Raw genomic sequence first — 205,405 nt, 5'->3', positions numbered from 1 at the left:
CGCACCACAGGCGTCGGTCTACTGGCGACGCCTACCGACCCCGACGTGTGCGAGGACGGCAGTACCACAGGATACGGCGCGGGCGGTCTTAAAGGTGCGCGAACGCCCTTCCTCTCCGCCCTACTCGCTTCGCTCGCTGAGGACGGAGGCTCCGCGCTACCGACGACTGAAACGGTTCGTCTTCTCGCACCCCTCTCGCTTCGTCCCCGGTTCGGTACGTCGTCGTACCGGCTCCGCCGTCGACTCCCGTCGATCGTTATCGCGTCCGCTGTCCGCTCTCCGTGCCCGTTGCCCGCTGCCACTGATACGCGTACGTCTCGAACGTCGACGCGGAAACCGCGAGAGAGAAGTCGGGGGTTCGGTGACGGTCGGCGTTACGCTTCGGGAACGACGGTGAAGTCGGTCGAGATCCAGCCCTCGCTGTTCCCGTCCTCGGTGAAGACTCGGCGCTCGGAGTGTAGCTCGCGGCAGTTGACTGTCGGTGCCTCGTTCTCCGACTCGTCCGTCCTGCTCCGACCGTCGGGGTCGTCCGACCGCTCGACCCGAGACGAACGACGCGATGGTGACATACGCCTCGTTTAGGGACACCTAAAGAAAAAGGTACGGGTCTCGTCGCGAGCGCGGCGCACTCGACGGGTCGTCGGCCGAAGAAACCGAGTCCGCGTGATTCGCGCGCGATGCGGGGCGAGGACGCCGTTAGTTCGCCGCGGCCGCCGCGCTCTGCTCGCCGACCTTCCCGATCCGCCAGCGCAGGATGAGGACGATGGCGAGGCCGACGACGAGGACGGCGTTGATGATGTAGAGCGCCGTCGTGTAGCTCCCCGTGGATTCGAGGATGGTCGAGGCGAGGGTCGGACCGGCGACGCCGGCGAGACCCCACGCGGTGAGCGCGTAACCGTGGATCGCGCTGACCTCCTTCGTGCCGAACAGGTCGCTGAGGTACGCCGGCAGACACGCGAAGCCGCCGCCGTAACACGTGATGATGATGAACAGCGTGATGGCGATGATCCAGACGCCCGTGACCTGCGGGAGCATGAAGAACGCGAGGATCTGGATGACGAAGAACGCACCGTAGGTCGTCGTCCGGCCGATGTAGTCGGAGAGGCTCGACCAGAAGATGCGGCCGCCGCCGTTGAAGATCCCGATGTAGCCGGTGATGAACGCGGCCGTCGTCGCGGACGCGCCGCCGAGCGTCTGCAGGATCGGGGAGGCGTACGCGAGGAGCATGATGCCCGCGGAGACGTTGATGAAGATGATGAGCCAGATCATGTAGAAGCGCGGCGTCTTCCGCGCTTCCGCGGCGGTGAGGTTCGAGAGACCGGAGATGGCGGACTTCGCCTTCTCCTGTGCCGCTTCGGTCTGCTCCATGCCCGACGGGAGCCACCCCTCGTTCGGCTTGGCGAGGTAGCTCGCGCCGAGCGCCATGAGGACGAAGTAGAGCGCACCGAGCACGTAGAACGTCGTGGCGATGCCGGACTGCGTGTACTGCGCGGAGCCGGTGCTGAAGTTCAACATCAGCGCGTTACCGAGCGGGCTGGTGAGGAGCGCGCCGGCACCGAAGCCCATGACGGCGAGACCGGTCGCCATCCCGCGGCGATCCGGGAACCATTCGAGGAGCGTCCCGATCGGGGAGATGTAACCGAGCCCGAGCCCCATCCCGCCGATGATGCCGAAGGTGGCGAAGAACAGGTAGAGGCTCCCGATCTGTACGGAGAGACCGGCACCGATGATCCCGACTCCGTAGAGGACGGCGGCCGCGAGGCCGGACTTCCGCGGGCCGTACTTCTCGACGTAGCTGCCGAGGAACGCCGCCGTCATCCCGAGCACGAAGATGGCGATGGAGAACGCCAGCGAGACGCTCGAGGTATCCCAGCCGAGCGCGCTCTGGAGCGGGTTCTGGTAGATGCTGTACGCGTAGATTCCACCGATGGAGAGGTGGATGGCGACCGCACCGACCGCGATCAGCCATCTGTTCTTGTCTGCACCGTTATTACCCATGATCTTTGGTCTGAACTGCGGGGACCATAAACCCTCTCGATTCGGAATTACTAACCGGCGTTAAAGCGGCCGTAACTGCCGGATCTTTCTCGTGTTATGTATCTCGACTGCGCCCGAGGACGTCGAGCCGGAGGAACGCGGGGAGCGTGAGGAGGACGATGCCGGCCTCGAGCACCCCCGCGGTCAGGAACGCGGCGGTGTAGCCGGCCGCGTCGGCGACGACGCTCCCGACGACGAACCCGGCGAGGAAGCCGAGGTTGCCGAAGACGTTGAAGCCGCCCATGGCGACGCCGCGCTCGTCGTCCGCGGCGATGTCCGTGACGAGCGCCATCGTCGCCGGGGAGACGAGCGCCCCGCAGACCCCGAGGACGACCATCGCGCCCGCGGCGAGCGCGAGCGTCGGCGCGAGCGCGACGGCGATCACGACGGCCCCGTAGCAGACCGAGCCGACGACGATAGGGACCGTCCGTCCCACGCGGTCCGAGACGACGCCGAGCGGGTACTGGAGGAGCGCGAACGGCGCGAAGAAGAGCCCGAGGACGAGGCCCGCGCCGCCCGCGTCGAGGCCGAACGTCTCGCGGAAGTAGACGGTGCCGACGAGCGCGAAGAACCCCGCGGTGAGCCGGTCCATGAAGCCGAAGGCGTACGGGAAGCTGAGATCGGGAGTCGCGCGGACGCGCGCGGCGACGTCGCGCAGTCCGACCGCCCGGCCGTCCCCGCTCGGCGCGCGATCGGCCACGCGCGTCGCCAACAGCGCCGCGACGAGGAGTCCCGCGCCGGCGGTCCAGAGCGGGACGAGGACGCCCCGCTCGTAGAGCTGTCCCCCGAGCGGTGCGCCGAGCGCCGTCCCCGAGCCGATCGCGATGCCCGCCGCGCCCATGTTCTTCCCGTGGCCGCCCTCTAAGTCCATCAGCATCGTCATCGCCAGGGAGAGCGCGCCGATGGTGAACGCGCCCTGCGCGAAGCGGACGACGAGCAGGAGGGCGAACGGAACGTCGCCACCGCGGCCGAGGGCGGCGAGCGAGAGGTAGCCGAGCGCGCCGCCGAGCGCGCCCGCGACGATGAACGCCGTCCGGCGGCCGGTGCGGTCGCTCAGGTAGCCCCAGAGTCCGGCGAAGAGGACGAAGGCGACGAACTCGGCCCCGAGGAACCACGTGCCGGCGTCGAGCGACGGCGCGCGCCCGAGCGCGGCGACGAGATCGGTGATCCCCGGATAGAGGAGCACCTGGGCGAACAGGACGACGAAGACGACGAGGGCGAGGACCGCTCGGTCGCGCTGTACGGCCGAGGGGGCCCACCGATGCGCGTCGACGCCGAGGTCCATCCGAGCCGTCGTACACGCTCGACCCGATTATACGCGTCGCCTCGCGCGCCGCGGGCGCTGTCGGCGTGTTGTCGGTCCGGTCCGGCGGGGCGGCCGATGTGCGAACGGCCAAAGGGCCCCCCGACCTACCGTCCGGGACGCCACCGTGTCCTCTCTCCCGAACCCCGTCCGCGCCGTCCTCCTCCGGCTCGGCCTCGCGCTCTCCCGACTCGGGCTCGTCGAGCCCGCGAACGTCCGCCGCACGGCCGACCTCGCGTGGCCCCGCATCGTCACCGGCCTCGCGCGGATGTCGAAGGGGGCGGCGGACGTGGCGATGGTCGGCGTCGCCCTCGGCGCGAGCGCCATCGCGGGCGTCGGCTACGCCAGCCCCTACTGGGGGCTCGTGTTCGCGCTCGGCGGCGGTCTCGCCGCGGGCACCATCGCGCTCGTCTCCCAACGGTACAGCGCCGGCGCGACGGACGAACTCGCGCAGGCCGTCCGGACGAGCGCGCTCCTCGTCGTCCTCCTCTCCCTCCCGCTCGCCGCGCTGTTCGTCGCCGTCCCCGCGGACCTCGTCGGCCTCCTCACGGACGACGCGGCGGCGATCGGCTACGGGGCGGCCTACCTCCGCGCGCTCGGCGTCGGCGTTCCGCTCGCCGCGCTGAACCTCGTCGGCAGTCGCGCGCTCGTCGGCGCGGACGACGCGTGGACGCCGATGGTCGTCCGCGCGGGCGGCGCGGCCGCGAACATCGCGCTGAACGCCGTCCTCGTCTTCGGCTTCGATCTGGGCGCCGCCGGCGCCGGCTACGGCACCACAGTCTCGAACGCCATCGTCGCCGTCGTCTTCGTCGTCGGGTTCGCGCGCGGCGGGCTCCCGGGGCTCGTCGACTTCCCCGTGACCGTCTCCCCGCGCGGCCCGTACCTCCGCCCGGGGTTCGTCCGCGACGTCCTCACGATCGGCGTGCCGGTCGTCGGCCGAAACGGCATCTGGACGGTCGCGCGCTTCCCGATGCTCGCGTTCGTCGGTCTCCTCGGGAGCGACGTCCTCGCGGCGTACGTCGTCACTCGACGCGTCTGGGGTCTGTTGAACACGCCGGGTTGGGGGTTCGGCCTCGCCGCGAGCAGCCTCGTCGGACAGGCGCTCGGCCGCGACGACGAGGCCACAGCCGAGGTCCACGGCCGCGAGATCGCCGTCTTCTCGGCCGCCACCTACCTGCTCGCGGGCCTCCTCGTCGTCGCGTTCGCCGGACCGATCGTCCGCCTGTTCGTCGACGATCCCACCGGTCCCGTCGTTCCGATCGCCCGCGACCTCGTCCGCGTCGCCGCGGTCGCCGTCGTTCCGCAGGGGGTCGCCCGCGCCCTCGACGGCGCTCTCGACGCCACCGGTGACACCCGCTGGCCGTTCTACGGGCGCGTCGTCGGGATGTTCGTCCTCGCCGTCCCGCTCACCTATCTCGGCGCGACGACGCCGCTCGGGATCGGCGGGATCTACCTCGCGCTCTTCGCCGAGACGACCGTTCCCGCCCTCGTCAACTACTACCGCTTTCGCACCGGCGCGTGGCGCGCCATCAGCCGCGGCTACCGACCCGACGACGCCGCGGGCGACTGATCGACCTTCGAAGCCGAAGTCTTCTTCGCGTCTCGCTTACCTTCCGTAAGGGCAAGCCCGTTGAACCGGGAGGACGTAGACGCACGCATGCCCAGAACCGAGCGGATAGACGTCCAGGGGATGTCCTGCGCCAACTGCTCGGCGACCATCGAGGACGCCCTCTCCGACCTCGACGGCGTCGCCGAGGCGAGCGCGAACTTCGCGACCGACGAGGCGAGCGTCACGTACGACTCGGAGTCGGTGTCGCTCGCGGCGATCTACGGCGCGATCGCGGACGCGGGCTACGACCCCGTTGACGAGACGGTGACGATCACGATCACCGACATGTCGTGTGCGAACTGTTCGCATACCGTCCACGACGCGCTCCTCGGGACGCCCGGCGTGATCGAGGCGGACGTGAACTTCGCGACCGACGAGGCGCGCGTCCGCTACAACCCCGCGACGGCGTCGATGGCGGATCTCTACGACGCGATCGCGGACGCGGGCTACTCGCCCGTCCGCGAGGCGGAGACGGAGCGCGACCGAGACGACGACGAGAGCGCGGCGACGGCCGCGCGGCGCGCCGAGACGCGCAGACAGCGGAACCTCACGCTGTTCGGCGCGGCGTTCGCCCTCCCACTGTTCGCGCTGATGCTCGAAGGACTGTTCGCGCCCGACGCGCTCCCGGCGACGATCCCCGGGACGGACCTCCCGATGGACGTCGTCGGCTTCGTCCTCGCCACGCCGGTCCAGTACGTCCTCGGGAAGGAGTTCTACGAGAACTCGTACACGGCGCTCGTGACGAACGGCCGGGCGAACATGGACGTCCTCATCGCGCTCGGGTCGTCAACGGCGTACGTCTACAGCGTGGCGACCCTCGTGGGACTCGTCGCCGGCGGGACGTACTTCGACAGCGCCGTGTTCATCCTCACGTTCATCACGCTCGGCAACTACCTCGAGGCGCGCTCGAAGAGCCGCGCCGGCGAGGCCATCCAGTCCCTCCTGGAGATGGAGGCCGACACCGCGCGCGTCCTCCGGGACGGCGAAGAGCGTGAGGTCGAGGTCTCCGAGGTCGCGGTCGGCGATCGCCTCGTCGTCAAGCCCGGCGAGAAGGTGCCGACCGACGGCGTCGTCGTCGAGGGGGAGTCCGCGGTCGACGAGTCGATGGTGACCGGCGAGTCCGAACCCGTCGGCAAGACGCCCGGAGACGACGTCGTCGGGGGGACCGTCAACGAGAACGGTCGACTCGTCGTCGAGGCGACGAAGGTCGGCTCCGAGACCGCGCTCCAGCAGATCGTCGAGACGGTCCGCGAGGCCCAATCGCGCCAGCCCGAGGTGCAGAACCTCGCGGACCGCATCAGCGCGTACTTCGTCCCCGCGGTGATCGCCAACGCCCTCCTCTGGGGGATCCTCTGGTACGCCGCGCCCGCGACGCTCGCGGGGTTCGTCGACTGGCTTCCGCTCTGGGGGCTCGTCGGCGGCGGACCGGTCGTCGCCGGCGGGACGGTGAGCGTCTTCGAGTTCGCCGTCGTCGTCTTCGCCTCCGCGGTGCTCGTCGCGTGCCCCTGCGCGCTCGGTCTCGCCACGCCCGCGGCGACGATGATCGGCACGTCGATCGGCGCGACCAACGGCGTCCTCTTCACCGGCGGCGACGTCCTCGAACGCGTCCGCGACGTCGACACCGTCGTCTTCGACAAGACCGGGACGCTCACCGAGGGCGAGATGACGCTCACGGACGTCGTGGCGCTCGATCGCACCGCGGCCGACGGCGGCCGACCTGAGGGCGAGACGCGTGCCGACGGCGCCGGCGCCACCGCGGCCGCGGAAGGCGGCGAGGACGCGACGCCCGCCGATCCCGAAACGGACCTGCTCTACGCGGCCGCGAGCGCGGAGTCCGGAAGCGAACACCCGCTGGCCGACGCCGTCGTCGACGGCGCCGCGGAGCGCGGCATCGATCCGACGACGCCGACCGGCTTCGAGAACGCCGCCGGGAAGGGCGTGCGCGCGACGGTCGACGGCCGCGACGTGCTCGTCGGCAACCCCGCGCTCCTCGCCGACGCCGGCGTCCCGGTCGACGCCGCCGCGGACGTCCGTGAACGCCTCGAATCCGAAGGGAAGACGGCGATGCTCGTCGCCATCGACGGCCGGCTCGCCGGCGTCGTCGCGGCCGCGGACACGGTGAAACCCTCCGCGAAGCGCGCCGTCGACGGCCTGCAGGAGCGCGGCCTCACGGTGCGGATGCTCACCGGCGACAACGAGCGGACGGCGCGCGCCGTCGCCGACGAGCTCGGCATCCCCGCCGAGAACGTCCGCGCCGAGGTGCTCCCGGACGAGAAGGCGGACGCCGTCGACGCCATCCAATCGGACGGCTCGCGCGCCATGATGGTCGGCGACGGCGTGAACGACGCGCCCGCGCTCGCCGCCGCGTACGTCGGCGCAGCCATCGGCTCCGGGACGGATGTCGCCATCGAGGCCGCGGACGTCACGCTGATGCGCGACGACCCCGCGGACGTCCTGAAGGCCGTCAACATCTCGGACGCGACGCTCCGGAAGATCGAACAGAACCTCTTCTGGGCGCTCGGCTACAACACCGTCCTCATCCCGCTGGCCTCGCTCGGGCTGATGATGCCCGCGCTCGCCGCCGCCGCGATGGCGTTCAGCAGCGTGAGCGTGCTCTCGAACAGTCTCCTGTTCCGGCGATACGATCCGTCCGAGGAGTACTCGGTGCTGTAAGCCCGCACGGATTCTGCCCGGCAGGACTCGTCCTGCGGTGGTACGATCCGTCCGAAGCGTACTCGATGCTCTGAGGGACGTCGCGCTCAGCGGGACCAGTCCCGCTTTGCGCACGTGACAGTCGACGGAAACGCTTAGGCCGGGGCCGTCGCTATCCGTCGATATGTCGATCTCGATTCAACGCCGACGGTATCGCTTCGCAGTCACTCCCGTCCGCGGCGCGCGATGACGCGACGCGCGTCCGGCGTCCTCGGCGTGACGACGCTCGTGAGCGCCGATCACCTCCTCTCGCACGTCTACCTCCTCGCGTTCCCGCCGCTGTTCCCGCTCATCGCGGGGACCTTCGACGTCTCGGTGACGCGTCTCGCGGTGAGCGTGACGCTCATCTACGCCGCGCAGTTCCTCTGTCAGGTGCCCGCGGGCGAGCTCGTCGATCGAGTCGGGGGTAAGCGCGCCGTCGTCGCCGGCCTCGCGGTGACCGCGGCGAGCATCGTGGCCGCGGGGTTCGCCACCACCTACCTCCACGTTCTCGTCTGCGCGTTCCTCTCCGGCGTCGGCCAATCGCCGTTCCACCCGGGGAACTACGCGCTCCTCGACGCGGCCGGCGACGCCGACCGCGAGGGCAAACAGTTCAGCGTCCACTCCTTCGGCGGCTTCGTCGGCTTCGCCGCCGCGCCCGTGCTCACGACGGGCATCGCCGCGCTCGCCGACTGGCGCACCGCGCTCGTCGTCGTCGGGGCCGTCGGCCTCGTCTACGCCGGCGTGCTCGCCGTCGCGCTCGCCCCCGTCCACCGCCGCGCGCTCCGCGCCGTGAACGCCGCCGGTCCGTCCGACGACGACGCGGGGCGCGGGTCGCTCTTCGCCAGCGTCGGGTTGCTCACGCGCCCGCTCGTCGCCGGGATGTTCGCGTTCTTCCTGCTGGTGACGCTCGCAGACACCGGCCTTCAGACGTACACGACGGCGTTCGCGGTGGAACACCTCAGCCTCTCGACGGTCGTCGGGAACACGGCGCTGACCGCGCTCCTCGGCGTGACCGCGGTCACGGTTCTGATCGGCGGGTGGCTCGCGGACCGGTACGACGCCTTCGCGATCATCGTCGTCGGCCTCTCGTGGACGGCGCTCGTCCTCGGCGCGAGCGTCGCGTTCGACCTCGGCCGGACGGCGTTCGTCGCGGTGTGGGCGGTCGCCGGCGCGGGCTTCGGCGTCTCGCTCCCCGCCCGCGATCGCATCACGAACGCCCTCTCGGGCACCGAGGACACCGGCAAGAGCTTCGGCCTCGTCTACACCGGTCTGCCGATCGGCGGCGCGGTCGCGCCCGTCGTCCTCGGCGCGGTCATCACCCGCTTCTCCTACCTCGACGCCGTCGTCGCCATCGCCGGGTGTTTCTTCCTCGGCGCCGTGGTCGTCGCGGCGATGCGACGCAGACGCTGAGTCGCCCGTCGAGCGAACCGCTCTTCTCGCTCGCTCGCCTCATCGACGCGCGTGCGACTCTCCATCGACACCACTGATCGCCTCGCCGTGACGGACGTCACCGCGCGCGTCGCGGACGCGGTTCCGTCCGACGTCGAGCGCGGCGTCTGCACCGTCTTCGTCCCGCACACGACCGCCGGCGTCGTCGTCAACGAGGCCGAATCGGGGCTGTTGGACGACGTCGAGGCCGTGCTCGCGCGCCTCGTCCCGGACGACGACTACGCGCACGACGCGATCGACGACAACGCGGACGCCCACCTCCGCGCGCTCCTCCTCGGATCGAGCGTCAGCGTCCCCGTCGCCGACGGGTCGCTCGACCTCGGGACGTGGCAGTCGGTGCTCTTCGTGGAGTGCGACGGCCCGCGGACGCGCTCGATCGACGTCCGCGTCGCGCCGACGACCGAGTGACGCGTCGACGGTCGCGTGACCGCGCCGCTCAGCCGCCCGCCGATACGTCGTCGCGTGAGGCGAGTCGGCTCGCCGCCCGCCGACGCTCAGGACTGCGGATTGCCGGCCTCGACGTCGAGGACCGTCACCGCGTCGCCGACGGTGAGGGTCGCTCCCACCGTCGCTTCGGGAACCGCGGTGTTCACCGCGAGGCGATAGTGGTGATCGAACCACGCTCCGTCGGCCCACGCGGGCCGGGTCGCCTCGCGGCGCTCGACGAACGTCTCGCGGAACCCCTCGATCGCGTCGCCCGTCTCGGGATCGCGCGAGGGCACGGCGCAGCGCGAACAGGGGTTCGTCCCGAGGAACTCGGCGTCTCCGATTCGGAAGCGAACGACGTGCTCGCGGTCCGCGTACAGGCGGTCCTCCCAGAACGCGGGGACGCCGCCGATCTCCAGCGTCGGACGAAAGCGCCGGCGCACGCTCTCCGTCCCGAGGTCGAACCAGTCGCCGATCGCGTCGAGCGTCGCCGTCGAGACGACGGTCGGGCCGTGCGCCGTCGTGTCGTCGGGGAAGCCGCCCGTCCCGTCGTGGTCGAGCGTCACGGGATAGTCGAAATACGTCGAGAGCCAGTCGGCGGCGGCGTCGCGTCCGGACTCGTCGGCGAGCGAGACGGTAGTCGCTGAGAGCGCCCCGTCGGGTCGGGACTCGCGGTCGCGAGAGCGCGTGCGGAGGGCGAGCGCGTGATCGGCCGGGTCGAACGTCGCGTCGATCCCGTGGACCGCGGGCTCTCGCTTCCCGTTGACGTACCGGCCGTCGGCGTCGCGGATCGCGTACGCCCGGTCGTGGGTGAGCCCGCCGTCGGCGAGGACGCGTGCCCGCGTTCGCGGGTCCGGATCGAGTGACTTCACCGGATAGACCCGGATCCCGGCGAGGTGAGGATCGGCGTCGGTCATTCTGCCTCGGCGTTCGTCCCTTCCGCGTCGAGTCGTTCGAGCAGGTCCTCGCGGTGCTCGCGGCGCCGATCGAGGGCGCGTTCGCGGAGCGCACGCTCGTTCTCGCTCGGGCAGTCGAGCGACGGGACGGCCGTCGGCCGATCGTCGTCGTCGACGGCGACGAAGGTGAAGAACGCGCCCGTGACGTCCCACTCCTCGTCGTTCTCGGGGTCCTCCGCCCGCACGGTCGTCCGGACGGTGAGACTCGTCCGCCCGGCGTCGAAGACGTACGCCTCGATGGTGACCACGTCGCCGACGGCGATGGGCGCGTGGAAGTCGACGTGGTCGATGCTCGCGGTGACGACTTGCGTGCCGGCGAAGCGCCGGCAGGCGACCGAGGCGACGACGTCCATCCACTCGAGGATGCGACCGCCGAACGCGCGACCCAAGTGATTCGTTCCCTCCGGCATCAGGACCTCCGTCCGCTCGGTGAGCGACGACCCGAGCGTCGCCGAGTCTGTCATGCTCGGACCGTACGTCGTCGCCCCATTTAACTCGGGGGTGTCTCCGGGTGCGGCCGTCGACGGCCGCCCGCGCTCGCGCCCGTGTTCGTGTGGCGGACGCGGGCGTCTCTCAGGCGGTCAGGATCTCGAAGCGCGCACCACCCGCCGCACCCTCGGTCACCTCGATCGTCCAGCCGTGCGCGTCGACGATCTCCGCGACGATGGCCAGCCCGAACCCGACGCCGTCGCCGCCCGTCGAGTGCCCGGGTTCGAGGACGACGTCGTGTTGGTCCGGCGGGATGCCGGCCCCGTCGTCCGCGACGTAGAACCCTCCCCCGTCGTCGAGCGCGCCCACCGTCACGTCGTCGCCGCCGTGCTCGACGGCGTTCCGGAAGAGGTTCTCGAAGACGTGCTGGAGCCGATCGCGGTCCCCGCGAAGCGCTCGGTCGCTCTCGACGTCGAGCGTGGCGGCGCCCGTCTCGACGCGCTCCCAGCATCGGCGCGCGAGCTCGCTCAACCCGACGTCCTCCATCTCGCCGACCGTCCGGCCCTGTCGGGCGAGCGTCAGCGTCTCCTCGATGATCCCGTCCATCCGATCGAGCGCGTCCCGGGCTTTCGCGATCCGCTCGTCGTCGACGTCCGCCGCCATGAGCTCGAGGTAGCCGTCCGCGACGTTGAGCGGCGTGCGGAGGTCGTGGGAGACGACGCCCGCGAACGCGTCGAGGCGGTCGTTCTGCCGTTCGAGCTCCGCCCGCTGCGCGCGTAGCTCCTCCTCCCGATGGGTTTGCGCGAGCGCGGACTCGACGGTCCGCGCGAAGAGTCGAGCACGCCACGTCTCCTCGTCGTCGAACGCGTCGGTCTCGCGCGACCCGATCGTCAGCACGCCGTACGGTCCGAGCGGGAGCGTGATCTCGCTCCCGACCACCGTCTCCGCGTTGTACCGCCCCTCCTCCGCTCCGAGGTCGTCGTAGACGGCCACCTCGCCGTTCTGGAACGCCTCCCACGCGAGGCTCTCGCCGCCCGTGTACGTGGGGAGTCCGTCGAACACGGCGCGCGTCTCCGCCGTGGTCGCGGCCGGCCGGAGAGCGTCCGCGTCCTCGTCGTACAGCCAGAGGGTATTGAGCGGGCGATCGAGGACGCTTCGTGCCGTCTCGACGGCCTCGTCCGCGACCGCCTGCTGGTCGGCCGCGTCCATCAGTGACTGCGTGGACTGGTAGAGCGCGCGAAGCGTCTCCTCGCGGCGCTTCTGCTCGGTGACGTCGCGGATGACGGACACGAACCGCCGCTCGCCGTCGACGTCGAACCGGATCAGGTGGACTTCGACGGGGAACGTCGACCCGTCGTCCCGTTCGAGCTCTCCCTCGAAGCGCCGGCGATCGCCGTCGTCCATCCCCGCCAGTCGCTCGCGGACCTCGTCCGGCGTCGTCAGCCGGTCGGTCTCCCACACGGCCATGTCGAGCAGCGTCGACTCCTCGTAGCCGAGTTCATCGCACAGCCGGCGGTTCACCGCGCGGCGTCCCCCCGCGGCGTCGAGGACCTCGATCATGTCCGGGGAGTTCTCGAAGAGCGCTTCCAGTTTCGCCGCGTCGGCCTCCACGCGCGCCTCGTGTTCGTGGCGCTCGGTGACGTCCCGCTGGAAGCCGACGAAGTGCGTCAGCTCCCCCGCGTCGTCGTACAGGGGGGCGACGTCGACCTGATTCCAGAACGTCGTCCCGTCCTTCCGGTAATTCAGCACCTCGACGCTGACGTGCTCCTCGGCGTCGATCCCCGCCCGGAGCTCGGCGACGGCCGCCTCCGCGGTCTCCTCGCCCTGCAGGAACCGACAGTTCCGTCCGAGTATCTCCGACTCGTCGTAGCCGGTCAGCGCCTCGAAGCGCTCGTTGACGTAGACGAGGGGGTTGTCCGCCCGGTGGGGGTCGCTGATGGCGATCCCCACCGGTGCGGCCTCGATCGCCGGCAGTTTCATCTCGACGGCCCGATCGTCCCCCGCCGCGACGTCGAGGTCGCGGACGCGGTCGGCGAGCACGGCGTACTGCTCGGTCCCCCCGCTCTTCGGGAGGTAGTCGGTGACGCCGCGCGCGATGGCCTCGCTGGCGAGCTCCTCGCTGCCCGCTCCCGTGAAGAGGACGAACGGGAGGCGTTCGTCGCGTTCGCGGACGGCGTCGAGGAATGCGAGGCCGTCCATCGTCGGCATCTCGTAGTCGCTCACGACGCAGTCGAACTGTCGCGGGTCCTCGCGGACGCGTTCGAGCGCTTCCTCGGGTGCCGTCTCGATCGTGACCGCGAACCGCTCGTCGTGGCGGGTGAGCTGCGCCGCGGCCAGCTCGGCGACGGCCCGGTCGTCGTCGACGTAGAGGACGCGGATCTGCCGCGGCGGCGACCGTCGCTCGGCGGACGGCACGCGCGACGTCGATGGTGGTGTCCCGGACATACGGAGGTCGATACGAGACGTACGCTCCCGGCCACTTAACGTCCTTCGCCCGTCTCATCGTTGGATCTCGTTCGTCTACGATCTCGACCTCGGAGGCAACTGACCGCCTGCGCCCGCCCGCCCGCGTGCCGTGGGATCTTCGTCCGTCGTCCCGTCCGCGTGCCGGATTCCTCCCCGCGTCACGCCGCGTCGTGTGCGTCCGGGTCGGTCTTCCGGATCAGCGGATGTCGGACGTAGTCGTCGACCTCCACGTCGTCGAGCGACCGGAGGCCGCCGAGGCGCGCCATCTCGCGGAGACCGAGGTCGGGGACGTCGTCGGGGGAGACCGTGAGCACGTGGGCGTGCATCCGGTCGATGCCGGCGCGGGCCGCGGCGAGCGCCCGGTGGTGTCCGTCCACGAGCAGCGTCTCGTAGCCGTAGTCGACGACGATGAGCGGCTCCGCGAGCCCGTTTTCGAGCTCGTATCGTCGCCCCTCCAGCTCGTCCGCGTAGACGGAGCGTTGGGTCGGCACCAACTCGGAGACGGTGACGTCGCGCTCGGAGACCGGCACCTCGACGTCGTGCGTCCGTTCGAGGAGCTCGCGCGTGCTCTCCACTTTCGACGGCGTCGTGCGCTCGATCTGGCTGCGGACGGCGTCGCCGTTCGAGAACATCCCGAGGAGCCGGTCGTCCTCGTCGACGACCGGGAGGAACTGGTGGCCGGTGCGGAAGATGACGCGCGCGGCGTCCTTCACGGACATCTCCGGGCCGACGACGATCAGCTCGCGGGTCATCACCTCGTGCACGTGGACGTCGCCGTACACCTCCAAGAGGTCGATCGCGCCGACGAACCCGAGGAGGTGGTCGTCCCCGTCGACGACCGGGAGTCCGGTGTACCGCGCGCCGGCCGTCAGCCGGTCGACGACGTCCGTCACCCACGCCTCGGGCCCCACGGTGTCGACGTCGGTCCGCATGTAGGCGTCGACGCTGATCTCGTCGAACTCCATCGGCGTGAGCGTCGCGTCTCGCTCGTCCGTCATGGCGCGTTACGCCCCGTCGCGTTCGAGCGCCGGGAGGACGAACTCGTCGATCGCTCGGCGCGACTGGGCGGGCGCGTCGTCGTGGCCGAGCGAGATCTTCCGTGCGCGCGCGGCGTGGATGACGTCGGTGATGAGCTGGGTCATGTCGTCGACGTCGACGTCGGCGAAGACGCCGCGCTCGATCCCGGCTTCGAGGACGCGCGAGATGTTGCCGCGGATCGTCTCGTAGTGCTCGTTGAACGTCTCCCGGTGGCGCTCGTCGTGGCGGGCGTGCGAGAAGAGCTCGTGGTAGACGCGCATCCGCTCCCAGTGATCGAAATCGCCGACGTCGGGCCCGAAGAGGCACTGATCGAGGCGCTCGTCGAGGACGGCCCACGGATCGGCGTCCGCGGGCACCTCCGGATCGCTCTCGTACTGCGCGACGAGGTATTCGAGGAAGGCGGAGATGAGATCGTGCTTCCCGTCGAAGTGGTAGTGGATGAGCGTGCGGCTCTTCTCGAACTCCTCGCCAATGTCACGGACGCGGAGGTTGCTGTACCCGTGCTCGCTGAGCGCCCGAAACGTTGCCTCCATGATCGCCTCCCGCGTGTCGGTCGACGATTGGGACGTACTCGAAGCGGTCATACGAGAACGTACGGCTGAGAGCCTTATACGAGTTGTGAGGTTCGCGTGACTCCCCTCCGCGGGCGACACCGCACGATGGGGCGGCTCGCGCGTCTCAGAAGAGGCCGACGCCGAGCCCCATCGCCCACCCGTCCGCGGCGACCGAGGCGAGGATGAGCGCGCCGCCCGCCATGGCGACGTTCTTCTGGAAGTTGTTCACCTCGCTCTGCCGCTGCTCCTCGTCGACGTTCCAGAAGTCGTGCATCAGCACGGCGGACACGACGAGGAAGACGGCGAGCACGATCGCGGCGATGACGGGGAAGATCCCGACGACGACCCCGATCCCGCAGGCGACGAGGAGGGCGCCGGAGGCGAGCACGGAGAGCTTCGGCGCCGGCAGTCCCTTGTACTCGGCGTACTGCGCCATCCCCTCGGTGCCGGTGAAGTGCCCGATGCCGGTGTAGGCGAGGACGCCACCGAAGAGGAGGCGGCCGACGACGAGCAGGACGGCTTCGAGGCCCGTGCTCATCGCTCGCCCACCGTCGTTGTTCCGTGTGCGCCGTCCGTTCCGATCGGTCGTGTCGCGGCTGTCGTCATACTCCACCTCACGGCGGGTTCAGTCATCCGTCTTACGATTGGCCCCGGACGCGCGACGACCTCGCCCCTCGATTCCGGAGACGGCGGTTCGACTGGTCGCCTCTCCCGGACTCGTAGAACGTATCACCTAACCCGGCATTCGACGCCATTCTCGTCGTCAGTCGTTCACTCGCCGGTGAGATCGTCGCTCGCGACGCGAAAAGTTGACCGTATGGTACAATACGCTCGCCGGTCATCCGCTCGCGGGACGACGACCGGACGCGTCAGAAGGAGAGGTGGGACGTCGACCCGGGTCCCTCGTCGTCGTCCATCGGGCCCGCGTGGAGGAAGGTGTAGTCGTCGTCGGTGAGGTAGATCGTTTCGCCGTCGACGGCGACGTCGACGGACGGTAGGGTGGTGCCCGCGGCCTCGCCGTTGTCGCACTCGCCGGTGCACCTGTCGAAGAGCGACCCGTGCTTCGGGCAGATGATCTCGCCGTCGCGCATCGGCGCGCCGTCGCCCCGGTCGAAGCGCTGGCTCTCGTGCGGGCAGTTGTTGACCCACGCCTCGACGCCCGGGTCGTCCTCGCAGCGGACGAGGATCACCTCCTCCTCGTTCGTGAACAGATCCTCCGCGGTGAAGAGGTACGATCCGAGCTCGGGCACGTCGTCGAGCGACGCGATCTCGGTTCCGTCGACCATACGGTCAACCGACGAGCGACGCGGCCAAAAGCGTGCTGCTCGGGGACGCCGGGCGGGCCCCGGGGCGATCCCGTGTGTATGCCAAACCCGGTGTTTGCCCGTCGTCCCCGATCGCAGCACATGCCGGCGTTCCGACGAACGCCATTCCTCCGTAGTTTAGTGGCGCGGAAAAAGCTTACTGTCTGATTAGTCAACGCCGACGCGACCGCCCGGGCCCGACAGGCTTTACCATCTGGTCAACGTAGGCGAGCGCATGGCACGTAACCAGACGCCGCGCGACCGGGCGGACCCGGTCGCCGGCCAGACCGTCCGGCACGGGACGGGCGTCCGGTCCACTCGCGCGTTCCCGACCGAGGCGTACCCCCACCACCTCGATCCGTTCGTCCTCTTCGAGCGCTTCTACATCGACCCCGACAAGGGGTTCCCGATGCACACGCACAAGGGGTTCGAGATCGTCTCGTACATGATCGAGGGCGGGATGGAGCACGAGGACTCCCTCGGCGTCGAGCACACCGCCTACGAGGACGAAGCGATGCGGATCACGACGGGCCGCGAGATCAGCCACTCCGAGTTCCCCGCCGACGAACGGGCCTGCAACGGCCTCCAGCTCTGGGTGAACCTCCCGCGCGAGAAGAAGGACGTCGAGCCCGACTACGTCGACGCGAGCGCGGACGAACTCCCGACCGCGACGGACGACGGCGCGACCGTGACCACCGTCGTCGGCGAGGGCTCGCCCATCGCCCTCCACACAGAGATGGAGTACCTCGACGTCCGCGTCTCCGACACCTGGACGTGGTCGGTCCCCGACGGGTGGACCGGGTTCCTCTACGGCGTCGACGGCGAGGGAACGGTCGGCGGCCGCGCGTTCGGCGCCGGGGACGTCCTGCCGGTCACGGACGCCCGCGACGTCACCGCCGCGGCCGACGACGGCACGTTCCGGTTCGTCGCCGTCGCCGGCCGGCCCCACGACGAACCGATCCAGCAGCGCGGCCCCTTCGTCCTCTGAGGGGCGAGCGCGCCGACCGCGCGCCCGACTTTACCATATGGTAAGGCTCTTTACCAAGGCGGTGTGAGTGACGTGTATGGTAAACGTCGCGATCGTCGGCGGCGGCCCCGCCGGCCTCAGTGCCGCACAGTTCGCCGCGAAGAACGACCTCGAAACGGTCGTCTTCGACACCGGCGAGTCGTGGATGTACCGCGCGCACCTGTTCAATTACCCCGCGGTCCGTTCGATCAGCGGCGAGGAGTTCCTCCTCATCGCCCGCGATCAGGCCCGCGATCGCGGCGCCGACGTCCACGAGGACACCGAGGTCACGGCCGTCGAGCAGGACGGCGACGGCTTCGTCGTCTCCACCGACGACGAGGCGTACGACGCGGACTACGTCGTGCTCGCCACGGGCGCGAACCGCGACCTCGCCGAGAACCTCGGTTGCGAGTTCACCGACGAGGACGTCGTGGACGTGAACGTCGACATGCAGACGAGCGTCGACGGCGTTTACGCGACCGGCGCGATGGGCCGCGACACGAAGTGGCAGGCCGCCATCGCCGTCGGCGACGGGGCCTCCGCAGTCCTCGACATCCTCTCGAAGGAGAAGGGCGAGTACTACCACGACTTCGACGTGCCCGACGACGTCCCCGAACTCTGAGCCGGGACGGAACGACGCGGGCGCATCGGCTTCGAACGACCACGCGAGTATTCAGTACACAGGGATGGACGATCAGACGGCGAAGCGACTGCCACCGAGCGCGAAACTCGTATTGAAGGTGCTCGAACACGAGGGCGCGCTGACGCAGAAAGACATCATCGAACGCACCCGCCTCTCACAGCGGACGGCCCGCGAGGCGCTCGAACGCCTCCAAGAGAACGACGTCGTCGAGAAGGAGATGTACATCCCCGACGCCCGTCAGGACCTCTACAGCCTGACGACGAGCGAGGAGTAGCCGACGCGCCCGACGCTCAGCGCCGCCACGCCTCGCGAAGCGCGATCAGGACGCCGCCGAGCATCGCCACGTTCCCGAAGAACGCGAGTCGCTCGCCGCCGCGCCCCTCGTCGGGGTCTTTCGTCCAGAAGTCGTGCATCGTCAGCGTCACGACCGAGAGGAACGTCGCGGCGGCCCCCGTGGCGAGCCGCGGCAGCCGCCAGAGGGCGATCCCGACCCCCGCCGACACCATCGTCCCCGAGGCCAGCGGCGCGAGCACCGACGGCGCGGGAACGCCGGCCGATTCGGCGTACTCGATCGTGTCCTCCATGTCCCGGAAATCCTCGGTCGCTTGCAGCGCGAGACCGAGTCCGAGTGCGAGTCGTCCCAGCCGGGAGAGCGACGTGCTCGCGTCGTCGTTAGTCGTCATACCCTGCCGTACTGGCGGGAGACCCAAAAGCGTACGTGCGGGTACAGTCGACTCGATGGGTCTGAAAGTGTAAAATAATACATAAGTGTTGATGGGTTATACGTCGTTCGACTAGAACCGCCTTTCCGTGCGTATTCTGCCACTGATGCGCCTGCGAAGCACTGTCCGAGAGAAGCGGCACACGCTCACATATAATTGATACATTATATATCAGGTATATCATTCGGAAATCCACATGTCTCACGCGCTCCACGGCTGGCGGTAGCGTCGCGTCATTCTCGACGATTGGGTGGAGTGGTCTCGCTCTCAGGTCTCCGCGCCCCGACGGCCCGATCAACGCGCCGTTTGCGTATCGTAGACGAACACGTGGGTGATTCGGACCCTTTACGCGAATACGTCCGTAATCAAATCGCTTCGATACGGGGCCGAAACCCCGTCCTGTGCGTCGGTACTCCGATTCGGGTCCGACGCCGCGACGTGGCGTTCGGATATAACAGACGATACGGACGGGTCTCGGATCCGCCACTCGGCGTTTTACCGCCGCCTGCGGCGATTGATCGACCCGTTCCGCCGCCCTATCCATAACAATCTTTATATGCACACATTCGGATTACCGTGGTATGCCGAAGATTACCAGACGACGCGCTCTCGAAGGGCTCGGTGCGGCGGGTATCGCCGGTCTCGCGGGCTGCTCCAGCGGTCCCGCCGGCGACGGCTCCGGCTCGGAGGGGACCACGACCGGGAGTACGGGGGCGATGGAGATCACGCTCGGCCTCTTCACGCCGAACAGCGGAGCGTTCGCGCCGTGGGGGCCGTCGCTCGAGACGGGCACCCGGCTCGCCATCCGGGACCTCGAAAACGAACTCGACGTCTCGGTCGACCTCAACGTCTACGACACGAAGACGGACCCGAGCGGCGCGCTCGACGCGATGAAACGCGCCGTCACCGCGGACGGCATCGACTTCGCGCAGGGCGGCATCAACTCCTCCGTCTGCACGAAGATCGGGACGTGGGCGTCCGACAACAACGTCTCGTACATCGGACAGGGCGCCTCCGACTCCCTGCGCGGGGAGGCCTGTCAACCGTTCATGTACATGGTCTATCAGACGAACCACATGATGGCGACGACGATCGGCCGCGAGATGGCGGACGTCACCGACCGCTGGTACGTCCTCTACGCCGACTACGTGTGGGGACACAACGCGGAACAGGTGGTCACCAGCGCCGTCGAGGAGAACGGCGCGACGGTCGTCGGCACGGACGCGACGCCGTTCCCGAACGACGACTACACCCAGTACATCAACAACGTCGCCAACTCCGAGGCCGACGGCGTCGCGCTCCTCATCCCGGGCCCGGACGCCTCGCGCGCCGTGAAACAGATGCGAAATCAGGGGCTCACCGACGTCAAGATCGGCGCGCAGATGCTCGAAGACATGGTCTTCTGGGGCCTCGATCACGAGGCCGCCGCGATGGTCGACATCGCATCGATGGGGTGGGTGAACACCATCGACGGCGTCGGAGACTTCAACGACCGCGTCGCCGAGGCGGGCGAACTCGATCCGTTCGTGCGCCACGCGAAGTCCTACACCTCCGCCGACCAGCAGATCCGCGCGGCGGTCCGCGCCGGCTCCACGCGCGCCGAGGACGTCCGCGAGGAACTCGAAGGCCACGAGATCCAGAGCGCCGCGAGGGACATCCACGGCGGCGGCGAGATGTACTGGCGCGCGTGCGACCACGAACTCGTCTCGCCCGTCTTCAGCGCCACCGCGCGGGACGCGAGCGAGATGCAGGACGACCCGTACAAGCAGTGGTTCGACGTGACGGACACGACCCCGGGCGACGACGTCGTCCGCTCGTGTGCGGAGACCGGCTGTACGCTCTGATCTCAGATGTCCACGTCTTCGCTTCGAACGCTCGGACTCGCACGCCTCTCAGCCGGCGGTGCGGCCGTCTGGGGCGCTATCGCGCTCCTCCTCCTCGTCGCCTTCGCGGTGGAGCCTGGGCTGTTCGTGGATCAGTTCGTCGGCGGCCTCGTCTACGGGATGACCCTCGTCCTCATCGCCCTCGGACTCTCCATCATCCTCGGACTGCTCGGCATCGTGAACTTCGCGCACGGCGCGCTGTTCATGCTCGGCGCGTACTTCACGTACCAGCTCATGGCGCTCTGGGGCCTATCGTTCTGGATCGCGCTCGTCGTCGCGCCCCTACTGGTCGGCCTCGTCGGCGTGGCGATGGAGCGACTGGTCCTCCAGTGGCTCTACGACGAACCGCCGCTCGCCGGCCTGCTCGCCGCCTTCGGCCTCGCGCTGATGATCCAGGAGGCGACCCGCGCGATCTGGGGCGATACGCCCCTCTCGGTCGTCACGCCGGCCGTCCTCGCGCAGAGCGCCGACCTCGCCGTCACGACCGTCGCGCGCGTCCGCCTGTTCAGCGTCGTCGTGGCCGCGCTCGTGATCCTCGCCGTCTACCTCCTCATCGAGCGCACTGACTTCGGGCTCTCCGTCCGCGCGGGCGTCCAAGACCGCGAAATGGCGGGCTTCCTCGGTATCGACATGCCGCGTCGCTTCGTCCTCATGTTCTTCCTCGGCGCCGTCATCGCCGGCATCGGGGGCGTCCTCCAGGGCACCGCTGTCGGCATGAACCCGACCATGGGACAGCAGTACATCATCATCACGTTCGTCGTGGTGGTCGTCGGCGGCATCGGCAGCCTCTTCGGGAGCGTCGTCGCCGGCCTCCTCATCGGCGAAGCCGTCTTCCTGACGCCTCTCGTCCTCCGATCGCTCGCGGACGTCACGGGGATCGGCGCGCTCGCCGTCCCCGGCATCGGCGGGCTGGTCCCGTACCTCGTGATGATCCTCGTGCTGCTCGTCCGCCCGCGCGGGCTCTACGGTCAGGAGGGGTTCATGGAATGAGCCGAGACTCCACCGCCGGCGTCCTCGAACGCGTCGGTGCGATCGACCTCGGCGTCTGGCAGGTCCCGCTGGGTCTCCTCGCGGTCGCCGTCCTCCTCCGTCCGGTCGTCTCGCACGACCTCATGCTCGGCTACCCGCAGGTGGCGAGCTCCTTCCTCATCTGGATGATCATCGTCGCGTCGTTCAATCTCCTCATGGGGTACACGGGGCTGATCTCCTTCGGGCACGCGATGTTCATGGGGATCGGGACGTACTCGGTCGCCATCGCCCTCTCCAGTCTCGCGGTGCCGTTCCTGCTCGCCGCGCCGCTCGGCATCCTGTTCTCCGCGGGCGTCGCCTACCTCATCGGCCGCCTCATCGCGCACAAGGGCGAGATCTACTTCGCCATGCTGACGCTCGCGTTCGCCAAATCCGCGCACTTCGTGGCGAACTACAACCCCGGTGGCCTGACCGGCGGGACGACCGGCCTCGCCGACGGGACGACGCCGGCGTGGATCGAGACGTCGCGGGGATTCACGTACGTCGTACTCGGCGGGTTCCGGATCGACTGGTACTGGGCGGTCGCCGCCGTCTTCGTCGTCGGACTGCTGTTGTTGTGGCAGCTCGTTCGCTCGCCGTTCGGTCGGACGCTCGTCGCCGTCCGAGAGAACGAGGCGCTCGCGCGCTCGATGGGCGTGAACGTCCGCCGCTACAAGGTGTGGGCGTTCACGTTCGCGGCCGCGTTCGCCGCGCTCGGTGGCGTCCTCCTCGAGATCAACAATCAGGGCGCCACGCTCTCCGAACTCTCCATCGTCACCAGCGGGAACATCATCATCATGGCCGTGCTCGGGGGGGCGAACTACTTCTTCGGTCCGCTCGCCGGCGTGTTCGTCTGGATGTTCGTCGAGGAGTACCTCACGGACTTCCACACGCTCGTCCTCCCGCTCACCGAGGTGCCGCTCCTCCGGATCGAACTGACGGGCGTCCTCGCCTACTGGCAGTTCTTCCTCGGCCTCCTGTTCGTCGTCGCGGTCCTCGTCTCGCCGCGCGAGGGCGTCCTCGGACTGGCGAAGGCGACGGTCGCGCGTCTCTCGGCCCGAATCCGGGGTGAGAGCGAATGAGCGACGACGTCGACCCGCGCTCGGCCGCCCTCGGGACCGAGGGGTTGAGCAAGCACTTCGGCGGCATCGTCGCCGTCGACGAGGTCGACCTCGCCGTCCCCGCCGGGGAGCTCCGCGCCATCATCGGCCCGAACGGCGCGGGGAAGACGACGCTGTTCAACGTCGTCACGCACGCGCTGGCGCCGACGTCGGGATCCGTGTACCTCGGCGGCGAGGACATAACGGACGTCCCGCAGGAGCGTCGCCCCCACCTCGGACTCGCGCGCTCCTTCCAGAGCAACGAACTGTTCGCCGAACTCAGCGTGCTGGAGAACGTCCGCGTCATCGCCCAGACGGCAGCGGCCGGGACGTTCTCCTTCTCTCTCCTCGGCGACGGGCGTTCCGTTCGCGCGGAGGCGGCCCGCGACATCCTGGCTCGCGTCGGCCTGAGCGAGCACGCCGCGACGGAGGCGACGAACCTCTCCCACGGCGACCAGCGTCGCCTCGGCATCGCGATGGCCGTCGCGACCGAGCCGTCGGTGTTACTCCTCGACGAGCCGACGAGCGGGATGGGCCCCGGCGAGAGCCGCGAGACGGTCGAGCTCGTCCAGTCGCTGCAGGACGACCTCGGACTGACGGTACTCATGATCGAACACGACATGGAGATCGTGCTGTCGGTGAGCGACCGCATCACGGTGTTGAACCGCGGCTCCGTCCTCGCCACGGGCACGCCGGACGAGATTCAGGGCGACGACGACGTACAGGACGCCTATCTCGGCGGCGTCCGGGAGGAACTATGAGCCTCCTCGAAGTCCGCGACCTCGATGCCGGCTACGAGACCGGACAGGTCCTCTTCGGCGTGGATCTCGACGTCGAGCGCGACGAGGTCGTCTCCCTGCTCGGGCGCAACGGGGCGGGGAAGACGACGACGATGCGCTCCATCGTCGGGGCGGACGAGCCGACCGTTCGCGGGGGCTCCATCACGTTCGACGGCCACGACCTGCTCGCCACGGAGGCTCACGATATCCCGCGTCTCGGGCTCTCGCTCGTCCCCGAAGCCCGTCGCTGCTTCGGCGACCTCACGGTCACGGAGAACATCCGATTGGCGGCGCATCACGCCACGAACCCGCGCGACGTCGCGGCGATGTTCGAGCGCTTCCCGGAACTCGACGACATGCGCGATCGGCCGGCGAGGCACATGAGCGGCGGCGAACAGCAGATGCTCGCCATCGCGCGCAGCCTCGTGACGAACCCCCAGATGATCCTGCTCGACGAGCCCTGTGAGGGCCTCGCGCCCTACATCGTGCGCCGCATCGAGGACATCATCCACGAGATCAGCGAGAACGAGGGCGTCACGATCCTGCTCGTCGAGCAGAACGTCGCGGTCGCGCTCGCCACGGCCGACCGGCACTACCTCATCGACGAGGGCCACATCGTGGACGAGGTGACGACGGAACGCCTCCGCGAGGACGAAACGCTCCGTCAGCGCTACCTCGGCGTCTAGCACCGCTTTTCGACTCGATTCCCGTCGGTCCCGCGTTCCGACGCTCCCCCGCCCGAGCGCGAGCGAGCGCCCGCAGTCGAGACCGGTGACTTAGCGGGACGCGTCGTGACGTGGATCGCCCCGATCGATATCTATCGGACTGAGTAGAACGAGAAGCAATCAGAAAGCACTACATAGCAGAAATCCACGAAAACGATTTATCTGGCCCCGATTTACTTCCTCTGCTTGGGATTATCGCGTACCGTTCGACGCCTGAATACGATCTAAAAACGATCGACTTATCTATAACCCTGGTATCATATAAGCGAAAAACAATTTTATCCGTGCCGATAGGACCTCTCGACGGTGGGCCGTCGAACGACGCCTCGTCGTCTCCCGACTCGACAGCGCGCGGCCGGGTGGACGTCGGGCGGGCCCGAATCCGCCGTGCGGCCACCGACGAAACCGACCGGTCGGAGCCGTTCACCGTCGCTCGCACACCCGTCGGGTGCGAATCGGTAACACCTTGCCCCTTCCTCTCACCTTTTAACCGATTGGTCCATATGGTCAGAGTACGATGTCGAACGACTTATCCATCGACGCGGAGTGGGACAAGCTCTATATCGACGGCGAGTGGACGGATAGCGAGAGCGGCGAGACGATCCCCAACGAGGATCCCTCGACGCGCGAGGTCTTCACCGAAGTCGCCGCCGCGACCGAATCGGACGTCGATGCGGCGTACGAGGCCGCCGCGGCCGCCCAAGAGGAGTGGGCTGAGGCGCCGCCCGCACAGCGACAGGCGGCCGTCGAGCAGCTCGACGAGGCCATTCACCAACACAGCGACGAGATCATCGAACTCCTCGCCCACGAGGTCGGCGGATCGGCGATCATGGGCGAGACCTCGATACACATCGCGGCCGACCACGCGGGCGAGGCCGCGACGCTGCCCCGCCGGATGAAGGGCGAACACGCCACCTCCAACATCCCCGGGAAGGAGAACCTCGTACAGCGCGAGCCGAAGGGCGTCGTTACCGTCATCTCACCGTGGAACTTCCCGCTGAACCTCTCGATGCGCGCCGTCGCGCCCGCCATCGCCGCCGGGAACGGCGTCGTCCTCAAACCCTCGACCGAGTCGCCGATCACCGGCGGCCTCCTCTTCGCCAAGCTCCTGGAGGAGACGGACGTCCCCGACGGCCTCGTCAACGTCGTCACGGGACGCGGCTCCGATATCGGCGACCACATCGCCTCCCACCCGGAGAGCGACGTCGTCTCCTTCACCGGGAGCACGGAAGTCGGCCAGCACGTCGCCGGTCTCGCCGGCGAGAACCTCGCCGTACCCGCCATGGAACTCGGTGGCAACAACGCGTTCGTCGTCACCGACGACGCCGACCTCGACCGCGCCCTCGACGGCGCCACGTTCGGCTCGTTCGTCCACCAGGGACAGGTCTGCATCTCGATCAACCGCCACATCGTTCACGAGGACGTCTACGACGAGTACGTCGAGCGTCTCACGGAACGCGCCGAATCCCTCCCGCTCGGGAGCGCGCACGACGACGACACCATCGTCGGTCCCATCGTCAACGAGAGCCAGCGCGATCAGATGATGGGGTACGTCGAGCGGACCGTCGAGGCCGGTGCGACGCTCGAAACCGGCGGCGAGATCGCCGACCTCGAAGGAGTCGATGACTCCCTCGTCGTGAAGCCCACCGTCCTCTCAAACGTCACGAACGACATGGCGGCCGCGTGCAACGAACACTTCGGCCCCATCGCCCCCGTCATCCCCTTCAGCGACGTCGACGAGGCCGTCGAACTCGCCAACGACACCGAGTACGGTCTCTCCGGCGCCGTCCACTCCGGCGACCTCGAAGTCGCAAAGGACATCGCCGACCGCATGGAGACCGGGAACGTCCACATCAACGACCAGCCGATCAACGACGAGGCCCACGTCCCCTTCAGCGGCATCGGCGCCTCCGGGGTCGGGACGTACAACAGCGACGCCTTCCTCCACGAGATCACCGAGACGAAGTGGATCTCCATCCAGCACGACGCGCGCGACTACCCCTTCTAACGGACTCTTTTACCGAGCGGGGTCGCCACTGGCGACCCGCTCACTGTACACACCTCCACTAAAAACCCCGAGCGGCGAAGCCGCTCGGTGTGGTTCGGGTGCGCGGTTGATCGCCCCGTGCCGCCGGCCGCACCCGCCGCCGCTTCAGTAGCCCGTGGCGAGATAGGTGTGGACGCCCTGCGGCTCTTCGAGTTCGTCGACGAGCGCGACCGCGAAGTCTTCCATCGAGATGTAGCTCTCGCCCTCCTCGTCGGTGACGAGTTCTCCCTCGGCGGTGCGGTAGTCGCCGGTTCGCTCGCCGGGTTCGATGAGCGCCGCGGGCGCGAGATACGTCCAGTCGAGGTCGTCGGCCTCTCGGAGGATGTCGAGCGCGTCGATGGCGGCGCTCGCCACCGGCTTCCACTCCTCGGGGAACTCCGGCGTCTCGATGAGCGGCGTGCCGTCGCCGGCGTCGAGGCCGCCCGCGCCGCCCGTCCAGACGAGTCGCGTGACGCCGGCGCGGCGCGCCCCGTCGACGGCGGCGCGCATCATCCCCGAGAGGATCGCCGGGTCCTCGTCGTCGCTCGGACCGAGCGTCGACGCGATCGCGTCGTGGCCCGTCGCGAGCTTCGCGACGTCGTCGGCGTCGGTCGCGTCACCGGCGACCGCCACGAAGTCCTGCCCTTCGATGTCGTCGATCTCACCGCTCCGCGAGACGCCGGTCACGCGGTGTCCGCGCGACAGGAGTTCGTCCGCGACTCGGTGGCCGATACGTCCGCTCGCGCCGAGGAGGAGCACGTCCATCTCGGCTGATTCCTCCACGTCCGAGCCTATAGCGTTTCGCCAAACGGCTGACGTCGCGGGTTTCCGCGCCCCCGATGAGACGGCCTCCTCAACGGTCCGCGGTCGGGTTCGCCGGTCGCTCAGAACCCGCCGCGGTTGATGACTTCGTCGAGCGGCTTTCGCCCCTTCGGGACCTCCTGCTCGCGGAGGTCCTCCGGGAGCGACTCCGGCGGCGCGCGCTCGCCGATGGCGATCATCGCCTCGACGTCGTACGACGACGGTGCGTCCAGTTCCGCCGCCGCCGCTTCGTGATCGAAGCCACCCATCGGGTGGACGACGAGTCCGCGACGCGCCCCTTCGAGCGCGAGGTTCTCCCACGCCGCGCCCGCGTCGAAACTGTGCGACTGGAGGGATCTGTCCTTCTCGTCCGTCGTCTCGGAGAAGAGGACGGCGAGCACCGCAGCGTTGGCCGCCCACGAGCGGTTGAACTCGTTGAGGAGGCCGGCGAACGTCTCCCACGCCTCGTCCTCGCGCGCGGCGTACGCGAACCGCCACGGCTGGCTGTTGCGCGACGACGGCGCCCAGCGCGCCGGACATCCCACGGCATCGTCCGTGACGGGCGCGTCGACGGCGCTCTCGTGACGACGGGGGTGTGGCGACGAAGTCGCAACGACGGGATATATACGCGTGGCCGCGAAAATATCGGCGTAATGACGCGCCCTCCACGGCTATCGAGACCGTCCGCCGCACGGGACGACGCCGGCGGTGATCGCCGATGAGCTCGCGAGACCCCGATCCGTTCACGATCGAGAGCGACGTCGAGCGCTGGCAGGTGGTCGCCGGTGCGCTCGCGGCCGTCGTGCTCGGGATCCTCTACTTCCCGAGCGTTCACGGCGCGCTCTACGGCCTCCTCGTCGGGACGCCCGCCCTGCTCCAGTGGGGGGCCGTCGCGCTCGTCCTCGGTGCGGTCGGCTACCGCCGGCGGAGTCGCCCGCTCGTGATGGCCGCGATCGCGGTCTTCGTCGTCCTCGGCCTCTTCGCGGGGCCGATCGTCGGCGGCATCTACGCCCACGAGGACGTCGCGGCGAGCATGAGCGAGGACGCGACGCAGCTCGACACGCTGCCGAACACCTCCGCGGAGAACGTCCGGATGCTCCCGCGGAGCGTCGCGGACAACTACGCCCAGTCCTCGATGCAGTACCCGCAGTACCGCCTCACCGGTTCGGACATCGCGTATCGGAACGGCACCTACGAGTGGTCGTACGGCATCGTCCCCGACGCCTTCCTCGTCTCCGTCCTCGGGAATCAGCGCGGCACGATGTACGTGAACATGACGACGACGGACAAGGACATCGAGACGGAGGATACGCGCTTCGAGAACGGGCGCGGCCAGCTCTTCTTCGACTCCTATCGGTACCAGAGCGTCCTTGACGCGCCGCTCGAACGACACGACTGGGAGACGACGTTCAACGCCCGCGCGAACGGGACGAGCTACATCGCCCACTCGACGACGACGTACGAGTGGAAGGTCCGGCTCTTCCCGCTCCCGCAGCTCTACGCCGTCCCCCAGTTCGGCGGCGTCGAGGTGATGCGCCCGGACGGCTCGATCAGCCACCTCACGCCCGCGGAGGCCGACGCGTCGGCGCTCCTCGACGGACAGAACGTCTATCCCTACTCGCTGTCGACCTACCGCGTCCGGTCGATGCAGTACGTCCACGGCCCGCTCAACAAGTGGTTCTGGAAGGAGGACGTCCTCCGGATCGCGGAGCTCCCCGAGGGCGGGAACGAGTGGCCGCTCGTCGTCCCGACGGACACGCAGAACGGCCTGACGTACTTCGTGGCGACCGAACCGACGGGTAGCGGAAACGGCGTCTACCAGATCTGGACGTTCGACGGGCAGACCGGCGCGGCGGGCGTCCAGCAGTACGACGACGCCCAGATCGGCCCGCAGCGCGCGATCGACTTCGTCTCGCGTAACCCCGAGGTGAACCGCCTCTCGAACGCGCAAGCGGTCTCGCCGATCCCGATCGTGAAGGACGACGCCCTCTACTGGCACGTGAAGGTCGTCCCGCGCAGCGACTCCGGGGTCACGTACACGGCGTTCGTGAACGCCGGGACCGGAACCGTGACGATCCTCGAAGGCGACGCGCCGGTCTACGCCTTCATGACGCGTGCGGAAGTCGCGGCGATCGAGAACGAGACGGACGGCTCGGGGCCGGCGGCGAGCGACACGACCGTCCGCGTCGTCGTCACGGACGCGAACGGCACGATCACCGGGACGCAGAACGTCACCGTCCCAGAGGGCGGCGACGTGCAGGTGACCGTCGAGAACGAGGCCGACGGGAACGCGAGCGCCGGCGGAAACGCGACGGCCTGACGCTCCCCGGAGCGGTCGACCGGTCGCCTCTCCGCTCCCCCGTTGGAACATACCAACCGAACCGATATATACGGACGCGCGCCACCCGATACGTATGCGCGAGTTCGCCTTCACCGTCACCTACGAACGGGGTGCGGACGAACTGATGGACGTCTTCATCGACCACCCGGATCTCTCCTCGCGGACGGTCTCCTGTCACGCCACCGCCGAGTCGATGTGGCGGGTCGACGAAGTGACCGGTCCGGAGGAGGCGCTCGCGGCGTACGACGCGGTGCTCGCCGGTCTGACCCGCTGTTCGAACCTCCGCGGGATGGGCGGGTGCACGCTCGACTGGCGCTACGAGGTGTTGGAGGAGACCCCGACGAGTCGGCTCATCTACTCCCAGCAGTCCGAGGGGCCCGGCTGTCGCTCCATCCCCTACCTCGTCGCGGACCACCTCGGCGACGGCGTGCTCATCCACGCCGAACAGCACGGAAACGAGTACGTCTGGCGCGTCCTCGCCGCCGACGACGCCGCGCTCAGCGCGGTGTACGACGAACTCGAACGCCACCTTCGCGAGGGGCTCTCCATCGACTTCGACCACGTCGAGCGCGCGACGAACTGGTCGAAACACGGCGTCGACGACGTCGGGCTCTCCCCGAAGCAGCGCGCGGCGCTCGAACTCGCCGTCGAACACGGCTACTACGAGCAACCGCGACGTCACTCCCTCCAAGAGATCGCGCAACTGGTCGACATCCCCACTTCCACCCTCCAGTACCGTCTCACCAGCGCCGAGCGCCACGTCGTCGAATCGTTCATCGACGACGCCCGCTTCGACCCCGCCTCGACCGCTTCCGCGGCCTCGCAGTAGCGCCGCCGACCGCCCCGACGATCCGCGCTGTGTCCCGTTCCTCGTCTCTCTCTCACTCGGCGTTCCCCGATTCTCGTCGCTCGCGTCTCGTCCTCGTGGCTCCGCGCCCTTCGCCCGCGCGTACCGTGATCGCCGACGCGCCGTGCCGCCCGCTGTACCGCCCCGGCGGCGGTGCCGTCTCCCGATTCGCGGCGACGCTCGCCGGCGTCGGCCCGGAGTTGGAACATACCGAACGAGGCCATATCTCCCTCCCCCCGCAAGCAGCACTCGTTCATGGCAGACGACACCGACGCATCGAAAGCTGGCGTATCGCGGCGGAGCTACCTGAAGGCGGGCGCGGCCGGCCTCGCGTCGCTCTCGTTCGCTTCGGGGGCCGCCGCGGGACGGGAAGCGGAGGCGGCCGGCACCGCGAACGCCGGCGGCGCGACGTTGATCAGGGACGGGACGGTCGTCACCGTCGACCCCGACCACGGCGTCTACGACACCGCGGACGTCCTCGTGCGCGGCGGGGAGATCCGGCGGATCGAGCCGAACATCGCCGCACCCGGCGCGGACGTCATCGACGCGAGCGGCGCCATCGTCGTTCCCGGGTTCGTCAACGCCCACCTCCACACGTGGGAGTCCGGCGTCCGCGGCGTCGCGGGCAACTGGACCTTCATGGAGTACCTGGAGAAGATGCTGGGCAACATCAGCAGCCACTACCGCCCGGAGGACGCCTACCTCGGCAACCTCTTCGGCGCGGTCCAGCAGCTCAACGCCGGGACGACGACGATCCTCGACTGGTTCCACATCGCCAACACGCCCGACCACACCGACCGCGCCATCGACGGCCTGCAGGACGCCGGCGTCCGCGCGCTGTTCACCCACGGCCCGCCCGGCGACAACAGCGCGAAGTGGTGGGAGAACAGCTCCGTCCCGCACCCCGACGACATCCGGCGGCTCGCCCGCGAGCGCTTCCCGAGCGACGACGGTCTGCTCACGCTCGCCATGGGGGCGCGCGGTCCGGATTACTCCACCGACGAGGTCACGCGTCACGACATCGAACTCGCGCGCGAACTCGGCATCCCGGTGTCCATACACATCGGATCGCTCGGCCCGGGCGGCGTGGCGACACTCGACGATCTCGACCTCCTCGGGAGCGACCTCAACTACGTCCACGCGAACCGCCTCACCGACGAGGAGTTCCGCCTCATGGGCGCCTCCGGTGGCTCCATCTCGACGACCGCGGAGGTCGAACTCCAGATGGGGATGGGGATGCCCGCCATCGGTGACGCCGTCGACGCCGGTGCGACGCCCTCCGTCGGCGTCGACATCGTCTCGAACGTCAGCGACGACCTCTTCACGCAGCTCCGGACGGCCGTCCAGGTCGAGCGCGGCCTGCGCAATCAGCCCGCCGTCGAGCGCGGCGAGCAGATTCAGGACGTCACGCCGACGGCGCACCGCGCGCTGGAGTACGCGACGATCGAGGGCGCGCGTGCGCTCGGTCTCGCCGACCGCATCGGATCGCTGACGCCCGGCAAGCGCGCCGACATCACCATCATCGACGGCGAGGACCTCAACACCGCCCCGGTGCACGACCCCGTCGAGACCGTCGTCTTCCAGGCCGGCGTCGAGAACGTCGACACCGTCCTCGTCGACGGGACCGTCGTCAAGCGCAACGGCCTCGTCCACAACGCGACCGCGCAGAACCACCTCGACCGCCTCGAACAGTCCGGCCGCCGCATCCTCCGCGAAGCCGGCCTCTGAAGGGTACGCGCTCGCTCTCACCGCCGCCCACGGGAGCGCTTTCGCCCCGGCCTTCGCGGTCGTTCTCGCTCTCGTCTTCGCGATCACTCCCGGATCTCGCCCTCGCGGCCGCGCTCTCCCTCGACTACCTTTGCGCTGCCGCCGTTCGCGGCCGGCTCCTCTCGTCGTCCCGGGTCCGTTCAGCTCTCGTACTCGTGGAGCGGCCGGCGTTCGATCCGCGCCCGCAGGTCGCCCAGCGACGGGCTGGCGTCGTCGGCGAACTGCGCGCAGACGGCCGCGACCTCGGCGTGCGTGATCTTCACGTTCCCCTCGGTGACGACGTCCGCGGGGCGCGCTTTGAGCTCGCGTAGCGTCCCCACCGCGAGCAGGTAGGGGATCGCCCACGCCGCGATGGTGTTTCCACGCGTCTCCGGCATCGCGTCGAGCCACGTCTTCGCGCCGTCGAGGTAGCCCTCGGCGTGCTCGACGACGCGCCCGATAACGGACGCGACCGCGGCGCTCTGCCCGGGGTCGGCGAGCGCTCCCGGGGTGACGCCGTGCGCGTCGAGCAGCTCCGTGGGGAGGTACACGTTGTTCTCGTCCTCGAAGTCGCGTGCGGCGTCCTTCGCCACGTTGACCAGCTGGAGGACCATCGCGAACGCCGTCGCGTTCTCCTCCAGCGGTGCCCGCGTCGCCCGCGTCGCGCCGCGCGAGACGAGGCCCGTGACGAGCTCCCCGACCGTCCCGGCGGCGTACCAGCAGTACTCCTCCAGCTCGTCGAGCGTCCGGATGCGGAGACCGCCCGCGTCGGCGTACCGCTCGACGAACATGGCCATCCCCTCGGTGAGTTCGCGGACCGCCGGTCGGATCGTCTCCCGGGACGCCGGTTCGAGGTCGCGGAAGACGCCGACGATCCGGGCCGCGTTCGCCACGACCGTCCAATCCGCGTCCGGCTCGTCCGGAACCCACTCGTCGACCGCCTCCCGGAACGCGTCGACACCGGTGTCGTCGTCGGGGTCGAGCGCTCTGCTGTACAGTTCGAGGAGTCGCGCCTGCGCCGCCGGGGGGACGTGGGTCGCGTCCTCGACGGTGTCGGCGACGCGACAGAGCAGATAGCCGACACAGATCTCGCGCGCCATCGGCTCGTCGAGCTCCTCGATCGTCAGGCTGAACGTACGCGATACGCCGTGCACGGCATCGTAACACCACGCGACGTCGTCCGCGAGCGACCGATTGGGGCGGTTCGGCGGCATTCGATCCTACACAGACGCCGTCCGAAGAAAAATGAGCGGGGTCTGCACTCGCCCGCACCGTCCCGTCGCGACGGCGGGCGGCCCGTGCCGTCGCCCCTCACGGAAGACCTTTGACTGACCGGTCAGTAACATCGGTAATGCGAGACGAGTCCGGTACCGGGACGCGACCGCATCGAGGGCGCGGAGACACGGGAGACGCGGGGCGCGCGACGCGCCACGCGCACGCCACCGGTGGGCGACCGACGCGGGAGGAGACCCGATGACGGGCGTCCGTGAGCGGATCGAGCGCCTGTTCAAGGGCCCCGACGCGTTCGATCTGACGAGCGGTGGGATCGCCCGCCCGCTGTTCTTCCTCTCCCTCCCGATCGTCATCACGAACCTCTTTCAGACCGCCTACAACCTCGCCGACACCTTCTGGCTCGGCCAGTACAGCACCGACGCGCTCGCCGCGATCAGCTTCGCGTTCCCGATGGTCTTCCTCCTCATCTCTCTCGGGTTGGGGATCTCCGTCGCCGGCAGCGTCCTCGTCGCCCAGTACACCGGCGCGGGCGCGGATGCCGAAGCCGAGTACGCCGCCTCGCAGACGGTCACGTTCGCGGTTCTCGCCTCCCTCCTCCTCGGCGCCGTCGGCTACGTCTTCGTCGACGAGTTCCTCGCGGTCATGGGCGCCTCGGCGGACGTCCTCCCGATGGCGACCGGCTACATGGAGTACATCTCGCTCGGGCTCTTCGCCATGTTCGGGTTCGCCGTCTTCGTCTCCCTCATGCGCGGCTACGGCGACACCGTGACGCCGATGCTCGTCATGTTCGGGTCCGTCGTCCTCAACATCGTCATCGATCCGTTCCTCATCTTCGGCTGGGGGCCCTTCCCCGCCCTCGGGATCGAGGGCGCGGCCATCGCCACCGTCTTCTCGCGCGCGCTCGCCTTCGCCATCGGCCTCGCGATCATGTTCCGCGGAACGCGCGGCGTCCGCATCCGCCTGCGCGATATGGCCCCCGACTTCGACTACCTCCGACGACTCGCGCGCATCGGCGTCCCGGCGTCCGTCGAGGGGACGGGGCGTGCGCTCTCGATGAACCTCCTCCTCCTCATCGTCGCGTTCTTCCCGGACACCGTCGTCGCCGGCTACGGTATCGGGACGCGGGTCTTCTCCGTCGTCTTCCTCCCCGCGATCGCCGTCGCGCGCGGCGTCGAGACGATGACCGGGCAGAACATCGGCGCCGGCGAGCCCGAGCGCGCGGCGCGGGCCGCGGGGCTCGCGGCGAAGACCCTCTTCTGCGTCCTCACCGCCGTCGGGGTCCTCGCGTGGGTCTTCGCCGGTCCGATCGTCGGCGTCTTCACGACCGATTCCGCGGTCGTCGACGCCGCCGCGACCTTCGTCCGGTACGTCGCGCTGACGTTCGGATTCATGGGCGTGATGCGCGCGTACACGGGCAGTTTCCGCGGCGCCGGCGAGACGCTGACCGCCGCCGCGCTCTCCGTGGTGATGCTCGGCTTCGTCCGGTTCCCCATCGCGTGGGTCGCGTCCGGGTGGGTCGGCGAGACCGGGATCTGGATCGCGTTCGCCGTCTCGAACGTCCTCGGTGCCCTCGTCGCCTACGCGTGGTACCGCCGCGGCGGGTGGCGCGGCGGCGACCTCACCCGCGAGCGCGTCGACGTCGAAGAGGATGCGCTTGACGGTGCATCGACCGACTGAGGCGACCGTCCGACCCCACCGTGTCCGCCGTTCCGCTCACTCGGGGGCCGCGAGATCCCGGTAGAGCGCCGCCGAGCGCGCGCGGTCCTCGACGATGGCGGTCGGGGCCGTGACGCTCGTTCGGAGCTCCTCGAGTTCCGCGATCAACGACGCGTACCGCTCGTCGTCGCGGAGCGCGTCCGGATCGTGGGTCGCCTCGAGGGCGGCGCGCCGGGACGCGAGCGCGTAGTAGCGCGCGACGTCGCACTCGTAGTGTCGTCGCTCGTCGAGGGCGTCGACCGTCTCGACGAGCCGATCGCCGTCGACGGGCTTGACGAGGTAGTCGTCGACGTCGACGGTCGCGATCTCCAGTTCGGGATCGACGCCGGTGACCGCGGCGACGAACGCCCCGTCCGTCCGTTCGTCGAGGTGGTCGAGGTAGTCGAGTCCGTCCCCGTCGGGGAGCCGGCGATCGAGCACGACGACGGCGACGGACGGATCCGCGACGTCGATCGCCTCCGCCCCGGTGCCGGCGGTTCGGACGGTGTACCGGCTCTCCAGGCGCGCCGCGTACAGTGCCCGGAGCTCCGGATCGTCCTCGGCCACGAGCACCACGGGCCCCGTGTCATCCTCTCCCATGAGACGGACTATGTGCCTGGGCGGGGAGGTATCTTTCCCTGATATAGAATGCCTATTAAGTGTCACCACGGCCTCCGTCTCAATCACGAACGATACGTCGGGACGCGCGGCGACGCCGCGTCCGATCTCGTTTCGCACGCCGCACCGGTCACGGGCCGCGTCGGCTCACGCGGTGCCCCGAACGGCGTCTGCGACGCGGTCGAGAACGGGCGGCGCGGCGGCCGCGACGCGGTGCGCGTACGCGTAGTCGGCGTACACGTCGTCCGCGAGAGAGCGGTCGTCGACCCCGTCGCGGACGTCGCGGTCCGCCCAGCGCATCCGAGCGCGGACGCTCGACGCGACGCGCGAGGCGAGCGGCGCGGGCCCGTCCTCACGGAGCGTCCGGAGCGCGTCGACGGCCGCCTCGCGCTCGGCCGCGATGACGTCGATCGCGTCGGGTCTCGCGTACGCCCCGTCTCGGATCGCGGCCGTGGCGTCCGCGAGTGCGGCCCCCTCGACGAGCGCACGCATCGCCGACGCCACGGCCAGCGGAGACCGCCCCGCCGATCGCTCCTCGGCGACGTCGGTCGCGTTCTGCCAGCGCGATCGGCGGAGCTCGCGCAGCAGGGTCGCCGCCGCCGTGTCCGCGATGCCGCGCTCTATCGTCGTCCCGGCGGCGTCGAAGTCGGGACGCGCCGTCGCGTCGTCCGGGAGCGCGTCGGCGAGCGCGGCGGCCGCGGCGGCGAACCGGCCCCCGTAGTCGACGGGGTCGGATAGCGTCCCGCGGTAGCGCGCCGCGAGCCGTCGGGCGTCCGCGAGCGTCGCCCGCCCCCACTCGACGTCCTTCGCGTGCTCGGCGACGCCGAGGACGTCGTTCTCGGGATCGTGTGCGTCCGGCACGGTCGAGGCGAGGACGCTGTGCGCGTCGGCTCGCCACGAGCCGATTTCGACGTGCTCGACGAGCGCGGCCACGGGGTCGTCGCCGCCGACGTAGCGCCGGTTCGCCTCGAACGCGTCCAGCGCTCCCGTGACGCGCTCGCGACGCGCGGCGACGTCCGACCGGGTCAGGTCGCCGTCGAAGGCCGCCAGTCCCGCGCGAACGAACATCGCTTCCCCGCGCGGGTGGGCGAGTCCGGAGACGGCGTCGAGGCGACTCGACGGGGAGTCGGCGAGCGCGTCGCGGGCGTCCTCGCGCTCCGCCGCGAGGCGATCCCGGACGACGGCGTTCGGGACGCGCGAGACGTCGCCGTCGAGGAGCGCTCGAACGCGCTCGCGGGCGGCCGAGACGTGCTCGCGCGAGGGCTGAACGGGGACCGCGACGGGCACGTCCGGCAGCGGATCGAGCGTCGCGGCGAGCGCGTCCACGTCGTAGTCCGGCGCGGGATCGCCGCCGCCGAACCGGCCGCCACAGCCGGCGAGCGACGCGGCGAGTGCGGCCCCGGTCGCGGTGAGGAACCCGCGTCGGCCGACTCCCGACCCGCCCGGCGACGCCGCGCGCGAGTCGTGGCCGTCCTGGCGCGATTCGCGGCCGTCGCGGTACGACTCGTCGTCGCTCACGGCGACTCACTCCCGTTTTGGTAGCGTTCGGGTACGGGACCGCATCGCCCGCCGCTCCCCACGGAGTAGCCGTCGTACTCGTCGGCGGCGAGCGGGAGGCGGACGAGCGCCGCCACGTGGTCGGTCTCGTCGCGCTCGCAGGGCGCGTGCGCATCGCGGACGACTCGACAGAACTGGACGTCCGGGTCCCCGTCGGCGTCGAGCGCGACGTAGTGCAGCCGGCGGCGGTAACACGCGCCGATGGCGGTCTGGGAGACGACGACGGACTCGTGATCGAAGTCCGTCTCGGCGACGAGGCGGCGGGCGGCGGTCACGTCGGTCGATTCGAGCGCGTCGGTCGCGTACGACAGCTCGGCGGCGTCGGCGTCGCTCTCGACCGTCCCGATCGAGGGCTCGCCGCGGTCGTCGGTCGGCGCGACGATCGGCGGGCGATCTCCCGTCGTGCGCAGCGTCGCGTGCGGAACGTCGCCGAGGAGTCGGCCGCGTTCGGTTCCGTCGTCGGTGTCGCTCGCGCTACAGCCCGCGAGGGCCGCGGCGAGCGCGACACCGGTCGCGTGGAGGGCGGACCGTCTGGAGGGCGTGCGGACCATCGCGGGTGAACGCTGCGCCCGAGTCGACAAGAAACGTGGTGTCTCAGCTCAGGCGTCGTCGCCGGCGCCGGGCGCGGGCGTCTCGACCCCCTCTGCCGGGCGGATGCACCACCCGGTGAACCCCATCACGAGGAGGATCGCGGGGCTGAGGAAGCCGAAGAAGTAGTAGGGCGCGTAGCCGAGGAGGTGGAACCCGAGGCCTCCCGAGGTGAGTTCGAGGCCGATGGGGACGACCCCGAGGACGCCCGCCATGTAGACGCCGCCGGAGTTCCACGGGACGAAGGCGCTCGTGGTGGTACCGGCGGCCTCGACGGCGCGAGAGAGGTTCGCCGAGTCGAGTCCGAAGTCCTCGTAGAGGCCGCGATAGGTCATCCCGGGGACGACGATGCTGATGTACTGATCGGCGGCGAGGACGTTCATCGAGAACGCGGTGACGGCCGTCGTCGCGGTGAGCGACCCGACGGAGCGAGCGCGCGCGGCGATGGCGTTCGCGACGGCGGCGAGGACGCCCGCGCGGGTGAGCATCCCGCCGAGCGCGAGCGCGGCGAGGACGATCGTGACGACCCACGACGCGCCCGTGAGCCCCGAGGAGGAGAGGAGGTTGTTCACGAGGTCGGAGGACGTGCTCGGGCTCGTCCCCGACTGGGCGACGGTGAACGCGTGCGTGACGGGCCCGCTGTGGAAGGCGAGCGGGGCGGTGGTGACGACGGGCCCCTCCTGGAAGACGATCGTCGTGGCGATCCCCGCGAAGACCCCGGTCCCGAGCGAAGGGAGCGCCGGGATCCCGTAGAGCGCGAGCGCGAACGTGAGGACGAGCGGGAGGAGGACGACGAGGCCGACGTCGTAGCTCCCGACGATCGCGGTGCGGATGGCCTCCACCTGCCCCACGGGGATGTCGCCGCCCGCGTGGAGGCCGAGGGCGGCGTAGGCGACGAGCGCGACGAGGAACGCGAGCCCCGTGCCGACGCGCATCGCGTCGACGTGCTCGAAGAGGTCCGTCTCGGTCGCGGCGGCGGCGAGGTTCGTCGTGTCGGAGAGCGGGCTCTGCTTGTCGCCCGCGTAGGCACCGGAGAGGATCGCGCCCGCGGTCATCGGGGCGGGGATGCCGAGGCCGTGACCGATGCCGATGAACGCGACGCCGAGCGTGCCGGCGGTCGTCCACGAGGAGCCGATGGAGAACGAGACGACGGCGGCGAGGACGCACGCCGCGGGCAGGAACACCTTCGGCGTCAGGACGCCGAGGCCGTAGTACATGATCGCGGGGATGGTGCCGGCGGCGATCCACGTCGAGATCAACGCGTAGACGATGAAGAGGATGAGGACCGCCTGCAGTCCCATCGTGATGCTGTCGGCCGCGCCGTCGTAGAGGTCCCGCCACCCGAGGTCGAACCACCGGCGCGCGCAGAGCGCGGTGAACGCGACGCCGAGGAGCAGCGGGAACTGCGGGTCGAGGCCGAAGACGAGTCGCCCGGCGCCGAGGAAGACCAGCATCCCGGCGACGGGGACGAGCGCCTGCGCGAGCGAGGGGCGCCGCTCCGGTGGTAGTTCCTCGTAGGACAGCGGATCGAAGTCGAGGTCGCTCATGGTCCGTTCACGCGCATTCGGGAATCGGCGCTCTTGTGGGTGTCGTCTCGAACGCGCGGGAACGTCGCGGTTTCAGGATCCGAACGCGATTCCGTCGTCGACCGTCGGGTGACAGTCCGCGCAGACGAACCCGTCGAACCCGGTATCGGTGTGTTTCCAGAGCTGTCGTGGCGAGCCACCGCAGCGGTCACACGTGGGCATCGCAGTCCCTGCTTCACCATTGTGATACATAGTCGTTGCGCTCGGCTCTCCTCCCGCCGGAACCGGACGCCTGATCGACTCGCACTCACCCGATTCCCACGCCGTGGGAACCGGGTTGCGGTACTATGTGACAGGGGTGTGTCTCGGTAGTCACGCAAGCGTTGGGTGACCTAACGATGCAAGCAACGACCACGGCCGTCGGCCGAGAACGCGAAACGAACGAGACGACGACCGAGCGCGAGGACGCCTGTCCGGAATGCGGTTCCGCGCTCGAACACGACGACAGCCGCGGCGAGGTGTCGTGTCGTGAGTGCGGGCTCATCGTCGACGAAGACGTCGTCGATCGCGGGCCCGAGTGGCGCTCGTTCGAGGACGGCGACGGCGAGAACCGCTCGCGCGTCGGCGCGCCCACCACGAACCTGATGCACGATAAGGGGCTGAGCTCCGTCATCGGCTGGCAGGACAAGGACGCCTACGGCAAGCGTCTCTCCGGCCGCAAGCGTCGACAGCTCGCCCGGCTTCGCAAGTGGGACGAGCGCTTCCGCGCCCGCGACGACCAAGAGCGGAACCTCAAGCAAGCGCTCGGCGAGGTCGAGCGGATGACCTCGGCGCTCGGCCTCCCCGAGACCGTCGGCGAGACGGCGGGCGTGGTCTACCGGCGCGCACTCGACGAGGACCTCCTCCGCGGGCGCTCGATCGAGGCCGTCGCCACCGCGAGCGTCTACGCCGCGGCCCGACAGGCCGGCGTCCCGCGCAGCCTCGACGAGGTGGCGACCGTCTCCCGCGTCGATCGTCTCCGCGTCCAGCGCGCCTACCGGCAGGTGAGCCGCGAGCTCGGGCTCGAAGTCCCGCCCACCGACCCCCGCGAGTACGTCGAGCGCTACGCGAGCGATCTCGACCTCCCGGGCGAGACGGCGCGACGCGCCCGCGAGCTCCTCGACGCCGCCATCGAGGAGAACGTCCACAGCGGCAAGAGCCCGACGACGATGGCGGGCGCCGCCGTCTACGCCGCCGCGCGCCTCACGAACCACTCGGTGACGCAGGCCGACGTGAGCGAGGTGGCGAACGTCGCCCGCGTCACCATCCGGTCGCGCTACAAGGAGCTCCTCGAAGCCCAGGAGTGACCCCGCACCGAACGGCCTAACAGCGTCGCCACCGAACCCGACGGTATGACCGGTCGTGACCTCTCGCCCGGCCGCGCCGCGGCCGCCGTCGCCGCCGCCGTCGTCGGGCTGTTCGCGCTCTACTTCGTCGCCACGACGCTCGTCCCCGATCTCTTCGGACGATGGCCGCGGATCGGCGTCGGCGTCGGCGTCGGCCTCGCCGCCGCCTGCTTCGTCGGCTGCTTCGCCGCGCGGGCGCGACTCTCCGGCCCGCCACTGCGGCGCCTCGTCGACGCCGCCGTCGCCGCGATCTCCGCGCTCCTCCTCGCTCAGGGAGTCTCGTTCGCCGTCGGCCTCCCGCTCGCCGTCACCGCCGACGTCCTCCCGCTGGCGTTCGTCCATCTCCTCCTCTGGATCGGCACGCTGAGCACGCTCGTCCTCGTCGGCACCGCGCTCCGCGCCATCGGCCCCGACCTCCCCGATCCGGCACCCTGAGGGTCGTCGCCCGCGCCCGACCGGCCGCACGTTTCATACCGCTGTCGCTCCTTCGGTCCGTCGATGCGCGCGTCACCGTCCGCTCCGGACCGGCTCCTCGCCGGCGCGTTCGCGCTCGCGCTCGCCGTGGCCGCCGTCGTCGTCCTCCACGGTGACATCCATCCGTTCGTCGACGTCGTCCTCCGACCGATCGCGTACGCCTCGCTGTGGGGATTCCTCGGCATCTACGCGTTCGCCGCGCTCTTTTGGACCTACGAGGTCCTCACCTCGTGGCGCGACTACGAGCCCCCCGACGTCTCGTACGCCCCCACGGAGTGCCAACTCCGGATTCTCACCGTCGACGCCGAGGCCGTCGTCCAGAAGACCGTCGACGCCCTCCCGGCGGACGTCGCGCCCGGCGACAGACACGTCATCGCCGAGGCCCCCATCGACGTCGACGGTGCGACGGTCCACGTCGTCCCCGACGACTTCGAGAGTCGCGCCTCGGATAAGGGCCGGGCGCTGGAGTGGGCGCGCCGCAACGTCCCCTGCGAGCGCGAGTTCGTCCTCTTCCTCGACGAGGACTCGCACGTTCGGCCCTTCGACGGCTTCCCGGACGCCGACATCGTCCAGTTCCGCGAGTGGCCCGAGTACACCGGCTCGACGCTCGCCTTCTGGTGCGAACTCGTCCGGATCGGCTATCAGGCCGAACAGCAGGGGTTCGGGCTCCCCGGCGTCCCGCTCTACGCGTGGGGCGGCGGCATCGCCGTCCGCGCCGACCTCGAGGACCTCGTGACGTGGGACTACCCGACGCTCATCGAGGACACCGTCTTCGTCTGGCGCGCGGTGTTGGAGCACGACGCCGAGTACGTCGTCACCACCGATCGATTCCGGAATCAGGCCCCACCGTCCGTCCGCGAGCTGATCGAACAGCGCCGCCGGTGGCTCTCCGGCGGCCTCCGCGACGAACCGGTCCTCCCGAACCGCTACTGGGCGCTCTACGCCTTTCGAAACGTCACGTGGGCGTTCTCGCCGATCACGCCCTTCCTCCTCCTCACCGTCGGCTACCTCCCCGGGTCGATGCCCGGCGTCGGCCTCTACCGCGTCCTCTCGTGGGGGCTGCTCGTCTACGCGCTCGTCTGGTTCGTCCGCGGCTGGCGTTACTACGACGACCCCGCCTACCACCACTGGCTCGCCGTTCCGCTCTACCCGCTCGTCGTCGCCGTCCACTCCCTCGGGGCCGCGTGGGGCCTCGTCGACGAACCCGACACCTTCCGCGCCACCGAGAAGACCACGCGAGAGCGCGACCCCGACTGAGACGCCGCTCGTCGTTTCGTCGGCCCTCGCATCGCTCGGCCCGACGCTACCCCCCACTTTCGTGTACCCCCCACACGTTCTTCCGAACGTATGCCCGCACACCCGGAGCTGTTCCGACGCCGCGCCGACGTCCTCGCCGACGACCGCGGCTCGGGGTCCCCCGTCGTCTTCGCGCACGGGACGCTCATGGACCGAACGATGTTCGACCCGCAGATCGCCGAGCTGACCCCGGATTATCGCTGTGTCGCCTACGACTCCCGCGCCCGGACCGACGCCTACGCCGGCGGCTACGACCTCGACGACCTCGCGGCGGACTGCGTCGAGCTCCTGAACGGCAAGGGCATCGACTCCTGCGTCCTCGTCGGCATGAGCGTCGGCGGCTTCACCGCGCTCCGCGTCGCCCTCGACTATCCCGACCGCGTCGACGGCCTCGTCCTGATCGACGCGCCCGCGGGCCCGACCACCGACGCCGAGCGCGACACGTACGAGCGCATCGTCGCCGACCTCCGCGAGAACGACCTCGTCCCGGGGACGCTCGCCAGACAGATCGCCGAGCGCGTGACGAGCGAGACGACCCACGAAGAGCGCCCCGAACTGCTGGAGACGTGGGCCGAGCGGTGGGAGACCTACCCCGGCGACGCCGTCGCGAACGAGTACGAGTCGTGGTACGCGAAAGCGGGCGTCGCGGACCGCCTCGACGAGATCGACGTCCCGTCCCTCGTCGTCCACGGGGAGGAGGACGTCTTCGACATCGAACGCGCCGAGGCGACGGCCGCGGGCCTCCCGGACGCCGACCTCGTGCGCGTCCCCGAGGCGGGCCATCTCTCCAACCTCGAACGCCCCGCCGTCGTGTCCGACGCCCTCGGGGACTTCCTCGCCGACGTGTACGCCGACTGACGCGGCCGACGCGAACCGGAGGAGATTTATTGTTTTAGGCTAGCCTAAAAAGCATGGCCGAACGAACGCGGACGCGACGCGACTACCTCCTCGGGACCGGGACCGTCGTCGGGAGCGGGCTGCTCGCCGGCTGTGGTGGCTCCGGCGGTGGCTCGACGACGACGGGCGACGGTGCGACCACGACGGAGGCGAGCGAGTCGGGCGACCCGGACGCCGACGGCGACGATACGCACACCGTCTCGATGGCGCCCGTCGGGGACGTCGCCTTCGAGGACGTGCCGGAGACGTGGTTCCCGTACACCGCCGACTACGCCGACATGGGCGTCGCGCTCGGACGGGCGGACGGCCTCGAAGCCATCGGCGTCCGCGCGCGCTACGCCGCCTACTACTACGATGAGATCCCGGGGCTCTCCCTCGACACGGAGGACCTCACGCAGCTCTATCAGGATGGGACGGGCAAGGAGGTGTTCTACTCGCTCGACGCCGACGTCCACGTCATCGATCCGAACTTCATGGTGAACCGCCTCCAGTGGAATCAGAGCGACATCGCGGAGGTCCGGGAGAACGTCGCGCCCTTCTTCGGGAACACCGGCTTCACGCGGGTCTACGACTGGCACGACTACCGGTACTACTCGCTCTACGAGGCCTTCGAGAAGATGGCCGAGCTCTTCGACGAGCGCGAGCGCTACGAGGCGTTCAGCGCCTACCACGACGAGGTCGTCGCGGACGTGAAGGATCGCCTCCCGGCGTCGACGCCCGACATCGCGCTCCTCTATCCCGCCGGCATCCCGCCCGAGTCCTTCTACCCCTACCTCCTCGGCGACGGGACGCAGTCCGAGCAGTGGCAGACCCTCGAAGTCGGCGACGCCCTCGCACAGAACGGCGTCACGGACGCGCAGGCGGGCGGCGCGACGCTCGACTACGAGGCGCTCCTCGACATCGACCCCGACGCCATCGCCGTCCGCATTCAGGGCGAGATAACGGACGCGTACTTCCGGGAGAACGTCGTCGCGCACATGGAGCAACACGAGGTCGCGAGCGAACTCACCGCCGTCCAGGAGGGCCGCGTCTTCTACGGCGGACACACCTATCAGGGTCCCATCATTCACCTCTTCCACCTCGAACAGGCCGCACGAGGTCTCTACCCCGACGAGTTCGGCGGCGAGCAGCTCTTCGACCGCCAGCGCGTCGCGGACATCGTCGCCGGGGAGCTCGACGCATGAGCGAGCACGCGGCCCGGACCGTCGACGTCGCGGTCGTCGGAGGTGGACCGAGCGGCGCGAGCGCCGCGGTCTTCACCGCACGCTACGGCCTCGATACGCTCGTCTTCGACCGCGGCGTCGCCGCGCTCCCCCGCTCGGCGTTCCTCGAGAACTACCCGGGCTTCCCCGCGGGCATCGACGTCGAGACCTACCGGGCCCTTCTGCGCGATCACCTCGACGAGGCGGGTGCCGACCTCGCCGCCGACACCGTCAAGGCGGTCGAGCACGCGGCGGACGCGGACGAGCGCGAAGACGGAGAGAGCGGGAACGACGACGCCGAAGACGGCGCGCGCTTCGTCGTCACCACAGCGGACGGCCGCCGCGTCCGCGCGCGCCACGTCGTCGCGGCGTCGTGGTACGACGGCGCCTACCTCCGACCCGTCGTCGGTGACGGCGCGTACGAGGCCCACGAGCACGACGGCGACGATCACGAGCACTTCGACGGCGACTACCCCGACGCCGACGGTCGCACCGAGGTGACGGGTCTCTACGTCGTCGCGCCCGCGGGCCAGCGCAACGCGCAGGCCGTGGTCGCGGCCGGACAGGGCGCGCACGTCGCCCGCCGCCTCGTCAAGGACGTCCGACTCGCGGACGGCTACCCCGAGGAGCTCGCCGAGCACTACGACTGGCTGCGCTCCGCGAGCGAGTTCTCGGGCGACTGGGGCGAGCGCGAGCGCTGGCGCGAGTGGTTCGACGAGCGCGTCCCCGAAGAGCGCGAAGGGGACGACGATATCGCCGACCTGCGCGAGTCCTACGTCGACGCCGCCTTCGAGACGCGACGCGATCCTGACGAGGTCGAGGACCTGCGCGAGCGCGCGCACGACCGCCTCCTCGACCACCTCGACGACGACCGCATCCGCGCGTACGCCGCCGAGCACGACCTCCGCGACGGCTGACGCGCTCGGATCGCGTCGACGCGTGCCCCGTCGGACCGATCGGCCGCGCGTCGCCGTGCCCTCCGACGTCGGCGGTGCCTATTACTACCCGCCGCACCACATTCTAGCAGATGCGCAAGTTCACCGTCGGGCGGGTCTGGGACATCCCGATCCGCATCGACCTGTCGCTCGTCCTCTTTCTCCCGCTCCTCGCGTGGCTCCTCGGGAGCGAAGCGCAGATCGACACGTACGCGGGCGTCGTCAACGCCGTCGCGCCCCGTGCCGTCGACGTGGCGACGCTCCACGTCGGCTCGAACCCGTGGATCGTCGGCGTGCTCGCCGCCGTCGGTCTCTTCGTCGGCGTCGCGATCCACGAACTCGGGCACGCGTACGCCGGCGCGCGCTACGGCGTCGAGACCGAGGCCATCACCCTCTGGCTCCTCGGCGGTCTCGCCAGTCTCTCCTCGATCCCGCGCGACCCGGAACAGGAGTTCGGCATCGCCATCGCCGGCCCGGTGACGAGCCTGCTCGTCGCCGCGCTCTGCTACGCCGCCCTCTACGTCGTGCCGGCGTCGCTTCCGGTCCTCGGGTTCGTGGTCGGCTGGCTGGCGATCAGCAACGCCCTTCTCGCGGGCTTCAACCTCCTGCCCGCGTTCCCGATGGACGGCGGCCGCGTCCTCCGCGCGTATCTCGCGCGCTCGCGTCCATACGGCGTCGCCACGCGTACGGCCGCACGGATCGGCGTCGGTTTCGCCGTCGCGTTCGCGGTCTTCGGGATCCTCAGCTTCGCGCCGCTGTTCCTCCTGCTCGCGTGGTTCGTCTACAGCGCTGCGACGGGCGAGTCCCGGACCGTCCTCATCGACGACCTCTTGGAGGGGTTGACGGTCGGTGACGTCCTCGCCGACACGCCGACCATCGACGCCCGAGCGAGCGTTCAGTCGTTCGCGGATCGGGTGCTCGCGGACCAACGCACCGAGTACGCCGTCACCGAGGACGGCCGGGTCGTCGGCGTCGTCACCCTCGACGCGCTCCGACGGGTCCGCGCGGTCGAACGCGACGCCTACCGCGTCGAGGAAGTGATGCAACGCGACCTCCCGACGGTCGCCCACGACGCCGACGCCTTCGACGCGCTCGCCGTCCTGAACGACGGGGACGCCGGCGCCGCGTTCGTCGAGCACGACGGCGAGCGCGCCGGCATCGTCACTCGGAGCGACTACGCCAGCGTCCTCCAGGCGCGACAGGCCTTCGACGTGACCGTGCCCGCCTAGAGCATCGGGAAAGCCTCCCCGCGCCGCGCCCGTCGCCTCCGTCGGCGCGCGTCACGCACCGACGGTCGGCGCTAGCTTGGCTAATGACACCCGCCATCACCCACTATGGCCGCGGTGTCGTCGGACGATCGGCTGAAAACATCGCCTATCCATCACTCGACCGGGCGCGGAGGCCGAGGCTCGGGCCGCGGCCGGACGGCGCTGCGCTCGCTGGTCGCCGAGCGAGCGGGCCGCTCGCGCGAGCGCTACCAGTCGAGGCTCCCGCCGGACTGGTACTCGGTGACCTGCGTCTCGAAGAAGTTCTTCTCCTTGTTCAGGTCGACCTGCTCGCTCATCCACGGGAAGGGGTTCGTCGTCCCGTACTCCTCGGCCATGTCGAGCTGGCCGAGGCGGCGGTCGGCGACGTACTCGACGTACTCGGCGAACTGCTCGGGGCTCATCCCGAAGACCTCCTGGGGGCAGGCCTCGCGGGCGTAGACCTGTTCGAGGTCGACGGCCTCCGTGATCATCTCGCGGACCTCCGCGTCGAAGTCGTCCGTCCAGACGCCGGGGTTCTCCTCGCGGATCTGGTTGATCAGGTCGACGCCGAAGCCGACGTGGAGGGACTCGTCGCGCATGATGTACTCGAACTGCTGGCCGACGCCGACCATCTTGTTCTGCCGCTTGAGCCCGAGCATCATCGCGAAGCCCGCGTAGAAGAACACGCCCTCCATGACGACGTAGAAGCCGACGAGGTCGCGCAGGAGCTCGCGGACGTCGTCCTCGGTCTCCAATTCGAAGTCGGGGTCGTCGACGGCGCGCGTCAGGTCGACGACGAACTCGTCTTTCGCCTCGATGGCGGGGATGCGGTCGTACATCCCGTAGAGATAGTCCGGCTCGAAACCCAGCGAGTCACAGCAGTAGATGAACGTGTCGGTGTGAATCGCCTCTTCGTAGGCCTGCCGGAGGAGATACTGGCGACACTCGGGGGCGGTGACGTAGTCGTAGATGGCGAGGACGATGTTGTTCGCGGTGAGCGACTCCGCGGTCGAGAAGAACCCGAGGTTCCACTCGACGAGTCGGCGCTCGGCCTCGGAGAGCGCGTCGCCCTGCCACTGGGCGACGTCGTCCTGCATCGGGATCTCCTCGGGTACCCAGTTGTTGTTCACGCCGGCCTCGTAGTACTCGCGCGCCCAGTCGTAGTCGATGGGCAGGATCTTGTTCGGGTCGTGCTCGCCGTCGTGGTTCAGGACAGGCATAGCGGTGTGTATGTGTGTTATTGGCAGGCGTCGCAGGTCGGGTCCTCGACGGCGCAGAGGTCGGTGTCGTCGTCGCGCGTCCCGCCGTCCGTCGCGGCTTCCGCGTCGTCGTCGCGGTGCTGGGTCTTCCCGTACTCGGCCATGTCGAGCGTCGATTTCTCGATCTGGGAGGCGCCGAGCGTCCGCAGGTAGTACGTCGTCTTCACGCCCATCTCCCACGCGCGGGTGTAGACGTCGTCGAGCAGGCTCCCGTCCGTGCTCGGGAAGAAGACGTTGTGCGAGACCGACTGGTCGATCCACGTCCCCCGGTGGGCGGTGAGGTCGAGCTGATGGCGCGGGTCGATCTCGAAGGCGCCGCGATAGAGCTCCTTCAACTCCGCGGGGATCGCGTCGATCTCCTGGATCGAGCCGTCGTGGTACTTGATCCGGTCGCGGATCTCCTCCGTCCAGAGGTCGCGCTCCTTCAGGTCGTCGACGAGGCGATCGTTGACGACGGTGAAGTCACCGCTCATGTTCGACTTCACGTAGAGGTTCGAGTAGATCGGCTCGATGGAGGGCGACGTGCCGTTGATCGTCGAGACCGTGGCGGTGGGGGCGATCGCCATCGTGTTCGAGTTGCGCATCCCGTGCTCCTCGATGGCCTCTCGGACGACGAACCAGTCCATCGTCTCCGTCCTGTCCGTGGGGATCTCGCGGCCGCGCTCGTCTTCGAGCAGGTCGACGGTGTCCTGCGGGAGGATCCCGCGGTCCCACTTCGACCCCTCGTAGGAGTCGTACGCGCCGCGCTCGCCGGCGAGCTTCGCGGAGTTCAGGATCGCGTGATAGGAGACGAACTCCTGCCAGCGGTTCGCCGCCTCGACCGCCTCCTCGCTCCCCATCGGGATGTCACACTCCATCAGCGCGGCGTGGAACCCCATCGTCCCGAGACCGATGGGACGGTGACGCATGTTCGAGCGCTCGGCCTTCTCGGTCGGGTAGAAGCAGAGATCGACGACGTTGTCGAGCATCCGCATCGCCGTCTCGATGGTGTCCCCGAGGCGCTCGCGGTCGAGTTCCCCGCTCTCGACGTGCGTCTCGTAGTTGACGCTCCCGAGGTTGCAGACGGCGGTCTCCTCGTCGCTCGTGTTCAGCGTGATCTCCGTGCAGAGGTTCGAGGAGTGGATCGTTCCCTCGTGGTCCTGCGGCGAGCGGACGTTACAGGGGTCCTTGAACGTGATCCACGGGTGGCCGGTCTCGAAGAGCCGCGTGAGGGTCTTGCGCCAGAGGTCCGCGGCGTCGACGACCTCGTACTCGTCGATCTCGCCCTCGCGGGCGGCCTCCTCGTAGGCCTCGTAGTGCTCGCGGAACTCCTCGCCGTAGGTCTCGTGGAGCTCCGGCACCTCGTCGGGCGAAAAGAGCGTCCACTCCTCGTCGTTCTGGACGCGCTCCATGAAGAGGTCGGGCACCCACGCCGCCGTGTTCATGTCGGGGGTGCGCCGACGCTCGTCGCCCGTGTTGCGCTTGAGGTCGAGGAAGTCCGGGTAGTCGGCGTGCCACGCGGCGAGGTAGGCGGCGGCGGCGCCGCGGCGCTTCCCCGAGCGGTTGATGGCGCCCGTGACGTCGTTCGAGATGCGGAGGAACGGCACCGTCCCCGTGGACTCGACGCCCGTCGAGGAGATGCGCGCGCCGGCGGCGCGGACATTCGTCCAGTCGTTGCCCAACCCCCCGGACCACTTCGAGAGCGTCGCGTGTTCCTTGTACGCGTCGAAGATCCCTTCCAGATCGTCCGGGACGGTCGTGAGGTAGCAGGAGGAGAGCTGCGGGTGCGTCGTGCCCGCGTGGAAGAGCGTCGGCGAGGAGGGCGTGAACTCGAGCTTCGAGAGGACGTCGTAGAACTCCTCGGCGCGGGCGTTCGGGTCGTCCTCTTCCAGCGCGAGCCCCATGGCGACGCGCATCCAGAAGGCCTGTGGGAGTTCCAGACGCTCGTCGTCGGCGGTCTTGAGGAAGTAGCGCTGATAGAGGGTGTCGAGCGCCATGTACTCGAACTTCCCGTCGCGCTCGGGGTCGAGGGAGTCGGCGAGGCGTTCGAGGTCGAAACGCGTGCGCATCCGCTCGTCGAGGATCTCCGCCTCGACCATCGCCTCGACGTTCTCGCGGAACGTCTCCCGGTACGCGCGGTCGCGCTCGAAGCCGGTGAGGTCCTCGCCGACGACCTCGCGGAAGTACGTCTGGAGGAAGACCTCCGCGGCGGCGCGCTTGTAGGCGGGGTCGCGATCGACGCGCGCGGTCAGCGCGTCGATGACGGCCTCGTAGACCTCCTCCGTGCTCGCGCCGTCGTAGAGTGCGTGGTCGGCCTCGTCGACGAGGTCGGCGAACGTTTCGTCCGTCAGCACGTCCCCGTCGCCCTCGTCGTCGAGGCGCGATCGGGCGCGCTCGAGGACGGCGTGGACGGTGTCTCGCGGATCGTCGTGTGTCTGTGTCTGACTCATCGTGGCTGTGGTGTGTCCCGCTCGACGGCGTCGCCACTGCTCGGGCGCCGTCTCCGTCGAACGGGGATGTATCTATCCGGCGGAACGGCCGCCAGTGGGGTTCGTGGGCCGTCTCCGGCGGTAGTACGTGTGTCTCCCTACGGGCGAATAAAGTTTTGCAACTCGTGTTGTAGAACTACAATCTGATTTTAATTACGGTGCGGAGCGGTCGTTCAGCCACGCGAGCCGGCGATCGAGGGTCGTCCGCGCGAACGACGTGAGTCGGTACTCGTTGGCGCGGCCGTCCCCGTCGCGCTTGTCGACGAAGCCCGCGTCGACGAGGCGATCGAGGTTCGCGTAGACGTGACTGTGGTTGACGATCTCCCCGTAGTACTCCTCCAAGTGCGTCTCGACGTCGAGCCCGTTGCACGGCTGGTGCTCGTAGAGCCGCCAGAGGAGGTCGCGCTGGAAGCCGGAGAGGTCCGCCATCGCCGCGTCGTGCTCGCGGCCGCCCGGTAGCGATCGGCGCTGTGTGGTGTCGTCAGGTGCCATTACTGTAAGGGGTCCGGCCGAGGCCGGCGTCGACCGGACCGTCGACGGCCGCACGGATCAATCTTGCAGTGAAACCGACCGAGCCACCCGACGAGCAGTACGTTCATGTGGGGCGATACGCTATTGATGCGCATATCATGACTACTCTTGGATGCATGAAATAAAATATGGACGAAAACACACCGATCGGTCGCGCGGACGGCGGCGATCGATACGGGCACCTCATCGAGCACATCCAAGACGCGGTGGTCGAGTTCGAACTGACCGACGGCGTGCCGGTCGTCGTCGGCGTCAATCGGGCGTTCACGGAGACATTCGGGTACGAGGCGGCGGACGCGCGCGGCGAGGTGCTGAACGACCTGATCGTCCCGGTGTGGCTCCGGGACGAGGCGCACGCGCTCGACGACCGGACGTCCGCCGGCGAGATCACCTATCAGCGCGTGAAGCGCGAGACGGCCGACGGCCTCCGCGAGTTCCTCTATCGCGGGATCCCGTACGCCGACGACCGCTCGGACGAGGGCGGCTTCGCCGTCTACACGGACCTGAGCGGGTTCGTGCAGAACGAGCGCCGCGCTCGCGTGATGAACCGCGTGCTCCGGCACAATCTGCGAAACAAAGCGAACGTCATCGTCTCGCACACGGCGCGGCTCCTCGACGCGTTCGACGGGCAGTCCGCCGAGCGGACGGACGCCGTGGCGGCGGTCGAGCGGGCGGCGGACGCCCTCCAGCGGCTCACCGAGGAGGCCGGCGAGATCCACCGCGTCCTGAACGCCGCCGAGGTGACGAAGACGATCGACTGCGTTCCGACGGTTCGACGCGTCGTCGAGACCCATCGACGGGAGTCGCCGGACGCGGCCATCGACACGGACCTCCCCACGTCGATGGCCGTTCGAGCGACCGGGCACCTCGACGTCGCTCTCGATAGCCTCGTCGACAACGCGATCCGGCACAACCCGAGCGAGACGCCGCGCGTCCGCGTCCGAGTCGTCGCCGAGGCGCCGGGGTGGACGACCGTCCACGTCGAGGACGACGGTCCGCCGATCCCGGCCGACGAGCGCGACGTCGTCACCGGCGACGCGGAGATCACGCCGACGCGTCACGGCAGCGGACTCGGGCTGTGGCTCGTCAAGTGGACCGTCGAGACCTTCGGTGGCGAACTCTCCTTCGACGAGAGCGATCTCGGCGGGAACGACGTCCGCGTTCGCCTCCCGCGCCCGTAGCGTCCCCATCAGCCCTCGAGGGTCTCGCCGAGCGTGTCCGCGAGCGCGTCCACGCCGCCCGGTCCCTTTCGGACGAACGCGTCGGCGCCCGCCTCGATCACCGCGTCCACCGTCTCCGGGTCGCCGATCCCCGTGAAGAAGACGACGGGCACGTCGGGGTGACGGGCGCGCGCGTCGCGGAGGACGGACAGCGGGTCCTCGCCCGGGATGCGGTAGTCGAGCACGAGGCAGTCGACCCGCCCGTCGTCGAGACGATCGAGGGCGTCCTCGGCGCTCTCAACCGTCTCCACCCCTCGGTCGAAGCGGGTGCGTAAGCGCCGACTAACGACGTCCGCGAGCGCGCGGTCGTCGTCGACGTAGACGATCGAACCCCAATCCATAGCGAATTGACACGAGGATCGATATTCAGTGTTCCGGGCGGTTCCGGCACGTAGTGCCGGCATACTCACCGACCGTCCTGTGCGACCACACAGGTACCGGCCACATGCTCCGCATTCGCGGTCCCCCGGTGAACGCTGACCGCACACGCAAGCCTTTACGTGGGACGGTATTCGAGGAGGACACAACGATGTCAGCGGACTTCCCCGACTACCTCGACGTCGACTACGCGGACGGCGAGGGCGAGACCCCGGAGGATTATCCGACGCTCGAAGACAAGATCGAGAAAGCCGTGGCGGTCGTACGAACGGGCCTCGAAGAGTACGAGAACCCCGCGATCATGTGGACGGGCGGGAAGGACTCGACGCTCACCCTCTACTTCGTCAAGGAGGTCGCCGAGGAGTACGGCTACGAGATGCCGCCCGCGATCTTCATCGACCACTACCAGCACTTCGAGGACCTCCTGGATTTCGCCGAGCACTGGGCCGACGAGTGGGATTTCGAGCTCATCTACGCCCGGAACGAGGACGTCGGCGACTACGTCGAGGCCAACGACCTCGACCCCGGTGACGACATCGACATCTCCGCCCTCTCCGAACACAACCGACACCACGTTCGGGACATCCTCGACTACCAAGAGGACACCTTCCCCTTCCTCCTCGACACGTACGTCGGCAATCACCTGCTCAAAACCGTGGCGCTCAACGACGCGCTCGAGGAGTACGACGTCGACGGGATCTTCTCGGGGATCCGCTGGGACGAACAGGAAGCCCGCGCCGACGAGACGTTCTTCTCTCCTCGGCATGACCCCGACATCTATCCGCCGCACGACCGCATCCAGCCGATCCTCCAGTTCGACGAATCGGCGGTGTGGGACGCCTTCTGGCACTACGTCGTCCCCGAGAGCGTCGAGGGGTACCCCGAGGAGGGGTACGTTCCGCAGGCCTACGACGACCTGCCCGAGGGCATCACCCACGAGGACATCCCCGTCTCCCCCAAGTACTTCAAGGGCTTCCGCTCGCTCGGTAGCGAAGTGAGTACCGATAAGGCCGACGACGAGCCCGCCTGGCTCCAGGACCTCGACAACACCACCGAGCGCGCCGGCCGTGCTCAGGACAAAGAGGACCTCATGGAGCGCCTCCGCGACCTCGGCTACATGTAACGCCCGCCGGATACACGCCCCTCACTCTCCCCTCTCGATGACCCAGACAGACGCGAGCGAGCGCACGCTCCCCGCCGGTATCGACCGCCCCGACGCGGTGCTCGGTGCCATCACCGTCCTGCTCGTCGCCGCCCTCGCGGCGACCGTCGTCGCACCCTACGCGGCGATGCCGACGCTCGCCGTCGGCTGTCTCGGGTGTCTCTGTCTCATCGGCGAAGCGGTGTTCGTCAACCCGCCGATCGAGGGCTAACGCGAACGCCCGACGCGTGCCGGTACGCCGGCCACGAGCAGCGCGCCGCCGAGGACGGCGACGGCGAGCGCGCCCGCGACGAGCGCCGTCCCGCCGTACGGTCCCGGATACGTCCCGAAGATCCCACCGACGACGAGCGACGCCGTCGCGGCGACGAGCGCGAGCCAGCAGACGACGCCGCCGGCCGCCCGGACGATGCGGTCGTAACGCGTCACGATCGTCCGGTTCGCGGCCGGGTGACAAAAACCGGCCGATCCGGGCGCCGAACGCTTTTGCGGACACGGAGCGTACGAACGACGAATTCGAGGTGTCACGAATGAACAGGGGCGTCAGCAGCGTCGTCGGCACGATCCTCATGACCGGTATCGTCGTCGTCGCAGTGACGGTCGGCGGCGCTGCCATGCTGGATCGCGCGTACGGCGGTGGCGGCGCGGCCAGCGCGCCCGTCGCGGCCGTGGACGTCGGGGTCGATGGGACGAACGTCACCGTCACGCACTGCGGCGGCGACTCCCTCGCCAGCGACGACCTCGCCGCCGTACTTGACGGGACGAACGGGCTGCGACGCGTCGCGTTCTCCGAAGGACAGTGGGCGAGCGGCGGGCCCGCGAGCGGGACGTTCGCCCCGGGCATGACGTGGCTGTTCGAGAACGCGAGCGTCGGCTCCCTCGCCGAGGACGACGTCTCCGTCGCTCACACGCCCTCGAACACGCTCGTCGACACGACGCAGTGTGGTGGAGACTCGGTGAGAAGTCCCTCGACATCCACGGCGACGACGAGTACGACCACGACGACATCCACGACGAGTACGGCGAGTACGACCACGACGACATCCACGACGAGCACGGCGAGTACGACCACGACGACATCCACGACGATGACCACCACCACGACCGACGATGATAGCTCGCCGCCGACGAGTGACGGGGTCGCCGATCCCGGATTCGCGTACGCGGACGCGAACGCAAACGGTGTCTACGACGGCGGGGACACTAGGGTGAACGAGAGTGAACTCGTCGATGGGTACTCGTCGGATATCCCGCTCGTCGTCCCGAAGAGCGTCTCCCTTAGCGTTGATAATCCGCTCTTCATCGCCGCGGACGGAATCACGCTCAACGGGAGCGTCGAATCGTCGGCACAGAGCGACCACATCACGCTCGACGCGAAGAGCGGGGCTCTGACCGTCGACGGGGCGTCCATCGAGACGACGGGCTACGACGCCCACGTGTCGCTCGCCGGGACCGGCCTCACCCTCCGCGATAGCACCGTTTCCACTACCGCACAGAGTTCGAGCATTGACGTTAATAGCTCGAACGGCGTCTTCGACGCCGAGAACACCACTATCGAGACGGCCGGGTACGATGCCGAAGTGATACTGACCGGCGCGAGCGTCGACTTGGAGAACGGAACGGTCACGACGCAACAGCAGGACGCGCCGGTGAGTATCGACGCGACGACCGGCGACGCGAACCTACGTAACGCCACCCTCGCCGGATACGGCTACAGCGTGGATATCTCGGTGAGCGGTGCGTCGCTCGATCTCTGTGGCGCCCGCGTCACGACGGAGCAACAGGGGGCGATGATCACGCTCACGGCCAGATCCGGACCCCTCGGCCTTCGCGACGGGAGCGTCGAAACGAGCGGGTACGAAGCCGACATCGCACTCACCGGCGATCCGATCGACCTCCGGAACGCGACGGTCCGTGCGAGCGATTCGAGCGCGACCGTCACGACGACGGGCGAGACACGGACAAACGCGAACACGACCGTTTCGGACTGACCTGACCGATCGGTCCACCTCAGTCGCCGTCCGGGATACCCTCGATGTCGCCGCCGTCGTCGCCGACGACGAACTGGCCGGCGGCGCGCTGTGCGCTGTTGACGAGCGTCACACGGAGGACGTAGGTGGCGACGAGGACGAACGGGGCGAACGCGACGGCTTCGACGGCGACGACGAGGAGGTTGCTGTCCGGGAGATCGGTGAGGAAGTGCATGAACGCCGCGACGATCGCGGCGGTCGGGACGGCCGTGAGGACGAGGTCACGGGAGAGGTCGGCGAGATCGCGGCGCGTGTAGAGCGTCTTGAAGTATTCGCGGGCGGTCGCGGCGTACTGGAGGAGCCGAAGCATCTCCTCGATGCGCTCGGCGGTCCCGTCGTCCAGCTCGTCGCCGTGCGCGGCGCGGATCGCGCGGAGGTCGTGGATCTGCCTGTCGTGGTCGTAGTCGATTGTCGCCAGCACGACGTCGAGGGTGTCCTCCGCGCTTTCGAGCCCGCGGTTCATCTCGCCGGTCTCCTCCGCGAGGGTCTCGACGTACCCCTCCAAGTCCTCGCGTAGCTCGAAGTCCGCGGCGCCGAGGTCCTCTTCGAGGCGCTGGGCGCGTTCGAGGATACTTCCGGAGAGGAGTCGAAGGAGCGCCTCGGGTTCCGCCGGAACGTGCTCGGTGTCGACGACGGTCTCCAACTGGCGGCGGTACTCGACGACGCTCTGCACGCGACCGAACTGCTGTGCGAGCGGGTGCTGTTGTTGGGAGACGAACAGCGTGTTGAGGGTGACGACGATACTGAAGAGGAAGAACGTCCCGCTGAGGAGCGCCGAGACGAGCGATATCGTGGGACTGGAGTCCGCGAGCGGGTTCTTCGCGCTCGGAAGGAGGGCGCCGGCGACGGGCCCGAAGGTGGTGAACCCGACGAGGAGGACGATCGTCGTCAGGACCCGTCGGTCGGCGGTGAACGCCATCCACCGGTACCAGTCGCGGCGCCATCTGTCGAACTCCCGCTCTCCCATCGAGCGACCGAACGGCCCTCATCGCCAAAAGACGCACGGGACACCGGAACGGATAACGCGCTGGCGCGACACTGGATCGGCGTGCCCTCCATCGAGTCGTTCGCCACGAAGCGCGGCACCGCGCGCTTCGAGGACAGCAAGATTCTCCTCGAATCGTCCGTCGCCGGCTACCTCCGATCGCTCTACCGCGACTACTGGAAGAGCGACGCGTGGTGGCGTCGGGCGATCTTCCTCGGGTACGTCCTATGGGTCGTCTTCGCGATCGGGTGGTCGGCGCGACTGGTCGTCCTGCTCGTCCAGCGCGACGCCGACCCGATCTGGGCCGCCGGCGGCGCGGGCGTCGTCGCCGCGCTCTTGGTCGCGCTGTGGCTCGCGAACTACCTCCGGGGGTATCGCTCGCCCGACCGGATCGCGCTCGACGACGTCGAGTCGGTGACCGCGACGCGGGGCGAGCGGGGGCTGACGCGCCCGCGGCTCGTACTCGCGTACCGCGACGGCGACGCGACGCGCAAGCGCCGCGTGAACCTCCCGTCGCTCCTCATGCCGGACGGCGCGGAGACGTACGAGCGCGCGGTGACGGCGTTCGTCGAGCGCGGCATCGACGTCACGGGCGACCGGGCTGGCGTCGTGGACCCCGACGCGGGCGACGGGAACGACGCGGCGGCCCCTGACGCGGGTCCCTGAGTCGCGCGCCCGCCTCCGTCGTCCCCGTTCCGCCTCCGTCGCGGTCTACGACGCGGCCCGCCGCCTGTCGGGCATTTATCAACGCCCGCGCCCACTCGAACGCATGGACGACGGCGGCGACGACGGCGCGGGTCCGGGCAATCCGATGTGGCGGCTGTACGCGGAGCACGGCCGCGGCAACTGGGAGTGGGTGGCCGGCGGCGCGCTCGCCACCGTCGCGGGCCGCCTGCTCGGCCTCGTCCCCGCGTACATCGTCGGTCTCGCCGTCGACTCGATCTTCCTCGGCGCGCGGCCGTTCGGGCTCCCGTTCGTTCCCGCCGACTGGCTCCCCGCGGCGACGGCCCGGTGGGCTCAGGTGGAGGTCGCGGTCGGCGTGTTGCTCGCCGCGACGCTCGCGGGCGCGGCGCTCTCGTGGATCGACGACTACGCGTGGAGCGTCTTCGCCCAGCGCACCCAACACGACCTCCGCGCGGCGACGTTCGAGCGTCTCCAAGCGCTCGATCTCGCCTTCTTCACGCACCGCCGAACGGGCGAACTGATGAGCGTGCTGAACAACGACGTGAACGCCCTGGAGACCTTCCTCGCGGACGCGGTGAGCTCCTCGCTGTGGATCCTCGCGACCGTCGGCGGCATCGGCGCGGTGATGCTCTCCCTGAACGCGCCGCTGACGCTCGCCGCGCTCCTCCCGATCCCGCTGCTCGCGGTGTTCACGCTCGTCTTCGCGCGCGTCATCGAGCCGCGGTACCTCGCCGTCCGCGAGGAGATCGGCGACCTGAACGCGCGTCTGGAGAACACGGTGAGCGGGATCGAGACCGTGAAGACGGCGAACGCGGAGACGTACGAGGCCGCGCGGACGCGCGAGGCGTCGCTCGCCTATCTCGCGTCGAACCTCTCGGCGATCCGCGCGCGCATCACGTTCTTCCCGGGGCTGAACGTCATCTCCGGCGTCGGCTTCGCCGTCACCTTCCTGCTCGGGAGCTACTGGGTGCTCTTCGGTCCGCCGTTCGGCCTCGCGGCGACGCTCACCCCCGGCGAGTTCGTGACGTTCGTCATCTACGCCCAGCAGTTCGTCTGGCCGATCGTCCAGTTCGGCGACATCGTCGACGACTACGAGCGCGCGAAGGCGGCCGGCACGCGCGTCTACGGGCTCTCGACGCGCGAGCGCGAGATCCGCGACGCCCCCGACGCGACACCGCTCGACGTCGGTGCGGGCCGCGTCGCGTACGACGACGTCTCATTCTCGTATCGCCGGCCGGGCGGGAACGGCGACGACGGGGACGGCGACGGCACGAACGGCGGCGGGAGCGCCGTCGACGACACCGACGGCGGCACGCGCGTCCCGGTCCTCCGCGACGTCTCGTTCGCGGCCGAGGGCGGGGAGACGATCGGCGTCGTCGGGCCGACGGGCGCGGGGAAGTCCACGCTGCTCAAGCTCCTCCCGCGGCTCTACGACGTCGACTCGGGGGCGGTCCGCGTCGACGGCCGGGACGTCCGGAACGTGACCGTCGACAGCCTCCGGGGCGCGATCGGCTACGTCGGGCAGGACCCCTTCCTCTTCTACGGGACGGTGCGCGAGAACGTTCGCTACGGGTCGTTCGAGGCGAGCGACGCGGCCGTCGAGGCGGCGGCGAAGCGCGCGCAGGCCCACGCGTTCATCGAGCGCCTGCCGGACGGCTACGAGACGATGGTGGGCGAGCGGGGCGTGAAGCTCTCGGGCGGCCAGCGCCAGCGTCTCGTCGTCGCGCGTGCGATCCTGAAGGACCCCGACATCATGATCCTCGACGAGGCGACGAGCGCGGTCGATACGGAGACGGAGGCGCTCATCCAGCGCGCGCTCGCGGACTTCGCGGCGGACCGGACGACGTTCGTCATCGCCCACCGCCTCTCGACGGTCCGCCACGCGGACCGGATCCTGGTCGTCGACGACGGCGAGGTCGTCGAACGCGGGACCCACGAGGACCTCCTCGAACGGGACGGACTGTACGCGAACCTCTGGCGCGTCCAGGCCGGCGAGATCGCGTCGCTCCCGGCGTCGTTCCTCGAACGCGCGCGAGAACGGGGCGACACCCTCTCCGACGAGGACTGATCGTCAGAGCGCGACGAAGACGACGGTCGTGACGAGCGCGGCCGCGACGACCGCGGTCGCGGTGATCCGGACGGCGTACTGCTGGTCGGCCTCCCGGTTCGCGGGGTCCTCGACGGTCCCGCGATCGTCCGACTCCTCGAAGCTGTACCGGCCCAGGAGGGCGAGGAACGCGCAGAACGACTTCGAGGCTTGGAGATACCACTCGGTCGCGAGCGCGAGCGGCACGAAGAGGGCGGGGACGAGCTCCTGCGGGACGATGCCGACCACGACGCCGAGCACGAACGCGCCCGCGGCGACGAGGGCGGCCGCAGCGTACATGTATCGCCGGCGACGCTCTCGCTGACCGATATTGCACACGCCGGCCCGGTAACGGGACTGAGACGTTGCCACGTCCGTTCGGACGGTCGTGGAGCGCCTAAAAGACTGGGTCCCGCCACTCACTGCCGGTAGGGGGCGGGAACGTCGGCCCGTGCCGACGGCGGTCGTCACGGCACCGTCTGGTGCGCGTCGAAACGATTCGAACGGAACGACTTACTTCGGGAGCGCCCAGCCGAGCCCGATGTCGAGGGTGACGGCGTAGGTGAGGTACATCAGCCAGATCCCGGTGAGCACCTGGAAGAGCGCGACGGACTTCTCGCCGGTCTCCGAGCCGGTGAAGCGCGCCCAGATCTCGGAGAGGTAGACGAGCGTCAGCCCGAAGAAGAGGACGGCGACCGGGAGGACGCCACCCAGGTAGAAGTTCACCGTCCCGAGGACGGAGAGCAACAGGAACGCGATCGCCATCCACGCGTCCGGCCGGGGATCGAATCCCTTGTACATTTTCCACCCGAGGACGAACCAGTGGACGCCGTACGCGGTAAACGCCAGCGCTGCCATGTAGAGCAGGTGGTCATCGCGGAAGGCGTCGAACCAAGTGAGGCCGCCCCAGAGGAGGATCCCGGTGACGAACTGGAGGAACCCCGGCATCCAGATACCCCAAGAGCCGAGGGTCTGTCGCGTCGTTTCGCCCTTTTCGGGAAACCCGAAGAGGTTCGTACCGCCGATGATGAAGTACCCGGTCCCGAGCCCGAAGAAGCCGAGGGCGACGGGAGCGAGTGCGCTTGCGACCATGTCCGTCCCGTGCTTTTAGTGTCCGTGTATTAACGCTTCGAGAAGAAGCGAGGAAGTCGACTACACAAGAACGCCGGTTTATCTCACGTGCTCGTCGCGTCGGCCGCGGCCGCCGGTCCGTCGGAGAGCCGTCGCGCGCCGTAGACGACGGCCGCGCCGACGACGCAGAGGCCGGCGGCGACGACGAACGCGACGTCGAAGCGGTAGGCGGCGAGCCACCCGCCGAGGAGGCCGCCGACCGCGCCGGCGACCGCGGCGAGCGCGGCGTAGGCCCCCAAGATGCTCCCCCGTGCGCCCTGCGGCGCGAACCGCGAGACGATCGCCGTCCCGGTGACGGCGATGAACGCCCACGTGACGCCCACGACGAAGAGGAGCGCACCGACGGTGGCGAGCGCGCCGAGCGTCCCCGTGAGCGCGTCCGCGCCGAAGAGGCCGACGCCGGCGACGCCGGCGAACGCGGCGGCCCGGAGGCCGAGCGCGCCGCCCTGTACGAACCGGACGTCGCGCGCGCTGCTGACGTGACCCGCACGGCCGAAGAGGAGCGTCGAGGCGGCGTTGTTCACGAGGTAGAGCGCGAACACCATCCCGGAGGAGAAGCTGAGACTCGAATCGAGGTAGAGCGGGAGCGGTGCCCAGAAGACGGAGAAGCCGGTGAAGAACAGGAACGCCGCCCCGAAGTAGAGCCAGAGCGTCGGCGGGAGCTCCGACCCGATCCGACGGAGGCGAGCGAGCGACAGCGAGCGCGTCGCCCAGAAGAGCCGGTTCGTCCCGTACGCGAACGTCGCGTCCGGCGCGTTCCGAGAGGTCCGCGAGAGGATGGCGGCGACGCGGCTCGCGCGCCGCGGGCCGACGTGGAGGTCGTCGTGACGCGGGAGCGAACGCGCGGCGAGCACGGCGGCCCCGACCCCGAAGAGCGCCGCGACGGCGAACAGCGACCCCTGTACGACGTCCGTCGACGCGACCGTCGCCACCCCGACCGTCCACACCGTCCCGAGGACGAGCCCCGCGGTCGATCCGTACCCCTGAAAGACGTTCAGACGGGCGATCCGACCGCTCCACGCCTGCTCGGGCGTGTCACCGACAACGAGCATCGTAACGACGGGCGAGATCGCCGCGACGGCGAACGCGAGGACGGCGTAGACGGCGATCACCGACCAGACGCTGTGCAGGAACGGGAGGGCGACGAGGGCGACGGCGGCGACGGCGAGCGCGGCGACGACGACGCCGCGGCGGTCCCCGGTGCGGTCGGCGTAACGACCCGCGAGTATCGCCCCGGGGGCGCCGACGAGCGACGACAGCGACGCGGACACGCCGAGCGCGCCCGGCCCGCCGCCGAGATACACGACGTAGAGCGGGACGAGCAGTCCGGCGACGCTGGAGGCGACCGCGGAGAGCGAGAGCGCGTAGAGCCAGCGATCCGAGGGCATGAGCGTGGCGTCGCGCGGCGGCGTCTAAACGTTTCTCACACGACACCGCCGACGGCCCTCCCGATCCGCCGTTCTCCTCCACCCGAACTTTTGTCGCTCGCGGGCCAACGCTCACCCATGCGACTCTTCCGAACCATCGGCGTGGCGGCGGGCGCGGTCGGTCTCGCGGCCGTCGCGGACCGCGCGCTCGGCGCGTACGCCGGCGACCTCGAACCGCCGCTCGACGGACGCCGCGGGACGTTCCGCTGGCGAGGGATGGACGTGGCGTACACCGAGGCCGGCGACGCCTCGGACCCGACCGTCGTCTGCTTCCACGGCGTGAACGCCGCGGGATCGAGCGGCGAATACCGGGCGGTCTGGGACGCGCTCGCCGAGGAGTACCACGTCGTCGCGCCCGACTTCCCGGGCTTTGGCTGCTCGGATCGGCCGCCGATCGACTACGACGGCGACCTCTACACGGCGTTCGTCGCGGCGTTCCTCGAACGGTACGACGAGCCGGCGGTGATCGCGGCCTCGCTCGCGGGCGGCTACGTGGCGAACGCGCTCGCGCGCGACGAGATCGATCCGCGGGCGCTCGTCCTCGTCTGCCCCTCCTCGGGCGCGATGCCCGGTCCGAACCCGTGGGCTCGCGGGGTCGTCCGCGCGCCGCTGCTCGGCGACCTCCTCGTCGATCTCGCCACCTCGCGCTACTCGATCCGGCGCTCGAACGCCGACCACGGCTACTACGACGTCGAGGCGGCCGACGACGCGTGGCTCGACTACCAGTGGCGGAGCGCCCACCAGCGCGGCGCGAAACACGCCGTCGCGGCGTTCGTCGGCGGCTATCTGAACGTCGACGTGGACCTCGAAGCCGCGCTCGCGGACGCCGACGGCCCGGTCACGCTCGTCTGGGGGTCGGCCGCGGAGACGACGACGCCCGCGGAGGGGCGCGCGCTCGCCGACGCCGCGGGAGCCGACTTCGTCGAGCTCGACCGGACGGCCCTCGTCCCGCACGCGGAGCGGCCCGCGGCGTTCCTCGACGTGATCGCCGGGCGCCTCGTTCCCCTCTGACTCGCCCGCGACGCGGCTCGACTCACCCGTGACCGCCGCCGTCGGGCGCCGAATCGACGCATCCAAACCCCTACGCACCCACGTACTACCAATGGCCGACACGCCGACGGATCGGGAGTCCACGGACGTCGAGGTGGCCATCATGGAAGCGACCTACCGCGCGCTCCGCGAACACGGGTACGCGGACCTCACGATGCGCGCCATCGCCGAGGAGTACGGGAAGACGACGGCGGCCATCCACTACCACTACGACACGAAGGACGACCTCCTCGTCGCGTTCCTCGAATACCTCCTCGATAAGTTCCTCGATCACGTCCATGACGCCCGCGAGGCGGAGGCGGAGCCGGAGCGTCACCTCGGCGACCTCCTCGACGGTCTCCTGATCGACCGCGAGGGCGACTACGATCTCGTCTGCGCGCTCCTCGAGATGCGCGCACAGGCGCCCTACCACGACGCCATCCGCGAGCAGCTCGTCCGGAACGACGAGTACATCCGCGACGTCTTCGCCACCGTCATCGCCGACGGCGTCGAGCGCGGCGTCTTCCGCGACGATGTCGACCCCGACGCCGCCGCCTCGGCCCTCATTACGATCGTGAAGGGCGCGCGCACTCGGTTCGTCGTCCTCGCCGACCCGTCCGTCCTCCACGTGGCGCGCGACGTCGCCGGCACGTACGTCGCGGACGTTCTCGAAGTCTGAGGCGCGTCCTCGGAGCGCTCGCGTCGTTCGGCGTTCGCCGCGTCTGTCTCACTTCGTTCGAGCTACCTGCTCGCGGGCCGCCGTGCTCCTCGCTCGCTGTTCCGCGGTCGCTGCGCGATCACGTTGCTCACGGCTCCACCGTTCGCCTGAACGCGGTCGCGAAGCGATCGCGTTGCTTACGGCGTCGCCGTTCGCGTCAACGTGATCCCGGAGGGATCACGCTAGTCGTCCGCAGGCGAGGGTGTCGCCCCCGGCACGTCGACGCTCGGCGCGTCGACGCCGAGTTCGTCGAGCGCGACGTCCGCGGCGCGCTTGCCGGAGAGGAGCATCGCGCCGAACGTCGGCCCCATGCGCGTGAGGCCGTGCGTCGTCGCCGTCGAGAGCCCGCAGGTGAGGAGGCCGTCGTGGATCTTGCCCGTGTACTCGACGACCTTGTCCTCGGAGTCCGCGATCCACATGGAGTCGTGGCCGGGGGAGTCGTGGCCGGGCGCGCCGTACTCGCCGTCTTCGGTGGAGTCCATGCCGGCCTCGTGCTCGTCGACGTGCTCGATGCCGGGCGCGTCGACGACGCCGCGCTCCTGGAGCTTGGAGACGACGACGGCGTCGTGGCCCGTCGCGTCGATGACGAGGTCGGACTCGACGGCGATGGGGTCGACGCACGTCAGCTCGCGCGGGAGGGCGTGGACGGGCGACCAGTTCATCACGATGCCCGACACCTCGTGGTCCTCGCGGACGACGATGTCGGTGAACTCGGTCATGTTCTGGATCTTCGCGCCGGCGTCGCAGGCGGCGTGGATGAGCGCCGAGCACGCGTGCGGGCCGTCCGCGAGCTGGAGGCCGTCGGCCTCCTCGGCTTCCTCGTAGGGGACGCCGAGCTTGTCGAGCACGCGCTCTGCGGGCTCGCGGACGGTGAGCTTGTTCATGAGGAAGCCGCCGAGCCAGAACCCACCTCCCAGATAGTTGTTCTTCTCGACGACCATCACGTCGACGTCGCGCTCGGCGAGCTCCTTCGCGGCGACCAACCCGGAGGGCCCGCCGCCGACGATGATGACGTCGGTGTCGGTGTAGTCGAGGAACTCGTCGCCCCACGAGCGGGCGATGGCGTTCGTGACCTGTGCTTCCGTCGCGTCGCTGAAGCCGCTGAACGACATACCACCTAGTGATACAACTGGGTATTTAACCGTGGCGGTGCGGGGGCGACTGACGGACGCGTCGCTGGCCGGGATCACCGAGTGATCGGAAGAAACGACAGTGAACGGAGCGTGGGGTGTTACGCGTAGCGGCTCCGTCCGGCGCTGCCGGCGAGCTCGGCGAGATCCGCGTGGACGTCGGCGATCCGCTCGCGGATGTCGCGGCCGGCGACGCGCGGGTCGAAGACGTCCTTGTTCGGCGACCAGTCCGCGTCCTCGAAGAAGGTGTCACGGCTGTCCGGGACGCCCTCCGGCGGGACGAGTTCGTCCGTGTGCGCCCGGTAGAGGTCGAAGGCGGTCCGCGTGTACTCGTACTGATAGCGGGTGTCTTTGTTCATCTTGCAGATGCCGTACTGCATCATCTCCTCGACCTGCGAGGGCTGGAGGCCGGAGGAACCGTGGAGGACGAGCGGCGTGTCGAGGCCGTGATCGCGCAACGCGTCCTCGATGTCGCGCGCGAGGTCCGGCCGGAGTTCGAGGTCCTTGCCCTTCGCCACGCCGTGCTGGGTGCCGACCGAGATGGCGAGCAGGTCACAGCCCGTTCGCTCGACGAACTCGACGGCCTGCTCGGGGTCGGTGTAGTAAGCCTCGTCGGCCTCGATCTCGTCCTCGACGCCCTTGATCCGGCCGAGCTCGGCCTCGACGAGGACGTCCGAGCCCTTCTCCTCGGCCATCTCGACGACGCGCTTCGAGCGCGCGACGTTCTCCTCGAACTCCTCGTGGCTCGCGTCGATCATGATCGAGGAGGGGATGTCGAGGTCCATCTGCGCCTCGATGAACTCCATGTCCGTCTGGTGGTCCATGTTGAGGAAGACGCCGATGTCCCGCTGCTCGGCCATCACCTCGATGTAGTTACCCATCGCCTTCAGGCCCGCCACCTCGTCCCCGTCGCCCGCGAAGCGACAGGCTCCAGCGCTCATCTGGACGAGGAGGTCCGAGTCGACGCGCTCGGCGCCCTCCAGCAGTCCCAACAGCACGTTCGGTTCCGCGACGTTGCTCGCGACGAGGCCGAAGCCGTCCTCCAGCCCGTCTGCGTACACCTTCGAGAGTTCGTCGCCGCCGTAGAAGCCCATTGTATTACCTCGTCCGGGTGATCCCCCGCCACCCGTATAACTGACACGGAAAAACGCAGACCCGCGCAGAAACGAAAAACTCCGATTCGAGTTAGCCGCTGAGCCACCGGCGAAGCCGGCGGAAGATCCCTTTCTCCGGGTCGCCCCCGCGTTTCACCGGTTCGTCGGCCGGCCGGTCACCGTCCTCTGCCGCTTCGCCGTCTTCCGTACCTTCGTCCGCCGCCGTCGATCCGCCCGTCTCGGACTCGGGGGCGTCGCCCTCGTCGATGATACCGGATTTGCCCGCGTTGGCCGCCTCGACGGCGCGTTCGACCATCTCGTCCGCGCGGTTGACGCCCGCCTTCACGGGTCCCCGCACGACCGGCTTCCCCTCGAAGCGGTCCGTCTTGACGGCCGTGTCGGCCGTGATGATGACCGCGTCCGCCGCCGCGATGTCCTCGGCGGTGAGTTCGTTCTCCGCCCCCATGGCGCCCTGGACCTCGACTTTGATGTCGTGGCCCATCCCCTCGGCCGTCGTTTCGAGGTTCTCGGCCGCCATCTGGCTGTGTGCGATGCCCGTCGGACAACTCGTGATTGCGACTAGTTTCATGGTTACGGTAGGAGGTCGGTCACTTCGTCTCTGCTGGCGGCGGCGAGCGCGCGCTCCGCCAGCGCCGTCGCCGCCGCCGTGTCGATCTCCGAGACGCGCTCTTTCACCGCCGGCACCGTCACCGCGCTCATCGAGAGCTCGGTCAGCCCGAGTCCGACGAGCAGTTCGGTCAGCGCCGGATCGCCCGCCATCTCGCCGCACATCCCGACCCAGACGTCTGTTCCTTCGGCGGCGGTCGTCGTCGCGTCGATCGCACGCAACACCGCCGGCTGACGGAAGTCGCCGAGGTCCGCGACGGCGTCGTTGCCGCGTTCGGCCGCCATCACGTACTGCGCGAGGTCGTTCGTCCCGATGCTGAAGAAATCGACGTGCGAGACGAACTCGTCCGCCATGAACGCCGCGGCGGGCGTCTCGATCATCACGCCGAACTCGGGGCGCTCGGCCTCGATACCCTCGGAGCGGAGGTCCTCGACGACCCGATCGAGGACGGTCTCGGCCGCCGCGATCTCCTCGACGGTCGTGACGAGCGGGAGCATCACGGCGAGGCTCCCGACGTCCGTGTCCGCGTCCGCACGGAGGAGCGCACGCAGTTGCGTCTCGAAGAGGTCTGCGTCCGGGCCGAGCGAACGCCGGATGCCGCGTTCGCCGAGGAAGGGGTTCTCCTCGTCGGGCAGATCGAGGTACGGAACGGGCTTGTCGCCCCCGACGTCGAGCGTCCGGACGACGACGCGGCCCTCGGGGAACGTCTCGATCGCCCGCTTGTAGGTCTCGTACTGCTCTGCCTCGTCGGGCGCGTCGTCGCGGTCGAGGAAGAGGAACTCGGTGCGAAAGAGGCCGATGCCGTCCGCGCCGCGGTCCGCCGCGGGACCGAGTTCCGCCGGCGTGCCGACGTTCGCCGCGACCTCGATCTCCCGGCCGTCGGCGGTCTCGACGCGCTCCTCGCGGACGCGGGCCTCCGTGCCCTCGCTCGCGGCCGCGACGGTGTCGTCGCTCGGATCGACGACCACCTCGCCCGTCGTGCCGTCGATGACGACCGTCTCGCCGTCCGCGACCGACGTCAGCGCGTCACCGACGCCGACGACTGCGGGGATGGCGAGCGAGCGCGCGAAGATGGCCGCGTGGCTCGTCCGTCCGCCCGTGACCGTCGCGAATCCGGCGACGCGCTCGGGGTCGAGTTGCGCCGTGTCGCTCGGCGTGAGCCGCTCCGCGAGCACCACCGATCCATCCGGGAGCGCGGAGAGATCGACCCGCTCGCCGTCCGTGAGGAGCCGGAGGAGCCGGTCCCGAACGTCGCGGAGGTCGTCCGCGCGCTCGGCCATCTTCCCGTCCATCGCGGCGAACCGCTCGACGAACTCGTCGAAGGTCTCCGCGACGGCGTGGGCCGCCGGGAGGCCGTCGTCGATGCGCTCGGCGACGCCGTCGGCGATCTGCGGGTCGGTGAGGAACTGCACGTGCGCGTCGAAGACGGCGGCTTCGTCCTCGCCGACGCGCTCGGCCGTGCGCTCGCGCTCGGCGTCGAGCTCGGCTTCGGCCTCGTCACGCGCGTCCTCGAACGCCGCCAACTCCGCCTCGCCGTCGACCTCCGCCGGCGCCGGCGGCTCCGGGAGGTCGGCGTCCGGCCGGTACCAGACGGCGGTGCCGACGCCCGTGAGCGGCGTGACGTCGACCCCCGAGAGTCGTCGTTCGCTCATCCCTACAGTTCGTCCTCCGGCGTCGAGAGCAGCTCTTCGAGGGCGTCGAGGGCGGCCACGGCGTCCGCTCCCTCGGCGACGATGCGCAGCTTTTCGCCACCGGCGACGCCGAGGCCGGTGACGGCGAGCATCGACGACGCGCTCACGAGGTCGTCGTCGGCCGCGCCCTCGGGGCCGACCGACACCTCGGCGTCGTACTCGTTCGCGGTCTCGACGAACAGCGACGCCGGGCGGGCGTGGAGGCCCTCCTCGGGAACGACTTCGACGACACGCTCGGGCATCTCAGGCCACCTCCTCGATGATGATCTCCTGCACTCGCTCGGCCGTCTCCGCCGTGTGGAGCTTCTCGCGGGTCTCCTCGTGGACGAGCGAGCGCGAGAGGCTGGAGAGGATCTGGAGGTGGTCGTCGCTCGACGCCTCGGGGACGAGGATCATGAAGAAGAGCGTCGCGGGCTCGTCGTCCATCGCGCCGAAGTCGACGCCCTCGCTGGAGCGCGTGAACGCGAGCGTCGGCTCCGCGACGCCCGCCGTCTTCGCGTGCGGGATGCCGATGCCCATACCCACGCCCGTCGTCGACTCCTCCTCGCGCGCGAGGAGGTCGGCGAGCGCCTGCTCGTGGTCCGAGACGCGCCCGGCCTCGACGGCGAGATCGAGGAGGTGCTCGATCACCGCCTCCTTCTCGGCCGGCGGTTCGTCGAGGGAGATCAGATCGACGTCGATCAGTTCCTTCAGTTCAGTTTCGTTCATCGTTTGTGAGTGGTGTTGCGCGGGGTGTAAGCGTTCCGCACTCGCTCGGCCGCTACGCGTTCCCGACGCGCTCGTCGTACGCCGGCGTGATGGCGTACTCGATGACCGCCGTGACGACGGCGCCGAGCGCGAGACAGCCGAGGAAGAGGAGCGGCTTGTTCGAGAGCGGGATCACGAAGATGCCGCCGTGCGGGGCCGGCATCGTGACGTTCAGTCCCATCGCCGCGGCGCCCGCGACGGCCGAACCGGCGACGATGCCCGGGATGACGCGACCGGGGTCGGAGGCGCCGTAGGGGATCGCGCCCTCGGTGATGAACGAGAGGCCGAGCGGGATGGCGTTCTTCGCGTTCTCGTACATCTCCGCCGGGTACTTCTCGGGGGCGACGAGGTTGGCGATCGCCATGCCGAGCGGCGGCGTCATGCCGGCGATCATCACGGCGGCCATCGGCCCGTAGATCTGCTCGCCGATGAGGCCGACGCTGAAGACGTACGCGACCTTGTTGACGGGCCCCCCCATGTCGAAGGCCATCATGCCGCCGAGGATGGCGCCGACGAGGACCGCCTGACTGCCCTGCATCCCGGTGAGCCAGGCAGTGAGCGCGGCGTTCGCGATGGAGACGGGGACGCCGACGACGAACAGCATCACGGGGAGGAGCACGAGCGTCGTCACCACCGGGATGATGAGCACGGGCATCATCGGCTCGATGAACCCGGGGACGTCGCGGCGCTTGAACCACAGCGCGACGTAGCCGGTGATCAGGCCGGCGACGAGCGCGCCGAGGTAGCCGGCGCCCGCGGCGCCGCCCTGGATCCCGATGATCGTCCCCGCCTCCTGCAGGACGTTCCCCTGCTGGATGAGGTAGGAGAGGACGAAGCCGGGCGCCAGTCCCGGTCTGTCGGCGATCGCGTACGAGATGTACGCGCCGAGGATCGGCACCATGATCGTGAGGCCGATGTTTCCGACCTGCGCGAAGAACCACCCCAGGGTCCCCGTCGCCTCGAAGACGTTCGTGACGTCACCGAAGACGCTCGCGGACGCGTAGCCGAGCGCGAGGAAGATCCCGCCGATGGTGACGAACGGGATCATGTGCGACACCCCCGTCATCAGGTCGTCCTTGATCGAGGTCAGGTACTCCCGATACGTCGTGGTCAGATCTGCCATAGTCTGTCACGATAGTTGTGAGAGAGTGTTTAAAACCGTTCGGGTTTGCGTCTTTCTGCTCGGTTCTGCGCGAGATCAGTGCCGCCGGACGCGTACGTCGTCGCGGACGGCCGCGATCTCGTCCAGATCGGGGACGCTCGTCCCCGCGACGCCGACGACCCGGGAGGAGACGGCGACGCCCTGTGCGAGCGCCGTCGCGTCGTCCGCGCCGTCGTCGTACGCCGCGAGCACGCCAGCGAGGAGGGAGTCGCCGGCGCCCACGGTATCGACGACGTCAACGTCGAGCGCGTCCGCGACGAACGCTCCCCTCGGTCCGACGAGCACCGCGCCGTCGCCCCCGAGCGAGGCGATCACGCGTTCGTACCCCGTCTCGCGCAGCGCTTCCGCCGCCGCGATGCAGTCGTCGACGCTCGCGGTCGCCATCCCCGTCGCCGCCGCGAGTTCCTCGCGGTTCGGCTTGCAGAGGGCGTACTCGCTCTCCAGCTCGGCCAGCATCTCGCCGCCGACGTCGACGGTCGTCGCCCAGTCGCCGGCCGCCGCGAGCCGGTCGACGTCCGCGGCGCGCACGCCCGGCGGGAGGCTTCCACCGACGACGAGCGACGGCGGCGCGAGTTCTCGCACGCGCGCGAGCAGGTCCTCGACGGCGCGCTCGGAGACGCGCGGGCCGTCCTGATTGATCTTGTACTCGCCGTCGGGCGCGAGGATCGTCTGATTCAGCCGAGTGGACTCATCAACGGTGACGAACGCCGTTTCGAGGCCCGCGTCGTCGAGCTCGTCCGCGAGCACTCGCCCGAACGGATCGCCCAGAAAGCCGCTGGCGGCCGTTTCGGAGCCGAGCGCACGGAGGTACTGCGAGACGTTGATCCCCTTCCCGCCCGCATCGACGCGCGCACCGCTCGTCCGGACGACGGCCCCGGAGTCGAGCGGTTCGTCGAGCGCGACCGTGTAGTCGAGTGCGGGGTTCGGCGTGACGGTGAGGATCACGCCGTGTCCTCCTCGGTGACGCGGACGCCCGCGGCGTCGAGCGTCTCCGCGAGGCGCTTCGGGAGCTCGGCGTCCGTGATGAGGTGATCCACGTCGTCCAACTCCGCGAACTGCACGAAACTGCGCTCGCCCACCTTCGAGCCGTCACAGACGAGCACGACCCGGTTCGCCTTCTCCACCATCAGCTCCTTCATCCGCGCCTCGTTCTCGTTCGGCGTCGTCAACCCCGCCTCGACGTCCAGCCCGTTCGTCCCGAGGAAGAGGAGGTCGAAGTTCGTCCGCTCCATGAACGACTCCGCGGTCGGGCCGACGAGCGCGCGCGTACGACTCCGGAGCGTCCCGCCGGTGAGCTTCACCTCCTCGACGCGCTCCCCGAGTTCGACGGCGAGCTGCGGCGAGTTCGTCACCGCGAGGAGGTCGCTCGGGACGCGGCGGGCCACCTCCGTCGTGGTCGTCCCCGCGTCGAAGAAGACAACTTCGGTGTCCGCGATCTCCTCGACGGCGCGCGCCGCGATGGCGCGTTTCGCCTCCAGGTTCTTGACCTCGCGCTCGCCGTAGGACCGCTCGCTGGCGACCGACGTGGCGGGGAGCGCCCCGCCGTGGCTGCGCTCGATCAGTCCCTCCTCCGCCAGCGCCCGCAGGTCGCGCCGGATCGTCGCCTTCGAGTAGTCGAGTTCGTCGGCGAGCTCCGAGACGGACTGGCCGTCGTGCGTCGACACCAGCTCCACGATCTTCCGTTTTCTCGCTTCCGGTAGCATTGCCAGAGGTAGTCTCTACCGGGAGATAGCGCGCACCGCCTATAACTATTTATTTCCGATCGTGCTCGTTTCCGATCGAAACGATCGGGCGGTCTCACCGCCGCCTCGAACGCTTCGGTCACGAAGGGGAATTGTTTAACCGTGTCGCAGGCCTACCGCCTCTATGAGCGACAATCAGGGCCGTCGGAACCTCCGGATGCCCGACGACAACCAGGTCTTCGCGGTCGTCACCGAGATGCTCGGCGGCAGCCGCGTCCAGCTTCGCTGTGCGGACGGCAAAGAACGCATGGGCCGCATCCCTGGACGAATGAAGTTTCGGACGTGGATCCAGGAGGGCGACGTCGTCATCGCCGAACCGTGGGACTGGCAGGACGAGAAGGCGAACGTCGAGTGGCGCTACGACGACGACGCCGCCGAGCAGCTGCGCCAAGAAGGCCACATCCAGTAAGCGACCACCGCTCGGGTCCGTACGCGTTCGGCCCCGACGCTTTTCCTCGCGCCGTCCCACGCCTTGAGCGTGGACCCTCGACACAACGCACTCCGTCGAACGCTCGACGCTGACACCCCCGCGTTCGGCGTCCTCGACAACACGTACAGCCCCGCGGCCGTCGAAGTCGTCGGGGAGCTCGGCTTCGACTTCGTCTGGATCGACCTCGAACACGGCGGGCCGAGCCCGTGGGACGCCGACGCGCTCGAAGACCTCCTGCGCGCGGCCGAGCTGACCGACACCGAACTCCTCGTGCGGATCCCCGAGGCGAACCCGGCGATGATCCGCAAGGCCCTCGACGCGGGCGTCCGCAACGTCTTCCTCTCGCGCGTCGAGAGCGCCGACGAGGTCCGGATCGCCGTCGAGGCCGCGAACTTCGAGTACGCCGGATCGCCCGGTCGACGCGGTCTCGGGGGTCCGCGATCGGCGCGCTACGGGCTCGCGGACGACTACGTCGGAACCGAGGACGCGGAGATCCTCCTCGGCGTGACGATCGAGACCGCCGAGGCGGTCGAGAACATCGACGAGATCCTCTCCGTCCCCGAACTCGGGTTCGCCTTCCTCGGCCCGAACGACTTCTCCGTCGCCTACGGCGCGCCCGGCGACCTCGCCGATCCGGAGGTCCAAGCGGCGGTCGAGGCGGTGCACGACGCCGCGCTCGCGCACGACGTGACGCTCGGCGGGCTCACCTTCGGGATGGAGGACGCCGTCGAGAAGGTCGAGAGCGGCTATCGGCTCCTCCACGTCGGCAGCACCCTCGGCGCGCTCACGAAGACGTTCGACGGCTGGCACGACCGGTACGAGGACGCGACGCGGTAGCGCGACGCGCTCTCGGTTCACCCCGCCGCGCCGTCGTCGGGCACCTGCGTCTGGACGACGAGCGCGGCGAGCGCGGAGAGGGCGGCGGTGACGACGAACGGGGCGGTGAAGCCGTAAGCCGTGAGGGGACCGGCGACGACGGGACCGATGCCGGCGCCGAGGCCGAACGCCATCGTCAGCACGGAGAGCGTGGCGGCGTCGTTGCCGCCGGACGCGTAGTCGCCGGCGAGGGCGAGCGCGGGTCCGAACGCCATCGCGGCCCCGACGCCTTGGAGCGCGCGGAGGACGCCGAGGCCCCACGGGCCGGCGACGAACCCCTGCAGGAGCAGCGCCGGGGCGGCGACGAGGAGGCCGGCGACGACGAAGCGCTTGCGCCCGTAGCGATCGGAGAGCCGTCCGGCGATCGGTTGCGTGCAGACGAAGGTGGTGACGAACGCGGCGAACTGCGCGCCGAAGGCCGCGGCGCTCTGATCGAGGCGCGCGTTGATCGCGGGCTCGATGGCCGCGAAGAAGGCGATGCCGAGCGCGAGGACGAGCGTGGCGACGCCGAGCGCGAACACCGGATCGAGTCCACCGGTGCCGTCCGTCACGGCGAAGCCGAGGTCCTTCGCCGCCGCGGCGCTCGTGCTCACGGGGTCGCGGACGAGCGCGAGGACGACGACGAGTCCGAGCGCGGCCGCGGCGGCGGCGATGTCGAAGGAGAGTGCGAACCCGCCGATCGCGTGCCCGAGCAGGTCGTAGGGTCCGCGCGCGACGAGGAGGCCGGCGACGACGGGACCGAGCCCGAAGCCGACGAGGCGGAGGGCGTTGAAGACGCCGAAGTGCATCCCGCGGGTGTCCGGCGTGCTGTACTCGTTGATGAGCGCGACGCTCGCGGTGACGGTGCAGCCGACGCCGAGGCCTTGGACGGCGCGGGCGGCGAACAGGCCGAGGTAGCTGTCGGTGGCGAGGAAGGCGAGGTCGGTGACGCAGAGGACGACGAGGCCCGCGAGGACGAACGCGCGCCGGCGGCCGAGGCGATCGGAGAGCCGCCCGGCGACCGGCTGGATCACGGCGTCGAAGACGCCGAAGGCGGCGAGGACGACGCCGGCGAGGACGGCGACGGAGAGGCCGAGCGTTCGGCCGCCGACGCGGTCGCTGGCGACGTAGAGCGGGAGGGCGACGATGAGGAGGGCGTTCCCGAACGAGTCGGCGAGGCGGGCGATCCCGAGCGCGACGACGCGACGGTCGGGGCCGCTCACGTGGACCACCGCTCGCGGGTCGTGCGAGCCAGTCGGATTTCGGTCCCGGCGACGTTCGCGCGCCCCCCGAGACCCCTCTCAGTGTGCATGCACGACCGTTATCGGCTGGCCCACAAATCCCCCTCGGACCCGCTCACGCCGGTCGGACGGTCGTCCCGGCGTCGCCGTCGAGCGCGGCGACGAGCGACTCGGGATCGGTGACGATCGCCCGGCCGCCGGTCTCGTCGACGAAGCGCGCACACGCGCTCACTTTCGGTCGCATGCTGCCGGCGGGGAACTCGTCGGCCTCGCGGAGCGCGCGGAGTTCACTCGGCGTCGTCTCGCGGATCGGCGTCGGGTCGTCGGTGTCGTAATTCCGGTACACCGCGTCGACGTCCGTGAGCATGACGACCGTCTCGGCGTCGACGACGTCCGCGACGAGACGCGTCGTGTGGTCCTTGTCGACGACCCCGGGGACGCCCTCGTAGTCGCCCGGCGTCGACCCCGCGTCGTCGCTCGGAACGACCGGGACGCCACCGCCGCCCCCGCAGACGACGGGACCGGCCCCGTTCTCGACGAGCGCGGCGAGGTGGTCGGCTTCGAGGATCTCGACCGGGTCGGGCGAGGCGACGACGCGTCGGTATCGCGTGCCGTCGCCTCCGCCGCCGTGGATCGCGGTGGTCTCGAAGGGCTTTTCGGCGGCCTCGGACGCGGTGTAGTACGGCCCGACGGGCTTCGCGGGGTCGTCGAAGCCGGGGTCGTCGGGGTCGACGCGGACGCGCGTGACGACCGGGGCCGGCGGCCCGCCGAAGGCGTCGCCGAAGCCGCTCTGGAGGAGGTAGCCCACCTGCGCCTGCGTCTCGGCGACGAGGACGTCGAGTGGTTCGGCGTCGCCCTCGGACTCCTCCTCGGCGAGGAGTCGATTGCCGACCTGCGGGCCGTTGCCGTGCGTGAAGACGAGGTCGTGGCCGCGCTCGTGGAGCGGTTCGAGGGCGTCGCGCGTCTCGGCGATGCGCGCGCGCTGCTCGGCGACGCTCCCCTCGCCCGACCGGAGGAGCGCGTTCCCGCCGAGCGCGACGACGAAGCGACTCATACGCGTAGCGCGGGGGGCGTGGAGAAGGGCGTTACGGCCGGGACGGACGCCGCGCGCCGACCCCAGATTTATCGCCGTCGCCGGAAAACGGGCCTGACGTGCCCGCCCTCCACCGTTCGCCCCCGATCGTCGGCGTCGCCGCGGCCGTCCTCGTCGGCGGCGTCGTCCACTACTGGTTCGCGGACCCGGCGCTGAGCGTCGCCGTCGGCCTGCTCTACTTCGCGATCGGCTACTTCCGGGTTCGATACGGCCGCATCGATACGAGCCTGCGCGGGCTCGGCTGGCGGGCGACGGTCGTGGGCTTCCTCGGCCTCCTCGGCGTGTCGCTCGTGCTCGTGGAGAGCGGCCGCCAGTTCGGCCTCGGCGACCTCGAGACCTACCTGTTCGTTCTCGTCCTGTTCGGTGCGAGCCTCTTCTTCGCGACGGTCGCGGCGGTACAGGACGCCTGAGACACCACCGCGTCCGCAGCTTTCACCCCGTCCTGTCCGCAGAAATCCCTCCCTCAGGCACGACGCCCGCGGACGGCGAGCACGACCATGCCGAGGGCGATCAGGCAGAACGCGACGAGCGACTGGTTCGGGATCGTGACGGGACGGACGTGGATCGCGGCACAGCCCCCGAGAGTGCAGGTGCCGCCGGCGACGCGTTGGAGGTACGACTGGTAGGCCGCGAGGGCGATCCCGCCGGCACAGAAGGGGAGCACGAGTCGATAGACCCCGTAGTCCTCGGTGTACCACGCGTACGCGAGGACGCCGACGAGCGGGTACATGAGGATGCGCTGGTACCAGCAGAGTTCGCAGGGCGGGTAGCCGAGGACGAGGCTGTACGTGAGGCTCCCGGTTGTGGCGACGGCCGCGACGAGCGTCGCGGCGGCCAGGAGGGAACGCGGGCGTCGACGTGCGGGCACATCGGGCGTTCGACGCGCACCCCTTATCGGCTTTCGGTCGCCCCGATTCAGTCCGCGGCCGCGGGCTCGGCCTCGGAACGCTCGCCCGATCGCCCGCGGTGGACGGTCTCGTCGACCTGCGAGTAGACGAGCAGGAACCCGAGGAGCGCGAGCACGGCGCCGAAGACGAACGGCGCGGCGTACGACGTCCCGAACGGGAGGCTGAAGCCGGCGAGGTAGCCGGCGGAGAGCGGTCCGATGGCGACGCCGAGGCCGAACGCCATCGTCAGGACGGAGAGCGTCGTCCCGGAACTCCGCCCCTTGGCGATGTCGCCGGCGAGCGCCATCGCGGGCGCGAAGACGGCCGCGCCGGCGACGCCTTGGAGGAAGCGCGCGACGACCATGCCCGCGGGTGTGGTGACGAATCCCTGCGCGAGCGTCGTGGGGACGAGTAACAGGAGGCCGGCGAGGATGAACGGTTTGCGGCCGTACTCGTCGCTCCACGCGCCGATGGGGGCCTGGAAGAGGACCTGCGCGAGGACGAACGCGGCGAACTCGATGCCGAACCACGTCGCGTTCTGTCCGAGCGTGGCGTTGATGTGGGTCGCCAGCGGTTCGAGGAGGGCGATCCCCACGGCCATGAAGACCGAGGCGACGCCGAGCGTGAAGACGGGATCGAGGAGCTTCCCCTCGCGCTCGCGGTCGAGGATCGCGATGCTGAGGTCCTCACCGGCCTCCTCGCCGAGCTCCTCCGGCTCGGGGTCGGAGACGAGTACGTGGACGAGGACGGCGCCGACGAGCGAGGAAACCGTGGCGACGTAGAACGCGGACTCGAAGCCGGTGATCGACGCTCCGAGGAACTCGTAGGGGCCGCCGGCGACGACGCCGCCGGCGACGACGGGGCCGAGTCCGAAGCCGACCATCCGGAAGGTGTTGAAGATCCCCATCGCGCTGCCGCGGTCGGCGTCCGCGGAGAGTTCGTTCACGAGCGCGACGGTCGCGGGGACGGTGAGCGCGACGCCGACGCCCTGCGCGACGCGGATGAGCAGGACGGCCGCGTAGCTTCCGACGACCGTGTACGTGAAGTTCGCCACCGTCAGGAGGAGCAACCCGGCGATGACGAAGATCTTCCGTCTGCCGCTGCGATCGGAGAGGTTGCCGGCGAAGGGCTGGATGGCGCTGTTGAAGAAGCCGAACATGGAGAGGATGATCCCCGTGATGAGCGCGGGCGCGAGCCCGAACGTCCCGCCGGAGACGACGCCGCTGGCGATGTAGAGGGGTAAGACGATGATGAGGAAGGAGTTCCCCATCGCGTCGGCCATCCGCGCGAACGCGAGCGCGAGTATTCGTCTGTCGATGTCTCGGATACCCATTATCGGGGCACCTCGCTCGTTCCGGTGTGTCTCTCGTGCATGGTAGATAGTAACTGAACGGTTAGTCAGCTGTGTCGGAAACGTCGTCGCCGTCGGACATAAGGGTTGCGTCGGGTGCGTACTCCGCCGCCACCGCTACCGACACCGTCACTATCGCTACCCCGCGACACGGGCGAATGGACGGATACAAACCGCCCTGCTCCGTCCGAACCGACGTGACCGCGAGACGCGACGTCGCGCTGTACCTCGGATTGGCCGCCTCGTGGGGGACGGCGTTCGTCGCCACGGACGCCGCCCTCGACACGGTACCCCCCGTGTTGCTGGCCGCCGTCCGCTTCGACATCGCCGCGCTCGCGCTGTTCGCCGTCGCCGCCGCGGCGGGACGCTCCCTCCGACCGCGCGGCCGCGGCGACTGGGCACCGATCCTGCTCGGCGGCGTCTGTAACATCGGCCTCCACCACGCGCTCCTCTTCGCCGGCCAGCGGACCGTCCCGCCGGCCGTCGCCGCGACGCTCCTCGGCCTCGTGCCGGTGTTGACCCCCGCGGTGGCGCGCGTGGCACGCGCCGACGACCGTCTCGCCCCGCGCGGTATCGCCGGCGTCCTCGTGGGCTTCGCGGGCGTCGCGCTCATCGCGCATCCCGACCCCTCGAACCTCTCCGCGAGCGTCGGCGTCGCGCTCGTCCTCGCGTCCGCGGCCGTCTGGACCGTCGGTGCGGTGCTCGTCGACGAGGACGACGCCGAACTCGGGGGTCTCGCCCTCCAGGCGTGGACGCTCCTCGTCGGCGCGCTCGCGCTCGATGCGGCCGCCGTCGTCCTCCCCGGACAGTCGCTCGCCGCGGCGACTTTCCCCCTCGCGACGGTCGGTTGGGTGCTCTACCTCGCGCTCGTGCCCGGCGCCGTCGGCTTCCTCGTCTACTTCCGTCTGCTCGACCGTCTCGGACCGATCGAGATGGGGCTCATCGAGTACGTCATCCCGCCGTTCGCGGCGCTGTTCGGCTGGGTGCTCCTCGGCGACGTGATCGACGCGGCGACGGTCGGCGGTTTCGTCGCCGTCCTCGCGGGCTTCTGTCTCCTCAAGGGTGACGCCCTCCGGCGGCGCCTCCGCGGCTGGGCCGACGCCGTGCGCGCGTAGCCCGGACCGCCCGGCGGACGGCGACGCGCTTCGCGCTCGATTCCGGCCGGTGTCGGAACGGTTATGCGGCGGCCGACTCACACCACGGGACATGAGCGACGACCTCTCGGAGACCGCAGCGGACCTCGCCACCGATCTCGTCCGCGAGGACCTCGTGGTCCTCTCGCGTCCGGACGTCAACCACCGGCTGAAGACCCGCCTCGACATCTCGAAGATCGACCACGACCGCGTGACGGAGGCGTTCGCCGACGAGGGCTGGGAGTACAGCCGACACCTCTACTACCACCCGCAGGGGCTGCGCGACGCGACGACGGCCCTCGCGGACGACCTGCGCGGCGACGGCCGCCTGCTCGTCACCCACGACGAGGTCTGCGACGCCCTCGCGCGAGAGAGCGAGGAGGAGGAGCCGGTCCGCGACCACGTCACCGGATGGACGCAGGGCGGGTTCGACGAGCTCGTTCGCGGGGCGCTCGAGGAGGCGGGCTGGCGCCACGAGACGGTCGAGCGCCGCGGACACGAACTGCGCGTCTACCTCCGGCCGCTGTACGCCGTCTTCGAGGAGAGCTACCCCAGCGGGAAGTCGCCGCTCACGACCAACGAGCTGTTCTCGCACTACCTCTCCTCCTCGATGGCGGACGCGCTCGAAGACCGCTGAGCGCCCTCGACCGCGACTACTTGAACCCGGGCCGCGGCGTCCGCGGCGTCGCCTCGGCGACTCGATTTTGGTGCCCCTAAATATTCCGCCGCCGTCGGGCGCTTTCACGGGTCACGGACTCGCGGACGCCACCGTGCGGAAGAAGGGGCGGAACGGTACGAAGCGGGTAACTATTTTTGCCTGGGGCGAGAACGTTCTGACGAATGGTGACACGTAGTGACTGATCCATCCGAACGAACGACCGCGCTCCGCGTCGCCGGAGCGGACGCCGCTGGCTTGGCCGCCGGTGCGGAACGCGACGGCGTTCCCGTCGTCGCCGTCGGCTCGACCGGAGCCCGGGCGCTCGAACCGCTCGTCGTTGCGACCCACGAAGGCACCTCGGCGTTCGTGCCGAACGCGGACGCGGACGACGTCGCGGCCGCCGTCGACGCGCTCGCGGACGGGACGCTCCCCGACGCCGATGCGCGAGTCGACCACGACGAGGTGCAGGCGTCGCTCCCGATCCCCTCGATCGAGGGCTTCGCGGGCGAGCGGAGCGTCCTCGCGCGCTGCGGGTGGACCGACCCGCGCGACCCCGACGATTACGCGAACGCGGTCGGTTTCAGCGACGCGGACGCCGACGCCGTCCTCGACGCCGCCGAGGGCCTCCGCGGTCGCGGTTGGGGCGACTGGTGCGCCGACGAACCGTACGCCGACCTCTGGGCGGGCGTCCGCGAGCGCGACGGACCGACCTCCGTCGTCGTGAACGCCCACGGAAACCCCGGGGACGCCCTCCTCTTGGAGAGCGACCCCTTCGCCGTCCTCGACGGGGCGAGCGCCGCCGCGCGCGCCGTCGACGCCGACTATCTCTATCTCTATGCGAGCGAGGCCGACGAGGCCGCCCTCGAACGGGCGCGAGACGCCGCCGCGGCCCGCGACTACGGCGTTCCGGTCGAAGTCGTCGCCGGCCCCGACGTCTATCGCGCCGCGGAGCCGACGATGGCGATCGAGGCCATCGAGGGCAACCACCGTCTGGAGGCGCGCCTGCGTCCCCCGGGCCCCGAGGTCGAGGGGATCTACGGCAACCCGACGGTCGTCCACACCGCGCGTACGTACGCGCACCTCGCGGGCGCGATCCACGGCGACGCTCCCGAGACGCGCGTCGTCTCCGTGACGGGCGACGTGGCCGACGCGACGACCGTCGAACTCGCCGAGTCGGACACCGTCGCGAGCGCGACGGCCGCCGCGGGCGTCGACGACTTCACGGCCGCCTGCGTCGGCGGAAAGTTCGGCGGGATCACGACCGATCTCGACGTCGGCCTCGCCCCCGAGGACCTCGACGAGGCGGACCTCGGCACCGAGGGCGTCGTCGAGGTCCTCGGCGAGGACCGCTGTCCGGTCGCGTTCGTCGGCCAGCGGACTAATGTCGCCTCGGAGACGAACTGCGGGCGCTGCGTGCCCTGTCGCGAGGGGACGACGCAGCTCACGGAGAAGCTCCGCGACGTCTACGACGGCACGTACGACGAGGGCGGGATGACGGAGCTGATGGGCGTGATGGAGTCGACGAGTATCTGCGCGTTCGGGCGCGACGTTCCCCGCACGGTGCGGACGGCGATGCGGGAGTTCGACGACGCGTTCGAGGCGCACGCCGACGGGGACTGCCCGAGCGGCACGTGTGCGGTCGGAGGGACACAGTAGATGAGTTCGGAACACGCAGACAGAGCAGACGCACCGCCACTGACCGAGACGATCGCGCCGGGGACGGCGACGGACCCCGACGTGAAGAGCGCCGAGGAGGCGACCGTGACGGTCGACGGGCAGGACATCGTCGTCCCGGAGGGCTCGACGATCATCGAGGCCATCGAGGCCGCGGAGACGGCGGGCGAGGTCCCCGCGCTCTGCTACTACGATCGGGACAGCCCCGAGGCGGAGAAGATCGGCCCGCGCAGCGAGTGTCGGACCTGCATGGTCGAGACCGACGAGCACGGGATGGTGCCGTCGTGTAGCTTCCCCGCCGAAGACGGCCTCACGATTTCGACGGACGACGAGGCGGCCACGGAGGCCCGCGACGTCAACCTCGACCTCGTCCTCTCCGATCACAACCTCCGCTGTACGACCTGCGGGAAGAACGGCCGCTGCGAACTGCAGGACGCGGCGATCGACAACGACGTCGAGGAGCCCCGATACGGCGTCTTCGACGACCGGGAGGCGTACGAGCCCCTCGACGATTCGAGCGACTTCATCCAGATCGACCGCAACAAGTGCATCCTCTGTAACCGCTGCGTGGAGGCCTGTAACGACGTGCAGGTCGAGGGCGTCCTGCGGATGGAGGGCCACGGCGCGGACACCCGAATCGGCTTCCAGAACGGCTCGGAGACGATGGAGGACTCGACGTGCGTCTCCTGCGGGCACTGCGTGACGGTCTGCCCGACGGGGAGCCTCGTCGAGCAGGGGATCACGGACGCGGCGACGATCCCGCTGCCCGGCTTCAGTCAGAAGAACTCGATCGGGAAGTCCCTGGAGAGCACGGGCAAGGAGAAGAAGGGGCCGATGACGCGGATGAAGCGCGACGAACCGAAGGACCTCACGAGCGAGGCGCGAACGGACGAGAACCCCGGTGACTGGCTATGAGTAGTAACAACGAGCGAAAGGAGGGCGTCGCTGGATTCATGCAGCGCGCCAAGGAACAGGCGAACAGGAACGTCGAGCACTTCGCGGAGGGGATGGCCGCCGGCTCGATGCCGGAGGGCAAGCTCTTCGACATCGCCCAGCAGATCAGCGACAAGCGACTGGGCGAGCTCACGGTCGACAGCACGACGTGTGGCTACTGCGCCGTCGGCTGTCGCTTCGACGTCTACACGGACGGCGAGGAGGTGCTGGCGACGCGCGCGGCCGACCCCGAGGAGTCCCCCGTCAACGACATCTCGACGTGCGTGAAGGGGAAGTTCTCCTACAACTTCGCCAACTCCGATCAGCGCCTCACCGACCCGCTCGTCCGCGACGAGAACGGCGAGTGGCGCGAGGCGACCTGGGAGGAAGCCCTCTCGCGGACCGTCGAGGGGTTCCGGGACATCATCGACGAGTACGGCAACGAGGCGATGAGCGTCATCGCGTCCTCGAAGGCGACGAACGAGGAGAACTACCTGATGGGCAAGTTCGCCCGCCAGGTCCTCGGCACGAACACCGTCGACAACTGCAACCGCCTCTGTCACTCCTCGACGGTCGCCGGCCTCGCCAAGACGTACGGCTACGGCGCGGCGTCGATCAGCGTGAAGGACTTCGAGGAGGCGGACCTGATCTTCCTCACCGGATCGAACACGACCGAGGCCCACCCCGTGCTCGGCACGCGCGTCAAGCAGCACGTCAAGGAGGGCGGCGACCTGATCGTCTTCGACCCGCGCGAGACGCAGATCGCCGAGTACGCCGATCAGTACACCTCGATCCGCCCGGGCTACGACACCGTCTGGGTCAACGGTCTCACGCGCTACATCATCGAGAACGACCTCTACGACGAGGAGTTCGTCGCGGAGCGCACCGAGGGCTTCGAGGAGGTCAAGGAGGCCGTCGACGAGTTCACCCTCGACTACGTCGAGGAGGTCACGGGCGCCTCTCCCGAGGAGATCGTCTCCGCCGCGGAGGCCATCGCCGAGGCCGACCGCACCGTCTTCGGCTGGACGCTCGGCATCACCGAGCACTCGCACGGGACGGACAACGTCGCGTCGCTCGCCAACCTCGCCGCGATCACCGGGAACGTCGGGAAGCCCGGCACCGGCGTCTCGCCGTTCCGCGGTCAGAACAACGTGCAGGGCGGCGGTGGCGACATGGGACCCCTGCCGGACAACTTCCCCGGCTACCAGAAGGTCGCGGACGACGAGATCCGCGCGAAGTTCGAGGAGGCGTGGGACTGCGAGATCCCGGCCGAGCGGGGCTACTACACGACGGAGATGTTCAACGCCTTCGACGACGGCGAGCTCCGCGGGATGTTCTGTATCGGCGAGAACCCCTCGCTCTCCGAGCCCGGCAAGAAGCACGCCGACGAAGTGCTCGAGGAGATGGAGTTCCTCGTCGTGCAGGACCTCTTCATGAACGAGACCGCGAAGTACGCCGACGTCGTCCTGCCCGCCGTCTCCTTCCTCGAAAAGGAGGGGACGTTCGCCAACACGGACCGCCGCGTCCAGAAGGTCAATCAGGTCCTCGAAAAGAAGGGCAACGCGAAGGCCGACTGGGAGATCCTCCAGGAGCTCGCAAACCGCATGGGCCGCGAGTGGGACTACGCGGACACCAACGAGATCAACGAGGAGATGCGCTCGCTCACGCCCATCTACGGCGGGATCAGCCACGAGCGTATCGAGGAGGAGGGCGGCATCCAGTGGCCGTGCTGGGACGAAGACCACCCCGGGACCGAGCGCCTCTACACGGAGGAGTTCAACACGGAGAGCGGCAAGGCGAACCTCACGCCGGTCGGCTACGCGGAGCCGATGGCGCCGCAGACCGAGGAGCTCCCGCTCACGCTCACCACGGGGCGCGTCCTCTACCAGTACCACACGGGAACGATGACGCACCCCGAGGAGGGGATCATGAAGTACAACGACCGGGACTTCGTCGAGATCAACCCCGACACCGCCGCCGCCTACGGTATCGAGAACGGCGACCCGGTCCGCATCGAGTCCGACAAGGGCGAGATCGTCGTCACCGCGCAGGTGACCGAGCGCATCGGCGAGGACACCGTCTTCGCCCCGATCCACTTCGCGGAGACGGCGGTCAACACGCTCACCGACTCCGAGCGCCTCGACCCCGAGGCGAAGACGCCGGAGTTCAAGGCGACCGCCGTTCGCATCAGCCCCGTCGAGGGTCAGCAGTCGACGAGCCGACCCGGGAGCGTCGAACCCGCCCGGGGTGACGACTGATGGCCCAACCGGTCCGCGAGGTTCCGGAGAGCGCGACGAACACGGAGCCCGAACGACCGCAGGAGGGCCGCGACGCCCTCGAATCGGTCCTCGAGGAGTACGGCGGCGACTACGCGGACGCCGCGGAGTACACGGACGAACTGGAGAACGTCCTCGAAACCGCGATCCTCGTCATCTCCAGCGCGGACGACGCGGAGGTCGACTACGTCACCGACTCGATGGTGACGCTCGTGAAGGCGGGCGACGCCATCAGCACCGAGGGGACCGTCGCGCTCGCCGAGTCGTTCGGTGATAACTCCGAGGGATTCGCCGAGGTCGTCGACGACGTGGTGCGCCTCCAGCAGGAGGGCCACCTCACGATGTTCCTCGAACTCGCGGGGACGCTCGCGGAACCGCTCGACGAGGACGATGCCGAGCGACTCGCTAACACCGTCGGGGAGAACGCCGAGGAGCTCGCGGACGTCCTCGACGACCTGATGGCGCTGAAGCAGACCGGTCAGCTCGACGCGCTCCTCGAACTCGCGGCGACGTTCTCCGCCCTCGACGCCGACGAGACGACCGCGAACGCCCTCAACGACGTCCTCGGTGCCGTCGGTGAGGCCGAGGAGGAGTCCGAGCCGATGGGTCTCTTCGGCGCGCTCGGCGCGTTGCGAAGCAGCGAGGCCCGCGCCGGTCTCGGATACGTCGTCGAGATACTGAAGGGTCTCGGCCGCCGTAACACCTAGGTGATGCACGAGGCGGGCACGGACGACGCGAGCGACCGATCGGAGACCGCGGGAACGACCGTCTGCCCGCTCTGTGCGGTCGGCTGTCACCTCACGCCGGCCGACGGGGCGGGTGCGGGCGGCCGGGCGCGCGGCGCCGCCGGCCCCGCGAACCCGAACGGCCGGCTCTGCGCGAAGGGCGTCAACGCCTTCGAGAGCGTCGACGACCCCGACCGACTCACCCGACCGCTCGTTCGTGAGGACGGTGCGCTCGTTCCGACGGACTGGACGACGGCGCTCGATCGCGCGGCCGACGGTCTCGCCGCCGTCGCGGACGCGCGCGACCCCGACGCGCTCGCGTTCTTCGGCGCGCCACACTGCTCGAACGAGGAGAACTACCTCTTACAGAAGCTCGCGCGGACGGTCGGATCGAACACCGTCGACAACCGCGCCCGACTCTGTCACGACAACGCCGCCGAGGCGCTCGCCGATCGCTTCGGCTATCCGGCCTCGACGTTCGGCATGGACGAGCTCGTTGACAGCGACCTCGTCCTCGTCGTCGGCGCGAACCCGGCCGTCCAACAGCCCGTCGCGTTCAACGCATTCGTTCGCGGCGGCGACGCCGACGTCGTTCACGTCGACCCGCGGGCGAACGAGACGACGCGCGCGGCGGACGTCCACCTCGCGCCCCGACCGGGGACGGACGCGCTGTTCTTCCACGCGGTCGCCGCGGAACTCATCGAGCACGACGCCGTCGACGCGTCGTTCGTCGCCGAACGCACGACCGGGTTCGACGGCTACCGGGAGTCCCTCTCGGACGTCGACGCCGTGCGGGCCGCGGCGGCGACGGACGTCCTCGCGGGCGACGTGCGCGACCTCAGCGAGCGGATCGCCGCCGCCGACGGCGTCGCGGTCATCGCCGGCACGGGCGTCGAGGCGGACGGCGGCGCGACGGCGCGCGCGCTCTGCGATCTGCTCTGTCTCACGGGCGACGTCGGGCGAACCGGCGCGGGCTTCGCGCTCTTCCGCGGGCTGAACAACGAGCAGGGCGCGACCGACGTCGGCTGTCGGCCGGACGAACTCCCGGGTCACGCCGACCTCACGGATCCCGCGGCCCGCGAGCGCGTCGCCGACGTCTGGGGCGCCGACGTCCCCGAGACCCCGGGACTGAACGAGAAGGAGGCGCTCGCCGCGTTCGGCGAGTCGATCCACGGGGCGCTCGTCGTCGGCGAGAACCCCGCGATCTCGAAGCGCGATGCCGATTGGACGGCGGCGCGCCTCGACGCCCTCGACACGCTCGTCGTCGTCGACGTCTACGAGACGGAGACGACCGCGCACGCCGACGTCGTCCTCCCCGCCGCCGTCGGCGTGGAGAAGACGGGGACGGTCACGAACCTCGATCGCCGCGTGCAGGCGCTCGCCGCCGTGGCCGACCCACCGGGCGACGCCCGACCGGACTTCGAGACGCTCTGCGCCCTCGGACGGCGCCTCGTGGGCGACGGCTTCGAGTACGACGGCCCGCGCGAGGCCTTCGCCGAGCTCCGCGCGGTGAGCCCGATCCACGCCGACGTCACCGTCGGCGAGCGGTGGGGCGACGACTACCGCGAGCGCTTCGCCACGCCCGACGGCCGCGCCGCCTTCGCGCCCGTCGAGACGGACGTCGAGGTCGACGCGGATGGACTGGCGCTCGTCGTCGGCTCCCGCGCCGGCGGCTTCGGGGCGGCCGACGCGACCGCGGACGAACTGCTCCACCTCAACCCCGCGGACGCCGACGCGCTCGGCCTCGCCGACGGCGACGCCGTCGTCGTCCGCGGCGACGGCGCCAGCGTCGAGACGGTACTCACCGTCGAGGACGGCGTCCGCCGCGGCGTCGCCTACCTCCACGCGGACGTCGCCGATCCCCTCGTGCGCGCCGGGACGGCGAGCGTCGAGGTAGCGCCGACGTCCGCGTAACGCCGCTCGGAGCGCCGACGTCTTGTGTCCGCGCCGTCTCCCTTCGCGCATGTCCCGCCTCGTCGAACGCGACGCGCACGGTCCCGTGAAACTCGACGCCGACGACATCGACCCCGAGAAGGGCGATATCGCGGTCTGTCGCTGCGGCCTCTCCGACGAGCATCCCTTCTGTGACGGTTCGCATCGCGCGACGGCGGACGAGTCGCCCGACGAGACGTACTGCTACGACGCGGACGGCGAGCGTCAGGTCGTCGTCGACGTCGTCTGCGAGGCCGACGCCGAGCCCGAGGAGCGGGACGGGGACGAGGACGAGACTGAGACCGGGTGACGGCCCCGATCAGACCTGCGGTCCGAGCTCCTCGTAGGGCTGGACGACGACGAAGCCGGCGTCGCCCTCGAAGACGAGCTGATAGCGCTCGTCGGAGGAGCTCCCGACGAGGTCGCTGAGGCTCCGATTCGACTCGACGCTCGGGGAGAGGTCGCGGCTCCACGCGACGGTGGCGTCGGGGTCGGTGCGGACGGGCGGCGTGAGGACGAGGGGGTCACCGTGCGTGGTGATGGCGACCGTCCCCGGCCCGGAGAGGAAGACGTTCGTCAGCCCGGCGGCGGAGGCCCCGCCGAGGCTCCCGGTGACGCCGATCTCGTAGTCGACGCGGTCCTCGAAGGCGAGCACGTCCGCACCGTTCACGGAGATGGCCTCGTCGGCGTCGAGTTCGAGCAGTTGGATCTCCTTGCCCTGATCGGCGACGTAGAGGTGGCCCCGTCCCGAGACTTCCATGACGGGCGTCCCCTCGCTCGTCGCCTTCTCCTTCAGGAAGCCCGTGACACCGCCCTCGGCGGAGGACTTCCCCGTGAAGGAGAGATCGCCGTCGAAGGCGACCATCGCGCCCGCCTTCGTGATCACGGTGCCGTCGACCGCGATGTCGAGGAGCTTCCCGTTCTCCAGTTCGAACTGTTCGCCGCTCTCGTCGGGTTCGTTCGCGGTGACGAACTCGTCGAGTTCCATGGACATTGTCGGTATCCGAGCCGTGGAGGGCTCTCGCTCGGAGGATCGCGGAGGGAGCGGAAAAAGGTTTGCCGAGGCGCCAACGCGCCACGCGGACGCTGATCGGGATCTAGGAGGTCTCGCGCCGCGGAGACGACGCGAGTGTCTAGGTGTCCCGATCGGTGTCCGTGACCGTCCCGTCGGCCACGTCGTCGGCGCGGGCGTCCGGGTCGCGCTTCGCGGGGTCGCCGTGGCCGCCGCCGCCCGGCGTTCGGATCGAGACCGTCGTTCCCGCCGCGACGTCGCGCACGGTCTTCGCGGGCACCGACTCGCCGTCGATACGGTTCTCGCCGGTCGCGCCGTCCGCGCCGCCGGCGAGACCGCGCGGGGCGCGCCGCCGACGTTCGGTGAGGAGCGAGACGGTGGCGTCCGTCTCGACGGTGACGGTGCGGACGACGCCGAGGCCGCCGCGGTGTTCGCCGTCACCGCCGCTGTCGGGACGGAGCGCGTACTCCTCGACCCGGAGCGGGTACTCGTTTTCGAGGGCTTCGACGGGCGTGTTGAGCGTGTTCGTCATCCCGACCTGCACGCCGTCGAGGCCGTCGCCGGTCGGGCGCGCGCCGGCCCCGCCGCCGATGGTCTCGTAGTACGCGAAGCCGTCGCCGGTCCGATCGCCGATCGTGAGGTTGTTCATCGTTCCCTGCCCCCCCGCGGGGACGCGCTCGGGAACGGCGTCGGCGAGCGCGGCGAAGACGACGTCCGTGACGCGCTGGCTCGTCTCGACGTTGCCGCCGACGACGGCCGCGGGCGGGTCGGGATCGAGGACGGACCCCGAGGGGACCTCGACCGAGATCGGGTCGTAACACCCCTGATTGGGCGGGATCTCGGGATCGGTGAGGCAGCGGAAGACGAAGTAGACGGCGGAGGTGGCGACCGCGAGCGGCGCGTTGACGTTCCCGTCGACCTGGTCCGCCGTGCCCGCGAAGTCGACCGTGACCGCGTCGCCGTCGATCGTGACGGCCACCGCGATGGGGATCTCGTCGTCGGTGAGGCCGTCGCCTTCGAGCGCGTCCCGGGCGCGATACGTGCCGTCGGGGAGGTCGCGGAGCTCGGCGCGCACGCGGTCGCGCGAGTAGCCGATGACGGCGTCGAAGGCGGCGCGGATCTCGTCGCGGCCGTGGTCGGCGACGAGCTCGGCCAGTCGCTCCTCGGCGCGGTCGTTCGCGGCGATCTGTGCGCGGAAGTCGGCGCGGCGCTCGCCGGGGTCGCGCACGTTGGCGAGGAGCAGGTCCATCACGTCCTCGACGACCTCTCCGCCCTCAACGAGGCGGGTCGGCGGGAGGCGAAGGCCCTCCTGGAAGATCTCGCGCGCGCCGGCGGGCATGCTCCCGGGCGTCATCCCGCCGACGTCGGCGTGGTGGGCGCGGGAGACCGCGTATCCCATGACTTCGCCGTCGATCCCGACCGGGGAGACCATCGTGACGTCCGGGAGGTGGGTGCCGCCCTCGAAGGGGTCGTTGAGGACGTAGACATCGCCGGGCCCGGGGTCGTAGTCGCGGACGGCCTCGACGGCCCGCGGCATCGCGCCGAGGTGGACGGGGATGTGCTCGGCCTGCGCGACGAGCCGCCCGTCGGCGTCGAAGAGCGCCGTCGAACAGTCCTCGCGCTCCTTGATGTTCGGCGAGTACGCCCCGCGGATGAGCACCTGCCCCATCTCCTCGGCGAGGCTCTCGAACTGATTGCGGACGACTTCGAGGGTGACGGGGTCCAGGTCGCGCTCGCTCATTCGCGCTCACCCCGTTCGAGGACGACGGTGCCGTCCGACGTCACGCGTCCCGTCCAGCCCGGCGGAACGACGACGGTGCTCTCGCGGCCGTCGAGGACCGCGGGCCCGCCGAACTCGGCCGCGGGGGTGAGCGCCGCGCGGTCGTACACCGTTGTCTCCCGGTAGTCGCCGTCGAAGAACGCCTCGCGAGTGCCGGTGACCGGGTCGCCAGCGCCGGCGTACGCGACGTCGAGCGGGTCGCGTTCGACGGTCGCGCTCGCGCGGAGTGTGACGACCTCGACGGGGTCGTCGAGCCGGTAGCCGTGTGCGTCCTCGTGGGCCGCGTGGAATCGCTCGGCGACGGCCGCGGGGTCGAATTCGGGCACTGAAACGGTCTGCTCGAAGCTCTGCCCGGCGTAGCGGCAGTCGACGGCGCGCGTCACGGTCGCGACCTCGGGATCGGCGACGTCCGAGAGCACCTCCTCAATGAGGTCGTCGTACGCGGCCTCGATGGTCGCGGGGTCGGCGTCGTCGAGCGCGACTTGGTGGGTGCGCGCGGCGTCGTGTTTCTCGTCGGCGGCGAGCAACCCGTACGCGGAGAGGACGCCGCAGGCGCGCGGAACGACGACTGTGTCGACGTCGAGATCGGCGGCGAGCGCACCGGCGTGCATCGGGCCGGCTCCGCCGAAGGCGACGAGTGCGAAGTTCCGAGGGTCGTGGCCGCGTTCGACGGTGACGCGGCGAATCGCCCGCGTCATGTTTGCGTTGGCGACGCGATAGACGCCGCGGGCGGCAGCCCGTGGGCCGTCGAGGTCGGCGTCGTCGGCGAGACGGGCGAGCGCGTCGTGTGCGGCCTCAACGTCGAGCTCGAGGTCGCCGCCGAGCGACGCGTCGGGACCGATGTACCCCAGCACGACGTTCACGTCCGTGACGGTGGGTTCGGTGCCCCCCTTGCCGTAGCAGGCGGGGCCGGGTTCGGCACCGGCGGATCTCGGGCCGACGCGCAGCGCGCCGCCCTCGTCCACCCACGCGACGGACCCGCCGCCGGCACCGACGGTCGTCACGTCGACCATCGGGACGCCGATCGGGTGGCCGGCGATGGCCGCGTCCGTGGTGCGCTCGGCCTCGCCGTCGCGCACGAGCGAGACGTCGCTCGACGTTCCGCCCATGTCGAACGTGACGAGTCCCGCGTTTTCCGTTACGTCCGTCGCGGTGTCGATCGCGCCGACGACGCCGGCGGCCGGCCCGGAGAGCGCCGTCGTGACTGCGTGCTCGCGGACCGTCTCCGCGGCCGCGATACCGCCGTTCGACTGCATCACGCGCGGCGTCGGCACGCCGCGCTCCGCGACCTCGTCCTCGAGTCGACCGAGATAGGCGTCGATGGCGGGCGTGACGTAGGCGTCGACGGCCGTCGTCGAGGTGCGTTCGTACTCGCGGAACTCCGCGAGCACCTCGTGCGAGGCCGAGACGGGGACGTCGAGTTCCTCGCGGAGGATCGACGCGACGGTCCGCTCGTTCTCCGGATGCCGATAGGCGTGAAGGAGGGAGACAGCGACGCTCTCAGCGTCGCAGTCACGGATCCCGTCCGCGAGCGCGCGCACCTCCGATTCGTCGACGGGCGTCTCGATGCCGTCGACGGTGACCCGTTCGTCGACCTCGAAGCGGCGGCGGCGCGGGACGAGTGGGTCGGGCTTCGACGCGTCGAGGTCGTAGAGGCTCGGTCGATCCTGTCGGCGGAGTTCGAGGACGTCGCGGAAGCCCGCGGTCGTGACGAGTGCGCTCCGCGCGCCGTCGCCTTCGAGGAGCGCGTTCGTCGAGACGGTCATCGCGTGCGCGAACGCCTCGACGTCAGCGGGGTCGACGCCGGCGCGCTCGCAGACTTCCTCGATCCCGCGAACGACGCCGACGCTCTGGTCGGCCGTGCTCGGGACCTTCGCCGTCACGAGGTCGCCGTCGGCGGTGTGGAGGACGACGTCCGTGAAGGTGCCGCCGACGTCGACTCCGACGCGCGTCGCGGGCGTCTCGGCCATCTACAGCACCCCCGCGACGGAGAGGAGCGTTCGGACGCCGAGCCAGACGACGACGAGCGTGACGAGCCCGCCGACGACGTTCCCGGCCGCGCTGTTCGTGTAGTCGCCGAGGACGTCTCGATCGTTCATCGCGTAGATGAGGAAGAGAGCGACGATGGGGAGGAGGATACCGTTGACGACCTGTGCGAAGACGATGACCTGCACGGGGCTCCCGCCGACGAGCGAGGCGACGATGCCGACGGCGATGATGGTGCCCCAGATGGCGCGAAAGCGCGGCGAGTCGATATCGGTCTCCCAGCCGAGCGCGCCCGCGGTGGCGTACGCGCCGGCGAGCGGCGCGGTGGTCGCGCTCGTGAACCCGGCGGCGAAGAGACCGACGCTGAAGAGGTATTTCGCCCACGGGCCGGCGAGCGGTTCGAGCTGCTGGGCCATCACGCCGACGTCCGAGATCGCGGTCCCGCGGGGGAACGCCGCGGCCGCGGTGACGAGGATCGCCATCGTGATCAGGCCGCCGACGACGATGGAGAGGACGGTGTCCGCCCGGCAGTCCGGGAGGTCGCTCGGCCCACTCCAGCGCTCTTGGACGTTGCTCGCGTGCAAGAAGAGGTTGTAGCCGACGACGGTCGTTCCGATGAGGCCCGTGGCGAGGACGAGCGAGTCCCCGGGAACGCGCGGGGCGAACCCCGCGACGAGCGCGCCGACGTCCGGCCCGATGAGGATGGCGTCGACGACGAACGCGACGGCCATCAGGGCGACGAGGCCGACGAGGACGCGCTCGATGAGTTCGTACCGACCCGTGAAGAGCAGCGCGCCGGCGACGAGCCCCATCACGGGGCCCCAGACGGTCGCGGGGATCCCGCTGAGGGTGGCGAGGCCGGCGGCGCCGCCCAATATGTTTCCAGCCTCGTAGGCCGCGGTGCCGATACCGATGGCGCTGACGACGAGCGCGACGCTGACGTAGGAGGGAACGGGGTTGTCGAACTGCCCGCGGAGGGCCTCGCCGAGCCCTTCGCGCGAGACGAGGCCGAGGCGCGCGCTCATCTCCTGAAGTACGATCGTCGCCGCGATCGAGAACGCGATGGTCCAGAGGAGCGCGTACCCGAAGCGCGCGCCCGTGACGCTCGCCGTCGTCACCGTCCCGGGACCGATGAACGCGGCGGCGACCATCGCTCCCGGTCCGACGGACCGTAGTCGTTCGATACCGTTCATGCGTGAGACATCACACCACACGAACGACCAGCGATCGGTATAGACCTTTGTAAGACCGGAGAACACGTCGACACCGGAGACGCGCGTGCGTTCACACGACGTATGAGTCCGTATGAACGAGTGTGAGCGATCGCGTCAGTCCTCGGCGTCGACGGCCGTGACGATCGCCTTCGAGACGCCCTCCTCGACGTCGACGTCGAACGGGAGGTCGCGGACGCTGTGCGTGAGAAAGCGGAGCATGAACCACTTGATCGACGCCGTCGGGAAGACGACGTGGTAGGTCGGGCCGTCGGAGTCGCGGACGGTGAGGAAGCCACAGAAGTCGAGCCAGTGGAGGAGGTCGCCGAGCGTCGTGAACCGCTCGCCGTACTCCCGGGCGTGGTACGCCGCGACCCGATCGATCGCGTCGAGGAACGCCGGGTCGGGGTCGCCGGACTCGCCCTCCACGTAGTCGAGGAAGCAGTGGAGGAAGTCGACGTCGAGCAGGACGTGTTCGCCGGTCGAGAGCATCCGATGGTAGGCGTCGAGGCGGGCGTCGGCCGCCCCGTCGACCGCGTCGAAGTTCGCCGCGTAGAACGTCAGCGCTCGGCGGACGATCTCGCTCTGCGAGGTCTCCGCGCGGTCCGTGAGGTCCCCGAGCGCGTCGGCGGACTCCTCGTCGAGCGACACCGTGAGGCGATTCGAGGGCACGGTGTATCGTGGCGTGACGCGGAGTTAGCGCTTTTCACTCGTCGCCGCCCCCGGGTGCGAGACGCTAGCGATCGATAGGGGGTGTATCCAAACGTATATGCCCGGATACGCCCTACGGTCTGTAAGAATCGATGGATTTGACTGACTCGCAGCAGGCGATTCTCACCGCGCTCATCGACGGCTATCAGTCTACTGAGTCCCCGATGACGGGGGAGGAGATCGCGGAGGCGGTCGATCGCCACCCCGGGACGATACGCAACCAGATGCAGACGCTGAAGGCCCTCGACCTCGTCGAGGGGATTCCCGGCCCGCGCGGGGGGTACAAGCCGACGACGAACGCCTACGAGGCGCTCGACCAGCAGGACCTCGACGAGGCCGACGCCGAGGCGCTCACGGTCGCGAGCGACTACGACCGCATCGCGGTCACCGTCGAGCGAATCGACTTCCTCGAAGTGAACCACCCCGACGAGTGCGCGGCCGAAATCGAGTTCACCGAGGCCGTCGACGTCGAGGTCGGCGATCCGATCGTCATCGGGCCCACGCCGAACACGGCCCTCGTCGTCGCCGGGCAGGTCACGGCCGTCGAGGACGACGGGCGGACGGTCCGGATCGACGTCACCAAACTCGAAGCACCGCTCGTCGCCGAACCGTAACGACCGTAACGACCGTAACGGCCATCCGCGTCCCCCGCGACGACGCACTCGTGACCGTCCTCGTTCTCGGCGATCAACTCACTCGCCGCGCCGGCCCGCTCGTCGCCCGTCCCGACGAACGCGTCCTCATGATCGAAGCGCGCGCGTTCGCCACCCGCCACGCCTACCACCCGCACAAACGGACGCTCGTCGCCAGCGCGATGCGCCACTTCCGCGACGCGCTCCGCGACGACGGCCGCGACGTGGCGTATCACGAGACCGAGACGTTCGGCGGCGGCCTCGACGCGCACTTCGACGCCCGTCCCGGCGATGCCCTCGTCGTGATGCGCCCGTCGAGTCACGGCGCGGCCGACCGCCTCCGCGATCTCGTGACGGCCCGCGGCGGGACGCTGACCGTCGTCGAGAACGAGACGTTCTGCTGTTCGCCCGCCGACTTCGACGACTGGCACGAGGGCGGAACACTCCGCCACGAGGATTTCTACAGGCACATGCGCCGCGAGACCGGCGTGCTGATGGACGGCGACGACCCAGTCGGCGGGGAGTGGAACTACGACGAGTCGAACCGCGAGACGCCGCCCGAGGACTACGAACCGCCCGACGTCCCGACGTTCGACCCGGACGCGACGACGCGGGCGGTGCAGGACGACTACGCGGACGCGAACGCCGAGTCGTGGGCGGACCCGGCGCCGTTCGGTTGGCCGGTGACGCGCGAGGGCGCGCTCGCGGCGCTCGACGACTTCGTTGCCCGTCGACTCCCCGACTTCGGCCCGTACGAGGACGCGATGGTCGCGGGCGAACCGACGCTCGATCACGCGCTCCTCTCCGCGCCGCTGAACCTCGGACTCCTCGGCCCGCGCGAGGTCGTCGACGCCGCCGTCGAGGCCTACGAGGCCCGCGGCGACGTCCCGATCGAGAGCGTCGAGGGGTTCGTCCGCCAAGTCCTGGGGTGGCGCGAGTTCGTCCGCCACGCCTACCGGGTCGGGATGCCCGACCTCGCCGACGCGAACCGCCTCGACGCGACGCGCGATCTCCCACCAGTCTATTGGGACGGCGACACCGACATGGCGTGCGTGGCCGAGGCCGTCGCGGGCGTCCGCCGTCGCGGGTACGCACACCACATCCAGCGGCTGATGGTGCTCTCGAACTTCGCGTTGCTCTACGGCGTCGATCCGCACGCGCTCAATCGGTGGTTCCACGTCGCCTTCGTCGACGGCTATCACTGGGTGTCGACGCCGAACACGGTCGAGATGGGCCAGTACGCGGGCGACCTCTTCGCCACGAAGCCGTACGCGGCGTCGGCGAACTACCTGGACCGGATGGGGGATTACTGCGCGGGGTGTGCCTACGACCCGGACGCGACGACCGGCGCGGACGCCTGTCCGTTCAACGCGCTCTACTGGGACTTCCTCGCCGAGAACGAGGACGACCTCCGATCGAACCACCGGATGGGGCTCGTCTACTCGCACCTCGACGACAAGCGCGACGCGGGCGACCTCGCGGCGATCCGGGAGCGCGCTGGGGAAGTACGCGCGGCGGTGAGCGCTAGCGACCCGTCGCGGACGGAGTGAGCGGCCGAAGCCGTGAGCCGCGCGGCGGTGAGCGCTAGCGACTCGCCGCGGGCTGAGTGAACGGCCGAAGCCGTATGCCGCCTCACCGCCTGCGGCGGCGACGGAACGGCCGTTCGAGGTCGTCGAGGAGGGCGCGCGTCCGTCGGTTGCTCCGCGCGTACGACACCCACCCGGTCGCGAGGAACGCGACGCCGACGAGGACGAACGCGCCGCCGAGCGGGACCGCCGTGGGTCGGTCGAAGAGGCCGAGGACCGCGGTGCCGAAGAGAAAGGAGGCGAACCCCGTCCGGATGTGCGCGAGCGTGGTTCGCTCGCGGGCGAGGCGCGTCCGCTCCGCCGCGAGTTGCGTTCGCTCGACGTCCGCGTCGCGGCCGCTGGGATCGTCGCTCATCGCTCGTCGATCGATCGGCCGACACCGTAGTGATTTCGCCGCGACCGCGCTCACACCCCGCGCGGCGCGTGCCGAGTGCCCCGATTCGTCCTCACTCGGTGGAGCGTGCGTCCGCGACCGCCTCCTCGGCGAGCGGGAAGACGAGATCGAAGACGGCGCCGCGCGCGTCGTCGCGCGCGTCGTTGTCGCGGACGCCGACCGAGCCGCCGTAGGCGTGCATCATCTCCTTCACGAGGTAGAGTCCGAACCCGTTCCCGGGATCGTTGAGCTCCGAGACGCCCTTCCGGACGACGCTCTCCTTCTCGTCGTCGGGGATGCCGGGGCCGTTGTCGGCGATGTGGACGGCGATCGCGGGGCGCTCGGTCTCCGTCACGTCCACGTCCGCGCGGCCGGCGTCGAAGTCCGGGAGGACCTCGCCCGTCTCGGCGTCGACCTGCGCCGAACACGTCGTTCGTGTCGTCCACACGTCGACCTCGGGCGTCTCGGCGTCGTTGTGGACGACGGCGTTCGAGAGGACGTTCTCGAACACCTCGCCGACGAGGTCGTCGCCGACGACGGTCGTCTCGGGGTCCGGGAGGTCGTGGGCCGTGAACACCGCGTCCGGATGCGTGTCGCGCGCGAGTGCGAGCTTCTCGTCGAGGGCGTCCCGAAGCGACACCGGGTGGGTCTCGTGATCGCTCTGATTGACGACCGCGTCCATGAACGTCCGCATCGTGTCGATGACCGCCCCGAGGTCGTCGACGCGCTCGCGGATCGTTCGGAGGTGGTCGATCGCCGCGTCGTCCGTGACGTACTCGTCGGCGAGCAGACCGGCGCGGGCGTCGACGAGGTTCAGTCCGTTCAGGATGTTGTGTCGGATGATCCGGTTCATGAACTCCAGGCGCTCGCGCTCGTGTTCGAGGGCGCGCTCGCGCTCGCGCCGGTCGGTCATGTCCTCGACGATCTTCGTGTACCCCTGGAGGTCGCCGTCGGCGTCGCGCCGCGCGGCGATCGTCACGTCCGCCCAGAAGCGCGTGCCGTCCTCGCGGACGCGCCATCCCTCGTGATGCGCGCGGCCCGTCTCGCGCGCCTCGGCGAGGAGCTCCCCGGGAAGGCCGTCCGCGACGTCCTCCTCCGGGTAGAAGATCGAGATGTGTTCGCCGAGGATCTCGTCCTCGGCGTACCCCTTGATCTGGGCGGCCCCCTCGTTCCACGAGACGACCTGTCCCTCGGCGTCGAGAGCGAAGATGGCGTAGTTGTCGACGTCCTCGACGACCTCCTCGAACTTCGACTCCTCCTCCCGGAGGCGCCGGCGTCGCTCCTCCAAGAGGGTCTTCCGATCGAGCTCGTAGCCGATCCAGTTGCCCATCAGCTCGACCATCGTCAGCTGCCAGTCGTCGAACGGTTCGGCCTCCTCGCGGTCGAGGAAACACAGCGACCCGTAGAGCGTCTCGCCGACGTAGACCGGCGTCCCGACGTACGTTTCGAACCCCGCGTCAGTCCCGTAGTCCCGCTCGGGGACGTCGAACGGCCGGGCCTCGAACTGCACGGTCCGGCCCGCCTCGACGAGACGCTGGCAGTGCGTCTGGGCCAGCGGGACGACGTCCCCGGCCCCGATGTCGGCGTCCTCGCACCGGACGGCCTCGATCCGATACTCGCCGGAGTCCGTGTCGATCCGCGCGAACGAGCCGTACTCGGCGTCGAAGAGGTCGCGTCCGATGTCCACGAGGGCCTCGACCTTCGCGTCGAAGTCACGTTCGGGATCGGAGATGACCTCGTACATCTCGCGCAGCGTCCGCTCTCGGGCGTCGAGCTCTTGCTCGCGGCGTTTCGTCGCCGTGATGTCCGTGTAGTGCTCGATGCGTCCCCCCTCGTAGCGTCCGCTCTCGATCGGTTTACTCCAGTGTTTCAGCCACCGCTCCTCGCGGTCGGGACCGGGGGTCATGTGGCACTCGAACTCGACGGTCTCGTCGTTGCGTTCGTACGCCTCGAAGAGGCGATCGCGGAAGCGCTCGGGGCGCTCGATGCGATCTGCGATCCGCTCGTCGATGAGCTCGCGCTTGTCGCGCCCGACGATGGCGGTACGATCGAGGCCGAAGTACTCCGCGGTCGCCTCGTTGATCCAGACGACGCGACAGTCGGCGTCGAGCACGAACGTGGCGACCTCCGAGGTGTCGAGCACGTCGTTCGTGAGCGTCCGGTACTCCTCGCGGCTCCGTTCGAGATCGACCTCGGTCCGGCGCCGTCGGGCGCTGTAGACGCCGGCACCGAACGCGGCGATGGAGCCGAAGAGGACGCCGTCGAGCGCGAGGATCCACGGCTTGAGGCTGCCCATCGCCCACAGCTGGAGGCCGATGACGAGCCCGTAGAGGAGCGCGATGCCGGCCGCGACGCCGACGTTCCACTTCGTGCCCATCCAGACGTACTCCGGCTCCCACCCCGCTCGCCCGAGCCGGACGCCGCCGTAGACGAGCCCGAGCGAGAGGCAGATTAGCGGGGCGTTCTCGATCGCCGTCGTCGTGACGGCCCAGGAGAGCGCCGTGGTGTCCTCCCACATGTCGTAGAGGGGCACGGACAGGAGCAGGAGGCCGAGCAGGGAGATCGGCACCCACGCCAGCCCGCGGGAGGACGACCCCGGCGATTCGTTCATGCCGACACTTGCGAGCCCGGATGTTTGAATACCGTGGCCGATAGTCGTGGCGGCCCGCCCGGGATCGCCTCGGGGGCTCGATCGGCACCCGTCGATCCCGGGGATTTTATCCTCCGACGCCGTAGACGAGACAATGGCAGAGATATCTGATTCGATTCGACTGTTGTTCGAGGCGGAAATCGAGGCCGACGGGGACGACGGATACGCGGTGTCGATCCCGAAATCGCTCGTCGAGGACGGCTCGCTCTCGACCGACGAGCCGTACCGCGTCGCGCTCCTCGCGGCGGCCGGCGAGACGGCGGCGAACGCAGACGGGACCGACGAGGAATCGCGGGACGCGACGTCCGACTCGTCTTCCTCACGCTCTTCGCGCTCCTCGCGCTCGCGGACCGACGGCGATTCGAGCGGTCGACGGACCCAACAGCCCCCGGTCAGCGAGGGGGACATACGGACGGTGACGATCGACACCCTCGGCGATCAGGGCGACGGCATCGCCAAGGTCGAACGCGGCTTCATCGTCATCGTCCCGGGGACGGAGCCCGGCGATCAGCTCAACGTCGAGATCACGGACGTGAAGGAGACGGTGGCGTTCGCGGAGCCGGTCGCGGCCGACGAGTCGCTCTAGTTTAGGACCGATTCCCCTTCTGACCGGGCCGCTAGGCGCGGTGGTGCGTCGCGCGGCCGCGGTCGGCGGACGCGCTCGCGTTTCTCGCGGCGCGTGCGAGTAGCGCGAAACAGCAGAACTGGACGACGAGCAGGACGTACGTCACCGCCTCGACGCGCGCGGTGACGAGGAAGAGGCCGGCGACGAGGTACGTGTTCGCGAGCGTCGCCACCGCGCCGACCGCGCCGTAGGCGGCGATGCTCGCTTCGCCGGCGTCGAGAGCCCAGAGGACGAGCGCGATCAGGACGGCGAGTCCGAGGATGCCGAAGAGGTGGTAGGCGGTCTGGACGCTCGGCCAGAAGGTGACGAACAGATCGCGGGCGAAGACCGCCTGGAGGATCGGGAGGGCGAGACCACCGAACGCGGCGTAGCGGAACCGCGTGGCGCTCGCGCCGCGCCCGCGTTCGGCGTCGATCCAGACGAGCGTGGCGACGAGCGCGACGAAGATCGCGAGAGCGGTCGTCAGGTGGACGAGCTGGGTCGGGGGCGCGTAGCCGCCGGGCACGAGGCCGGCGACGGTGACGGTGAGCGCGCCGAAGGCCACCTGCACGGGGAGGAGGAGCGTGGCGAGCCACGCGCTGCGGGAGGCGCGCGTACCGCGGTACGCCCACCAGAGTAGGACGGCGTTCCCGACGATGACGTAGCCGACCCCCATGGCGACGAGGCGGTGGAACCACTCGATGAACTGCGGGATCGAGAGGCCGACGGGCGAGAACTGCCCGGCGCACCCGGGGTAGGTGTTGTTGCAGGTCGCGCCGGCACCGGCCGCGGCGGTGTATTCGCCGAGGAGCACGAGGAGGGACGTGACGACGAGCGTGAGCGCGGCGAACCCGCGGACGTGGCGGACGAAGAAGCCCCCGACGCGCCGCGGGAGCGCGGCGAGCGAGCGTCCGGACGTCGACGTTTCCATGGTCGGACGTAGGGACACGCGCCTATATATGCCTGTCAGGTTCGTCGTCGCGCCGCCGTCGCCCGCCCCGACTCGTCCCGCCTCGCTCCATCCCGTCCCGCTGAAGACGGCGGACCGGGGAGTATTAGTCCGCCGTCGCCCCAACCATCGGGTATGGATCGGCGCGCGTTCCTCGCAAGCGGCGCGGCAGTCGCCCTCGGCGCGACGACGGCCGGCTGTCTCGGCGGCACCGAGGGCGACTACGACGTGGCGATGACCTCCGACGCGTACGTCCCGCACTCGACGGCGACCGTCCCCGACGACGCACCGGACTGGGTTCCCAGCGACGTCCCGACGGTCGAAGTCGTCGCCGGCGACACCGTCGTCTGGGAGAACACGGGCGCACGCAACCACACGGTCACGGCCGCGACGTACGACCACGAGCGCGTTGAGGAGCTCCTCGGCGTCGGCGGCGACGCCGCGCACTCGCACGACCCGCGCCTCCCGGCCGGTGCCAGCTTCTTCTCCTCGGGGTCGTTCGACGGCGAGGTCGCCGCCACCCGGTCGTTCATCGACGAGGTCAACGGCGGCGGCGTCGTCCCGCCCGGCGAGCGCTACGAGCACCGCTTCGAGCGGCCCGGCTGGTACCACTACTACTGCATCCCTCACCTCCCGGCGGGCATGATGGGGAACGTCCACGTCCTCGACGCCTGACCCGTCGTCGCGCATCGGCGTCCTTTATGGGGCGCGCGACAGAACACCGCCGGTACCGATGGTAGCGACGGCCGACACGGCGGCGCGACGGCGAAGCGCACGACGACCGACGGCGACGGGGGCGGGGCGATGACGGACGTGGTCGTCCTGCGGCAGAAGATCCACGGGCTCAATCCGGCGGATTACGCCGAGGCGATCCGCGAGCGCCTCCCCGAGGCGGACGTCGCGCTCGCGCGCACGCCGAGCGAGGAGCGCGAGCTCCTGATGGAGGCGACGGTGGCGACCGGCTTCCGGATCGACCCGGACGTCGTCGCGGCGTCCGACAGCCTCGACCTCTTCGTCTGCACGTTCGCCGGTACCGACCACCTCCCCCTCGACGCGCTGGAGGAGGCGGGCGTGACGGTCGCGAACGCCTCGGGCGTGCACGGGCCGAACATCGCCGAGCAGGTGCTGGGGTACGTCCTCGCGGACGTCCGGAACCTCCGTCGGGGGTGGGCCCAACACGAGCGCAGCGAGTGGAACCACTATCAGGGCGGCGAACTCGCGGGCTCGACCGCGACGGTCGTCGGGATGGGACCGATCGGCGAGACGATCATCGACCGCTTCGGGGCCTTCGACGTCGAGACGATCGGCGTGCGCTACACGCCCGCGAAGGGCGGGAACGCCGACGACGTCATCGGTTTCGAGGAGACGGCGCTGCTCGACGCCTTCGCGCGCAGCGACTACCTCGTGCTCGCCTGTCCGCTCACCGACACCACCGAGGGGCTTGTGGACGAGGAGGCCTTCCTCACGCTCCCCACGGACGCGATGGTCGTCAACGTCGCGCGCGGCCCCGTGATCGACACGGACGCGCTCGTGAGCGCGCTGCGCGGCAACGACATCCGGAGCGCCGCCCTCGACGTCACCGACCCCGAACCGCTCCCCGCCGACCACCCGCTGTGGACGCTCGAAAACTGCCTCGTCACACCCCACAACGCCGGCCACACCCCCGAGTACTGGAACCGCTGCGCCGACATCCTCCTCGACGCCGCCGACGACGCCGCGCTCGACTACGGCCAGTCGCGGTAGCGGGCGTTCGGCGCTGACGGGCCGCCACGCCGGGCTGGCGGGACGTTACGGGCGAGCCGCCTGCAGTGCGCGTCTCGCTTTCGGCTGGCCTACGCGACGCCCGCCGCTGAAGCGCCCGCGGCCGCACACGTCCCCCGCCATCGAACCTCGTGCGTCACGGGCTCCGGCCCGTCGAGCCTCGCGTCTTGCACCGCGACCGCGACGGCTATCCGTTCGAGGTCGTCGGCGTGCGCGGCGTTCCAGCGCGTGCAGAGGTAGCCGGCGTACGCCCGCTGGACGCCCGCGAGATCGCGCTTGTGGGCGTTCCGAAGGAGCTTGCGCCAGCGCGCCGTCGGATACTGGCGCTCGAACGACGGCGGGGGTGCCCACGATACCGCTTCGCCCGTGATCGCGTCGACGCGCTCGCCGCCCGTCGTCTCGGCGGGCGCGACGTACCACACCTCGGTCGTGACGGGGTCGGGCGCGAACATGTTCCAGCCGTACTGGCCGGGGTCGACGCGCCCCTCGGTTCCGAGGTCGGCGTAGCCGAGCGACGCGGCGTTCCACGCGCACATGGCGACGAGGAGGACGCAGACGACGACGGCGAGCCCGCGACGTGCGGCGCGCCTCGCCCCCGCGGGGAGGGCCGGCGCGACGGCGCGCGGCGTCGGGAGGCGATCGGCGAGCGCGCCGGTGACCGCCGGGAGCCGTGAGCGATCGAGACGCCGCTCCACGCCGTCCCACACGAACGACGGGACGAAGGGGAGGAGCGCGACGAGATCGACGAGCGGGAAGATCCCGACGCCGATCGTACAGAGCAGGCCGACGTGCGCGAGGGCGAACGCGCCGACGAGCGCGGCGCGGATCCGCCCGGTCGCGAGGACGAGGAGCGGCGCGCACGTCAGGAGCGCGAGCCACGCGTCGTTCGCAACCGTGAGCGGGAGCGCGTGCCCGGCGAGCGCGGGTCCGAGGAAGACGGTGAACTCGCGGAGGTCGAAGACGTAGCGGACGGCGAGCCCGCGTCCCCAGAGCGTTCCGTGGTGTTTGAACAGCGCCGTGACGGCGTAGACGAGGACGACTTGGAGGAGAAGCGCCGCCGACGCCGCCGTGGCGACGCGGGTCGGGCGGGCGTCGCGGACCCCCGCACGGACGCGCGCCAGCGCGTCGAGCGACCAGCGTGAACCGAGCGGGAGAAGGAGCCCCCAGAACGTCAGCCGGCGGAGGAGCGAGTCACCGCCGTTCAGCACGAGCGGGTTGCGCGCGTGGAGGGAGACGAGGAGGACGAACGAGCAGAGGAGGGCGAGGCGCGTGTGGTAGCCGAGGAGCACCGCGAGCGCGAACGCGGCCGCGAGCGCGAACAGCGCGACCTCGACCCACAGCGCCCCGGAGAGGGCGTGGATCGAGAGCCGCGACAGCGTCGGGTAGAGGGCGTGGAGCGTCCCGCGGGGGAGGACGCCGGCGTCCGTGTAGAACGCGCGGAGGCTCCGCGCGCGCAGGAGCAGGTCGAGACAGAGGAGCGCGCCGAGCGCGAGACGGAAGGCGGCGAGTCCGCGCCGGTCGACGCCGAACCGCGCGTCGAATCCGGATCGGAGCCGGGCGACGAGGGCCGCCGTACGCTGTCGGAACCGCACATCCGCGTTCCGCCGACGCGGCCGATAAAGCTTCGCATCGGGAGCGGGGCGCGGACGCCGGTCCGGGCGGACGACGCCGCGCTCGCCCGCGTCACGCTCGTCTCGTCGGGCGCGTGGTCAGTTCCAGGGCGCCCACTCGGGATCGATACAGCGTTCGCGGTCCTCGACGGCGTCGATGGCGTCGAGCTCGTCGTCGCTCAGATCGAGGGCTCGGGCGGCGAGGTTGTCGGCGATGTGCTCGCGGCCGGTCGCGCGCGGGACGGCCGCGACGTTCTCTTTCGAGAGGAGCCACGCGAGCGCCACCTGGTACGGACTGACGTCGTGCGCGTCGGCGGCGTCGACGACGGGATCGAGGTCCGCGACCCTCCCCTGTGCGAGCGGGGAGTACGCGACCGCCCAGTAGTCGTGTTCGCGGGCGTCCGCCCGGAGCTCTTCCTGCGGGAGCAGCGGGTGCATCTCGAACTGGTGGGCGGCGATGGGGGCGTCGAGGATCTCGCGGGCCTCCGCCAAGTGTTCGGGCGTGAAGTTCGAGACGCCGATGTTGTCGATCAACCCGTCGTCGTAGGCCTCCTGGTACGTCGTGAGGACCGACTCCGCGTCGTAGACGCCGACCGGCCAGTGGACGTAACAGAGTTCGACGCTGTCGACGCCGAGGCGATCCAGACAGCCCTCGATGGCGTCCCGAACGAGGTCGGTCGATTCCGGGACGGTGTTGTGGACGGTCTTGGTGGCGAGGAAGACGTCGTCGCGTTCGACGGGCGAGTCCGCGATGGCGGCGCCGACGTACTCCTCGTTCTCGTAGACCTGCGCGGTGTCGACGTGGCGATAGCCGACGTCGAGTGCCGTCTTCACGGCGTCGTAGCGCCCCTCCTGATCGTCGTCGGTGTACGTTCCGAGCCCAAGTCGCGGCATCTCGATGGCCATACGCGCACTTCTCGGCCTGTCGCCTTCAAACGTCGTCACGCGGCCACGTCTACCCCTTCGCGTCGCCGTACCACGACCCCCGCCGCACCGCTTCCCCTCGCGCGGTTACTCTGCCACTCCGCCATCCCCCGTCCCGCCGCCGGCCTCCTCACCGATCGGGAGCGTCGTGACGCGACCGGTCGCCGGTCCGTCACGACGCCTCGGTGCTGGGGCGTTCCCCGAACGGGGACCCGGGCGACGGGGGCCCGCGCTAATGCGCAGCGGGTCGTACTCCCTGCTGTTGCTCGTCGTCGGCTGTCTCGGGCCCTGTATCCGCGCGACCGCGTTCCCCCGCGAACTCCTCGGTTCGCCGCTCGTATCGCCACCGGCGCACGGACGATCAGCGGGGGCAACGCGCTCGCCGGGGCGATCGTCGTCGCCGCGAGCTCCGCCCTGCTGGCGTCGCCGCCGCCGTCTTCTCCCTCTCTCGGGGGAAACACCGGCGTCGGGAGCGCGTCCCGCGACGCTGGTGAACCGGCGCGCCCTCACCGGCCTCGGCGATGCGGGTCGTCGCGTCACCGAAACACACGGCGGATTTATCCGTCCGAGACGAGTCCGGGTAACACGATAGCTATGAAGCTCGCTACGATCGGCGTCGGGAACGCCGGCAGCAAGATCGTGGACCGAATGCTGGAGTTCGAGTCCCGCACCGACCGGAACCTCTGTCGTCACGTGCACGCGATCAACACGGCGCGCACGGACCTGGCGAAGCCAGACTACATCCCCGAGGAGCGCCGCGTCCTGATCGGCGACACGAACCAGAAGGCAAAGGGCCACGGCGTCGGCGGTGACGTCGAAATCGGCGCCGAGGTGGCGAAGGCGGACCTCGACGAGATCCGGCGGGCGTTCGACGACGTCGAGATCCACACGGTTGACGCGATCCTCGTCGTCGCGGGCCTCGGCGGCGGGTCGGGTAGCGGCGGCGGTCCCGTCGTCATCGACGCGCTCCAGGAGATGTACGACGAGCCGGTGTACGCACTCGGCGTCCTCCCCGGCGAGTACGAGGGCGGCCGCCCGGCGCTGAACGCCGCGCGCTCGCTCCAGTCGTTCGTCTCGAAGGTGGACAACTTCATCGGCTTCGACAACGACGCGTGGCGGGCCCGCGAGCAGACCATCGAAGAGGGATACGAGCAGATGAACCGCGAGCTCGCGGCGCGCCTCGTCACCCTCCTCGCGGCCGGCGAGACGGACGACTCGGACGTCGCGGAGAACGCGATGGACTCGAGCGACATCATCCGCACGCTCGACACGGGTGGCGTCTCCTCGATCGGCTACGCCGCGACGCAGGTCGAGGACACCTCCGAGGGCCTCCTCGATCGCTGGAGCTCCGACTCCCAGCGCGTCAACCGCGACGACGGGAGCCAGGCGACGAAGATCAAGGGGCTCGTCCGGCGCGCCGTCAACTCCCGGCTGACCCTCCCCGGCGAGGTGTCGAGCGCGGACCGCGCGCTCGCCGTCATCTCCGGGCCGCCGAGCGAGTTCTCCCGGAAGGGCATCGAGAGCGCGCGCCAGTGGCTCGAACAGGAGGCCGATACGGTCGAGGTGCTCGTGGGCGACGACCCGCGCGAGAACTCGCCGCGCCTCTCCGCCGCCGTCCTCCTCTCGAACGTCACCGAGGCGCCGCGGATCGACCAGATCCAGAACCAGGCAGTCGACGCCCAGGAGAAGATCGCCGAACAGGAGGCCGTACGCGAGGAGCAGATCAACGACCTGATCACGGACGACAACAACGACCTCGACCCCGTCGTCTAGTCGATGAAGCTCGCACTCGTCGGCGTCGGCGCGGTCGGGAGTCGGATGGTCGATCGGATCCTCGAAGTCGAGGCTGACACCGGTCGGGCCTTCACCCGCGGGAACGCCCTCGTCTGCGACATCGCCCGAACGCCCGCGGACGGGTTCGACGCCGTCCCCGAGGACCAGCGCGTCCTCCTCGGCGACACCCACGAGCGCGTCACCGCCGAGGGCGTCGAGGGCGACCTCGAACTCGCCGCCGACGTCGCGGGGGCCGATCTCCCCGAGTTCCGACGCGCGCTCGACTCGATCGCCATCCACGAGTCGGACGGCGTGCTCCTCGTCGCGGACCTCGGGAGCGCGACCGGGAGCGGTGCCGGGTCGGTCCTCGTCGAGGAGCTACAGGGGCTGTACGACGAACCGCTCTACGTCCTCGGCGCGCTCCCGGCCGACGACGACGGCGGGACGGCGGCGCTGAACGCCGCGCGCGCGCTCCGCTCGATCGTGCCGACCGCCGACAGCACGCTCGCCTTCGACCGCGAGACGTGGCCGGGCGATCCCGAGCGCGACGACGACCCGGAGATCCGCGCGCTGGCGACGCGCGTCGCCACGCTGTTCGCCGCCGGCGAACTCGACTCGCCGGTCGTCGCGGAGAACGCGATGGACTCGAGCGACCTCATCCGCACGCTCGACCCCGGGGGCGTCTCCTCGATCGGCTACGCCGCGACGGACGTCGAACCGGACGAGCGCGGCTTCCTCGGTCGCCTGTTGGCGTGGTTCAGTCGGAGCACCGACGACGACGAGGCGACGGACGCCGCGAAGGTGAAGTCGCTCGTCCAGCGCGCCGCGAACACGCGCCTCACGATCCCCTGTGAGGTGTCGAGCGCGGAGCGCGCGCTCGTCGTCCTCTCCGGGCCGCCGAGCGAACTCTCGCGGCGCGGCTTCGAGAGCGCGCGCCAGTGGCTCGAAGCCGAGGCCGACACCGTCGAGATCCTCGCCGGCGACGACCCGCGCCCGCGGTCCTCGACGCTCGAAGCCGTCGTCATCTTCTCGAACGTCACGGACGTGCCGCGGATCGACGCCCTCCAACGGCGCGCGCTCGACGTGCAGGCGGCACGCGAGGGCGAATCCGCATCGAACGACGGCGCGGACGATGCGCGCGCTGACGCCGCGAGCGAGACGCGCGACGCCGACGGGCTGGACGCCGCCGATTCGGACTCGGGGGCGGGCGACGCCAGCGACGATGCGCCGCTGATCGAGGACGCGGAGGCGGTGGCGGACGACGCGAGCGAGTAGCGAGCGCGGTCCGCGCGCCGTGCCGTGCGGCCTATCGCCGCGGCCGTGACTGTTCCTGTGGCCGGACGACGTCGGCCAGTCGCACCAACAGGCCGAGCGCCCATCCGACCGGGACGGCGAGCCCGAACCACATACCGACGAACGCGAAGCCGGCGAGGTCGAAGCGCGCCCTGATCGTCGCCGCGAGTCCCGCGACGCCGAGGACGTTATCAAGAAGCCACGCGGCCAGCGACGTGCTCCCGGGGAGGACGACGGTCCCGAGCGTCGGCGAGAAGAGCGCGGCCGTCACGGGCGGGAGGAAGACGGCCGCGACGCCGAAGGGGTAGGCGAAGACGAGCGTCAGGGCTCGTGAGCGGTGGCGCGCGAACGCCCAGCAGAGCCCGACGGAGACGGTGGCGACGACGCTCGCGGCGAGGACGGCGCGGAACCCGGCGGTCGGTAGGCGGTCCCACGCGAGCGCGCTCAAGCCGCCCCAGACGAGCGCGACGACGCCGACGATCACGAGGACGCCCAGTCCGGCGACGATCCGGTCGAGTCGGTGTGCGACGTAGCGGATCCAGAACCCGAGGAGGACGAACGGATAGCTTGCGGCGATCAGGAGGACGCCCGCGGCGCTCCAACACCAGAAGGCGATCCGCTTCGCCGTACCCTCGGGTCGCCACCCGCGGGCCGCGTACTCGTCCGTCGGACGATCGAAGACGAGATCGAGCCACGCCCCGAGCAGTCGCACGAGGTCGACTTTCACCGCGGCGAGGAGGTCCGATGACGTTCCCATCGTCCGCAGGTATCGCTGGGGACGCCATTACTCTCCCGACTCCGACGCGACGTGAGTCGGCTCAGCCGAGCAGCGCGCGCAGGCAGAAGACGACGCCGAGGAGTCCGGTCGTGAGCGATCCGACGAGCAGCGCGCTCGCGTTGACCACGGGGGAGTCGCTCCGATAGAGGCCGGCCGCGACCGAGCGGTCCGAGACGGGCGCGAACGGCCGGAGGACGAATCGACCGTCGCCTTGCGCCCCGCCGTCGACGGCGATGTGGACTAGCCACGACCCGCCGACCGTCCCGGCGACGCCGAGCGCGATCGTCCCCCACGTCGCCATCCCGATCGCCGTGTCGACGACCGTTCGGACCTGCGTGCCCGCGCCGAGGACGAGCAGGTAGCACACCGGTGCGAACGCGACGGGCGCGAGGATGCTGTGGAGGTAGCCGCGGCGCCGCGTCCCCGTGAGTGATTCGAGCGCGTTCGGGAGCGGCGCGCAACAGGCCCCGAGCGCGAGACAGCCGGCGAGTGCCGCCCCGACGGTCAGCGTCGGGGCGATCAGGTCCGCCCCGAGGAGCACGATCCCCACGCTGGCGATCACCGTCAATACGACACCGAGGTGTCCGCGCGTCTCCATTCACCCCGATTTCGACGTTCGAGGACTTAAGCGCCCGGGCATCGTCGGACGCCCGTCTTGCCGTTCGACACTCGTCCGGGCCGACGCGCCGCCAGCGGGAGCGACCACCCACCGTCGTCCGCTGTCGACCGTCTACTCGGTCCGATAACAGATACGCGAGTGAACTATTTCTACATCTAGTAGGAAAGTTGTGATACCCGTTTGATCTTCACCGAGCGGCACTTAATCGGGTTCGGTGGCCGCGGCGATCGCGCTTTTAGTCGACTACGGCATGCATTGCGCGCCGAGAGACCTTCTCTCGGAACACTCCGTCTTACCGCGTGATCTAGTCGCGATCTGCGAACTCGGACGCGGATCGAGATGCGGGTCTTATATTCTCGAAATATATAGAGAACAGAATATAGTTTCGCATTACTCGTCTGCGAAACCGCGGCCGAAACGTGTGCCCTTCGTTGACGCGAACCTATATACTCGTGCTGACCGTATCGCCGTCGGCATGGACCCAGCGATCTCGGAGCGCGAGTGGTCACGACAGTACATCGACGGGGAGTGGACGGCGGCGTCGGATGGCGGGACGCTCGCCGTCGAGAACCCCTCGACGCGAGAACACCTCTTCGACGTCCCCGCGTCGACGGAAGCGGACGTCGAGGCCGCGTACGAGGCGGCCGCGGCGGCGCAACCCGAGTGGGAGGCGGCGAGTCCCGGCCGCCGACAGCGCGTCGTCCTCGACGCGATGGACGCCCTCGAATCGTCGTTCGACGGCACCGTCGGTCTCCTCACGGCGGAAGGCGGGTCCTCGACCGCGAAGGCGAGCATCGAGACGGAGAACACGGTCGCGTCGCTGGGCGAGGCCGCGACGTTCCCGTCGCGAATGAAGGGCGAACACGCCGACTCGAACGTCCCGGCGAAGGAGAACATCGTCGAGCGGAAGCCCGAGGGGGTCGTCTCCGTCATCACGCCGTGGAACTTCCCTCTGGTGCTCACGACGCGCGCGGTCGCGCCCGCGATCGCCACGGGGAACGCCGTCGTACTCAAGCCCGCCTCCGAGACGCCGGTCACGGGCGGCCTGCTCGTCGCCGCGCTGTTCGAGGCCGCGGGTCTCCCCGACGGCGTCCTGAACGTCGTCACGGGGCGCGGCTCCGCCATCGGCGACCGGATGGCGGGCCACCCGGACGCGGACGTCGTCGCGTTCACGGGGAGCACGGCGGTCGGCCGCGAGGTCGCGGCGACGGCGGGACGGAACCTCGCGCTCCCCGCGATGGAGCTCGGCGGGAACAACGCGCACATCGTCGCCGGGGACGCGGACGTCGACGACGCCGTCGAGGCCGGGGCGTTCGGTTCGTTCATCCACTCCGGGCAGATCTGCATCTCGATCAACCGCCACGTGGTCGTCGACGACGTCTACGACGAGTACGTCGAGAAGCTCGCGGGGATGGCCGAGCACGTCCCCACCGGGAGCGCCCACGACCCGGAGACGATCGTCGGCCCGATCGTCAACGAGTCCCAGCGCGACTCCGTCCTCGGCTTCGTCGAGGACACGATCGACGCGGGCGCGACCCTCGAAGCCGGCGGCGGCGTCCACGACCTCGACGACGTCGCGGACTCGCTCGTCGTCGAACCGACCGTGCTCTCCGGCGTGACGAACGACATGCCGGCGGCGTGTAACGAACACTTCGGTCCCATCGCTCCCGTCATCCGCGCGAGCGACGTCGACGAGGCGGTCGAGATCGCCAACGACACCGACTACGGCCTCTCCGGCAGCGTCTACGCGGGCGACACCGGACGCGGGCGCGAGATCGCCAAGCGCGTCGAGACGGGGATGATCCACGTCAACGACCAGCCGATCAACGAGGAGCCGCACATGCCCTTCGGCGGCGTCGGTGCCTCCGGGATCGGTCGGTTCAACGCCGACGAGGTCATCCACGAGTTCACGCAGACGAAGTGGATGAGCGTCCAGCACGAACAGCGCGACTACGGGTTCTGAGGACCGCCCCCGCGCCCCGCTATCGAAGAACGAGTCGCGCGCCGCCCGACACGCACGAATATTTATTATTAATTGTGCGGTAGTACTGCCGTGACCAGATCCACGTACACGCACGTCACGATCGCTATCGACGACCTCGACGAGGCGGTCGACTTCTACGGCGGCGTTTTCGGGATGGAACCCGTCCCGACGCCGGACTGGGACCTCCCGGTGCAGTGGCTCGACTGCGGCGGCCTCCAGTTGCACCTCGTCGAGACCGACGCCGACGCGCCGGCCTTTCACCACTTCGGCGTCCACGTCGACGACCTCGAAGGGGTGTACGCGGCGGTCGAGGCGCACTCCGCGGCCGCGTTCGACGACCTCGACGTCACCGAGGGCGGTGACTGGGTGGACGGCGACCCGCCGGTCTACTACCTGCCGACGATCCGGACCGCTCAACTGTACGTCCGCGACCCGGCCGGGAACCTGATCGAGGTCAACGCCCCCGACGTCGACGCCCTCGATCGAACGCTCGTGCCGAACGTCGTCGAGCGCACCGACCTCGACCCACCGGTACCCGACTCGGACGCGAATCTCTACGGGTCGTTCGGCGTGGACCCGACGCGGCCGTTCACGGATTGAGGACGACTTTGACGCCCGCGCGTTCGGCTTCGGCCGCGAACCCCGCTTCGTAGTCGGCCATGTCGAAGGCGGGGCCGACGACGGGCGAGAGGTCGACGCTCTCCGACAGCGCGAGCGCGCGTCGCCAGTCGGACTGTCGGCGTCCGTTTACCGTCCGGATCGACACCTCGTCGTTGAGCAGCGCCGTGAGCGCGACAGGGACGCGATCGTCATGAAAGACGCCGACCTGCACGATTTCGCCGCCGGGTCGAGTGCTCGACTCCGCCAGCCGAAACGCCGACTCGTGCCCCGAGGCCTCGATGAACACGTCGACGGGTCGATCGAGTGCTCCCTCCGTCGCGTTCCGCGTCGCCGTCGCGCCCATCTCGGCGGCGATCGGGAGCCGCGTCCCCTCGTCGATATCGGCCCCGATCATCACGATCTCGCTCGCGCCCGCCGCACGGGCCGCGAGCAGCGCGCTCAACCCCGCGGATCCCGGTCCCGCGATCGCCACCCGACCGCCCATCTCGAACGACGACGCCTCGACGGCGTGGACGCCGATCGCGAGCAGTTCGAGGAAGACGCCCTCGTCGAACGTGACGCTCCCGGGAAGCTCGTAGAGGTTCCGCGCGGGGACGACGACGTATTCGGCGAGCGCGCCCGGCGCGTCGACGTCGATCCCGATCGCCCGCCGGCCGTGTGGCGAGAACCCCGGTTTCTCCGTGCAGAGGTTCTGTCGCCCCTCGCGGCAGTTCCGACAGCGCCCGCAGGAGACGCGCGGCTCGACCGCGACGCGCTCACCGCCGGTCCAATCGACGACGTCTGCGCCGACGGCGTCGACGACGCCCGCGAACTCGTGGCCGAACACCTGCGGGAGGTGGGACTCGTAACGGTGGTAGTACTCGTCCCAGCGGTAGAGCGGGGCCTCGACGCCGCCGTCGATTCCGACCGACCGAACGGCGATCCGAACCTCGTCCGCCCCCGGAGTCGGTATCGGCCGCTCTGCGAGCTTCATCCCCGGTTCGGCCGCGCGTTTCTCCAACACGGTCATCGACGCGTCTGTCATCGGTGCCGCCACGTTTCGAACGAACGATAATCGTGTTTTCGGGTAGAGTTCACGCATCACGTTTGGATGCGGGTTCGCGGCGTCTCGGTCGGGTCCCGGCGGTACGTGGCTGAGCGCTGCGGTCCGCCGCGTGCACACTCAATGCAGTGTGTTCACACGGATCACAAACTTCTTCGCGCCGGTCGCCGTAGCGGTCGTATGGACGTGCTCCACGTCGCCGTCGACGTCACCGATATCGAGACGGCCAGCGGGTTCTACGAGGACGCGCTCGGTCTCCGCTTCACTCGGGCGTTCACCGTCGAGGGGACGCACAACTACTGCGTCGGGGGCGAGGGACCGGCCGAGATCCAGTTCCGCGAGGTCGACGACCCCGTCGTTCCCGCGGGCATCAACCACCTCTCTGTCGGCGTCGACGACCTCGACGCGACCGTCGAGACGGCCGTCAGTGGGTGGGACGCGACGCTCGAACGGGAGCCGTTCGACATCGACGACGAGACGCGCGCGGCCTTCGTCACCGACCCCGAGGGGTACACCGTCGAACTGATCGAGCAGTAACGCGTCCGCTACGGGCATCGGGTGCCCCTCGTTTCTCACCCCCACGCTCCCGCTTCGATCCGCGCGTCACGTCGTCGCCGACTCGGGGTCGCGTGCGCGTGCGGCGTTCGCCCCCGGTCCCGTCGCGCCCGCGCCGACCGCTCAGGCCTCCGATCGCTTGTAGACGATGTCGCGCTGGACTTCGTTGACGCCCTCGTAGATGAGCGGGAGGCGCGCGTCCCGGTAGAGCCGCGAGATCCGATGTTCGTCGAGGACGCCGCGACCGCCGTGGAGTCGCATCCCGGTCTCGGCGCACTCGACGGCGGTCTCCGTGGCCTTCGTCTTCGCCATCGCGCTCCAGTCGCTCGCCGCCTCGTCCGTCTCGACCCGCTCTGCCGCGCGCCACGTCAGCGCACGCGCGCTCTCGAACTCCGTGCGCATGTCCGCGAGGTCGTGCTGGACGGACTGGAACTCGCCGATCGGTCGCCCGAACTCCTCGCGGTCGTCGACGAACGCCCACGCCTCCTCGATGGCCGCGGCGGCGATTCCGAGCCCGTGACCGGCGGCGGAGATACGGCCGTGATCGAAGAACTCCGCGACCATGCGGAACCCCTCACCGCGCTCGCCGACGAGGTTCTCCGCCGGCACGCGACAGTCGTCGAAGACGATGTGTGCCTGCTGGGAGGCGCGCATCCCGATCTTCTCCGGGATGTGCTCGGCCGCGTAGCCCGGCGCGTCGGTCGGGACGACGACGAGCGAGTGATTCGCGTGTCGATCGTCCGTCTCCTCCGTCTTGACGTATGTGAGAACCCAATCGGCGTCGATCCCGTTTCCGATCCAGTACTTCTCCCCGTCGACGACCCACTCGTCGCCCTCTCGCTCCGCCCGCGTCGTCATCCCGGCGAGGTCGCTCCCCGTCTCGGGCTCGGAGATTGCCATGCCGGTGAACGACTCGCCGCTCGGGATCCCCGGTAAGTAGCGCTCTTTTTGCTCGTCGGTGCCGTAGCGTTCGAGGACGTTCGTCCCGAAACTCCGCCCGCGGATCGCCATCCCGATCCCGGCGTCCGCGCGGAAGAGTTCCTCCGTGACGGCGAGGCTCTCTCGCAGCGACGCGCCCCGGCCGCCGTACGCCTCGGAGATCTCGATCCCCACGAGATCCGCCTCGACCGCCGCCTCGACGACTTCCCGTGGATACGTCCCGTCCGCGAAGTGGCGCGCCGCGTTCGGCTCGACGTGCTCGCGGGCGAACGCCCGCGCGTCGCGTTTGGCCTCGCGGACCTCCGCCGGAACCGGGGATTCGTCTAAGAGCTCCATGTCGGGATGGACGCGGAAGGCCAGCAAAGCTCTTTCGCCGCCATCGACCGTCTCGTCACCGTCACGCTACGGCTCCTCGATGCCCTCCTCCTGGCGGAGCTCGGTCCGTCGGATCTTGCCCGTCGACGTCCGCGGGAGCGTGCGCACGAACGCCAGTTCGCGCGGGTACTCGTACTTCGCCAGGCGCTCTTTGACGTGCGCCTGGAGGTCGTCGCGTAAGTCGTCGGACGCCTCGTAGCCGTCCGCGAGGACGATGAAAGCCTTCGGGATCTCGCCGCGCGTCTCGTGGGGGACGCCGATGACGCCGGCCTCGGAGACGGCGTCGTGGGTGACGAGCGCCTCCTCGATCTCGTCCGGCCCGAAGCGGTAGCCGGAGCTGATGATGAGGTCGTCGTCGCGGGCGTGGAACTGGAAGTAGCCGTCCTCGTCCCGAGAGACGAGGTCTTCGGAGAGGAGCCAGCCGTCCTGGACCTTCTCCGCGGTCGCCTCCGGCTTCCCGAGGTACTCGACGAACAGCATCGGATCGCCCTCGTACCTCACGGCGAGTTCGCCGATCTCGCCGGGCTCCGTTACCTCCTCGCGCGTGTCGGGGTCGAGGACCGCCACCTCGTGGCCGACCGAGGGGACGCCGAAGTAGTCGATACGGTGATCGATACCGAAGCCGGGGTCGTCGGAGATGAGGCCGCCGACCTCCGTGGATCCGTACCCCTCGACGAACGCGGCGTTCTCGAAGGTCGTCGTCGCCCAATCGATGATGCTCTCGCCGGCGGACTCCCCCCCCGTCGAGAACGACTGGAGGCTCGTGAGGTCGTAGCGCTCGTCCGCGTCCTCGACCTGCATCATCATCCGGACGGCGGTCGGCGGGAGGTTCAACTGCGTCACCTCGAAACGCTCGACGAGCTCGAACTCGGCCTCGGCGTCGAACTTCCCCTCGGGCCGGCCGACGACCGGGATGCCGTAGAACAGCGGCGGGAGCACCATCTGATTCAGCGACATGATCCACGACCACTCCGAGATGGTCCGCACGACCTGCTCGTCGCCCGTCTCGTGGCCCTGGAGGCTGACGAACTGCGGGAGGAGGCCGAGCAGGTGGCGGTGGGCGTGGACCGCGCCCTTCGGTTGGCCCGTCGTCCCGCTCGTGTAGATGATGCAGGCCGGATCCGCCGGGTCGGTCGCGCGCGTCTCGAACTCGGTGCTCCGCCCTTCGATCGCGTCCCAGAAACACGTCTCGTCCCCCCGGTCGAACCCCTCGCTCGTCACGACGAACGAGAGCGAGTCGAGGTCGTCACGGATCGGCCGGAACGTCTCGATCGCGCCCTCGTCGACGACGAACGCGACGGCGTCGGAGTCGTCGAGCCGGTAGCGGAGGCCGTCGGTCCCGAGGAGCACGCTGAGCGGGACGGTGACCGCCCCGAGCTTGAACGCCGCGAGGTGCGCGACGAGCGACTGGAGTCGCTGGGTCCCGTTGACGGCGATGCGATCGCCCGCCTCGACGCCGCGCTCGTCGAGGTAGTTCGCGAAGCGGTTCGCGTACCCGCGGAGCTGTCGGAAGGTGTACGTCCGCTCCTCGCCGTCGTCGTCGATGTAGAGCGCGACGCCGTTCTTCTTCGCCGCCGCCCACCGGTCACAGACGTAGTGCGCGATGTTGAACGTCTCCGGGATCTCCCACTCGAACCACTCGCGGGCCTCCTCGATCGTGTCGAAGCCCTGCTCGTGGAAGTAGTAGTTCTCCAGCCGGTCTATTTCGTCCATTCAGTTCCACCTGTTCCGGATACACTACAATAAACGTTATCTATGTCACGTAACACGAAATCCGGGGCCCTACTCGAAGTCGGGATCCCGGTCGTGGGTGAACGCCTCGACGCCCTCCAGCATGTCGTCGGTCGTCGACAACAGGCCGAACGCCTGACTCTCCATGGCGATGGCGGTCTTCAGGCTCGCGTCCTGCCCCTCGTTGATGACCTGCTTTGCGACCTTGAGCGCGGTCTGCGGACCGTTCGCGATGTCGGAGACGAACGCCTCGACGGTCTCCTCGAATTCGGACTCGGGGACGGCGCGATTCAGGATGCCCCAGTCGACGGCCTTCTCGGCGCTGATCTGTTCGCCGCGGAAGACGAGCTCCTTCGTGCGCGCCTCGCCGACGAGGCGCACGAGGCGCTGCGTGCCGCCGCCGCCGGGGATGAGGCCGAGGTTGATCTCGGGGCTCCCGAGTCGCGACCCCTCCGTGGCCAGCCGGATGTCGCAGGCCATCGTGATCTCGAAACCGCCGCCGAGACAGAGGCCGTCGATCTTGGCGATCGTCGGGCGCTCGAAGTCGTAGATGGTCTCCACGGCGTCCTCGACCGCCATCAGGTCGGTCGCGTCCGCGGTCGTGAAGCCCGTGATGTCCGCGCCCGCGCTGAACGCGCGATCACCCGCGCCCTCGAAGGTGACGCAGGTGACCTCGTCGGTGTCGACGGTCTTGAGCAGCCGGTCGATCTCGTTCAGCATGTCGTCCGAGAGCGCGTTCAGCCGCTCCTCGCGGTCGAAGACGACGCGGAGCACGCCGTCCTCGTCGATCTCGTGTCGGATGTAGTGGTACGGGCCGCCGTCGGAGTAGTCGTAGAAGCCCCGCCCGGCGTCCTCGCCGGTGTGCCCCGACTCGACGAGCTCGACCAGATAATCGGCGGGCTCGTACCGCGGTGCGCCCGTCTCCTCGTGGAGGGTTTCCAGCTTCTCCAGCACGCGACCGAGACCGAGCTTATCGCCGGTACGACACGTTCCCTCGGGGAGCCCGCCGCCGAGGCGCATGGCGATGTCGATGTCCTCGGGGTCCGCGACGTCCTGCCCGACGAGTCGCGCCGCCTCGTTGATCATCCGGGCCTCGACGCGGAGCGTGTTGAAGCCCTCGCCGTCGCCCGGTTCGTAATCCACCCCGGGACCGTCCTCGTAGTCGTAGAAGCCCTCGCCGGTCTTTCGCCCGAGGTCGTCGCCGTCGACGAGCGATCGATAACACTCCGGCACCGGCTCGTTCCACTGCTCGCGGGTGTGGACGAAGATGTCGAGACCGCCGAAGTCGGCGAGTTCGAACGGGCCCATCGGGTAGCCGCGACGGTACACCATCGCCGCATCGGCCTGTCTGACGTCGGCCTCGCCGGCATCACGCATCCAGCCGGGCTCCTCCATGAACGGGACGAGGACGTTGTTCACGACGAACTCCGGGATGTCCTTGCGGACGAGCACCGGCGTCTTATCGAGCGACTCCACGAACCCGTAGGCCGCGTCGACGACGTCGTCGTCCGTCTCCTCCCCGGAGACGACCTCGACGAGGTCCATCTTCACCGGCGGGTTGAAGAAGTGCATCCCGCAGACGCGCTCGGGGTGCTCCGTCTCCGCCGCGATGTCGGTCACGCGCAGGCTCGACGTGTTCGTCGCCAGGATCGTGTCCGCGGCCGTGGCCGCCTCGACGTCGGCGAAGAGGTCACGCTTCATCTCCAAGTCCTCGGGGATGGCCTCGACGACGAGGTCCGCGTCTCCGACGGCCGCCTCGAGGTCCGTCGTCGTCCGCACGCGATCGAGGACCGCGTCGGGGTCCTGATCGAGTTGCCCCTTCTCGGCCAGCTTTCCGACGCTCCACTCCAGTTGCTCGTACCCGTCTTCGACGTACGACTCCTCGATGTCCCGGAGGGTGACGTCGTAGCCCGCGATCGCCGCGACCTCGGCGATCCCGTGGCCCATGCTTCCCGCTCCGAGCACTGCGACGGTGTCGATTTCGCGTCCCATCGTGCCATCCATTCGCGCAACCGGTAATCAAGGTGACGGTGCCTATCGTCCGTACTGATACTTGATCGAGACGCGGTTGCGCGACTCCTTGAGCGCGCCGAGCAGTTCGTCCTGATACGACTCGTTCCGGATCCGCTCGGACGGGCAGGCGATGGCGAGGCTGGCGACGTGGTCGTCGTCGGGGTGGAGCGGGACGGCGACCGTCCCCATTCCCACGACCTGCTGGTCGACGTCGACGGCGTGCCCGTCCTCACGGACGGTCGCCAGTCGCTTGCGGAGCCGATCGGGGTCGGTCACGGTCCGCTCGGTCACCCGTTCGAGGCCGCCGTCGAGGATCGCGTCGACGCGCTCCGCGGGCATGTGCGCGAGGATCGTCTTCCCCGACGCCGTCGTGTGTAGCGGGGTCCGCATCCCCGAGTACGTCCCGAGTTCGAGGGCGTTCGCCCCCGGGTGTTGGTGGAGGATGACCGCGCTCCCCGCCTCCTCGACGACGAGCGTCGGGAGCTCTTCGGTCTCGCGCGAGAGCCGAGAGATCTCCTCGCGTGCGGCCTGAAAGACCCGGTTTCGGTACTGGAGACGCGTCCCCATGTCGAGAAACCGGTAGCTAAGCTCGTACGTCCCGCCGTCGTTGACCGCGTAGCCGACGGCTTCGAGCGAGCGCAGGTACCCGTGCGCGGTGCTCCGATGGACGTCGAGGGCCTCGGCGACCGCCGCCGGCCCGGCGCCGTCCTCGCGCCAGAGCACCTCGACGACCTCGAAGACCCGCTCGACCGATTGCATCGTTGGCGTCGTCATCGTCCCGTCGTTCACCGCGCACGCCCAAATTCGTTTGGGTATATCAGACGAGACGCCGAGTCGTCGGCGCGGCCGTATCGCGTCGTCGCCGTCGAGTCGGCGGTAGCCGCTCCGCGATCGACGCGATGACCGAACGGATCGGATCAGGGGGTCTCCACCCGACCGCGACCGAATTACACCTGTATCTTCGTAAAGGAGTGCGTCGAAGCCGTCGCCCCACGAGCGTTCGTTTCCTATTACCAAACGAGTCTGCTGACGGTTCGCCGCCGATCGGCGTGCTGGCGACGGACGACGACGGGCCGACGGCGCGCGCCGGCGAACCGCCCACTCAAACTATAACTACGTGGGCGCCGTCGACCGCGATAGTGTCGCGCTCACTCACGATTACTCGCTCCGGTGCGACCGTCGACGCGCCCACGGACCGCAACATTGATTGTGATACTCCGTGATGTAACGATTGATGCAGAGTGATAACGAGCGGCACGCTGTGGTCGGTGACGACGCACCGGAGGCCGCGCCGTGACGCGGAACGCCGCGATCGTCGGTGGCGGTCACACCGACTGGGGCGAGCGCGACGCGACGTGGAAGGACCTCGCGCAGGAGGCCGGGAAAGCGACGTTCGACGACGTACCGGACGTCGGCCCGACGGACGTCGAAGGGCTGTTCGTCGGCGCCGTGCAGCCCGAGCGCTTCGCGTTCCAATCGCACGTCGCGCCGCTCGTCGCCGAACTCCTCGGCGTCGAGGCCGATTCGATGATCGCCCGGACGGAGCTCGCGTGCGCGAGCGGACAGGCCGCGCTCCGCTACGCGTGGCTCGCCATCGCCGCGGGCCAACTCGACACCGCGCTCGTCATCGGCGTTGAGAAGATGAACCTCCCCGACGGCCACGACGAGGAGATGCAGACGAGCATGTCGAACGTCGTCGACCGCGAGTTCGACGGCGTCAACGGGCTCAACGCCCCGACGTACTTCTCGTTCCTCGGGCAGCGCCACATGCACGAGTACGGGACGACCCAAGAGCAACTGGCGAAGGTCGCGGTGAAGAACAAGACGCACGCCGCGAACAACCCCTACGCGCAGTTCCGGATGGACATCGACGTCGACGACGTCCTCGACTCGTACCCGATCGCGCCGCCCCTGCACCTCTTCGACTGTAGCGGCGTCACGGATGGCGCGGCCGGCCTCATACTCATGAGCGAGGAGAAGGCCCGCGAGGTCACGGACGAGGCGACGTACATCACCGGGAGCGGCCAATCATGTATGGCGGGCAACTCGGTCAACAACGTCCCGTCGTTCTCCGCGTGGCCGCAGGCGACCGTCGCCGCCGAGCAGGCCTACGAGCAGGCCGGGATCGACGACCCCGTGAAGGAACTCGACGTCGCCGAGATCCACGACTGCTTCTCGATCAGCGAGATCATCGAGTACGAGGACCTCGGGTGGGTCGAGAAGGGCGAGGGCGGTCAGTTCATCGAGGACGGTCGCAGCGAACTCGACGGCGACATCGCCGTCAATCCCCGCGGCGGGCTGCTCGGCTGTGGCCACCCGTTGGGCGCGACCGGCGTCTCGCAGGCCCTCGAAGTCCACAAGCAGTTCACGGGCCGCGTCGAGTCTGCCCGACAGGTCCCGGACGGTCCCGAGACGGGGCTCATCCACAACCTCAGCGGGAGCGCGTCGGTTCACAGCGTCATGACGCTCGGGAGGGATCCGCGATGAGCGACGAGCCGCCCCGCGGGTCGACGAGCCTGCCGGACAGCGTGGACTTCCCGCGGCTCTTCGACTTCTACGAGATCCAAAGCGAGGACGAGACGCGCATCCACGAGTTCTACGCGAACCTCGACGACGGGTCGCTCACGACGACCGAGTGTGCCGATTGTGGCGAACTCCACTTCCCGCCGCGCGTCGTCTGCCCCGAGTGCACGAGCGATGACCTCTCGTACGCGTCGCTCCCGCACACCGGGACGCTCCACGCGTTCTCGGTGATGCGCGCCGGCGCGCCGATCGGGAAAGTCGACGACCTCCCGTTCGTCGTCGGCATCGTCGATCTCGACGGCGTCGACGTCCGCCTCTCGGCGCGTATCGACGACGCCGAGTACGACGACCTCACCATCGGTGATCCGGTGACGCTGAAGGTCGTCGACATCGAGGGTCCCGCCGACCTCGAACGCGTCTTCTACCGCTTCGTTCCGGCGGACGCGGACGCGGACGTGGACGCGTAGGCGCTCCGCGAGCCGTCCCCCGGCTCCCACGCTACGGGCGCACGAGGACCTTCACCTCACCCGATCCGCCGTCCGCGAGCGCCTCGAAGCCCTCCGACTCGATATCCGTCAGGTCGATCCGCGACGTCACGAGCGACTCGGGGTCGAGGTTGCCCGCGGCGAACTTCCGGAGGACGGTCCCGAACTCCTCGGCGGCCCGCGGGCCGGTCTGGTAGGCGGCGGACCCGCTCGCGCTCCGCTGGGCGCTCACGTACGCCATGACGTCCGCCTCGATCTCGTCCTCGAAGACGCCGACGAGCGTCGTATGCCCGCCCGGCCGGGCGGCCTCGATCGCGTCTGCGTAGCCAGACTCGGTCCCGGTGACGTCGAAGGAGACGTCGGCCCCGCCCCGGGTGTCTCCGCGGACGGTCTCGACGAAGTCGGTCTCGCGCGGGTCGACGACGACGTCGGCCCCGCCCTCCGCGGCGAGCGCGCGTCGTGCCTCGCGGTGGCCGGACGCGTACACCGACCCGGCGCCCATATCACGCGCTAACTGGACGGTCGCGAGCCCGATCGGCCCCATCCCGACGACGGCGACGTCGTCGCCCGATCGGATCGGTGACTGCAACAGGCCGTGGTAGGCGACCGTGAACGGTTCGGCGACGGCGGCGAGCTCCGGCGAGACGCCGTCGGGGAGCGGGACGACGTTCGTCGCGGGCGCGCTCACCCGCTCCGCGTACGCGCCCGGACGCTGTGCGCCGACGACGGTGAGGTCCCGACAGAGGTTGTACATCCCGGCGTCGCAACACCAGCAGTCCTCGCAGGCGACGAGCGGGTTCACCACGACGTCCGTGCCGACGTCGACGTCCGCGTCGGCGCCCGCCTCGACGACGGTGCCGCCGAACTCGTGGCCCATGACGTAGGGGAGCGACGCCTCGCCGGCGCGCGGGCCGTGGCTGTACTCGGCTAGGTCTGACCCGCAGATGCCGCAGGCCGCGACGTCGACGACGACCTCGTCCGCCTCGGGTTCGGGCGCCGCGACGTCCTCCACGCGGACGTCGCGGTTGCCGTGGTATCTGGCTGCTCGCATGACGCTCGATACACGCGCGTCTATGCACATAAATCGTCGTATATTGTTCCTGGGGGGATCCGGGTCGCGGATCGTCGGTCGCCCGTGGTCCATCGGGGGCGGTCGACCGCCGCACTGTGGGGGACGCGCCGCCCGCGGCGTCGCCCGCCGAACCATAAGGATCGTTATGGATAGAACTATTTGGGTCGCGTCCGTACGCGGGGACAACAGCGGACCCACCAGCGCGGAGACGGTCGGCCGTTGTCCACAAATCATGTCACTTGCGACTAACGAGCGATACCGGATGTTCATCGGCGGCGAGCTCGTCGAATCGGCGGGCGGGGAGTACCGAGAGACGATTGACCCCGCGACGGAGGAACCCATCGCGGAGTTCGCGGCCGGGACGAGCGAGGACGTCGACCGCGCGGTCGCGGCCGCCCGCGACGCCCTGCCGGAGTGGCAGGCGAAGACCCCCACGGAGCGCGGCGAGGTCGTCGAGCGCCTCGCGGACGTCGTCCGCGAGAACGCGGAGACCCTCGCGGAGGTCGAGACGCGCGATCAGGGCAAACCCCTCTCCGACTCCCGCGGCGCCGTCGAGGGCCTCGCGCAGACCCTCGAATACTACGCGGGCGCGGCGGGCAAACTCGAAGGCAAGAGCATCCCGACGGGCGGCGAGGAGGTCGACTTCACCGTTCGGGAACCCTACGGCGTGAGCGCGCAGATCATCCCGTGGAACGCCCCGCTGAACCTGATGGGGCAGGGGACCGCACCCGCGCTCGTCGCCGGCAACACGGTCGTCATCAAGCCCGCACCGACCACGCCGCTCTCGGCGATCCACCTCGCGGAGCTCTTCGAGGACGCCGGCGTGCCCGACGGCGTCATCAACGTCGTCACCGGCGGGGCGGAACCGGGTGCGGCGCTCTCCGGCCACGAGGACGTCGACACCGTCTCCTTCACGGGGAGCGTCCAGACCGGCGCGGCCGTCATGGAGTCCGCCGCGGCGAACATCACGCCCGTCACGCTCGAACTCGGCGGCAAGAACCCCGCCGTCGTCCTCCCCGACGCGAACTTGGAGGAGGCCGCCGACGCCATCGCGCTCGGCATCTTCATGAACACCGGGCAGATCTGCGCCGCCGCGGACCGCGCCATCGTCCACGAGGACGTCTACGACGAGTTCCTCGACCTCGTCGTCGAGCGCGCCGACGCCTACGAGCTCGGCGACGGCATCGACGACCCCGACATGGGCCCCCTCAACTACGAGGCGCACTTCGAGAAGGTGATGGACTACATCGACCTCGGCGTCGAGGAGGGCGCGACCATCGAGACGGGCGGCGAGGCCCTCAACCGCGACGGCTACTTCGTCGAACCGACGGTCTTCTCGGACGTCGAGACGGACATGCGGATCGCCCAGGAGGAGATCTTCGGGCCGGTGCTCTGCGTCATCCCGTTCTCGGAGCGCCGCGAGGCCGTCGACATCGCCAACGACGTCGAGATGGGACTCACTGGCGGCGTCTTCTCCGACGACATCCGGGCCGCGCTCAACACCGCCGAGCAGATCGAGGCGGGGAGCGTCTACGTCAATCAGTGGTTCGGCGGCCCGATCGGCGCGCCGTTCGGCGGCTTCAAGAAGAGCGGCATCGGTCGCGAGATGGGGATGGAAGCCTTCGATTCCTATCTCCAGACGAAGAACATCTGCGTCAACCTCACCGAGCGCTGAACGCGGCTCCGGCCGCTCGGTCGACCCCGAACACCGCTTTTTCGCGCGCGACGCGTCGCCCGCCGAGCCCCGCCGACTTACTGGTCCTGGAGGAACTCCGGCCACTCCTCCGGCGGCTTGCTCAGGTAGTCCGGGCGCTCGTTCAGGCTCCCGCCGCCGTCGAGTTCGATGGCGGTCGCGTTGACGTACTCGGAGAGGTCGGAGACGAGGAAGAGGACGGTGTCGGCGACGTCCTCGGAGGTGACGCCGCGTTCGAGCGGGCCGTTCGGCGAGCCGCCGGGACAGACCGCGTTCACGCGGACGTCCGGCCCGAGGTCGCGGGCGGTGTGCTTCGAGAGGCCGATGAGCCCCCACTTCGCCGCGGTGTAACTCGGGTTCCCGTGGACGGTGACGTTCGTCCCCGCCATCGAGGAGATGTTGACGATGCGGCCGTTCCCGTGCTCCAGCATCTCCGCCGAGGCGGCCTTCGAGCAGTTGAACGGCCCCGAGAGGTTGAGCGAGATGCCGCTCTCCCACTCGTCGTAGTCGAGGTCAGTGAAGTGGTCGGTGCTGCTCCCGCCGGCGTTGTTGACGAGGATTTCGAGGCTCCCGAAGCGCTCGACCGTCGCCTCGACGAGCGCCTCCGCGGACGCCGGGTCGGTGACGTCGCACTCGACGACTTCGACGTCGACCCCGTCCGCGCGGAGGTCGTCCGCCGTCTCCTCCGCGAGCTCCACCTGGATGTCGGCGATCACGACGTCACACCCGGCCTCCCCGAGCCGTGTCGCGATCTCGCGGCCGAATCCCTGTGCGCCGCCGGTGACGATAGCCGTCTCTCCGTCGAGGTCTATCATACCTCCCCGTCACCGCGAACCGGGTTAAAGATAACGAACGATTGCCGTGTTTACGCGTGCGCGGACGTCGCCCGTGGAGAGCGTACCGACGCGTCGGTTCAGTCGTTCCGAACGAGGTCCGCGCCCCTCTCCGCGACGGCGATGGTGGGCGCGTTCGTGTTCCCGCTGGGGACGCGGGGCATCACGGAGGCGTCGATGACGCGGAGGCCGTCGATGCCGTGGAGTCGGAGGTCGTCGTCGACGACGGCCATCTCGTCGTCGCCCATCTTGCACGTGCAGGTCGGGTGGTAGCCCGAGACGGCGTTGTTCCGGATGTACTCCGCGATCTCCTCGTCGCTCTGGGCGTCCTCGCCCGGATAGAGTTCGCGTTCGCGGTACTCCGTGAGCGCGTCCGTCTCGCCGATCCGACGCGCGCGGCGGATGCCCGTGACGAAGTCCTCGACGTCCTCCTCGTCCAGCATGTACTCGGGGTCCATCACCGGATCGTCGTGGGGGTCGGCGGACTGGAGCGTGACGCGCCCGCGCGCGCTCGGCCGTAACGGCAGCACCATGATCGAGAATCCGGCTTGCGGGTCGTTCTCCGCGCCAGGCGCGAGCCCGTACTGGAGGTCGGGCGCGGGGAGGTCCGGATCGGAGCGCTCGAAGGCGCCGACCATCGAGCGGTCGTAGCGGGTCCCTCGTTCCTCGCCGTCCGCCGTCTCGATGGGCTCCGGGGCGGCCTCGATCGGTTCCGAGCTCTCGTAGACGACCGGCACGCGCAGGTGGTCTTGGAGGTTCCGTCCGACGCCCGGGAGGTCGTGACGGACGTCGATGCCGTGCTCTTCGAGGTGGTCGGCGGGGCCGATGCCCGAGAGCATCAGTAGCTGGGGCGTCTGGACCGCCCCGGCGGCGAGGAGGACCTCGCCGTCGTCCGTGACTTCCGCGGTTTCCGTCGCGCCGTCCTGTTCGTAGACCGCGCCGGTCGCCCGGTCGCCGTCGAAGGTGAGTTCGGTGACGTGCGCGCTCGTCTCGACGTGGAGGTTCGGGCGATCGAGGACGGGCTTGATGAACGCCGCCGCCGCGCTGTGTCGGTGGCCGTTGTCCATCGTGGAGTGGTAGTAGCCGATCCCCGCCTGCTGCTCGCCGTTGAAGTCCATGTTCACGTCGAGCCCCGCCTCCCGCCCGGCCTCGACGAGCGTCTCGCTGAACTCGTTCGGAGACCCGCGCCAGACGCTCAGCGGCCCGTCGTGACCGTGGTACGCCTCGTCACCGTCGGCGTTCAGGGTCTCGGACTTCTTGAAGTAGTCGAGCATCTCGTCGTACCCCCACCCCTCGTTGCCGAGTTCCTCCCACCGGTCGTAGTCGTCGGGGTGGCCGCGGACGTACGCCATGCCGTTGATGACGCTCGACCCGCCGAGCGCCTTCCCGCGGGGCCAGTCGATCCGACGGCCGTTGAGCCCGGGTTGGGGCTCGGTCTCGAACTCCCAGTCGAGGTCGGAGCCGAGGACGTCCCAGACCCGCGTGGGATCCTTGACCATGTCGCGGTCCTCCGCCGGCTCGCCCGATTCGAGGACCAGCACGTCGACGTCCTCGTCTGCCGTCAGTCGGCGGGCGAGCACGCACCCCGCGCTCCCACCGCCGACGATGATGTAGTCGTACATGATTAACGATGCAATCATAGATAGAATATAACTAATAATTTCCGGTCACCGATGGTCGGTTGCGAAACGGCCTCGTCGCACCGGCGCTCGCGTCCCATGGCCCACCCGAGTCCACCGTCGTGCGGTCGCACCTGCTCCACGTCACGCCGTCCGCGGCGGCCCGTCGCCGCTCACCGCCGCGCTACAGGTACTCCTTCGCCGACTCGACGGCGGTGATGCCGTCGCCGACGCCGGCGCCGATCTCGAAGACGCTGTCTTGGCGGACGTCGCCCGCCGCGAAGATGCCCTCAACGCTGGACTCCATGTCCGGGCCGACGACGACCGCTCCCTCGTCGTCCAGCGCCACGGCGCCGTCGAGGAACTCGGTGTTCGGCACGGAGCCGACGTTGACGTTCAGTCCCCCGATCTCGATCGTCTCCGGCTCGCCCTCGGCGTCGACGACCGCGAGGCCGTCCACGACGCCGTCGCTCCCCAGCACCTCCGTGACCGCGACGTCCGTCCGGACCGTGAGCCCGTCCGCCTCCGCCACCCGATCGCGGAACGCCGCGTCCGCCGACAGCTCCGCGTCGGGCGTGAGGAGGAGTACCTCCGAGGCGTAGTCCGTGAGGAAGACGGCGTCGATCGCCGCGTGGTTCCCGCCGCCGACGACCGCGATGCGCTCGCCTCGGTAGAGCGGTCCGTCGCAGGTCGCACAGTGGAAGATCCCGCGTCCCTCGTACTCCTCCTCGCCGTCGACGCCGAGCCGTTCGGAGTGGCTCCCCGTCGCCACGATGACCGTCTCCGCCTCGTGGGCCTCCCCTCCCGCACGGACCACGTGGGGATCGTCACCGTCGCCGGGCTCGACGGCCTCCACGGCCTCCAGCTCCACGTCGACCTCGTACTGCTCGACCTGTTCGACGAGTCGCGCGCGCAGGTCGGTGCCTGCGACGCCGCCCGGGAACCCCGGGAAGGACTCGACTTCGTGTCGATTCACCAGTTCGCCGCCGATCGACTCCGCCTCGAAGAACAGCGTGTCGAGCGCGGCCCGGCCGGCGTACGTGCCCGCGGCCAACCCGGCGGGTCCCGTCCCGATGATGAGAACGTCGTGTACCATTGTCGCCACGCGCAGGTCCGCGAGAGAGCGCAAAAAAGCTTTCTCCCGCTCGGATTCGCCCGCGTCGGCACAAAGACGAAGGCGACCGACGGAGTAGCCGGCACTGACACATGGTCCGAGACGACGCCGACGACGAGTCGATAGCGGCGGTTTCGCGCACCCTCTACCGGCAGGGGATGACGGACGGCCTCCCGGTGATTCCGCCGACGGAGGCGCGCGTCGCGGAGATGCTACGCGGCACCGACACGCCCGACGACGCGGTCATCGGTCGCCTCGGGAACGACGACAATCCCATCACGGTCGCGGGGCTGGCGTCGAACGCGGTGATGGCGGGCTGTCTGCCCACCCACATGCCGGTGCTGGAGGCCGGCGTCCGGGCGCTGGCGGACCCCGACTCGAACTCGATCCAGTTCTCCGTCAGCACGGGTGGGTGGGCCTACCAGTGGATCGTCAACGGCCCCGTCCGCGGCGACGTCGGGATCGCCGGCGGGACGGGCGCGTACGGGCCGAACTACCGCGCGAACCGGGCCATCGCCCGGGCGCTCGGGATCGCCTACCGGAACACCGCGAAGATCCACCCCGGCGAGAAGGACATGGGCGTGATGGGCAACCCATTCAAGTTCAGCCTCCTCCTCGGGGAACACGAGGAGGCCAGCCCGTGGGAGCCCTACCACGTCACGGCCGGCTACGACGAGGGGGACAGCACGATCTCGCTCTCCGGACCGAACAGCTTCGTCCAGTGGGAGCCGGCGGCGGCCGAGGCGGAAGCCGTCCTCCGCGGGATGCTCGCCAACACGCCGCCGGCGATGGTCGGCGGCGAGCAGCAGGGCGGCGATTTCGATCAGACGATCACGTACGTCCTCTGTCCCGCGAGCATCGACCTCCTCGCGGACGCCGGGCTCTCGAAGCGCGACGTCAAGCGGTACGTCGCGGACAACTCCGCGATTCCGGTTGATGAGTTCCAGAAGGGGGTCCTCTGGGAGGGTGCGCTCGAGGGCTACCACGGTCGCGTCGAGAACGCGCAGGTGCCACAGATCAGGGGTCCCGAGTACGTTCGCGTCGTCGCTGGCGGCGGGCGGACCGGCCGGTGCGACGCCGTCATCGGGCCGTCGATCGGAGGGCCGGTGACGGAGCCGATCGACTACCCCGACGGCTGGTCGGCGCTCGTCGCCGAGTACGGGCCCACCGAATGACCCCACAGCACGCATACATCATTATCTGTCACCAAAAACTATATTGTCAGTGCGTATAGTACCCATACTATGGGTCTCGTAACCCCCTCCTCGACGGGCAACGACACGGACCAGAAGCCACTCACCCCGCGCGTCGACTCGCTCGATGGGACGCACATCGGGCTGTACGACAACGGGAAGCCGGCGGCCGAACCCCTCTTGACCGCGGTCCAGGAGATGCTCGCCGAGCGCTATCCGGACGCGACGTTCGAGTGGTACCACGTCGAGCACCTCAATCAGATCAAGAACGACGAGGAGCAGGCGGCGGTCACCGAGTGGGCCGAGGACGTCGACGTCGCCATCGGAGCCATCGGCGACTGCGGCTCGTGCACGAAGTTCCTCACGTGGGGGATCGAGTTCATCGAGGACGCCGGAACGCCGGGCGTCGGACTCATCGACGAGGGGTTCGAGCTCGACTATCAGTCCAACGCCGTCGAGCGCGGCCGTCCGCTGCGCTACAAGAAGACCCCGGTCCGATGCGAGACGACCGACCTCGAGCGCGTCCGCGACGAGGTCACCGACGACGTCCTCGACGGTATCATCGACGAGCTCACCCGCCCCCTGAACGACAAAGAGCGCGCCGACCCGGTCGCGCAGTAATCCCCGCCCCGAGATATTCATGTCCCAGCACTCACCAGACGAGCAGTCGCTAGAGGAGATCAATCAGTCGCTGTACGAGGACGGCCTGACCGACGGCCTCCCGGTGATCCCGCCGACCGACGAGCGGGTCGAGGAGATGCTTCGCGGCACCGACAAACCCCGCGACCACGTCCTCGGCGACCTCGGTAACAACGAGAACGCGATCACGGTCGAGCAGCTGGCGTCGAACGCCGTGATGGCGGGCTGTCTACCGACCTACATGCCGGTGCTGGAGGCCGGTATCCGGGCGCTGGCGGACCCCGACTCGAACTCGATTCAGTTCTCCGTCAGCACGGGATCGTGGGCCTACCAATGGATCGTCAACGGTCCCGTTCGTGAGGCGCTCGGCATCGAGACGAGCTCCGGGGCGTTCGGGCCGAGTTTCCACGCGAACCAGACGATCGCGCGGGCGCTCGGGATCGCCTACCGGAACACCGCGAAGATCTATCCCGGCGAGAAGGACATGGGCGTGATGGGCAACCCATTCAAGTTCAGCTTCCTCGCCGGCGAGAACCAGGACGCCAGTCCGTGGGAGCCCTACCACGTCACGAACGGCTACGACGAGGGGGACAGCACGATCTCGCTCTCCGGGCCGAACGGCTGGGTCCAGTGGTTCCCCGACGAGAACAACGCGGAGAACGTCTTGCGAAACATGATCGAGAACACGCCGACCTCGATGCGCGCGAGCTCCGGCGAGGACCTCAACGCGACGATCACGCACTTCTTCAACCCGTACAACGCGGAGGAGCTGGAGAAGGAGGACCTGAGCAAGCAGGAGGTCAAGGAGTACCTCGTCGAGAACTCCTACCGGACGCTCGACGGCTACGAGGAACCCCGCGGCGAGACGGGGAAGGTCCCGCCACGACAGATCCAGCAGTACGCCGATGCGGACGCCATCAACCTCATCGCCGTCGGCGGCCCCGGACGGGTGAACGCCATCGCCGGCACCTCGATCGGCGGTCCCGTCACGAAGAAGATCGAGTTCCCGGACAACTGGGACGACCTCCGAGAGGAGTACGCCATCGAGGAGAACTGGGTTCCGACCGAGGGCTTCTACGACTGAGCGTCACTCGGACCGCCCGTCGGTTCCCGCCGGGACCGCGACCAAACCGTTTTGAGCGCACGGAGCGTCCGTCCCGAGCATGCGCGCCACGACGGTCGAGTGTCCGCGGTGTGAGGCGGCCCACGAGTTCTTCTTGCAGGACGAGGAGCGACACCTCCGGCAGTGTCCGGACTGCGACGGCTGGTTCGTCTTCGCCGAGGCGGAGTCCGGCCTCAAACGGACGGCGCTCGACGACCCCGCGGCGTGCCCGGTCGCGGGGTGCGAAGAGCGCGTCGACGCGGACGATCTACCGGCGCACGTCGTCGACACGCACGACGGCTCGCTCGACTGAACCGGACCCGATCACGGGCAGACGAGGATCTTTCGCTCCTCGCTCTCCCCGCCGAGCAGCGTCTCGAACCCCCGATCGACGACGTCTTCGAGGTCGATCCGCGACGTGACGTAGTCGTCGGCGTCGAGCTCTCCGCTGGCGAGCTGGCGGAGCACGACGTCGTACTCCTTGGAGACGCGCGGGCCGAGCTGATGGGAGGTCGACCCGGCGACCGTGCGCTGGTGGCGGACGAGCTTCTGCGGTTCGAACGCGGCTTCGCCGCCGAAGACGCCGATGACCGTGGTGTGACCACCGGCGCGCGTGGCGCTGACGGCCTGATCGAGGGTGGCCTCGTGGCCGACGGCCTCGAACGCGACGTCGGCGCCCGTCCCGGTCTCCTCGTGGATCCGCTCCACGGGGTCCTCCTCTTCGGGATCGATGAGCACGTCAGCGCCGAAGTCGGCGGCGATGTCGCGGCGTGACGCCTGCGGCTCTGAGACGTAGACGGGGCCGGCGCCCGCGGAGGCGGCGAACCGCACCGCACCGAGTCCGATCGGCCCCGCGCCGACGACGACGGCGCTGTCACCGACACCGACGGGCGACTGACGGACGGCGTGGAGGCCGACGCTGATCGGCTGGGCGATGGCGGCGTCGGCGGGCGAGACCCCATCGGGGAGCACGAGCGCGTTGTCGGCGCGCTCGACGACCCTCTCCGCGTAGCCGCCCGGTCGCGCGGACGTCGCGTCGAGGTCCCGACAGAGGTTGTACATCGCGTTCTCGCACCACCAACAGTCCATGCAGGGCGTGTGCGGGCTGAGGACGACGTCGGTACCGACCTCGATGTCGACGCCGGCGCCGGTTTCGAGGACGGTGCCGCCGATCTCGTGACCCAGCGTCGTCGGATAGTCGGCGTCGCCGTGGAGGCCGTCCGTGTAGAAGTGGAGGTCGGATCCACAGATCCCACACGCGGCGACGTCCACGAGTACCTCCCCTTCGCCCGGGTTCGGCTCGTCGACGTCCTCGACGCGCATGTCTTCCGGTCCGTAGAAGAGTGCGGCTCTCATACCAGACCTAACTCATTATTCGTTAATAAATCTATGTGGTCGGCGACGCGCCGTTCGATCGCGGGACGGAGCGAGCAGTTGTTTGAGAGTGTCAAATGGACCGATTGGGATTCCCTCACGCCCGCCTCACCGTGTCATGTGACTCAGTACCGTGGTTTTTCGCGCTCACGTGCTATCCGCGATCGGCCACCGACTCGGCATAGAACGCCTAGGTTTACATCAATATCACTGTAATCGAAGGCGCGTCCTCTCTCATCCTCGTTTGACCACTGCAAATCAAGGCGATCGGTCCGCCGTGTGGATGTTGATCTCCACGCTGTTCGCCGCGCGCACGACCGCGTCCACGAGCTCGTCCTGGAATCGCTCGTCGCGCCACTTGCTCGCCGGACCGGACATGCTGATCGATCCGAGGATCGTCCCGTCGTCGTCGAGGACCGGCGCCCCGATCGCGCGGTTCCCGTGCACGACCTCCTCGTGGTTGATCGCGTACTCCTGCTCCCGGATCGTTTCGAGCTCCGCGAAGAGCGTCTCCTCGTCCGTGACGGTGTGGCTCGTGTACGGCGGGAGTCCGCAGTCGTCGATGATCTCTCGGGTTCGCTCCTCCGGCAGGTAGGCGAGGATCGCCTTTCCACCCGCCGTGCAGTGGATGTGCGTCTGGGGACGACCGCGCTTCGCCGTGTGTACTTCCTTACCGACTGCCTCCTCGCCGGCCATCTCGTAGAGGGTGAGGGTCTTTCCACGGTACTCCGTCACGAGGTGGGCGACGGCGTCGTACTCGTGGGCGAGGTCGTCGACTTCGGTCTTCGCCGCACGGTACAGCGGGCTCTGGCGCCGCACCCACTCGCCGAACGGGACGAACTCCATTCCGAGCTTGTACTCGCCGTCGACCTGCTGGACGAAGCCGTTCGACGCGAGCGTCGAGAGGTGCGTGTGGACCGTTCCCGGTGTGAGGTCCGTCCCCTCCGCGAGTTCCGAGACGGTACTCCCGCCGCTCTCGCCGAGTTCCTGTAGGATGTCGCACGTCCGATCGACGGATTGGATCTTCCGGTCCTCCGTGTTCCCGGCCATACGTCCCATACCCGGATCAACAATCATAAACTTTTGTGGTGGTCAAATCCACTCTCGCGGATCTCCCGCTCGTCACGCGTACGCACGATGTGGCCGTCGACTCCCGCGATCCACGATTTTCGTCCGTTTCGACCCTTTCGGTCACGCGATCGGGTACGCGAATCGGAGTAACCGATAGGTTAATCATCGTAGACCGTGAGTCGTCGCACCATGGCCGATGTCTACGACGAGATCGAGCTCCGCCCGTGGGACGACGTGCTCGCCGAGCACGCGCGTCTCCTCCCGAAGCAGTTCGACTACCTCGTCGAGCACTCCGACTACTACCGGCGCACGTTCGACGAGTGGGGCGTCGACCCCGGCGACGTCACGTCGCTCGACGACCTGCGCGAACTCCCGTTCATGACGAAGCAGGACGAGCGGGACTGCCAAGCGGTCCAGTCGCCCGCGAAACCGCTCGGGAAACACCAGACGGCACCGACGTCCGCGCTCAATCGCACGATTTCCTCCTCGGGGACGACCGGGAAGCCGACGTACTTCGGACTCACCGCACAGGATCGCCGCGACTGGAACGAGGTGCAGACGCGGGCGTTCTACACCGCCGGCGTCCGCCCGGAGGACACGGTGCTCTTCGGCGCCGGACAGACGATGGTCACCGGCGGGACGCCCTACTTCGAGTCGCTGACGAAACTCGGCGCGAACGTCGTGCCCGCGGGCGGGGAGAGCACCGAACGCCTCCTCTCCGTCGGCAAGGACATCAACGCGGACGTCCTCTGGACGACGACCTCGCACATACGCTACCTCGGCGAGAACGCCGAGGACGTCTGCGGCGTCGCGCCCGCGGACCTCTCGATGCACAAGGTCATCGGGGGCGCCGGTCCCGGTATCGCCAACCCCGAGATCCGCCGGGAGTTCTACGACACGTGGGACGCTTCGCTCGTCCGTGAGGGCATGGGTCTCGGCGACATCCTCGGGTGCATGTGGGCGGAGTGCGAGGAGGAAGACGGGATGCACTTCCACGCGCAGGGCCACGTCCACGTCGAACTCATCGACCCGGAGACGGGCGAGGCGAAGTCGTTCGAGGACGGTGCGGAAGGCGAACTCGTCTACACGCACCTTCGGCGCGAAGCGACGCCGCTCGTCCGCTTTCGCTCCGGCGACTACGCGAGGGTCACCGGCACCGAGTGCGCCTGCGGACGCACCGCACCGAAGATGCAGTGTATCGGCCGCGCCGACGACATGCTCATCTACAAGGGCATGAACGTCTTCCCGTCGGCGATCCGCGACGTCGTCTCCGCCGTCGAGGGTGCGGCCCCGCGCATCCGCGTGCTCACCCCCGACGCCGACAAGGTCCACTTCGAGGATCCGATCGAGGTCGAGATCGCCCGCGAGACCGGCACCGACCGCGCCGACGACGAGATCATCGAGGACGTCGTCTCCGAGGTCCGAGGTCAGCTCAAGGTCCGCGTCGATCCGACGATCGTCGACGTCGAGGAACTGCCGCCGTCCGAGTACAAGACGGACCTCGTCGAAGTCCGCGCCTGAGGCGCCACCCCTTCTCGTTTCGCGTTTCGACGGTCGGTAGCGTCGCGTCTCCCGTTTCCGTCACGTCCCGACTCCGGGACGCGATCGTCGGCGGAAGATTTATAATTATTAATTGTAATCTAGCGATCGATCGCGCTGCTCGAGCGCATCCGATCCCGGCAGACCGGTGCCGGTGACCGAGTCCGGACGCACTACGACCGACCGACGTATCCACCACCATGAACGCGGACACACGGACGACGGACGGAATCGACCGACGAACGTACTTGGGCGCGCTGGGGGCGGCCGGCGCGGCGGGCCTCGCCGGGTGTAGCGGCGGCGGCGAGAGCGCGAGCGACGAAGACCTCGGGGAGCGCGTGCCGACGATGCCCGGCGCGATCATCGCCGGAACGGCGGGCTCGTCCGACTTAGAGCGGGCGATGCAGCACGTCCAGACGCAGAGCGAGGAGGTGCTCGGGGTGCCGATGGAACTCGTCAACCGCGAGATCACGACGTACTGGACGGAGGCGTACAACGACCAGCGCACGTTCAACTTCACCGTCTCGATCTCGCCGTCGTTCCCGAGTGTCCTCGACCCGGACAACCTCCTCTACTCCTACCACATCAAGAACGCGGGGGCGAACGGGCGCCCGAACGGCATCAACTACGCCGACTGTGACTTCTCGCGGAAGGTGGACGCTCAACGCACCGCGACGAACCGGGAGCAACGGCGATCGCACGTCACGGACGCCCTCTCGGCCGCTTCGGCCGACGTCACTCCGATCACGCTGTGCACGTCGATCACGGGCGGCGCCTATCGGACCGACCAGCTCGACCCCGGCGACGCCGGATCGGCCGGTGCGAGCCTCCGCAATCCGGAGTTCCTCTGGAACACGACGGCGACCGGCGAGGCGGACGGCATCGTCTCGAACATCACGCCCGCGAACATCGCCAGCGCGACCTACATGTCGAGCCAGCCCGCGACGCCGTGGGTGGGGACGGTGTACATGCCGCTCCTCTACCGGGACAGGAACTACGAGCTCGCGGCGGGCGCCGCGAAGGACTGGACCGTCGAGAACAGCTATCAGACCTTCACGTTCGACATCCGCGAGGGGATGACCTTCCACGACGGCAGTCCGCTCACCGCGGAGGACGCCAAGTGGACCCTCGAATTCCTCGACGACAACACGGATAGCTTCTCCGCGATCAACGAGTACCCCTACGAGTCGATCACCGCCGTGGACGACACGACGCTGACGGTCGAGATGTCGCGGCCCGCACCGTCGTGGCTGACGGCGTTCGTCCCCATCTGGTCGGGCGTCCTGCCGAAGGACGTCTGGCGGGCCGCCGGCGCCGAGGAGAACCCGACGGACCCCGACTTCGAGGGGCTCGTCGGCTCGGGCCCCTACCGCGTGGTCCAGTACCAGCCGCGCCAGATCCTCGTTTTGGAGCCTGACGAGGACCACTACATCGACGCGGGCGCGGACCTGACGATCCGCGGCTATCAGGGGCGCCAAAGCGCGTTCCGCGCCTTCCAGACTGGTGGCCTCAACCTCCTGATCAACATCACGAACGACACGTGGTCGCAGATCGAGGACGGAATGGCGGAGTCGGCGACGGTCGTCGCCGGCGACGCGTTCACGTCTTTCGAACTGCGCGCGCAACACTCGTTCGCGCCGTCGATGTTCCGGGAGTTCCGCCTCGCCGTCTCGCAAGCGCTCGACCGAGCGCTGATAAACGGCATGTTCACCCGCGGGGAGGGGAGCCCGGAGCTGTACGCGTCGTTCGTCGGGAAGAACCACCCGTGGCGCCCGGAGAGCGACGACGCGCTGACGAAGATCGCGGACTCGCCGCGACCGAACGAAGAGGCGGCGAAGCAGGTGTTGCGCGACGCGGGGTGGGGGTGGGACGGGGACGGGCGACTTCACTACCCGCCCGAGAAAGACCTCACCCCCCGCTGGCCCGAGGGGTCGACTCCCTGCGAGGAGCCCGACGGCTTCCCCTGCGTCCCCGATATCTGCGAGTGACCGCGGTTCGGTCGGGCTCACCCGGCCGAAACGACCCGCTCGCGGGTCGAGAACGGCGAACCGACCGGTACTATCGGCATATTTATTATGTTCGATGATGAGCGACTTGTGTGTGGATGGTCATCACGGTTCTGACGGCCCGGCGAGCGGATCGGGACGTGGAGCCGACGACACACGGGATTCAATCATGACTGACGATTCACCGGACTCTGATGGGATCGATCGACGAACGTACTTGGGCGCGCTGGGGGCGGCCGGTGCGGCGGGCCTCGCCGGGTGTAGCGGCGGCGGTGGCGGGTCGAGCAGCGAGGACTTGGGCGAGCGGGTGCCGGCACTGACAGTGGCGTCGCTGGGCGGCGTCGCGGGTGCGTCCGCCATCGAGCAGGCGAACCAGCACGTCGCCACGCAGATCAGCGAGGTGTTAGGCGTCCCCGCGGAGGTGACGATCAAGGAACTGACGACGCTGTGGAACGAGGCGTACAGCGATTCCCGCACGTTCAGCTTCCACCTCGATCTCTCCCCGCAGTTCCCCAGTAACCTCGACCCGGACAACCTCCTCTACTCCTACCACATCAAGAACGCGGGAGCGAACGGCAATCCGAACGTCATCAACTACGCCGACTGCGACTTCTCGCAGAAACTCGACGAACAGCGTACCGCCTCGTCGACGGAGAAGCGTCGGGAGTACGTCACGGACGCCCTCTCGACCGCCTCGGAAGACGTCATGCCCACGACCCTCTGTACGAACACGGGCTCGTCGATCTACCGCAACGATCAGCTGAACGCGCAGGACGTCGGGCAGGCCGGACCGGTCGATCGAAACCCGGAGTTCCTCTGGAACACCGAGCCGATCAACGGGGCGAACGCGATGAAGTCGAACGTGACGCCGGGGAACATCCCGAGCGTCGTCTACATGAACAACCGTCCGTCGACGCCGTGGGTGGGGACGGTGTACATGCCGCTCCTCTACCGGGACAGGAACTACGAGCTCGCGGCGGGCGCCGCGAAGGACTGGACCGTCGAGAACAGCTATCAGACCTTCACGTTCGACATCCGCGAGGGGATGACGTTCCACGACGGCAGTCTACTCACCGCGGAGGACGCCAAGTGGACCCTCGACTTCCTCAACGACAACGCCGACACCTTCGCCGTCATCTCCGAGTACCCCTACGAGTCGGTGACGGCGGTGGACGACACGACGCTGACGGTCGAGATGTCGCGGCCCGCACCGTCGTGGCTGACGGCGTTCGTCCCCATCTGGTCGGGCGTCCTGCCGAAGGACGTCTGGCGGGCCGCCGGCGCCGAGGAGGATCCGATGAACGTCGAGTTCGACCGGATCATCGGTTCGGGGCCCTATCAGGTCCGGGACTTTCAGACCCGTCAGATCCTCGCCATGGAACCCTACGAGGACCACTACATCGACGTCACCGGCGACCTCATCTTCCGGGGCTATTCCGACCGGCAGAGCGCCCGCCGCGCGCTCGAATCGGGCAGTCTCAACATCCTCCTCAACAGCACGAACGACACGAACGAGCAGATCAAGAACGCCCTCGGCGATAAAGCGACCGTCGTGACGTCGGACACGTTCGTGTCGTACGAACTGCGCGCGCAACACTCGTTCGCGCCGTCGATGTTCCGGGAGTTCCGCCTCGCCGTCTCGCAGACGCTCAACCGCACTCGACTGAACGCGTACTTCAACGGCGGGACGGGTACCCCCGAGCTGCGTTCGTCGTTCGCGGGAAAGAATCACCCGTGGCGCCCGGAGAGCGACGACGCGCTGACGAAGATCGCGGACTCGCCGCAGCCCAACACGGAGGCGGCGAAGCAGGTGTTGCGCGACGCGGGGTGGGGGTGGGACGGGGACGGGCGACTCCACTACCCGCCGGAGAAGGACCTCACTCCCCGCTGGCCCGAGGGATCGACCCCCTGCGAGGAACCCGATAGTTTCCCCTGCGTCCCCGATATCTGCGGCTGAGCGCGACCCGATCGGTTTCGGGCCGGGTTCGCGTCGGCCGGCGGCGCGCGACCGGGAAAGATGTTTATTCGATCGTCGGTATTACTGCGGCATGGGAACTCATACCGATCCCGCGTCCCTCTACGAGCGACTCCGCGACGACGGCCTCTTCGAAGAGTCGGGCGAGGAAGTGCGACTGAGCGACGCGTTCTCGACGGCCCGCGAGCGCGAGCGAGCGGCGGTCGCAGCGCTCGATGAGGACGCACTCGCGGACCTCCGCGAGGCGTACGTCGACGGCGCCGACGTCGCGGCGACCGATGTTGACGAGCGGACGCTCGCGGACGCGGTGGCGGTCCACGAGACGTGCGAGAGCGTCGACCGAGCCACCAGCCTCCACGTCGCGCGCTCGCTCACGCGCGACGGACTCGACGGTTCCGATCCGCACGTCCCGGACGGATTCGTATCGCTCTCCGGTGACGAGATCGGACGGTTCCTCGACGCGCACGCGGCGGCCGTCGTCTACTGCTGGCGGGAGGAATGCGACCCGTGCGACGCGGTGCGTGCGGATCTCGAATCGCTGCGAGGCGAGGGACTGTTTCCCGACGAGATCGGACTCGGCGCCGTCTACGGGCCGGACAACGTCGACGAGCTCCGCGAGTCCTACGATGTCGGCGCGGCGCCGACCGTCCTCTTCTGCGCCGGTGACGCCGTCGCGTCGCGCTTCGTTGGAAACCCGGGTCGTGGCGCGCTCCGTGCGGAGACCGAACTCCTGATCGACGGGGTGTAACGACCGATCGGTCCGGGCGCGTTCGCCGCCCGTCGACCGCGAATCACCGGATACACGTCTCGATAGAGGAAAGAATTATAGTGGCCCAACAATGATGAGGGTTTCATGAGGGTTCATGCAGATTAACGATTCGAGCGGGTCGACCGACTCCGGCTTGCTCGGTGCGCTCCGTCCGGGGCGGCTCCGCGATCACTACCTGTTCCGGAACCTCCGCTCGTCGCTGAGGCTCTACCTCTCGGATCGGCTCACCGTCGTGTTCCTCGCGGGGTTCGTCCTCGTCCTCCTGGCGGCCGTGTTCGGTCCGATGATCGCCCCGTATCCGCCCGATAAGGTGTTCATCACCAGCAGCGGGGAGATACTCAAGCTCGCCCACCCGTCCGGGGAGCACCTGTTGGGGACCACGGCGCGCGGACAGGACGTGTTCAGCAGGCTGTTGATCGGCGCCCGGCCGACGTTGTTCACCGGGCTCCTCGGCGGGTTTCTGGTCGTCCTGATCGGCGTCACCATCGGCGTCTCCGCCGGCTACTACGGCGGTCGCGTGGACGACGTCCTCATGCGCCTGACGGACTTCGTCTTCGGCATCCCGCTCATCCCGACGGCGATCGTGCTCGCGGCGTACTTCGGCGTCGGCACGTGGAGCACGATCCTCGTCATCGGCTGTCTGCTGTGGCGGAACAACGCCCGCGTCTTCCGCTCGCAGGTCCTCCAGATCCGCGAGCGCGAACACGTCCGGGCCGCGCAGATGCTCGGCGCGAGCGACCGATACGTCATCACGCGCCACATCCTCCCGAACCTCGGCGGGATGATCGTCCTGTTCTTCGCGCTCGGGACCGGCCTCACCATCATCATCAGCGCCTCGCTGTCGTTCCTCGGCTTCGCCGACCTGTCGCTTCCCTCCTGGGGGCTCATGCTGCGTAACGCGTACAACTCGGGCTACATGGCGAGCGCTTGGTGGTGGTCGCTCACCTCCGGCTTCGCCATCTCCCTCACCGTGCTGTGCATCTTCATGCTCGGGCGCGGGTACGAGCGCGTGCACGAAACCAACGTCTCGGAGTTCTGATCGACACCATGGCACCCCTACTCGAAATCGACGATCTCGACATCACGTACCGCACGAGTTCCGGCGACCTCAGGGCCGTTACGGACGCCTCCATCTCCATCGACGCCAACGAGTACTACGGCCTCGTCGGGGAGAGCGGCTGCGGGAAGAGCACGCTCGCCGGCGCCGTCACCAACTCCCTCGATCAGAACGGCGACATCACGGGCGGCACGGTGACGTACCGCGGCGAGGAGATCCAGGACTACTCGGAGGAGGAGTACAACGACGAGATCCGGTGGAAGGAGATCGCGGTCATCCCACAGTCGGCGATGAACAGCCTCAATCCCCTCTCGCGCATCAGCGAGCAGGCGATCGAGGTCGCCGAGGCCCACACGGACTGGTCCGAGGAGAAGGCGGTCGACAAGCTCGAAGAGCTCTTCGGCGTCGTCGGACTGCCGGCGTCGCGCGTTCACGACTACCCTCACCAGTTCTCGGGCGGGATGAAACAGCGCGCCATCATCGCTTTCTCCCTCCTGCTCGATCCCTCCATGATCATCGCGGACGAGCCGACGACGGCGCTCGACGTGATCATGCAGGACCAGTTCCTCAAACACCTCGACGAGCTCCGCGAGATCCGCGACTTCAGCCTCCTCTTCATCACGCACGACATCGCGGTCGTCTTCGAGATGTGCGATTCGATGGCCGTGATGCACGGCGGGCAGGTCGCCGAACGCGGCGACACGACGGCGCTCTTCGACGACCCCCACCACCCCTACACGCTCCTGTTACAGCGCGCGTTCCCCGACATCCGGTATCCGAACAGGAAACTCGAAGGCATAGACGGGACGCCGCCGGCGCTCGAGAACGAAGTGGACTACTGTACGTTCGCGGATCGCTGCCCGTGGGCCGAACCCGAGTGCCGCGAACGCGCGCCCCCGACCGAGGTCGTCCCCGGCGACGCCGAACACGCCTCCGCCTGCGTTCGTAGCGACGAGGTGGCGACGCTCGCGGCGCGCGACCTCGAGGACGTCGACGACGACCACGGGGAGCCCGCCGGTGCGGACGCCGGGGCCGACCGCGGAGGCGACGAGTCGATCCTGTCACTTCGGGGTCTCAACAAGCACTTCAGCCAGTCGACGAACGTGCTCGATACGATTCGGGCCAGCGTCTTCGGCGGCGAGCAGGACGCGGTCCGCGCCGTCGACGGCGTCGACCTCGAACTGAAGGAGAACCAGATCCAGGGCGTCATCGGCGAGAGCGGCTGCGGCAAGAGCACGCTCCTCCAGACGCTCATGGGGAAGTACGAGCCGACCGAGGGCGAGATCGTCTTCGACGGCACGCCGGTCTCGTCGTTCGATAAGGCGGACTGGAAGGAGTACAGACGCCGCGTCCAGATCATCCTTCAGGACCCGTTTAACACGCTCAATCCGCACTTCTCCGTCCGGGAGACGCTACTGGAGCCACTTCGGATACACGACATGGAGCGCAGCGAAGAACGGGTGCTCGACGTGCTCGAGCAGGTCCGGCTGACGCCCGCCGAGGAGTACATCGACCGCAACGAGTCGCAGCTCTCGGGCGGCGAGAAACAGCGCGTCTCGATCGCGCGCGCGCTGATCCTCGAACCCGACGTCATCCTCGCCGACGAGCCGGTGTCGATGCTCGACGTCTCGACGCAGGCGTCGGTCCTCGACATGCTCAACGAACTGACCGACGAGTACGGCGTCTCGATGCTGTACATCTCCCACGACCTCTCGACCGTCTCGTACGTCTGCGATCGGGTGAACGTCATGTACCTCGGACGGCTCGTGGAGAGCGCGCCGACGATGGACCTCCTCACCGATCCCAAACACCCGTACACGCGCTCGCTCCTGCAGGCGATCCCCGTCCCGGACCCCCACCACGAACGGGAGTGGGCGGAGCTCCCGGGAACGCCCGGCGACGCCTCCGACCTCGGAACGGGCTGTCGGTTCCGCGATCGCTGTCCGGACCGGATGGACGTCTGCGAGCGGATGCCCCGTCAGGCGGACGTCGGCGACGATCACCGGGCGGCCTGCCACCTCCACTACGAGCACGGCTCGGGCGACGACCCCGCGCCGACGGCCGCGACCGACGGAGGTGAACGATGAGCCAACTCTACTACTACGCGCGCCGAACGGTGGTCTCGATCCTGCTCATCTTCGCCATCGCGACGTTCCTGTTCTTCGCCTTTCGGTTCATGCCGGGCGACTACGCGACGCTCCTGTTACAGCAGGGCGCCTCACCGGAGCAGGTGGCGAAGGTGCGACAGATGTGGGGGCTCGATCAACCGCTGTACGTTCAGTACTTCAAGTGGCTCGGCAACATGGCTCAGGGGAACGCCGGAATGTCGCGGCAGTTCAACGAGCCGGTCCTCGAGGTCGTCCTGCCGGCGCTGCGCAACTCCCTCATCGTCGCGCTCCCCGGCGTGTTGGTCGCGTTCGTCCTCGGGTCGCTCTACGGTGCCCTGATGGGGAGTCGGCCGAACTCGCTGCTGGAGAAGTACGGCATCATCCCGCCGAACGTCGTCGGCACCACGCCGGACTTCTTCATCGGCATCCTGCTCCTCACCGTGTTCTCGGCGTGGCTGGGGTGGTTCCCCTCCGGGAGCATCGCCTCCGTCGACACGCTGACCAGCACCTCCGGATGGGGGATCTACCTCACGTCGGACTTCTGGTACCACTACACGCTCCCGTTCCTCACGGTCGTGATCAAGTACATGTACTACCCGACGCTGGTGATGCGCGGGAGCGTCGTCGAGGTTCGGAACCAGGAGTTCGCCACCTACCAGCGGCTCCTCGGGCTCGGCAAGTGGCGGCGCTTCCGTCACATCATGAAGCACGCGTCGCTTCCCGTCGTCACCGTCCTCCCCGCCGTGACCGCGACCTCGATCAGCGGGCTCGTGCTCATCGAGATAGTCTTCAACTGGCCGGGCATCGGGCAGCTGCTCCTGACGTCCGTATTCGCGCGTGACACGCCAGTCATCCAGTTCATGTTCCTGCTCATCGCGGCCTGGATCGTCATCGGGAACTTCATCGTGGACATCGCGTACACGATCATCGACCCCCGGATCACGATCGAGGGCGAATAACGCCCGCGCTCGGCTCGTTCGATTCCGCCTCTCGTCAACGTCGTTCGCCCGTCGCGCGTCCCGCGACTCCTCGCCGTCCGCATTCTCAGTCTTCGCCGTTTCCGTCTCGTGCACGCCCGCGAAACGAACAGCCCACGCCCGCGCTTCGGACGCGGTCGAAGACGTGTCGCCGCGCGTTTCAGCCGTCGTCGCGGATGAGGTCGGAGGCTCGCTCGGCGATGGCGATGGTGGGCGCGTTCGTGTTCCCGGTGGTGATAGTGGGCATGATCGAGGCGTCGACGACGCGGAGGTCGTTCAGTCCGTGGACGCGGAGGTCATCGTCGACGACGGCCATCTCGTCGTCCCCCATCTTGCACGTCCCGACGGGGTGATAGATCGTCTGGACGGTCTCACGGACGTGTTCGCGGATGTCCGCGTCCGTCTCCGCGTCGCCCTCGGGCCAGATCTCCTCGCCGCGAACGCCGTCGAGCGCGCTCGCGTCGGCGATCTCGCGGGTGCGTTTCACGCCGTGGACGAGCCGCTCCATGTCGGCCTCGGCGTCGAGGTAGTTCGGATCGATCAGGGGATCGTCGAAGGGGTCGTCGGAGGCCAGCGAGATCTCCCCTCGGCTCTCCGGGTGGAGGAGCGTCGTGCTCGGCGTTATCCCGTTCCCGTCGGGGTTGTCGAAGCCGTGATTCATGAAGTAGACGCGCGCGAGGAAGTACTGGAGATCGGGCACGTCCAGGTCGGGGTCGCTGCGCTCGAATCCGGTGACCTGACAGAGGACCTCGCCGGGTTCGATCTCCGGGTCCACCGTGCACTCGTACGCGGAGGAGGCGACGAGGTGGTCCTGCAGGTTCTGCCCGACGCCGGGGAGGTCGTGACGGACGTCGATGTCGTGCTCCGCGAGGTGGTCTGCGGGGCCGACCCCGGAGAGCATGAGCAGCGTCGGCGAGTCGATGGCGCCCGCGGAGAGGACGACCTCGCCGGCCGCGGCGCTCCGCTTCGTGCCGTCCTGTACGTACTCGACGCCGGTCGCGGTGTCGCCGTCGAACGTGACGCGCGTCACCCGCGCGCCGGTCTCGGCGGTGAGGTTGTCCCGTTCGAGCACCGGATGGAGGTACGCCGTGGCGGTGCTTTGTCGCTCGCCGTCTTGCACCGTGAGCGGGAGGGGACCCATCCCCGCCTGCCGACCGGCGTTGACGTCGTCGTTCCGGTCGAAACCGACCTCCACGGCGGCGTCGATGAGCGCGGACGTCACGTCGCCGTACGGGTGCTCCTGCTCGACGCGGAGCGGTCCGCCCTCGCCGTGGTGTTGGGACTCGCCGCCCTCCCAGTCCTCCATGCGCTTGAAGTAGGTGCGCATCTCGTCGTACCCCCAGCCGTCGTTGCCGAGGTCCGCCCAGCGGTCGTAGTCGCGGGGGTTCCCGCGGACGTACATCATCGCGTTGATCGCGCTCGACCCGCCGAGGGTCTTCCCGCGGGGCCAGTACTCCTCGCGCCCGCCGAGACCGGGTTGCGGGACGGTCGAGTAGTCCCAGTCGACCTCCGAGCGCATGAGGAGCGGGAACGACGTTGGATCATGGATCTCTTCTTTCTCGTCGGGCTTCCCCGCTTCGAGCAGCAGTACTTCGTTCTCGTTCGACTCGCTCAGGCGGTTCGCCAGCACGCAACCCGCGGAGCCGGCGCCGACGATGACGTAATCGTATCCGTCTGCCATCTCGATTCGAGTCACGCGCTAATCAATAATGAACGTTAGGTATATATCAACGCGACTCCGCGGCTCTATCGAGGGGGCCGTCCCCGCCGAATACATCACTATTATTGTGTGTGGTGCCGACACTCCGTGTGATGTCCAGTACCAGCGACGACGGTGGGGAGACGATCGAATCGATCCGCTCGCGGCACCGCGACGCGGCGGCCGACGTCGTTCCCGAGCACACGCAGTTGTACATCGGCGGCGAGTGGCAGGACGCCGCGAGCGGCGAGACGTTCGACACGCTGAACCCGACGACCGGCGAGGTCCTCGCATCCGTCGCGCGCGGCGGCGAAGCGGACATCGATCGCGCCGTCGAGGCCGCGTGGGACGCCTACGACGAGGAGTGGTCCGAGACGAGTCGCGCCGAGCGACAGGCGCTCCTCACCGAGATCGCGGACCGCGTCGAGGAGCATCAAGAGGAGCTGGCGACGCTCGAAACGCTCGACAACGGGAAGACCCTCATGGAGGCGCGGATGGACGTCGGCGGCGTCGCCGAGCAGTTCCGGTTCTTCGCGGGCGCCACGAACTCGCAGAGCGGTCACACCCGCGACGAACCCGGCGTCCACGGCGAGGTGATCCGCGAGCCGTACGGTGTCGTCGGCCAGATCATCCCGTGGAATTTCCCGCTAGCGATGGCGTCGTGGAAGCTCGCGCCCGCCCTCGCCGCCGGTAACTGTTCGGTGCTCAAGCCCGCCGAGCAGACGCCGCTCTCCGTCCTCCGCTTCCTCGAAATCGTCGACGACGTCGTCCCGGACGGCGTCGTGAACGTCGTCACGGGCTACGGCGAGGAGGCCGGCGATCCCCTCTCGCGCCACGAGGGCGTCCGCAAGCTCGCGTTCACGGGATCGACGGCCGTCGGCAAACAGATCATGCGCAACGCCGCGGAGAACGTCACGGACGTCACCCTCGAACTCGGCGGGAAGAGCCCCATCGTCGTCCACGCGGACGCCGACCCCGAGGAGGCCGTCGGCGTCATCGCCATGGCCATCTTCGCCAACACCGGCGAGTGCTGCGAGGCGGGCTCGCGGCTCTTCGTCCACGACGACGTCGCCGAGCCGATCCTGGAGGGTCTGATCGGCGCCGCGGAGGGGATGACCGTCGGCGACCCCCTCAAGGAGGAGACGGACGTCGGTCCGAAGGTCTCACAGGAGCAGGTCGATCGGACGATGGACTACTTAGAGCGCGCCAAAGAGGGCGGCGCGACTTTCCTCGCCGGCGGCGACGCGCCCGACGACGAGGCCCTCTCGAACGGCTGTTTCGTGACGCCGACTCTCGTGGAGGGCCTCGACCACGACCACGAGGCCGTTCAGGAGGAGATCTTCGGCCCGGTTCTCGAAGTCTTCCGCTGGGACGACTACGACGAGATGATGACGCTCGCCAACGACGTCGACTACGGACTCGCGGGCGGCGTCATCACGAACGATCTCGAACTCGCCGATCGGACGGCGCGCGACATCGAAGCCGGCTACATCTGGGTGAACACCTGGCACGAGATGTCGCCCGGCCTCCCCTATGGGGGGTATAAGCAGTCCGGGATCGGCCGCGAACTCTCCGTCGAGACGCTCGACTACTACACGCAGGCGAAATCCGTCAAGTACGGTCTGGACTGACGGTCTCCGACCGCGGGCGATCGGGTAGTGCGCGCGATGGATCGCTCCGACGCCGCGCCGGCGAAACGCTCTTCTCCCTCCGCACGGCTCTCCCCGTATGCGCGTACACCACGTCGCGCTGGAGGTCGCCGACGTCGAGACGACGAGCGCCTTTTACGAGGACGCGCTGGGTCTGCACGAGACCCGCACGTTCGAGATCGACGGCGAGCGAAGCCACTGCGTCGGCGGGGACGGCGGCGGCGAACTCCAGTTCGTCGAGGTCGACGACCCCGACCGCGGCGTGAACCACGTCGCGGTCACCGTCGCGGATCTCGACGCGACCATCGACGCCGCCGTCGCCGAGTGGGACAGCGAGGTCGTTCACCGCCCGAAACGCCTCGACGGCGGGGACCGCGTCGCGGTCCTCACCGATCCCGAGGGGTATCGCGTCGAACTGATCGAGGCGGACGGCTAACCGCGCTCGGCCCGTCCGGGTTCGACCCCGACGTGCGACGGGATAGTACGTACTACCGACAATATCGAGTAGTGATAATAAAAAACAACCTCCAAGAACGGGATAGGACGTACAATTCAGCCTATTGGGCTCGGACGATAAAAAGTCGTGTTTGAATAACTATATAGTCAAGACCTGAATGCTTTCTCTGAATATCGCTCCGACAGCGCCCCTCGCTCGTCGCTTCGCCGGCCGCTCGCCACTTCGAAACGCACCTAGTATTACTGCTCAGTATATCTGACCAGTATTTTCAGTCAACTAGGACTCCTCGCTCTGCGTCACCACGTGAGGCCCTCGTAGGTGAGGCCCTCGCGGCGCTCGACGATCCGGCGGCCGTCGACGACGATTCGCTCGCCCATCGCGTCGAACTCGGCGTCGAGCGCCGCGAACTCGTCCCAGTCGGTGGCGACGAGCGCGCCGACCGCGCCGTCGAGGGCGTCCGCGGCGGAGTCCGCGTACTCGATGTCGGGGTAGTGCTCGCGGGCGTTCGCCGCGGCCACGGGGTCGTAGGCGACGACGTCCGCGTCGCGCTCGCGGAGGCCGGCGATGACGTCGAGTGCTCGGGAGTTCCGGACGTCGTCCGTCCCGGGTTTGAACGCGAGACCGAGGACGGCGACGCGCTCGCCAGCGACGTCGACGTGCTCGTCGAGGAGCGCGAGCAGACGCTCGGGCTGGCGGTTGTTCACCTCGACGGCAGCGTCCAGCATCGCCGGTTCGTAGCCCGCCTCGCGGGCCGCGTGACGGATCGCGTTCGTGTCTTTCGGGAAGCAAGAACCGCCCCACCCCAACCCCGAGCGGAGGAACCGCCCACCGATGCGGTCGTCGAGGGCGATGGCGTCTGCGACCTCGTAGGCGTCGATCCCGAACTCCTTGCAGACGTTCCCGATGTCGTTGATGAGCGAGACCTTCGCTGCGAGGAAACCGTTGTTCGCGTACTTGATCATCTCCGCCGTCCGGGTGTCCGTCTCCACGACCGGCGCGCCGCTCGCCTCGACCAGCGGCGCGAAGACCGCGGCCATGTCGTCGCTGACGCGCTCGTCGTCCGCGCCGAGCACGACCTTGTCCGGGTCGCGGAAGTCCCCGACGGCGCTCCCCTCGCGGAGGAACTCGGGGTTCATCCCCACGCCGAACGCCTCGCCGGCCGCCGTTCCGGACGCCTCCTCGATCGCCGGTGTGATCGTCTCGGCCGTCGACCCCGGGACGACCGTGCTCTTCACGACGACGGTGTGCCAGTCGTCTTTCGCGGCGAGCGTCTCGCCGAGCGTCTCCGCGCCCGCCGTCATGATCGAGAGGTCGATGCTCCCGTCGTCGCGTTGCGGCGTCGGCAGGCAGAGGAAGGTGACGTCGGTATCGAGGACGGCTCCGTAGTCGGTCGTCGCACGCAAGCGGCCGGTGCCGCCCGGGCCCGCATGCGCCTCGACGAGGTCGGCCAGCCCCTCCTCGTGTATCGGCGCGACGCCGTCGTTGAGCGTCCCGACGGTCGTCTCGTCGACGTCGACGTTCACGACGCGGTGACCGAGGTCGGCGAAGCACGCCGCGACCGTCGTTCCGACGTATCCCGAACCGACGATACTCACGTCCATACCCGACGATAGGCGCGGACGTTGATGACGGTTCGGTCGTGGGCACGACGCGGGGACGTCCGCGCTCTCCGTTTCCCCCGAGCGTCGACACGTATATGCCGGCGCGTCGGCGTACACGGACACATCCGATGCAAGCCGTCGTACTGGCCGCCGGCGAGGGGACGCGGCTCCGACCGCTGACCGAGGACAAACCGAAGGGGATGGTCGAGGTCGCGGGCCGCCCGCTCTTGACGCACTGCTTCGAACGGCTCGTCGACCTCGGGGCGGACGAGCTCGTCGTCGTCGTCGGCTACATGAAAGAGCGGATCATCGAGCGCTACGGCGACGCGTTCGACGGCGTCCCGATCACGTACGAACACCAGCGCGAGCAGAAGGGGTTGGCCCACGCCCTGTTGACCGTCGAGGAACACGTCGACGAGGACTTCATGCTCATGCTCGGCGACAACGTCTTCGACGCGAACCTCGGCGACGTCGTGCGCCGACAGCGCGAAGACCGCGCCGACGCCGCCTTCCTCGTCGAGGAGGTCCCCGAGGCGGAAGCCGGCCGGTACGGCGTCTGCGATACGAACCAGTACGGCGAGATCACGGACGTCGTCGAGAAGCCCGAGGACCCGCCGTCCAACCTCGTGATGACCGGATTCTACACCTTTACGCCCGCTATCTTCCACGCCTGCCACCTCGTCCAACCCTCGAATCGCGGCGAGTACGAACTCAGCGAGGCGGTCGATCTCCTGATCGAGTCGGGGCGGACCATCGACGCCATCGGGATCGAGGGGTGGCGCGTCGACGTCGGCTACCCCGAGGACCGCGAGGCGGCGGAGGCGAAGCTCCGAGACGGCGCGGAGCCGGAGGCGGAAGCGGAGCCCGGGGCGTAGTCGCGGACGGCGCGCGGACCGCGTCGCGTCCCCCGGTGCGCGACCGACACGAATAAGCGGGCTTCCGTAATACCGTCACGTATGGACAGGAAGGAGCTCGGATTCGGGTTGTTCGGCGTCGCGGCGCTCGTGGAGATCGTCGCGCTCGCCCTCATCGTTTTCCGCGGCGTCCAGTCGATGGCGCTCTTCTACGTGATCGCCGGTGCCGCGGTCGTCGCGCTGGGCGCGCTCGGCCTCTACACGCTCGAAGCGTGGCGCCACCCGACGTCGTCGCACGAGACGACGCACTGAGCGGCGGCGGAGGCGGCCGACGAGCGGGGTTGGATCATACAGATCCGGTGTTTTTTCGACGGTCGGCGTCCGTGACGATCGGCGCCATCGCTGGCCCGCTGGAGCGGCCGCCGGGAACGTGCCGGCTCAGGCGCCCTCGGTCACGATGTCTGCGACCCGCTGTCGGTCGAACAGCGTGAGCGAGTCGCTGGCGAGCGTATCGAGGCCGTTCCACTCTCCGAAGGCGTCGGGGTAGAACTGCCGCGCCGTGGCCTCCGTCTGGAAGAGGTTGACGATGGGTCCCTGATAGGAGCCACCGCCGCGATAGAGGCGGTCGTTCTGCACGGCGCGCAACTGCCCGCCGACCGGGTCGTCCCGCATCCGTTCGATCTCGGCCTCGAACTCCGCCGTCGAGACGTGCGTGAGGCCGTACTGGAAGACGATCGCGTCGGGGTCGACCGACAGGAGCTGCTCGTAGTCCCAGTTGGCGTATCCGCCGTCGATGTGCCCGTCGAAGGCATCGCGGATTCCGAGGTCGCGGTACTGTTTGTGGTTGTTGCCCGCCTGTATGGGGTACGCCCAGAACGACCCGTTCTCGAAGTCTGAGTTCACCGAGATCAACCCGACGGTCGGCCGTTCGGCCGTCGGCGGGAGCGTCGACTGAATCGTCGCTCGGAGCTCCTCGTGAACCGCGTCGTACGCGTCGTACCGCTCGGACTCGTCGAAGGCGTCGGCGACGATCTCGAACGCCTCGTACAGCGAGTAGTAGCGGTAGTCGTGCCAGTCGTCGCCGCGCCGCCGGATGTCGTTCCCGAGGAAGGGCGCGACGTTCCGTTCGATCTCCGCCGCGTCGTCTCTCGTTCAGTCGTCGTCGAGGACGCCGAGCCAGTTCGGATCGACGAGGTGTACGTCGCAGTCGAGGCTGTACAGGGTCTCCGTATCGAATCCGCTGTCGCCACCGATCGACGTGACGCCGTCCAGTGAGACGTCCACTCCCGGGAGGTAATCGTAGAAGAACGCGGGCACGTTCGCGGGATCCCACAGCCCCCGCAGTCCGTCGGCTTTGCCGAGGGCGATCCCCATGTCGCCGTACGTGCTGAGGAACGACAGCCACGTCTCCGGTGCCTCGTCGAAGGAGACCTCGCCCATCGGTTCCATCGTCACCGAGTGCGGACCGTCGGCCGAATTGGCCGACGTGTTCGTCGTCGTCATCGTCGTCTCCGCGTCGGTGACCGGAGCGTCGCTCTCGCTGCCGGCACAGCCCGCTACCAGCCCGCCGGCGAGCACGCCGCCGCGCGTGAGGTAGTTCCGTCGCGTCAGTCCCGCGTCGCCGCCGCTGTCGTCGGCCATGATTTTAGGCTACCCTAATAATCTAAAGCCGTTTCGGTCACGGCGTGCGGCGTGGCTACGAAGGCGTCTCGTCGGTCGATGTCGCGTCCTCCGGCGGCCGGAGGAAGAGCGCGGCGAGGCCGGCGACGACGGCGAGCGCGCCGCCGAGCAGGAACGTCCGGTTCCACCCGAGCGAGGTGACGAGGAGGCCGGTGACGGTGCCGCCCAAGACGCCGCCCCAGATCTTCCCCGAGTAGAGGAGGGCGTAGTTCGCGGAGGAGTGATCCGTGCCGTAATACTCAGCGACGACGGTCGGGAAGAGCGTGTACTTCGGGCTCCAGAAGAACGTCGCCACGACGACGGCCGTCACGAAGACCGCGGGCGTCCCCCGGATGCCGAAGTGGACGACGGCGAAGAGCCCGAGACCGCAGAGGACGAACGACGACGCCATCGTTCGCACGGGGTCGAATCGGTCCGCGGCCTCGCCGAGGATGAGACGGCCGACGGCGCTGGAGAGCGGGAGGAGCGTCGCGGCGAGCGTGGCGACCACCGCGGCGAGACCGAGGTGATCGGCGTAGTCGACGATCTTCTCGGTGAGCATCAGCCCCGATCCGGAGACGGCGACGAACATCGCGTACATGAGCCAGAACTGCCAGGTGCGTAGCATCTCGCGCCACGTGTACTGCCGACCGCCCTCTGCGAGCGACGGCTCGTCGTCGCGGCCGTCGAGCCACCCGTCCGGCGGGTCGCGGATGACGAGCGCCCCGGCGAGGACGACCACGAAGATACCGAGGCCGACGGTCCGGAGGAGCGAGACGTACGCCCCGTCGGGCGCGGCCGGGCCGGTGATCGTGCGGACGACGGGCACGAGCGCCGCGGGTCCCGCGGCGAACGCCATCGTGCCGATGCCGGAGGTGAGTCCGCGGCGGTCCGGGAACCACTTCAGCGCGGTGTTGACGGCGACGGTGTAGACGATGCCGACGCCGACCGCGCCGAGCGAGTAGGCGAGGTAGACCTGCCAGACGGCGCTCGCGTACGCGAGCGCGACGTAGCCGCCGCCCGCGAGCACCGCGGCGAGCGCACAGATCCCGCGCGGACCGTGCCTGTCGCGCCACCACCCCACCGGGAACTGCGAGCCGGCCTGGAAGACGACGAACAGCGTGAACACCGTGGAGAGCACCGCGGCGTCGACGCCGAGGTGGCGCGCGACCGGCGAACGCAGGCTCGACCAGACGTACTGGTACGGCCCGACGACCGCCATCATTCCCGCGGCGGCGGCGACGAGCCACCACCGCGAGAACCCCAGTATCTCGCGCGCCCGCGTCCCGTGATCTCGATCCATTCGCGTCGGCGTTCGCTTCGACCGGCCGGCGGATAAGCCTCCGGATACGGGTCACACGCCCGCGGCACGGTCCGGCGTCGCGATCTCGTCCCCGATCGACGCGACACCACAACTCCTTATTACTCGAACGCGCCTGTGTTACTAACAATGACCGTCGTTTCCATCTCGATGCCGGCCGAACTCGCCGACCGGATCGACGAGTTCGCGGACGAACACGGCTACACGGGCCGATCGGAGGTCGTCCGCGAGGCCGCGCGCACCCTCCTCGGGGAGTTCGAGGACAAGCGCTTGGAGGACCGCGATCTCATGGCCGTCGTCACCGTCCTCTTCGACTACGAGACGACGACCGTCGAGGAGAAGATGATGCACCTCCGCCACGAGAACGAGTCCATCGTCGCCGCGAACTTCCACAGCCACGTCGGCGATCACCACTGTATGGAGCTGTTCATTCTCGAAGGCCGCCTCGACGCCATCTCGACGTTCGTCGGGAAGATCCGCGCGACGAAGGACACGCTCACCGTCGACTACTCCGTGACGCCGGTCGACGACGTCGGTCCGTTCGCGTAACTCGACCGTGGCACGGAAGGTACTCTTCGACACCGACCCCGGCTGCGACGACGCGGTGATGCTGGCGGCCGCGCTCGGACACGACGCGATCGACGTCGTCGGCCTCACGACGGTCTGCGGGAACACGACCGTCGAGAACACGACGCGCAACGCCCGCGCGATCCTCGAACTCGGGGGCTACGACGTCCCGGTTGCCCGCGGATGCGCCCGGCCGCTCGTCGACGAGCTGACGACCGCGGAGTGGATCCACGGCGCGGGCGGCATCCGCGGCGACCTCCCGTATCCGAGCGGCGACGTCGGCGACGAACACGCGGCGGACGCCATCGTTCGCCACGCCCGCGAGCACGGCGGCGACCTGACGATCGCGGCGGTCGGCCCGCTCACGAACCTCGCGCTCGCGCTCGCCATGGAGCCCGCGCTCCCCGATATCGTCGACGACATCTACGTGATGGGCGGGGCGGCGCTCGCGGCCGGCAACGTCACGCCGGTCGCGGAGGCGAACTTTCACAACGACCCGGCGGCGGCGAGCCGCGTCGTCCAAGACGCGTCTCCCACACTGGTCGGTCTCGACGTGACGAACGACGCGACGATCCCCTTCGAGCGGATCGAGTCGTACGAGGCGCGCGGCGGCGTCCTCGGGACCGTCGCCGATTGGCTTCGCTACCCCGCGGACGCCCTCGACGCGCGCGAGACCGGGCCGTCGATCCACGACGCCGCCGTGCTCGCCGACATCGTCGATCCCGACACGCTCGACTTCGCGGACTACTACTGCGAGATCGACACGACGGGCGGGCCGTCGCACGGATCGGTCGTCTGCGACCAGCACGGCGTCTACGACGAGGCACCGAACGCCGCGGTCGCGCTCGACATCGACGTCGAACGCTACCGCGACGTCGTCGCCGCGGGCCTCTCCGGGTACGCGACGCACGCCGAGGCCCGCGAGTGACCCCCGACCGTCCCGGCGACGTGAGCGGGTCACCGACACGGGCTTCGACGACCGCACGCTACTACGACGGTGACCCGAACGGGGTGCGGTGATCCCACTGCCGGGACCGATCACCGGCCGGGCCCGCCACTGCGGGACGAACGCCTTACCAGCCGCCCCGGCGTACGCGCCCACATGAAGGTCGTGAGCATCGTCGGGGAGAGCGACGCGGGGAAGACCACGCTCGTCGAGCGGCTCGTCGCGGCGTTGGACCGCGCGGGCGCGACCGTCGGGACGGTGAAAGGAATCCACCACGCCGTCGAGCTCGACGATCCCGGCACGGACACCCACCGCCACCGGAGCGCGGGCGCGGCGCGCGTCGTCGGCGTCACCCCCGACCTCACGGCGTCGTTCCGTCCTGTGGGCAAGGCCGACGGCGGCCCGGACGCCGCGCTCGACCGCGCGCTCGCCGAGTTCGGCGAGGATGTCGACGTCGTGCTCGTCGAGGGGTTCTCGGGGTCGGCGCTCCCGAAGATCGTCGTCGGCGACCCCGGCGCGAGCGACTACGCCGGTCCCGAACTCGCACGCGTTCCGGTGCCCGACGACGCGGACGTCGACGCCCTCGCCACGCGGGTGCTGGCGGCGGGCGCGGATCGCGGGACACTACCGGCAGACGGGACGATGGTCGACCTCACGCGCGCGATCGCGGCGGACATGCCGGTCTACCCGGGTGACCCCGAGGTGTCGATCACCCCTGCGGCGACGCACGACGCGGACGGCTATCGTGTCTCCGGGCTCGCGCTCGGGACGCACGCGGGCACGCACGTCGACGCCCCGCGTCACGTCGACCCCGACGGCGCGACCCTCGGCGCGTACGACCTCGCGGACTTCCGCCTCGATGCCCGGCGCGTCGCGGTCGACGCCGACGCCCGCGCGGAAATCGGTCCCGAGCGCTTTCCCGAGCCCGACGACGCCGACGTTCTCGTCGTCGACACGGGGTGGGCCGAGCGGTGGGGGACGCCCGCGTACGCCGATCACCCGTACCTCAGCGCGGACGCCGCGGCGTGGTGCGTCGAACACGACTACCACCTCGCGCTCGATACCTTCGGCCCGGACCCGACGCCGACGGGGAACGCCGATCCCTCGGAGCCGACCGGCGTGCCCGCCCACGAGCGCCTGCTCGGAGCGGGGAAACTCGTCTTCGAGAACCTCGCGGGCCTCGACGTCCTCCCGCCTCGGTTCACCCTGCGGGCGTATCCCCTCAAGGTCGACGCGGACGGCGCACCGGTCCGGGCCGTCGCCGAGCTCACGGACTGAGGCGGTCGTGCGGCCGCGCCCGCGACGACGAGCGCGGAGCGGTGGTCTCAATACCGCTCGTCCACGTCCTTCGGACGTGCTGTCGGACGCCCTCGCCGCCCTGCCGGTCCGCCCCTTCGCCGTGATGAACGCCGTCGGCCTCGTCGCGTTCGCGCTCGTCGGCGCGACGAAGGCGATCCGCGAGGAGTTCGACCTGTTCGGCGTCACCGTCGTCGGCCTCGCCACGGCGTTCGCCGGCGGGGCGACGCGCGACCTCCTCGTCGGGCGCGTCCCGCTCGTCCTCCGGTCGTTCGGCGAGATCTCGCTCGCGCTCGTCGGCGTCGCGCTCGCCGTCGGCGCGTACGTCGCCCTCGACGCCGCGGACGAGCACCCCGCGACGCTCGTCTCGGACGCGATCGGGCTCGCGGCGTTCGCCACCACGGGCGCGATCGTCGCGACGAACGCGGGCGTCTCGGGGTTCGGCGTCATCACCGTCGCGACGATCAACGCCGTCGGCGGCGGCGCGCTCGCCGATCTCCTCCTCGGTCGCCAGCCGTTCGTCCTCTTCGACGACTTCTACGCCAGCTGTGCGGTCATCGGCGGTGCGGCGTACTGGCTGTCCGCGGGCGTCGGCGGCCATCCCCGTACAGCGGCCGCGGTCTGTGCGGGCGTCACCGTCTGCGCGCGGCTCCTCGCCGTCTCGCTCGACTGGCACCTCCCGACGGCCCAACGCCTCGGCCGCCGCTGGCGTCGCCGCTGACGGGCCGCTAGATGGGGCCGTTTCACCCCGTTTCGTCCGCGGTCAGTCACACCGCCGTATTCGACCGAGCTACCGCATTCGGGGCGACGATACTGCGGACGGGGCGGTGTGGGGCCTCACTCGTTCACGAGGAGGATCTTCCCGCGGAAGTCGCCCGCCTCGGCGCGCCGGTGCGCTTCGGCGACGTCCGCGAACGCGAAGCGTTCGTCGACGTGTGGCGCGAGCGCACCGTCGTCGACGAGCGCCGCGATGTCCGCGAGCTCCTCGCCGATGCGTTCCCGTCCCTCGCCGAGGAGGACGGGGAGGATGACGAGCACGACGCCCAGTTCGAGCGACTTCGCGTGCATCGGCGCGAGCGAGAGCGACTCCGCGGCGCTGGACTCCGTCGTCGCGACCGCCCCGTAGGGGCGGACGGCCTCGAAGGCGGTTTCGAGGTGGTCGTCGCCGACCGGATCGAAGACGACGTCGAAGCCGCCGCTCGCGTGGTCCTCCACGTACGTCTCGACGTCCGTCGTCGTGTAGTCGACGGTCGCGTCGGCACCGAGCGTCGCCGCGAAGTCGCGCTTCGCGGCCGTCGATCCCGTCGCCGTCACCTCGCAGCCGAACCAGTCGGCGAGCTGGACGCCGATGTGTCCGACGCCGCCGCTCGCGCCGTAGACGAGCACCTCGTCCCCGAGGCCGACGTCGGCCTTGTCGGTCAGCATCTCCCACGCGGTCAGAGCGACGACCGGGAGCGCGGCGGCGTCCGCGAGCGGGATCGACGACGGCGCGTCCGCGAACGTCCCCGCGTGGCCGACGACGTAGTCCGCGAGCGCGCCCTGTCGGCCCGCCCCGCCCGGCATGCCGTACACCTCGTCGCCGACGTCGAACGCCTCGACGCCCTCGCCGACCGCGTCGACGACGCCCGAGACGTCGCAGCCGAGCGTCGCCGGGAGCGACGGCGCGAAATCCGGGATGTCGCCCCGGCGGATCTTGTAGTCGACGGGGTTGACGCTCGACGCCTCGACCGCGACGCGGATCTCGCCCGGGCCGGGGTCGGGGACGGGGACCGTGTCGGTCTCGAAGGCGTCCGCGTCGCCGTACGCCGCGATCCGGTGTGCCGTCATCTCTGTGGGCATACACGCGGCTTCGGTCTCTCGTTCGGAATACGTGGCGGTCCCGGCGACCGATGCGCATTCTCGGGACGGCGTCGGCCGAGGGGCTCCGTTCTGCTCTCCTCTCCCCCGACACACCTCACGATCCCGGACTCGGCGCCCGCGTGCGCCACCTTGAGGCTCCCCCGGACGCACGGGACCGTATGGGTACTGATACGCTCTCCGTCGGCGTCCTCGGCTACGGCTTCATGGGGAAGGCGCACGCGAACGCGCTCGGACGACTCCCGCTGTTCTTCCCGGACGCGCCCGACGTCTCCCTCGACGTGCTCTGCGGCCGCGACGCCGACGCGGCGCGCGAGGCCGCGGACCGCTTCGGCTTCGCCGACGTCGAGACCGACTGGCGGGACGCGATCGCGCGCGTCGACGTCTTCTACAACCTCGGACCGAACGACGTCCACGTCGACCCGTCGATCCGCGCGCTTGACGAGGGCGTCCACGTCCTCTGCGAGAAGCCGCTCGCGCCGACGCTCGACGGCGCCGAGCGGATGGCCGAGGCCGCGGCCCGAAGCGACGCCGTCGCCGCGACCGCGTTCAACTACCGCTTCGTCCCCGCGATCGAGTACGCGCGGCGGCTGATCGCGGACGGCGTCCTCGGCGAGATCAGACACGTCCGCGCCCGCTACCTCCAGGACTGGCTCGTCGATCCGGACGCACCGTGGTCGTGGCGTCTCGACGCCGACAGCGCGGGGACGGGCGCGCTCGGCGACCTCGGCGCACACAGCATCGATCTCGTCCAGTTCCTCGTCGACGACGTGACGGCAGTCAGCGGCCAGTGTACGACGTACGTGGACGAGCGGCCCGACGACGACGGCCGCCTCCGATCGGTCACGGTCGACGACGCGTTCAGCGCGCAGGCGACGCTCGCGTGCGGCGCGACGGCGACGTTCGAGGCGACGCGCTGTGCGACCGGCCACAAGAACACGAACGCGATCGAGGTCGAGGGCACCGAGGGCGCGATCCGCTTCGACCTCGAACGGCTCAACGAACTCGACGTGCTCCGCGGCGACGACCGCGGCTTCGAGACGGTGCTCGTCACGGACCCGGACGACCCCTACGTCGAGCACTGGTGGCCGCCGGGTCACACGATCGGATGGGAGCACACGTTCGTCCACGAGAACGCCGCGTTCCTCCGCGCGGCGGCCGACGGCGACGACTACGACCCGGACTTCGGGACGGGGCGGGACGTCCAGCGCGTCGTCGACGCGATCCAGCGGAGCGACGAGCGCCGCGAGTGGGTGTCGCTCTAGCGGGGCGCTTACGGCGTCGCGGACCGAACGGACAGTCGTACCGATGTCGATGTGGACGGACGGACGGACCGAACGGACCGCGCGGATCGCCGCGGCCCTCGCCCTCTGCACGCTGGCGGCGTGCGCGCTCCTCGGCGGCGCGAGCGCGGCGCTCCCCGAGCACGGATCGGCCGAGTCGGTGGGGATCGACGGCGTCACGACGAACGGAACGGCGACGAACGGAACGACGAACGGGACGACGACGAACGGGACAGCGACGAACGGGACGACGACCGGCACGTCTCTCGTCGTCCGCGGCGTGACGAACCGACAGCCGGACGAGGCGGCGGTGTTGCTCTCGCTTCGCGCGACGAACGGGACGGCGACCCGCCTGACGAGCGCCCAGACGTGGGGCTGGGACGGCGAGTGGACGGCGGCGTTCGACCTCGACGGCGTGCCACCCGGCGTCTACCGCGTCGAGGCGACGACGGGGGACGACACCGACGTCGAGTACGTCCGGCTCGGGGCGTCCGATGCGAGAGCAGACGCGAACGAGACGGACGTGGGCGCCGCGCGCTGACCCCGCACCTGCACGCGTCGGCGCTCCCGCCACAGACGAACGCGATAGTAGGGGGTGCGTCGCGAGTGCGACGTGGTCGGTGACGGCGAAGCGGGCGAGAGTGCAGCCGCTGGCGAACGGGCTGTCGAGGACGCGTCGGATTGACACCTGATCCGTCGGTGAACGCGCGGTCGGCGGACACTCGTCGCTCGGCGGGACGAACGATGGGGCCGGGGTGGTGCGCCCTCGACCCCGGATGGGTAACACGTGTGGTGCACGGCCCGGAGTCCGAACGGGGCTCCCGGAGTCTCACCGTATCCGTCCGTGCTGGCTCTATGTCGTTCTCACGACACGAAGGTAATAAGCGTGTCGCTCGTTTCGCCTCCCGAGTGTCGTCGCCGGGTGGCCACGCATGTTACCGGTAGGCGTTCGAGTTACTACGTGGGCGGAGTAGCGGACGCCAGATGTCCGTCTATGCGCCCGGGAGCGCCGCTATCGGCCGTTCGACGGGACAGACCAGACCGTCGAGGCGAAGGTCCAGCGCGCGCTGGAGATCGGCGCGGCGCACCTCGATCTCTCCGCGGAGTCGGCGCGAGCGCCGCGCTGAGCGAGCGCGCGCCGCACCGGTCACCAGACCCAGATAAAATGGACGATCACAAACGAGTAATTTCTTATATCGTAAACACGATTGAGATTACGATGGTGAGTGGGACATACGTCTCGGAGAGACCGGATTGGGTGGACGTTTCTGTATCGAACCGTCGGGGGCGGCGATGACTGGGTGGGTCCCGACGACGTGCATGCGGTGTGCGGTCGGGTGCGGCCACCTCCAGCGCGGCGCGGACCTCGGCAACGGGGTCGACTCCGTACGCGGCGACGCGGGACACCCGACGAACCGCGGCCTCGCCTGCCAGCGCGGGGTCAGCGAGACCGCGGATCCGGACGCGACGTTCCTCACGCGTCCGCTCGTCCGGCGCGACGGCGAACTCGTCTCGACGACGTGGGACGTCGCGCTCGGGAAGGTCACGGAGGCGATGCGGGTGGCGCGCGAGCGCGACCCCGACTCGATCGGGGTGTTGGGGAGCGGCCAGCAGACGAACGAGGCGGCGTACGCCCTCGGGAAAGCCGCGCGCGGCGCGATCGGAACGCGACAGTACGACGCGAACACGACGCTCTGCATGGCGTCCGCCGTGACCGCCTACTACGACGCGTTCGGGAGCGACGCGCCGCCGTGTAGCTACGCGGACGTCCCGGAGGCCGAGAGTCACGTCGTGTGGGGGGCGAACCCAGCCGTCGCCCACCCCGTGTTCTTCCGGTGGGTGACGGACAGCGCGCGCGACGGGGAACTGATCGTCGTCGACCCCGTGGAGACCGAGACCGCCGAGACCGCGGACGTCCACGTCCGGCCCGACCCGGGGGCGGATCTGACGCTCGCCCGCGCGGTGCTCGCGTGCGTCGTCGAGACCGGCCGGGTCGACGAGGCGTTCGTCGACGCGCACACCGTGGGGTTCGACGCCGCGATCGCGGACCTTCCAGATGTCGATGCGGCCTGCGAGGCGGCGGGCGTCGAGCGCCGCGACGTCGAGGCGCTGGCGTCGGCCCTCGACGCGAAGACCCTCCTCTACTGGGGGATGGGCGTCAATCAGAGCACGCGCGGGACGGCGACGGCGGGCGCGCTGATCGACCTCTGTCTCGCCACCGGCAACCTCGGGGAGGGGACCGGCCCCTTTTCGCTCACCGGGCAGGCGAACTCGATGGGGACGCGGGTCTGCTCGTCGAAGGGCGGCTGGCCGGGGATGCGCGACTACGATGACCCGGACGCGCGCGCCGAGGTCGCGGACGCGTGGGGGATCGACGTCGCGCGCCTCCCCGACGACTCCGGGCCGGGCCCGGTCGACATGTTCGAGGCGGTCGGCGACTCGATCGACGTGCTGTGGACGGTGGCGACGAACCCGGCGGCGGGGCTCCCGAACGCCGCGGACGCCGCCGAGCGATTGGACGACGTCTTCCTCGTCGCACAGGACGCCTTCCACACGGAGACGGTCGAGCATGCGGACGTCGTTCTGCCGGCCGCGACGTGGGGCGAGAGCGAGGGCACGACGACGAACATGGAACGGACGGTCTCGCGCGTCCGCGCCGTCACGGACCTCCCGGCGGGCGTCCGGACCGACCTCGACGTCATCGCAGCGGTCGCTAACGGCGTGCGCCGCGGCACGTTCGAGCGCCACCCCGAGCCCGCGGCCGTCTTCGACGAGATGACGGCGCTGACGGCCGGGGCGCCCGCCGATCTCTCCGGGCTCTCCTACGACCGCCTCGACGACGAGGGCGCGGTGCGCTGGCCCGCCCCGGACGCGGAGACGTCGGTCGCCTACCGCTACCGCGACGGCGACGGCTGGGCGTTCGAGACGCGGAGCGGGGACGCGCGCTTCTCGACGGGCGCGCCGACGGACGATCTCCCCGAACCGACGACCGACGCGTACCCGTTGACGCTCACCACCGGCCGAGAGAGCGACGGCTACAACACGGGCGTCCGCTCGCGCGGCGGCGACACGGCGATCCCCACGGTCCGGGCGAACCCCGCGGACGCCGCGGACGGCGATCGCGTGACCGTCGAGACCAGACGCGGATCGGTGGCGGCGGTCGTCGCGGCGGACTCCGCGGTGCCGCCGGGCGTCCTCTGGCTCTCTATCCATCACCCCGCGACGAACCGGCTCACGCTCCCGGCCGTCGATCCGCGCTCCGCGGAGCCGAACTACAAGCAGTGCGCGGCCCGCCTCGTCCCGCGAACGGACGGCGCGGACGTGCCCGAGACGAGCGACGCCGGCGCGGCGAGCGAGGCCTCCGACTGACGCGACACTCCGTTCGCCGCGACGGCTCGCACGCCCTCTTTAGGGTGACGAATGACTAGGAATATCCAGATATCGTAATCGAATGATCTCCTGATGGCGGTTCTTGTTGACGACCTTAGTCTGATTTAGGGTATTGATGTAATTCACTCACAACCTTTTTCACTTCCCGTCAGTCACACTGTAATCGAATACAGACAAATTTCGTCCACTTCTAACGGTATGAAGTGGCCATACGACTCACAACAATGGCAAACTACAAAGAGGACGTCAAATCGGAGATGTACGGTGACGCGGTGCGGGAGAAGATCGAGGAGTTCGCGGAGCGGGGGTGGGAGGCGATCCCCGAGGACGAGCGCGAGGAGTGGTTCACGCGCTTCAAGTTCTGGGGGGTGTTCCACCAGCGGGACGGACAGGAGAGCTACTTCATGATGCGGTTGAACAACTGCGGGGGCGTTCTCGAACCCGAGCAGTTACGCGCGATCGCGGAAGTCGCCGACGAGTACGCCCGCGGTCCCGCGGAGAACCCCCGGTGGGGGAACGGGTGGGTCGACTACACGACGCGTCAGTCGATCCAGCTCCACTGGCTGAAACTCGAGGACATCCCCGCGATCTGGGGGAAGCTGGAGGCCGTCGGCGTCTCCAGTCGCTCCGCCGGCGGCGACACGATGCGGAACATCTCGGGGTGTCCCGTCGCCGGGAAGGACGCCGACGAGTACGTCCCGACGCGCGACCTCCTCGACGAGATCGAGGAGGGCATCCGCGGCGACGACGACCTCGCCAACCTCCCGCGGAAGTTCAACATCTCGGTGACGGGCTGTAAGGTGGGCTGTGCGCAGGACTCGATCAACGACGTGGCCCTGGAGCCCGCCCACCGCCCGGTCGACGGCGAGCACACGAGGGGGTTCAACGTCCGCGTCGGCGGCGGCCTCGGCGGGCGCGAACCGCGGAAGGCGCGTCCCCTCGATCTCTTCGTCACGCCCGAGCACGCCTACGAGACCGTCAGGGCGTTCGTCGAACTCTACTGCGAGGAGGGTAACAGGCAGAACCGGAACGAGAACCGCGCGCGCTTCTTCGTCGACGAGTGGGGGACGGAGGCGATCCGCGAGGAGCTCGACGAGCGCCTCGATTTCGAGTTGCTGCACGCCGGCACCGACTTCCGCGGCGAGTACACCTACAACGCCGGGAAGCGCGACGCCGAGGGCCGACACGACCACGTCGGCGTCCACGATCAGACCGACGAGCGCAGCTACGTCGGCCTCTCCGTCCCGGTCGGCCGGATGCCCGCGGCGGACGCGCTCGCGCTCGCAGACCTCGCTGATCGCTACGGGAGCGGCGAGATTCGGCTCTCGCGCCGGCAGAACCCGCTCGTCATGGACGTCCCGGACGAGCGCGTCGCCGACCTGCTCGATGAGCCCCTCCTGGAGACCTATTCGCCGGATCCGAGCGTCTTCGCGCGCGGCGGGATGGCGTGTACGGGCACGGAGTTCTGCTCCATCGCGCTCGCGGAGACGAAGACCCGGATGGCGGAGACGCTGGGGTGGCTCCAGCGCAACGTCGAGGTCCCGGACGACGTGACGCAGCTGAAGATCCACTGCTCGGGGTGTACGGCGGACTGCGGGCAGGCGATGAGCGCCGACATCGGCCTCCAGGGGATGCGCGCGCGCAAGGACGGCGAGATGGTGGAGGCGATGGACGTCGGCGTCGGCGGCGGCATCGGCCGGGAGCCGACGTTCATCGATTGGATCCACCAGCGCGTCCCGGCCGACGAGGTGCCCGGCCTCCTCAAGAACGTCATCGAGACGTACGCCGAGATGCGCAACGACGGCCAGACGTTCCGCGAGTGGGTCGAGGCGACGGGCCACGAGACCATCGCGGAGCTCGCCGAGCCCGAGGAGACCGACTACGCCGATCCGTGTCTCACCGACGCCAAACAGGCGTGGTACCCCTTCGCGGAGGGCGACGGGCCGGCGCCGACGGACGCCGAGGGTACCCCGATCGAGGTGGGGGGCGATGACTGACGGCGAGCGCGCCGGTCGGCGGTACGACCGCGACGTGACGGCGGCCCGCGACGGATCGACGCGGCGCGCGGACGCCGAGAGCGGCGACTCACCGGGTGGCGACCCGGGTCTCGGCGGTGACGCCGCGCGCGTGGGTCCGACGGCCCGTCCGGCCGAGCTCACGGCCGAGGAGCACGACGCGTACTACCTCACCGACCCGGGGGACACGGAGGTGCACTGACGCGTGCAGGAGAAGACCGAACAACTCATCATCGCCACCGTCGGGTTCTTCTGGGCGTTCCTGATGTGGTTCTCGACGGCGGCGTTCAGCACCTCCATTTCGAGCGCGTTCACCCTCACGACGGGCGGGCTGGCGCTGCTCGCGTCGAGCGCGCTCTGGCTCGCCCCGCCCGGCCGCGTCGCCGCTGGATGGGCGGCCGACCGCTTCGGAGCGCACAACATCTTCGCGTTCATCCTCGCCTACTCGGGACTGATGAGCGTCGCCTCCGCGTTCGCCGTGAACTACGACGTCCTCTTCGTCGAGCGGCTGATCGTCGCCTCCGCGGGGATCAGCTTCGTCGTCGGGATCCAGCACGTCTCGCAGTGGTTCGACTCCCACGAGATCGGGACCGCGGAGGGGATCTACGCGGGCACGGGGAACGCCGGCGCGGGCGTCGGCGCGCTCGTCCTCCCGCGGCTCTACGGGACGAACTTCGATCAGGCGTTCCTCCACCTCGGGATCGTCGCGCTCCTGATCGCCGCCGTCTACAAGTGGCGCGGGAGGCCCGCGAAGGACCGCGCGACCGCGGAGACGGCGCGCGCGAACTCGAATCTGAAGTCCACGCTCTACGTCTGGACGCGCTTCGCCGCCATCGGCCTCATGCTCGCGTACGCGATGTCGTTCGGCCTCGAAATCGCCATGAACTCGTGGCTCCCGACCTACTACGCGACCGGGTTCGGGGACGCGATCGCCGGCCTCGGCTTCACGGGCGTCGCCGCGATCCAGACCGCCGCGGGGACGTTCGCGGCCGTCCAGTCGTTCAACGCGTCGCTCTTCCGGCCGTTCTCGGGTTACATGTCCGACCTCTGGCAGCGCAAGGGGTGGACGCCGTACCCCTTCCTCTCGGTCGAGCAGGGGTACGCCCCGCGCGTCCACTGGCTGTTCACCGCGCTCTGTCTGATCATCGCGTCCCTGTGCGCGCTCAGCGTCGCCGGCTACCTCGGCGTCCTCCCGCTCTCCGTCGTCATTCTCGCGGGGTTCGGGGTCTGCGTGAGTTTCGGGACGGGAGGCGTCTTCGCGATCGTCCCCGTGATGTTCGAGGAGCGTCCCGGCGTCGCCGCGGGGTTCGTCGGGGGCGTCTCGACCGCCGGCGGCATCGTCTACCCGCTTGCGTTCGGCTGGATGCCGAACATCCACAGCGGGTACGCACTCGTCGCCATCGGGCTCTTCGTGCCGTTCACGCTGTTCTACGTCTGGGCGATGCGCTCCGATCGGGGGCTGTCCACGCACGGCATCGGCTCGCGGGAACGCTGGCTCGGCCCCAGCACCGAGACCGCCCCCGGGGGTGACGACTGAATGACCGACGCCGACGTCGACCCGGCGCGCGAACCCTGGTACCGCTGGGGCCGGCGCGTCCTCTACGCCGAGATGCTGATCGCGGTGCTCGTCACCGTCTTCTCGCTCTCCCTCGCGTTCATGGGACAGGCGGGCTACATCGCGTAGGCACGCCCCCGCTCCCATCGTGGGTCGATACCCGTACCCGTCCCGCACCCGGTATCCGATACGCGTCTCTCGGATCCGGTGGGTCGACGCCGCCACGGCGTTCTGTCCGGAATAGCGACGCACAGCGATCGCCGACCGGTTGAGCAGATCCGTGACACTGCCCCCGCACTCGGAGCGGCGCTTCCGAGACCGGCGGCGTCACCGCCGTGGTCGACGCCGTGCCGGGGGGCGACGCCACGGCCGTCCCGACGCCGTCACCCGCTCACAGCGTTCGGCGGTGGACCGTAGTCGCCGCGGTCTCCAGCTCTGTGTCGTCCGCCGCCGCGACCGTGACGTGCCCCCCGTCGTGGGTGGCCTCGACCGTCGCCTCGAACGCGCCGTCGCTCGGCGTGACGACGGCCGCGTCCACGGGCGTCCGTATCGCCACGCGTTCGCCCGTCGTCCGCCCGGAGACGCGGAGCTCGCCGCCCTGAACGTGCGTGGTGACGTCGAGCGTCGGCCCCGCGGCCTCGTGGAGACCGCGATCGCGGTAGCGGCGCTCGACGACCGCCGGGGTCTCGACGGGTTCGCCCGCGTCGATCCCGTGCGCCAAGCGGACGTACTGCGCCATCGCCCACGCGAGCGGCGTCGCCGACCCCGTGCCCTCGCCGAACGCCCAGTCGTACCCCGTCCCGTACTCCCGGTCCCAGACCTGCTCGGCGATCATCCGCCCGGGGTTGGCGAACTCCTGCATCGCGCGCAGACAGCCCGCGGGATCGACGTCCGTCCCGGCGCTCGGCGCGTCCGCGAGCAGTTCGTACTCGCCGCGCTCCCCGGTGAGGAGCGGCCAGAGACGCCCCTTGCCGGCGTTCTCGGCCGACCACGGACCGCCCTGGTCGCCGGTCGCGCGCTCGCCGTAGCCGTCGCCGTTGTACCGGTAGAAGCCGGGTGCGGAATCGGCCTCGACCCGAATGGAGCGATCGACGGCCGCGATCGAGTTCTCGATCGTCGGATCGTCGGCCGGCAGGACGCCGAGCCGGACGAGTTCGAGGAATCCCGCGTCGATGATGTCGCGCTCGTCGAGCGTCGGCCCGCCGTTCGCCAGCGTCCGGTAGTGGCCGGCGTCGGGGTCGCCGTCGCGCGTCACGCGGACGTAGTAGGGGGTCTCCGGGTGACGCGCCGTCCCCGTCTCCGTCGCCGTCCACGACTCGACGTTCGCCGCCCAGTCGTCCGCGAGCGCCAGCCAGCAGAGCGCGTCGGCCGCGTGCCCCGCGTCGTCCGCCAGCATCGCCGCGCACGCCAACCCAGCGATCTCGGTGGCGATCGACGACGGCGAATACCCCGACTCCTCCTCCCAGCGTTCCTGGGCCGTCGAAGGGCCGTTTCGCGCGACGTAATCCGCCGAGCGACGGACGTTCTCGTAGCCGTAGGGAACGTCGTCGAAGTCGAAGCCGGCCTCGCGGAGCTGATACGCCATCACCTGCGGGAAGGAGATGTTGTCCATCTGCTCGCCGCCCCAGCGCGTCGTCCCGTTGACGTAGGTGTTCTGCGGGATGAACCCCGCCTCGTCCTGCTGGTACTCGTAGATGTACGCGAGTTGGTCGACGGCGATGTCGTGGAAGCCGACGGTGTCGAAGACCGTGAACACCTGGTAGAGGTCGCGCGACCAGACGAAGTTGTAACCGTACCCCTTGGGCTCGTCCGCGACCACCGCCTGCCCCCACGGGACGGACGGCGAGGCGATGGACGCGCCCGCGTACGTCTTGTCCTCGACCGCGAGGAGACACATCAGCGCCGCGTCGTACTGCGCTTCGAGCTCGTAGTCGCCGCGGACGGACGCGGGCGTGTCAGTGCCCGCGAGCGCGGAGCGCCACGTCCCGACGTACGACTCGCGCACCGTCTCGAAGCCGCGTTCGAGGGCGCCGTTCGCCTCCCCGAGCGCGGCCGCAGTGTTCGCCTGCTCCGCGAACCCGAGCGCGACCGTCTCCTCGATCGACGATCCCGATCCGACCTTCCCGACCAACACGACGTTCCCGTCGGTGACGGACGACCGCCCGTCGGGGATCGCCCCGTCGAAGAGGTCGGCGAGGCGGTCGCTTCCGGCGGCGTCGACGGTCGCCCAGTCGAAGCGGCCGGTCGTCGCCAGCGCGAGCGCCACCGAGTACGCCTCGCCATTCTCGTCGACGAGGAGCGGATCCGGCGCGTCGGCCGCGTAGGTCGCCCGCTCGCTCGCGACGAGGTTGTAACTGCCGGCCTCGCCGACGCGGAGGCCGCTGACGTCGTCGGCGACGTCGCCGAGGGAGAGGTCCGCCACCGAGAACACGTCGTACGTGGCGCCGTCCGCCGCCTCGAAGGTCACGTCCGCGACGACGGCGTCGTGATCCGTGTCGACCGCGTACTCGACCGTCAGCGTCCACTCGTGGCCGTCACCGACGTCGTCGGCCACGAACACGTGCCGGTAGAGGAGGGCGTCGTCCGCGACGGGCTCGACCCGGCGGAGGACCGCGTCGGTCTCCTCGCCCCGGCGCGTGTGCGTCCGCACCGTGTAGCCGTCGTCCCGGCACCGGACGAGGAAGTCCATCGTCCGCAGGTTCATCACGTCGATGCGCGGGAACCGCGCCTCCGTCAGTGCCCCCTCCGTGAGGGTGAACCACACCCGCGAGGGCTCCGCCGCGTCGTGGTCCGCGGGCGTGCACAGCCCGTGTTTCTCGCCCGTCGTCCACCGGGGACGCTCGGGCGGCGTGACGGCCTCCGTGGCCGGCGCGGGGAGCGCGCCCGCGTCGTCGAGGAGCGCCATCGCGTGCAGTCGGAGCGCGTGCGACCAGCCGAGCGGCGTCGCGCTGTCCGCCGTGCCGTCGTCGTACACCTGCTCCGCGAGGTAGCCGGCGTCGGTGGCGAACGGGCCGTCCGCGCCGAGCAGTTCGTAGAGTCCCCCCGCCCGTTCGAGGAACCCCGCGCCGCCCTGTCCGCGCTCGGTGAGGAGGACGCCGAGCCGCGCCGCCGCGACCGCGCCGAGCCCGGTGGCGACCGACCACACCTTCGGCGACGACTGGTTCGCCGCCCGCCAGTCGTCGCCCTCGTAGCGGATCAATCCCGCGACGTCGCTCCCCGGCGGATCGCGGAACAGCCCGCTCAGCGCCGCATCGACGTGGCGCGCGAGCCGACCGACCTGTCGCTCCGACACCGCGATTCCGGACGCGTCCTCGCACGCGACGACCGCCTCGACGAGCGCGAGCGAGGCCGCGTCGAGGCGGTCGTCCAGGTCGCCGTCGATGAGCCGCATCCCGTAGCGCTCGTGCTCCGCGTCCCACAGGTGATCGAGGCCGTCGAGGACCGTCGCCGCGCCCTCGCGGGCGCGCGTCGCCACGTCCTCCGGGACGGGCGCGGCCGCGATCGTCGCGTACGCCTCCGCGAACGTCGCCGCGGTGTGCGCGAACTGGCCGACGGCGTTCTCCCACGCGTTCTGACAGCGCTCCGGGAGCCCGTTCTCGGCGAGGCCGTCGTCGAGCGCGTCGAGCGCGTCCCCGATCGACTCCCGGATCGCCGCCGCCACCGGCGCGTCGAGCGCGTCGCCGCGCTCGGTGAGCACCGTCGCTAAGAACGCCGCGACGGTCGCCGTCTGGTCGGCCTGATACTCGTGCGAGCGTCGCTTGCGCTCGACCTTCGCGTTCGCCCATCCGGGGGCGAGCGAGCCGTCGGTCGCCCACACGCGGTGGGGCCACGTGCCGTCCGCGAGCTGCGTCTCGCAGTAGAAGAGCGCGGATTGGACGGGATCCGCGCCCGTCCCGATGTCGAGGCGATCGCCCGCGTCCAGCAGACGACGCGACACCTCCGCGTCGTCGCGGAACCAGACGTAGCCGTACCCCCCGCTGTTGGCGTAGAAGGGGTCGAACTCGGGGCCGGCGATGCGGCCCCCGGTCGGCCCTTCGAGGAGGTCGACGACGCGCAGGTCGGCGCGCACCGATCCCGCGCGCGGCACGTCCTCCGGGACGCTGATCGGCGTCCGCGCGATCGCGGCCTCGCGGAGGCTCGCCGCGCTCTCGTGGTTCCTCGCGCACGCCCGGAGGTCAGTGAGCGCCGTCTCCCGGTCGATGTCGTCGTGATCGGAGAGCTGCGTGACGAGCGTCGTCCGAACGCCGCGGCCCTCGCGTTCGAGGGGCGCGGTGACGACGAAGTTCCCGCTCAGACGCGTCTCGTCGTAGGGTTCGACGCCGCCGCGGGGGAACGACACCGGGGCGTCGTCGACGATCTCCGCGAAGCGCTCCGGGCGCTGCCCGCGCACGTCGCGCAGTCCCGTCGAGGCCGTCACGTAGTCGTGCTCGCGTCGGTGGAACACCTCGAGCGCCTGCGACCCGTCCGGGCCGCCGTTCTCGTGGACGAGCGCGCCGACGCGGCCCTCGCGGCCCTCCGGGGCCGCCGTCAGGAACGCGACGAGCCGGCTCTCCGCCGGCACGACGCCGCGGAGCTCGACGTGCGTCACGTGCGCGCGCCCGAGCGTGAGGTCGAACTGGTGGACGGTGAAGCCGTCGGCGTCGAACTCGGTCTCGACGAGCCGCGTCCCGCGGTAGTAGTGCTGGCGGAGGACGTCGAGCTCGTCGAACCAGTACGTCCGATCGGCCGTTTCGATGCCGAACCGCGATCGGTCGATCCCGTGCAACCCGGAGAGCGCGTCCGAGTAGTCGCGGAGCGCGCCCGACGGCGAGACGTGGACGAGGCGGTCCCCGTGTCCCGAGAACGCCCCCGTCGTCGTCCGCGTTTCCTCCGGGAACCGCTCGTCGTGTTGGCGCTTGTACTCGTTCAGCGCCGTTGTCAACCGCATGCGACTACCACCCACGCCGACTACATAAGTAGTTCTCCCGGCCGGCGGACCGTAATTGGTTAACCGGGGCGTCGCTCGCCCGCGTGAGCGGCGTCGTCCTCGCGGGACGTCACGCCCCGCCGTCGAACGCGTCCGGGGACGTCGGGAGGACCGCGACCGAATCGACGCGAACGCCGCCGCTCGCCGCCACCGTCTCGCCCGTCGCGGCGTCGCGCGCTCCCGTCGGCACGCCGAGATCGACGGTCACCGGCTCGGCCGCGAAGTTGCAGACGACGACGGCGGCCGCCGCGTCCCGCTCGTCCCCCGTCACGCCCGCTTCGTCGGCCGCGCTCTCACCCCCACCCGCGCCCGCGTCGCGTTCGGGGTCGGAGCCGCGACCGCCGTTCGCTCGACCGAAAGCGACGACGCGCTCCGGGTCGCCCTCGCGCACCGTGTAGTCGATCCGTTCGAGCGCCGCGTCGGCGGCGAGCGCCGGCATCGTCCGGCGGAGGGAGAGGAGCCGTCGATAGTGGTCGGTGAGCGCGTCGTCCGTCGCGTCCCAGACGAGCGCGTCGCGGCGGCCGAGCTGTCCCGTCTCCTGTCCGGCGTAGACGAGCGGCGCGCCCGGGAGCGTGCAGAGCGCGCCAGCCGCCGCGAGCGCCGCCGGCCGCCCGCACTCGACGCGGTACCGCGTCTCGTCGTGGTTCTCCGCGTAGAGCAAGAATCGCGCGTGATCCGGGAACCCGATCGCCGAACGTTCCTCGATCGCGTCGAGGAGCGCCGAGGCGGGCGCCCAGCCGGTGCCGACGCTCCGGAGCGCCGCGTACGTCGTCGAGTCGAAGTGGACGTCGAAGAGCCCCGCTTGGAAGTCCGGGATGTACGGGATCGTCTCGTCGAGCAGGAGGAACTCGGCGTCGCGGGCCTTCACCCGGTCGTGGACCTCGCGCCAGAAGCCGTCCGGGACCGCCCACGCCATGTCGCAGCGGAAGCCGTCGACGAGCGGCGCCCACGTGTCCACGGCGTCGAGGAGGTGGCGCCGAACGTCCAGCGTCTCGAAGTCGAAGTTGGCGATGTGCTCCCAGTCGAAGTACGTCCCGGGTTCGCCGGAGGGCTGCCACTCGTACCAGTCGCGGTAGTCGCTCTCGGGGTTTCGATACGCGTCCCGGAAGTAGGGGTGATCGCGCGCCGAGTGGTTCAACACCAGGTCGAAGAGTACCCGCATCCCGTGGTCGTGCGCGCGCTCGACGAGATGGCGATAGTCCTCGCGGTCGCCGAGGTCCGCGGCGAGCGAGAAGAAGTCCGTGATGTTGTACCCGTGCGGGGCGTGGTCGGCCGCGAGCACCGGCGTCAGCCAGAGCACGTCGACGCCGAGGTCGGCGAGGTGATCGAGGCGGTCGGCGATCGCGCGGAACGTCCCGCCGTGCTCGGCCTCCGGCGCGAACGTCCGCAGGTACACCTCGTAGTAGACCGCGTCCGTCGCCCACGCGGGGGGGTCGTACGGCCGGCGGACGGCGACGCCGCCCGGCGCCGCGTCGTCCCGCACGATCTCGACCTCGTCCGGGACGCTGTATCCGGTCTCCGAGACCGCGACCGCGTGGACGCGCGCGCGCTCCGGGAGCCGCGCGAGCGGGATTCGGAGCCGCCGGCCGTCCGCGCTCGCGTCGGCCGCCCGGAGGTCGTCGCGGTCGTCGAACGCGAACGTGACGTCGAGCGACGCCGCCGAGCCGCCGCCCGCCGGATTCGTCCGTGCGTCCGCTCTGATCACGACGCTGTCGCCCGCGACCCGCCCGTCGAGGTGGATCCGTGGTCGGCCGCCGCCGCGATCGCCGCCACCCGTCGCGTCGTGCCCGTAGCCGCTCGTCCCGGCGTCGCCCTCGGCGGCCACGTCGAGGGCCCCGCCGCTGCCGCGGGCGTCGCGCTCGCCGCCCGCATCCGCCTCGCCGCCGACGTCGAAGCACCGGATCGTCTGTCTGTGGACGCCGTCGGGCGCGTCGAGCGTCAGCACGTATCGTCCCGGGACGTCCGGGTGAAACCACTGGACCGGTCGGTCGTCGACGGCGGCGTTCGATCCCGCCGGCGCGCGCTCGATCCGCCACGCGTACGTCGCCGCGGGGTCCGGGTCGCGCGGCGCCAGCTCCACGCGGTCACCGACCGATACGAACCGCGGGGGCCCTGGGTGATGCATCGCTGGGTCGTGGGTACGACGCCGACCCTTTTGAATGGCGGTGTCCGATCGCGCCCGCCGTCACCGCAACGCCTTAGTCGTCGGTCGCCCGTGAGACCGTATGGCAGAGGACACCCCGACGGGGACGACGATCGACGTCACGGTCGACGACGATCGGACGGTCGTCACTGTCACGGGGACGCGCGACGCCGCCGTCATCGTCTCCTCCGAATCCGGCGAACGGATCTACCTCCCGCCGGAGGACTTCGCGGACGCGCCCGCGACGAACGGACCGCCGTCGACCGTCAGCCCGTACGACGGCGGACGCGACCCCGCCGAAGACGAGACGACCGCGTACGGCGGGGAGGACGCGTACGGCAGCGGGGGGACCGACGCGGGAAGCGACCCGCACGGCCCCGAGACGGACACCCGCGTGCTCGGCGTCACGTCGACGCCGACGGGGTTCCGGATCGTTCACCCCGAGCCCGTCCACGACGTGCGCGTCGTCGGGGCGCGCGACTAGCAGAGCTCGTGGTAGAGGGTCGCGTACTCGTCCGCGACCGTCGCCCACGAGCGGCTCTCGTACGTCGGTTCGCCCGACATCGCCAGCGCCCGGTCCACGCCGTCCGCGATGGAGTCGGACTCCGGTTCGACGAGGACGAGACAGTCTTCCGGGAGGAGTTCGGCCGCCCCGCACTCCGTCGTCACGATCCGCGTCCCCGCGGAGAGCGCCTCGACCACCGTCATCCCGAAGGGCTCCGCGAGCGACGCCGAGACGAACAGGTCCGCGCTCGCGTAGTAGTCCGCGAGCTCCTCGTCCGGGACGTAGCCGACGAACTCGACTCGGTCCTCGATGCCGAGCAGTTCGGCGAACCGGCGGAGCTGTGCGGTGAGGTGGCCGCTCCCGCCGACGACCAGCGTCAGCCCCGGCCGACGGAGTTTCGCGGTCGCGTAGAGGAGGTAGGCGATCCCCTTCTGGTGGGTGTGCCGGCCGACGAAGAAGAGCATCTCGCCGTCGATCCCGAGTTCGGCCTTCAGGTCCCGTCCCGTCGGGCGGACGCGCTTGAAGCCGTTGTGGACGACGGCGGGATCGCCGCCGTAGCGCGCCACGAGCCGCCGCGCGGTCAGCTCGCTCACCGCGACGAGCCGGTCGGCGGCGTCGACGATCCGCTGCTCCGTTCTGACCTCGCGGGTCGGCGGGTTCAGGTTCCGGTCGGCGGAGAGCGAGTGGAACGTCGTCATCCACGGTACGTCGTGGGCCGTGCTCGCTCGCGCGCCGGGACTGTAGCCGAACCAGTCGTGGGTGTGGACGACGTCCGCGTCGGCCGCGACGTCGACGAACTCCTCGGAGAGGCGGCCGATCCGGGTGATGATGTCGCCGTCGCCCGTCGGGACGCCGTGGACGTGCGGGTCGTCGTCGGGGGCGTACTCCGCCGGGAGGACGAGTTCGATGTCGACGTCGTCGCGCGTTTCGAACTCCGCGTACAACTCCCCGACGACGGTGTCGAGTCCACCGGTGACGCGCGGCGGGAACCCCCATCCGAGCATCGCAACCGTCAGCGACACGGGGTCTTCCCTCGCAGCTCTCGTTTCGTCACGGTCGGTAACGTTGATGCAGGGGGGCCGCAAAAACGTTCGCATGGATTTCGAGCGGGCGAGCGGCGTGTTCTGTCACCTCACCTCCCTACCGGGACGACACGGGATCGGCGATCTCGGCGACGGTACACGCGATTTCCTCGCCTTCCTGGAGCGCGCCGACCAGTCAGTCTGGCAGTTCTGTCCCGTCGGACCGACGTCGGGCGCGCACGGCCACTCGCCGTACAGTTCGCCGTCGACCTTCGCGGGCAACCCCCTGCTCGTCGACCTCGACGCGCTCCGCGAGCGGGGGTGGCTCACCGCCGCGGAGACGGAACCGCCAGCGGGGAGCGATCGCTCGTCGGTCGCCTACGACGTCGTCGCGCCGTACAAGCGCGACCGCCTGCGGCACGCCTTCGAGCGCTTCGACGCCTCGGGGTCGCCCGGGTTCGACGCCTTCCGCGAGCGTGAGGGCGACTGGTTGGCCGACTACGCGCTGTTCGCGGCGCTCAAGGACGAACACGACGGCGCGCCGTGGACGTCGTGGCCGGCAGGCGTCCGCGAGCGCGACCCCGAGGCCCTCGCTCGCGCCCGCGACGACCTCGCCGAGGCGGTGCGCTACCACGCGTTCGTCCAGTGGCGCTTCGACGAGCAGTGGCGCGCGCTCCGCGCGGCCGCCGACGACCGCGGGGTGACGCTCGTCGGCGACGTGCCAATGTACCCCGCGCTCGACTCCGCGGACGTATGGGCGAACCCGGAGGCGTTCGCGGTCGCGGACGGCCGCCCGACCGCCGTCGCGGGAGTCCCGCCGAACCCCGGCGACGACGGCCAGCGCTGGGGGATGCCGGTCTACGACTGGGACGCGCTCGCCGACGACGACTACGGCTGGTGGCGCGCGCGCCTCCGCCGACTGCTCGAACGCGTCGACGTCGCACGCCTCGATCACTTCAAGGCCTTCGAGTCGTACTGGGCGATCCCGGGAGACGCCGACGACCCCGCCGCGGGCGACTGGCGCACCGGCCCGGGCGCGGACTTCTTCGAGACGGTACGGGACGAGATCGGCGGGCTCCCGTTCATCGTCGAGGACCTCGGGTTCCTCGACGCGCCGTTGGAGGCGCTCCGCGAGCGCTTCGACTTCCCGGGGATGCGCGTCGCGCAGTACGCCGACTGGTGTGCCGACCACCACCGGCACAAGCCCCACGACTACCCCCGCGACTGCGTCGCCTACACGTCGACGCACGACACGGACACGATCGTCGGGTATTACGACGGCCTCGACGACACTCAGCGTGCCTGCCTGGAGTACGCCCTCGGCGTCAGCGGCGACGGCGTCGCGTGGGACGTCATCGACGGCGTCTGGGAGTCCGACGCCGTTCTCGCGGTGACGACCGTCCCGGACCTCCTCGGTGCGGGGAGCGACGCGCGATTGAACACGCCGGGGACGACGGCCGGCAACTGGCGCTGGCGGTTCGACCCCGCGGCCCTCGACGACGCCCTCGCGGAGCGACTGCGGGCGGCCACGGCGGCGACCGGGCGGGCTTAACTGACGCCCTGCGGGACCGATTCGGCCGTCTCGTAGCCGTCGAAGCAGTCCGCGACGCTCCACGTCCGGGTCCCGTCCGTACAGGGGAACACCCACGCCAGCGTGTCGCCCTCGTACACCGCGAGCGTCACCTCTGGGAGCGCGATCGTGCGGACGCTCCGCCCCAACCGCGAGGTGCGGGTCTCGACGGAGAGCGTCGAGCGGACGTCGCCGGCCGACCACGCGGCGAGCGCCTGCAGGTCCGCGGTGTCGTCGTCGCCTCCCTCGGAGAGGATGACCTCCCCCTGGACCGTCTCGATCTCGAACTCGTCGACGACGCCGGCGGCCGCGAGCGCGCTGAGACGGTCGATGGCCACGGTCCGCTCGCCGGCGACGGGTCGCCGGACGTACAGCACCAACCGGATCGGCGTCCCGTCGTCAGCTCGATCACTCGGCATACGTCGACCAATCTATGCCATGTGATATCAAATCTATCGGAAAACGCCAAAAATTGCAACGCTCGTCGTCTACAGACGCGTCACGATGTACGACGCGATGTCGTCGACGAGGTCGGGGTCGAACGTCCAGAAGCCGTCCCAGGTCCCGGACTCCTGTTCGATGGCGAGCAGCGCGACCGGATCCGGCGTCCGCGACGCCTCCGACGCCCCTTCGGACGCCGCCGACGGCTCCGTCCGCGCCTCTGCGTCCGGTCGGAAGAGCACGAACCACGAGTCCGTGAAGTCCGCCGTGTACCCGCCGTGCATCGTGACGCCGAGCGACTCGGGAGGGACCCAGTTCGGGACGCCGTAGACGTGGACGTCCGTCTCGGTGTCGCCGAGCGTCTCGTACACCTCCCGCGTCCCCCGCTCGTCCCGGATGCGCGAGAGCGACTGGAAGGAGGCCCGGTGATGTCCGCCGTTCGCCCGCCACGACACGCGCTCGATGTACCGCGAGATCACGATCAACAGGAGTTTCTCGGTGTCGGATTGGGGGTACGAGCGCAGCGAGAAGCGGACTTCATCGAGCCCCATCAGCACGTCCGGGAGCTCCAGCGTCTCGATCCCCTGTGCGCCGGTCCGGTAGAGGTCCGAGTTCACGAACAGGAGCGTCTCCTGGAGGGCCGAGAGGGGGGACGTCGCCACCACCTCGCCGTCCTCGACGAGCAACACGACGTCGTCGTCGACGTCCGGGACCGCGGCCTTCTCGACGTCGATCGGCTGCTCCGCGAACGCAGATTCGAGCATCCGATGGAGGACGTCCGGTCCCGTCGCGTTGGCGACGACGAGCGAGCGCTCCCGATCCGGGACGCGATCGAGGAACCGCGTCAGCGACATCGTGCTCCCCACAGCCGGTACGCGCGACGAGTGACCCGACGCCCGCGGGGTCCCGGTGATCGGACGCGGATCATCGGACCCGTTGGAGTTCGACGCAGACGATCGTGCCGCGCGGGTCGTTGTCCTCGACCCACACGCGCCCGCCGAACTGCGTGACGAGTTCGTCCACGAGGTAGAGTCCGAGCCCGGTGCCCGAACTCCGCTCGCCCTGTTCGCCGTGGTCGAAGACGGCGCGCTTTTGCGAGTCCGGGATTCCGGGGCCGTTGTCCGCGATGCGGACCGTACACGTCTCCGCGTCGGCGACGACGGAGACGTCGATGCGGACCGCCCCGCCGTCGCTGTGGAGGACCGCGTTGTCCAAGAGGTTCGTGAAGACGGAGGAGAGCAGCGGCGTCGCCGACACCAGACACTCGTCCGGGAGATCGACCGGGCCGTCGACGACGAGCGAGTCCGCCTGGTACTCGAACGTCGAGCGCACCTGATCGATCTCGCGCGTCAACACGTCTCCGAGGTCGATCGGTTCGAGCGCGGGATCCTCGCTCCCGAGAATCGCGGTGAGATCGCGCACCTCCTCCGTGAGCTCTTGGGTGTGGACGGCGGCGTTCATCACGCGCGAGAGCGTCTCGCGCTGGTCGGCGTCGAGGTTCCCGCGTAACTCCTCGCCCCACCCGCGGATCACCGCCATGTCGTTACGGATGTCGTGACGGATGATCTGATTGAGCAGTTCGTACTGATCGCGCTCGGTGCTGAGCGCCTCCTCGGCCCGCTTGCGCGCGGTCACGTCCTGCTGGAACCCGACCCAGTTCGTGACGACGCCCCGCTCGTCGCGGAGGGGCGCGATCGTCACGGCGTTCCAGAACTCCTCGCCGTCCGCGCGCTCGTTGCGGAGTTCGACCGTCGTCGACTCGTTGGCCGCCATCGCGTCGCGGAACCGCTGGACCGCGGCCTCCTCGGTCGCCTCGCACTGGAGGAACCGACAGTTCCGGCCGAGCGTCTCCAGGACGTCGTAGCCGGTGATCCGCTCGAACGCGGCGTTGGCGTAGATCAGCGGGTTGTCCGGACGGGTGTAGTCCGAGATCGTGATCCCGACGGGCGCGGCGTCGATCGCCCCGGTCTTGAGCGGCGTCGTCGGCAGTTTCGCGCGCGCGTCCTCCGCGACGCTCAGGCTCGCGAACGCCTCGCCGTCGTAGACGAACGGCGAGATATGGAGGCGATGCGAGCGCGCGTCGTCGCTCTCCTGATACGGGAGCGTCAGCGTGAGGTCGAGCGGCGTCGTCGGGTCCGCGATGTCGTCGAGCGACGCGTCGCCCCGGCGGAGCGTGCGGAGGTAGGTCGCCGCCGTTCGCGTGACCGCCGGATCGATCCCCGTCGCGTCGACGAACGTCCGCCACGCCTCGTTGGCCACGACGGCCGTCCCGGCGTCGTCGACGATGGTGATCCCGTTCGAGAGGGAGTCGAGCGCGCGCGCGGCGTACTCCCTGTCCGCTGTCCCCCTCCCGGGCGTCGGCGTCGTCATATCCACGTGTACCGACCCTCCGGGCTTAATACCTCTTGCCGCGGCGACCGACGGCGCGTCCGACCGGTACCCGTCACGACCGACCGATATATGCGCCTGCCGGCGGACGTCCCTTCGTGGAATCGACGGAGCGCACCCCGGACTCAGGTGGTGGACGAGCGCGCTCGACGTCCTCGCCGTCCTCTGTCTCGGCGTCGCCCTCGACGCCCTCGGCGTCGCGTCGCTGACGATCGGGGCGCCTGGAACGCTCACCCACCTGTTCACGTACACCGCGAGCGCGACCGAGATCTCGCTGTCGGTCGGCCCCGGCGTGACGGAACAGGTCAACGGTCGGCGCGTCCTACGACCGCCTCTCCCGCTCCCACGGGGTCTCACAGCGCGTCCCGGAGGCGCTCTCGCGCCTCGGGGACGGTGAGCGGGATGTCCGAATCGTCGAGGAGTCCCGCGAACACCCGGACCGTGGTCGGCGGCCGGAGTCCGACGTCGGCGAGCAGGTCGCCGTCGGTGAGGACCGCGCGGGCGGACGCGTCGGCGGCGATGGACCCGTCGCGGTCGACGACGAGCACGCGCTCCGCGATCTCGGGGACGGCGTCGAGTGACGGCGTGAACACGACGACGGTGCCGTCGTGATCGCGCACGAGGTCGCGGATGCGCGCGCGGTAGTGCGCGTCGACGGCGCCGAACGGTTCGTCGAGGAGGAGGACGTCCGGATCGAAGGCGAGGACGCTCGCCACCGCGGCGCGTTGCTTCTCGCCGCCGGAGAGGCGAAACGGCGGCCGGTCGAGCAGGTCGGTGAGTCCGAGTTCGTCGGCGAGCGATGCGACGCGTCGCTCCGCGCGCTCGCGCGGGAGCCCGAGCTGCGCCGGGCCGTACTCGATGTCCTCCCGGACGGTCGTGTTGAACAGGTAGTCGTTCGGGTCCTGGAGGAGCACGCCGAGGCGCTCGCGGACGGCCTCGGCGTCGGTCGTCTCCCCGAAGTACGTCACCTCGCCCGCGGTCGGGGCGACGAGGCCGCCGAGCGCGAGCTGGAGCGTGCTCTTGCCCGATCCGTTCGCGCCGACGACGGCGACGCGCTCGCCGCGCTCGATCGTCAGATCGACGTCGCTGATCGCCGTCGTGCCGTCCGGGTAGGCGTGGGTCAGCCCGCGAGCGTCGATCACGGTGTCCACCGGATCACCCCCGAGACGACGACGGCGACGGCCGCGAGCGCGAGCAGCGCGTAGTCCGCGACGCCGACGCGGCGCGAGCGACCGTACGGCGACGGCGGGCGCGAGCCGCCGCGCGCTCGCATCCCCCGCCCGACGCGTTCGCCCCGATCGAGCGTGCGGAGGACGAACGTCCCGGCGATCCGCCGCGCGTCGCGCCAGCCGTCGCGAAGACCGGTCTCGCCCGTCGTTCGGCTGTTGCGCGCGAGCACGAGGCGCTGGAGTTCGTCGAAGAAGAGGAAGAGGTATCGGTAGGTGACGGCGACGACCCAGACGAGCGGGACCGGCACGCGAAGCTCGCGGAGCGCGGCGACGAGGGCCGAGAACGGCGTCGTCAACACGAGCAGCGAGAGGAGCGCGACGCCGACGCCGACGCGGACGGTGAACAGGAGGACGTAGGCGACGCCGGCCTCGGTGACGGTCACACCGAGGAGCCGAACGAGCGCGTCGCCCGGCAGGAGGACCGCCTGCGGGAGGGCGACGAGCGCGGAGACGAGCGGGACGACCGCGGACCGCGCGAGCAGTCGGCGGAGCGGGACCGCGGAGAGGCGGGCCAAGCCGGCCGTCAGGGCGGCGAAGCAGAGCGCGACGCCGAGCGTGCGCGTGAGCACGACGCCGAGCGCGAGCGCGGTGATCGCGCACAGCGAGACGCGCGGGTCGCGGCGCTGGAGGAATCCGTCCGCGGTAGCGAGTTGTTCGGCCGCGAAGAGAGCGCGCAGCGCGCCCGTGATCGTCTCGACGGAGCGACCGAGGACGCCGCTCACCGTTCGAGGAGGCGTCCGGCGCCGAGCGCGACGCCGAGCGTGAGGAGCGTCCCGATCCCGCCGGCCGCGAGCGTGCCGAGCGGGCCGTCGAGACCGGCGACCGTGTAGTCGGGGAGGAGGCCCGGGAGAACGGTGCTGGCGGCGTCCGCAGCGCCCGTCGCGTGGGCGGCGTTTTCGAGCGGTTCGGCGTAGCCGACGGCGCCCGACGCCCACCCGAAGACGGGCGCGAGGAAGACGAGGACGAGGAGACACGCGAGCGCGCGCCGGACCCACGGGCGCGTGAAGGGGACGCCGGCACTCATGCGCCCACCTCCGGGGCGGCCACCTCGTCGGCCGAGCGTCCGAGGACGAGGTCCGGACGGGCGTCCGCGACGTAGCCGTAGACGGCGGCGGTGATGGCGCCCTCGACGAGGCCGAGCAGCGCGTGGCCCACGACCATGATCGGCACCGTGGTCCCGACGGCGTAGGCGAAGGCCGAGGAGAAGCCGACGCCGAGGCCGACGACGAGCGCGGAGACGGTGATCGCCCCCCAGCCGGCGACGAAGGCGGCGCCCGTCTCGTGGACGCCCCGGCAGGCGCGGAAGAGCGCGTAGCCGACGAGGACGTCGACGACGGCCATGGCGAAGAGGTTCGCGCCGAGCGCGATGATCCCGCCGTCGCCGAAGACGAGGGCCTGAATCGTCACGACGGCGGTCATGGCGAGCACGCCAAGCGAGGGACCGAGCAGGACACCGGCGAACGCGCCGCCGACGAAGTGCGCGCTCGTTCCGCCCGGGATCGGCCAGTTCAACATCTGTGCGGCGAAGACGCCGGCGGCGACGACGCCGAGGAGCGGGGTCCGCTCGTCGCCGAGCTCGTCGCGGGCGCGCCGGACCGCGAGACCGATCGCGGCGCCGGAGCCGAGCCAGAAGAGGCCCGCGACCCACGGGTCGAGGAAGCCGTCGGGGATGTGCATGCGTGTCCGGATCGAGTGCGAGGGAAACAATAATACTTTCCGTGTCGTTCGTAATATTCGGGCGGATGTCCGTGATCGAGGCGGGTCTCTTTTCGAGCGAACCGAACGAGTGCGACATTCTGCTCGTTTCGCGCCCCGAAGTGCCCGATATGTTACTCCGACCCGTCGGTGCCGCAGTGGCGAGCGACGCGGCGGTCGGATCGGTGCGGGTCGGAGCCGGCGACGCCATCGAAACCGTCATTCGCCTCCGGCGCCTCCCCCCGGCGACCACTCGTGCGCCACGTTCAGCACCGTCGTCGAGAGGGACCGGACGCGACACGCGGGCCGACCGCCGCGGGCGGGGGCGGCCGCGCGACGTCGAACGCCGGCCGCCGCGGTGGTGGACCGTGACGGCGGTGACGACGAGCGTCGTCGTCCCCGTCTACAACGACCCCGACGGGCTCTCGACGACGGTCGAGTCGCTCCTCGCGCAGGACACCGACGACTACGAGATCGTCGTCGCGGACAACGGCTCGACGGACGAGACGTCCGACATCGCCGCGGCGTTCGCGGACTCGGAGCCCCGCGTCCGCCACGTCGTCGAGGGCGACGTCCAGAGTTCGTACGCCGCGCGCAACGCCGGCATCGAGGCCGCCGCGGGCGACGTGATCGCCTTCGTCGACGCGGACATGTGGGTCGAGCGCGACTACGTGCGCGGAGTGACGCGGGCGGTGGCGGATCGGGAGTACGTGGGCTGTCGCGTCGAGCTCGTCGCCGGCGACGGGACGGTCGCGCGCTACCGGCGCGCGAGCGGCTTCCCCATCGAGCAGTACGTCGAGGAACACGGCTTCGCTCCGACGTGCTGTCTCGTCGTCACCCGTCACCTACTCGACGAGATCGGCGGCTTCGACGCCCGTCTGGTGTCGAACGGCGACCTGGAGTTCGGCCGCCGGGCGCGCCGGGCCGGCTTCGCGCTGACGTACGAGCCGGACGTCACGCTGTATCACCCGGCGCGCTCGACGCTACGGAGCGTGCTCTCGCAGAACTACCGAATCGGCCGCGGGCGCGAGCAACTGCGACGCTACCACGGCGAGCGCTTCGACGTCCGGCCGCTCGCCGACCCGCGGAACGTCCTCCCGGTCCACCCGGGGCGGTTCGCCGACTCCCTCGACGCGCCCGCGGCGCGCCGCCGCGACCTCCTCGTCTGGTACGTGATCGCGTGCGTGCAGAAGTGGGCGCGGACCGCGGGCACGCTCGCACAACGGCGGGCCGAGACGGCGCACGCGGACGGCTACGGGGAGTCCGACTGAGCGGCGAGACCGGCGGACTAGCCGGCGACGCGCGCGGCGAGCGTCACACCGGTCGCGGTCGGCGCGTCCGTCGAGTCCGTCGCGTTCGTCACGTTCCCCGTCTCCTCGATGACGTAGCGCTGGCCGACCATCGGATCGAGGAGCGTGTCGACGGGTGCCCGGTCGTCGCGGAGCGTCGGCACGTCGTCCGTCGGCACGTCGACGGCGTACTGCTCGATCGCGTCGCCGAGGTCGATGCCGATGTCGCGCGCCGCGTTCCGCTCGCGCAACTCGGCCTGCGTCACGTGCGTCCCGCGCTTCGTGGCGACGAGTTCGACGTTCTGCACGACGTTCGTGTCGGTGGTCGGGAAGCTGTACACCTGGGGGAAGACCTCGTTCATCGTCTCGTACTCGGCGCGGTAGAACTGCGAGGCGGGACCCGTGGGCGCGGAGATGACGTTGGCGACGACCCCCCCGTTCGGGGAGAGGCGATCCGACGCGAGCGACATGAACTCCCGGGTCGTCAGCTGGAACGGTACCTTGTCCTTCTTGTAGGCGTCGAGGACGATCAGGTCGTAGGTCTCGTCCGTCTCCCGGAGGAACTGACGGCCGTCACCGACGTGGGCGGTGACGTCGTACTCGTCCGCCCGGAAGTACGCCTCGGCGACGCGGACGACTTCGGGGTCGATCTCGACGACGTCGACGCTCGCGTCGTACTCGGCGGCGAAGCGCTTCGGCCCCGTGAACCCGCCGCCGCCGACGAACAGCACGCGGTCGATGTCGTCCGGGTCGTCGGCGAGGAGGTAGGGCATGTGGAAGTACTGGGTGTACTCGAAGACGTGTCGCGTCGGGTCGCTCTTGTCCATCGCGCTGTGGCGCTGGCCGTCGAGGTAGAGCGTCCGCGTGTCGCCGTCGTCGACGACCGCGAGGTCCTGGTACGCCGTGTTCGTCTCGTAGACGACGTCGCCGCGGGCGGTGTAGCCGAACGCGCCGGTCGCGGTCGCCGCGACGAGGAGGAGCGCGACGACGAGCGTCGAGAGCGTCGCTCGTCGGTCCGACGGCCACGCGAGGACGCCCGCGGTCACGACGAGCGTCGCCCCGAGCGCGAAGGCGATCCGCGAGACGGAGAGCGAGGGGATGAGGACGAAGGTCGTACCGAACGCTCCGACGATGCTCCCGACGGTCCCGAGCGCGTAGACGCGCCCGGAGGCCTCGCCGATCCCCTCCCGGTCGGTGAGTTCGGCCGCGTACGGGCTGATGAAGCCGAGCAGGTACGTCGGCGGTCCGAATAGGAGGACGACGGCGGGGAGGGACGCGAGGCGCGCGGGGAGCGGAAGCGCCGCCGCCGACGCCAACAGCTGATCGGCGAAGACGATGAGGACGGCGACGTACACCGCGGAGCCGAGCAGCAGGCGGACAAGCCGACCGTTCGTCGCCTCCTCGGCGGCCCGCTTTCCCCCGTAGTGGTACCCCACGCTCAGCGCGGCGAGGAAGACGGCGATGACGCTCCCCCACGTGTAGATCGAACTGCCGAACTGGGGCGCGACGATCCGTCCCGCTAGGATTTCGAGGCCCATGCTGACGACCCCCGAGGCGAAGACGGCCAGCTCGGCTCTGTCCAGCCGATCCGCCAGCACGCTCATTGGCGTGCGTTAGCTCCGCATGGGGATAAGTTCGGAGGGGCGTCGGGCGGGAAGTCGGTCACCGACCGAGTCGACCGGTCGAGCGGTTCGACCGGCTGACCCGCCGGGGCGTACATAGACACGCCCGGAGAACCACCGTGCGGAACGTCATCATACGTCTCAGAGCTCGCCGCGATCTTCGAGCGCGTCGCGGGCGAACGCGACGTGCGCGAGGAGCGGGCGGAGACGTACGACCGGAACCCGGAGGAGCACGACGCGAACCGCGACGTCGCTCGTGCGGTCGACGACGGGTTCGGCGACGCGATCGCCGGCGGGGAAGCCGGACGGGGTCCGCCGGCCGGGTGAGGGCCCGCTACTCGGTGAGGAGCGTCACGTCGAGCCAGTTCGCGGAGTGCGTCAGGCTCCCCATCGAGACCACGTCGACGCCGGCGGCGGCGTAGTCCGCGACGGTCTCCGGCGTGATCCCGCCCGAGGCCTCGGTGAGCACGTCGTCGGGGAGCGTCTCCACGCAGTCCGCGACTTCGGCGGGCGTCATGTTGTCGAGCAGGACGATGTCCGCGCCGTAGGCCGCGGCGCGGCGGGCTTGGGGCTCCGTCTCCGCCTCGACCTCGACCTTCGTCGTGAAGGAGGCGCGTTCGCAGGCCTCGCGGACGGCCGTCTCCAATCCGACGATGTCGATGTGGTTCTCTTTGATGAGCACGGCGTCCGCGAGGTCGTAGCGGTGCGGGTCGCCGCCGCCGACGCGGACCGCCTTCTTCTCGAAGTAGCGAAAGCCGGGCGTCGTCTTGCGGGTCGCGGCGACGCGCGTCTCGCCGGCCCGATCGACGCAGGTCCGGGTCGCGCTGGCGATCCCGCTCATGCTCCCGAGGAAGTTGAGGGCGAGGCGTTCGGCTTCGAGGAGCGCGCGTGCGTCGCCCGACACTCGCAGGACGTCGTCGCCAGCCGCGATGGCGTCCCCGTCGTCGACGACGGTCTCGACGGTGAGACCGACGTGCTCGAAGAGCGAGCGGGCCTCCGCGACGCCCGCGGCGATCCCAGAATCGCGGGTCCGAACGACCGCGTCGGCGTCGTGGCCCTCGACGAGCGCGCTCGTCACGTCCCGCCAGCCGGCCCCGTCTTCTTCGAGGAAAGCGTGTGGTCTCGTGTCCATATCGAACGGACAGTCCGTAGCCACAAAACGCTCCGGGTCTCGTACCTGAATCAGTAGGTGGTGGTTCCGACGTACTCTGAAGAGAATTGTTCTCCGAAAGACCCCGATGGCGAGAAAATGCAGAAGTGATTTGTATTCGAGGTCAATATCATCGATGAATGCGTCGCAGAGCGTACCTCCGAACCGGGGCGGCGGTGATCGGGAGCACGGGTATCGCGGGCCTCGCCGGCTGTGGCGGATCGGGTGGCGGCGGGGACGGCGGGACGCTCCGGCTCGCGTTCCAGGCTCCCGCGGAGACCGTCGACGTCAACACGTGGGACGCGGCCGATCGGGTCGCGCCCGCGGAGTACGACCTCGACACCTCCATCGACGTCTTCGAGGGCGTCGACCTCGCCGCACAGTCCGTCCTGTCGGGGAACGCAGACGTCGCGCGCGGGTCGGTCACGGCCGCCGCGAACCTCGTCGCGGCCGGGCGGGAGTTCACGTTCGTCTCCGTTCCGATCCGATCGACCGACTACGTCCTCGTCACCGACGGCGAGATCGACTCGCTCGAAGCGATCGTCGAGCAGGACGCCGTCATCGGAATGTCCGCGCCGAACGGGCTCGACGCCGTGCAGACGATCGCGCTCCTCAGCGAGGAGGGCGTCATCGAGAGCGCGGACGAGCTGAACTTCCAGCGCGTCGGCTATTCGAGCGCGCGCCGGGCCGCGCTCGCCGAGGGGAGCATCGACGTCTCGCCCCAGCACTACGCGCAGTGGCTGGCGATGCGCGAGGAGGGTGACGGCCTCACGCGCCTCGCCACCTTCGGCGACGTGCTGACGTCGTGGATTCAGGAGACCTACATGGTCCCGCAGTCCGTCATCGACGAGAAGCGCCCGCAGCTCGTGGATTTCGTCGCGGCCCAGTTGCTCGCCAACCGACGCCTCGCCGACGACTACGAGCGCTACGGGACGCTGATCGACGAGTACGTCGACGGCGGCGGTCCCGAGGAACGCGTCCAGCGCCGGACCTACGACTTCCTCACGGACGTCGACGTCTGGCCGCCCGGCGGCGGGCTCGGGAGGGACGAGGTCGACTACATGCTCGACCTCTCCGCGCGGGTCGGCCTCACGGACGAACGCATCCCGACGGACGACGTGATGGACCGCTCGATCCTCGACGACGCGCTCGCGCGCGTCGGAGCGCGGTGAGCCGCGATGACGACGCTACGCGCCGAGCGCGTCCGCAAGACCTACCGGAGCGACGCCGGGGACGTGACGGCCGTCGCGGACGTCTCGCTCACCGTCGCCGACCGGGAGTTCGTCTCCGTCGTCGGTCCCTCGGGATGCGGGAAGACGACGCTCCTCCGGCTGTTCGCCGGGCTCGAAGCGCCGACCGATGGGCGCGTGCTCGTCGACGGCGATCGGATCGAGGGCCCCTCGCCGGAGCGCGCGATGGTGTTCCAGTCGTTCAACCTCTTCGACTGGCGGACCGTCCGCGGGAACGTCGCGTTCGGGCTCGAACGGCGGGGCGTCCCCGAGGCCGAGCGCCGCGAGCGGGTCGACGACTGGCTCGACACCGTCGGCCTCACCGACTTCGCGGACGCCTATCCCGACGAGCTCTCCGGCGGGATGCGCCAGCGCGTCGGTCTCGCGCGCGCGCTCGCCGTCGACCCGGACGTCCTCCTGATGGACGAACCGTTCGGCGCGCTCGACGCGCAGACGCGCGCCGTCCTCCAGTCCGAGCTCCTCGACCTCTGGGAGGACCGGCGGACGACCGTCCTCTTCGTCACGCACGATATCGAGGAGGCGCTGTTGCTCTCCGATCGCGTGCTCGTGATGGGCGCGGCACCGAACGCGGTGACGCGGACCGTCAACGTCCCCTTCGAACGCCCGCGCCACGGCCGCGAGCTGGAGACGACGCCCGCGTTCGCCGACTACCGCCGCGAGATCTGGGATCACCTCCGGGACGAACAGTGATCACTGACGCCCGACGCGCCGGGCGTACACGGTGGATCACGCGAGCGAGCCGGCGACGCTCGCGGCGGACGGATCGACGCCCGCGACGACGGAACCGATGACCGCGATGAACGAACGCGTCCGCTACCCGCTGTTCGGCGTCGGCTCGCTCGCGCTCGCGTGGGAGCTCCTCGCCCGGCTCGTCGTCGACGGACTGACGCCGCTCTCGGACGTCTTCGCGGCCGGCGTCGGTCTCGTCGCTTCCGGCGAGCTGTTCGGGGCGCTCGCGGCGAGCCTCCCGAAGCTCGCGCTCGGATACGGGCTCGCCGTCGCGGTCGGCGTCCCGCTCGGGCTCCTCATGGGGTTCTCGTCGACCGCGGACGCGCTCGCCGACACGCCCGTGACGACGCTGTTCGTGACGAGCGTCGCCAGCCTCCTCCCCCTGCTCATCGCCGTCTTCGGGGCCGGAATCGGGTTCTACGTCGTCGTCGTCTTCCTCTTCGCCGTCTTCCACGTCACCCTCACTCTCCGCGCGGGCGTGCGGGACGTGGACGACGCGCTCGTCGAGACCGGCCGCGTCTTCGGCGCGTCGCGATTCGGCGTCTATCGGCACGTCCTCCTCCCGGCGTCGCTCCCGCACGTCGCGGCCGCGCTCCGACTCGGCGCCGTCCGCGCCGTGAAGGGAATGGTCGTCGGCGAGCTCTGGGTGTACGCCGGCTTCGGTAGCCTCCTCCACGGCTATCAGCGGTACAGTCAGACGGACAGCGCGCTCGCCGTCGTCCTCGTCCTGATGGCGCTCTCGGTCGGGATCGCGGGCGGCCTCGGCGCGCTCGAACGCCGCTACGCCCCGTGGCACCACGTCGAGGGGGGTGTTCGCTGACGGTGTCCGATACGCGCGTGCTCACCGACCGCCGGCGCCGCGTCCTGCTCCGCGTCGCGTCAGTCGTCGCCCTCCTCCTCGCGTGGTACGCCTACACGACCGCGGCCCGGACGCTGCTCGCGTCGCCGGTCGCGGTCGCCGCCTCGTTCGTCGAGCATTTCGTCGTGACGGGGACGCTCCGGCGCGCCATCGCGGACGCCCTCGTCCACGCGGCGCTCGGCTACGCGCTCGCGGTCGCTGTCGGCGTCCCGGTCGGCTTCGCGCTCGGCCTCTCGGAGCGCCTCGCCGCGGCCTACGACCCGGCCGTCGACGCGCTCTACGCCGCGCCGGTCGTCGCGCTCGCCCCGCTGTTCGTCGTCTGGTTCGGCCTGACGCCGCTGGCGAAGACCGTCCTCGTCTTCCTCTTCGCGGTGTTCGTGATCGTCGTCACGACGGAGACCGGGGTCCGCGAGACCGATCGCGGCGCCGTCGACGCCGCGCGGGTCTTCGGCGCCGGACCGCGCGTCGTCTACGGCGAAGTGTACCTCCGTTCGGCGCTCCCGTCGATCCTGACCGGCCTCCGCCTCGGCGCGGGGCGCGCGATCCGCGGGATGGTCGCCGCCGAGCTGTTCCTCTACGCGGGCGACCTCGGGAGCTACCTCATCGACACCGCGGCGACGTTCCGGATGGCCGACTCGCTCGCCGGCGTGCTCGCGCTCTCGCTCACCGGGGTGGTCGCGATGGCGCTCGTCGCCGCCCTCGGACGCGCCGCCACGCGCTCGGGATCGTGACGCCCCGACGGGCCGCGGATCGTCGCCGTGGTGCGTCCCCGGACGACGCGTCGACGCCTGCGCCGTCGCGCGAGTCGGAGACGGGAACCTACAATAGCGTGGTGGCCGCAGATGTCGGCAGATGACGCAGATCGTCGACTACGAACTCTTCGAGGTCCCGCCGCGCTGGCTCTTCCTCCGGATCGAGACGGACGACGGTCTCGTCGGCTGGGGTGAGCCGGTCGTCGAGGGACGCGCGAAGACCGTGCGGGCGGCCGTCGAGGAACTGATGGACACCTACCTGCTCGGCGAGCCCGTCCACCCCATCGAGGACCACTGGCAGACGATGTACCGCGGGGGGTTCTACCGCGGTGGGCCGGTCCTCATGAGCGCCATCGCGGGGATCGATCAGGCACTCTGGGACGCCAAGGGGAAGGCACTCGGCGTACCGGTGTACGAGCTCCTCGGCGGCGCGGCCCGCGATCGGATCGAGGTGTATCAGTGGATCGGCGGCGACCGCCCGAGCGACGTCGCCGCCGAGGCCGAGCGGAAGGTCGAGCAGGGGTTCTCGGCGCTGAAGATGAACGCAACGGAGGAGCTGGAGCGCCTCGACGATCCCGCGGCGATCGAGGCGGCCGTGAACCGCCTCCGCGAGGTCCGCGAGGCGGTCGGCGACGAGGTCGACATCGGCGTCGACTTCCACGGGCGCGTCACGAAGCCGATGGCCAAGCGCCTCGCCGTCGCCCTCGAACCCCACGAACCGATGTTCATCGAGGAGCCGGTCCTCCCCGAGCAGAACGACGCGCTCCCGGACATCGCCGCGCGCACGTCGGTCCCGATCGCGACGGGCGAACGGATGTACTCCCGCTGGGACTTCAAGGAGGTCTTCGAGAGCGGCGCGGTCGACGTCATCCAGCCCGACCTCTCACACGCCGGGGGCATCACGGAGGTGAAGAAGATCGCGGCGATGGCGGAGGCCTACGACGTCGCGCTCGCGCCCCACTGTCCGCTCGGACCGATCGCGCTCGCCTCGTGCATCCAAGTCGACGCCTGCTCGCCGAACGCGACGATCCAAGAGCAGAGTCTGAACATCCACTACAACGAGACGAGCGATGTCCTCGACTACCTCGCGGACCCGTCCGTCTTCGAGTACGATGAGGGGTACGTCTCGATACCGGACGCGCCGGGACTCGGCGTCGAGATCAACGAGGAACACGTCCGCGAGCAGGCCGACGAAGACGTCGACTGGCACAACCCCGTCTGGCGACACGACGACGGCAGCGTCGCCGAGTGGTAGGCCGGGTCGGAGTCACGCGAACGTGACGCGGCGCGAGCCGCACCGCGACGCGGAGGTGCGAGACGGCTCAGCTCAGATCGCGCCGTCGCCCTCGCGGAGTTGGACGAACGCCTCGGCGAGCACGCCGATCGTGATGATGGAGAACGGGAGGACGAGCACGCCGGAGACGACGGTGCCGGCGGACGCCCCGGCGGCGGCGGTGACGACCGCCGCCGCGACGACGGAGACGATGGCGCCGACGATGCCGACGACGACGAACAGGATGAAGAGCACGACGAACAGGCGGAGCCAGTTGCCGCGCGTCAGCCGCCAGCTATCGCGGAGCGCCGCGACGAAGTTCTCGTCGTCGACGATGACGTAGAAGATCGTGAAGCAGAACGCGACGTACGCGATGATCCCGGGAACGATCAGGAGGACGGTCCCGATGGCGACGAGGACCCCGTAGACGAGGCCGCCGATGACGGTGTTGACGAACGCGCCGACGGCGTTCCGCCGGTAGTACTCGCCGGGGATCGAGCGCGAGTCGCCGCCGACGAAGACGCGGACCGCGACGATCGTGAGGTACTGGAGCGCCACGAACGCGAGCACCGCGACGAGCGCGACGACGGAGAGGGGGGCGTCGATCGACGGGAGCGCCGTCGCTTCCGTCGCGGCGTCGCGCGGGAGTTGCGTGGCGAGCAGGCTATACAGGGCGACCTGCCAGACGAGGCCGATCGCGGCGTACGCCAACACGATGAGGGCGCCGTTTCTGGTGGCGACGCGTCGGAGGCCGCCGGTCAGGGAGGAACCGATGTTCAGGGACACGACCGGTCCTTTCGGTGCCCGTGACTTAAGTACGGCGACGATGTTCCAACCCGGAAACCGACGCCCGATGCGGATCTCGCGACCGCGATCCCGTCCCTCGTCTTCGGCGTCGCCCGCGGGGTCGCCCGTGTCCGAGGACGGCACGCCCTACCGGCCGACGTAGAGCGAGTAGAGGATGCTGGCGAGGCCGGCGATCTCGACGACGCGACTCACGATGGGCGCGTAATAGGTGTAGACGAGCGGGCCGAAGCCGAGGTGCTGGCCGAGCGACGCGACCGCGAGCGAGATGGCGAACGGGACGACCGTGAGGAGGCCGAGGCCGAGCGCGAGGTAGAGCATCGGGCGACTGCGGTTGCGCCGGTAGCCGCGGTACGCTTGGAGGACGATGGCGAGGCTCAGGACGAGACCGAGCAGCGTCACCGCGAGCAGGACAAGGTAGCCGACGTACGCCGTCTCGTCCGGCATCTAGATCCCCTCCCACATGTCGGTGAAGCGATCCGCCGGGTCGTCCGCCGTCGTCTCGACCGCGACGGTGAGTTCGCCGTCGTCGAGATCGACGGTGAGGCGGTCGAGGCGGGCCTCGAAGACGCTGTAGTGGTGCCCGTTCTCGCCGATCTCGGTGCGTTCGGTGAGGAGCCCGGCGTCGACGAGCCGTTCCGCCCGCCGGTAGATCGTCGGAAGCGAGGCGTCGCATCGGTCGCGGAGTGTTTTCGCGGACATCGGTTCGGTGCTCGTCTGAGTGAGGATGGCGCGCGCGTACTCGTCGTTGAGGAGCGCGAAGAGTTCCTCGTCCGGCCGGTCCTCACTCACGCCGGACCGTTCGACCGGGACGGCTTAATACCCGCCGCCGGTTGTCCGGCCCGGAAAACCGCGCTCGGGTGTTATGCCGGTGGCCGGTCTCGGTGTCGACGTCGGCGGGCCGCCCGCCGATCCCTTCCCCTTCGGCCCTCCACGGTCCACGAGACCGGCCCCGCGGACGTTTTCCGTCCCGGAAAGCGACCCGCGGGTTTCAACTATCGAGGGACGTACGCCCGGTATGGATCTCCCGATACGTCGCACGCTCTCCGCCGGTCTCTCCTTCGCGTTCACCCGCACGGGGGCCCTCCTCGTGGTCGCGTTCGCGCTCGCGTCCGCGGTGCAGGTCGGACTCGTCTACGCGCTCGCGACGGCGTACGTGCCGATGTCGGTGCCGGGGACCCCACTCGCCGCGGCCCCGACGCCCGGCACGTCCCTCCCGCTCTCGATCGCCGTCGCCGCGGGGTCGCTCGGCGCCGTCACCGGCGGGCTCCTGACCGCGCCCGTACAGGTCGTCGCCACGCGCGTGATGGTCGCCGATCCGCGCCGACAGCTCTCCGACGAACTCGTCCTCCACCGACTCGGCTGGGCGTCGCTCAACACGCTCGCGGGGGGTCTCGTCCAGTTCGTCCTGTTCGTCTGTCTGGAGGTGCTCACGATCGGGCTCGTCGGCTACGTCGCGCTCCGATACGCGCCCCGGGCGGTCCTCCGACTCACCGCGGTCGCGTCGCCGGGGATCGTCGTCTTCGTCGCGTTCGTCCTCCTGAGCCTCCCCGCGCTGTTCGTGATGCTGTCGTTCTCGTTCGTCCCGCAGGCCATCGCCCTGCGGGATCGGAACGCCGCGCGCGCGTTCGTCGAGAGTTGGCGAACGACGCGGGGAAACCGACTGCGGATCCTCGCCCTCCTCCTGGGTCCGATGGCCGCGTCGCTCCTCGTGAGTCAGGGGACGCAGGTGGCGTTCTCCGACCCCACGCTGGCGGGCTTCCTCGCCGTCCAAGCGGTCTCGCTCGTCGTGGGGGCCGGCGTCTCTGTTCTCAACGCGACGCTCCTCACGCGGGCGTACCTCTACCTCGGCGACGGCGTTCCCCCGCTCGGCGGCTGGCAGTGGGACTGAGACGGCGGGCGGGCAGCGGACGGTCAGCGCCGGCGTTCAGTTCTCGCCGGAGCTGAATGCACCGCGCGCGTCGCGGACCGTCGTGCGGAGGAGCCGCTGGAGACTGTCCCGACGCAGGTAGAAGAGCACGGCGCCGAGGACGAGGTAGACGGCGGTGTAAGCGTAGAGGATCGTGATGCTGATCTCGGTGGCGACGGGCTCCGCGTACGTCCGGATCACGTAGAACTCCGCGAACACCTGCGTCGAGAACAACGCGAGGAGCGCGACGGCCTCGCGGGCGTCGATCTCGAAGTTCGTCAGGATGGCGATGGCGAAGAAGCTCTGGGCGGCCGTCACCCAGATCTCGACCGCCTGCTTCGTGTCGAAGGGGAGCGCGCCGACGGCGCCCGCGGAGATCGAGTAGACGACGGCGAGCGTCCCGACGAGGAGCGTCCACTGATTGAGCTTCGAGGAGATGAGCGCGTTGAACCCCGCGGTCGAGCGCGCCTTGTTGACGAGGTAGGCGACGACGACGAGCTCGGGGCTCTCGGAGGCGAGCGGCGCGATCCACTGAATCATGAAGAACTCGGGGACGCCGTACTGGAGTCCGAGGGTCTCCAACCCCTCCGCGAACGGGTGGACCGCGGTGAAGATGATCGCGCCGGAGAAGACGAAGCCGACGAGCACGAGCGCGATCCGCGGGAGGCGCGGGTAGTTCTGGAAGTACGCGGGGACCCCGACGTGAGCCTCGGGCTCCTCGACTTCGCCGCGGACGATGATGAGGAGATAACAGACGTACAAGCCGACGAGGAAGAGGGTGTCGAGCGGACCGATGCCCCCGAACGGGACGACGAAGGCGTAGGCCGTCGCGGCGAGCAGGAACGTTATCTCGACGGCGATGCTTCGATCGAGCATCACCGTGTCCGCGAGGAAGCCGTCGCGCTTCTCGACCGCGGCGTCCGCGCTACTGCCCGCCCGGTAGATGCTGAACAGGGCGATTCCCGCCCAGCCGAGGCCGATGAGGATGCGGTTCGCGCCCGTCATGTTGGCGATCGCCAGGTTGGCCGCGTCGGCCGATCCGGCGCCCGCCTGCCACGCGTAGAGGGCGTCGACCGCGTACTCGGGGGCGACGGCGAGCACCGCGAGGACGGCGATGGCGAACGCCCGCGGGACGTCCTTCTCGGCGGTCTCGGCCGCCCACGCCAGGAGGAACGCGGCGCCGAGGATGGCGATTCCGGCGACGAGGACGGCCATCCCGGCGGTGATGTTCTCACCGACGTGGACCGCGCCGTAGCCACCGTAGGTCACGAAGAACCAGAGCCACGGCACGGTCAACAGGAGCGTGACGGCAACGGCAGTGAGAGGGTGGCGGAGTCTGGAGCGCATTCGGACGGGGCGAGGGCTCCCGGTCACATAAGCGACGAGGATGCCGTCGGCGACGTCCACGGTCGCGGCCTTCGAGAACCTGAAAGACGCTGGCGCGGCGACGAACGCTTACGGTCCTCCTCCCACAAGCCGGAGACATGACGGGACAGCGCGACCGCGCGGCGGTCGATGACGACGCCGGCGACCCGGTCGGTGAGTTCGCGCCGCTACACGAGGAGGACGCGGCGACCGTCGAGGGGACGATCCGCGGGGAGCGGGCCGGGCCGCTGGCGGTCTGCGGACCGCCGTACGGGGGCCGTCACGACCTGCTCGAACGCCTCGCCGACGCCGCCGGCGCGACGTATCGCCGCCTCGACCCCGGTGCGGACGCCGCGGCGGTCCGCGACGCCCTCGGCGACGGCCCCCTCGTCGTCGACGACTGCCACCACCTCTACGAGCGCCGGATCGGCGGCTTCGACGACCTCGACGCGGCGGTGCGCGCCCTCGCGGCGACGGAGACGCCGGTGGTCGCGGGGTGGAACAGCTACGCGTGGACGTATCTGGCGCACGTCCGCGACGTCGATCGGGCGTTCGCGGCGCGCGTCGAGGCGGCGCCGGCGAGCGCGTCGGATCTCGCCGACCTCCTCCTCGACCGGTACGAGGACCTGCCGACGTTCGCGGCCGACCGGACGGCCGACGGGATCGTGACGACCCGCCGGGTCTCGGCCACGCTTCGCGGGCGGACGGTGGGCGTCTCGATCCCGGTCCCGAACCGCCGCGTGCTCGGACCGAGACCCGAAGGCAGAGAGGTGGACCCGACCGACGTCGTCTTCGAGCGTCTCGCCGCGGTGTCGATGGGGAACGTCGGCGTCGCCACGGCCATCTGGGAGGCGACGCGCCGCGACGAGCTCCGACCGAGCGACGTCGGGCCGGCCGGCGACGGCCTCGATCTCGACCGCGAGACCGCGTTCTGCCTGCGCGTCCTCCTCTCGAAGGAGCGCGTCGCGCGCCCCGAGCTCGACCGACTCGTCGACCACGCGACGCGCGCGCTCGCCCGCCTCCGCCGCGCCGACGTCGTCACCGTCGACGAGGGGATCGTCCGGCTCGCGCCCGCGGCCGTCCCGACCGCCGCGCGCGAGACCGACCGGCGGGGGCTCCAATGATCCCGCCCCGGACGGGGCTGACCGCGGTGTCGATCGATCCGGTGCTGCTCGGCAACAGCGTCGCGGTGCTCGTCGCGGCGTACGTCCTCGTCCGCGTCGCGACCGGGGCGATCGGGGCGCTCGCCGAGCGCGTCCCGCGCCGCCGGATCGCTATCAAGATGCTGACGCCGGTGGTGACGTTCGCGGTCTACGCCGGCGCCGCGTACGTGATCGCCGGCCCCCTCCTGCGCTTGTCGTCGACGCAGGTCGTCGCGCTTTCGGGGCTGTTCGGCGCGGCGCTCGGGTTCGGTCTGCGCGACCTCGTCGCGGGCGTGGTCGGCGGGCTCGTGCTCGTCACCGAGAAGCCGTACCGCGTCGGCGACAAGGTCGAGATCGGCGAGCACTACGGCGAGGTGACGGGGATCGGGCTGCGCGCGACGACGCTGACGACGCCGAACGACACCGAGGTCCGCGTGCCGAACGCGACCGTCTTCGATTCGAACGTCGCCAACGCGAACGCGGGCGCGCCGGAGATGCTGGTGACCGTCGATCTCGCGGTCGCGGAGGGCGCGGACGTGGCGCGAGCGAGCGAGGTCGTCGCGGACGCCCTCGTCACCTCGCCGTACGTCTACGTGGACGACGACCACCCGACCGCGGTCGTCGTCGAGGACGAGGCGTACTACCGGACGGTCACGGGGAAGGCGTACGTCGCCGACCTCCGCGACGAGTTCGCGTTCGCCTCCGATGTCACCGAGCGGAGCCTCGCCGCCTTCGAGGAGGCGGGGATCGAGACGCCCGAACGCCCGGCGGAGCGCGCAGTCACCGGACCGGACGACGGATAGCAGAGAGCCGGGAGCCGGATCGTGCGGCGCCGTCGCTGCGTCGTCTCCGGGCACGACCTCCCGGAGTGCGACGGCATCGACCTCTTCGAACCCGTCCGGGCGGGCCATCCCGATCTCTCCTCCCCCTTCGTCACCGGCGTCCCGCCACGCCCCGTCGGTCGCCCGACGATCCGTTTAAGCGCGTGCCGCCCCTCGGTCGGGCCGAATGGAGGGGTCCGTCGCGCTCGCCGTCTATCCGGCCACCGTTCTCGACCGGCTCACCGACCGGGGGCTCCGGGAGTCCCTCGCGTACCTCGACCCGGACGCCGTGCTCGTCGAGCGGCCGCGACACGGGGCGCGGCTCGCGGCCGTCGGGAGCGACCGCCGGGTGCTCCGTCTGACCGACCTCCCGACGGGGGTCGTCGCCGGTGCGTCCGGCCCGCAGCTCGCGTGTCTCTCGACGCCGCGCGGGTTCGAGACGCTCGCAGGTCAGGAGCGACGGGGCGATCTTGACGCCGCGAGCGAGACGTACGTCCTCTCCGACGCGCTGGCCGTCGACGTCGACCTGACGGCGCTGGAGACGACGCTGGAGGGCCGCGCGGCGTACGAGGAGGCGCTGGACGGGGCGGCGATCGACGGCTCGTACACGCACCTGACGACGAACGCGGACCCCGGATACCGAAACGACTGGGACGGGCTCGCCGTCGCGGGCGTCTGGCCGGGCGCGAGCGAGACGAGCGCGTCACCGCCGGCCCGGATCGCCGCGCTCCGCCTGTACGGCGACGGGACCGTGGCGAGCGACACGTACGATCCGGGGCGGTTCGGCCTCGAAGGCCTCGACGGCGTCGGACCGACGCGCGCGGCGACGCTGCGCGAGGCCGGCTACGCGACGAAAGCGGCCGTCGCGGCGAGCGATCCCGGCGAGCTCCAGCGCTGTGAGGGGATCGGCGCGACGACGGAGCGGACGATCCGCTACAGCGCGAAGGCCCGAAGCGAGGGCGTCGTCTACCGAACCTCCGCGGAGCGTCTGCCGGGCAACGATCCGGTGTTCGTCGACATCGAGACGGACGGGCTGAGCCCGACGATGATCTGGCTGATCGGCGTGTACGACAGCCGTACCGAGGAGTACCGCTCGTTCCTCGCCACCGACCCGAACGCGAGGGGACGCGCCGTGTCGGCGTTCGCGGAGTGGTACGCGACGCGCGCGAGCGGACGGCCGCTCGTCGCGTACAACGGCGAGCGCTTCGACTTCCCGCACCTCCACGAGCACGTCACCCGCCACTGCCCCGAGTACGCCGCGACGTGGCGCGACGCGTGGACGTTCGATCTGCTCTGGTGGGCCTCGACGGAGGGGAACGCGGTCCTCCCGGGGGCGACGAACGCGCTCGACGACGTCGCGGGCGCGCTCGGCTGGGAGTCCGCCGGGACGGGCCTGAGCGGTGCGGTCGTCGGCCAGCGCTTCCGACGGTGGCTCGCCGATCCCTCGCGGGCGACAGAACTCGACTGGGCGCGCCACGAGCGCTACTGCGAGGACGACGTGCGCGCCCTCGCGTACGTCTACGAGGCCGTGCGCGACGCCGAGCCGATCGCGGGCGTCGCCCGGAGCGACGGGCCGCGAGACGCGGCGACGACGACCACGCAGGGGACGCTGGGTGATTTCGAATGAGCGACGACCGCGATCGGCTGGCGGACGAGCTCACGCCCGCCGCCCTCGAAGCGACGTACCCCGACGCCGAACCGGATCAGCTCGCGCACGTGGAGACGGTGCCGGCGGTGGCGGCGGACACCGTCGCGCCCGGCGACGTCCTCCCCGCGTGGCTCGCGGACGCGCTCGATCACGACCTCTACTCGCACCAGGCGGCGGCGCTCGACGCGCTCCGGGACGGCGAGAACGTCACCGTCGCCACCTCGACGTCCTCGGGGAAGACGCTGGTCTACGCGCTCTACTACGCGCTGTTGAAGCGGCGGGATCCGGACGCGCGGGCGCTGTTCGTCTACCCGACGAAGGCGCTGAGCACCGATCAGGAGCGGGCGCTGAACGACCTGTTCGGCGACCTCGGCGTGGACGCGAGCGCGGAGACGTACGACGGCGACACCAAGGCGGAGCGCAAACCGCTGATCCGGGCGAACCGCGACGTCGTCATCACGAACTTCGCGGGGATCAACCACTACCTCTCGAACCACGCGAAGTGGCGCGACGTGTACGCGAACACCGACCTCGTCGTGATCGACGAGTCGCACACGTACACGGGAGTCCACGGGATGCACGTCTCGTGGGTACTCCGGCGGCTCCGCCGCGTCCTCGATCACTACGGTTCGACGCCGCAGTTCGTCTGTACGAGCGCGACGATCGGCAACCCGAAGGACCACTCGGAGGCCCTGGTCGGCCGCGAGTTCAGCGTCGTCGAGACCGACGGGAGCCCGCGGGGGCGCCGCGAGATCGCGTTCTGGCTGCCGCGGCGGGACGACGACGGAGGCGGGAGCGGGAGCGACGAGGGGGCCGCCTCCGCCCCCGCGGACGCGGACGCCCCGACCGCCCGGAAGCGCGCGGGGGCGGCGGCCGCGAGCGTCACGAGCCACCTCGGGCTCTCGGGCGTGCAGACGCTGGCGTTCCTCCGATCGCGGCAGGGCGTCGAGATCGCGGCGAAGCGGGCGCGGGACGCGGCGCGCGAGCACCCGACGGACGCGCGCCTCGACGCGAAGCCGTACCACGCCGGGCTGAGCAAGCGAAAGCGCCGCGCGGTCGAGAACACCCTGAAGAGCGGGCGGACGGACGCCGTCTTCACGACGAGCGCGCTCGAACTCGGGATCGACATCGGCGGCGTCGACGCGACGGTGCTCGCGGGCTATCCGGGGACCCGCCAGTCGTTCTGGCAACAGATCGGACGCGCGGGGCGCGGGACGTCGAAGGCCCTCTCCGTCTTCGTCCCGCGGCGGGACGCCATCGACCAGTACATCCTCGACGACCCGGACTACCTGCTCGGCGACGAGATCGAGGACGCGGTCGTCGACGTCTCGAACAACCACGTCTACGCGCGCCACGTCCGGTGTGCGGCCGAGGAACTCCCGCTTACCGCCGACGACGCGGCGTGGTTCGGCCCGCGAGAGCGCCTCGAACGCGCCGTCTCCGTCTGGCGCGACGCCGGCGAGGTCGTCGGCGACCTAGAGCGCGGCGCACAGTACGACGGGCGCCCGCGCCCGCAGGCGTCGATCTCGCTGTACGCGACGACGGACGTCGAATACGAGGTCCGACGCGTCGACGGGGAGATCGACATGGAGCCGATCGGCCGCGAGCGCGCGTATCGAGACTACCACCCGGGCGCGCTCGTGATGTACGACGGCGAGCAGTACGAGGTGGTGGACCTCGCCGAGGACCGCCACCGGCCGTACGTCGAGCTCGAACGCGTCCGGACGAACGAGTACACGACGACCGCTCACGAGAAGCGAGTCCACGACGTCGAGGCAACGCGCTCGCGCGACCTCGGCGACGGCTACTCGCTCCACGCGGGGACGGGCACCGTCGAGATCGACTACACGCAGTACCGCCGACACGACATCGGCGACGGCAGCGTCGAGGGACCGTACCCGATCGACCTGCCGCCGATCGAGTTGCGAACGCACCTGACGTGGGTCGAGCTCCCCGCGGACATGGAGTCCCGGGTCGTCGACGCGCTCGGGCCGGCGGCGCTCCTCGACGCGGACGGCGCGCCCGCCTCCGACGCCGGCTGGACGTTCGCGGGCGGCCTCCACGGCGCGGAGCACGGCATGATCAAGCTCGCGCCGCTCGAACTCCGCCTCGACAACTCGGACATGGGCGGGCTCAGCACGCCGATGCACCCCGAGACGGGCGCGCCGACGTGGTTCATCCACGACGCCGTCGAGGGCGGCGTCGGGTTCGCGCACAGCATCTACGACCACGTCGAGGCCGTCGCCGCGAAGACCCGCGATCGCGTCGCGCGCTGCGACTGCGCGGACCCGACCGGCTGTCCCTCCTGTCTCATGTCCGCACAGTGCGGCAACGACAACGAACCCCTCCACAAGGGCGCGACGACGGCGATCCTCGACGCCGTGCTCTCGCGACTCGACGCCCCGGAACGCGAGTCGGAGGGCTCACCCACCCCCGACGCGTAGGCCGCGACGATGCCCGAGACGATCACGGGGACGGTCATCCACGTCGTCCCCCCGGACGACCGCGACGATCACGACCTCGACCCCGCGCTCGCCGAGCGCGCCGCCGGCAACTACATCGTCGTCTGTCGCCGCGGCGGCTCCCCCTCGTTCCTCCGGCGCGTCTGGTCGCTCCTCCGCGGGGGGTCGATCGACGCGATCACCGTCGTCACCGCCGAGGAGTACGCCGAGGGCGACCGGATCGCGATCGAGGCGAGTCCGGTCGGCGTCGCGGGCGTCTACGACGCGACCGAGCGCTGAGTCGCCGGACACACTTTAGTGGATCCGCCGGGAACTGCCGCGTATGCGTGCCGCAGTGTACCACGGACGGGAGGACGTTCGCGTCGAAGAGATCGAGGAGCCGACGGTCGGCGACGGCGACGTGCTGGTGGAGGTCGCCGCCTGCGGGATCTGCGGGTCCGACCTCCACGAGTACGCCGCCGGGCCGATCTTCGTGCCGGGCGAGGAGCCCCATCCGGTCTCGGGCGAGACCGCCCCGATCCCGATGGGCCACGAGTTCGGCGGGACGGTCACGGCGGTCGGGAACGACGTCACCGACGTCGACGTGGGCGACGTAGTCGCCGTCAACCCCATCCTCTACTGCGGCGACTGTCGCTACTGCACCGCCGGTCGCTACCACCTCTGCGAGTCCCTGGGGTTCATCGGCCTCTCCGGGGGCGGCGGCGGGTTCGCGGAGCAGATCGCCGTCCCTCGGGAGAAGGTCGTCTCGTTCCCCGACTCCGTGTCCCCGGCGTACGCCGCGCTCGTCGAGCCGTTCAGCGTCGGTCTCCACGCTGTCCGGAACGCCGACTTCGAGGCCGGTGACGACGTCGCCGTGTTCGGGACCGGGCCGATCGGACTCACCGTCGTCCAGGCCGCCCGCGCGGCCGGCGCCCGGACGGTCTACGCCGTCGAGCCACAGGCCACGCGGCGCGACCTCGCCGCCGAGGTCGGCGCGGACGTCACGCTCGATCCGAGCGCGACGGACGCGCTCGAGACGCTCCTCGCCGAGACCGACGGCGGCGTCGACGCGACGTTCGAGGTCGCCGGGATCGAACAGACCGTACGGGACGCCATCACCGCCGCGAAACACGACGGGTCGGTGACGATCGTCAGCATCTTCGAGGACGACGTCGCGTTCGACCCGAACGAGATCGTGCTCGGCGAGCGCGCGATCGGCGGCTCGACCGCGTACGCGGCTGGACCGCGCGGCGGCGTGGAGTTCAACGCCGTCCCCGACATGTTCGCGGACGGCACGCTCGATCCCGACCCCCTCGTCAGCGACCGGATCGCCCTCGACGACATCGTCGACGACGGCTTCGACGCGCTCCTCGATCCCGATCGCGAGGCGGTGAAGATCCTCGTCGAGCCGTGAGGTAAGGATCACCGCGGCACGAGCGTTCTTGTGGCTGGTCGCGGTACGGCCGGTATGCGACTCGCTCGTGCGCGGACGCCGGACGGGATCGTGACTGGAACGTACGACGACGGCGTCCTCGAAACGGAGACGGAGGCGTACGACCTCGACGGCGACGAGGCGGCGTTACTCGCACCGGCGGCGCCCTCGACGCTCTACTGCGTCGGGCGGAACTACGCGGCGACGCTCGATCAGATGGAGTACGAGCGCCCGACGGAACCGGACTTCTTCATCAAGCCGCCGGTCTCGGTGCTCGGCCCCGAGCGCCCGATCCCCTATCCGCGGTTCTCCGAGGAGGTCACGTACGCCGGCGAACTCGCCGCCGTCATCGACGAGCGGTGCAGCGACGTCGCCGCGGCGGACGCGGACGACGTCGTCCGCGGGTACACGATCATGAACGACGTCGACGCTCTCGACCAACCGGGACGCACCGCCCGCAAGGCCTTCGACGGCTCCGCCCCGCTCGGGCCGTGGATCGAGACGGACGTCGACCCGGGCGGGATCGAGATGCACACGGAGGTCAACGGCGAGGAGCGCCAGCGCTCCGACACCGACCACATGCTCTTCTCGCCGCGGACGGTCATCGCGTTCCTCTCGGAGCGATTTACCCTCCGGCCGGGCGACGTCGTCGCGTTCGGCAGCCCGGCCAACCCCGGCCTGATCGAACCCGGCGACGAGATCGAGATCACTTACGAGGGCGTCGGTACCCTGCGGAACACGGTCGGAGAGTCGGACGACGCTCGGCGCTAAAGCGCGTCTCGGCCGCCGCTCGTCGCCGGCCGGGACCACCCCGGCGGTGGGAGACGCCTGTAGCAAACGATTTCCCGACCTCGCTCGAAGGGTGGATGAACGTATGCCCGATCGCCGATGGATCCGCCTCCTCGTGCTCGCGCTCGTCGTCGCCGCGGCGATACCGACGGCGACAGTCGCCTCGCCGCCGGCGACGGCGAGCGAGACGGTCACCGTCGGCGACGTCGAGATCGATCCCGACGACGTCGTGCTCGGGGTATCCCTACACGCTGACGGGAACGCGACGTGGCGTGTCACGTACAGGATGCGGTTGTCCACGGAGAACGAGACCGACGCGTTCGAGGAGCTCGCGGCCGACGTCCGCGGGTCGCCGGCGGAGTACACGTCCGGGTTCGAGCGGCAGATGAAGGCGACGGCGCTGGCGGCGGAGAACGCGACCGGCCGCGAGATGCGAGTCACGAACGTCTCCGTCGACGCCGAGACGCGCCAGCTACCGCAGTCCTACGGCGTCATCACCTATCGGTTCACGTGGACGAACTTCGCGGCGGTCGACGGCCCGCGACTCCGCGCCGGCGACGCCCTCTCGCAACTCTTCCTCGATGCCGAGACGACGCTCCTCGTCGAGTGGCCCGAGGCATATCACGCCACGGCCGTCGACCCACAACCGACGGACGAGCGCGAGAACGCGGTCATCTGGGAGGGGCCGCTGGAGTTCACGGCGGGACAGCCGACGCTCCTCGCCACTACCGCATCCACGTCGTCTCGACGACCGACGTCGTCGGGTCCGTCACCGGTGCTCTTGGCCGGTGGCGCGCTCGTCCTGCTCGCGTGCGTCGGTGGGGCGCTCTACCTCTATCGGCGTGGTGACGCCGACGACACGGCGTCCGTCGAGTCCGGTGGCCCATCACCCGGACCGGCAACGGGAACGGGCGAGAGCGAACGGACGGCGGAGAAAGCGTCGACCAACGCGGAGGAGTCCACGCGGGCGGCGGAATCCACCGAACCGCCCGAGGAACTGCTGAGCAACGAGGAGCGCGTGCTCCGACTGGTCGAAACCCACGGCGGACGGATGAAACAACAGCAAGTCGTTCAGCAACTCGGGTGGACGGACGCGAAGACCAGTCAGGTCATCGGCGACCTCCGGGAGGCGGGGGACATCGAGACGTTCCGAATCGGCCGCGAGAACGTCGTACGACTGCCCGAGGAGTCCGAGTGAGCGCGGCCGCCGAGACCGGGGGTCGAGTTCCCGTATCGGGAAGTCGGGCGGCGACGTCGCGCGTTCGTTCGTCGCTATTCGGCGTAACTGCGGTTAATTCGGGTTGACGAACTCGGGCGTATATATGTCGGTGAGTCCGTGACTAGAGACGAAAGGATGCGCCAATCCGTCATCACGTTGTTCGTGTGTCTCCTCGTCGTCGCGGGGTCGGCGTCTGTCACGGCGAGCGTCGGTTCGGTCGACGGCGACGTCCGCGGTGCCGTACCGAACGGGACGACGAACGACACCGCGTCGGACGCGATCGCGCCCGGGGAGCGCCTCGCGGGCGTGGTCGGTGTCCGAGGCGCCGATCTCAAGGGGGATCTCGAATCCCGAACGTTCGGTCGACGGGTCGAAAGCGCGGCGACGCCGGACGCGAAGGCCGAAATCGTCAGCGCACAGTTCGAGGAGAGCCGAGCACGAGCCGAGCGACTCGCCGACCGGCTCACGCGACTTCAGCAGGCCCGGCGGAACGGAACGATCAGCGAGGGTCGGTACGCCGCACGCGTGGCCGAGACGCGTGCCGAGTTGAACGCCGTCGCGGCGGTGACGAGCCGGACCGCGAACGTCTCTGAGGGCCTCCCTGCGGAGGCCCTCCGCGCGAACGGTGTCAACGCCACCGCGATCAGAACGCTCCAGCGACGCGCTGGGGAGCTGAGCGGACCGGAAGTCGCGCGCGTCGCACGAACGATTACCGGCCCCGACCACGGTCAGGGTCCGATGAACGCGACCGACCGGCGTACGCGACCGGCGCGATCGGCGGACACCGAGACGGTCACACCGGGTCCCGACCGGACTACGACACCGGCTTCCAACCGGACGGTACCGATCCGTGACCGAACCGACACGGTAGCGAACAATCAGACGGGTGGGATGGCTCGCAACCGAACGACTACGGCGACGGGTGATCGGACGGCTACCGTGGCCCGCAACCGAACGGCCACAGTGGACGGGAATCAGACGGCTACGGCGGCGCGTAACCGAACGGACACGGCGAGTGATCGGACGACGGGTACCTCACGCCCCGAACCGTCTCGAAGACCGACGGCCGACGGCGGCCACCGGCAGACGGCGGACGCGTCCACGGCCCGA

At 69.8% G+C, this 205,405-nt stretch carries 186 protein-coding genes and 1 pseudogene (1 of these 187 only partly in view); 101 read left to right on the top strand and 86 right to left on the bottom strand.

What is annotated here, in order from left to right; genetic code table 11:
• Window positions 1-374 precede the first annotated feature (374 nt).
• The 3 genes from J2754_RS01980 to J2754_RS01970 form a co-directional block, all read right to left on the bottom strand.
• Window positions 375-569 (bottom strand): hypothetical protein, encoded by a 195-nt coding sequence (locus tag J2754_RS01980; RefSeq protein WP_188876919.1) that lies wholly within the window; start codon window positions 567-569, stop codon window positions 375-377.
• Window positions 570-696: 127 nt separating this feature from the next.
• Window positions 697-1,998: an L-lactate MFS transporter gene (locus J2754_RS01975; protein ID WP_188876920.1), complete on the bottom strand. Its 1,302-nt coding sequence runs from the start codon at window positions 1,996-1,998 to the stop codon at window positions 697-699.
• Window positions 1,999-2,092: 94 nt separating this feature from the next.
• Window positions 2,093-3,322, bottom strand: a complete 1,230-nt coding sequence (locus J2754_RS01970; protein WP_188876921.1) for an MFS transporter — start codon at window positions 3,320-3,322, stop codon at window positions 2,093-2,095.
• A gap of 145 nt (window positions 3,323-3,467) precedes the next feature.
• Between J2754_RS01970 and J2754_RS01965 the strand changes: the two genes are divergently transcribed.
• The 4 genes from J2754_RS01965 to J2754_RS01950 all read left to right on the top strand — a co-directional run bounded on the left by J2754_RS01965 (window position 3,468) and on the right by J2754_RS01950 (window position 9,500).
• Window positions 3,468-4,910, top strand: a complete 1,443-nt coding sequence (locus tag J2754_RS01965) for an MATE family efflux transporter (RefSeq protein ID WP_211086536.1) — start codon at window positions 3,468-3,470, stop codon at window positions 4,908-4,910.
• A gap of 87 nt (window positions 4,911-4,997) precedes the next feature.
• Window positions 4,998-7,622, top strand: coding sequence for a heavy metal translocating P-type ATPase (locus tag J2754_RS01960; protein WP_211086535.1), 2,625 nt, complete (start codon window positions 4,998-5,000; stop codon window positions 7,620-7,622).
• A gap of 225 nt (window positions 7,623-7,847) precedes the next feature.
• Entirely contained in the window at window positions 7,848-9,053 is a 1,206-nt protein-coding gene (locus J2754_RS01955) for an MFS transporter (RefSeq protein WP_211086534.1), read from the top strand.
• 51 nt (window positions 9,054-9,104) lie between these two features.
• Entirely contained in the window at window positions 9,105-9,500 is a 396-nt protein-coding gene (locus J2754_RS01950; protein ID WP_211086533.1) for a secondary thiamine-phosphate synthase enzyme YjbQ, read from the top strand.
• Between the two features lie 86 nt (window positions 9,501-9,586).
• Here the strand turns inward: J2754_RS01950 and J2754_RS01945 are convergent, their stop codons facing one another.
• From J2754_RS01945 to J2754_RS01915, 7 genes are all read right to left on the bottom strand, one after another.
• Entirely contained in the window at window positions 9,587-10,435 is an 849-nt protein-coding gene (locus J2754_RS01945; protein ID WP_211086532.1) for an MOSC domain-containing protein, read from the bottom strand.
• A complete protein-coding gene (locus J2754_RS01940) occupies window positions 10,432-10,938 on the bottom strand; it encodes an acyl-CoA thioesterase (RefSeq protein ID WP_188876928.1) in 507 nt (168 codons plus the stop codon). The genes J2754_RS01945 and J2754_RS01940 overlap by 4 nt, the downstream gene beginning before the upstream one ends.
• A gap of 109 nt (window positions 10,939-11,047) precedes the next feature.
• Complete coding sequence (locus J2754_RS01935; protein WP_211086531.1) at window positions 11,048-13,348, bottom strand: hybrid sensor histidine kinase/response regulator; 2,301 nt, start codon at window positions 13,346-13,348, stop codon at window positions 11,048-11,050.
• A gap of 179 nt (window positions 13,349-13,527) precedes the next feature.
• The gene (locus J2754_RS01930; RefSeq protein ID WP_188877346.1) at window positions 13,528-14,334 is read right to left on the bottom strand and encodes a CBS domain-containing protein; all 807 of its coding nucleotides are present in this window, start codon (window positions 14,332-14,334) and stop codon (window positions 13,528-13,530) included.
• Window positions 14,335-14,373: 39 nt separating this feature from the next.
• On the bottom strand, window positions 14,374-14,991 hold the full coding sequence (locus J2754_RS01925) for a TetR/AcrR family transcriptional regulator (RefSeq protein ID WP_211086529.1): 618 nt from the start codon (window positions 14,989-14,991) through the stop codon (window positions 14,374-14,376).
• A gap of 94 nt (window positions 14,992-15,085) precedes the next feature.
• Window positions 15,086-15,499, bottom strand: a complete 414-nt coding sequence (locus J2754_RS01920; RefSeq protein WP_188876931.1) for a DoxX family protein — start codon at window positions 15,497-15,499, stop codon at window positions 15,086-15,088.
• 331 nt (window positions 15,500-15,830) lie between these two features.
• On the bottom strand, window positions 15,831-16,247 hold the full coding sequence (locus J2754_RS01915; protein WP_188876932.1) for a Rieske (2Fe-2S) protein: 417 nt from the start codon (window positions 16,245-16,247) through the stop codon (window positions 15,831-15,833).
• A gap of 253 nt (window positions 16,248-16,500) precedes the next feature.
• On the opposite strand from J2754_RS01915, the gene J2754_RS01910 reads away from it, so the two are divergent.
• The 3 genes from J2754_RS01910 to J2754_RS01900 all read left to right on the top strand — a co-directional run bounded on the left by J2754_RS01910 (window position 16,501) and on the right by J2754_RS01900 (window position 18,188).
• Window positions 16,501-17,253: a pirin family protein gene (locus tag J2754_RS01910; protein ID WP_211086528.1), complete on the top strand. Its 753-nt coding sequence runs from the start codon at window positions 16,501-16,503 to the stop codon at window positions 17,251-17,253.
• Window positions 17,254-17,329: 76 nt separating this feature from the next.
• Window positions 17,330-17,893 carry an FAD-dependent oxidoreductase gene (locus J2754_RS01905; RefSeq protein WP_188876934.1) on the top strand — a complete coding sequence of 188 codons (564 nt, stop codon included), beginning with the start codon at window positions 17,330-17,332 and terminating at the stop codon, window positions 17,891-17,893.
• Window positions 17,894-17,957: 64 nt separating this feature from the next.
• Complete coding sequence (locus tag J2754_RS01900; RefSeq protein WP_188876935.1) at window positions 17,958-18,188, top strand: MarR family transcriptional regulator; 231 nt, start codon at window positions 17,958-17,960, stop codon at window positions 18,186-18,188.
• 16 nt (window positions 18,189-18,204) lie between these two features.
• On the opposite strand, the gene J2754_RS01895 is transcribed toward J2754_RS01900, so the two are convergent.
• Complete coding sequence (locus J2754_RS01895; RefSeq protein WP_188876936.1) at window positions 18,205-18,597, bottom strand: DoxX family protein; 393 nt, start codon at window positions 18,595-18,597, stop codon at window positions 18,205-18,207.
• A 620-nt stretch (window positions 18,598-19,217) separates the two neighbouring features.
• Between J2754_RS01895 and J2754_RS01890 the strand changes: the two genes are divergently transcribed.
• The 6 genes from J2754_RS01890 to J2754_RS01865 all read left to right on the top strand — a co-directional run bounded on the left by J2754_RS01890 (window position 19,218) and on the right by J2754_RS01865 (window position 26,139).
• A complete protein-coding gene (locus J2754_RS01890; RefSeq protein ID WP_188876937.1) occupies window positions 19,218-20,480 on the top strand; it encodes an ABC transporter substrate-binding protein in 1,263 nt (420 codons plus the stop codon).
• Between the two features lie 6 nt (window positions 20,481-20,486).
• Complete coding sequence (locus tag J2754_RS01885) at window positions 20,487-21,509, top strand: branched-chain amino acid ABC transporter permease (protein ID WP_188876938.1); 1,023 nt, start codon at window positions 20,487-20,489, stop codon at window positions 21,507-21,509.
• The gene (locus J2754_RS01880) at window positions 21,506-22,609 is read left to right on the top strand and encodes a branched-chain amino acid ABC transporter permease (RefSeq protein ID WP_188876939.1); all 1,104 of its coding nucleotides are present in this window, start codon (window positions 21,506-21,508) and stop codon (window positions 22,607-22,609) included. The genes J2754_RS01885 and J2754_RS01880 overlap by 4 nt, the downstream gene beginning before the upstream one ends.
• The gene (locus J2754_RS01875; protein WP_188876940.1) at window positions 22,606-23,388 is read left to right on the top strand and encodes an ABC transporter ATP-binding protein; all 783 of its coding nucleotides are present in this window, start codon (window positions 22,606-22,608) and stop codon (window positions 23,386-23,388) included. Before J2754_RS01880 ends, J2754_RS01875 begins: the two co-directional genes overlap by 4 nt.
• On the top strand, window positions 23,385-24,092 hold the full coding sequence (locus J2754_RS01870; protein WP_188876941.1) for an ABC transporter ATP-binding protein: 708 nt from the start codon (window positions 23,385-23,387) through the stop codon (window positions 24,090-24,092). The genes J2754_RS01875 and J2754_RS01870 overlap by 4 nt, the downstream gene beginning before the upstream one ends.
• Window positions 24,093-24,648: 556 nt before the next feature.
• Window positions 24,649-26,139, top strand: coding sequence for an aldehyde dehydrogenase family protein (locus J2754_RS01865; protein ID WP_188876942.1), 1,491 nt, complete (start codon window positions 24,649-24,651; stop codon window positions 26,137-26,139).
• Between the two features lie 144 nt (window positions 26,140-26,283).
• On the opposite strand, the gene J2754_RS01860 is transcribed toward J2754_RS01865, so the two are convergent.
• Both J2754_RS01860 and J2754_RS01855 read right to left on the bottom strand, forming a co-directional pair.
• Window positions 26,284-26,922, bottom strand: coding sequence for an NAD(P)-dependent oxidoreductase (locus J2754_RS01860; protein ID WP_188877348.1), 639 nt, complete (start codon window positions 26,920-26,922; stop codon window positions 26,284-26,286).
• Between the two features lie 119 nt (window positions 26,923-27,041).
• Window positions 27,042-27,491, bottom strand: a pseudogene (locus tag J2754_RS01855) (nitroreductase family protein); the annotation flags it as partial.
• A 185-nt stretch (window positions 27,492-27,676) separates the two neighbouring features.
• On the opposite strand from J2754_RS01855, the gene J2754_RS01850 reads away from it, so the two are divergent.
• From J2754_RS01850 to J2754_RS01840, 3 genes are all read left to right on the top strand, one after another.
• A complete protein-coding gene (locus J2754_RS01850) occupies window positions 27,677-29,278 on the top strand; it encodes a hypothetical protein (RefSeq protein WP_211086527.1) in 1,602 nt (533 codons plus the stop codon).
• A 94-nt stretch (window positions 29,279-29,372) separates the two neighbouring features.
• Window positions 29,373-30,128, top strand: coding sequence for a helix-turn-helix domain-containing protein (locus tag J2754_RS01845; protein WP_211086526.1), 756 nt, complete (start codon window positions 29,373-29,375; stop codon window positions 30,126-30,128).
• Between the two features lie 273 nt (window positions 30,129-30,401).
• A complete protein-coding gene (locus J2754_RS01840) occupies window positions 30,402-31,874 on the top strand; it encodes an amidohydrolase family protein (protein WP_211086525.1) in 1,473 nt (490 codons plus the stop codon).
• 179 nt (window positions 31,875-32,053) lie between these two features.
• Here the strand turns inward: J2754_RS01840 and J2754_RS01835 are convergent, their stop codons facing one another.
• Window positions 32,054-33,106 carry a phytoene/squalene synthase family protein gene (locus J2754_RS01835; protein WP_211086524.1) on the bottom strand — a complete coding sequence of 351 codons (1,053 nt, stop codon included), beginning with the start codon at window positions 33,104-33,106 and terminating at the stop codon, window positions 32,054-32,056.
• A 259-nt stretch (window positions 33,107-33,365) separates the two neighbouring features.
• On the opposite strand from J2754_RS01835, the gene J2754_RS01830 reads away from it, so the two are divergent.
• Window positions 33,366-34,802 carry an MATE family efflux transporter gene (locus J2754_RS01830; protein WP_188876949.1) on the top strand — a complete coding sequence of 479 codons (1,437 nt, stop codon included), beginning with the start codon at window positions 33,366-33,368 and terminating at the stop codon, window positions 34,800-34,802.
• A gap of 36 nt (window positions 34,803-34,838) precedes the next feature.
• Here J2754_RS01830 and J2754_RS01825 read toward each other — a convergent pair whose 3' ends face one another.
• The 5 genes from J2754_RS01825 to J2754_RS16385 form a co-directional block, all read right to left on the bottom strand.
• Complete coding sequence (locus J2754_RS01825) at window positions 34,839-35,420, bottom strand: response regulator (protein WP_211086523.1); 582 nt, start codon at window positions 35,418-35,420, stop codon at window positions 34,839-34,841.
• A 165-nt stretch (window positions 35,421-35,585) separates the two neighbouring features.
• A complete protein-coding gene (locus tag J2754_RS01820; RefSeq protein ID WP_188876951.1) occupies window positions 35,586-36,956 on the bottom strand; it encodes a hypothetical protein in 1,371 nt (456 codons plus the stop codon).
• Window positions 36,953-37,546, bottom strand: coding sequence for a hypothetical protein (locus J2754_RS01815; protein WP_188876953.1), 594 nt, complete (start codon window positions 37,544-37,546; stop codon window positions 36,953-36,955). The genes J2754_RS01820 and J2754_RS01815 overlap by 4 nt, the downstream gene beginning before the upstream one ends.
• A gap of 48 nt (window positions 37,547-37,594) precedes the next feature.
• Complete coding sequence (arcD, locus tag J2754_RS01810) at window positions 37,595-39,130, bottom strand: arginine/ornithine antiporter ArcD (RefSeq protein ID WP_188876954.1); 1,536 nt, start codon at window positions 39,128-39,130, stop codon at window positions 37,595-37,597.
• Window positions 39,131-39,202: 72 nt separating this feature from the next.
• Window positions 39,203-39,331 (bottom strand): hypothetical protein, encoded by a 129-nt coding sequence (locus tag J2754_RS16385; RefSeq protein ID WP_268238656.1) that lies wholly within the window; start codon window positions 39,329-39,331, stop codon window positions 39,203-39,205.
• A gap of 176 nt (window positions 39,332-39,507) precedes the next feature.
• Here J2754_RS16385 and J2754_RS01805 point away from each other — a divergent pair, with 176 nt between their 5' ends.
• The 7 genes from J2754_RS01805 (at window position 39,508) to J2754_RS01775 (ending at window position 46,527) form a co-directional block, all read left to right on the top strand.
• On the top strand, window positions 39,508-40,455 hold the full coding sequence (locus J2754_RS01805; RefSeq protein ID WP_188876955.1) for a transcription initiation factor IIB: 948 nt from the start codon (window positions 39,508-39,510) through the stop codon (window positions 40,453-40,455).
• 45 nt (window positions 40,456-40,500) lie between these two features.
• Window positions 40,501-40,929: a hypothetical protein gene (locus J2754_RS01800; protein ID WP_188876956.1), complete on the top strand. Its 429-nt coding sequence runs from the start codon at window positions 40,501-40,503 to the stop codon at window positions 40,927-40,929.
• A 63-nt stretch (window positions 40,930-40,992) separates the two neighbouring features.
• Entirely contained in the window at window positions 40,993-42,225 is a 1,233-nt protein-coding gene (locus J2754_RS01795; RefSeq protein ID WP_188876957.1) for a glycosyltransferase family 2 protein, read from the top strand.
• Window positions 42,226-42,315: 90 nt separating this feature from the next.
• On the top strand, window positions 42,316-43,122 hold the full coding sequence (locus J2754_RS01790) for an alpha/beta fold hydrolase (protein WP_211086522.1): 807 nt from the start codon (window positions 42,316-42,318) through the stop codon (window positions 43,120-43,122).
• 53 nt (window positions 43,123-43,175) lie between these two features.
• The gene (locus J2754_RS01785; RefSeq protein ID WP_211086521.1) at window positions 43,176-44,345 is read left to right on the top strand and encodes an ABC transporter substrate-binding protein; all 1,170 of its coding nucleotides are present in this window, start codon (window positions 43,176-43,178) and stop codon (window positions 44,343-44,345) included.
• Window positions 44,342-45,280, top strand: a complete 939-nt coding sequence (locus J2754_RS01780) for an NAD(P)/FAD-dependent oxidoreductase (RefSeq protein ID WP_211086520.1) — start codon at window positions 44,342-44,344, stop codon at window positions 45,278-45,280. The genes J2754_RS01785 and J2754_RS01780 overlap by 4 nt, the downstream gene beginning before the upstream one ends.
• A 110-nt stretch (window positions 45,281-45,390) precedes the next feature.
• Complete coding sequence (locus tag J2754_RS01775) at window positions 45,391-46,527, top strand: site-2 protease family protein (protein WP_211086519.1); 1,137 nt, start codon at window positions 45,391-45,393, stop codon at window positions 46,525-46,527.
• A 245-nt stretch (window positions 46,528-46,772) separates the two neighbouring features.
• On the opposite strand, the gene J2754_RS01770 is transcribed toward J2754_RS01775, so the two are convergent.
• From J2754_RS01770 to J2754_RS01760, 3 genes are all read right to left on the bottom strand, one after another.
• Complete coding sequence (locus J2754_RS01770) at window positions 46,773-47,765, bottom strand: ribonucleotide-diphosphate reductase subunit beta (RefSeq protein ID WP_188876964.1); 993 nt, start codon at window positions 47,763-47,765, stop codon at window positions 46,773-46,775.
• Between the two features lie 17 nt (window positions 47,766-47,782).
• Window positions 47,783-50,233, bottom strand: a complete 2,451-nt coding sequence (locus J2754_RS01765) for a ribonucleoside-diphosphate reductase subunit alpha (protein WP_211086518.1) — start codon at window positions 50,231-50,233, stop codon at window positions 47,783-47,785.
• A gap of 192 nt (window positions 50,234-50,425) precedes the next feature.
• Complete coding sequence (locus J2754_RS01760; protein WP_211086517.1) at window positions 50,426-50,764, bottom strand: PadR family transcriptional regulator; 339 nt, start codon at window positions 50,762-50,764, stop codon at window positions 50,426-50,428.
• Between the two features lie 167 nt (window positions 50,765-50,931).
• On the opposite strand from J2754_RS01760, the gene J2754_RS01755 reads away from it, so the two are divergent.
• Window positions 50,932-51,984 (top strand): PAS domain-containing sensor histidine kinase, encoded by a 1,053-nt coding sequence (locus J2754_RS01755; RefSeq protein ID WP_188876966.1) that lies wholly within the window; start codon window positions 50,932-50,934, stop codon window positions 51,982-51,984.
• Window positions 51,985-51,992: 8 nt separating this feature from the next.
• On the opposite strand, the gene J2754_RS01750 is transcribed toward J2754_RS01755, so the two are convergent.
• Window positions 51,993-52,364: a response regulator gene (locus J2754_RS01750; RefSeq protein WP_211086516.1), complete on the bottom strand. Its 372-nt coding sequence runs from the start codon at window positions 52,362-52,364 to the stop codon at window positions 51,993-51,995.
• A gap of 188 nt (window positions 52,365-52,552) precedes the next feature.
• Here J2754_RS01750 and J2754_RS01745 point away from each other — a divergent pair, with 188 nt between their 5' ends.
• The gene (locus J2754_RS01745; RefSeq protein ID WP_211086515.1) at window positions 52,553-53,524 is read left to right on the top strand and encodes a phosphoadenosine phosphosulfate reductase family protein; all 972 of its coding nucleotides are present in this window, start codon (window positions 52,553-52,555) and stop codon (window positions 53,522-53,524) included.
• Window positions 53,525-53,561: 37 nt separating this feature from the next.
• On the top strand, window positions 53,562-53,774 hold the full coding sequence (locus tag J2754_RS01740) for a DUF8015 family protein (protein WP_188876969.1): 213 nt from the start codon (window positions 53,562-53,564) through the stop codon (window positions 53,772-53,774).
• Here J2754_RS01740 and J2754_RS01735 read toward each other — a convergent pair.
• Complete coding sequence (locus tag J2754_RS01735) at window positions 53,771-53,989, bottom strand: hypothetical protein (RefSeq protein ID WP_188876970.1); 219 nt, start codon at window positions 53,987-53,989, stop codon at window positions 53,771-53,773. The genes J2754_RS01740 and J2754_RS01735 overlap by 4 nt on opposite strands.
• Before the next feature lie 101 nt (window positions 53,990-54,090).
• Between J2754_RS01735 and J2754_RS01730 the strand changes: the two genes are divergently transcribed.
• On the top strand, window positions 54,091-55,551 hold the full coding sequence (locus J2754_RS01730; RefSeq protein ID WP_211086514.1) for a type IV pilin domain-containing protein: 1,461 nt from the start codon (window positions 54,091-54,093) through the stop codon (window positions 55,549-55,551).
• Between the two features lie 19 nt (window positions 55,552-55,570).
• On the opposite strand, the gene J2754_RS01725 is transcribed toward J2754_RS01730, so the two are convergent.
• Window positions 55,571-56,557, bottom strand: a complete 987-nt coding sequence (locus tag J2754_RS01725) for a DUF7972 family membrane protein (RefSeq protein ID WP_211086513.1) — start codon at window positions 56,555-56,557, stop codon at window positions 55,571-55,573.
• An 81-nt stretch (window positions 56,558-56,638) separates the two neighbouring features.
• On the opposite strand from J2754_RS01725, the gene J2754_RS01720 reads away from it, so the two are divergent.
• The gene (locus tag J2754_RS01720; protein WP_188876974.1) at window positions 56,639-57,241 is read left to right on the top strand and encodes a hypothetical protein; all 603 of its coding nucleotides are present in this window, start codon (window positions 56,639-56,641) and stop codon (window positions 57,239-57,241) included.
• Window positions 57,242-57,344: 103 nt separating this feature from the next.
• The gene (locus J2754_RS01715; RefSeq protein ID WP_211086512.1) at window positions 57,345-59,327 is read left to right on the top strand and encodes an ABC transporter ATP-binding protein; all 1,983 of its coding nucleotides are present in this window, start codon (window positions 57,345-57,347) and stop codon (window positions 59,325-59,327) included.
• A 3-nt stretch (window positions 59,328-59,330) separates the two neighbouring features.
• Here J2754_RS01715 and J2754_RS01710 read toward each other — a convergent pair whose 3' ends face one another.
• From J2754_RS01710 to J2754_RS01700, 3 genes are all read right to left on the bottom strand, one after another.
• Entirely contained in the window at window positions 59,331-59,645 is a 315-nt protein-coding gene (locus tag J2754_RS01710) for a hypothetical protein (RefSeq protein ID WP_211086511.1), read from the bottom strand.
• A 213-nt stretch (window positions 59,646-59,858) separates the two neighbouring features.
• Window positions 59,859-60,437 carry a hypothetical protein gene (locus tag J2754_RS01705; protein ID WP_211086510.1) on the bottom strand — a complete coding sequence of 193 codons (579 nt, stop codon included), beginning with the start codon at window positions 60,435-60,437 and terminating at the stop codon, window positions 59,859-59,861.
• Between the two features lie 83 nt (window positions 60,438-60,520).
• Complete coding sequence (locus J2754_RS01700; protein WP_211086509.1) at window positions 60,521-61,864, bottom strand: MFS transporter; 1,344 nt, start codon at window positions 61,862-61,864, stop codon at window positions 60,521-60,523.
• 117 nt (window positions 61,865-61,981) lie between these two features.
• On the opposite strand from J2754_RS01700, the gene J2754_RS01695 reads away from it, so the two are divergent.
• Both J2754_RS01695 and J2754_RS01690 read left to right on the top strand, forming a co-directional pair.
• Window positions 61,982-62,914, top strand: coding sequence for an alpha/beta fold hydrolase (locus tag J2754_RS01695; protein WP_211086508.1), 933 nt, complete (start codon window positions 61,982-61,984; stop codon window positions 62,912-62,914).
• 91 nt (window positions 62,915-63,005) lie between these two features.
• Window positions 63,006-63,611: a TetR/AcrR family transcriptional regulator gene (locus J2754_RS01690; RefSeq protein ID WP_188876979.1), complete on the top strand. Its 606-nt coding sequence runs from the start codon at window positions 63,006-63,008 to the stop codon at window positions 63,609-63,611.
• A 221-nt stretch (window positions 63,612-63,832) separates the two neighbouring features.
• On the opposite strand, the gene J2754_RS01685 is transcribed toward J2754_RS01690, so the two are convergent.
• The 9 genes from J2754_RS01685 to glpR form a co-directional block, all read right to left on the bottom strand.
• Window positions 63,833-64,762 carry a sulfide-dependent adenosine diphosphate thiazole synthase gene (locus J2754_RS01685; RefSeq protein WP_211086507.1) on the bottom strand — a complete coding sequence of 310 codons (930 nt, stop codon included), beginning with the start codon at window positions 64,760-64,762 and terminating at the stop codon, window positions 63,833-63,835.
• A 119-nt stretch (window positions 64,763-64,881) separates the two neighbouring features.
• Window positions 64,882-65,874 carry a class II fructose-bisphosphate aldolase gene (gene fba, locus J2754_RS01680; protein ID WP_188876981.1) on the bottom strand — a complete coding sequence of 331 codons (993 nt, stop codon included), beginning with the start codon at window positions 65,872-65,874 and terminating at the stop codon, window positions 64,882-64,884.
• A 91-nt stretch (window positions 65,875-65,965) separates the two neighbouring features.
• Window positions 65,966-66,463, bottom strand: coding sequence for a PTS fructose transporter subunit IIB (locus J2754_RS01675; protein ID WP_211086506.1), 498 nt, complete (start codon window positions 66,461-66,463; stop codon window positions 65,966-65,968).
• 2 nt (window positions 66,464-66,465) lie between these two features.
• Entirely contained in the window at window positions 66,466-68,154 is a 1,689-nt protein-coding gene (gene ptsP / locus J2754_RS01670) for a phosphoenolpyruvate--protein phosphotransferase (RefSeq protein WP_211086505.1), read from the bottom strand.
• Between the two features lie 2 nt (window positions 68,155-68,156).
• Window positions 68,157-68,435: an HPr family phosphocarrier protein gene (locus tag J2754_RS01665; RefSeq protein WP_188876984.1), complete on the bottom strand. Its 279-nt coding sequence runs from the start codon at window positions 68,433-68,435 to the stop codon at window positions 68,157-68,159.
• Between the two features lies 1 nt (window position 68,436).
• Window positions 68,437-68,901: a PTS sugar transporter subunit IIA gene (locus J2754_RS01660; RefSeq protein ID WP_188876986.1), complete on the bottom strand. Its 465-nt coding sequence runs from the start codon at window positions 68,899-68,901 to the stop codon at window positions 68,437-68,439.
• Between the two features lie 52 nt (window positions 68,902-68,953).
• The gene (locus J2754_RS01655) at window positions 68,954-70,063 is read right to left on the bottom strand and encodes a PTS fructose transporter subunit IIC (RefSeq protein ID WP_188876987.1); all 1,110 of its coding nucleotides are present in this window, start codon (window positions 70,061-70,063) and stop codon (window positions 68,954-68,956) included.
• Window positions 70,064-70,138: 75 nt separating this feature from the next.
• Window positions 70,139-71,047 (bottom strand): 1-phosphofructokinase, encoded by a 909-nt coding sequence (pfkB, locus tag J2754_RS01650; RefSeq protein WP_188876988.1) that lies wholly within the window; start codon window positions 71,045-71,047, stop codon window positions 70,139-70,141.
• The gene (glpR, locus tag J2754_RS01645) at window positions 71,044-71,805 is read right to left on the bottom strand and encodes an HTH-type transcriptional regulator GlpR (protein WP_211086504.1); all 762 of its coding nucleotides are present in this window, start codon (window positions 71,803-71,805) and stop codon (window positions 71,044-71,046) included. Before glpR ends, pfkB begins: the two co-directional genes overlap by 4 nt.
• Window positions 71,806-71,968: 163 nt before the next feature.
• Here glpR and eif1A point away from each other — a divergent pair, with 163 nt between their 5' ends.
• Both eif1A and J2754_RS01635 read left to right on the top strand, forming a co-directional pair.
• Window positions 71,969-72,253, top strand: coding sequence for a translation initiation factor eIF-1A (eif1A, locus tag J2754_RS01640; protein WP_188876991.1), 285 nt, complete (start codon window positions 71,969-71,971; stop codon window positions 72,251-72,253).
• Window positions 72,254-72,316: 63 nt separating this feature from the next.
• Window positions 72,317-73,111: an HpcH/HpaI aldolase family protein gene (locus J2754_RS01635; RefSeq protein ID WP_188876992.1), complete on the top strand. Its 795-nt coding sequence runs from the start codon at window positions 72,317-72,319 to the stop codon at window positions 73,109-73,111.
• Window positions 73,112-73,128: 17 nt separating this feature from the next.
• Here the strand turns inward: J2754_RS01635 and J2754_RS01630 are convergent, their stop codons facing one another.
• Window positions 73,129-74,352 (bottom strand): MFS transporter, encoded by a 1,224-nt coding sequence (locus J2754_RS01630; protein ID WP_211086503.1) that lies wholly within the window; start codon window positions 74,350-74,352, stop codon window positions 73,129-73,131.
• Between the two features lie 133 nt (window positions 74,353-74,485).
• Window positions 74,486-75,424 carry an amino acid kinase family protein gene (locus tag J2754_RS01625; protein WP_211086502.1) on the bottom strand — a complete coding sequence of 313 codons (939 nt, stop codon included), beginning with the start codon at window positions 75,422-75,424 and terminating at the stop codon, window positions 74,486-74,488.
• 98 nt (window positions 75,425-75,522) lie between these two features.
• Between J2754_RS01625 and J2754_RS01620 the strand changes: the two genes are divergently transcribed.
• Entirely contained in the window at window positions 75,523-75,873 is a 351-nt protein-coding gene (locus tag J2754_RS01620; RefSeq protein ID WP_211086501.1) for a hypothetical protein, read from the top strand.
• 53 nt (window positions 75,874-75,926) lie between these two features.
• Here J2754_RS01620 and J2754_RS01615 read toward each other — a convergent pair whose 3' ends face one another.
• Both J2754_RS01615 and J2754_RS01610 read right to left on the bottom strand, forming a co-directional pair.
• Entirely contained in the window at window positions 75,927-76,331 is a 405-nt protein-coding gene (locus tag J2754_RS01615; protein ID WP_188876996.1) for a disulfide bond formation protein B, read from the bottom strand.
• Window positions 76,332-76,378: 47 nt separating this feature from the next.
• Entirely contained in the window at window positions 76,379-77,683 is a 1,305-nt protein-coding gene (locus J2754_RS01610; protein ID WP_188876997.1) for an MFS transporter, read from the bottom strand.
• A gap of 215 nt (window positions 77,684-77,898) precedes the next feature.
• Here J2754_RS01610 and J2754_RS01605 point away from each other — a divergent pair, with 215 nt between their 5' ends.
• The 8 genes from J2754_RS01605 to J2754_RS01570 all read left to right on the top strand — a co-directional run bounded on the left by J2754_RS01605 (window position 77,899) and on the right by J2754_RS01570 (window position 87,342).
• Entirely contained in the window at window positions 77,899-78,816 is a 918-nt protein-coding gene (locus tag J2754_RS01605; RefSeq protein ID WP_211086500.1) for a DMT family transporter, read from the top strand.
• A 91-nt stretch (window positions 78,817-78,907) separates the two neighbouring features.
• Window positions 78,908-79,471, top strand: coding sequence for a hypothetical protein (locus tag J2754_RS01600; protein ID WP_188876999.1), 564 nt, complete (start codon window positions 78,908-78,910; stop codon window positions 79,469-79,471).
• A gap of 216 nt (window positions 79,472-79,687) precedes the next feature.
• Window positions 79,688-81,148, top strand: coding sequence for an NADH-ubiquinone oxidoreductase-F iron-sulfur binding region domain-containing protein (locus J2754_RS01595; protein WP_211086499.1), 1,461 nt, complete (start codon window positions 79,688-79,690; stop codon window positions 81,146-81,148).
• A complete protein-coding gene (locus J2754_RS01590; protein ID WP_188877002.1) occupies window positions 81,149-82,081 on the top strand; it encodes a 2Fe-2S iron-sulfur cluster-binding protein in 933 nt (310 codons plus the stop codon).
• Window positions 82,078-84,357 carry a formate dehydrogenase subunit alpha gene (gene fdhF, locus J2754_RS01585; RefSeq protein WP_188877003.1) on the top strand — a complete coding sequence of 760 codons (2,280 nt, stop codon included), beginning with the start codon at window positions 82,078-82,080 and terminating at the stop codon, window positions 84,355-84,357. Before J2754_RS01590 ends, fdhF begins: the two co-directional genes overlap by 4 nt.
• A complete protein-coding gene (locus J2754_RS01580; RefSeq protein WP_211086498.1) occupies window positions 84,357-85,082 on the top strand; it encodes a helical membrane plugin domain-containing protein in 726 nt (241 codons plus the stop codon). The genes fdhF and J2754_RS01580 overlap by 1 nt, the downstream gene beginning before the upstream one ends.
• Window positions 85,083-85,085: 3 nt before the next feature.
• On the top strand, window positions 85,086-87,014 hold the full coding sequence (locus J2754_RS01575) for a molybdopterin oxidoreductase family protein (RefSeq protein ID WP_211086497.1): 1,929 nt from the start codon (window positions 85,086-85,088) through the stop codon (window positions 87,012-87,014).
• 49 nt (window positions 87,015-87,063) lie between these two features.
• On the top strand, window positions 87,064-87,342 hold the full coding sequence (locus tag J2754_RS01570; RefSeq protein WP_211086496.1) for a CDGSH iron-sulfur domain-containing protein: 279 nt from the start codon (window positions 87,064-87,066) through the stop codon (window positions 87,340-87,342).
• Between the two features lie 9 nt (window positions 87,343-87,351).
• Here J2754_RS01570 and J2754_RS01565 read toward each other — a convergent pair whose 3' ends face one another.
• The 5 genes from J2754_RS01565 to J2754_RS01545 all read right to left on the bottom strand — a co-directional run bounded on the left by J2754_RS01565 (window position 87,352) and on the right by J2754_RS01545 (window position 93,693).
• Complete coding sequence (locus J2754_RS01565) at window positions 87,352-88,020, bottom strand: AIM24 family protein (protein WP_211086495.1); 669 nt, start codon at window positions 88,018-88,020, stop codon at window positions 87,352-87,354.
• A 145-nt stretch (window positions 88,021-88,165) separates the two neighbouring features.
• Window positions 88,166-89,785, bottom strand: a complete 1,620-nt coding sequence (locus J2754_RS01560) for a hydantoinase B/oxoprolinase family protein (protein ID WP_211086494.1) — start codon at window positions 89,783-89,785, stop codon at window positions 88,166-88,168.
• Window positions 89,782-91,794: a hydantoinase/oxoprolinase family protein gene (locus tag J2754_RS01555; protein WP_211086493.1), complete on the bottom strand. Its 2,013-nt coding sequence runs from the start codon at window positions 91,792-91,794 to the stop codon at window positions 89,782-89,784. Before J2754_RS01555 ends, J2754_RS01560 begins: the two co-directional genes overlap by 4 nt.
• Window positions 91,795-93,003, bottom strand: a complete 1,209-nt coding sequence (locus J2754_RS01550) for an Nramp family divalent metal transporter (protein ID WP_211086492.1) — start codon at window positions 93,001-93,003, stop codon at window positions 91,795-91,797.
• 135 nt (window positions 93,004-93,138) lie between these two features.
• The gene (locus J2754_RS01545; RefSeq protein WP_211086491.1) at window positions 93,139-93,693 is read right to left on the bottom strand and encodes a ribbon-helix-helix protein, CopG family; all 555 of its coding nucleotides are present in this window, start codon (window positions 93,691-93,693) and stop codon (window positions 93,139-93,141) included.
• Window positions 93,694-93,824: 131 nt separating this feature from the next.
• Here J2754_RS01545 and J2754_RS01540 point away from each other — a divergent pair, with 131 nt between their 5' ends.
• Complete coding sequence (locus J2754_RS01540) at window positions 93,825-94,346, top strand: HTH domain-containing protein (RefSeq protein ID WP_188877012.1); 522 nt, start codon at window positions 93,825-93,827, stop codon at window positions 94,344-94,346.
• A gap of 50 nt (window positions 94,347-94,396) precedes the next feature.
• Window positions 94,397-95,914: a cryptochrome/photolyase family protein gene (locus J2754_RS01535; RefSeq protein WP_188877013.1), complete on the top strand. Its 1,518-nt coding sequence runs from the start codon at window positions 94,397-94,399 to the stop codon at window positions 95,912-95,914.
• An 82-nt stretch (window positions 95,915-95,996) separates the two neighbouring features.
• On the opposite strand, the gene J2754_RS01530 is transcribed toward J2754_RS01535, so the two are convergent.
• Window positions 95,997-96,305, bottom strand: coding sequence for a DUF202 domain-containing protein (locus tag J2754_RS01530; protein ID WP_211086490.1), 309 nt, complete (start codon window positions 96,303-96,305; stop codon window positions 95,997-95,999).
• A 91-nt stretch (window positions 96,306-96,396) separates the two neighbouring features.
• Window positions 96,397-98,934 (bottom strand): PAS domain S-box protein, encoded by a 2,538-nt coding sequence (locus J2754_RS01525; RefSeq protein ID WP_211086489.1) that lies wholly within the window; start codon window positions 98,932-98,934, stop codon window positions 96,397-96,399.
• 133 nt (window positions 98,935-99,067) lie between these two features.
• On the opposite strand from J2754_RS01525, the gene J2754_RS01520 reads away from it, so the two are divergent.
• Complete coding sequence (locus J2754_RS01520; RefSeq protein ID WP_211086488.1) at window positions 99,068-99,559, top strand: TRAM domain-containing protein; 492 nt, start codon at window positions 99,068-99,070, stop codon at window positions 99,557-99,559.
• A gap of 31 nt (window positions 99,560-99,590) precedes the next feature.
• Here the strand turns inward: J2754_RS01520 and J2754_RS01515 are convergent, their stop codons facing one another.
• The gene (locus tag J2754_RS01515) at window positions 99,591-100,508 is read right to left on the bottom strand and encodes a COX15/CtaA family protein (RefSeq protein ID WP_211086487.1); all 918 of its coding nucleotides are present in this window, start codon (window positions 100,506-100,508) and stop codon (window positions 99,591-99,593) included.
• Between the two features lie 153 nt (window positions 100,509-100,661).
• Between J2754_RS01515 and J2754_RS01510 the strand changes: the two genes are divergently transcribed.
• Together J2754_RS01510 and J2754_RS01505 are read left to right on the top strand one after the other, a co-directional pair.
• Window positions 100,662-101,201, top strand: a complete 540-nt coding sequence (locus J2754_RS01510) for a plastocyanin/azurin family copper-binding protein (protein WP_188877018.1) — start codon at window positions 100,662-100,664, stop codon at window positions 101,199-101,201.
• Window positions 101,202-101,330: 129 nt separating this feature from the next.
• Window positions 101,331-102,269, top strand: coding sequence for a D-2-hydroxyacid dehydrogenase (locus J2754_RS01505; RefSeq protein WP_211086486.1), 939 nt, complete (start codon window positions 101,331-101,333; stop codon window positions 102,267-102,269).
• 89 nt (window positions 102,270-102,358) lie between these two features.
• On the opposite strand, the gene J2754_RS01500 is transcribed toward J2754_RS01505, so the two are convergent.
• Both J2754_RS01500 and J2754_RS01495 read right to left on the bottom strand, forming a co-directional pair.
• Window positions 102,359-103,879 (bottom strand): HTTM domain-containing protein, encoded by a 1,521-nt coding sequence (locus tag J2754_RS01500; protein ID WP_211086485.1) that lies wholly within the window; start codon window positions 103,877-103,879, stop codon window positions 102,359-102,361.
• Window positions 103,880-103,996: 117 nt separating this feature from the next.
• Entirely contained in the window at window positions 103,997-104,803 is an 807-nt protein-coding gene (locus J2754_RS01495) for an aldo/keto reductase (protein WP_188877021.1), read from the bottom strand.
• A 612-nt stretch (window positions 104,804-105,415) separates the two neighbouring features.
• On the opposite strand from J2754_RS01495, the gene J2754_RS01490 reads away from it, so the two are divergent.
• Window positions 105,416-106,594 carry a tubulin/FtsZ family protein gene (locus tag J2754_RS01490; RefSeq protein WP_188877022.1) on the top strand — a complete coding sequence of 393 codons (1,179 nt, stop codon included), beginning with the start codon at window positions 105,416-105,418 and terminating at the stop codon, window positions 106,592-106,594.
• Between the two features lie 3 nt (window positions 106,595-106,597).
• Window positions 106,598-107,869: a tubulin/FtsZ family protein gene (locus tag J2754_RS01485; protein ID WP_211086484.1), complete on the top strand. Its 1,272-nt coding sequence runs from the start codon at window positions 106,598-106,600 to the stop codon at window positions 107,867-107,869.
• Between the two features lie 31 nt (window positions 107,870-107,900).
• On the opposite strand, the gene J2754_RS01480 is transcribed toward J2754_RS01485, so the two are convergent.
• Together J2754_RS01480 and J2754_RS01475 are read right to left on the bottom strand one after the other, a co-directional pair.
• Window positions 107,901-108,644 (bottom strand): hypothetical protein, encoded by a 744-nt coding sequence (locus J2754_RS01480; protein WP_211086483.1) that lies wholly within the window; start codon window positions 108,642-108,644, stop codon window positions 107,901-107,903.
• 61 nt (window positions 108,645-108,705) lie between these two features.
• Complete coding sequence (locus J2754_RS01475; RefSeq protein ID WP_211086482.1) at window positions 108,706-109,263, bottom strand: hypothetical protein; 558 nt, start codon at window positions 109,261-109,263, stop codon at window positions 108,706-108,708.
• A gap of 496 nt (window positions 109,264-109,759) precedes the next feature.
• Here J2754_RS01475 and J2754_RS01470 point away from each other — a divergent pair, with 496 nt between their 5' ends.
• Together J2754_RS01470 and J2754_RS01465 are read left to right on the top strand one after the other, a co-directional pair.
• Window positions 109,760-111,247, top strand: coding sequence for an aldehyde dehydrogenase family protein (locus J2754_RS01470; RefSeq protein WP_188877026.1), 1,488 nt, complete (start codon window positions 109,760-109,762; stop codon window positions 111,245-111,247).
• A gap of 90 nt (window positions 111,248-111,337) precedes the next feature.
• The gene (locus J2754_RS01465; protein ID WP_211086481.1) at window positions 111,338-111,868 is read left to right on the top strand and encodes a VOC family protein; all 531 of its coding nucleotides are present in this window, start codon (window positions 111,338-111,340) and stop codon (window positions 111,866-111,868) included.
• Here J2754_RS01465 and J2754_RS01460 read toward each other — a convergent pair.
• Window positions 111,858-112,913 (bottom strand): zinc-dependent alcohol dehydrogenase, encoded by a 1,056-nt coding sequence (locus J2754_RS01460; RefSeq protein ID WP_211086480.1) that lies wholly within the window; start codon window positions 112,911-112,913, stop codon window positions 111,858-111,860. The genes J2754_RS01465 and J2754_RS01460 overlap by 11 nt on opposite strands.
• A 198-nt stretch (window positions 112,914-113,111) precedes the next feature.
• Between J2754_RS01460 and J2754_RS01455 the strand changes: the two genes are divergently transcribed.
• A complete protein-coding gene (locus J2754_RS01455; protein ID WP_188877029.1) occupies window positions 113,112-113,468 on the top strand; it encodes a VOC family protein in 357 nt (118 codons plus the stop codon).
• Between the two features lie 141 nt (window positions 113,469-113,609).
• On the opposite strand, the gene J2754_RS01450 is transcribed toward J2754_RS01455, so the two are convergent.
• From J2754_RS01450 to J2754_RS01435, 4 genes are all read right to left on the bottom strand, one after another.
• Window positions 113,610-114,761, bottom strand: a complete 1,152-nt coding sequence (locus J2754_RS01450; protein WP_211086479.1) for an acyl-CoA dehydrogenase family protein — start codon at window positions 114,759-114,761, stop codon at window positions 113,610-113,612.
• A 66-nt stretch (window positions 114,762-114,827) separates the two neighbouring features.
• Window positions 114,828-116,513, bottom strand: a complete 1,686-nt coding sequence (locus tag J2754_RS01445; protein WP_211086478.1) for an acetate--CoA ligase — start codon at window positions 116,511-116,513, stop codon at window positions 114,828-114,830.
• A gap of 69 nt (window positions 116,514-116,582) precedes the next feature.
• Window positions 116,583-118,523: a 3-hydroxyacyl-CoA dehydrogenase/enoyl-CoA hydratase family protein gene (locus tag J2754_RS01440; protein ID WP_211086477.1), complete on the bottom strand. Its 1,941-nt coding sequence runs from the start codon at window positions 118,521-118,523 to the stop codon at window positions 116,583-116,585.
• Window positions 118,524-118,565: 42 nt separating this feature from the next.
• Window positions 118,566-119,318 carry an IclR family transcriptional regulator gene (locus J2754_RS01435; protein ID WP_211086476.1) on the bottom strand — a complete coding sequence of 251 codons (753 nt, stop codon included), beginning with the start codon at window positions 119,316-119,318 and terminating at the stop codon, window positions 118,566-118,568.
• A gap of 519 nt (window positions 119,319-119,837) precedes the next feature.
• Between J2754_RS01435 and J2754_RS16535 the strand changes: the two genes are divergently transcribed.
• Complete coding sequence (locus J2754_RS16535) at window positions 119,838-121,031, top strand: thiolase C-terminal domain-containing protein (protein ID WP_211086475.1); 1,194 nt, start codon at window positions 119,838-119,840, stop codon at window positions 121,029-121,031.
• Window positions 121,028-121,534 carry a Zn-ribbon domain-containing OB-fold protein gene (locus tag J2754_RS01425; RefSeq protein WP_188877034.1) on the top strand — a complete coding sequence of 169 codons (507 nt, stop codon included), beginning with the start codon at window positions 121,028-121,030 and terminating at the stop codon, window positions 121,532-121,534. The genes J2754_RS16535 and J2754_RS01425 overlap by 4 nt, the downstream gene beginning before the upstream one ends.
• A 31-nt stretch (window positions 121,535-121,565) precedes the next feature.
• Here the strand turns inward: J2754_RS01425 and J2754_RS01420 are convergent, their stop codons facing one another.
• On the bottom strand, window positions 121,566-122,603 hold the full coding sequence (locus tag J2754_RS01420) for a zinc-binding dehydrogenase (RefSeq protein ID WP_188877035.1): 1,038 nt from the start codon (window positions 122,601-122,603) through the stop codon (window positions 121,566-121,568).
• 253 nt (window positions 122,604-122,856) lie between these two features.
• Between J2754_RS01420 and J2754_RS01415 the strand changes: the two genes are divergently transcribed.
• Window positions 122,857-124,299 (top strand): aldehyde dehydrogenase family protein, encoded by a 1,443-nt coding sequence (locus J2754_RS01415; protein WP_188877036.1) that lies wholly within the window; start codon window positions 122,857-122,859, stop codon window positions 124,297-124,299.
• Between the two features lie 77 nt (window positions 124,300-124,376).
• Here the strand turns inward: J2754_RS01415 and J2754_RS01410 are convergent, their stop codons facing one another.
• The 3 genes from J2754_RS01410 to J2754_RS01400 all read right to left on the bottom strand — a co-directional run bounded on the left by J2754_RS01410 (window position 124,377) and on the right by J2754_RS01400 (window position 127,865).
• Window positions 124,377-125,132 (bottom strand): SDR family NAD(P)-dependent oxidoreductase, encoded by a 756-nt coding sequence (locus J2754_RS01410; protein ID WP_188877037.1) that lies wholly within the window; start codon window positions 125,130-125,132, stop codon window positions 124,377-124,379.
• Window positions 125,133-125,230: 98 nt separating this feature from the next.
• The gene (locus J2754_RS01405; protein WP_245332828.1) at window positions 125,231-126,772 is read right to left on the bottom strand and encodes a GMC family oxidoreductase; all 1,542 of its coding nucleotides are present in this window, start codon (window positions 126,770-126,772) and stop codon (window positions 125,231-125,233) included.
• Between the two features lie 181 nt (window positions 126,773-126,953).
• Complete coding sequence (locus J2754_RS01400) at window positions 126,954-127,865, bottom strand: NAD(P)/FAD-dependent oxidoreductase (protein ID WP_211086473.1); 912 nt, start codon at window positions 127,863-127,865, stop codon at window positions 126,954-126,956.
• A 110-nt stretch (window positions 127,866-127,975) separates the two neighbouring features.
• Here J2754_RS01400 and J2754_RS01395 point away from each other — a divergent pair, with 110 nt between their 5' ends.
• The 4 genes from J2754_RS01395 to J2754_RS01380 all read left to right on the top strand — a co-directional run bounded on the left by J2754_RS01395 (window position 127,976) and on the right by J2754_RS01380 (window position 131,130).
• A complete protein-coding gene (locus J2754_RS01395; protein WP_211086472.1) occupies window positions 127,976-129,058 on the top strand; it encodes a hypothetical protein in 1,083 nt (360 codons plus the stop codon).
• 69 nt (window positions 129,059-129,127) lie between these two features.
• Window positions 129,128-129,697, top strand: a complete 570-nt coding sequence (locus J2754_RS01390; RefSeq protein ID WP_188877041.1) for a UGSC family (seleno)protein — start codon at window positions 129,128-129,130, stop codon at window positions 129,695-129,697.
• 19 nt (window positions 129,698-129,716) lie between these two features.
• Window positions 129,717-130,799 carry a hypothetical protein gene (locus tag J2754_RS01385; protein ID WP_188877042.1) on the top strand — a complete coding sequence of 361 codons (1,083 nt, stop codon included), beginning with the start codon at window positions 129,717-129,719 and terminating at the stop codon, window positions 130,797-130,799.
• A gap of 79 nt (window positions 130,800-130,878) precedes the next feature.
• A complete protein-coding gene (locus J2754_RS01380; protein WP_188877043.1) occupies window positions 130,879-131,130 on the top strand; it encodes a hypothetical protein in 252 nt (83 codons plus the stop codon).
• A gap of 11 nt (window positions 131,131-131,141) precedes the next feature.
• Here J2754_RS01380 and J2754_RS01375 read toward each other — a convergent pair whose 3' ends face one another.
• Window positions 131,142-132,173: a zinc-dependent alcohol dehydrogenase gene (locus J2754_RS01375; protein ID WP_211086471.1), complete on the bottom strand. Its 1,032-nt coding sequence runs from the start codon at window positions 132,171-132,173 to the stop codon at window positions 131,142-131,144.
• Window positions 132,174-132,449: 276 nt separating this feature from the next.
• Window positions 132,450-133,241 carry an IclR family transcriptional regulator gene (locus tag J2754_RS01370; protein ID WP_188877045.1) on the bottom strand — a complete coding sequence of 264 codons (792 nt, stop codon included), beginning with the start codon at window positions 133,239-133,241 and terminating at the stop codon, window positions 132,450-132,452.
• 210 nt (window positions 133,242-133,451) lie between these two features.
• Here J2754_RS01370 and J2754_RS01365 point away from each other — a divergent pair, with 210 nt between their 5' ends.
• From J2754_RS01365 to J2754_RS01335, 7 genes are all read left to right on the top strand, one after another.
• On the top strand, window positions 133,452-134,783 hold the full coding sequence (locus tag J2754_RS01365; protein WP_188877046.1) for a phenylacetate--CoA ligase family protein: 1,332 nt from the start codon (window positions 133,452-133,454) through the stop codon (window positions 134,781-134,783).
• A 218-nt stretch (window positions 134,784-135,001) separates the two neighbouring features.
• Window positions 135,002-136,789 (top strand): ABC transporter substrate-binding protein, encoded by a 1,788-nt coding sequence (locus tag J2754_RS01360; protein WP_211086470.1) that lies wholly within the window; start codon window positions 135,002-135,004, stop codon window positions 136,787-136,789.
• Window positions 136,790-136,976: 187 nt separating this feature from the next.
• Window positions 136,977-138,764, top strand: coding sequence for an ABC transporter substrate-binding protein (locus tag J2754_RS01355; protein ID WP_211086543.1), 1,788 nt, complete (start codon window positions 136,977-136,979; stop codon window positions 138,762-138,764).
• A gap of 91 nt (window positions 138,765-138,855) precedes the next feature.
• Window positions 138,856-139,530, top strand: a complete 675-nt coding sequence (locus J2754_RS01350) for a YbbN family protein (RefSeq protein WP_188877049.1) — start codon at window positions 138,856-138,858, stop codon at window positions 139,528-139,530.
• A gap of 115 nt (window positions 139,531-139,645) precedes the next feature.
• Window positions 139,646-140,590, top strand: coding sequence for an ABC transporter permease (locus J2754_RS01345; RefSeq protein ID WP_188877050.1), 945 nt, complete (start codon window positions 139,646-139,648; stop codon window positions 140,588-140,590).
• A gap of 8 nt (window positions 140,591-140,598) precedes the next feature.
• Window positions 140,599-142,695 carry a dipeptide ABC transporter ATP-binding protein gene (locus J2754_RS01340; protein WP_188877051.1) on the top strand — a complete coding sequence of 699 codons (2,097 nt, stop codon included), beginning with the start codon at window positions 140,599-140,601 and terminating at the stop codon, window positions 142,693-142,695.
• Window positions 142,692-143,675, top strand: coding sequence for an ABC transporter permease (locus tag J2754_RS01335; protein ID WP_211086469.1), 984 nt, complete (start codon window positions 142,692-142,694; stop codon window positions 143,673-143,675). The genes J2754_RS01340 and J2754_RS01335 overlap by 4 nt, the downstream gene beginning before the upstream one ends.
• 178 nt (window positions 143,676-143,853) lie before the next feature.
• Here J2754_RS01335 and J2754_RS01330 read toward each other — a convergent pair whose 3' ends face one another.
• Window positions 143,854-145,374 (bottom strand): GMC family oxidoreductase, encoded by a 1,521-nt coding sequence (locus tag J2754_RS01330; RefSeq protein WP_211086468.1) that lies wholly within the window; start codon window positions 145,372-145,374, stop codon window positions 143,854-143,856.
• A gap of 131 nt (window positions 145,375-145,505) precedes the next feature.
• Here J2754_RS01330 and J2754_RS01325 point away from each other — a divergent pair, with 131 nt between their 5' ends.
• Window positions 145,506-147,023 carry an aldehyde dehydrogenase family protein gene (locus tag J2754_RS01325; RefSeq protein ID WP_211086467.1) on the top strand — a complete coding sequence of 506 codons (1,518 nt, stop codon included), beginning with the start codon at window positions 145,506-145,508 and terminating at the stop codon, window positions 147,021-147,023.
• Window positions 147,024-147,120: 97 nt separating this feature from the next.
• Window positions 147,121-147,477 (top strand): VOC family protein, encoded by a 357-nt coding sequence (locus J2754_RS01320; RefSeq protein ID WP_211086466.1) that lies wholly within the window; start codon window positions 147,121-147,123, stop codon window positions 147,475-147,477.
• Window positions 147,478-147,794: 317 nt separating this feature from the next.
• Here J2754_RS01320 and aglM read toward each other — a convergent pair whose 3' ends face one another.
• Window positions 147,795-149,099, bottom strand: coding sequence for a UDP-glucose 6-dehydrogenase AglM (gene aglM / locus J2754_RS01315; protein ID WP_211086465.1), 1,305 nt, complete (start codon window positions 149,097-149,099; stop codon window positions 147,795-147,797).
• Window positions 149,100-149,227: 128 nt separating this feature from the next.
• Between aglM and aglF the strand changes: the two genes are divergently transcribed.
• Together aglF and J2754_RS01305 are read left to right on the top strand one after the other, a co-directional pair.
• Window positions 149,228-149,974: a UTP--glucose-1-phosphate uridylyltransferase AglF gene (gene aglF, locus J2754_RS01310; protein ID WP_211086464.1), complete on the top strand. Its 747-nt coding sequence runs from the start codon at window positions 149,228-149,230 to the stop codon at window positions 149,972-149,974.
• Between the two features lie 81 nt (window positions 149,975-150,055).
• A complete protein-coding gene (locus tag J2754_RS01305) occupies window positions 150,056-150,265 on the top strand; it encodes a hypothetical protein (protein ID WP_188870041.1) in 210 nt (69 codons plus the stop codon).
• A 126-nt stretch (window positions 150,266-150,391) separates the two neighbouring features.
• Here the strand turns inward: J2754_RS01305 and J2754_RS16025 are convergent, their stop codons facing one another.
• Genes J2754_RS16025 through J2754_RS01295 form a run of 3 tightly spaced genes read right to left on the bottom strand, consistent with a single transcriptional unit; the run spans window position 150,392 to window position 152,915 of the window.
• Window positions 150,392-151,048, bottom strand: coding sequence for an ABC transporter substrate-binding protein (locus J2754_RS16025; RefSeq protein WP_268238662.1), 657 nt, complete (start codon window positions 151,046-151,048; stop codon window positions 150,392-150,394).
• A gap of 57 nt (window positions 151,049-151,105) precedes the next feature.
• Window positions 151,106-151,594, bottom strand: a complete 489-nt coding sequence (locus tag J2754_RS16020) for a substrate-binding domain-containing protein (protein ID WP_229772770.1) — start codon at window positions 151,592-151,594, stop codon at window positions 151,106-151,108.
• A 55-nt stretch (window positions 151,595-151,649) separates the two neighbouring features.
• The gene (locus J2754_RS01295) at window positions 151,650-152,915 is read right to left on the bottom strand and encodes an OFA family MFS transporter (RefSeq protein WP_188877059.1); all 1,266 of its coding nucleotides are present in this window, start codon (window positions 152,913-152,915) and stop codon (window positions 151,650-151,652) included.
• 147 nt (window positions 152,916-153,062) lie between these two features.
• Here J2754_RS01295 and J2754_RS01290 point away from each other — a divergent pair, with 147 nt between their 5' ends.
• The 4 genes from J2754_RS01290 (at window position 153,063) to J2754_RS01275 (ending at window position 156,463) form a co-directional block, all read left to right on the top strand.
• Window positions 153,063-153,482 carry a CopG family ribbon-helix-helix protein gene (locus tag J2754_RS01290; RefSeq protein WP_188877060.1) on the top strand — a complete coding sequence of 140 codons (420 nt, stop codon included), beginning with the start codon at window positions 153,063-153,065 and terminating at the stop codon, window positions 153,480-153,482.
• Window positions 153,483-153,489: 7 nt separating this feature from the next.
• The gene (locus J2754_RS01285; protein ID WP_211086463.1) at window positions 153,490-154,428 is read left to right on the top strand and encodes a nucleoside hydrolase; all 939 of its coding nucleotides are present in this window, start codon (window positions 153,490-153,492) and stop codon (window positions 154,426-154,428) included.
• 174 nt (window positions 154,429-154,602) lie between these two features.
• Window positions 154,603-155,724 carry a molybdopterin-guanine dinucleotide biosynthesis protein B gene (gene mobB, locus J2754_RS01280; RefSeq protein ID WP_211086462.1) on the top strand — a complete coding sequence of 374 codons (1,122 nt, stop codon included), beginning with the start codon at window positions 154,603-154,605 and terminating at the stop codon, window positions 155,722-155,724.
• 124 nt (window positions 155,725-155,848) lie between these two features.
• A complete protein-coding gene (locus J2754_RS01275) occupies window positions 155,849-156,463 on the top strand; it encodes a trimeric intracellular cation channel family protein (RefSeq protein ID WP_211086542.1) in 615 nt (204 codons plus the stop codon).
• 116 nt (window positions 156,464-156,579) lie between these two features.
• On the opposite strand, the gene J2754_RS01270 is transcribed toward J2754_RS01275, so the two are convergent.
• Entirely contained in the window at window positions 156,580-157,581 is a 1,002-nt protein-coding gene (locus tag J2754_RS01270; RefSeq protein WP_211086461.1) for a zinc-binding dehydrogenase, read from the bottom strand.
• A gap of 179 nt (window positions 157,582-157,760) precedes the next feature.
• Between J2754_RS01270 and J2754_RS01265 the strand changes: the two genes are divergently transcribed.
• From J2754_RS01265 to J2754_RS01235, 7 genes are all read left to right on the top strand, one after another.
• The gene (locus tag J2754_RS01265; protein WP_211086460.1) at window positions 157,761-158,864 is read left to right on the top strand and encodes a Gfo/Idh/MocA family protein; all 1,104 of its coding nucleotides are present in this window, start codon (window positions 157,761-157,763) and stop codon (window positions 158,862-158,864) included.
• 43 nt (window positions 158,865-158,907) lie between these two features.
• Window positions 158,908-159,423: a hypothetical protein gene (locus J2754_RS01260; protein ID WP_211086459.1), complete on the top strand. Its 516-nt coding sequence runs from the start codon at window positions 158,908-158,910 to the stop codon at window positions 159,421-159,423.
• A gap of 752 nt (window positions 159,424-160,175) precedes the next feature.
• Window positions 160,176-162,251: an assimilatory nitrate reductase NasA gene (nasA, locus tag J2754_RS01255; RefSeq protein ID WP_211086458.1), complete on the top strand. Its 2,076-nt coding sequence runs from the start codon at window positions 160,176-160,178 to the stop codon at window positions 162,249-162,251.
• 245 nt (window positions 162,252-162,496) lie between these two features.
• Window positions 162,497-164,269 (top strand): nitrite/sulfite reductase, encoded by a 1,773-nt coding sequence (locus J2754_RS01250; RefSeq protein ID WP_188877074.1) that lies wholly within the window; start codon window positions 162,497-162,499, stop codon window positions 164,267-164,269.
• Entirely contained in the window at window positions 164,262-164,489 is a 228-nt protein-coding gene (locus J2754_RS01245; RefSeq protein ID WP_188877075.1) for a hypothetical protein, read from the top strand. Before J2754_RS01250 ends, J2754_RS01245 begins: the two co-directional genes overlap by 8 nt.
• A gap of 3 nt (window positions 164,490-164,492) precedes the next feature.
• Window positions 164,493-165,824, top strand: coding sequence for an MFS transporter (locus J2754_RS01240; protein ID WP_188877077.1), 1,332 nt, complete (start codon window positions 164,493-164,495; stop codon window positions 165,822-165,824).
• Window positions 165,825-165,971, top strand: a complete 147-nt coding sequence (locus J2754_RS01235; protein WP_188877078.1) for a hypothetical protein — start codon at window positions 165,825-165,827, stop codon at window positions 165,969-165,971. It abuts the gene before it with no gap.
• A 262-nt stretch (window positions 165,972-166,233) separates the two neighbouring features.
• Here J2754_RS01235 and J2754_RS01230 read toward each other — a convergent pair whose 3' ends face one another.
• Both J2754_RS01230 and malA read right to left on the bottom strand, forming a co-directional pair.
• Window positions 166,234-170,769 (bottom strand): DUF7997 domain-containing protein, encoded by a 4,536-nt coding sequence (locus J2754_RS01230; protein ID WP_188877079.1) that lies wholly within the window; start codon window positions 170,767-170,769, stop codon window positions 166,234-166,236.
• 109 nt (window positions 170,770-170,878) lie between these two features.
• Complete coding sequence (gene malA / locus J2754_RS01225) at window positions 170,879-172,933, bottom strand: alpha-amylase MalA (protein WP_211086457.1); 2,055 nt, start codon at window positions 172,931-172,933, stop codon at window positions 170,879-170,881.
• A gap of 100 nt (window positions 172,934-173,033) precedes the next feature.
• Between malA and J2754_RS01220 the strand changes: the two genes are divergently transcribed.
• A complete protein-coding gene (locus J2754_RS01220; protein ID WP_188877081.1) occupies window positions 173,034-173,435 on the top strand; it encodes a DUF7510 family protein in 402 nt (133 codons plus the stop codon).
• Here J2754_RS01220 and J2754_RS01215 read toward each other — a convergent pair.
• The gene (locus tag J2754_RS01215; RefSeq protein ID WP_211086456.1) at window positions 173,432-174,478 is read right to left on the bottom strand and encodes a glycosyltransferase family 4 protein; all 1,047 of its coding nucleotides are present in this window, start codon (window positions 174,476-174,478) and stop codon (window positions 173,432-173,434) included. The two genes, J2754_RS01220 and J2754_RS01215, sit on opposite strands and share 4 nt — an antisense overlap.
• 46 nt (window positions 174,479-174,524) lie before the next feature.
• Here J2754_RS01215 and malQ point away from each other — a divergent pair, with 46 nt between their 5' ends.
• On the top strand, window positions 174,525-176,030 hold the full coding sequence (malQ, locus tag J2754_RS01210) for a 4-alpha-glucanotransferase (protein ID WP_268238657.1): 1,506 nt from the start codon (window positions 174,525-174,527) through the stop codon (window positions 176,028-176,030).
• On the opposite strand, the gene J2754_RS01205 is transcribed toward malQ, so the two are convergent.
• The 7 genes from J2754_RS01205 to J2754_RS01175 form a co-directional block, all read right to left on the bottom strand.
• On the bottom strand, window positions 176,027-176,467 hold the full coding sequence (locus J2754_RS01205; RefSeq protein WP_188877083.1) for an HTH domain-containing protein: 441 nt from the start codon (window positions 176,465-176,467) through the stop codon (window positions 176,027-176,029). The two genes, malQ and J2754_RS01205, sit on opposite strands and share 4 nt — an antisense overlap.
• Window positions 176,468-176,536: 69 nt before the next feature.
• Entirely contained in the window at window positions 176,537-177,343 is an 807-nt protein-coding gene (locus tag J2754_RS01200; protein ID WP_188877356.1) for a histidine kinase, read from the bottom strand.
• Between the two features lie 70 nt (window positions 177,344-177,413).
• Window positions 177,414-178,859, bottom strand: a complete 1,446-nt coding sequence (locus J2754_RS01195; protein ID WP_211086455.1) for a sensor histidine kinase — start codon at window positions 178,857-178,859, stop codon at window positions 177,414-177,416.
• A gap of 371 nt (window positions 178,860-179,230) precedes the next feature.
• Entirely contained in the window at window positions 179,231-180,028 is a 798-nt protein-coding gene (locus J2754_RS01190) for an energy-coupling factor ABC transporter ATP-binding protein (RefSeq protein WP_211086454.1), read from the bottom strand.
• On the bottom strand, window positions 180,016-180,828 hold the full coding sequence (gene cbiQ, locus J2754_RS01185) for a cobalt ECF transporter T component CbiQ (RefSeq protein WP_211086453.1): 813 nt from the start codon (window positions 180,826-180,828) through the stop codon (window positions 180,016-180,018). The genes J2754_RS01190 and cbiQ overlap by 13 nt, the downstream gene beginning before the upstream one ends.
• Window positions 180,825-181,130 carry a PDGLE domain-containing protein gene (locus J2754_RS01180; protein ID WP_188877087.1) on the bottom strand — a complete coding sequence of 102 codons (306 nt, stop codon included), beginning with the start codon at window positions 181,128-181,130 and terminating at the stop codon, window positions 180,825-180,827. The genes cbiQ and J2754_RS01180 overlap by 4 nt, the downstream gene beginning before the upstream one ends.
• Window positions 181,127-181,783 (bottom strand): energy-coupling factor ABC transporter permease, encoded by a 657-nt coding sequence (locus J2754_RS01175; protein WP_211086452.1) that lies wholly within the window; start codon window positions 181,781-181,783, stop codon window positions 181,127-181,129. The genes J2754_RS01180 and J2754_RS01175 overlap by 4 nt, the downstream gene beginning before the upstream one ends.
• 149 nt (window positions 181,784-181,932) lie before the next feature.
• On the opposite strand from J2754_RS01175, the gene J2754_RS01170 reads away from it, so the two are divergent.
• Window positions 181,933-183,072, top strand: coding sequence for a glycosyltransferase family 2 protein (locus tag J2754_RS01170; RefSeq protein ID WP_211086451.1), 1,140 nt, complete (start codon window positions 181,933-181,935; stop codon window positions 183,070-183,072).
• Between the two features lie 17 nt (window positions 183,073-183,089).
• On the opposite strand, the gene J2754_RS01165 is transcribed toward J2754_RS01170, so the two are convergent.
• Window positions 183,090-184,694, bottom strand: coding sequence for a spermidine synthase (locus J2754_RS01165; protein WP_211086450.1), 1,605 nt, complete (start codon window positions 184,692-184,694; stop codon window positions 183,090-183,092).
• A gap of 204 nt (window positions 184,695-184,898) precedes the next feature.
• Between J2754_RS01165 and J2754_RS01160 the strand changes: the two genes are divergently transcribed.
• Window positions 184,899-185,039, top strand: coding sequence for a hypothetical protein (locus J2754_RS01160; RefSeq protein ID WP_188877092.1), 141 nt, complete (start codon window positions 184,899-184,901; stop codon window positions 185,037-185,039).
• Between the two features lie 7 nt (window positions 185,040-185,046).
• On the opposite strand, the gene nadC is transcribed toward J2754_RS01160, so the two are convergent.
• Complete coding sequence (gene nadC / locus J2754_RS01155; RefSeq protein ID WP_188877093.1) at window positions 185,047-185,844, bottom strand: carboxylating nicotinate-nucleotide diphosphorylase; 798 nt, start codon at window positions 185,842-185,844, stop codon at window positions 185,047-185,049.
• A 158-nt stretch (window positions 185,845-186,002) separates the two neighbouring features.
• On the opposite strand from nadC, the gene J2754_RS01150 reads away from it, so the two are divergent.
• The 5 genes from J2754_RS01150 to dgoD all read left to right on the top strand — a co-directional run bounded on the left by J2754_RS01150 (window position 186,003) and on the right by dgoD (window position 190,707).
• Window positions 186,003-187,034 carry an ABC transporter substrate-binding protein gene (locus J2754_RS01150; protein WP_188877094.1) on the top strand — a complete coding sequence of 344 codons (1,032 nt, stop codon included), beginning with the start codon at window positions 186,003-186,005 and terminating at the stop codon, window positions 187,032-187,034.
• Window positions 187,035-187,040: 6 nt separating this feature from the next.
• Entirely contained in the window at window positions 187,041-187,802 is a 762-nt protein-coding gene (locus tag J2754_RS01145; RefSeq protein WP_188877095.1) for an ABC transporter ATP-binding protein, read from the top strand.
• A gap of 31 nt (window positions 187,803-187,833) precedes the next feature.
• Entirely contained in the window at window positions 187,834-188,661 is an 828-nt protein-coding gene (locus J2754_RS16015) for an ABC transporter permease (RefSeq protein ID WP_211086449.1), read from the top strand.
• 2 nt (window positions 188,662-188,663) lie between these two features.
• Window positions 188,664-189,431 carry an ABC transporter permease gene (locus tag J2754_RS01135; protein ID WP_211086448.1) on the top strand — a complete coding sequence of 256 codons (768 nt, stop codon included), beginning with the start codon at window positions 188,664-188,666 and terminating at the stop codon, window positions 189,429-189,431.
• 121 nt (window positions 189,432-189,552) lie between these two features.
• Entirely contained in the window at window positions 189,553-190,707 is a 1,155-nt protein-coding gene (gene dgoD / locus J2754_RS01130) for a galactonate dehydratase (RefSeq protein WP_211086447.1), read from the top strand.
• Window positions 190,708-190,779: 72 nt separating this feature from the next.
• Here dgoD and J2754_RS01125 read toward each other — a convergent pair whose 3' ends face one another.
• The 3 genes from J2754_RS01125 to J2754_RS01115 all read right to left on the bottom strand — a co-directional run bounded on the left by J2754_RS01125 (window position 190,780) and on the right by J2754_RS01115 (window position 192,321).
• A complete protein-coding gene (locus tag J2754_RS01125) occupies window positions 190,780-191,511 on the bottom strand; it encodes a DUF7847 domain-containing protein (protein WP_211086446.1) in 732 nt (243 codons plus the stop codon).
• A 147-nt stretch (window positions 191,512-191,658) separates the two neighbouring features.
• Window positions 191,659-191,976, bottom strand: a complete 318-nt coding sequence (locus J2754_RS01120) for a DUF7521 family protein (protein ID WP_188877100.1) — start codon at window positions 191,974-191,976, stop codon at window positions 191,659-191,661.
• On the bottom strand, window positions 191,977-192,321 hold the full coding sequence (locus tag J2754_RS01115; protein WP_188877101.1) for a winged helix-turn-helix domain-containing protein: 345 nt from the start codon (window positions 192,319-192,321) through the stop codon (window positions 191,977-191,979).
• Between the two features lie 226 nt (window positions 192,322-192,547).
• On the opposite strand from J2754_RS01115, the gene J2754_RS01110 reads away from it, so the two are divergent.
• Window positions 192,548-193,420 carry a DUF7847 domain-containing protein gene (locus J2754_RS01110; protein WP_211086445.1) on the top strand — a complete coding sequence of 291 codons (873 nt, stop codon included), beginning with the start codon at window positions 192,548-192,550 and terminating at the stop codon, window positions 193,418-193,420.
• A 36-nt stretch (window positions 193,421-193,456) separates the two neighbouring features.
• Here J2754_RS01110 and J2754_RS01105 read toward each other — a convergent pair whose 3' ends face one another.
• Entirely contained in the window at window positions 193,457-194,785 is a 1,329-nt protein-coding gene (locus tag J2754_RS01105; protein ID WP_211086444.1) for a sodium:calcium antiporter, read from the bottom strand.
• Window positions 194,786-194,922: 137 nt separating this feature from the next.
• On the opposite strand from J2754_RS01105, the gene J2754_RS01100 reads away from it, so the two are divergent.
• From J2754_RS01100 to J2754_RS01060, 9 genes are all read left to right on the top strand, one after another.
• Window positions 194,923-195,927, top strand: coding sequence for a TniB family NTP-binding protein (locus J2754_RS01100; RefSeq protein ID WP_211086443.1), 1,005 nt, complete (start codon window positions 194,923-194,925; stop codon window positions 195,925-195,927).
• Window positions 195,924-196,748, top strand: a complete 825-nt coding sequence (locus J2754_RS01095) for a mechanosensitive ion channel family protein (RefSeq protein ID WP_188877106.1) — start codon at window positions 195,924-195,926, stop codon at window positions 196,746-196,748. The genes J2754_RS01100 and J2754_RS01095 overlap by 4 nt, the downstream gene beginning before the upstream one ends.
• 205 nt (window positions 196,749-196,953) lie before the next feature.
• Window positions 196,954-198,393 carry a ribonuclease H-like domain-containing protein gene (locus tag J2754_RS01090; RefSeq protein WP_211086442.1) on the top strand — a complete coding sequence of 480 codons (1,440 nt, stop codon included), beginning with the start codon at window positions 196,954-196,956 and terminating at the stop codon, window positions 198,391-198,393.
• Window positions 198,390-200,858: a DEAD/DEAH box helicase gene (locus tag J2754_RS01085; protein WP_211086441.1), complete on the top strand. Its 2,469-nt coding sequence runs from the start codon at window positions 198,390-198,392 to the stop codon at window positions 200,856-200,858. The genes J2754_RS01090 and J2754_RS01085 overlap by 4 nt, the downstream gene beginning before the upstream one ends.
• Window positions 200,859-200,867: 9 nt before the next feature.
• A complete protein-coding gene (locus J2754_RS01080; RefSeq protein WP_188877110.1) occupies window positions 200,868-201,155 on the top strand; it encodes a DUF7526 family protein in 288 nt (95 codons plus the stop codon).
• Between the two features lie 43 nt (window positions 201,156-201,198).
• Window positions 201,199-202,269, top strand: coding sequence for a 2,3-butanediol dehydrogenase (locus J2754_RS01075; protein WP_211086440.1), 1,071 nt, complete (start codon window positions 201,199-201,201; stop codon window positions 202,267-202,269).
• A gap of 54 nt (window positions 202,270-202,323) precedes the next feature.
• Window positions 202,324-203,058 (top strand): fumarylacetoacetate hydrolase family protein, encoded by a 735-nt coding sequence (locus J2754_RS01070; protein WP_188877112.1) that lies wholly within the window; start codon window positions 202,324-202,326, stop codon window positions 203,056-203,058.
• A 103-nt stretch (window positions 203,059-203,161) separates the two neighbouring features.
• On the top strand, window positions 203,162-204,274 hold the full coding sequence (locus J2754_RS01065; protein WP_211086439.1) for a helix-turn-helix transcriptional regulator: 1,113 nt from the start codon (window positions 203,162-203,164) through the stop codon (window positions 204,272-204,274).
• A 156-nt stretch (window positions 204,275-204,430) separates the two neighbouring features.
• On the top strand, window positions 204,431-205,405 hold the 5' portion of the coding sequence (locus J2754_RS01060) for a bacteriophage T4 gp5 trimerisation domain-containing protein (protein ID WP_211086438.1). It continues 15 nt past the right edge of the window; the window shows 975 of its 990 coding nt (coding positions 1-975); the start codon lies at window positions 204,431-204,433; its stop codon lies off the right edge, out of view.

The sequence above is a fragment of the Halarchaeum nitratireducens genome (genome assembly GCF_017874695.1).
GTDB lineage: Archaea > Halobacteriota > Halobacteria > Halobacteriales > Halobacteriaceae > Halarchaeum > Halarchaeum nitratireducens.
This window is presented reverse-complemented; position numbering and strand designations above follow the sequence as displayed.

Coding starts and splice junctions, on each gene's coding strand:
- J2754_RS01980 (WP_188876919.1), bottom strand. CDS start 569: ATGTCACCATCGCGTCGTTCGTCTCGGGTCGAGCGGTCGGACGACCCC.
- J2754_RS01975 (WP_188876920.1), bottom strand. CDS start 1,998: ATGGGTAATAACGGTGCAGACAAGAACAGATGGCTGATCGCGGTCGGT.
- J2754_RS01970 (WP_188876921.1), bottom strand. CDS start 3,322: ATGGACCTCGGCGTCGACGCGCATCGGTGGGCCCCCTCGGCCGTACAG.
- J2754_RS01960 (WP_211086535.1), top strand. CDS start 4,998: ATGCCCAGAACCGAGCGGATAGACGTCCAGGGGATGTCCTGCGCCAAC.
- J2754_RS01955 (WP_211086534.1), top strand. CDS start 7,848: ATGACGCGACGCGCGTCCGGCGTCCTCGGCGTGACGACGCTCGTGAGC.
- J2754_RS01945 (WP_211086532.1), bottom strand. CDS start 10,435: ATGACCGACGCCGATCCTCACCTCGCCGGGATCCGGGTCTATCCGGTG.
- J2754_RS01940 (WP_188876928.1), bottom strand. CDS start 10,938: ATGACAGACTCGGCGACGCTCGGGTCGTCGCTCACCGAGCGGACGGAG.
- J2754_RS01935 (WP_211086531.1), bottom strand. CDS start 13,348: ATGTCCGGGACACCACCATCGACGTCGCGCGTGCCGTCCGCCGAGCGA.
- J2754_RS01930 (WP_188877346.1), bottom strand. CDS start 14,334: ATGGAGTTCGACGAGATCAGCGTCGACGCCTACATGCGGACCGACGTC.
- J2754_RS01925 (WP_211086529.1), bottom strand. CDS start 14,991: ATGACCGCTTCGAGTACGTCCCAATCGTCGACCGACACGCGGGAGGCG.
- J2754_RS01920 (WP_188876931.1), bottom strand. CDS start 15,499: ATGAGCACGGGCCTCGAAGCCGTCCTGCTCGTCGTCGGCCGCCTCCTC.
- J2754_RS01915 (WP_188876932.1), bottom strand. CDS start 16,247: ATGGTCGACGGAACCGAGATCGCGTCGCTCGACGACGTGCCCGAGCTC.
- J2754_RS01910 (WP_211086528.1), top strand. CDS start 16,501: ATGGCACGTAACCAGACGCCGCGCGACCGGGCGGACCCGGTCGCCGGC.
- J2754_RS01905 (WP_188876934.1), top strand. CDS start 17,330: ATGGTAAACGTCGCGATCGTCGGCGGCGGCCCCGCCGGCCTCAGTGCC.
- J2754_RS01900 (WP_188876935.1), top strand. CDS start 17,958: ATGGACGATCAGACGGCGAAGCGACTGCCACCGAGCGCGAAACTCGTA.
- J2754_RS01895 (WP_188876936.1), bottom strand. CDS start 18,597: ATGACGACTAACGACGACGCGAGCACGTCGCTCTCCCGGCTGGGACGA.
- J2754_RS01890 (WP_188876937.1), top strand. CDS start 19,218: ATGCCGAAGATTACCAGACGACGCGCTCTCGAAGGGCTCGGTGCGGCG.
- J2754_RS01885 (WP_188876938.1), top strand. CDS start 20,487: ATGTCCACGTCTTCGCTTCGAACGCTCGGACTCGCACGCCTCTCAGCC.
- J2754_RS01880 (WP_188876939.1), top strand. CDS start 21,506: ATGAGCCGAGACTCCACCGCCGGCGTCCTCGAACGCGTCGGTGCGATC.
- J2754_RS01875 (WP_188876940.1), top strand. CDS start 22,606: ATGAGCGACGACGTCGACCCGCGCTCGGCCGCCCTCGGGACCGAGGGG.
- J2754_RS01870 (WP_188876941.1), top strand. CDS start 23,385: ATGAGCCTCCTCGAAGTCCGCGACCTCGATGCCGGCTACGAGACCGGA.
- J2754_RS01865 (WP_188876942.1), top strand. CDS start 24,649: ATGTCGAACGACTTATCCATCGACGCGGAGTGGGACAAGCTCTATATC.
- J2754_RS01860 (WP_188877348.1), bottom strand. CDS start 26,922: ATGGACGTGCTCCTCCTCGGCGCGAGCGGACGTATCGGCCACCGAGTC.
- J2754_RS01850 (WP_211086527.1), top strand. CDS start 27,677: ATGAGCTCGCGAGACCCCGATCCGTTCACGATCGAGAGCGACGTCGAG.
- J2754_RS01845 (WP_211086526.1), top strand. CDS start 29,373: ATGCGCGAGTTCGCCTTCACCGTCACCTACGAACGGGGTGCGGACGAA.
- J2754_RS01840 (WP_211086525.1), top strand. CDS start 30,402: ATGGCAGACGACACCGACGCATCGAAAGCTGGCGTATCGCGGCGGAGC.
- J2754_RS01835 (WP_211086524.1), bottom strand. CDS start 33,106: ATGCCGCCGAACCGCCCCAATCGGTCGCTCGCGGACGACGTCGCGTGG.
- J2754_RS01830 (WP_188876949.1), top strand. CDS start 33,366: ATGACGGGCGTCCGTGAGCGGATCGAGCGCCTGTTCAAGGGCCCCGAC.
- J2754_RS01825 (WP_211086523.1), bottom strand. CDS start 35,420: ATGGGAGAGGATGACACGGGGCCCGTGGTGCTCGTGGCCGAGGACGAT.
- J2754_RS01815 (WP_188876953.1), bottom strand. CDS start 37,546: ATGGTCCGCACGCCCTCCAGACGGTCCGCCCTCCACGCGACCGGTGTC.
- arcD (WP_188876954.1), bottom strand. CDS start 39,130: ATGAGCGACCTCGACTTCGATCCGCTGTCCTACGAGGAACTACCACCG.
- J2754_RS16385 (WP_268238656.1), bottom strand. CDS start 39,331: ATGCCCACGTGTGACCGCTGCGGTGGCTCGCCACGACAGCTCTGGAAA.
- J2754_RS01805 (WP_188876955.1), top strand. CDS start 39,508: ATGCAAGCAACGACCACGGCCGTCGGCCGAGAACGCGAAACGAACGAG.
- J2754_RS01800 (WP_188876956.1), top strand. CDS start 40,501: ATGACCGGTCGTGACCTCTCGCCCGGCCGCGCCGCGGCCGCCGTCGCC.
- J2754_RS01795 (WP_188876957.1), top strand. CDS start 40,993: ATGCGCGCGTCACCGTCCGCTCCGGACCGGCTCCTCGCCGGCGCGTTC.
- J2754_RS01790 (WP_211086522.1), top strand. CDS start 42,316: ATGCCCGCACACCCGGAGCTGTTCCGACGCCGCGCCGACGTCCTCGCC.
- J2754_RS01785 (WP_211086521.1), top strand. CDS start 43,176: ATGGCCGAACGAACGCGGACGCGACGCGACTACCTCCTCGGGACCGGG.
- J2754_RS01780 (WP_211086520.1), top strand. CDS start 44,342: ATGAGCGAGCACGCGGCCCGGACCGTCGACGTCGCGGTCGTCGGAGGT.
- J2754_RS01775 (WP_211086519.1), top strand. CDS start 45,391: ATGCGCAAGTTCACCGTCGGGCGGGTCTGGGACATCCCGATCCGCATC.
- J2754_RS01770 (WP_188876964.1), bottom strand. CDS start 47,765: ATGCCTGTCCTGAACCACGACGGCGAGCACGACCCGAACAAGATCCTG.
- J2754_RS01765 (WP_211086518.1), bottom strand. CDS start 50,233: ATGAGTCAGACACAGACACACGACGATCCGCGAGACACCGTCCACGCC.
- J2754_RS01760 (WP_211086517.1), bottom strand. CDS start 50,764: ATGGCACCTGACGACACCACACAGCGCCGATCGCTACCGGGCGGCCGC.
- J2754_RS01755 (WP_188876966.1), top strand. CDS start 50,932: ATGGACGAAAACACACCGATCGGTCGCGCGGACGGCGGCGATCGATAC.
- J2754_RS01750 (WP_211086516.1), bottom strand. CDS start 52,364: ATGGATTGGGGTTCGATCGTCTACGTCGACGACGACCGCGCGCTCGCG.
- J2754_RS01745 (WP_211086515.1), top strand. CDS start 52,553: ATGTCAGCGGACTTCCCCGACTACCTCGACGTCGACTACGCGGACGGC.
- J2754_RS01740 (WP_188876969.1), top strand. CDS start 53,562: ATGACCCAGACAGACGCGAGCGAGCGCACGCTCCCCGCCGGTATCGAC.
- J2754_RS01730 (WP_211086514.1), top strand. CDS start 54,091: ATGAACAGGGGCGTCAGCAGCGTCGTCGGCACGATCCTCATGACCGGT.
- J2754_RS01725 (WP_211086513.1), bottom strand. CDS start 56,557: ATGGGAGAGCGGGAGTTCGACAGATGGCGCCGCGACTGGTACCGGTGG.
- J2754_RS01715 (WP_211086512.1), top strand. CDS start 57,345: ATGGACGACGGCGGCGACGACGGCGCGGGTCCGGGCAATCCGATGTGG.
- J2754_RS01710 (WP_211086511.1), bottom strand. CDS start 59,645: ATGTACGCTGCGGCCGCCCTCGTCGCCGCGGGCGCGTTCGTGCTCGGC.
- J2754_RS01705 (WP_211086510.1), bottom strand. CDS start 60,437: ATGGTCGCAAGCGCACTCGCTCCCGTCGCCCTCGGCTTCTTCGGGCTC.
- J2754_RS01700 (WP_211086509.1), bottom strand. CDS start 61,864: ATGCCCTCGGATCGCTGGCTCTACGCGCTCTCGCTCTCCGCGGTCGCC.
- J2754_RS01695 (WP_211086508.1), top strand. CDS start 61,982: ATGCGACTCTTCCGAACCATCGGCGTGGCGGCGGGCGCGGTCGGTCTC.
- J2754_RS01690 (WP_188876979.1), top strand. CDS start 63,006: ATGGCCGACACGCCGACGGATCGGGAGTCCACGGACGTCGAGGTGGCC.
- J2754_RS01685 (WP_211086507.1), bottom strand. CDS start 64,762: ATGTCGTTCAGCGGCTTCAGCGACGCGACGGAAGCACAGGTCACGAAC.
- fba (WP_188876981.1), bottom strand. CDS start 65,874: ATGGGCTTCTACGGCGGCGACGAACTCTCGAAGGTGTACGCAGACGGG.
- J2754_RS01675 (WP_211086506.1), bottom strand. CDS start 66,463: ATGAAACTAGTCGCAATCACGAGTTGTCCGACGGGCATCGCACACAGC.
- ptsP (WP_211086505.1), bottom strand. CDS start 68,154: ATGAGCGAACGACGACTCTCGGGGGTCGACGTCACGCCGCTCACGGGC.
- J2754_RS01665 (WP_188876984.1), bottom strand. CDS start 68,435: ATGCCCGAGCGTGTCGTCGAAGTCGTTCCCGAGGAGGGCCTCCACGCC.
- J2754_RS01660 (WP_188876986.1), bottom strand. CDS start 68,901: ATGAACGAAACTGAACTGAAGGAACTGATCGACGTCGATCTGATCTCC.
- J2754_RS01655 (WP_188876987.1), bottom strand. CDS start 70,063: ATGGCAGATCTGACCACGACGTATCGGGAGTACCTGACCTCGATCAAG.
- glpR (WP_211086504.1), bottom strand. CDS start 71,805: ATGCTACCGGAAGCGAGAAAACGGAAGATCGTGGAGCTGGTGTCGACG.
- eif1A (WP_188876991.1), top strand. CDS start 71,969: ATGAGCGACAATCAGGGCCGTCGGAACCTCCGGATGCCCGACGACAAC.
- J2754_RS01625 (WP_211086502.1), bottom strand. CDS start 75,424: ATGAGTCGCTTCGTCGTCGCGCTCGGCGGGAACGCGCTCCTCCGGTCG.
- J2754_RS01610 (WP_188876997.1), bottom strand. CDS start 77,683: ATGGGTATCCGAGACATCGACAGACGAATACTCGCGCTCGCGTTCGCG.
- J2754_RS01600 (WP_188876999.1), top strand. CDS start 78,908: ATGAGCGACGACCTCTCGGAGACCGCAGCGGACCTCGCCACCGATCTC.
- J2754_RS01590 (WP_188877002.1), top strand. CDS start 81,149: ATGAGTTCGGAACACGCAGACAGAGCAGACGCACCGCCACTGACCGAG.
- fdhF (WP_188877003.1), top strand. CDS start 82,078: ATGAGTAGTAACAACGAGCGAAAGGAGGGCGTCGCTGGATTCATGCAG.
- J2754_RS01580 (WP_211086498.1), top strand. CDS start 84,357: ATGGCCCAACCGGTCCGCGAGGTTCCGGAGAGCGCGACGAACACGGAG.
- J2754_RS01575 (WP_211086497.1), top strand. CDS start 85,086: ATGCACGAGGCGGGCACGGACGACGCGAGCGACCGATCGGAGACCGCG.
- J2754_RS01570 (WP_211086496.1), top strand. CDS start 87,064: ATGTCCCGCCTCGTCGAACGCGACGCGCACGGTCCCGTGAAACTCGAC.
- J2754_RS01565 (WP_211086495.1), bottom strand. CDS start 88,020: ATGGAACTCGACGAGTTCGTCACCGCGAACGAACCCGACGAGAGCGGC.
- J2754_RS01560 (WP_211086494.1), bottom strand. CDS start 89,785: ATGAGCGAGCGCGACCTGGACCCCGTCACCCTCGAAGTCGTCCGCAAT.
- J2754_RS01555 (WP_211086493.1), bottom strand. CDS start 91,794: ATGGCCGAGACGCCCGCGACGCGCGTCGGAGTCGACGTCGGCGGCACC.
- J2754_RS01550 (WP_211086492.1), bottom strand. CDS start 93,003: ATGAACGGTATCGAACGACTACGGTCCGTCGGACCGGGAGCGATGGTC.
- J2754_RS01540 (WP_188877012.1), top strand. CDS start 93,825: ATGGATTTGACTGACTCGCAGCAGGCGATTCTCACCGCGCTCATCGAC.
- J2754_RS01530 (WP_211086490.1), bottom strand. CDS start 96,305: ATGAGCGACGATCCCAGCGGCCGCGACGCGGACGTCGAGCGAACGCAA.
- J2754_RS01525 (WP_211086489.1), bottom strand. CDS start 98,934: ATGAACGAATCGCCGGGGTCGTCCTCCCGCGGGCTGGCGTGGGTGCCG.
- J2754_RS01520 (WP_211086488.1), top strand. CDS start 99,068: ATGGCAGAGATATCTGATTCGATTCGACTGTTGTTCGAGGCGGAAATC.
- J2754_RS01515 (WP_211086487.1), bottom strand. CDS start 100,508: ATGGAAACGTCGACGTCCGGACGCTCGCTCGCCGCGCTCCCGCGGCGC.
- J2754_RS01510 (WP_188877018.1), top strand. CDS start 100,662: ATGGATCGGCGCGCGTTCCTCGCAAGCGGCGCGGCAGTCGCCCTCGGC.
- J2754_RS01505 (WP_211086486.1), top strand. CDS start 101,331: ATGACGGACGTGGTCGTCCTGCGGCAGAAGATCCACGGGCTCAATCCG.
- J2754_RS01495 (WP_188877021.1), bottom strand. CDS start 104,803: ATGGCCATCGAGATGCCGCGACTTGGGCTCGGAACGTACACCGACGAC.
- J2754_RS01490 (WP_188877022.1), top strand. CDS start 105,416: ATGAAGCTCGCTACGATCGGCGTCGGGAACGCCGGCAGCAAGATCGTG.
- J2754_RS01485 (WP_211086484.1), top strand. CDS start 106,598: ATGAAGCTCGCACTCGTCGGCGTCGGCGCGGTCGGGAGTCGGATGGTC.
- J2754_RS01480 (WP_211086483.1), bottom strand. CDS start 108,644: ATGGGAACGTCATCGGACCTCCTCGCCGCGGTGAAAGTCGACCTCGTG.
- J2754_RS01475 (WP_211086482.1), bottom strand. CDS start 109,263: ATGGAGACGCGCGGACACCTCGGTGTCGTATTGACGGTGATCGCCAGC.
- J2754_RS01470 (WP_188877026.1), top strand. CDS start 109,760: ATGGACCCAGCGATCTCGGAGCGCGAGTGGTCACGACAGTACATCGAC.
- J2754_RS01460 (WP_211086480.1), bottom strand. CDS start 112,913: ATGACAGACGCGTCGATGACCGTGTTGGAGAAACGCGCGGCCGAACCG.
- J2754_RS01455 (WP_188877029.1), top strand. CDS start 113,112: ATGGACGTGCTCCACGTCGCCGTCGACGTCACCGATATCGAGACGGCC.
- J2754_RS01450 (WP_211086479.1), bottom strand. CDS start 114,761: ATGGAGCTCTTAGACGAATCCCCGGTTCCGGCGGAGGTCCGCGAGGCC.
- J2754_RS01445 (WP_211086478.1), bottom strand. CDS start 116,513: ATGGACGAAATAGACCGGCTGGAGAACTACTACTTCCACGAGCAGGGC.
- J2754_RS01440 (WP_211086477.1), bottom strand. CDS start 118,523: ATGGGACGCGAAATCGACACCGTCGCAGTGCTCGGAGCGGGAAGCATG.
- J2754_RS01435 (WP_211086476.1), bottom strand. CDS start 119,318: ATGACGACGCCAACGATGCAATCGGTCGAGCGGGTCTTCGAGGTCGTC.
- J2754_RS01425 (WP_188877034.1), top strand. CDS start 121,028: ATGAGCGACGAGCCGCCCCGCGGGTCGACGAGCCTGCCGGACAGCGTG.
- J2754_RS01420 (WP_188877035.1), bottom strand. CDS start 122,603: ATGCGAGCAGCCAGATACCACGGCAACCGCGACGTCCGCGTGGAGGAC.
- J2754_RS01415 (WP_188877036.1), top strand. CDS start 122,857: ATGTCACTTGCGACTAACGAGCGATACCGGATGTTCATCGGCGGCGAG.
- J2754_RS01410 (WP_188877037.1), bottom strand. CDS start 125,132: ATGATAGACCTCGACGGAGAGACGGCTATCGTCACCGGCGGCGCACAG.
- J2754_RS01405 (WP_245332828.1), bottom strand. CDS start 126,772: ATGTACGACTACATCATCGTCGGCGGTGGGAGCGCGGGGTGCGTGCTC.
- J2754_RS01400 (WP_211086473.1), bottom strand. CDS start 127,865: ATGGTACACGACGTTCTCATCATCGGGACGGGACCCGCCGGGTTGGCC.
- J2754_RS01395 (WP_211086472.1), top strand. CDS start 127,976: ATGGTCCGAGACGACGCCGACGACGAGTCGATAGCGGCGGTTTCGCGC.
- J2754_RS01390 (WP_188877041.1), top strand. CDS start 129,128: ATGGGTCTCGTAACCCCCTCCTCGACGGGCAACGACACGGACCAGAAG.
- J2754_RS01385 (WP_188877042.1), top strand. CDS start 129,717: ATGTCCCAGCACTCACCAGACGAGCAGTCGCTAGAGGAGATCAATCAG.
- J2754_RS01380 (WP_188877043.1), top strand. CDS start 130,879: ATGCGCGCCACGACGGTCGAGTGTCCGCGGTGTGAGGCGGCCCACGAG.
- J2754_RS01375 (WP_211086471.1), bottom strand. CDS start 132,173: ATGAGAGCCGCACTCTTCTACGGACCGGAAGACATGCGCGTCGAGGAC.
- J2754_RS01370 (WP_188877045.1), bottom strand. CDS start 133,241: ATGGCCGGGAACACGGAGGACCGGAAGATCCAATCCGTCGATCGGACG.
- J2754_RS01365 (WP_188877046.1), top strand. CDS start 133,452: ATGGCCGATGTCTACGACGAGATCGAGCTCCGCCCGTGGGACGACGTG.
- J2754_RS01360 (WP_211086470.1), top strand. CDS start 135,002: ATGAACGCGGACACACGGACGACGGACGGAATCGACCGACGAACGTAC.
- J2754_RS01355 (WP_211086543.1), top strand. CDS start 136,977: ATGACTGACGATTCACCGGACTCTGATGGGATCGATCGACGAACGTAC.
- J2754_RS01350 (WP_188877049.1), top strand. CDS start 138,856: ATGGGAACTCATACCGATCCCGCGTCCCTCTACGAGCGACTCCGCGAC.
- J2754_RS01345 (WP_188877050.1), top strand. CDS start 139,646: ATGCAGATTAACGATTCGAGCGGGTCGACCGACTCCGGCTTGCTCGGT.
- J2754_RS01340 (WP_188877051.1), top strand. CDS start 140,599: ATGGCACCCCTACTCGAAATCGACGATCTCGACATCACGTACCGCACG.
- J2754_RS01335 (WP_211086469.1), top strand. CDS start 142,692: ATGAGCCAACTCTACTACTACGCGCGCCGAACGGTGGTCTCGATCCTG.
- J2754_RS01330 (WP_211086468.1), bottom strand. CDS start 145,374: ATGGCAGACGGATACGATTACGTCATCGTCGGCGCCGGCTCCGCGGGT.
- J2754_RS01325 (WP_211086467.1), top strand. CDS start 145,506: ATGTCCAGTACCAGCGACGACGGTGGGGAGACGATCGAATCGATCCGC.
- J2754_RS01320 (WP_211086466.1), top strand. CDS start 147,121: ATGCGCGTACACCACGTCGCGCTGGAGGTCGCCGACGTCGAGACGACG.
- aglM (WP_211086465.1), bottom strand. CDS start 149,099: ATGGACGTGAGTATCGTCGGTTCGGGATACGTCGGAACGACGGTCGCG.
- aglF (WP_211086464.1), top strand. CDS start 149,228: ATGCAAGCCGTCGTACTGGCCGCCGGCGAGGGGACGCGGCTCCGACCG.
- J2754_RS01305 (WP_188870041.1), top strand. CDS start 150,056: ATGGACAGGAAGGAGCTCGGATTCGGGTTGTTCGGCGTCGCGGCGCTC.
- J2754_RS16020 (WP_229772770.1), bottom strand. CDS start 151,594: ATGGCCGACGACAGCGGCGGCGACGCGGGACTGACGCGACGGAACTAC.
- J2754_RS01295 (WP_188877059.1), bottom strand. CDS start 152,915: ATGGATCGAGATCACGGGACGCGGGCGCGCGAGATACTGGGGTTCTCG.
- J2754_RS01290 (WP_188877060.1), top strand. CDS start 153,063: ATGACCGTCGTTTCCATCTCGATGCCGGCCGAACTCGCCGACCGGATC.
- mobB (WP_211086462.1), top strand. CDS start 154,603: ATGAAGGTCGTGAGCATCGTCGGGGAGAGCGACGCGGGGAAGACCACG.
- J2754_RS01275 (WP_211086542.1), top strand. CDS start 155,849: ATGAACGCCGTCGGCCTCGTCGCGTTCGCGCTCGTCGGCGCGACGAAG.
- J2754_RS01270 (WP_211086461.1), bottom strand. CDS start 157,581: ATGCCCACAGAGATGACGGCACACCGGATCGCGGCGTACGGCGACGCG.
- J2754_RS01265 (WP_211086460.1), top strand. CDS start 157,761: ATGGGTACTGATACGCTCTCCGTCGGCGTCCTCGGCTACGGCTTCATG.
- J2754_RS01260 (WP_211086459.1), top strand. CDS start 158,908: ATGTCGATGTGGACGGACGGACGGACCGAACGGACCGCGCGGATCGCC.
- nasA (WP_211086458.1), top strand. CDS start 160,176: ATGACTGGGTGGGTCCCGACGACGTGCATGCGGTGTGCGGTCGGGTGC.
- J2754_RS01250 (WP_188877074.1), top strand. CDS start 162,497: ATGGCAAACTACAAAGAGGACGTCAAATCGGAGATGTACGGTGACGCG.
- J2754_RS01245 (WP_188877075.1), top strand. CDS start 164,262: ATGACTGACGGCGAGCGCGCCGGTCGGCGGTACGACCGCGACGTGACG.
- J2754_RS01235 (WP_188877078.1), top strand. CDS start 165,825: ATGACCGACGCCGACGTCGACCCGGCGCGCGAACCCTGGTACCGCTGG.
- J2754_RS01230 (WP_188877079.1), bottom strand. CDS start 170,769: ATGCGGTTGACAACGGCGCTGAACGAGTACAAGCGCCAACACGACGAG.
- malA (WP_211086457.1), bottom strand. CDS start 172,933: ATGCATCACCCAGGGCCCCCGCGGTTCGTATCGGTCGGTGACCGCGTG.
- J2754_RS01220 (WP_188877081.1), top strand. CDS start 173,034: ATGGCAGAGGACACCCCGACGGGGACGACGATCGACGTCACGGTCGAC.
- malQ (WP_268238657.1), top strand. CDS start 174,525: ATGCAGGGGGGCCGCAAAAACGTTCGCATGGATTTCGAGCGGGCGAGC.
- J2754_RS01205 (WP_188877083.1), bottom strand. CDS start 176,467: ATGCCGAGTGATCGAGCTGACGACGGGACGCCGATCCGGTTGGTGCTG.
- J2754_RS01200 (WP_188877356.1), bottom strand. CDS start 177,343: ATGTCGCTGACGCGGTTCCTCGATCGCGTCCCGGATCGGGAGCGCTCG.
- J2754_RS01195 (WP_211086455.1), bottom strand. CDS start 178,859: ATGACGACGCCGACGCCCGGGAGGGGGACAGCGGACAGGGAGTACGCC.
- J2754_RS01180 (WP_188877087.1), bottom strand. CDS start 181,130: ATGAGTGCCGGCGTCCCCTTCACGCGCCCGTGGGTCCGGCGCGCGCTC.
- J2754_RS01175 (WP_211086452.1), bottom strand. CDS start 181,783: ATGCACATCCCCGACGGCTTCCTCGACCCGTGGGTCGCGGGCCTCTTC.
- J2754_RS01170 (WP_211086451.1), top strand. CDS start 181,933: ATGTTACTCCGACCCGTCGGTGCCGCAGTGGCGAGCGACGCGGCGGTC.
- J2754_RS01165 (WP_211086450.1), bottom strand. CDS start 184,694: ATGAGCGTGCTGGCGGATCGGCTGGACAGAGCCGAGCTGGCCGTCTTC.
- nadC (WP_188877093.1), bottom strand. CDS start 185,844: ATGGACACGAGACCACACGCTTTCCTCGAAGAAGACGGGGCCGGCTGG.
- J2754_RS01150 (WP_188877094.1), top strand. CDS start 186,003: ATGCGTCGCAGAGCGTACCTCCGAACCGGGGCGGCGGTGATCGGGAGC.
- J2754_RS01145 (WP_188877095.1), top strand. CDS start 187,041: ATGACGACGCTACGCGCCGAGCGCGTCCGCAAGACCTACCGGAGCGAC.
- dgoD (WP_211086447.1), top strand. CDS start 189,553: ATGACGCAGATCGTCGACTACGAACTCTTCGAGGTCCCGCCGCGCTGG.
- J2754_RS01120 (WP_188877100.1), bottom strand. CDS start 191,976: ATGCCGGACGAGACGGCGTACGTCGGCTACCTTGTCCTGCTCGCGGTG.
- J2754_RS01110 (WP_211086445.1), top strand. CDS start 192,548: ATGGATCTCCCGATACGTCGCACGCTCTCCGCCGGTCTCTCCTTCGCG.
- J2754_RS01105 (WP_211086444.1), bottom strand. CDS start 194,785: ATGCGCTCCAGACTCCGCCACCCTCTCACTGCCGTTGCCGTCACGCTC.
- J2754_RS01100 (WP_211086443.1), top strand. CDS start 194,923: ATGACGGGACAGCGCGACCGCGCGGCGGTCGATGACGACGCCGGCGAC.
- J2754_RS01095 (WP_188877106.1), top strand. CDS start 195,924: ATGATCCCGCCCCGGACGGGGCTGACCGCGGTGTCGATCGATCCGGTG.
- J2754_RS01090 (WP_211086442.1), top strand. CDS start 196,954: ATGGAGGGGTCCGTCGCGCTCGCCGTCTATCCGGCCACCGTTCTCGAC.
- J2754_RS01085 (WP_211086441.1), top strand. CDS start 198,390: ATGAGCGACGACCGCGATCGGCTGGCGGACGAGCTCACGCCCGCCGCC.
- J2754_RS01080 (WP_188877110.1), top strand. CDS start 200,868: ATGCCCGAGACGATCACGGGGACGGTCATCCACGTCGTCCCCCCGGAC.
- J2754_RS01075 (WP_211086440.1), top strand. CDS start 201,199: ATGCGTGCCGCAGTGTACCACGGACGGGAGGACGTTCGCGTCGAAGAG.
- J2754_RS01070 (WP_188877112.1), top strand. CDS start 202,324: ATGCGACTCGCTCGTGCGCGGACGCCGGACGGGATCGTGACTGGAACG.
- J2754_RS01065 (WP_211086439.1), top strand. CDS start 203,162: ATGCCCGATCGCCGATGGATCCGCCTCCTCGTGCTCGCGCTCGTCGTC.